We start from the raw sequence: 162,771 nt of genomic DNA on the forward strand, positions 1-162,771 counted from the left end.
TTTTTCAGGATTATCAAAAAAGTCTCCGATAAGTTCCCAGTTTTCATTAAGATCATTAATTAACTTTGTTAAATTTCTTGACATTTGAAATTCGCCGCCTTTTCGTTTTTGGATGATATTGAATAAATGATTACTTTCAAATTACATGTGGCAACCTGAACTATGAGCACCAGAAAGGGCACCTACAGCAAGTTGGTCATTAATGCCTAATTGGTTAAGATCATCTAAATTACGAGAAATTAAAGCATGTCTTTCGATTTCGCTTAGTTCATATGTAGCTATTACTTTTTCAGGGTTATCAAAAAAGTCTCCGATAAGTTCCCAGTTTTCATTAAGATCATTAATTAACTTTGTTAAATTTCTTGACATTTGAAATTCGCCGCCTTTTCGTTTTTGGATGATATTGAATAAATGATTACTTTCAAATTACATGTGGCAACCTGAACTATGAGCACCAGAAAGGGCACCTACAGCAAGTTGGTCATTAATGCCTAATTGGTTAAGATCATCTAAATTACGAGAAATTAAAGCATGTCTTTCGATTTCGCTTAGTTCATATGTAGCTATTACTTTTTCAGGATTATCAAAAAAGTCTCCGATAAGTTCCCAGTTTTCATTAAGATCATTAATCAGTTGAATTAAATCCCTTGTCATTTCCGAGTCACCTCCTTGGTTTTAGGATATGGTAATTATAGGATGTATAGTCAACTATGTCAATATTCAGAAAGAAAAAAAGTTATTTCTTTTCTGAAAAATCATTCAAAAGGAAAATTCTGTTATTTAAAACCTGTATATTTTTTGAATAAAAGTGAAATGGTTATTAAATGTGTATTAAATGCTGTGTTTAAATCTTTGTGAAAGTTTTTCAATGAAAAGAGGTTGGGTTTATGTCTAATAAAAATCCAATTAATTGTTTTTCTGATACATTTATAATATTTTCTTAAAATATGAAAATGTTATTTGTTCTTTTGTTGAATATCTTTTACAAAACCCTATCGTCAAATGTTGAGAGGGACCTTGTTTTCTAGTATGATGAGAATAACGGGGAAAATACTAGGATGAAGAAGGTTTCAAGTCTATAACTTGGAGGAAAAGAATGAACAATCGTATTTTAGTAGTTGATGATGAGGAATTTATCTTAACTTTAATCGAATTTAATTTACAACAAGCTGGGTTTGAAGTTATAACAGCGATGGATGGAGAAATGGCGCTTCAAAAAGCGACAACAGAACGCCCAGATTTAATTATATTAGATTTAATGCTTCCGAAAATGGATGGTATGGAAGTGTGTAAAGAATTACGATTGCAGCGCGTTATGACGCCGATTTTAATGTTAACGGCAAAAGATGATGAGTTTGATAAGGTGCTAGGCCTTGAACTTGGGGCGGATGATTATATGACAAAGCCATTTAGTCCAAGAGAAGTTGTTGCTCGTGTGAAGGCGATTTTGCGTCGTACGAAATTACAACAAGAAGAACAAGTTGCAGAAGCGCCAGATGAAGATAGCATCACAATTGCAGAACTTAAAATTTTACCGGAATTTTATGAGGCTTATTTCCAAGGAAGAAAGCTTGAATTAACACCAAAAGAATTTGAACTACTTGTGTATCTTGCGAAAAATAAAAGTCGCGTGTTAACACGTGATCAATTACTAAGTGCTGTATGGAATTACGATTTTGCTGGTGATACACGAATTGTTGATGTTCATATTAGCCATTTGCGCGATAAAATTGAACAAAATACGAAAAAACCGACGTACATTAAAACGATACGTGGTTTAGGATATAAATTAGAGGAGCCAAAAGGGAATGAATAAATTTCGTTCCAGGCTTCTTTTTACATTTGTTTCTCTTATTGTATTTATTTTAGTTGGACTAGGTTTATTACTAGAAACTGTGTTTGAAAACTACTATATAGATCATGCTAAAGAGAGAATGGTAAAAGAGACAGAGTATGTTGCGACGTTAGCAGAAGAGCAAGGTTTTGATAATGTCTTAAAAAACCCATACGTATTTGAAAAGTTAGAAGAAAAAATACCAGCTTCTATCGTATTTTTGGATGAAAAAAAGAAAGTTCAATATAGAAAAGGACAAGAATTGGCATTTAGTCCAGAGACGATTAAAGAACTTTCTTCGGAAGTGGCAAAACAACGAAGTAAAGTGATTACGAAAGAAACGAATCGAAAGAATGAATTTTATCATGCGGTGTTCGTTCAAGATGTAGAAGGAAAACAAGGATACATTTTGGTGAAAAGTATAATTGATCCTTTAAGAGACGTACATCAAAAAACGTGGGGATTATTAATTATCGGATTTGTCATTGCTTGTCTCGTAGTTGTATTTTTAGGTATGAAAATTACAGGGCAATATATTAGGCCAATTGAATCGGTTACGAAAGTTGCAATTGAATTGGCAAAGGGTAATTATAAAGCACGTGCATACGAAAGTCATTCGGATGAAACTGGAATGCTGAGTAAAGCGATTAATATTTTAGCTCGAAATTTACAAGAGATGACACTTGAACAAGAAATGCAGCAAGATCGTCTGCATACGTTAATTGAAAATATGGGAAGCGGAATGATCTTAATTGATAGCCGAGGATATATAAACCTTGTAAACCGCTCTTATAAGGAAACTTTCCACGTAACAGATGAAGAATATTTAGATCGCTTATATTATGAATCGTTTCATCATACAGAAATTATTGAGCTTGTAGAAGAAATCTTTATGACAGAAGTGAAAGTGCGTAAACAAATGTTATTGCCACTTGGAATTGAACGGAAGCATTTCGAAGTATATGGAGCGCCGATTATCGGGACAAACCATGAATGGAAAGGGATTGTTCTCGTATTCCATGACATAACAGAGTTAAAGAAATTAGAACAAATGAGAAAAGACTTTTTAGCGAATGTTTCTCATGAATTAAAGACACCGATTACTTCTATTAAAGGTTTTTCAGAAACACTCTTAGACGGAGCGATGGATAATAAAAAATTCTGCGAACATTTCTTGCACATTATTTTAAAAGAAAGTGAGCGCATGCAAGGATTAATTGAAGATTTATTAGATTTGTCGAAGATCGAACAACAAGGATTTAAATTAAATATGGGAACCGTTGATATGAAGGGGCTGCTTGAAGATATTCATATGGTACTTGATAATAAAGCAGGAGAAAAAGAAATCTCTTTACAAGTGAATGTATTAAAACGTGCCTCTGTTATTGGAGATCCAAGTCGTTTGAAACAAATCTTTATTAATTTAATTAATAACGCAATCGTATATACACCGGCTGGAGGCGTTGTTTCAGTAGAGTTAGCGGAAGATAAATATAATGCTTATATAAAAGTATCGGATACTGGAATTGGTATTAGTAAAGAGGAAATTCCGCGTATTTTTGAACGTTTCTACCGGGTGGATAAAGCAAGAAGTAGAAATACTGGTGGTACCGGCCTTGGATTGTCGATCGTAAAGCATTTAGTTGAGGCGCATCAAGGTACGATTACAGTAGATAGTGAAGTTGGAGAAGGGACAACGTTTACAGTTGTTTTACCGAAATCAGCAACTGAAAAATAGGATGAAGGATGTTTACAATATATTAACAATGGCTTAATTAAATATTAATAAAGCTCTGTTAATATAATACATGAAAACCCCTTCATCCAAGGAGTAATTTTGGACGAGAATAGTTAAGCTGTTCTCGTCACTTCCCTTTATGCCAATATAAGTCTGTTTTATATATGAAAGAAATAGCCGTTATTTTTCTTCTCTCTATTAGTCATGTTAATATAGAGAGAGGAAAGGAACGGTTTTTTTCTGTGAAAAAAATCATTTCAAATTTGTATGGGGAGGTTTCAATTTTGGAAAAAAAGGTCGTATTAGTAGATGGTAATAATATCGCGTATCGTGCTTTCTTTGCACTACCGCTTTTAAATAACGACAAAGGTATACATACGAACGCAATTTACGGTTTTACAATGATGTTAATGAGAATATTAGAGGAAGAAAAGCCAACTCATATGTTAGTGGCGTTTGATGCAGGCAAAACAACGTTCCGTCATAAAACGTATAGTGAGTATAAAGGAGGACGTCAAAAGACTCCACCTGAATTATCAGAGCAGTTCCCGTTTATTCGTGAGATGCTGGATGCGTTCAATGTACCGCGTTATGAATTAGAAAATTATGAAGCGGATGACATCATGGGAACGTTAGCGAAAGAAGCGAGTGAGCAAGGGGCAAGTGTAAAAGTTATTTCAGGAGATAAAGATTTACTTCAACTTGTTTCTGATAACACGCTTGTATGTATTCCGCGAAAAGGGATTACAGAAGTGGATGAATATACGAAAGAAGCTTTATTTGAAAAATACAGCTTATCACCAAAGCAAATTATCGATATGAAAGGTTTAATGGGAGACCAGTCAGATAATATACCGGGTGTACCAGGAGTTGGTGAAAAAACGGCAATTAAATTGTTAACACAGTTTGGAACGGTTGAAGCGGTGTATGAAAATATAGATCAAGTAAGTGGGAAGAAATTAAAAGAAAAACTGGAAGAAAATAAAGAACAAGCTCTTATGAGTAAGGATCTTGCAACTATTATTACAGATGCGCCGATTACAGTTCATGTGGATGATATGGCGTATAAAGGATATGAAGCAAGTGATGTCATTCCAATGTTCGAGAGTTTAGGATTTACATCTCTTTTAAATAAATTAGGCGTTACGCCAGAAGAAACAGCTCCAGCTGAATTAGATGATATTACATTTGATATTGTGGAAGAAGTTACAGAAGAAATGCTTCAGCAAGATAGTGCGCTTATCGTTGAAGTACAAGAAGATAACTATCATAAAGCAGACATTCAAGGTTTCGGTATTCAAAATGAAAATGGATGTTACTTTATTCAGACAGACATTGCTCTTAAGTCAGATGCTTTTAAAGAGTGGCTTGCAGATGGAGAAATGAGAAAGCATACATTTGATGCGAAGCGTGCAATCGTTGCACTGAAATGGAATGGGATAGATATGCAAGGGATTGACTTTGATCTATTAATCGCTGCTTATTTACTTGACCCGGCTGATACAGATAAAGATTTCCGTACTGTAGCGAAAATGAAAGAAACGCATGCTGTGAAATCAGATGAAGAAGTTTACGGAAAAGGTGCGAAGCGTGCGGTTCCAGAGTTAGAGGTAGTCGCGGAGCATGTGGCTCGTAAAGTGCATGTATTATATGATGTAAAGCAAACATTCGTTGAAGAGTTAAAGAAGAATGAGCAATATGAACTGTTTACAGAATTAGAATTGCCGCTTGCACGTGTATTAGCTGATATGGAAGTAAAGGGTGTAAAAGTTGATACAGAGCGTCTTCGTAATATGGGAGAAGAACTTGCGGGTAGATTAAAGGAAATGGAACAGGAAATTTATAAGCTTGCGGGAACAGAATTTAATATTAATTCACCGAAGCAGCTTGGTGTTATTCTGTTTGAGAACTTAAACTTACCGGTTATTAAAAAGACGAAAACAGGTTATTCTACGTCAGCTGATGTACTAGATAAGCTTATGAATCACCATGAAATTATTCCAAATATTTTACATTATCGTCAATTAGGGAAACTAAATTCAACTTACATTGAAGGTTTACTGAAAGTTGTACATGAAGATTCATCTAAAATTCATACTCGCTTTAATCAAGTGTTAACGCAAACAGGTCGATTAAGTTCAACGGATCCGAACTTGCAAAATATCCCGATTCGATTAGAAGAAGGAAGAAAGATTCGTCAGGCATTTGTTCCATCAGAAGAAGGGTGGATTATGTATGCGGCTGATTATTCACAAATCGAACTGCGTGTATTAGCTCATATTGCAAATGATAAAGGGCTAGTTGAAGCGTTCCAACATGACATGGATATTCATACGAAAACAGCTATGGATGTATTTGGCGTTGAAAAAGATGAAGTAACTTCAAATATGAGACGACAAGCGAAAGCTGTTAACTTCGGAATTGTGTATGGTATTAGTGATTATGGTCTTTCACAAAACTTAGGAATTACAAGAAAAGCAGCAGCGGAATTTATTGAAAAGTATTTAGAAAGTTTCCCTGGTGTACAAGAATACATGGAGGACATCGTAAAAGATGCGAAACAAAAAGGATATGTAGCTACATTATTAAATCGTCGCCGTTATATTCCAGAAATTACGAGTCGTAATTTTAACTTGCGTAGCTTTGCTGAGCGTACAGCGATGAATACACCAATTCAAGGTACTGCAGCAGATATTATTAAAAAAGCGATGATTATTATGGCAGATCGTTTAAAAGAAGAAGGATTACAAGCGCGTCTTCTTCTGCAAGTACACGATGAATTAATATTTGAAACACCAAAAGAAGAAATCGAAAAATTAGAGCAGCTTGTACCTGAAGTAATGGAACATGCGATTGAACTTGCAGTTCCGCTGAAAGTTGATTATTCTTACGGTCCAACTTGGTACGACGCAAAATAAGGAAGTGATGAAATGCCTGAATTACCAGAGGTTGAAAACGTCAGACGGACACTTGAAAATCTTGTAACAGGAAAAACGATTGAAGATGTTATTGTTACTTATCCAAAAATAGTGAAACGACCGGATGATGCAGAAATCTTTAAAGAAATGCTAAAAGGCGAGAAGATTGAAAATATAAAGCGAAGAGGAAAGTTTTTGCTTTTATATGTAACGAATTATGTCATTGTTTCACATTTGCGTATGGAAGGTAAGTTTTTATTACATCAAGAGGATGAGCCGATTGATAAACATACGCACGTCCGTTTCTTATTTACAGATGGAACGGAATTACATTATAAAGATGTGAGAAAGTTTGGTACGATGCATCTCTTTAAGAAAGGTGAAGAAATGAACCAAATGCCTCTTGCTGACTTAGGTCCGGAGCCATTTGATGCTGAAATGACACCGCAGTATTTACAAGAAAGATTACAAAAGACAAATCGTAAAATAAAAGTTGTGCTACTGGACCAGCGTCTTTTAGTAGGGCTTGGAAATATATATGTAGATGAAGTTTTATTCCGTTCTCAAATTCATCCAGAACGAGAAGCTTCGTCTTTAACAGTAGAAGAAATTGAGCGAATTTATGAAGCTACCGTTACAACGCTAGGCGAAGCAGTAAAGCGTGGCGGAAGTACAATTCGGACGTATATCAACTCACAAGGGCAAATTGGTTCGTTCCAAGAACTCCTAAATGTATATGGGAAAAAAGGAGAGCCGTGCGTAACTTGTGGCACGATATTAGAAAAAACAGTTGTTGGCGGGCGAGGAACGCATTACTGCCCAATTTGTCAGCCTAGAATATAGAAAAGAGATAACATCGGATAGGCATTTGTCATATACATACAGCAGAGCTATGTATAAGGGAGGAGCTTACCGATGTACCTTTATTTATCTCTTATTTTATTAGCTTTTACATTAAGCTTAGATAGCTGTAGTGTAGGGCTAACATATGGTTTAAGAAGCGTAAGAATTCCACTAAGATCAATTATAATTATCGGAATGTGTTCAGCGGCTGTTATGCTTGTTTCAATGGGAATTGGACATATGATCGCGAAAGTATTTTCACCTGTTATCGCAACGCGTATCGGTGGGCTTGTTCTTATTGGAATAGGGATTTGGGTATTATATCAATTTTTTCGAAGTGAGAAAAAAGAAGAACCGAAGCAAGAGGAGAAGGTCTGGAAATTAGAGATTGCCTCGCTAGGCCTAGTGATTCAAATTTTACGGAAACCGACTGTTGCAGATTTTGATAAATCAGGCACCATTTCTGCAGGAGAAGCATTACTTCTTGGTATAGCTCTTTCTGTAGATTCATTTGGTGCCGGAATTGGTGCATCTTTATTAGGGTATGCACCCGCTATGATGGCGATATTAGTTGCAGTTATGAGTTCTTTGTTTTTATTTATTGGAATGAAACTTGGAACGGTTTTATCAAATATGAAGTGGTTACAAAAATTTACATTCCTGCCTGGAGTATTACTCATCATTATTGGAATTTGGAAAATGTAAGTATGGGCGTGGAACATTAGTTTCGCGCCTTTTATTATGAGGAGGATTATTATGACAGTAGTAATTGGATTAACGGGAGGCATTGCAAGCGGAAAAAGTACGGTATCAGAAATGTTTCGTGAACTGAGCATACCAGTTATTGATGCAGATATTATCGCAAGAGAAGTTGTAGAGCGAGGAAAACCAGCATATAACAAAATAGTAGAAGTATTTGGAACGGAAGTGTTACAAGAGGATGGAGAACTAGATCGTCCAAAACTAGGAAGTGTCGTTTTCTATAATGAAGAAAAACGATTGCAGTTAAATAAAATTGTTCATCCTGCAGTGCGTGAGGAAATGAATAGGCAAAAGGAAATGTACATAAAAGAAGGTATGCAAGCGGTTGTGTTAGATATTCCTCTCTTATTTGAAAGCAAATTAACAAGTCTCGTTGACCGCATTTTAGTTGTAGCGGTTAAGCCGCATACGCAATTAGAACGTTTAATGAAACGAAATAACTTTTTAGAAGAAGAAGCAACAGCTCGTATTCAATCTCAAATGCCGTTAGAAGAAAAAATGAAAAATGCAGATGAAGTGATAAATAATGATGGCACAATTATGGGAACGAAAACACAATTGCAGGTAATTTTAAAAAAATGGAACATTATTGACTAAAAAATTGTGAAATTAATGAAAATGCTTAGTGACATATCCCCTTTTTGTGTTATACTATTATTGGGATTGGAGATAAATAGTATAACGCATTCAAGGGGGATAACATATTATGACTCGTGTGGCAATTAATGGATTTGGACGTATTGGGAGAATGGTATTTCGTCAAGCAATAAAAGAAAGCGCATTCGAAATTGTAGCAATCAATGCAAGCTATCCATCTGAAACGTTAGCGCACTTAATTAAATATGATACAGTTCATGGCAAGTTTGACGGAACAGTAGAAGCATTTGAAGATCACTTATTAGTTGATGGAAAAATGATTCGCCTTTTAAACAACCGCGATCCAAAGGAATTGCCTTGGACAGATTTAGGTGTTGAAGTTGTAATTGAAGCAACTGGTAAATTTAATTCGAAAGAAAAAGCAATTCTTCACGTTGAAGCTGGAGCGAAAAAAGTTATTTTAACAGCGCCTGGTAAAAATGAAGATGTAACAATTGTGGTTGGTGTGAACGAAGACCAATTAGATATTACAAAACATACTGTTATTTCAAATGCATCTTGTACAACAAATTGTTTAGCGCCTGTTGTGAAGGTGTTAGATGAGCGGTTTGGAATTGAAAACGGTTTAATGACGACAGTTCACGCTTATACAAATGACCAAAAAAATATTGATAACCCACATAAAGATTTAAGAAGAGCACGTGCTTGCGGACAATCAATCATTCCGACAACGACAGGTGCTGCGAAAGCGCTAGCAAAAGTTCTTCCACAATTAAACGGAAAACTTCATGGTATGGCACTTCGTGTACCAACACCAAACGTGTCTCTTGTTGATTTAGTAGTAGATGTAAAACGCGATGTGACAGTTGAAGCTATTAACGATGCATTCAAAACTGTTGCAAACGGTGCTTTAAAAGGTATTGTAGAATTCAGCGAAGAACCTTTAGTATCTATCGACTTTAATACAAATACACATTCAGCTATTATCGATGGTTTATCTACAATGGTAATGGGTGATCGTAAAGTGAAAGTACTTGCTTGGTATGATAACGAGTGGGGCTACTCTCGTCGTGTTGTAGATCTTGTAACGTTAGTTGTTGAAGAGTTAGCGAAACAAGAAAATGTGCAACACATTTAAGTGAATAAGGGAGGAGAGGGCAAGGTAATATTTGCCCTCTTTTTTTAATTTTTTCTGAAAAGGAAAAAAATTATATAAGTATATTTTAAAAAGTGGACATACCACGAAACGTTGTGATTACTGCATTTGTGAATCGTTTATTTTTTTTAGGGAAAAGTAAAGAGGAAAATATGACAGAAAATCGAAAAAACTGTTGTTGCAAAATGAAAATAAACAAAGTATACTAACACTCGTAAACTTAAGAGCTGAGGTACGTAGTCACTACTTAAAGGGTTAGGACCTCTCTGGACTAACTTTCCCCCGTGGTAGTGGAGCAAGCCAAATTGCAAATTAGTTTTCAATTCGAACAGTTAGAATAAATTTACAAGGGGGAACTGTAGAATGGATACTATGGATACGATGGGTCGTCACGTGATCGCTGAACTTTGGGATTGCGATTTCGACAAGCTTAATGACATGCCGTATATTGAACAATTATTTGTGGATGCAGCACTAAGAGCTGGTGCTGAAGTGCGTGAGGTTGCTTTCCATAAATTTGCACCACAAGGTGTAAGTGGAGTAGTAATTATCTCGGAATCACATTTAACAATTCATAGCTTTCCGGAGCACGGTTACGCAAGTATTGATGTTTATACTTGTGGGGATCGTATTGATCCAAATGTTGCTGCAGAATATATTGCAGAAGGTTTAAACGCGAAAACGCGTGAGAGCATCGAGCTTCCTCGAGGCACTGGTAGCTTCGAAATTAAGCAGAGAGAAACAAAAGCTCTTTAAAAAAGAACATAATTGATTTAAAATGTAAAGAGGTGTATAATGCACCTCTTTTTTAGTTTATAAAAAAGGGAAAATATAACGTACTTGTTAGTTGAATAAATTGGACTCTTGCAAATGAGGTAGTGCCCTATATACCATCTTATTTTTAAGGATGAGATGATAAAATAATGCGCTGAAACTTAAAGTGGTAAGAGAGTTAAAATGAGTTATATAATAATGTGTATATATTGTCAGATGAAGTAAGTAGAGAAAAAATAAAGAGTATAGTGTAAAGGAGTGAATGAATTGCGTTGTCCATCCTGTTCTCATAATGGTACAAGAGTGTTAGATTCGCGTCCGGTAGACGAGGGGCGCTCTATTCGAAGAAGAAGAGAGTGTGAAAGCTGCTTAAGTCGCTTTACGACCTTTGAAAGGGTAGAAGAGTCACCTCTTATCGTTGTAAAAAAAGAAGGCACACGAGAAGAGTTTAATAAAGAAAAGATTTTACGCGGTTTAATTAAAGCGTGTGAAAAAAGACCAGTATCTTTAAGACAATTAGAAGAAGTAACACAAAGCGTGGAACGTGAACTGCGTAATTTAGGTATATCAGAAGTGAAAAGTGATATGATTGGTGAAATTGTTATGGAAGAACTTCGCGATATTGATGATGTTGCTTACGTACGTTTTGCTTCTGTATATCGTCAATTTAAAGATTTAAATGTATTTATTGAAGAATTAAAAGATATACTGCAAAAAGAAAGAGAGTAGAAGTTGTATTTTATTCTCTTTACATACCGTAAGTAATAGGATAAGAGAGCTAGAAGCGCAAGCTAATAGCTCTTTTTCACTAAGAATTTATATAATGAAGATAGAACGAATGAAGTAGAGGATAGATTGGATGAGAGAAAGGAAAAGCAAGAATGGAAAAACAGTCATGGATGGAGCTATTGCCGATTGATCGTTATAAAGTAAGTGCGAAAGGACTACTGCACAATTACGACCGAAAAGTGTTAACGATGTTGTATCAGCCGTTAATAGGTAGTAGAGCTTTTAGCTTATACATGACACTATGGGGAGAGCTTGAGCAAGATCGTGTATTTGGAAAAGAGAATACGCATCATTCCCTTATGGTGACTATGCAAATGCAACTTCCTGAAGTATATGAGGAACGAGTAAAGTTAGAGGCAATTGGGCTTTTGAAGGTATATATTAAGAAAGAAAAAGATATTCGAATGTTCATATATGAGTTGCAACCACCTTTATCTCCGAAGCAGTTTTTTGATGATATTGTTTTAAGTATCTTTTTATACAATCGATTGAGCAGGGCAAAATATAATCAAGTAAAGCAATATTTCTTAGAAGAAGAATTTGATTTTGCTTCTTATGAAAATGTTACGCGTTCTTTCAATGATGTGTTTGGTTCGTTTAATCCAGGACAGCTTGAGCATGCGCAAGAAGACCTTCGTATTCCAAAAACGACAACTATGCCAAGTAACGAGAAGGGAGACGCTCCGAAAGTTTGGAATGATTTCTTTGATTTCTCTTTATTTGTAGATGGATTGTCCGCTCTTGTTCCTAAAAAGGCGATTACAGATCAAGTGAGAGACTGCGTTATAACACTTGCTTACGTGTACGGTGTAGATGTGTTATCGATGCAAAATATCGTTCTTGGTGCAGTGACAGAGATGCAAACAATTGATATGGAAAGGCTTAGAAAAGGAGCGCGCGATTGGTATCAATTTGAAAATGGTCAAGCATTACCGGTATTAAGTGAAAGAGTACAGCCTCATGCTGCACGTACGATGAAAGAGAAAGAGCCTTCATCGCAAGAGGAGATGCTAATAAAGCAGCTAGAGGAAATCTCACCAAAACAACTATTGAAAGAGATTTCTGGTGGTGCAGAGGCAACGAAAGCGGACTTGCAGATCGTTGAAGATGTCATGATTAATCAAAAATTGACACCAGGAGTTGTGAATGTACTTATTTATTACGTTATGCTACGCTCAGATATGAAACTTGCGAAAACGTATGTCGAGAAGATTGCTGGGCATTGGGCACGTAAAAAGGTCGGTACAGTAGCGGACGCGATGGCGTTAGCGAAAGAAGAGAACCGTCAATATCAAGAGTGGGCTGAGACGAAGAAAAAAGGCCGTACGGCGAAGAAAACGGTGCGGAAAGAAATGGTGCCAGATTGGCTTAAGGAAGAAGAGCCGAAAGAACAAGAGAAAGAAACAGTGAAGAAAGATGTAAGTGTAGAAAAAGATGCAAGTACGCTAGAAGATGAACGAAAACGACTAGAAGAAGTGTTAAAAAAATATAAGCGTGATTAATAGAAGAGAATGAACGCTCTTTGAGGTGAGAAAATGGAGCATATTCAAAATTCATTTGCAAAATTAATGGAAAATGAAAACTTTAAAAATAGATATGAAGTATTAAAGGCAGAAGTAATGGCGCATCCGCGTGTGAAAGAATTTATAGATGAACATAAGGGTGAAGTAACGACTTCTATGATTGAGCGCAGTCTTGTGAAGTTATATGAATATATTGGACAAAGTGTAGGTTGCGTGGATTGTCCGGATTTAGGCTCATGTAAAAATATGCTACAAGGGTACGAGCCAAAGCTTGTTATTCAAGGGAAGATGATTGATATTCAATACGATCGCTGCGTTAGAAAAGTAGCGCATGACGAGAGAAAGAAATATGAAAAACTTGTTCAAAGTGTATATATGCCAACGGATATTTTACAGGCAACTATGGAAAACTTAGATCCTTCTGATTTAAATGCACGTATCGATGCGATTGGTGCAGCGAATGAATTTTTAAGTACATATGAACCAGGTAAAAAAGCACAAGGTTTATATTTGTACGGTAAATTTGGTGTAGGAAAAACGTATTTGTTAGGAGCAATAGCGAACGAGCTTGCTCGAAAGAAAATAAGTTCGATGCTCGTATACTTCCCGGAATTTTTACGTGAAATTAAAAGTTCAATTCAAGATAATTCGATTGGTGAGAAGATTGATGCGGTTAAACGCGTACAAGTTTTAATGTTAGATGATATCGGGGCAGAAGCGATGTCAAGCTTTGTCCGTGACGATGTACTCGGTGCAATCTTACAATTCCGTATGTTAGAAAACTTACCGACGTTCTTTACGTCTAATTTTGATTTTAAACAACTGGAACACCATTTAACGTATACGCAGCGTGGCGAGGCTGAAGAAATGAAGGCAGCACGTATTATGGAACGAATTAAATATTTAGCGAAACCAATTCCGATTGGTGGGAAAAACCGTCGTCATAAGTAAAAGAGCAAGCTGAGAAGCTTGCTCTTTTGTATTATAGTGATATTTTCTTTTCAAATATGAGGTCGAAATATTCAGGTTGTCCAGAACTGCCAATCGTAGGGGCAACAATCTGTACGAACCTCCAGCCATTTCTAGCATGTTCTTGAATAATTTCTTGGTAGTCTTCAGCTGGTTTTGAGCGAGTGAACCCCCAATGTAATTCGACTTTTACGAATTTATATTCAAACATTCGGATACCCCCTTTTATTGATAAGTAAAGTATACAATAAAAATTCATAGTAGCTTGTATCATTTTTTTCTCCCTCCCTTAATATATATAAAATTAGCAAGCCATATTGAGTGGATTTTCTAACGATAGGAAATGTAATTCTACTAAGAGTGAACTTCACGCGGAACGGACTCTTATAGGATTTGTAACGTATAGATACAGTCCTTTAGAGCGGGGATAAAAGGGGGGACAAAAGTGATTGAAATTTGCTTCGAAGAAAAAAATGATGCTATGCACGTATATAGACAATTGCTGAAAAGAGCGGAAATATTATATAAGGAAACGAGTGTGTATTTACAGGAACAAAAAGTGGTGATTCACATACCAGTACGTGAATCGAATTATATTGAAAAGATCTTATTGCCAGTAATGGTGTATTTCATTGTGAATGTGAAACAAAATGAGTGGATTTATACGATTTTAAAAGAAAAGTTTTTTTATGAAGAACAAGAAGAGTGTCATCAAATATTGCACATGGCACATGAGATTTTAAAGGGAAGAAGAAAAGGTGTAGCTCAGGATTTAACGCGTAACGCATTTGAGTCATATATTAAGTCTTCTTTAAATAATTGGCTTTGTGATCCGCTCTCATTCTCGTTTTCATCATATATCCGTTTTCGTCTTCGTACATATAGGGAAATGGTAGCTAAACTTGCGGAAGTGGCAATTGATGAATATAAGATGGAGCAAGAATACCAAATGTTCATTGAGACGCTTCGGCAACAAGTAAGTAGCCGTAAATCACGTTTGTCTTGCATGCATCTTATTTTTGATGAAAGCTTTATCTTTTATGATGATAAAGGTAGACGTTTAAAACAGGAGAAGTTGGTCCAATATATAGATGAGGAATTATTAAAGCAAAATGATGTATATATTGATACGAAAGTAATTGCGCCGCTTCTTTCTATTTCGCCCAAAAAGATTTATTTATATACGAAAGAACAAGACCATAATATGATAATTACTTTGCGAAATGTGTTCCAAGAACGGGTCCAATTACATGGATTACATGATTTTGAGCGCAATGTGAAAAATTTAAAAAATAAAGGTAACGCCCTTGATTTTCTAAGTTTTTGAGCATATAATTACCTACATAAATGAAATATATTGAAATGTCATGATGAGGACATGAGTAGTTTTCTACGATTTTCAGAGAGGGAAGCCTTAGGGTGTGAGCTTCCTAGTACGGGATTATTACTTACCACCTCTAAACTTTAGCAGTGAACGGTTTTTCTAGTAATTGCTAACGGACAACACCGTTATGTTGAACTTGAGCAATTAACAATTATGTTAATTGGAACAAGGGTGGAACCACGAATTCAACACTCGTCCCTTTTTACGGGATGAGTGTTTTTTATTTTGAGAAAAAGAGGAGTGACCAGTGATGGCAGATGTAGTCAAAATTACTTTCCCTGATGGAGCTGTTAAGGAGTTTCCAAAAGGCGTAACAACTGAAGAAATCGCAGCTTCTATTAGCCCAGGCTTAAAGAAAAAAGCTGTAGCTGGAAAATTAAACAATGAGATGATCGATCTTGTTACACCAATCGAAGAAGATGGTGCAGTTTCTATCATTACATTAGATTCTGAAGATGGCCTATATATTTTACGCCATTCAACAGCCCACCTTTTAGCACAAGCGTTAAAACGTTTATATAAAGATGTTAAGGTTGAGCTCGGCATTGGTCCAGTAATTGAAAATGGCTTCTACTACGATATTGATATGGAAGAAGCAATTACAGTTGAAGACTTCAAGAAAATCGAAAAAGAAATGCAAAAAATCGTGAATGAGAACTTAGAAATCGTTCGTCATGAAGTACCACGTGCAGAAGCAATTCGTCGCTTTGAAGAAATCGGCGATGAGTTAAAATTAGATTTAATTAACGATCTTCCAGAAGATGCAGTTATTTCAATCTATGAGCAAGGCGAATTCTTCGACCTTTGTCGTGGTGTTCACCTTCCATCTACAGGGAAAATAAAAGTGTTTAAATTATTAAGCGTTGCAGGTGCTTACTGGCGCGGCGATAGCAATAATAAAATGCTACAACGTATTTACGGTACTGCATTCGTTAAAAAAGCGGAATTAGATGAGCACTTACGTATGCTTGAAGAAGCGAAAGAGCGCGATCACCGTAAATTAGGTAAAGAATTAAAACTATTTACTAATAGCCAAAAAGTAGGACAAGGTTTACCACTTTGGTTACCAAAGGGTGCAACAATTCGTCGTATTATCGAGCGTTATATCGTTGATAAAGAAGCAAGCTTAGGCTATGATCACGTATATACTCCAGTACTAGGAAGCAGAGAGCTTTATGAAACTTCTGGTCACTGGAACCACTACCGTGATGGCATGTTCCCATCAATGGAAATGGATAACGAAGAATTAGTTCTTCGTCCAATGAACTGTCCTCATCATATGATGGTTTATAAAAATGATATTCACAGCTACCGTGAATTACCAATCCGTATTGCGGAACTTGGAACAATGCACCGTTATGAAATGTCAGGTGCGTTATCTGGATTACAACGTGTACGCGGAATGACTTTAAACGATGCGCATATTTTCGTTCGTCCAGATCAAATTAAAGAAGAGTTAAAACGTGTTGTAAACTTAACTCTAGAAGTGTACAAAGATTTCGGTTTAGAGAACTACTCATTCCGTCTATCTTACCGCGACCCAGCAGATACTAAAAAGTATTATGCGGATGATGAGATGTGGGAAAAAGCACAAGGTATGTTAAAAGAAGCTATGGATGAAATGGGTCTTGATTACTATGAAGCTGAAGGTGAAGCGGCATTCTACGGTCCAAAACTTGACGTTCAAGTTCGTACTGCTCTTGGAAAAGACGAAACACTTTCAACTGTACAATTAGACTTCTTGCTTCCAGAACGCTTTGAATTATCATACGTTGGTGAAGACGGTAAACAACATCGTCCAGTTGTAATTCACCGTGGTGTTGTATCAACTATGGAACGTTTTGTAGCCTTCTTAATTGAAGAATACAAAGGTGCATTCCCAACATGGTTAGCTCCAGTTCAAGTACAAGTAATTCCAGTTTCTCCGCAAGTACATTTAGACTATGCGAAGAAAGTACAAGACGAATTGCGTCGTGCTGGTATCCGTGTTGAATTAGACACTCGTGAAGAGAAGATCGGTTACAAAATCCGTGAAGCACAAATGCAAAAAATTCCGTACATGCTTGTAGTAGGTGACAATGAAGTAACTGAAAACGGCGTAAACGTACGTAAATATGGTGAACAAAAATCAGAAACAATCGCATTAGATGCTTTTGTTGACATGATTAAAGTAGAAGGAAAACGATAAGAAAAAGCCGCGGTATACCGCGGCTTTTTTATGTAATATACTTGAGGAAAATTAGAAAAAATAACCATGTAACACTTATCATAAAAAAGTATTGCAAGTATGTTAGTTGTTTGTTACAATATTTCTTGTTGTTAGTAAAACACATCGCGTCTTCTTGACAGACGTCATGTCCTATGATAAACTCATCAAGGATAATAGAATATTGTTTTGTGGAACAAGTAGAAGCACCCGCTTCTCACCTGATGGACGCATTCGCAGTTAACAGGTAAATGTATTTCTTACTTAAGATTTTACAAGTGTGGGTGTCGTATGCCCGCACTTTTTTTGTTCGGGTTCTATGACTACAAAATATGTTCTGAGAAAACCTTGGAGGTGGCTTACTATTAGCAAGGATATGATGATTAACGAGCAAATTCGTGCACGTGAAGTACGTTTAGTTGGCGCAAATGGCGATCAACTTGGAATCAAGTCTCGTAATGACGCTTTAGACTTAGCTGCAAATCTTAATCTTGATTTAGTATTAGTTGCTCCAAATGCGAAACCGCCAGTATGCCGCATTATGGACTACGGTAAATTCCGCTTTGAGCAACAGAAGAAAGAAAAAGAGCAGCGCAAAAATCAAAAAGTAATTAGCATGAAAGAAGTTCGTTTAAGTCCAACAATTGATGAACACGACTTTAACACAAAACTTCGTAATGCTATCAAGTTTTTAGAGAAAGGCGACAAGGTTAAAGCATCAATTCGCTTTAAAGGACGTGCCATTACTCATAAAGAAATCGGTCAACGTGTTTTAGATCGCTTCTCAGAAGCTTGTGCTGAAGTTAGCACAGTTGAATCTAAGCCTAAAATGGAAGGACGCAGTATGTTCTTAGTTTTAGCACCGAAAAACGATAAGTAATAGATAGAGGAGGAAATACCTATGCCTAAACAAAAAACTCATCGCGGCGCTGCAAAGCGTTTCAAAAAGACTGGATCAGGTAAACTGAAACGTTCTCACGCTTACACAAGCCATTTATTCGCTAACAAATCTACAAAAGCTAAACGTAAACTACGTAAAGCTGGTGTAGTAAGCGCTGGTGACTTCAAACGCATTCGTCAAATGCTTGACAACTTAAAATAAGTTCGGCTGATATATAGAACAATTAGGAGGTAATATTATGCCAAGAGTAAAAGGTGGTACAGTTACTCGTCAACGTCGTAAAAAAGTAATTAAATTAGCAAAAGGTTACTACGGTTCAAAAAATACATTATTCAAGGTTGCTAACCAACAGGTTATGAAATCTCTAATGTATGCATTCCGTGACCGCCGTCAAAAGAAACGTGACTTCCGTAAATTATGGATTACACGTATCAACGCAGCAGCTCGTATGAATGGTCTTTCTTACAGCCGCTTAATGCACGGTCTTAAAAATGCTGGCATCGAAGTTAACCGCAAGATGCTTGCTGACTTAGCTGTTCATGACGAAAAAGCTTTCGCTGAATTAGCAACAGTTGCAAAAAACAACATTAACTAATTAATTAGTTGAAACCTTAGAAGAATTTTCTTCTAAGGTTTTTTTATTTGTATTCAAATAGAAGTTAGAAGTGAAAGAAATTCTAAAGATTAACGGCTATGTTGTTATCAATATGACAAAATCAATATAAAAGTTATAGCAGTATAGAAGAATATACATATGAAGTCAGGAGAATACTCCTGGCTTTTTTCAATTCTGCTCGTTTGGAAAGAAGAGTATCTTTCCTAGCTGAAACGACACTGCTATAATGGAAAGATGATATGGAACTTTCATCAGATGAACAATTTAAGAGCGATGACTGAAACGTATTTGTAAATTAAGGACAAGCTATTTTATAAAGAGTTAGATAGCTGACTTATTCATAAGAACTGAAACATAATAATGAACTTTGAGATGAAACAACATTGTTGCGTAAAATGCGATGTTGGAGGAGGACAATAGAATGGACTTACTACAACTATTTAAATTACAAAAAGAATTAGATGACCGTATTGCAAAAGAACATGACTTACAACCGAAAAAATTGTTAAAAGAAAAAATGTTAGCTCTTCTTGTAGAAATTGGAGAACTTGCAAATGAAACACGTTGTTTTAAATATTGGAGCAACAAACCAGCATCAGAACGTGAAGTAATATTAGAAGAATACGTAGATGGTTTGCATTTTATTTTATCAATCGGAATTGATTTAGGTATTGATAAAAACTTCCTATTCTATAAATGTGCACAGACGAATAAAACACAAGTGGAAATTTTCTTAGACACATATGCGAAAGTAATTCGTTTTACAGATCAACCATCTATTACAAACTATATTGAATTATTTACGAGCTATCTTCGACTTGGACAAGCACTTGAATTTGAACAAGAAGAGATTGAAAAAGCATATTTAGATAAAAATGAAGTAAATCATCAGCGTCAAACACAAGGATACTAATTTAATTTTTGAATATTTCAATTTAATTATTGTATAATGAATTGACTGAAGAAAAAGGAGGGTGTTGGCAATGACAAAATTAGACGCGACATTGACAATGCTAAAAGAATTAACAGATGCACGTGGTATTGCTGGTAATGAGCGTGAACCACGTGAAGTAATGAAGAAATATATTGAGCCGTTTGCGGACGAACTTTCTACTGATAATTTAGGGAGTTTAGTTGCGAAAAAAGTAGGGGAAGAAAACGGCCCGAAAATTATGGTTGCAGGTCATTTAGATGAAGTTGGATTTATGATTACACAAATCGATGACAAAGGTTTCCTTCGCTTCCAAACGGTTGGTGGCTGGTGGTCACAAGTTATGCTTGCGCAACGCGTGACGATTGTAACGCGTAAAGGAGATGTAACAGGTGTAATTGGTTCAAAACCACCGCACATTTTACCTCCAGAAGCTCGTAAAAAGCCAGTTGAAATTAAAGACATGTTCATCGATATCGGTGCTTCTAGCCAAGAAGAAGCGATGGAGTGGGGCGTACGACCAGGAGATCAAGTTGTACCTTACTTTGAATTCCAAGTGATGAAGAATGAAAAAATGTTACTTGCAAAAGCATGGGATAACCGAATCGGTTGTGCAATTGCAATTGACGTATTAAAACAATTAAAAGATGAAAAGCATCCAAACGTTGTATATGGCGTTGGAACTGTACAAGAAGAAGTTGGTCTTCGTGGCGCAAAAACATCTGCGAATTATATTAAACCAGATATCGCGTTCGCAGTAGATGTTGGTATCGCTGGAGATACACCGGGTGTAACGTCAAAAGAAGCACAAAGTAAAATGGGCGATGGACCACAAATCATTTTATATGATGCTTCTGTTATTGGACATACAGGTTTACGTGATTTCGTAGTTGATGTTGCTGATGAATTACAAATCCCGTATCAATATGATTCAGTAGCAGGCGGAGGAACGGATGCGGGTGCGATTCACATTGCTGTAAATGGTATTCCTTCTATGGCAATTACAATTGCAACGCGCTATATCCATTCTCATGCGGCAATGTTACATCGTGATGATTATGAAAATGCAGTGAAGTTAATTGTAGAAGTTATTAAACGTCTTGATAAAGAGGCTGTACATAACATTACATTTAATTAATAGAAAAAGCGAAGGAGCTTCTCCTTCGCTTTTTTATGTTTTAAAAAGGCCTTTCTAATCCCGCTGCAGTATGAGCGCCTAAAATAATTAAACGAGTTAATTGCATCGCCATAAAATGCGGGGTATATATCATCCCTCTTTTTAGCCATGACATAATCATTCCTAGGTGGGCACCAGTAACATAACTAATGAGAATATCGCGTGGAACCATTAGTTTTTCATCGTTAGGTTGTGAAATAGAGAGGCTTAATGTTAAATGCGTTTGAATTGCTTTCATCATCTTATACGTATAGTTTCCAGCAGCTTTATCACCAAGCATGACGTTATAGAAGTTAGTGTTTTCTGCAATATGTTCGAACAAGGCCAAAAAACTTGGATGTGGCGAATCAAATGTTAGTTGGAAATCTTCTTTATTTCTATTTCTCGGTTTAATTACTTCAGTTAGCTTTTCTAACATTTCTTCAATGCTTTTGTCTAGTAAGTCATATTTATCGTGGTAATGGCTATAAAATGTAGCGCGGTTTACAGGAGCGCGTTCTGCGATATGTTGAACAGTAACATTTTCAAAACCTTTTTCGCCTACTAAAGCGACAAAAGCATCCTGTATGAGTTGTCTCGTCCGTTTTACACGTGGATCATTTGTATTTTTAATAGACATTTTTATTTCCCCTCGTTTAATTTTCTATACTTAAACAACATATTGGTATTATATTGTTGTTTAAACGACATTTCATACGTAAATTGTCGGTTGTAGATTCAAAATAATTATTTATAATTATAAACGATAGTCCTTCAGAAATCAGCACCGCTCGCAGGTAGAGAAGTTTCGATTTACGCTGCAGATGGTGTGATTTTTTTGTTAAAAGGTTAATATAATTAACAATTAAACAATCTAAACAATAAGGACATAAATAGTTTAGAAAAAAATTATATGCGATATAAGGAGAGGAATGCAATGAATCAGTTTCGAAGAATGGTAATTATCAACATTATCACATTAATTGTACTAGTTGGCGGCGGTATTGGCGGTTATTACTATTACAATCAAACGGAAAATTACTTAAAAACAGACAATGCAAAGATTGATGGAAAGGTAATTCCGGTTGCTTCACCAGTAGCAGGTAAACTAACTGACTGGAAAGCTGAAGTAGGAAAAAATTATAATGAGAACGATAAATTAGGTACTGTTACTGTAGCGGCAGCTAATGGAGAACAAACAGTAGATGTAACAATTCCACAAAATGCAACAGTTGTACAATCAAACGCGACAACAAATGCTTTCGTTGGAGCGGGTAGCCCAATTGCTTATGCATTTGATATGAACAATTTATGGGTAACAGCAAACATTGAAGAAACAGATGTTGATGATGTTCAAAAAGGTCAAGATGTAGATGTGTATGTAGATGCATACCCAGATACAACGTTAACAGGAAAAGTAGAACAAGTTGGCTTAACAACAGCGAATACATTCTCTATGTTGCCATCAAGCAACGCAACAGCGAACTATACGAAAGTAACACAAGTAGTACCAGTTAAAATTTCTTTAGATCATAGCAAATCAGTAAATATTGTTCCTGGCATGAATGTGACAGTTCGTATTCATAAGTAAGGGGGAGATGAGATGTCCTCAATTGTAATTGCAGGATATGCACTATTTTGTATAATCGTCTTCTTCCTTGTAAATCGTCTTTTACGAAAGAAAAAAACGAAAATGGGAGAAGAACAAGTCCCAGCCGTAAGTAAAATAGAAGTAAGTAAAGTTGAAACAGAAGAGAAAGAAATTGAACGAAAGCAAGAATCGGAAATTTCTAATGTAGTTGAGTTAGAAACAGGAAAGCAAGAAGAAGTAAAACAAGAAAAAGAAGTGCCGAAAAAACAAATGTCTATGCCTGTAGAGAATGTGAACGTAAAAGCAGTTGTAGCTGTATTAATTCTCGGCATGTTCGTTTCTATTTTAAACCAAACAATCATTAACGTTGCATTACCTCCGTTAATGAATGAATTTAATGTATCAACTTCAACAGCACAATGGTTAATTACAGGCTTCATGCTTGTAAATGGTATTTTAGTACCGATTAGTGCCTTTTTAGTTTCACGATTTACGTATCGTAAATTATTCGTAGCAGCAATGTTATTCTTCACGGTAGGATCTATCATTTGTGCTACTTCAGGAAACTTTACAATGATGATGACAGGTCGCGTAATTCAAGCAGTTGGTGCGGGTATTTTAATGCCGGTTGGTATGAATATCTTCATGACGTTATTCCCGCCTCATAAACGCGGAGCGGCGATGGGATTACTAGGTGTAGCGATGATTTTAGCGCCAGCTATCGGACCAACTGTAACAGGTTGGGTGATTGAAAACTATAGCTGGAACTTAATGTTCTATGCGATGTTTATTATTGGTTTAATTATTACGTTCCTATCTTTAAAATTCTTTACACTAGCTCAGCCAGTGTCTAAAACGAAATTAGATATATTCGGTGTGGTTAGTTCAAGTATTGGACTAGGAAGCTTATTGTACGGATTTAGTGAAGCTGGAAATAATAGTTGGACTAGTGCAGAAGTCATTATTTCACTTGTTATCGGTGTAATTGGTTTAGCGTTATTTATTTGGAGAGAGTTAACAACGGACAATAAAATGCTTGATTTGCAAGTATTTAAATATCCAGTATTTACTTTTACTTTAGTAATTAACGCAATCGTTACGATGGCATTATTCGGAGGTATGTTATTGCTTCCAGTATATCTGCAAAACATTCGTGGCTTTACGCCAATTGAATCTGGTTTACTACTTCTTCCAGGATCATTAATTATGGGAATCATGGGACCAGTAGCGGGTAAATTATTCGATAAATATGGCATTCGTCCATTAGCGATAATTGGATTGGCAATTACGACGTATGCGACATATGAATTTACAAAATTATCGATGGATACACCGTATAGCGTTATTATGACGGATTATATTATACGTTCAATTGGTATGTCATTCATTATGATGCCAATTATGACAGCTGGTATGAACGCGCTACCGATGAAATTAATTTCTCACGGTACAGCAACGCAAAATACGTCAAGACAAGTAGCTGGTTCAATCGGAACAGCGATTTTAATCACACTTATGACGCAACAAACGACTGCTCACGTAGCAGATTACGGCAACATGTTAACAACATCAAACCCAATTTTAGTTGATAAAGTACACGGCATGGGTCAAAGCTTAGCGGCCTTAGCTGGATCAGCTCAAGCAGGAGACGCGATGAGCACACAACTATTATATGGACAAATTTCAAAGCTATCTGCAATTAACGGTATTAACGATGCCTTCTTAATTGCAACGATACTTGCAGGGATTGCTTGGGTGTTATCGTTCTTCTTACCATCAGGCAATAAACCAAATAGAAAAGCAGGGAATTAATTTCCCTGCTTTTTTGCCTTTTTAAAGAGTGAGATATAAAAAATGATAACCAGTTACGGAGCACAGCCCTGTTATAAACAAAATTGTCCCCATAGAACAAATACTCGATATTTGCCTGCCGCTTATAATAGCTAATAGTCCAGCTAAAGAGAAGAAGCACCAATATAAAGTTCCCGAAATTGGAACCATCCCCTCTAAATCTATTCCAGAACCTATACAAACAATAGGAACAACGATGAGTAATATGCTAGTGAAACCAGCTATAATGGTAAGTAATTTACGATGTTTCATGCCAGCAATAATTAAAAAAATACCAACGATAAATGCGCATAACATTAAAGTAAGAGCTAAAATCATCCAAGTTAATATTCCAAACACTTCTGTATTACCTCCGATTTGTAGGTTGCTAAAAAATATTATATATAGAATGAATCACCTACAGACATGAGCTCCCAGAAGATAACACCTAATATTCCAATGGTAAAAATAATGAATCCCATATTACGTATACTTTTAATTTTGGCTTGTACTCCACTTACCCCTGCTAATAATCCAGTTATAGAAAATAGGGTCCAGTAAAGAGCAGTTGGAATCGGGAAAATTGTATCGATATGAATCCCTACACTTAAAAGAACAAAAGGTAGTGTGACAAAGGATAGGCTAAGTAGCCCCATTAAACCAACGAGTAATTTCCGATATTTAATCCCCGTTACTATTAAAAAAATACCACCAGCAATCCCGCATAGTAAGAGAAGTGGCGTGAAAAGCATCCAAATAATACTGAACATATGTAAACTCCTTTATGTGAATTAAGTTATATTTTACTACATGAGGTTTATTTTGGATATTATTAATAAATATATATAAATTGAAGGAAATGGGAAATAACGATACGGATTATCAAAAACGCTAACCGCAGAAGAGTTTGAAGTTATGATAAAAGAGTAAAGAGAGGTATCGCGATGATACCTCTTTTTAACTCAAGAATGCCAACATGTTATTCATAATATGAAATAACATAGCTGGAATAATGGACTTTGTTTTTTTACATAAAATGGCCACTAATAATCCCATAAAGAAAGTAATTACCATTACCCCAAGTGAGTATGCATGAGCGATACCGAAGAAGAAACTTGTTACGATGGCTGCAATCCAAAATGGAAAGCGTTCTGAGAAGAAGCGAAGTATAAAACCACGGAAAATAAGTTCTTCAAAAATGGGTGTGAGTATTGCAAAGCTGAGAAGTAATAATATTTGATATTGCTTAAAGACGTCTAAGCTTAGTGCGGAAGATTGCTGCTTTGTTGCGTCTTGGAACACATAATTTAACAAGATGTAATTGAGTATGATGTTGATAACGAAGAAAAGAAGTAAGTATACGTATGTGCGCCATTCTTTCATTGTTTTAAAGTTAAAAGATTTTAGTAGTAATTTTTTTGCGGGTTCGAATTTAAAAATGAAGAATAACAATACAGCTAGTTGTAATACGGTACTTGCAGTATTTGCCATAGATTCATACAGGGCAACTTGTTTTTTATCTGTAAGACCTGCTGTATAAATTGTTAATGGCATTGCGAGGAACACAGTAATAAGTCCAGTTCCAAAAAAGGCGAATAAAACAGAGCTAATAAATTGTCCCCATGACATCGAGTGTTTTTGTTCATTAGAAAGCTGTGTAGCGGGTTGCATTTGTAAAATCACCTCTTTTATATTTGTATATTTAATTATAAAGTAAAATGTTTTTATATGTAACATTTAAATATTACATATAAAGTGAAACTTTAATCATTGGGGAGGTTCATCCCCCACTGATTATCAGCCCTCACCAATCGGGCTTTTACGGGCAGTTGATTCTCCACCTAACTTCCTCGTCTTTGCTGAATTTCGAGGTGGGGGTCTTACTGCCCGTTAATGCGGGATAAAGGTTTATTTTCCATAAAATAATAAAAGAGGTATCACCCTGTAGTGATGCCTCTTTCTCATTGATAACTATGTTCTGCCTTGTTATTCAATTTTGCTTGCTCTATTTGCAATTCACGCTCTACCAATCGATCTAATTGCTGAATTGCTTTAAGTGCTTTTTCATAAGAAATTGTTCGATAATGATGCGCTCCGCCCGGTTCTTCATCTGCTTCGTCTGCCCATTTAATAATATTTTGAAGAGATGTTCTTTCAATTTCTTGTTCCACTAAGAAAGAATCTGTATGAAGAAGAATTGCAATAGAAATTTCTTTTGCTAGTTTTGGATGTTCTCCTAATCTAATAAGTAATTTATGTGCTCTTTCAGCGCCTTTAATTGCATGGATATCATTCTTTTTATATAAGTCATAATCCCATTCGCCGCCTGTGTACCACGTATGATGTCCGATATCATGAAGGAAGCCAGCTTTTGTGGCAGCATCGACTGAGGCGTGATGCTTTTTGGCTAGGTGAAACGCATGGTAAGCGACAGCGATCGCGTGGACCATTCCAGAACGGTTTACGTATTTTTGTGTAATGTGGTGTTTAAAAATTTGTTCAAGCGTAATACGGTGCATAAAACATTCACTCCTTTTATCTTATGGTGTATATGAAGAAAAATCGATCGGTTTAAATGTATTTTGAACATTGTACTCCATCATAGTTCGTTAGTAAAGTAGAAATGTTTAGGAGAAGAAAAAATTTTTCTGCAAAAAAATCACCTTAGCTTATGCAAAGGTGATTTTCAAATTGCTTATTTTTTTAATCCTTGCTCTAGTGTTTCTAACATTTCGTGCTTTTCATTTTCATCAGCGTTTTTCCAAATGACTTCAAATAAAACGCCAAGACCTGGAAGCATTTTTTCTTCACCGCTTTGAATTGCATCGACGATTGTTTCTTGTAATTGATCTTGTGAATTTCCAGATACATTCGCTAATACGGCACCACGTAAATTAAAACTCATTGCTTTCACCTCTTCTTCAGAATTGAAACTGACGTTAGTTTTTGTTCTTTTTTATGTAAATATGTATGAAAAATAGGCTATAATGATAAGACAAGAAGAGAGGGAAATACATATTATGAAAAACATTGATTCAGTACAAAATCCGCGTGTAAAGCAGTGGAAAAAGCTGCAAACGAAAAAAGAACGCGATAAAAAAGGTTTATTTTTTGTAGAAGGATTCCACTTAGTCGAGGAAGCTTTGAAGACAGGAATTGTAACAGAACTTATCGTTTCAGATCAGACAGACCTTCCGAAAGATTGGACAGTTAATGATGTGGAAATGTACATCGTACCTGAGGCGATTGTAAAAATACTTCGTGAAACAGAAACGACGCAAGGTGTATTTGCTGTTTGTGAGAAGCATGAGAAAGAAGTAGCTCTTACTGATGGGAAATTCCTTTTATTAGATGGCCTGCAAGACCCAGGTAATTTAGGAACAATTATTCGTACAGCTGATGCAGCTGGTATTCACGCCGTTGTGCTTGGAGAAGGTTGTGTTGATGTTTACAATAGTAAAGTACTCCGCTCTACACAAGGCTCTATTTTCCACTTACCAATTGTAAAAGGGAACTTAGAAGAATGGGTAGACAAGTTAAAAGAAAATAACGTTCCTGTATATGGAACAGCTCTTGAAAATGGAGTTCCGTATGGTGAAGTAACGCCGGCTGGCAGTTTTGCATTAATTGTAGGAAATGAAGGAAATGGCGTACGCCAAGAAATTCTTGCAAAAACGGATCAAAACTTGTATATTCCGATTTACGGCGGGGCAGAATCATTAAATGTTGCGGTTGCAGCAGGGATTTTAACGTATTATTTGCAAAGCCCGGTTGCGAACAAATAAAAAACTTCTTATAATAAGTTGAAGTACATTATATTAAAAGTTAAATAACGAAAAACGTTGATAGAGAAGAGTAGCTTACAAAATCGCCATATAGGGAGAGAATGTCGTAGACTGAAAGCATTCTTATGGTAGACGAAAGTGAATTCACCTCTGGAGTTGACGCCAGGACCATGTATATGTAAAGGCGTTCCGGTCAGAATTGATCGTTATAACTAATGAGTGGGCAGACATGTTCTGTCAATTTAGGGTGGTACCGCGAATTTACCTCGTCCCTTTTTGGGAGCGAGGTTTTTTTATTTTTAAAATTAGGAGGGTTCCAAAATGGAAGCACGTTTAAAAGAGCTAAAGCAAAAAGCGTTAGAGCTTATTGAAGAAGCGAAAGAGCTGAAAGGCTTAAACGACGTACGCGTAGCGTATTTAGGAAAAAAAGGTCCAATTACAGAAGTATTACGCGGCATGGGAAAATTATCAGCAGAAGAGCGTCCACGTATGGGAGCATTAGTAAATGAAGTACGTGAAGCGATTCAAACGCGTCTAGACGACAAAATTAGTAACTTAGAAAAAGCAGTAATTGAAGCGAAATTAGCTACTGAAACAATTGATGTTACATTGCCAGGTCGTCCTGTTGAAACAGGTTGTCACCATCCGTTAACGGCTGTTGTTGAGCAAATTGAAGATGTATTCATCGGTATGGGTTATGAAGTAGCTGAAGGAACAGAAGTAGAAAAAGACTACTACAACTTCGAAGCACTAAACTTACCGAAAGATCATCCAGCGCGTGATATGCAAGATACATTCTACATCACAGAAGAAACGTTACTACGTACACATACATCTTCTGTGCAAGCACGTACGATGGAAAATAATAAAGAAAAAGGCCCAATTAAAATTATTTGTCCTGGTAAAGTGTATCGCCGTGATGACGACGATGCGACGCATTCACATCAGTTCATGCAAATTGAAGGTCTTGTAATTGATAAAAACATTCGTATGAGTGACTTAAAAGGTACACTGCAAGTATTCGTGAAAAAGATGTTCGGTGAAGATCGTGAAATCCGTCTTCGTCCAAGTTTCTTCCCATTCACAGAGCCATCTGTAGAGATGGATATTTCTTGTATGATGTGTCATGGCAAAGGCTGCGGCACTTGTAAAGGAACTGGCTGGATTGAAATTCTAGGCGCAGGTATGGTTCACCCGAACGTACTTGAAATGGCTGGTTATGATTCAAAAGAATATCAAGGTTTCGCATTCGGTATGGGCGCAGAGCGTATCGCAATGTTGAAATACGGAGTAGATGACATTCGTCATTTCTATACAAATGATGTACGTTTCTTACAACAATTCAAACGAGCGTAAGGGAAGGAGAGGATAAGTATGTTCGTATCATATCGTTGGTTACAAGAGTATGTAGATATTAAAGATGTAACAGCACAAGAACTAGCAGACAAAATCACGAAAAGTGGTATTGAAGTAGAAGGCGTTGAAGTATTAAATAAAGGTGTAAAAGGTGTTGTAGTTGGTCACGTATTAGAATGTGAAAAACACCCAGAAGCTGATAAATTAAGCAAATGCTTAATCGATATCGGTGAAGAAGAGCCAGTTCAAATTATTTGTGGAGCTGCTAACATTGCAAAAGGTTTAAAAGTACCAGTTGCAAAAGTTGGAGCTGTACTTCCTGGTAACTTCAAAATCAAAAAAGCAAAACTACGCGGTGAAGCTTCTCACGGTATGGTTTGTGCTCTTCAAGAGCTTGGTATTGATGGAAAGTTAGTTTCAAAAGAATACGCAGATGGTATCTTCATCTTCCCAAGTGACGCTGAAGTTGGTGCAGATGCACTTGAAATTTTAAACTTACACGATGAAGTACTTGAGCTTGGCTTAACACCAAACCGTGCAGATTGCTTAAACATGTTAGGTGTTGCTTACGAAGTAGCTGCTATTTATGGCCGCGAAGTAAAACTTCCAGCTATCGACTTACAAGAAACAGCAGAAAAAACTTCTGATTATATTTCTGTAAGTGTAGAAGCGAAAGAAGAAAACCCATTATACATTGCAAAAATGGTTAAAAACGTAAAGATTGGTCCATCACCAATGTGGATGCAAACTCGTCTTATGGCAGCTGGCATTCGTCCAATTAGCAACGTAGTTGATATTACAAACTACATTTTAATGGAATACGGTCAACCGTTACATGCATTCGATTACGATAAATTAGGTTCAAAAGAAATCGTTGTTCGTCTTGCAAAAGAAGGCGAAAAAATTGAAACGTTAGATGATCAAGAGCGTACATTACAAAGCCACCACCTTGTAATTACAAACGGCACGAAAGCTTTAGCTGTTGCTGGTGTAATGGGCGGGGCGGATTCTGAAGTTACAAATGAGACAGTAAACGTTCTAATTGAGTCTGCATACTTTGCAGGTCAAACAGTACGTCGTACATCAAAAGACTTAGGTCTTCGTAGTGAATCAAGTGCACGTTTCGAAAAAGGAATCGACCCAACACGTACATTTGAAGCAATTCAACACGCAGCTGCTTTAATGGCGAAATATGCTGGCGGTGAAGCACTTGAAGGTGTAGTAGAAGCTGACAACTTACAAGTACAAGAGCGTACAGTATCTGTTACTGCTGAAAAAGTAAACCGTGTATTAGGTACAAATATTTCTGCGAGTGAAATGGGTACAATGTTCACAAACTTGAAATTCCCATTCACAGAAGTAGAAGGAACATTCCACGTGAATGTACCAGCACGTCGTCCTGATATTACAATTTCAGAAGACTTAGTAGAAGAAGTAGGCCGTCTATACGGTTATGACCACATTCCAGTTACATTACCTTCTGGAACGATGACTCGTGGTAAATTAACATCAGCACAAACGAAACGTCGTAAAGTACGCCGCTTCTTAGAGGGTGCTGGTTTATATGAAGCAATCACATATTCATTAACAAGCGCTGATAAAGCGAAACAATATATGGTTGAGCCAAACGAAAAGGCGCCTGTAGGTCTTGCACTTCCAATGAGTGAAGAACGTAGCCAACTTCGTTTAAGCTTAGTACCGCAATTACTAGAAGCAGTTTCATACAATGTCGCTCGTAAAAATGACAGCGTTGCTTTATACGAAGTAGGTTCTATCTTCTTACCGACAGAAGAAGGAGAACTTCCGAAAGAAGAACAACATCTTGCAGGTGTTATGACAGGTCTTGCTCTTCACCATGCATGGCAAGGTGAGAAGAAAGTAGTGGACTTCTTCGTTGTGAAAGGTGTACTAGAAGGACTATTCGACGTACTTGGCGTTGCAAACCAAATCACATATGCACCAGCAAAACGTGAAGGTATGCACCCAGGCCGTACAGCTGACATCGTATTAGATGGCGAAGTAATTGGTTTCATCGGTCAATTGCACCCAGAAGCAGAAAAACAATTAGATGTGAAAAATACATTCGTATTTGAATTATCTCTTGTAAAAGTATTCGGTGCAGACGCTGAAGAAACTTACTACGCAGCAATTCCACGTTTCCCATCTATGACACGTGACATGGCTGTTGTAGTAACAAAAGAAACAAAAGCTGGTGAAATGAAGCAAGTCATTGCTGAAGCTGGCGGAGAACTTCTGAAAGACGTAACACTATTCGACTTATACGAAGGTGAAAAAATGGAAGAAGGCAAGAAATCACTTGCATTCTCTATGACTTACTTCGATGCAGAACGTACATTAACAGACGAAGAAGTAACAGAAGCACATAACCGTGTACTAACAACGGTAGAAGAGAAATTCGGTGCGGAGTTACGTAAGTAATTAGAAAATTGCCGGATATATTCCGGCAATTTTTTTATTGGGTTAGTTGTCGGACACTGTCGGTAAGTCGATATATTACAAAAATCGCTCATATATTTTCCGACACCTTGCATCTTTCTCTCGAATGTAGTACATTAATTTTAGTTTAACAAAATGAAAGACGATGATAAGGAAAAGTAGTATATACTATAATCCAAAGCGAGTCAGGGACGGTGAGAGCCTGATGAGGCGGTATATGTGAAGAACACCTTGGAGTTGCTAACCGAAATTGAATCTTGTATTCAAGAGTAGACTTAGACGGGAATCCGGCCTGTTACAAACCGGGAAGTATGTATTACATACGAGTTAAAGTTGGTCTTTATGACAAATTGGGTGGTACCGCGAAGTTTAACCTTTCGTCCCTTTATGGATGAAAGGTTTTTTTGTATTTAAATATATGAGCAAAGGAGAATTTCACTATGGAAAACACATTAGTAAAAAGTCTGTATAGAGATACAGAAAAGTATGCAGATCAAACAGTACAAGTATCAGGGTGGATTCGTAACTTACGTGATTCAAAAGCATTTGGTTTCATCGAATTAAACGACGGTAGCTTCTTCAAAAGCGTTCAAATCGTTTTCGATACAGAATTAGAGAACTTCAAAGAAATTGCAAAACTTCCACTTAGCTCTTCAGTTAAAGTAGAAGGTAAAGTAATTGCAACGCCTGGAGCGAAGCAACCATTTGAAATTAAAGCAGAAAAAATTGATATCGAGGGCTTATCAGATTCTGATTACCCACTTCAAAAGAAACGTCATACATTTGAATACTTACGTACAATCGCTCACTTACGTCCAAGAACAAATGCATTCTCTGCAACGTTCCGCGTACGTTCTATCGCAGCATTTGCGATTCACCAATTCTTCCAAGAGCGTGGATTCGTACATGTTCATACACCTATCATCACTGGTAGTGATACAGAAGGTGCTGGCGAAATGTTCCGCGTAACAACGCAAGATTTAAATAACCTACCAAAAGGTGAAGACGGAAAAGTTGATGAGTCAAAAGACTTCTTCGGTAAAGAAACAAACTTAACAGTAAGTGGACAGCTGAACGCTGAAGCTTATGCATTAGCATTCCGTGATGTATACACATTCGGACCTACATTCCGTGCAGAAAACTCAAACACAACTCGTCACGCTGCTGAGTTCTGGATGGTTGAGCCTGAGATTGCATTCGCTGAACTAGGGGACGTAATGAACCTTACAGAAGATATGCTGAAATATGCAATGAAATACGTATTAGAGCATGCACCAGAAGAAATGGAATTCTTCAACAGCTTCGTTGATAAAACAGTTCTTGAGCGCATGAACAACGTAATTAACTCTGACTTCGGTCGCATCACTTATACAGAAGCAATTAAAGTGCTTCAAGAATCAGGTGCTGACTTCAAATACCCAGTAGAATGGGGAATCGACTTACAAACAGAGCACGAAAGATACTTATCAGAAGAAATCTTCAAACGCCCTGTATTCGTAACTGACTATCCGAAAGACATTAAAGCATTCTACATGCGTTTGAATGAAGACGGTAAAACAGTAGCTGCTACTGACCTTCTAGTTCCTGGCATCGGCGAATTAATCGGCGGAAGTCAACGTGAAGAAAGAATGGACGTTTTAGTAGACAGAATTAAAGAATTAGGTATGAACGAAGAGGACTACTGGTGGTACTTAGAACTTAGAAAATACGGCGGTACAAAACACGCTGGATTCGGTCTAGGTTTCGAGCGCTTCCTAATGTACATCACTGGCATGGCTAACATCCGTGACGTAATTCCATTCCCAAGAACTCCAGGTTCTTCTGAATTCTAAAATATGAAAAAAGCGAGAGGAAATCCTCTCGCTTTTTATTTTGTATAGTTTATTCTCCTGTAGCAAAAAGTAACGCGAAGGGGTGAATATAAATGAGTAAAAAAGTGAAAAAAGATCATTCGAGATCGGGCCTAGGTTCTCCAGAAGTAGAAGGACAAGGAACGACAACACATGAAACAGGTTCTCATAAAGTATCTTCATCTAATAAGAAGCAGAAACAAAGCTAACATAACAAAGGAGAGCCCTTAAGGGCTCTCCTTTGTTATGTGTTACATCTTATTATCGTTAATTTCTTTTGTAATCTTATTTATGTCTTTGCCTAATCGATCTAAATAGAAAAACCACAGTAAACTCATGAACACGTAATAGATGGCCATCACGCCAAGATTATCAGATATATTTTCGAATGTGGACTTAGTAGTGAAAAAAGCTCCCAAAATGGTAGAAATAGTGAAGTAAGAAAGTGGGCCTACGAGGTGTACGAAAACATATAATATCTTTTTAACTTTTACAGCGTTCATATGAAAAACCTCCTTTTTCTAATCATACATTCAAGTTCCTCACAGAAGTGTTGTAGTTTTGCTGGATTATGTATTAACGAGCGAGCATCGTGTTTCCCGATAAATATTCGAATCCGAAAGTTTAATAAGAAAGAGCGACCATAACGCTCTATTAAATCGTTGAACGCTCGTTGTTCACTTAGTAGCTGAATGTTTTCCCTAATTTCAAACTGCCTTTCGTGTGGATTACCTAGTAAAATATTTAGAATCATTTGTAGAAGTAGCAATGGGAATCTCCTCCTATGTTAGAATAATCTGTATATTGTAATTGTAACAAAACTATAAGGACAATAGTAGGATAAAACAAAAAACAGGAGTTTGTAGGCTCCTGTTTTTGTCGATACTATTTTAGTAAGCGAAGCGCCTTTTCCGTATTAGCAAAATGCAGTTTCACAAACTCAGGTAATCGTTCTTTACCAAGCTTTTGAATTAATTTAGCGGCGGCGATATCAACTTGTTTACCTGCACCTTTTGGAAGGGGCATACCAGCTTTTTTGCTTAGTTCGTTAAATTGTTTTACGAATGAGTAACGAGCTAAAATGGAGGCGGCGGCTACTGCTAAATGGACGCTTTCGCCTTTCGTTGCGAAGTAAACATTTTCACGTTGTACCTGTTTTTGTTTTGCTAAATATTTGTAGTATGTATCAGGCTGTGTGAATTGGTCGATTAAGACGCCTTCAGGTTTTGTAGGTGCCATTTTAGCTAATAAGTTTGTAATAGCTTTATTGTGTAGTAAAGCTTTTAACTTACCTTGGTTGTTTCCTTTATCAAATAGCTCGTTATATTTTTCGTTATGAAGGACAAGAGAGCTATAAGGAACAACGTGTAGAAGTTGTTTCGCAATGGCAGTAATTTGTTCGTCATTTAAGTTTTTAGAGTCTTTTACACCAAGTTCTTTTAGTAGTGGAATTTGCTTCGCATCCACATATACAGCAACGACTGTCATCGGCCCGAAGAAATCACCAGTACCCACTTCATCTGACCCTACGATAGACATTGTACCGATGGAAGCAGGCGGTGCATAACGGTGTGAATCGACAGATTTTTTTACAGCTGTTTTTGGAGTTTGGAAGACAGTTTGCCAACGGGCAGCTTCTGCTTCAGCGCGGCCTCCTTGGAACATTACTTTTCCAGATTTATACGCTGTAATCGTGCAAGATGGTACCTTTGCCATGAAGATCCCGCCTTGCGGAGTTTTCGGGCTAAGCGAATGTTTATATTGTTGTTTCATGTCTTCAATTACTGTAGAATTTGTTTGAATTACGATAGAATTTGACATAATGGTCGCCCCTTTTTTTATATTGTTATTTTTATCATATCGGATTGTTCTTTCTGTTTCCATATTATGAAGGTTCATGGTATGATAAACTTTAGGATTCTGTACGTGATTGGAGGCCGGTGAGTTGTCACAACAAAAGGGAAAGAAAAGTCGAATTAATGTAGAAATCTATGGTCAGCAATATTCAGTTGTTGGCGATGAAAGTACAAGTCATATCCGCATGGTAGCAGCGATTGTGGATGATAAAATGCGCGAACTCAATGCCAAGAATCCTTCGCTTGACACGAGTAGACTAGCGGTATTGACGGCGGTAAACGTCATACACGATTACATAAAATTAAAAGAAGAACATGAGAAATTGAAAGAAAGTATGACAAAAAAAGGAATGGAATAACATGATTGATATTATTATCATTTTACTGCTTGTTATGGGATTTTTCCTCGGCTTACGCAGAGGGTTTATTCTGCAACTTGTAAAGTTAACAAGCTTTATTATCGCATACCTTGTTGCATACTGGTACTGTAAAGATTTAGCGCCAGCACTTGCGAAATTTATTCCGTATCCATTTGATAAAAACGTATCTGTTCCAGAATGGATTGATGCAAATAATATTGAGACAGTATTTTATCAAGCGCTTGCGTTTATCATATTGTTTATTATCACTAAAATTGCACTTTCATTACTTGGTAATTTGTTAAATATGTTTGCAGAAATACCGGTTTTAAAGCAAGTAAATGCGTTTGCGGGGGCAATCCTCGGATTTTTAGAAGTATATATTATTTTGTTTGTCTTAATTATCATTGGAAACATTCTTCCGATTGAACAAGTACAAACACCATTACAAAAATCATCAATTAGCAAAATAATTGTAGACGATACACCGATTCTATCTGAAAAGGTGAAGGAACTATGGCAGACAGGTAGCAGAGTATAACTTCTCTTTTTTCGGAAAGAGAAGTTTTTTTCTATGAAAGAAAGGCGGGGCAATGATGAAAGTAAATAAAAAACAAGTTATCAAATTATTAGAGACAATCGGGCTTTTTATGGAATTAAAGGGCGCGAATCCATTTAAAATATCTGCATTTCGTAAAGCGGCAGCAGCATTAGAAAGTGATGATCGTAGTCTTTCTGAGATTGAAGATTTCACGAAGATACCGGGCATTGGAAAAGGAACAGCAGCAGTTATTCAAGAATATATAGAATCGGGAACATCTGAAGTATTACAAGAACTTGAAAAAGAAGTACCAAGTAGCTTATTGCCGTTATTAAAACTACCAGGTCTTGGTGGTAAGAAGGTAGCTAAGTTATACAAAGAACTTGGTGTTGTTGATATGGAATCGCTAAAAGCTGTTTGTGAGGAAAATAAAGTACAAGCTTTAGCAGGTTTCGGTAAGAAGACAGAAGAGAAAATATTAGAAGCAATCGATCAAGTAGGCTCTCGTCCAGAGCGTTTACCAATTGCGATGGTATTGCCTATTGCCGGGGAAATAGAGGAGAAATTGTCGAATATTGCTGAAGTAATTCGTTTCTCTCGCGCTGGTAGTTTGCGTCGTGTTCGTGAAACAGTGAAAGATTTAGATTTTATCATTGCAACGACAGAACCAGCAGCGGTACGTGAGCATTTACTACAATTTGATAATATGATTGAAGTAATAGCAAGTGGAGATACAAAAGTTTCTGTCCGTCTTCAATATGAATATGATATTTCAATTGATTTCCGTTTAGTAAAACCAGAAGAGTTTATTACAACTCTTCACCATTTCACAGGATCAAAAGATCATAACGTAAAAATGCGTCAAATCGCAAAAGATAAAGGCGAGAAAATTAGTGAGTACGGTGTAGAGAACTTGGAAACAGGTGAAGTGAAAACATTTGAGACTGAAGAAGACTTCTTTGCTCATTTCGGTTTGCCATTTATTCCGCCAGAAGTGCGTGAAGATGGAAAAGAAATTGAATTAATTAAAGAGTATCCGAACTTAATTCAGTTTTCCGATATACAAGGTGATTTACATATGCATACAACTTGGAGTGACGGTGCTTTTTCTATTGAAGAAATGGTACAAGCGTGCCGTGCTCGTGGATATAAGTTTATGGCGATTACTGATCACTCGCAATACTTAAAAGTGGCGAACGGTTTAACGAAAGAGCGTCTTCGTGAGCAAGCGAAAGAAATTGAACGTATGAATGAAAAGTATCCAGACATTACAATTTTACGCGGAATTGAAATGGACATTTTACCAGATGCCTCGCTTGATTTTGATGATGAAGTATTAGCAGAATTAGATTATGTCATTGGAGCGATTCACTCTAGCTTCTCACAAGACCGTGAAACGATTATGAAGCGTCTACGTACTGCACTTGAGAATAAACATGTCACAATGATTGCCCATCCTACAGGACGTCTTCTCGGGCGTCGTGAGGGTTATGATGTAGATACAGATTTATTAATTGAACTAGCAAAAGAGACAAATACAGTTTTAGAATTAAATGCGAATCCGAACCGTCTAGATTTAAGCGCGAAATTATTAAAACAAGCACAAGATGCTGGTGTGAAAGTAGCGATTAATACGGATGCTCATACGCTTGAAATGTTAGAAGATATGGAAACAGGTGTAGCAGCAGCACGTAAAGGTTGGATTCAAAAAGATAACGTGATTAACACGTGGGATATTGAACGTTTATTAGACTATATTAAACGTAATAAGTAATACAAGGGGGACCTGCAACATGTTAGAAAGAACGTTGCGTGTATTAGAATACAATAAAGTAAAAGAACAATTACTTGAACATACAGCATCTTCACTTGGTCGTGACAAAGTGAAGCATTTAGTGCCGAGCACTGATTTTGAAGAAATTGTAGAAATGCAAGATACAACGGATGAAGCAGCGAAAGTTATTCGTTTAAAAGGTAGTGCACCATTAGGTGGTATTACGGATATTCGCTCAAATGTGAAGCGTGCAAAAATTGGGAGTATGTTAAGTCCAAATGAATTACTTGATATTGCAAATACGATGTATGGTAGTCGTAATATGAAACGCTTCATTGAAGATATGGCTGATAACGGTGTCGAGCTTCCGATTTTAGAAACTCACGTCGCTCAAATTGTATCTTTATATGATTTAGAAAAGAAAATTACAAATTGCATCGGTGACGGCGGTGAAGTAGTCGATAGCGCAAGTGATAAACTGCGTGGTATTCGTACTCAAATTCGTACTGCGGAAAGTCGTATTCGTGAAAAGTTAGAAAATATGACGCGCTCTTCAAACGCGCAAAAGATGCTGTCTGATTCGATTGTAACGATTCGTAACGAACGTTACGTAATCCCAGTAAAACAAGAATATCGCGGCGTATATGGTGGTATTGTTCACGATCAATCGGCTTCTGGACAAACGTTATTTATTGAACCACAAGTAATTGTAGAATTAAATAATGCACTACAAGAAGCACGTGTGAAAGAAAAACAAGAAATTGAACGCATCTTATTGATGTTAACAGAAGAAGTAGCAGTAGAAGCCGATATCGTTTTATCAAACGTAGAAGTAGTTGCAAATCTTGATTTCATCTTTGCGAAAGCTTTTTATGCGAAACGAATTAAAGCAACGAAACCAATCGTAAATAACGAGCGTTATATGGATTTAAGACAAGCTCGCCATCCGCTAATCGATCCAGAAATAATCGTGCCAAATAACATTATGTTAGGTAAAGATTTCACGACAATTGTTATTACAGGACCGAATACAGGTGGTAAAACAGTTACGCTGAAAACAGTTGGTATTTGTGTGTTAATGGCGCAATCTGGCCTTCACATTCCAGTAATGGATGAGTCAGAGATTTGTGTATTCAAAAATATCTTTGCTGATATCGGTGATGAGCAATCGATTGAACAGAGTTTAAGTACGTTCTCCTCACATATGGTGAACATCGTTGATATTTTAGAAAAAGCTGATTTTGAAAGTTTAGTTTTATTCGATGAATTAGGTGCTGGAACAGACCCGCAAGAAGGGGCTGCACTTGCCATTTCAATTTTAGATGAAGTATGTAATCGCGGTGCTCGCGTTGTTGCAACGACGCATTATCCAGAATTAAAAGCATACGGATATAACCGTGAGCAAGTTATTAATGCGAGTGTTGAGTTTGATGTAAATACATTAAGTCCAACTTATAAATTATTAATCGGTGTACCAGGCCGTAGTAATGCCTTTGAAATTTCGAAACGTCTTGGATTATCTGATCGCGTTATTGAGCAAGCACGCAATCACATTAGTACAGATACGAATAAAATTGAAAATATGATTGCGAAGTTAGAAGAAAGCCAGAAGAACGCAGAGCGTGACTGGAACGAAGCAGAAGCGCTTCGCAAACAATCTGAAAAACTGCATCGTGAATTACAACGTCAAATCATTGAATTTAACGAAGATCGTGATGAACGATTATTAAAAGCGCAAAAAGAAGGAGAAGAAAAAGTCGAAGCTGCAAAGAAAGAAGCAGAAGGCATTATTCAAGAACTTCGTCAATTGCGTAAAGCACAGCTTGCAAATGTGAAAGACCACGAGCTAATTGAAGCGAAGAGTCGTCTAGAAGGCGCAGCGCCAGAGCTTGTTAAGAAACAAAAAGTAAATGTGAAAAACACTGCACCGAAACAACAGTTACGTGCAGGTGATGAAGTGAAAGTATTAACGTTCGGTCAAAAAGGTCAACTACTTGAAAAAGTAAGCGATACAGAGTGGAGCGTACAAATCGGTATTCTGAAGATGAAAGTGAAAGAATCTAATATGGAATACATTAACACACCGAAGCAAACAGAGAAAAAAGCAGTTGCAACGGTAAAAGGTAGAGACTATCATGTTTCATTAGAACTTGACCTTCGTGGTGAACGATTTGAAAATGCAATGGCGCGCGTTGAGAAATACTTAGACGATGCCCAGCTTGCAAGCTATCCTCGCGTATCAATTATTCACGGTAAAGGGACAGGAGCACTTCGCCAAGGTGTACAAGATTACTTGAAGAAGCACCGCGGTGTAAAAACCTTCCGTTACGGTGACATGGGCGAGGGAGGCCTAGGCGTAACAGTTGTCGAATTAAAATAGAAAACAACGAAACAAAGGGGAAACCATTATATGTTTATGGACAAACTTGCAAAAGTATTGTTGGCTTGTTGTGGAATATTTTTGGTGATTGGGGTTATTTATTTAGTTGTTTTTGCGAAGTGAAAAATTATGAACAGCGTCAATCTTTAATGGTAAATGTATCGTTGGATAGACGCTGTTTTATTTAGATACAAGAGTGCGTCATTGTATAAAACTATTTGGGTGTTAGAGAAGGGGACTAAAAAATATATGAAAAAGTTTTTTGCGGTAGCTATAGGGAGTATATTTATATACTTTGTATTAACTATCTGTAGAATAAATTTAGCTGCTTTAAATAATTTGTTTACAAATAACATGATGAAGGTAGTTCTTATTGCAAGTTTTACATTCGTATTAGGTTTTATGGTTTGTCTGAATATTAAATTAGAACGAAAAGGTTTGTATTATAGGGAACATGATTATTTACCGAACCGTTATTTAGTACAAGTTATATTTTGGATAGGAATAGTTTTTAATTATTGTACTGGACCACTACATCAAATGCATTTTCAAGGTAACATATTGTCGGATTTATTTGATGTAGCTTTTTTGTGTTCATTTATTAGCTTACTTCTTTTTGGAGTTTGTGCCATCGGAAAGTGTATCAGAAAGCAAAAAGAACGGAAATTGAAAAAACGAAAAAGTAGTGAAACATATTTTTATTCTGATAACCCAGTTAGTAATAATAGAGACGATAAATTAAATAGAAAAAGATTTGTTGATCATGTTGTGAGTAATTTGTATAAAATGAAAGATGAAAATTTAACAATTGGATTTTATGGTAAATGGGGGACTGGAAAAACCTCTATTTTTAAAATGATTAAAGAAACTATCGAAAATGAAAATGATAAAAAAGATAAATATTTAATTTTTGAATTTAAACCATGGTATTTGGGGAAAGACAATCATGAGATAGTTGTTGAATTTTTAGAGCAGTTATTAAATGAAATAAAAAAATCACGTGGGTTTGATACCCAAATTGAAAAAGATATAATCAAGTACTCAAAGGCTTTTTCTTCAGTAAGTTTACGAATACCGGGTATAACAGTTAATTTTAAAGAAACGTATAGTCTCACTGAAGAACTATTTGATGCAAAATCCAAAAATATAAAAGATTTAAAAGATGAAGTGGAAGAATCCTTACGAAACTCGCCAAAGAGAATTATTGTATTTATTGACGATATTGACAGATTATCTAAAGAAGAGATTCAAATGGTATTTAGATTAGTAAGGTTGATTTGTGATTTTCCGAATATAACTTATATTGTAGCATTGGATGAAGAAATTGTAGCAGCTGCTTTGGCTGAATTACATGGGAAAGATGAAAATGTTGATGCGAAAAAAATTGGAAGAGACTATTTAGAGAAATTTATTCAAATACCCTTATATATACCAGAAACTGATGTCTATATCATGAATGAAATGCTTTGGAATGGTGTACAGGAAATATTAATAGAGAATAATTTATTATCAGAATCAAGATTTTTAAGTATGGAATTTGTGAGTACCGAGCGTTTAATTGATTTGCAAAAGCTTGAATTTACTCCTCGGAATATAAATCGGTACTTAAATACGGTGAAATTTATGTTGCCTTTGTTAAAAGATAAAACGAATGTGGATGATTTGTTGTATCTATTACTTGTTAAAGTTGGGGCACCTAATTTATATGAAAAAATAAGGCTGGAACCGAATGCTTTTTTAGAAAAAAACATTCACGATGATAAATTAATTGAGTACATTAAGAAGAAGTATAGTATGTATGAATCTTTATTAGTAAACATATTTCCTAATTTGATACCAGACTCTAATGATATAAAGCATGCAAGTAAATTGAAATTAACAGAAAATAAAAAGAGAGTATGTTCTAAAGATTATTTTAGAAGATATTTTATGTATGATATATCTGGAAGTGAGAGGGATTTATCATTTTTTATGGAAAAGTTAAAAACATGTGATACGAATGTATTAAGTAAAGAATTCGAGAGATGTTTAAATTTATACTCTGCGGAGAAAGTATTTTCTAGTATTGAATATAGCATTGATAAGATGAGTGAAACCGAGCATCAGAACATGATAAAAATATTACAGTTGGGTATGAATAAAGAAACTATTGTAACTTATCATTTAGATGAATATGCAAGACTGCTAACCATACTGTGCGTATATCTAAAAAGAACAGATATTAACCCAGTTTTTATGGGTAAAATAGATATTAAATTAGTACTTAAAATTAATGATATTTTAAGTAATTATTTGCATGATAAAGAGATTAGCAAAATCCTTTTAATAGAAGAGTCTAAAGTGACATCTTTTATGTCAGCTTTTAGGAGTGAAGTGAAAAATTATTATTTATCTTCTAAGAAAATAGGGGATCTTTATAATGACTATAGTATTGAAGATATAGAAGGGTTATTTTTTATATGGGATAACATCGAGGAAGTAAATCAGAAAAGGATTGTTATTCAAAATTGGATAAACAGTAATGAGGATTTTGAAAAGGTATTGGAATTAATTATTCATTCGCAAAAAAGAAAAAAAACAGAATTTTTAGCGCGGTATATAAAGATTGTAGAATTAGTAGATATAAAATTAATTAATGATTATATAGGGAATGCTTCTTCTAATAATGAATTATTAAATATTCAGGAATTAGCTATAAAAGAATTAAATCACCAAATGGAAACAGAAGCAGAGAAATGTATGGAAAATGAATCTAAGATAGAGTATTCAAATACATTAAGAACGAAAATTAATACATTACAAAAATATGGAGATATTGCCACTAAAAATATAATAAATGAGCATGAGGAAAATGCAAAAAGTTTTAATGAAGAAATATATCCAGGTATCCTAAAAAAGAAAATAGAAAAAGAAGAAGCTTGGCACGAGTTTTTACGTGAAGCAGATTATGTATCTGAATTTGATTAACGTAAAAATTGACGCTTTTAATATATACGAAAAGGAACAAAACATGAAAATCAACCAATACATAAGCGAAGCAAAATCATGCTCCAGACGTGAAACAGATCGTCTCATTAAAGCTGGACGCGTGGCTATTAACGGCGAAATATGTACGCACGGTGCACTCGTAAGCGATGGTGATAGGGTAACGATTGATGGGCAAGTTATTGTAAAAGAAGAGAAAGAAAAAGTGTATATCGCATTTCATAAACCAGTCGGAATTACTTGTACAGCAGCCGATCATATTGAAGATAATATTATTAATTATATCAATTACCCAGAGCGAATCTTTCCAGTTGGGCGATTAGATAAAGCATCGGAAGGACTTATCTTATTAACGAATGACGGCGGCATTGCGAATCAAATTTTACACGGTGATCATGAGCACGAGAAAGAATATGTTGTCACAGTCGATAAACCTTTTACGGACTGGTTTATTGATGAGATGTCCCGCGGTGTAAAGATTAAAGATGGAATGACAAAGCCGTGCAAAGTGACAAGAGTCGATCAATCAACATTTCGTATCGTTTTAACGCAAGGAATGAACAGGCAAATTCGTAGAATGAGTCGTGCTTTCGGATTTACTGTAATAAAGCTAAAGCGAGTACGCATTATGAATATAGAGCTAAATGAGCTTGAAGTTGGAAAGTGGCGGAGCGTTACAGCTGAAGAGTTAGAAATTTTAATAGGGCAGTTATAGGGAGGAAAAATTTTCTCCCTATATTTTTTTGTCAGAAAAAATAAAACTATTGATTTTTTAAAAAATAGCCCATATAATAAAAAACAACAAGTTTCGACAAGATATTTTATAAAAGTAATGATGAGGACATGAGTTGTATTTTACGATTCTCAGAGAGGGAAGCCTTAGGCTGTGAGCTTCCTAATACGAAAAGACAAGCTTACCACCTCTAAACTTCAAGAGTGAACTGCATACATGATGCATTGTAATTCTTGGCGGATAAAACCGTTATCAATTTACACGAGCTATAAAATGAGCTTATTTCGTTATAAATTCATTTTATTAGAATAAGGGTGGAACCACGATTTCAACACTCGTCCCTTTGTTAGGGACGGGTGTTTTTTGCGTTCTTTTACGGGGAAGTATGCTTGAAAGAGGATATGTGACGGATTTTAATTCAGAATATTTTGTTAATTTATAATTATTTAGGAGGTTAGTATAAATGAAATCATCTTTAAAGTTTTCTGAGATGTTTGCAATAAGTTTAATGTTATTTGCACTATTTTTCGGTGCGGGTAATATGATTTTTCCACCAGCATTAGGACAAGGGGCTGGAACAGATGTATGGATCGCATTGTTTGGTTTTATCGTAACGGGTGTTGGATTACCTTTATTAGGAGTTATTGTTATAGCTTTAAAGGGAGATATTAATGAGCTAGCAGGACGTGTACATCCTATATTTGCACTTGTTTTTATCACTGCAATTTATTTATGTTTAGGCGTATTCGTAAGTGTGCCGCGTACAGGAACAGTAGCTTATGAGATGAGTGTTGCACCGTTTTTACCAAGTGAGATAGCTGGTCAGTCATATCCACTTGTTATCTTTACATTTATTTTCTTTGCAGTCACTTTCTATTTAGCTTTAAATCCTTCGAAATTAGTGGGTCGTATTGGTAAAGTGCTAACTCCAATACTATTAGCTGTTATTGCAATTATCGTAGGTAAAGCACTTATTACACCAATTGGAGAATTTGGTGCACCGACAGAAGCGTATAGTGCTCCTCTCTTTAAAGGATTTATTGATGGATATTTAACTTTAGATGGACTTGCAGCACTGGTATTCGGAAATGTTGTAATTCATGCGTTAAAAGAAAAAGGCATTACAAATAAAAACAGTATTGCAAAAGTAACAATCTTTGCGGGATTTATTGCAGCGCTAGGTCTACTACTTGTCTATTTAGCACTTGCTTATCTTGGAGCTTCTAGTGTGTCACTTGGAATGGGCGCAAACGGAGGAATTATTTTAACAAATGTCGTGAATCATTTATTTGGTAGCTACGGAACTTTATTACTAGGGATCGCAATTACAGCAGCATGTTTAACAACTTCTGTAGGTATTGTTGCAGCTTGTGGTGATTACTTCTCTTCTTTATTACCAAAGCTTTCTTATCAAAAAGTCGTTTTCATTTTCTGTGTATTAGCATTTATGGTAGCAAACCTTGGGTTAACTCAGTTAAATGCATTAGCATTACCAATCTTAATCGCAATTTATCCAATTGGAATCGTACTTATCGTATTATCACTTGTTGAAAACTACGTTCGTCTTCCATTAGCGATGTATGTGGGCGGGATTGTAGGAGCATTTGCAATAAGTTTCTTTGATGGGTTACACAATGCAAACCTTCAAATTGCAGCGCTAGCACCTATTTTAGATAAGATTCCATTATATAGTGTAGGAATTGGTTGGTTAGTTCCAGGTATAATCGGTATAGGATTTGGTTATATAGTTTCTAAGTTTCAAAAGCAGGAAATTGCTGTAGAAAAATAGAGAAAAGAGGCTTTCTATAATAGAAAGTCTCTTTTTTTGTAAAAAAAGCCGCATATAGAGAAATTTAGATATTAAAAATTTTATACGTAATATAGTTGACAAAAAATTTATGAGTAGGCTAAGATTGACTTAGTTGTGGAAATATTGGAAGGGAAGTGAGAGAAACGGGGTTTCTATAACTATAGTGTTGTTATGGGAAGAGGTGAAAGAAGAGAAGAGAAAGTTTATTTTTTTTGACTTACATTGAGAATGATAATCAATAAATACGTTTTATAATTTTTTCTCAGTTTCTATGCCTTCGTATAAGGAATAGGGTGAGATATTATTTTTAATATCCAATGAGAATGATAATCAATAACGCTTATGTTACATAAAAGAATGCTAATTAAATAATAGGTAGAAGAGATTATTTTTTTCTTATGAATTGAGAATAATTATCATTTTCGGAAAAAGTGAAATGAAAGATAACCAAGGAGGAAACAAGAAAAATGAAAAAGGTTTCTGTATTACCCGCTTTTATTATAACGTTCGTATGTATGCTAGCTTTTCTTGTAATGCCATACGGGAATGCTTCAGCAAAACTAGCTGATGGTACTTACGATATTAATTACGTAATTCAAAAAGCGGAAAATGATTCAGCTTCAATGGCAAATGACTATTTTGAAAAGCCGGCAAAATTAATAGTGAAAAACGGTGAGATGAGAGTACAAGTTCCGATGAATCATAGTGCTTGGATTACAGAATTTAAAGCACCAGAGAACGGAAATTTTGTTGATGCGAAAGTTGTTAGTAAAGATGAATCGGCAGATAAAAGAACAGTAGAGTTTAAAGTAGATGATTTATCCAAACCGGCAGCTGTAAAAATTCATGTTGTTGTACCAAGTGCAAACTATGACCACCACTACACAATTCGTTTTGCTTTTGATGCAAATGTAAAAGCTGTAGGTGGCGATAATGGCGTAGCTGCTACAACAAAAAATAATGATCAAGCGAAAACAGATACACAAGTAAAAGAAGAGAAAACAAAAGTAGAGAGTAAGGAAACAGCTAAAGAAGTGAATAAAGAAACAAAAAATGAAAATGGAAAAGCTGAAAAAACAGATAACCCAAAAACAGGCGATGAAGCACGTATTGGATTGTTTGCAGCGTTAATTCTTATTTCAGGTGCTTTCTTAATTCGTAAAGTGAAATTGAGTAAATAAATCTTTTGAAGGGTGATGAATATATGTTTAAACAATTTAAAATGATTATTGCCGTATTTGCTGTTTTATTTACATTTATCGCAACACTAGGTTTACAAGATGCAAAGGCTGCTACAAAACTAGCTGATGGAAAATATAATATTGCTTTTACTGTATGGAAAGGCGATAAAGATGAATCGTCTAGAATGAATAGTTATTTTGAAAGCCCAGCAACATTAACAGTTAAAAATGGAAAACAATATGTTTCATTTAAAGTGAAAGATAGTGCTTCTATTAAAAGTTTCCAAGTAGAAAAAGATGGTCAATTTGTAGAAACAACCGTGTTAAGTGAAAACAAAAAAGATAATACTAGAGTTGTAGAATTTGAAGTTGCTGACTTGTCAAAAAAACTAAATGGCAAAGTGAAAATTAATATTCCAATTATTAATTATAATGCTTCGTATGATATTCGCTTTGTATTTGATGGGAACAGTATTAAATAATTTTCAAAAGGGAGAGTCGTTCCATTGAACAGGTATACAAAAATTATTGTTGCTATGTTTTTAATGATATTTACATTCGTATCAACATTACAACCACTTGCAGTTCAAGCAGCTACCAAGTTGGCTGACGGTGAATATTCAATTGGCTTCAAAGTTTTAAAAGATACATCAGATGAAGAATCGATGATGAATCAATATTCAGTAAGTCCGGGAACTTTAAAAGTGAAGGATGGGAAAAAGAAAGTATCCTTTACATTAACAAATAGTTCATGGATTACGAAATTTGAAACAGAAAAGGCAGGTAAGCTAGTTGCGACAAATGTAATTAGTGAAGATAAAGAAAAAGATACAAGAGTAGTAGAATTTGATGTAGAAGATGTAGAGAAGGTATTAAATGCAAAAGTAAAAGTAGATATTGATTTTTTAAATTATCATCATGAGTACGACGTTCGTATTGCATTTGATCAAAATAGCATTACACCAATTCATGTAGAAAAACCAAATGAAAAAGAGGACCCAGCTAATAAGCCAGATCCAAATGAAACTACCGATCCAGGTCAGAAGCCCGACCAAAAGCCTGACCCAGATCAACAACCAAATTCTAACACAATTACAGATGGTGCGTACAGCATTCCATTTAAAGTGTTAAAAGATCAAACAGATGAAGAATCTAAGATGAATAGTTACATGGTAAATCCAGGAGTATTAAAAGTAGAAAACGGTAAGAAAAAAGCAATTGTAACACTAAAAAGTAGCTCATTAATTAAAAATTTCCAAACGGAAAAAGATGGCGCATTTGTTGATGCAAAAGTAGTGAGTGAGGATAAGGAAAAAGATACAAGAGTAGTAGAGTTTGAAGTAAACGATTTATCTAAAAAACTAAATACAAAAGTATTTATCGAAATGGCATCAAGAAACTATAAGCAAATGCATGATGTACAACTTTTATTTGAACAAGATAAACTTGAACAAATTAAAAATGAAGAGAAACAACCAGAAGTAGAAAAACCGAAAGCAGAAAAACCGGAAGTAGAAAAACCAGAAGTAGAAAAAACAGAAGTAGAAAAACCAGATGAAAATAAAAAACCAGATGCTGAAACAATTAAAGATGGTGAATACAGCATCAAATTTAAGGCATTAAAAGATCAAACAGACGAAATTTCAATGATGAACACATATACAAAAAGTCCAGGTGTGCTAAAAGTAAAAGATGGTAAGAAGTATGTATCATTTACGTTAACGAACAGTTCTTGGATTACAAAATTTGAATTTGAGAAAAATAGTTCGTTTGTTGATGCAAATGTAATAAGTGAAGATAAAAAAACTGATACACGCGTAGTGGAAGTAGAAGTACCAGATTTATCGAAAAAGTTAAATGCAAAAGTAAAAGTAGATATCGATTCAATGAATTATCACCATTTTTACGATATTCAATTTGCATTTGATAAAGGTAGCATTAAGTCGTTAGATAACCAAGGTGAAAACAACAACCAAGGTGGAAACAACAACCAAGGTGAAAACAACAACCAAGGTGAAAACAACAACCAAGGTGGAAACAACAACCAAGGTGAAAACAACAACCAAGGTGGAAACAACAACCAAGGTGGAAACAACAACCAAGGTGGAAATGATAACCAAGATAATAACACAACAATTGATCCAAAAGCTCTTAAAGATGGTGAATACAGAATTGGCTTTAAAGTGTTAAAAGATCAAACAGATGAAATCTCAATGATGAACACATACACAAAAAGCCCAGGTGTATTAAAAGTAAAAGATGGTAAGAAATACGTATCGTTTACATTAAAAAATAGTACATGGATTACGAAATTTGAATTTGAGAAAAATGGTTCTTTCGTTAATGCAAAAGTGTTAAGTGAAAATAAAGAACAAAATACAAGAGTAGTAGAAGTAGAAGTAAACGATTTGTCTAAAAAATTAAATGCAAAAGTAAAAGTAGATATTGATTCAATGAATTATCACCATTTCTATGATGTTCAATTTGTATTTGATCAAGACAGTATTAAAGCCTTAGGGAACCAAGGTGGAAACGACAACCAAGGCGGAAACGACAACCAAGGTGGAAACGACAACCAAGGTGGAAACGACAACCAAGGCGGAAACGACAACCAAGGCGGAAACGACAACCAAGGCGGAAACAACAACCAAGGTGGAAATAATAACCCGAAAGTAATAGTTGATCCGAAAAATTTAGTAGATGGCCAATATGATATTACATTTAAAGTATTAAAAGATAAAACAGATGAGATTTCAAAGATGAATGACTATGTTGTAAATCCAGCGAAATTAATCGTAAAAGATGGTAAAAAATATATTGAGATGACGCTGAAAAATAGTGCGTGGATTACGAAATTCCAAACGGAAAACAATGAACTATTCGCTGATGCGAAAGTAGTAAGCGAAGATAAAAATGTAAATACGCGAGTAGTACAGTTTGAAGTAGAAGATCTATTTAAAAAATTAAACGCAAAAGTAAAGGTAGACATCGATGAGATGAACTACCATCATTTCTACGATGTGCAAATTCAATTTGATACAAATAATATCGGCGCGTTAGGAACTCTTAAAGAGGAACCGAAAAATCCAGTGACTACACCGAAAGTAGATAATGTAAAAACAGTAGGTACTCCTGATTTTAACCGAAATGCAGATGGTCAGAAGAAAAAAGAAGATACAAAAAATGATTCGAAAAAAGAGAAAAACTCAAAAACTGCAGATACAGCACAACTTGGTTTATACATGGTGTTACTGCTAGGTTCACTTGCTTTACTAGTTCGTAAATATAGAGCAGGTAGATTGTAATTTCTGGAGTCTTGATGCATATTCGCGTGCATCAAGACTTGTTTCATATTGTATGGAAAGGAGTGGTGATTGAGAGTGAAGAAAATTGCAAGTGTACTAATGGCTATCATTTTGTTAATGAGTATAGCTGGGTGCTCATCACCAAAAAAAGAAACAGCAAAGCAGGTAAAGAGTGAGAGTAAAGAGCGCGTTGTTGCAACAACAGTGGCTGTTACTGAAATTATGGATGCGTTAGAAGTAGATTTAGTTGGCGTTCCAACAAGCTCTAAAACTTTACCGAAGCGATATAAAGGTTTACCTGAAGTTGGGAATCCAATGAGTCCAGATATGGAAAAGGTAAAGTCATTAAAGCCTTCAGAAGTGTTATCTGTGACAACACTTGAATATGAATTAAAGCCAGTTTTTGATGGTGTGGGTATGAAAGCAAACTTTTTAGATTTAACGAGTTTGAAAAATATGCAAAGTTCTATTAGCGATTTAGGTAAGAAATATGGGCGTGAAAAACAGGCCGAAGCAGTAGTAACTAAATTAGATAAAAAGGTTGCTAGCATTCAAAAAGAAGTAAAAGGAAAGAAAGAACCGACAGTGCTTATTTTATTAGGTGTGCCGGGAAGTTATTTAGTAGCAACAGAGCATTCTTATATTGGAGATTTAGTGAAACAACTAGGTGGTAAAAATATTGTGCAAGGTGAACAAGTAGAATATTTAGCTTCTAATACAGAGTATTTAAAGAAAGCTGATCCAGATATTATTTTACGAGCAGCTCATGGTATGCCTGATGAAGTTGTAAAAATGTTTGATAAAGAATTTAAAACAAATGATATTTGGAAACACTTTGCTGCGGTTAAAAATAACCGTGTTTACGATTTAGAAGAGCGTTTATTTGGAACGACAGGCAATTTAGCAGCAATTGAAGCGTTAGATGAATTGAAAAAAATGATGTATCCGTGATGCATTTTAATATAAAGGAAGAGTAGAATGAATAAAAAAACTTGGAGTTTCCTCATTGTTACTGCATTGCTTATTGTTATGACATCATTGTCAGCGATGAAAGGGAGTTTAGAAGTAGGTATTGTTGAACTTGTACAAGGGATATTTACAGGTGGAAATGAAGATGTTGAAGTCATTAAAGATTTACGTTTCCCGCGTATTATTATTGCGTTGTTCACTGGAGCGGCTCTCGCTGTTTCAGGTGTGCTTTTTCAAGCTGTTATGAAAAATCCACTCGCCGATGCTGGGGTAATCGGTATATCTTCAGGAGCAAGTTTTATGACACTCGTTATTATTACGTTGTTCCCGCAATTCTTTTTCTGGACACCCGTATTCGCCTTTTTAGGTGGTGCACTTGCATGTTATCTCGTTTATTCGTTTTCATGGAAATCAGGATTAAGCCCGCTTCGCATTATTTTAATTGGTATTGCCATTAATGCAATGTTTACTGGATTAAATGAATCATTCGTTACGATTTGTGGGTATTTTATTAAGAGTATTAAGCAAACGACGACTTCTAACATAACAATGAAGACGTGGGGCGATGTAGAAATAATAGTGACTTATGGAACGATTGGTCTTATTCTTGCTCTGTTCGTAGGAGCTTGGTGTAACTTATTATCGCTACAAGATAAGACTGCGAAAAACTTAGGCTTGCACGTGACGAGAGTTCGTCTTATTATTTCTGCCATTGCAGTACTCTTAGCGGCAGTATCAACAGCGATTGCAGGTGTTATTGCTTTTGTAGGATTACTAGTTCCGCATATTTCAAGACAATTAGTCGGTTCAGACCATAAAGTATTAATTCCATTTTCTGCGCTTGCAGGGGCGTTATTAATTTTGACGGCAGATACAATTGGAAGGTTAATTGTGCCACCTAACGAAATTCCAGCAGCAACAATTATGGCGGTTATTGGTGGTCCATTCTTAATATTTTTGCTTAGAAAGAGTGATAAAGTTCATGGAAATTAAAAATGTAACCTTTTCATACGATAACGTAACAAATCGTTTAAAGTCTGTTAGTAGTGAAATAGAAATTGGGAAAATTACAACAATCATTGGACCGAATGGATGTGGGAAATCAACATTACTTAGTGTCATGTCTAGAAACCACGCTCTTAGCAGTGGAGAAGTAATACTTGATGGGAAAGCGATTGGTGAATATAAACCGAAAGAGTTTGCTAGAAAGCTAGCAGTTGTCCATCAACAAAATGAGGCTCCAGCAGATATTACAGTGGAAAAGCTAATAAGCTTCGGGCGTATGCCATATAAAAATATATTCTCTCCGCAAACAGATGAAGATAGAGAAGCGATTGAGCGTGCACTAGTATGTACGAATTTACAAAGTAAGCGTGATAAGCCAATTTATGCTTTATCTGGTGGAGAGAGGCAGCGAGTTTGGATCGCGATGACATTAGCTCAAAATACACCAATGCTCTTCTTAGATGAGCCGACCACATATTTAGATATTTACTATCAGTTAGAAATATTAGAGTTAGTGAAAGAGTTAAATGAAGTGCATGGACTAACGATTGTAATGGTATTACATGATATTAATCAAGCCATTCGTTATAGCGACCATATTATCGTTATGAAAGATGGAGAAATCATTACGAAAGGTATTCCTAATGATGTAATAACAGAAGAAATGGTTAAAGCAATATATGGTGTAGATGTCATTGTAAAGCAGGATGAAGATACCGGATTGTACATGGTACCTATGGGAATCTAAAGGCTGAGCATAATCCGTTTTGAGGTGATAATTTGAATAGTAAGAAAGGACGGAAAAAGAATTCTTTTTTTCAACGCATACTTACAATTGTGTTTTTAGGAATCTTTTTCTATTCAATGTATGAGTTGGGCGGGATTTTCATGGATTATTATGAAAATCGTAAAGTAATGGCTGAGGCACAACATATTTATAAAAGAAGTCCAATGGAAGGAAAATCAGAAAACGGAGAGGTACGTAAACAGTTTCAGGATCTCCAGAAAATTAATCCAGAGATAGTCGGATGGATTACGATGGATGATACACAAATTAATTATCCAATCGTTCAAGCAAAAGATAATGATTACTATTTATTTCGTAATTATAAAGGTGAAGATATGAGAGCGGGAAGCATTTTTATGGACCATCGTAATGATGTGAAATCTCAAAATCGAAATACGATTTTATATGGCCATCGTATGAAAGATGGTTCTATGTTTGGTAGTTTAAAAAAAATGTTGGATGAAGACTTTTTTATGTCTCATCGTAAATTATATTACGATACATTATTTGAAGGATACGACGTTGAAGTTTTTTCAGTATACACGACAACAACGGACTTTTATTACATTGAAACGGATTTTGGAAATGATGCAGCATATGCATCGTTCTTAAAGGAAATTCAAGAAAAATCACTGTACAAAACGGATACGAAATTGACGGCTAATGATGAAATCGTAACACTTTCTACTTGTGATTATGCGCTTGATCCAGAGGCTGGAAGGCTAGTTGTACACGCAAAATTAGTAAAAAGAAATTAAAGAAAAAAGTATAGAATATGAGAAGTGATAGATAACGCTTCTCATATTCTATACTTTAAAAAAGGACTGTTCTTACTGTGCTGCAGCCATTGGCATACGTACAACTTTTACATCATAGTAAGCAATTTTATTATCAAGAATATATTCTGGCATTCCGCCTTGATGTGAGTGAGCATCTTTAAATGCAGCGCTCTTTGTCCAACCTTGGAAATCTTCTTTTGCATTCCAGCGAGTGCTAATTGTTACTTCATCATAATCAACTGTATTTTGTGTTAAAAGAACTTCTAGACCTAAAAAGCCTGGCATCGTTTCAACTTTACCTACTTTATTAAAACGCTCAATTAATTTATGCCCATTTCCCTTTGTAATTTTAGCTGTATTTGTAACAATAATCATGTTTATTCCTCCTATAAATGTAGCTATATTTTCAAGAACTCATATACATCAAATGATAATGAAAATCATTATCATTGTCAATGGTAAATGTGAAATATATAAGTTTTTTTCTATTATTTTGGGCAGTGAGATTTTCATTTCAAAACATAGTAAATATGTGGCGGTTAAGTGCGAGAATGAGCTAGTTGTACTAGCAAAGCAATAATATGGTATAGTGAAACGAGGCTGTTTTTTCAGTCTCGTTTTTCAAATGCTTCCTGTAGAGAAAGCATGCAAATGGAAAGGAAGTTATTATATGCGATTAGAAGTAACTGTAAAAATAAAACCTAAATTTATAAAAGAAATTAAAAGTGGATATCCGCTTATTTTAAAAGATGCGATTCAAAATTTAAATGATGTTCGTGAAGAAGGAACAATCATCAAAGTAGTAGATGAGAAGAACAACTTTGTCGGAAAAGGTTATTATGGAAAGCAAAATAAAGGATACGGCTGGATTTTAACGAGAAAAGAGAGTGAACAAATTAATCAATCTTTCTTTGAAAGTAAAATCAAATCTGCCCTACATAAACGAAAGCAATTTTATAAATCAAGTGATACGACAGCATTCCGTGTGGTGAATGGTGAAGGTGATGGTCTTGGAGGACTAATTATCGATTATTATGATGGCTACTACGTAGTAAGTTGGTATAGTGAAGGGATTTACACTTTCAGAGATGAGATTATAGCCGCTCTTCAAAAAGTAGCAAACTTTAAAGGTATTTATGAGAAAAAGCGTTTTGATACGAAAGGGAAATATATTGAGGGTGATGATTTCGTAGCAGGAGAGCGCGGCGAGTTCCCACTTATCGTAAAAGAGAACGGTGTAAACTTTGCGGTTTATTTAAATGATGGGGCAATGGTTGGTGTATTTTTAGATCAACGTAACGTTCGAAAACAAATTCGTGATAAATATGCAAAGGGAAGAACAGTGTTAAATATGTTCTCTTATACAGGTGCTTTCTCTGTATTTGCAGCGCTTGGCGGAGCAAGTAAAACGACGAGTGTTGACCTTGCAAATCGTAGTTTAAGTAAAACGATTGAGCAGTTTAGTGTAAATGAAGTTGATTATGAAGCACAAGATATTATTGTAGAAGATGTATTTCTTTACTTCAAATATGCAGCTAAGAAAAAGATGAAATTTGATATGGTCGTACTTGATCCTCCAAGCTTCGCCCGATCAAAAAAATATACATTTAGTGCAGCGAAAGATTATAAAAATTTATTAAAAGAAACAATTGCTATTACAGAAAATAACGGTATTATCGTTGCCTCTACAAATTGTAGCGCATTCGATATGAAAAAGTTTAAAGGCTTTATCGATACAGCCTTTAAAGAAATGAATGGCAAATATAAAATATTAGAAGAACATTCTTTACCAGAAGATTTCCGTACCATTGATCAATTTAAAGAAGGAGACTACTTAAAAGTAGTTTTCATCGAGAAAATTAAAGGGTAATAAAGAAAAGGAGCTCGAGTTTACTTGAGCTCCTTTTCTTATTGAACGATATTTTGTACTCTACCGACTTGTCCGTCCTGCAATCGCACTTTAATGCCATGCGGATGGGAAGGGGAGTTTGTTAAAATATCTTTTACAATTCCACGTGTTAATTTGCCTGTTCGTTGATCTTGTTTTAATACAATATCAACTTCAAGACCGGGCGCGATATTAGAACGTTTTTGTCCGTTCATTTACACACCTGTACGTCTACGTTGGTTGTTTGTTTTTTTCGTTTGTTGGTTTTGTAATTTTTTCGTTTCTTGGCTTTGGTTTTTGGCATTTTGACCATTACTGTTGCCTTGCTTTTTCTTTGCAAGTTGTTCGCGCATTAAATCAGCTAAGCTTACTTTTTTGTTTTCTGACATGATAAGTCTCCTTTATATAAAGTTAATTATGAACAATCATAGTGAATTTCATCATATCATTGTTAAGGAAGGAAGGGAAGTTGGTTTGAAAATTCATATATTTGTTTCAAGTCTGTAGTAGTTACGATACAATTGAGTTGTTAACGTTTGTAAAAAGGGGATAGACATATGTCACATCACATTTTATTAGTTGAAGATGATCTCTCAATTCAAGAGATGGTGGAAAAGTATTTGATAAAAGAGGGCTTTCAAGTAACAATTGCGTCTGATGGAGAAGAAGGCGTGAACACATATTTAAAAGGTTCATTTGATTTGATTATCCTCGACATTATGATGCCAAAGCTAGATGGCTTAGAGGTTGTACGAATCATTCGAGAAAAAAGTGCTGTTCCGATTTTAATGATGTCGGCAAAAGATACAGATGTTGATAAAGCTGTTGGATTAGGACTTGGAGCAGATGATTACATTTGTAAGCCATTTTCTATGATTGAATTAGCTGCACGTGTAAAGGCAGGTATTCGAAGATCTACGAAATATTCGGCTACAGAAACAACAGAAAAGATGATTCAAATTGGTGATTTAACGATTGATCCAATTAATTTTACTGTGGAAAAAAACGGGAAGCCTCTCAAACTTACTTTAAAAGAATTTGAGATTCTAAAATTGTTTGTGAAAAATCAAAATCGTGTATTTACAAAAGCACAAATATATACACTAATTTGGAACGAAGAGTATTACGGTGACGATAACGTTATTAATGTTCATATGAGAAGGTTGCGTGAGAAAATCGAAAGTGATCCATCTAATCCAGAATATATTAAAACGTTATGGGGTATCGGCTATAAGTTGGAAGTGATGTAATATGGTCAATTTGTTAATAAGTATTATTTTTATATTGTTATGTGTCATTTACATACAATATAAAATGAGAAAAAATAGTAGTAAAAATTTACGATACACATATGAAAAATTAGAAAATATTGTAAATTTACAAACGGACGAGACGCTACTCGTTATGACAGATGATCTAGAATTGCAAAAATTATTAGTGGCAATTAATCAATTATTAGATGCAAAACAGAAAACGAATGCAGATCATGCAAAAGTAGAAATTTCGATGAGAAAAATGCTTTCAAATATTTCACATGATTTAAAGACGCCACTAACAGTTATTCTTGGATATACAGAAATGTTAAATAAGGATAAAACGATGAATAAAGAAGAACAGCAAATATTACTTGAAAAGGTGCATGTGAAAACACTAGAAGTAATGGAACTGATTCATAAGTTTTTTGATTTAGCAAAACTAGAATCTGGTGACAAGGCAATCGAGATGACAAAAGTAAATATGAATGAAGTTTGCCGCGAGAAGATTTTATCATTTTATGATTTAGTGACGACGAAAGGTTTTCAGGTTCATATTGATATACCAGAAAGAAATATATACGCACTTGGAAATGTAGAAGTATTAGGTAGGGTATTGAATAATTTAATATCAAATGCAATTACATATGGAGACGATGGAAAGGCACTTGGTATGACGTTAAGAGATGATGACACGGGCGTGTATATAGATGTATGGGATAAAGGAAAAGGGATTGATGAATCTCATATTGATAAAGTGTTTGAGCGTATGTACACACTTGAAGATTCAAGAAATAGATTGTACCAAGGAAGTGGTCTCGGATTAACGATTACGAAACGGCTTGTGGAAGCGATGGACGGGAAAATCCATCTTTCTAGTAAACCGTATGAAAAAACAATTTTTACAATTGTATTAACAAAGATACAGTTTTAGCTTGTAGAGCAGTAGATTCTACAAGCTTTTTTTCACCGTAAGGAATTTGTAAGAAACGGGTAAGAAAAAAGAGATTTCCGTTGTCTATTATAGAAATATAGAGTATTGCGAAAGGGGAAAGTAACATGACATATATATTAAAAACAAATCAGTTAACGAAAGTGTTTAAAGGGAAAGAAGTTATTTCCGGTGTTAACATGCATGTGAAAAAAGGAGAAATTTACGGTTTTTTAGGACCAAACGGTGCTGGTAAAACAACGATTATGAAAATGATTACAAATTTAATAAAACCAACGAGTGGTGATATTGAAATTTTCGGTGAGAAATTAACAGATACATCTTATGAAGTATTAAAAAGAATGGGGACAATTATTGAATACCCAATCTTTTATGATAAATTAACGGCGAAAGAAAACTTAGACCTACATTGTGAATATATGGGTTATTACGATAAAAATGAAATTGACCATGCATTACATTTAGTGAAACTACAAGGGATAGATAATAAAAAAGTAAAAGATTTTTCATTGGGAATGAAACAACGACTCGGTATTGCAAGGGCAATCGTAACAAAGCCAGAATTACTCATTTTAGATGAACCCATTAACGGTTTAGATCCAATTGGTATTAAAGAATTAAGAGACTTATTTAAAATGCTCTGCAAAGAATATGGCATTACATTATTAGTTTCTAGCCATATTTTAGGTGAGATGGAATTAATGGCGGATACAATTGGTGTCATTCAAAATGGAAAACTAATAAAAGAAGTTTCAATGAAGAGTATTAACGGAAAACAAACAGAGTACATTGAAATTACTGTTCCTGATGTGAAGCGTGCAGCTTATATTTTAGAAGATAAACTTGGTATAAAAAACTACAAAATAATGAGTGGAAACATGATTCGGGTTTATGAAGTGGCGGTGACACAGCAAGCCATTTCCAAAGCACTTATTATGAACGATGTGGAAATTGAAAGTATTAATAAGAAACATAGTTCCTTAGAAGAATATTTCTTAAATGTAATGGATGGAGAAGGTATTCATGCTTAATGGACTGTGGCTGAACCTGGTAAGTGGATTTATCGTAATGCTAGTAAGTGGAATTTTATATTATAGAAAACCAGAGCGGAAATGGTTGTTAATCCTACTAGTGATAGGAATGTTAAGCTTCGTTACTGCTGGAATTAGAATGTTAGCAGCGTAGAGACAGGTATATAAAGAATGGAGGCGTGGTTTATATGTTTAAATTAATGAAGCTCGAATGGAAGAAACATCAATTATCTAGTTACTTTAAAAGTGTAGCAATTTGTATTATAGCAATTTTCGCTGCAGTAAGCCTTATGGCATGGGGAATGAAAGCCGAGGGAGACGTGCTCTTCTTTGACTTCACACAGAACATGGCTTTAGTAAATATTTTTATTAGGATAACATTCATTATTTTTAGTTCAGTCATTTTATCACGTTTAGTAATTGATGAGTATAAGAACAAAACGATACAACTATCATTTATGTATCCGCTACAAAGGAAAATGCTAATGAGTGCGAAATTAACAATTGTTTTCTGTTTTTGTTTTGTGAGCACGATTATCGCGACTTTCATTATTAGCTTGCTCGTATATTTTGTGAGTCCAATGATGGGACTGATTGAAACACCTGCTACGATAGGTGAAATAATAGCTATCGTTCCAGGTACTATTATAAGTGCATTTATGATATCTGGTATAAGTTTAATTCCTTTATTTTTTGGAATGAGAAAGAAATCAACACCGACAACGATTACTTCAGCAGTAATAATTGGCTTGCTGATTAGTGGTAACTATGGTCCTGGAAACGGTCAAGTAAGTATGTTTGATTTTATAGCTATCCCAATCGTGCTCTGTTTATTAGGAATTTTCATTAGTTATCTATCGTTTCGTAAAATCGACAAGATCGATGTGGCGTGAAGCAAGCTTAAAACGAAAACGAATTGGGGTATGACTGGTGAAAAAAATAATAGTAATTGCAATATTATTCATTACAATTGCTAGTGCGGTTTTTGGTTTTAAGGTGTTTCAGGGGAAAGATTTTAAGAAAGAAAAGTCTTTTGAGATAAATAATATAAAAGAAATAGAAGTAGACAATGAAAACTGGGATATTGAATTGAAAAGTACAGATGCTAATAAAATAGTAATTTCCGTTCAAGGTGAACAAGTAGATAAAGAGATAGATCCCGTCAAAATAGAAAATGACGAAAATAAAATTGTGATTAAGCAAAAACAAAAGGCAGCCAAATTTTTTAATGGTTTTACGTTTAGAAAGAAAAATAGTATATGTATAGCTATTCCGAAGAAAGAGATAGATAAAATTATAGTAAATAATAAATCGGGTGATGTGAAAATAAGAGATCTAGTAGTAAAAAGTATCATGACGAAAGGCAAATCTGGGGATGGAATGATTGTAGGACTATCAGCCGAGAAAGGTGAATTCATATCGCAAAGTGGAGAGTTAGTTGTAAAAGATAGTTCAGTACAAGAATTAAATATAAAGTCTACGACTGGTGATAACTATATAACAAATGTAAGTAACTCAAATATGAACATCACTTCAACATCTGGGGAAGTATTGCTGAAAGATATGACAGAAGGAAAATCATTATTTATAGAAACAAAATCAGGGGATATTGGCGTACGATATAAAGGGGTTCCGACTTCTTTACAACTTACGGCTAAAAGTAATTTGACTGACGTAATAGTGGATTTAAAAGGACTTAAGAAAGATAAAAATACAGAAAAAATAAAAGTAGGAACGATTGGTGATGCAAAAAATGAAGCGAAGATTTTAAGTGAAACAGGAGTCATTTATATTGATTAAATCTTAGGAGGAAGGAGGACACTATCATGCTACATTTAATGAAGCTAGAATTGAAAAAGTTTAAGCTTGGTTGGTACGTGAAGAGAGCAATTATTGCAAATATTTTTATACTGGCATTAATGATCTTTGTGAGCATCATCGCTCAAGTAGAAGGTGATGCAGAAATAAGGAATCCAGAGACGATATTGTTAATGGCTAGCGCAATAGTAAGAGCAACGTTTATTATTTTTGGTAGTGTATTAATCGCAAGGCTAATAATTGGTGAATATAAAAATAAAACAATACTACTTATGTTTTCTTATCCTATTAACCGAAAGAAAATGATGGCTAGTAAGTTGGCTATTACAGCGATAGTAACATTTATAACAGTTATTGTATCTAACATTTTAGTAGTAGGAATTTTCTTTGGGATAGATAGTTATTTTTCAATTCTTCCTAATTCATTCACAGTAGATCAATTGATGCAAGAAGGAATAAAACTAGTTCCTTTAGCCATTGCAACTGCGGGAATGAGTTTAATCCCATTATATTTCGGAATGCGTAAACGTTCCGTGCCAACTACAATTGTTTCATCTCTTATCGTTGTCTCAATTGCAATGAATAGCAACCCATCGTTTTCTACAGCAACTTTTCTTCCTCTTCAACTAGCATTGGCAGCAATTGGAGTTGTGATTGCGTATTACGGCATTAAAAATATAGAGAAGGAAGATATAGCAGTATGATAAGAATACGTAAAAGGAGTTGGTGTTATACTAACTCCTTTTTTGTATATATATGCTTCGTTACTACTCTGTAAATTTAGAGTGTTTACTTAAATAATCTTGTACTCCTGGAGAAATGTTAAAGTTATTTGGACTTTTATATTCGATAGTAAACTCTCCGTCAGTACTTGTTTTAAAGGAGATCGCATAGCTATTCATTTTAGCATCGTAAGAAGTATTTTTGACTACCGCATCTAAATCGAAGTATTTTGTAATATATTCTTTTGATTCCGTAATTGCTACTTGTTTTCCCCAAGGGGTACCATAATAGGTGAAATAAAGAGATACACTAATAACTCCAATAAGAGAAGTTAGTAAAATAGTTCCCATAGCTATTTTTTTATTTTTTGTATTCAATTTGGTTACTCCTCTTCGTAATATGTATTCATTTTAACCTATCTTTTCCATAAAACAACCATTAAGAAAAAATAGTTTCACATGAAACAAGTTACAGAAAAAGACAAGATGTGTAAACACCTTGTCTTTTTTGTCGTTACATTTTAGGAGCTTCCATTCCAGCCGCAGCCCATTCTTCTTTTGCGGGGCCATATACGCCAGGAACTGTTAAGCCAGCTTGTCGCATTAAAACCGTCATTTGTCCGCGGTGGTGATTTTGATGATTAATGAGTGTCATTAAAAATATAGAATTCGGCATAGGGCGACCAAAGAAGTCATTAATAGTAGCTAAGTCTTTATCAGTCCATTTACTTTGAAGTGTTTCAACAAAAGCCGCGTTTACTTTACGGTATTCATCTGCAATTGTTTTTGCAGAAGTTGGAACAGGATAATCTTTCGATTCTCCTTCAAACTTTAGCCCTGTGCCAGATAGTATAACAGGAATTGCCGTCACGATATGCCAAGCAACTCTTCCTAAAGTCCAATGTTCAGGTGCAATTTCTTGTGATAAAGATGCATCGGTTAATGAATCAAGCATTTTCTGAGTAGACTCTGCTTCGTATGTCCATGATTGCAAGAAGCCGTCAATGGTTTGGTACATAGTTATCCCTCCTATTTTTGTTCATAGATTAAATTCGTGAGAGATAATATAATCCCTGTTCCACAAGAAATAATTAATTAAGGATTGCTACAATATGAAAACAATTGGAAAATATTTGTAAAAGTGTCAGGAAACGAATGTGCTCATTCGTATATATAATGAATAAAGAATGGGATAAAGAGTGGTGATAAGGGTGAAGGATATAGAAATAGTAGAAGGTCTTCGAAAACAAGATATGTTAGCATTACATACAGCAATTGATCGATATGGAGATTTAATTTATAAGGTAGTTCATAGTATTTTAGATACGGCACAGAGTAAGGTGTTAACGGTTGTATGTGTTTTTTATGGATCGTTATTATAATGAAGTTGATTTAAAAGTATGTGTATGGAATGAAGTAGCTTATATGAAAACAATATTAGACCGTAAAGGTGGAAGTGAGTTTCTGCATATAAAGTATAAAAATGATAAAGAATACGTATTATTGGGAAATGCTGATGATTACAGAGAGTTATTTCAAATAGTAGGTAGGTTGAAAATAGCGAATGGAATAGAATTGAGATTACAAGATAAGAAATTAAAGAGAAAGTTAACTTTAAAACGAAGTGTGCTCAATATAATCATGTATTCACTTGTTATATATATTATGTACAAAGCCTATATTAATTTTATGCCATAATAGGAAAAGACGGCTTCACATATATGAAGCCGTCTTTTAATTAACTTTCTTCCCACTCTTCCTCATCAACCATAAGAAATAAGGTGCTCCAAGTACAGCAACGACAAGACCAGAAGGAATTTCTTTCGGATATGCGATTGTACGTCCAAGTAAGTCAGCAACAGAAAGAAGGATTGCTCCAAATAGTGCTGAACAAACGAATAGTCTTTGATGATTCATACCAACAACAATTCTTGCTAAGTGAGGTGCGACAAGGCCTAAAAAGGCAATTGTACCGACAGCAGCGATATTTACTGATGCAAGTAGTGTCGCTAGCACAATTAGAGCAAGCCGTGTCTTATTTACTGGTTGCCCAAGTCCAGTTGCTAAATCGTCTCCAAGTACGAGAACGTCAAGTTGTTTTATTAAGAAAAAGATAATGAATACAAGAATTAGAGATGGATATAGAATGATATTTTCTAAGTGATTCCATCCTCTTGCATACGTACTGCCAGATAACCATGTTAAAGCAGCGGCAACATTCAAATTGGCTCTAACGATAAAGATTTGAATAATTGCTGAGCCAAGCGCAGAAATACCAATCCCTATTAAAGCGAGAGCTGTTGGACTAAATCCTGATTTCCATGAAAAGAAGAGGACAATTCCTACTGCAAGTAGTCCTCCGATAAATGCACCAATTGGTAGAAAGAAACCAGGAAGTGCAGGAAAGACATACATAATAGTTAAAGCACCAACACCAGCTCCCGATGAAATACCAATAATAGAAGGATCGGCAAGTGGATTTCGTAATATACCTTGGAAAACAAGCCCACTTATTGCAAGGCATGCGCCAGCAATAGCAGCAACGAGCATTCTTGGTAAACGAAGATTCATCATCATATTTTTATCAAATTGTGTTAATTGACCTGATATAACATTTATAATGCTTTCGATATAAGCGTTACTACCGATTGTAACACCAAGAGCAATCGTCACAATACAAAGTGTGATAGATATAATGATTACCTTTTTATAAGAGTAATAGCGGGAACTAGCTCCAGCTGCATTCGCACCGTTATCATTCATATATTGTTTCGACTTCATCATTCGATACACTAAGTAAATAAGCCAAGGAGATCCAATCATTGCTGTGACTGCCCCAACAGGAAGTTCTGCACCGGTTGGATCTATTAATCTACCGACAACATCTGCTCCAAGCAATAATACTGCCCCCCATAAGAAAGAAGAGAGAAGAAGAGTAAAGTGTTGACGGTATCCGATAAGGCGCATTAAATGAGGTGCAACTAAGCCGACAAAGCCAATTGGTCCAACAACAGTAACAATTACTGCTGTTAAAAAGATTGCAGCAATGAAGGCGATAAGACGTGTTACTGCTGTTTTTTCACCAAGAGAAATAGCAACATCATCACCAAGTAAGAGAATGTTGAGTTTACGAGACATAAATAGTAAAACTAGGAAAGAAATAATGATAAATGGAAAAGCAAATTGAACGCCATCCCAGTTATTTTGAATAAGAGAGCCAGCTCCCCATAAAAATAAACCAGCTGTTTCATTTTCATAGAAAAGCTGCATTGTTCCGGTAAAGGCAGAGAGCATTAATGTAACGACCATACCAACTAATGCCATTCTAAGTGGGGTTCCCTTTTTTCCACCAGAAATACGGTATACAAATAAAGCAGTAATAGCACCGCCGATAAATGTGAACAGAAGAGAATTAATTTGTAAACCTTTCGGTAAGAAAATTGTAGCCGCTACTAGAAAGAAATATGCGCCAGAGTGAATACCCATTGTACTGGATTCAGCAAGTGGATTTTTCGTTAACGTTTGTAAAATAACCCCTGATGCAGCAAGAGCGCCTCCAGCTAAAATGGCAATTACAGCTCTAGGTAATCGAAGCATGATTAAAGTTTGATGTTCTAGCGATTGGTTCGGTGAGATAAGAGCATCAATAATCATACTATAGGAAATGTTTGCTTGACCTTGTCCGATATGAATAAAGAAAAGGAGGAGCAAGAGAGCTGCTCCTCCTCCGAATACAAGACTTGCTCGAAGTGTATGTTGTAAGCTATTCATTGTGTAATCACTTCTTCGCTGTCATTACATCTGCTACTTGTGTTGCTAAAGATGTTGCAGACTCAGGACCACCGAAAATCCAAGTGTCGCCTTTTAATTTATACATTTTGTTTTCTTTTTTGAACTTTAATTCTTCCCAAGCAGGGTTGCCTTTTAGTTGCGTGTCAAAAATGTTATCTTCATCCGCTACAATGTAAATGAAGTTTGAATCTTGTACACTTTGTAATGATTCTACAGTTGTTTGTTTGAAACCATCTGGCTCAGATTTTCCTGCTTCAAAAGTATTTGTTAAACCTAATTTTTTTGTAACTTGTAAAGCTAAAGAATTGTCAGTTAAGATACGGAATGTTGGTACGTTTTTAGCAGTAAATGCTTGTGCCATTGCGATGTTTTTATCTTTTAAGCCTGTTTTCTCAATTTTTGCTTTTGCATCAGCGAATGCTTTATCCATATCAGCTAATACTTTTTTACCTTCTTCTTCTTTTCCAACTGCTTTTGCAATTTGTTTAAATGTTTCTGTCATTTCAGCAAAGTGATCGTTATTGCTTGTTGATGGATCAAACATAACTGTTGGTGCAATTTGCTCTAATTCATTTTTAATTGTTTTACCACGGAATGAAGCTGTAATAATTAAGTCTGGTTTTAAACGGCTAATTTCTTCTAAGTTTGGTTGTTGACGTGTCCCTACATCTACAACATCTTTACTCGGTTTTGTTTTTGTATTTACCCATTTATTATAATTCTTAATGTCTGCCATCCCTACTGGCTGAACACCAAGTGCTAATAAGTCTTCAGAATATACCCACTCAAGTACAACTACTTTTTTTGCTGGTTTATCTAACTTCGTTTCCCCTTCAGCGTGTTTAATTGTTATAGCTTGATTTTTATTGTCCGCTTTTGTTTCTTTTTTCTCCTCTTTTTGCTGTCCGCATCCAACAGCGAATAGAAGAACTACTATGAAAATACTGATAATTTTCTTCATCTTCTGCCCCCACATTAAGTGTTTTTTGTAACTAGTACCATAAGTGAAAATGGTTATCAATTACAACACCCAAATCATACTATGAGGGTATTTTAAGTGTCAATATATTTTTAAAATTTTGACGGAAAATAACGAATTATACGGATTTTTATATATTATAGTCGCTATTTATGAAGAATAAGCCTCTTTACTAAAAATATTGGCGAATGTGGAAAGTTTAAATGGGAAAGTGGCTGTGTACGATAGTGTAATGTGTATTGTTAATAGTCTGTGGAGATAAGGCGAAAGTACAAGCAAAAGGAGAGTGAATCGCATGTAATAATTACTAGAATGTATGGAGGAAATCTGTGTTTTATCCCCAACTAGGCAAAGTATTTCTTTGTTATTTAGATAGGTGTTTTTTAAGTCGGTGATTGCGCTAAAAAGATCGAATGTAAAGGAAGTGATCAACATGTCTTCATGGAGCAATAACGTAAATGGATATTGTGGGTGTAATAATCAAAATGGTGTACATGTTGATTCATGCTGTTTTAGTTGCGATGGGACAGTTCCTAAGGTTGGTCCAACCGGTCCGACGGGGGCAACAGGAGCAACAGGCCCAACGGGGGCGACAGGAGTAACAGGCGACACAGGTCCAACGGGAGCGACAGGAATAACAGGGGCAACGGGAGCAACAGGAGCGACAGGAATAACAGGAGCAACAGGCCCAACGGGAGCGACAGGAATAACAGGGGCAACGGGAGCAACAGGAGCGACAGGAATAACAGGAGCAACAGGAGCAACAGGCCCAACAGGAGCAACGGGTTCAACGGGGGCGACAGGGGTAACAGGCGACACAGGCCCAACAGGAGCAACAGGCCCAACAGGAATAACAGGGGCAACGGGTCCAACGGGGGCGACAGGAGTAACGGGTCCAACGGGAGCGACAGGCCCAACAGGAGCAACAGGCGATACAGGTCCAACAGGAGCAACAGGCACAAGTATAACGGCAACATACGCCTTTGCAAATAATACGTCGGGTACAGCAATATCGGTACTACTAGGTGGAACAAATGTCCCGCTTCCAAACAATCAGAATATCGGTCCAGGTATTACAGTGTTTGGGGGGAACACAGTATTTACGGCTGCAAATGCAGGGAATTATTATATTTCATATTCAATTAATATAACGGCTGCATTATTAGTTAGTTCACGAATTACAATTAATGGGGCACCGCTTGCTGGGACTATTAATTCTCCTGCATTAGCAACGACATCATTTAGTGCGACAATTATTACGACTCTTGCGGCGGGGAGTGCAATTAGTTTGCAATTATTTGGTTTGTTAGCTGTTGCGACATTATCAACAACTACCCCAGGAGCGGTATTAACAATTATAAGATTAAGTTAATGACAAACTCTCTTACTCTTTTAAGATTAAGAGAGTTTCTACATATAATAAGAAGTTAATGAAGTAAAGCATAGTTATATAAAAGTCAGAATATTATGATTGTAACGTTATGGTGACTATAATATAATGAAAATAACCATCATGAATGAACATTCATTTATTTTTTATGTATTTGAAGGGGGAATGAAGGTGGAAAAACCATGGTTGAAAAGTTATCCAGAGGAAATTCCTAGTACGATTTCTTATGATATTCAGCCGCTTTATAGATATGTAGAACAGATGGCATCTCGCTACCCAGAAAAGAAAGCGCTTCACTTTTTAGGGAAGGATATTACGTTTTCGGACTTCCATGATAAGGTGAAGCGGTTTGCAAATTATCTTCAAAAGCTCGGTGTGGAAAAGGGTGATCGAGTTGCTATTATGTTGCCAAATTGTCCGCAAGCTGTAATTGGTTATTACGGCACATTACTTGCGGGAGGTATCGTAGTACAAACAAATCCACTGTATACAGAAAGAGAATTAGAATATCAGCTTCATGACTCGGGAGCAAAAGTAATTCTTTGTCTCGATTTAGTGTTTCCAAGAGTAACGAATGTTCAATCTGCTACAAAAATTGAGCATATTATCGTAACTCGTATTGCAGACTTTTTACCATTCCCTAAAAATCTATTGTATCCATTTGTGCAGAAAAAACAGTCGAATTTAGTTGTGAAAGTATCAGAGAGTGAAACGATTCATCTTTGGAATTCAGTAGAAAAAGAAGTGAATACGAATGTTGAGGTGCCTTGTGATCCTGAAAATGATCTAGCCCTTTTACAGTACACAGGAGGAACAACCGGATTTCCGAAAGGAGTTATGTTAACGCATAAAAACCTCGTCTCTAACACGTTAATGGGAGTTCAATGGTTATATAATTGCAAAGAAGGAGAAGAAGTCGTTCTTGGGGTTCTTCCATTTTTCCATGTTTATGGCATGACAGCTGTTATGAATTTAAGTATTATGCAAGGATACAAAATGGTCCTTATTCCAAAGTTTGATATGAAAATGGTTTTTGAAGCGATTAAGAAGCATAAAGTGACATTGTTTCCAGGGGCACCAACTATTTATATCGCTCTTTTAAATAGTCCGCTTTTAAAAGAATACGATATTTCTTCTATTCGTGCTTGTATTAGTGGATCAGCACCACTGCCAGTAGAAGTACAGGAAAAGTTCGAAAAAGTTACAGGTGGTAAACTAGTAGAGGGATATGGTTTAACAGAATCCTCTCCGGTTACACATAGTAATTTTTTATGGGAAAAGCGAGTGCCAGGTAGCATCGGAGTTCCGTGGCCAGATACAGAAGCAATCATTATGTCGCTTGAAACTGGTGAGGCATTACAGCCAGGAGAAATAGGGGAAATTGTAGTGAAAGGCCCTCAAATTATGAAAGGATATTGGAATAAGCCAGAGGAAACAGCGGCTGTATTGCAAGATGGCTGGCTCCATACAGGTGATGTTGGCTACATGGATGAAGATGGATTCTTCTATGTAAAAGATCGCAAGAAAGATATGATTGTCGCGAGTGGATTTAATGTGTATCCTCGTGAAGTTGAAGAAGTATTATATGAGCATGAAAAAGTGCAAGAAGTAGTGACAATTGGAGTTCCAGATCCGTACCGAGGAGAGACAGTTAAAGCATTTGTTGTGTTAAAAGAAGGTACGGAGTGCTCTGAGGAAGAATTAAATCAGTTTGCACGTAAATATTTAGCGGCTTATAAAGTGCCGAAAGTATATGAGTTTAGAGATGAATTGCCAAAAACGACAGTAGGGAAAATTTTACGCCGTGTTCTAATAGATGAAGAGAAGAGAAAGAATGAGGATGAGCAAACGGGCTAAGGCCCTTTCTTTTTGAAAAAATAGGATTGACACTTTTCTAAATAGTCAGTATTATAAGAATATGAATGACTATTCATTCAGTCATCTTCTTGAAGGGGACAGTAAAGTGAAGAAAAATAGACCGAAATACAATCAAATTATTGATGCGGCAGTCATTGTGATTGCGGAGAATGGGTACCACCAAGCGCAAGTTTCTAAAATCGCAAAGCAAGCTGGGGTAGCTGATGGCACGATTTATTTATATTTTAAAAATAAAGAAGATATATTAATATCCTTATTCCAAGAGAAGATGGGAGAATTTGTCGAAACAATTCGTCAAAAAACAGCAGGAATTGAAAGCGCTGTATCGAAGTTATTCATGTTGGTAGAAACGCACTTCTTGCTGTTGTCGCAAAATGATCCTCTTGCTATCGTTACGCAATTAGAGCTAAGGCAGTCCAATCAAGACTTGCGCCTTAAAATAAATGAAGTATTAAAAGGCTACTTACAAGTTATGGATGAGATTTTAGAGACTGGTATAAAACAAGGTGAATTTCAAGCAGATTTAAATGTTCGCGTGGCAAGACAAATGATCTTTGGAACAGTAGATGAAGTTGTGACCAATTGGGTAATGAGCGATCATAAGTATGATCTGGTCGCACTTTCAAAAACGGTACACGGGCTACTTATTGCAGCTTGTGGTTATCGTCAATAATGGGAGGGATCATGTTGAAATTCCTATCTGTAAGAGTTGAAGATCATATCGCGGTGGCGACGTTAAATCACGCACCAGCGAATGCGATGTCTTCACAAGTTATGCATGACGTTACTGAATTAATTGATCAAGTGGAAAAGGATGATAACATTCGTGTTGTTGTTATTCACGGTGAAGGACGTTTCTTCTCAGCAGGAGCAGATATTAAAGAATTTACATCTGTTACTGAAGCGAAGCAAGCAACAGAATTAGCACAGCTTGGACAAGTTACGTTTGAGCGTGTTGAAAAATGTTCAAAACCAGTTATTGCGGCAATTCATGGAGCGGCACTGGGCGGCGGCCTTGAGTTTGCTATGTCTTGCCACATGCGCTTTGCAACTGAAAGTGCAAAACTTGGTTTACCTGAATTAACACTTGGATTAATTCCTGGCTTTGCAGGTACACAGCGCTTACCACGTTATGTTGGGAAAGCGAAAGCTTGTGAAATGATGTTAACAAGTACACCAATTACTGGTGCAGAAGCATTAAAGTGGGGACTTGTTAACGGATTGTTCTCTGAAGAATCTCTTTTAGATGATACGCTTAAAGTTGCAAAACAAATTGCTGGAAAAAGTCCAGCAACAACTCGCGCTGTACTAGAGTTATTGCAAACGACAAAATCGTCTCATTACTATGAAGGTGTACAACGTGAATCACAGATTTTTGGTGAAGTATTTACGAGTGAAGATGGAAGAGAAGGTGTAGCCGCATTTTTAGAAAAGCGTAAACCTTCATTTAGTGGCAGGTAGTTCAATTATTTTTTTAATATAAATTAACAGAAAATTAAAATTGATAGAATCTTTCTGAAAAACAAGGGGGTAAATGGAATGAACATCTACGTACTCATGAAACGAACATTTGATACAGAAGAAAAAATCGTAATTAAAAACGGTGCAATTTACGATGGCGAAGCGGAATTCATCATCAACCCTTACGATGAATATGCAATTGAAGAAGCAATTCAAGTAAGAGACGCACAAGGTGGAGAAGTTACAGTTGTAACAGTCGGTGGCGAAGATAGTGAGAAAGAACTTCGTACTGCATTAGCAATGGGCTGTGATAAAGCGGTATTAATTAATATTGAAGATGATGTAGAAAATGGTGACCAGTTCACGACAGCAAAAGTGCTTGCTGAGTATTTAAAAGATAAAGATGCAGATTTAATTTTAGGCGGAAACGTTGCAATTGATGGTGCATCTGGACAAGTAGGGCCACGCGTAGCTGAAGCGTTAAATATTCCATATGTAACGACAATTACAAAACTTGAAATTGACGGTACAAATGTGAAGATTGAGCGTGATATTGAAGGTGATACAGAAGTGATTGCAACTTCATTACCAGTTTTAGTAACAGCACAGCAAGGTTTAAATGAACCGCGTTATCCATCGCTTCCAGGTATTATGAAAGCGAAGAAAAAGCCGCTAGAAGAATTAGAATTAGATGATTTAGATTTAGAAGAAGATGATGTGGAAGCAAAGACAAAAACAATTGAAATCTATTTGCCTCCTAAGAAAGATGCAGGAAAAGTGTTACAAGGCGAGCTGCAAGATCAAGTAAAAGAACTTGTATCGTTGCTCCATACAGAAGCGAAAGTAATCTAATAAAATACGAAATTATATATGCAGGAGGGAAAATCTATGGCTCGTAAAGTATTAGTAATGGGTGAAGTTCGTGATGGATCGCTACGTAACGTTTCTTTTGAAGCGGTAGCAGCAGCAAAAACAATTGCAGAAGGCGGTGAAGTAGTAGGTCTTCTAATTGGAGACAGCGTTGCCTCTTTTGCAAATGAATTGATTCATTACGGTGCAGATCGCGTTGTGACAGTTGAAAATGATAAATTAAAATCATATACATCTGATGGTTATGCACAAGCGTTTTTAGCTGTACATGCTGAAGAAAATCCAGAAGGTATCGTTTTTGGACATACAGCACTTGGTAAAGATTTATCACCAAAATTAGCAGCGAAGCTTGAAGCTGGTTTAGTTTCTGACGTAACTGCTTTAGAGGTTGAAGGTGGAAATGTTATCTTCACTCGTCCAATTTACTCTGGTAAAGCATTCGAGAAGAAGATTGTAACAGACGGCATCTTATTTGCGACAGTGCGTCCAAATAACATTGCAACTCTGGAAAAAGATGAGTCTCGCAGCGGTGACGTATCTTCTATTACAGTTGATGTGAAAGATTTACGTACAATCATTCAAGATGTTGTCCGTAAAACAGCAGAAGGTGTGGATCTTTCTGAAGCAAAAGTTATTATCGCTGGCGGACGTGGTGTGAAGAGTGAAGAAGGCTTTAAGCCATTAAAAGAGTTAGCAGACGTACTAGGCGGCGCTGTTGGAGCATCTCGTGGTGCTTGTGACGCTGAATACTGTGATTACTCATTACAAATTGGTCAAACTGGTAAAGTTGTTACGCCAGACTTATACATTGCATGTGGTATTTCTGGTGCGATTCAGCATTTAGCAGGTATGTCTAACTCAAAAATAATCGTTGCGATTAATAAAGATCCAGAAGCAAGTATCTTTAAAGTAGCTGACTATGGTATTGTCGGTGACTTATTCGAAGTTGTACCTCTTTTAACAGAAGAGTTTAAAAAGTTAAAAGTACATTCATGATTTAAGTACCCTTGAGTTCCAAGTGAAGTACCCCTATATATAGAAAAAGGTGAGAGATCCCCTGTCTCTCATCTTTTTAGTATTTAATCCGTATTTTTATATAGTATAAAGGAACATTTTTTTGTTACAATACATAACGATACATATTATTCGCCACGTATATAAGTTAATGATATACTCTTGGTAGAATATACTTGAAGGAGGAAATAAAATGGCAATTGTAAACGCAAATGACCAAAGCTTCGCAGCAGAAACTAGCGAAGGTGTTGTATTATTAGATTTCTGGGCACCTTGGTGTGGACCTTGTAAAATGATCGCTCCTGTATTAGAGGAAATTGATGCAGAACTAGGCGAAAAAGTAAAAGTAGTAAAAGTAGACGTTGATGAAAACCAAGAAACTGCTCGTCAATTCGAAGTAATGAGCATTCCAGCTCTTTTCGTATTAAAAGACGGTAAAGTAGTTGATCAAGCGTTAGGTTACAAACCGAAAGAAGCGTTAGTAGAATTAGTTTCTAAACACTTCTAAAATAAAAAAAGCTACCATTTGGTAGCTTTTTTTATTTTCTTTTTTACAGTCTTTCCGTTACAATAAAAGAACGTATGTTGGGTGTTTGGGCATAGTATGTTTTCAAGGGAAAATAAAAATGCTAAGTATGTAGAAATGGAGGGAGACGAGTGCACGAACATTTGAAAGAGAAGTTGGCTATTTTACCAGATCAACCTGGTTGTTATTTGATGAAAGATAAGCAAGGAACGGTTATATATGTCGGAAAGGCAAAAGTGCTTAAAAATCGTGTGCGCTCGTACTTTACTGGTTCACATGATGGGAAAACACTGCGGCTTGTAGGAGAAATTGTTGATTTTGAATATATTGTAACCTCTTCGAATTTAGAAGCACTTATTTTAGAGTTAAATCTAATTAAAAAATATGATCCGAAATATAATATTCAATTAAAAGATGATAAAACATATCCTTTTATTAAAATTACGGCGGAGAAGCAACCGCGCTTACTCATTACTCGAAACGTAAAAAAGGATAAAGGGAAATATTTTGGTCCTTATCCAAATGCACAATCTGCTCATGAAACGAAAAAACTGCTAGATCGTATGTATCCACTTCGGAAATGCACGAATATGCCAGATAAAGTTTGTTTGTATTATCATATGGGTCAATGTTTAGCGCCTTGTGTGAAAGAAGTGACGGAAGAACAAAATAAAGAAATTGTAGATGAAATTATTAAGTTTTTAAATGGTGGACATAAAGAAGTTCGTTCAGAACTAGAAATAAAAATGTATGAGGCCTCAGAGAAACTAGAGTTTGAACGTGCAAAAGAGTTGCGTGATCAAATTGCTCATATTGATGCGATTATGGAAAAACAAAAGATGATTATGAGTGACTTAGTAGATCGTGATGTGTTTGGATATGCAGTGGATAAAGGATGGATGTGTGTTCAAGTTTTCTTCGTTCGAAAAGGAAAGCTAATTGAACGTGATGTTTCTATGTTTCCAATTTACGATGAACCAGAAGAGGGTTTTTTAACGTTTATCGGCCAATTTTATGAAAACAGTAGTCATTTTAAGCCGAAGGAAATTGTCGTTCCAGGAAGTATAGACTCGGAATTAGTAGAGCGCTTTTTAGAAGTGGAAGCGACGCAGCCGAAACGTGGTAAGAAAAAAGACCTTGTAGAATTGGCAAATAAAAATGCGAAGATTGCTCTTGAAGAGAAGTTTTACTTAATTGAACGTGATGAAGAACGAACGATTAAAGCGGTAGATCATTTAGGGAAGCAGCTTGGGATTGAAACGCCGTATCGTATTGAAGCGTTTGATAACTCAAATATTCAAGGAACAAATCCCGTTTCTGCAATGATTGCTTTTATCGATGGGAAACCGGCGAAGAAAGAGTATCGAAAATATAAAATTAAAACGGTTCAAGGGCCAGATGATTATGAGTCTATGAGAGAAGTTGTGAGGCGCCGTTATACAAGGGCGCTTAAAGAAAATTCACCTTTACCTGATTTGATTATTATTGATGGAGGAAAAGGCCATCTAGCGGCTGCAAGTGATATTTTAGAGAATGAGCTCGGATTATATATTCCGATGGCAGGTCTTGTAAAAGATGATAAACATAAAACCTCCCATTTAATTATTGGGGATCCACCGGAACCTGTGATGCTTGAGAGAAATAGCCAAGAATTTTATTTATTGCAGCGTATTCAAGATGAGGTGCATCGATTTGCGATTACATTCCATCGTCAATTACATGGGAAATCTGTCATTCAATCAGCATTGGATGATATTCCAGGAATCGGTGATAAACGGAAAAAGGTATTGTTAAAACATTTTGGTTCATTAAAGAAGATGAAAGAAGCTTCTATAGAGGAATTTGTCGAAGCGGGTATGCCGAAAAATGTCGCGGAGACGATTTATACGTATTTAACAGATAAGAAGACGTTGTAGTTTACAACGTCTTCTGTTTTTTGGTATAATTTCTGAAGATTTAAAATAAACTCATCTGAATGAAAATACAAAAAAGTCAACTAAACTGATATGTCTAGTTGACTGTAGGTAATGCTTACACTTCAATGAGATCTTTTATATCCCATTTTACAAGAAATGTAATAGAGTCAGAACGTTTTTTCTTTTCTTCGTATGACTCTGCAACGACGTTCCGTTGCTTTTGGATTTGTTCAGCGATGAATCCGGCTTCTAGTTGATAAGAAGAATGTCGTTTTTGTTTTTGACGTTCTGCGATGAGTGTGCCTTTAAGTTGGAACTGCATTTCACGACGCTTATGTTCAACAATGCTTAAAGTGCCCCAGCCAGCCTTTTCAAAGAACTGAATGACTTCTTCAATTGTTTCTAGCGGATATTTTCTTGCAAGGTTTCTACCAGACCAGTATAAAATACCATCTAAATCGTTGCCGATTAAATCAGGTAGTAATTCTTCACGTAGCAATTCATAAGCGAAGGCGTTCAATGAAACATCTTCTAAAGATGTTGTATCGATTGTATTTTTACTCACAATATTCCCCTCTTTCTATAGGGATTATTATATAACATTTCACATTTATAAAAACAGATTTTTCTTTAGGAAAATCTGAATATATAAGAAGAAAAAAAGAATTGGCAAATTATATGCAAATTATGTATACGTTTTCTTGACGCTTCGACAAAAATAGGAGTAAAATGAACTTGGTATCAAATTATGCTGAAATATTTCGAATAATTTTTTCAGTTTTTCTTATGCCAATAGTGAAAAAACATTATTGTCATAAACTAATCTGAAAACAGCAGTCAAACATTCAAGGGGGGTAATGGGGACATGAAAGGCCGCGAGTATACGTTTCGTAAGTGGCACTCATTAATGGGGGTCATCCCGGTTGGTGTCTTTTTGACGCAACATTTAATTGTAAACAACTTTGCAACACGAGGAGCAGAGGCTTTTAACAAAGCTGCAGGCTTTATGGAGCTCCTTCCATTCCGGTATGCGCTAGAAATTTTCATCATCTTTTTACCGATACTGTACCATGCTATATATGGCTTATATATTGCATTTACAGCTAAGAACAATGCGGTTTCTTACGGTTATTTCCGTAACTGGATGTTCGTCTTCCAAAGAATTTCAGGTATCGTTACGCTGATCTTCATTTCTTGGCACGTCTGGGAAACTCGTATTCAAGCAATGTTAGGTAAAGAGGTAAACTATGATATGATGGCAGATATTTTAAACAATCCAGCTATGTTTGCATTCTACTTAGTTGGTGTTGTTTCAACAATTTTCCACTTTGCAAATGGACTATGGACATTCTGCATCAGCTGGGGAATTACAGTATCTCCACGTTCACAAAGAATCTCTACTTATGTAACATTAGCTATTTTCTTAGGTTTATCTTATGTAGGTGTGAGTGCATTATTAGCGTTCATCGATCCACAGCTAGCAAACCAGTAAGGAGTGGGAGAGCATGAAAGGGAAACTTATAGTAGTCGGCGGTGGCTTGGCTGGCTTAATGGCAACGATTAAAGCGGCAGAAGCAGGAGTAAATGTTGAACTGTTTTCTTTAGTACCAGTAAAACGTTCACATTCTGTATGTGCTCAGGGCGGAATTAACGGTGCCGTAAATACGAAAGGTGAAGGGGATTCTCCATGGATCCACTTTGACGATACAATTTATGGTGGGGACTTCTTAGCGAACCAACCACCAGTTAAAGCAATGTGTGAAGCAGCACCTGGTATCATTCATTTAATGGACCGTATGGGTGTTATGTTCAACCGTACGGAAGAAGGACTTCTTGATTTCCGTCGATTTGGTGGAACGCAACATCACCGTACAGCATTTGCTGGTGCAACAACTGGACAGCAATTACTTTACGCATTAGATGAGCAAGTACGTCGTCACGAAGTAGCAGGACTTGTAACGAAATATGAAGGTTGGGATTTCTTACGAGCTGTTGTTGATGATGAAGGTGTGTGCCGAGGAATCGTTGCACAAGACTTACAAACTATGGAGATTAGAAGTTTCGGAGCAGATGCCGTGATTATGGCAACAGGGGGCCCTGGTATCATTTTCGGAAAATCAACAAACTCCATTATCAATACAGGTACAGCAGCTTCTGCTGTATATCAACAAGGCGCATATTATGCAAACGGTGAGTTCATTCAAATTCACCCAACGGCAATTCCTGGAGACGATAAATTACGTCTTATGAGTGAATCTGCACGTGGTGAAGGTGGACGTGTTTGGACATATAAAGATGGTAAACCATGGTACTTCTTAGAAGAAAAATATCCGGCTTACGGAAACCTTGTACCTCGTGACATCGCAACGCGTGAAATCTTTGATGTTTGCGTAGAGCAAAAACTAGGTATTAACGGTGAAAACATGGTGTACTTAGATCTTTCTCATAAAGATCCAAAAGAACTAGATATTAAACTAGGTGGAATTATTGAAATCTATGAGAAATTTACAGGGGATGATCCTCGTAAACTACCGATGAAAATCTTCCCAGCTGTTCACTATTCAATGGGCGGACTATGGGTTGATTATAAACAGATGACAAACATTCCAGGTTTATTTGCAGCAGGTGAGTGTGATTATTCTATGCACGGTGGTAACCGTCTTGGTGCGAACTCACTATTATCAGCAATTTATGGTGGTATGGTAGCAGGACCAAACGCAATTGAGTATATGAAAGGTCTTTCTAAATCATCTGATGCTGTTTCATCTACTGTATATGAGCAAAATGAATTAATCGAAACAGAGAAATTTAACAATATTTTAACGATGGATGGTAACGAAAATGCGTATGTTCTTCATAAAGAGCTTGGAGAATGGATGACAGATAACGTTACAGTAGTTCGTGAAAATAAAAAATTATTAGAAACAGATGCGAAAATTGAAGAATTAATGGCTCGTTACAAACGTATTAACATTAACGATACAGCAAGATGGAGTAACCAAGGTGCTTCATTTACACGCCAACTTGCAAATATGTTTGAGTTAGCACGTGTTATTACAATTGGCGCATATAACCGTAATGAGAGCCGTGGGGCGCATTACAAACCTGAATTCCCAAATCGTGATGATGCAAACTTCTTAAAAACTACGATGGCAAAATTTGAGGGAGAAGGAAATGCACCAGCATTCCATTACGAGGACGTTGATATTTCGTTAATTAAACCGCGTAAACGTGATTATTCTTCAAAACACGATGTAGCTGCTAAGGGTGAAGAGAAGGGGGATAAACAACATGTCTGAGAAAACAATCCGCCTCATCATTACGAGACAAGACGGGCCAGATGCGCAAGCGTTTGACCAAGAGTTTGAAATTCCATATCGTCCGAATATGAATATTATCTCAGCACTTATGGAAATTCGTCGTAATCCTGTTGATTCAAAAGGGAACCAAACAACTCCGATTGCCTGGGATATGAACTGCTTAGAGGAAGTATGTGGTGCATGTTCGATGGTGATTAACGGAAAACCACGTCAATCATGTACGGCACTTATCGATCAATTAGAGCAACCAATTCGCTTAAAACCGATGAAGACATTCCCGGTTGTACGTGACTTACAAGTTGATCGTAGTCGCATGTTTAATGCTCTAAAACGCGTTAAAGCGTGGATTCCAATTGATGGTACGTATGACCTAGGTCCAGGACCAAGAATGCCTGAGAAAAAGCGTCAATGGGCTTATGAGCTTTCAAAATGTATGACATGTGGTGTTTGCTTAGAATCATGTCCAAACGTAAACAGTAAGTCTGACTTTATTGGACCAGCACCGTTATCACAAGCTCGCTTATTCAACTCACATCCAACGGGTGAAATGCATAAAGCAGATCGCTTACGTGCAATTATGGGAGATGGAGGACTAGCAAACTGTGGTAACTCTCAAAACTGTGTGCAATCATGTCCGAAGGGTATTCCTTTAACAACTTCAATTGCGGCATTAAACCGTGATACAACAATTCAATCGTTCAAAGATTTCTTTGGTAGCGATAATAACTATTAATAAATATTGCCTCTTCATATCGAAGAGGCAATATTTATAACTTTATTTTTCTGTTTATTCTGTTTATTTCAAGGTGAAAAGGAGAGATAACAATGAAGAGGATTTCTTATATTGAAGACTTTGAGCAATGGGAAAGTGGTTTTTCGTTTTACAACCCTGTAAAGGTTCGTTTTGGTGAAGTAGATATGTTTGGACATGTAAATAATGTCGTTGCTTTTACTTATTTTGAAGAAGCTCGTATTGCGTTGTTTAAAGAACTTGGATTTATGCAAGAGTGGACACATGCATCATCAGAAACGATGATCGTTGTTGCGGATTTACAATGTAATTTTATTAAGCAAATATATTTTGATGAACAGCTGAAGGTGTATGTAAAGGCAGGATCGGTCGGGAATTCTTCTTTAGATTTACATTATATGGTGAAGAATGCAGAAGGAGAGGTTTGTTTAGTAGGTCGTGGAATGATGGTTCAAGCGTCGAAAAAAACAGGAAGAGGCGAACCATGGCCTGAAGAATGGAAGAAGAAATTACTACAATAATAGAGTGAAAGAAAAATAAGAGAGCAATTTGCTCTCTTATTTTTTGTCTTCCATCGCTTCTTCTAATGTTAAGTGATGTTTATATAGGTATGTAGCGTATGGATTACCAACGTAGCGTAAGTGCCATGGTTCATAGGCATATTCTGTTGTATCTGTTTTATCTTCTAAGTAACGAATGACAAAGCCGAATTCATGAGCATGTTCCGCGACCCATTTTCCTTCTGCTGTCTCTCCGAAGATAGGCTCTAATTGAAATTTAGCTGATTTTGAACTAATATCCATTGCTAAACCCGTTTGGTGTTCACTTGTACCAGGAATTGCGCTTACCGAATTAGCTTCGGCTTTTCCTTGACGTCTAACGTATGTATCATGCAACGATTTTTGGCGTTTGTATGAACGATAACCAGATACAGCTGTAAGATCAAGCCCTTCTTTTTTCGCAGCTTTGAACATGTTTTCAAGTGCCTCGGCAGCATCTTTGCGCAGCAATGTTTTTTCTTTATCTTTTGGACTAATAAATGGTACATTTGGTCTCGTTAAGTCTTCAGGAATGTATCCATCTGGTAGTTTTCGATGTTTATTAATTAAGACAAGATTAGATTTTGGATTTGTTACAACTGAAAAGTCATTGTCTATTTTCTTTGCATTATGATCAGCTTTTGGAAAAGCAGGAATCTCTTCTTTTTTATGGTTATTATGCTTTTGACTTTCGACAGCTTTTGCTTCATTATATAGTAGTGTTTTAGAACCAAAGTAAGCGAAAGATGTGATCCCGATTACAATAGTAGTGGCAGAAATAATTATTATCTTTTTCATAATGCCTTGTAATCACAGTCCCTTCTTCATAAAATGTGTATTGTTTTTTTATTATAAATCTAGTTTGTTGGAAAAGGAATATAAGAGTCATAACGTAATAGAAATGCAAAGAAAATGTCAGAAAATGTGTGAATTTGTAGTATTTTTTTATATAATTCATTTCTTATCTTTCATGATTTGCATTTTTTATGTAATATATATACATAAGAAGATGTAGCGATTATCGAGAATAAAGAACTTCTTGTATAGACTAGGAGTGAATGGGAATGGATTTTGCAACAATTATTGGACTTATTTTAGGATTTGTAGCAGTGGTAGTAGGGATGGTCGTCAAGGGCGCTGACGTAACAGCCTTATTAAATCCTGCCGCAGCATTAATTATTTTTATCGGTACATTTGCTGCAGTATGTATTGCATTTCCGATGAATCAACTAAAAAGGGTTCCAAAACTATTTAAAGTTCTTTTTGGTTCAAATAAAAAGGATTTAAGTTATGAACAGTTGCTAGAATTATTTGTTCATTGGACATCTGAAAGTAGAAAATACGGTATTTTGTCTTTAGAGCAACAATTAGACAAAATTCAAGATGAATTTCTTTTGCGCGGTATGAAATTTGTGATTGATGGCGTATCCGCAGAAGATTTAGAGCAGATTTTGGAATCTGAATTAGAAGCAATTGAAGAAAGACATGCAAAGGGAGCTGCTATTTTTTCACAAGCTGGTACGTATGCACCGACATTAGGAGTTTTAGGTGCTGTTATCGGTCTTGTAGCTGCGCTTGGTAACTTAACTGATATTGAAAAGTTAGGTCATGCTATTTCGGGTGCGTTTATTGCAACGATTTTTGGTATTTTTTCAGGTTATGTATTATGGCATCCATTTGCAAATAAGTTAAAGCAAAAATCTTCAGCTGAAATTGAGAAAAAACGTTTAATCATTGATTGTTTATTAATGTTACAAGAAGGTACATATCCGTTTATTATGAAGAACCGCATTTTAGGTGCACTTTCTGCAACTGAGCGTAAAAAGCTAGAAAAAGGAGCAGAAAAAAATGCGGAGTAAGAAAAATAGAAGAGGCAAAAAGAAAAAACATGATGAGCATATCGATGAAACGTGGTTAATCCCATATTCTGATATGTTAACGTTGTTATTTGCATTGTTTATCGTTTTATTCGCAATGAGTAGTATAGATGCTGCGAAGTTTAAACAGATGGCAGTTGCTTTTCGAAGTGAATTAGCTGGGGGAACAGGTAACAAAGAATTTTTAAGTGATCAAAAGCCAAATGATGAAAAAGAATTATCAGCAAGTAGCCTTGAGGCAGAACAAGCAAAAAAACAAGAAGAAGCTAGAGCTAAAGAAAAAAAAGAGATGGATGAATTGAAAGCATTACAAAAAAAGATTGATCAATATATTAATGAAAAACAATTATCTTCTTCTTTTCAAACTAAATTAACTGAAAAGGGATTAATGGTGACAATATTAGAAAATATACTGTTTGATTCGGGGAAAGCAGATGTGAAATTAGAATCTTTAGGGATTGCAAAAGAGATGTCTAGCTTACTTGTTTCAGCGTCACCTCGTGAAATTACAGTATCGGGTCATACGGATAATGTCCCTATTGCCAATGCGCAGTTTGCGTCGAATTGGGAATTAAGTACGCAGCGGGCAGTTAATTTTATGCAAGTATTACTGCAAAATAAAGAATTACAACCAGAAAAATTTAGTGCGATTGGATACGGAGAATACCGTTCAATTGCTCCAAACGATACACAAGAAGGAAAGGCAAAGAATAGACGTGTGGAAGTATTTATCTTGCCTTTAACAGAGAAAGTAAAATAAAAGAGGATGGCGAATGCCATCCTCTTTTATTTTACATCAAATGATTTTAAGTTGTCGCGACGGATTTTATCTTTTTCTGCATCTGATTTTTTGAAATCATAATCATATAAAGCGCCTTCCCAATCGCCATACATTGGATTCGGGAAAATAATGAATTTCTCACCAAATTGTGCTTTTGAATCTGCTACTGTTTGGTTACGATCTTTTACAGATTTTCCATCAAAACCTGTGAAATCAGATAAGTTATCACCGAAGAATAAGACAATATCATGGGTTTGAGAAACGAGTTCACGGCGTTTTTCTTTTCCTTTTTCTTTCGGATCTTGTAGTAATATATGTTCTTTCGTTGCTTGAGGAGCACCTACACGCTCAAGATTTTTAATTGTTGCATCTAGTTGATTCGTTTTACGATTTGAGATGTAGTAAATATCTACACCTTTAGACTCTGTATATTTTAAGAAATCAATTGCGCCTGGAAGGGCTTCAGCCTCAGCTTTGTTAATCCAATCATCCCATTTGTAAGGATAGCCTTTGCCTGTTTTTACGCTCATTGCCTGATGAGGACTGTTATCTAAAACAGTTTCGTCTAAATCAAGCACGATAGCAGGTTTTTTCTCTGTCCCTTTTGCAAGAATTGCATCAAGCTTTAATTGACCAATGTTGTACCCTTGGTAGTAAAGTGCTTTCGTTTCACCGGCTGTTTGATACCATAAATCAGCCATTAATTGTTGTTCTGTTAATTTTACTTTCTCTTCTTTCGCCACTGTTTTCTCTGGTGTTCCTGAACATGCTACAAGTGATGTAGATAGAACCGCTACAGATAATAAAGTGGTAATGCCCCTCTTCATCTTCATATGTATCCTCCTTGATGTTAGAAAATCATTTTATATTATATATTAAAATATAATATTTTTATATGAACATTTGCATATTGTCTTTTGTATATATAGTAGTATGTCCTATATTAGAAAGATGAGCAAAATAATAATAGCTGTTTTGACAAGTTTTATTGTCGTAATGACAATTATAATTGACAAAAAGAACTTTGTTATTTACAATTTTAACTAAATAGAACAAATGATGGATTCATGACGATGTTTACATATAAGAGGATGAAGCGTGGTGCTATATTTTGTCTTGAATAAACATAGTCTTTGAAAGAGAGTACGAATGATACTAAAGGGGAGGCTTTATACTTGAGTTTACAAATTCAAAACTTAACGAAACAATTTGGGGAATCAAAAGCAGTTAACGGTTTGCAAATTTCGTTACCAAAAGGTGAAGTACTAGGGTTACTTGGACGAAATGGTGCAGGGAAAACAACAACAATCAAAATGCTTCTCGGATTATTAACGCCTAATGAAGGTTCGATTACATGGGATGGAAAAGCATTTGGAAATAGTGGTGTAACAATTGGGTATTTACCAGAAGAAAGAGGTTTATATACAAAAAGTAGAGTAATAGATCAGCTGCGATATTTTGGTAGATTAGAAGGAATGTCGAAGAAAGAAGTGGATCACGCTATTGATCACTGGTTAGAGCGTTTAGCGATACCAGAATATAAATTTAAAACGGCTGGAGAGCTTTCAAAAGGGAATCAGCAAAAAATCCAATTAATTGCTGCTCTTCTTCATAATCCGGAACTTCTCATTCTAGATGAACCATTCAGCGGCCTTGATCCAGTTAATGCTGGGATGTTAGCTAGTATTATTGAAGAACAAGTACAGAGCGGAAAGACGATTATTTTATCAAGTCATCGTATGGAACAAGTAGAGGCTTTTTGCCAACATGTATGTATTTTGAAAAAAGGTGAAGCAGTCGTAAAAGGACAGCTAAGTGATATTAAGAAAGAATACGGTTTCCGTAATTTAACGATTGAAGATACAGTAGAGAATGAAAAGGGATTAGAAGCTATACATGTATCGTATGAAAAACAACAAGGCCTTCTTTATGTGAAAGTACAAGACGATGCGGAAGCTCTCAAGATTTTGCAACAGTTGCAAGAGCAAGGTGTTAGCTTACGACAATTCAAAATGTTAGAGCCGACGTTAAACGAAATCTTTGTAGAGAGGGCGAAATAACGATGCGTAAATTTTCTCACGTATTTTCATTTTATTTTAGGGAAGCGTTTTTATCTAAGAAATCATTAATTACGAGTGCGATTTTATTTTTAGTTGTGTTTGGGATTTTTGCATTTAATCATTTTACTTCAGGCGATGATAAAAATAAGGATAAAGATAAAATTGCAGTTGTAGTAGAGAGTTCCACATATAAAGTACAAAAAGATGAGCTAAATAAGCTATTGCCATCAGCAAAAATAACAATTGGTTCAAAGGATGATTTTGATAAACTGCATAAGCAAGTAGAAGAAGGCGATTTAGATGGTCTATTCCATGTGACGGAAAAGGGTGGGGCTCCATCGATTACATATATGTATAATGGATTTCCAAGCCAAGCAACTTCTGCAATTATGGCAGGATATTTAAAGCAACAATATACGATGGTGACGATTGCCAAAAATAATGTTTCACCAGAAATTGCACAGCAATTACAAACAGAAATTCAAGTAAAGCAAGAAGCGATAAAAGATCGTACATCTTCTTTCGGAATTGCCTATTTCTTTACATTTGCTTTATATATGTTTATTGTAGCGTTCGGAAATACAATCGCAATGAATATTGCATCTGAAAAGGCGTCACGTGTAATGGAAGTAATGCTTCCGAAAGTGAAGCCTCTTACGATGATGTATGCGAAAATTTTAGCGGTTGTTTCAACGGCGTTATTGCAACTTGTCGTATTGGCGTGTGGTTATCTTATTCCATATTTGTTAGGTTGGGTCGATTTAGAAAGTGCCTCACTATTTGGTATTCCAATTGACTTTACGAAATTAGATGCAAAAGTTATCAGCATGTTTCTTGTTTATTTCATTACGGGATATTTACTTTATGCGATGATGTATGCTGCTGCTGGAGCTGTCGTGTCTAAGACGGAGGATTTACAAGCTGTATCTTTCCCGGTAATGATTTTAATTATGGCTGCATTCTTTATTAGTATTAAATCATTAAGTGATCCGAATAGTACTATCGTTGTTGTAAGTTCTTATGTTCCATTTTTTACACCGATGGTTACCTTCTCACGTATTGTAGCTGGTGAAGCAGGTATGCTAGAAATTACGATAACATTAGCAGTCTTATTGGCGACAATTGCAGTATTAAATGCTGTTACAAGCCGCATTTACGTAAACGGCGTAATGAATTACTCAGATAAAGTGAAATTTAAAGATTTAGCGAAATTTATAAAGCGTCAATAATGAGAGAAAAGCATGATTTCAATAGGAAATCATGCTTTTTCTTTATGTATAAATTAAAAATAGTATATAATAATAAGAGTCGTCTTTTAATAGAATGAATAAAAAGGAGGGTGTGCAGATGGGGATTAGTAGTCGTTTTACAGTAGGTGTTCATATGCTGACATTACTTGCGATAGATCGAAACTCTCGCTGTACCTCTGAATGGATTGCCGGTAGTGTGAATACAAATCCAGTTGTGATTCGTCGCATTACAGGAATGTTGAAGAGAGCAGGACTTGTTGATGTACAAGCTGGTAAAGGTGGTACGACACTTGCTCGAGATTTAGAAGAAATTACATTACTTGATGTATATAAAGCAGTGGAAGTTGTAGAAGAAGGACAGCTATTTTCCTTCCATGAAAATCCCAACATTGAATGTCCAGTAGGAGCTAATATTCAATCAGTATTAGAAATTATTTTAATGCAAGCGCAAGAAGCGATGGAAAACGTACTTGCAAATGTAACGGTAGATCAGTTAGTTACAAATTTAAAGTCTAAAATGAAAGAATAAAAAAAGCGAGCTTCCTCATAATGAGGGCTCGCCTTTTTTTATTCAGAAATATTGAAAATTCTATTTTTCAGTATTTAAAATGAATTTACCTACGATAGCTGCGAAGATACCACCAAGAATTGGTGCTACGATGAATACCCATAGTTGAGAAAGTGCTTCTCCACCAACAAATAAAGCTGGTGCGATACTACGAGCTGGGTTAACAGATGTTCCAGTTAACGGAATTCCTAATAAGTGAATTAAAACTAATGTGAAACCAATTACTAGTCCAGCTAAAGAAGAACTTCCTTTTTTACCTGTTACAGCAACGATAACTAAAATAAATACGAAAGTTAAAATGAACTCAACTAAAAATGCTCCAGATAAACCAAGAGTTCCGAAACCATTTTGTCCTAAATTATCTAAAGGTGTTTTAGCAGATTTTAAAATTGTTACTAACGTTGCAGTTCCTAATAAACCACCTAAAATTTGAGCTAATACATAATAACAAAGTTCCATAGCGTTCATTCGTTTGTTGATGAACATAGCTACTGATACTGCTGGGTTAATGTGACATCCAGAAATTGTTCCGATGCTATATGCCATAGCTACAATAGATAAGCCGAAAGCCATAGCGATTCCTAATGTTCCAATTCCTTCAATTCCGCCGCCAGTGACAGCTACTCCAGTTCCGAATAATACAAGTACAAATGTACCAATAAATTCAGCGATTGCTTTTTTTAACATAATTTACCTCCTATTAATGCGCATGAAACGTATTATAACATAAGTTTTAGTATAAGCAGCCAATGAAATACTATTCTGATAAGGCGAAATAGGGGGACAATAAAAAAGAGTATGGTTCATCTCTATAGAACCATACCCTTTTTTTATGCCGATTTTTTCTGTTTAACGACTGGAACAGAACGGTTTAAAATACTATTTGCAACCATTCCTAACATGATAATAATCATTCCGATGAGAGAAAGTCCTCCAGGGAGTGAACCATTTAAGAAAATGATTTCTCCAAGTACGGTAAAGACCATCGTTCCAGCTTGTGTTGCTTCAACAGCTCCAAGTAGAGCGAGGTTATCTTTTGCTAAGTCAGTAGCAAAGAAAAATGTCATCGTTGCAATAACGCCGGAACATAATGCTAACAAAAATCCTTGAAGCATTTGGCTGGATGTTGGAATGCCAGTAGTAGAAAATCCGTATATACCAAGCAAGATTGTTATAGGAAGACTTCCAATTGCCATTCCTAATACACGTTGGAACGTATCAAGGCGTCCACCAACAAGCTCCATCATTTTTCGGTTACCGAACGGATATAAGAAAGCGGCTAATACGACAGGTAAAAAACCTGAAATGAACTGAGTCATTGTAATATGGCCTGCGGCAGTTGCTTGCATACAAATTACACCAAGTAAAATAAATAATGCAACATATAAGCTACGAAGTGGAATTTTTCCACGTACAAGTTTGGTACCTGATTTTGTTTCTATTTTCACGAAAAATAGTGGTGATAGTAGTAAACCAGCTAAAATCGTAACTTGCCAAGTTCCAGCAACGAGCCAAGCTGGAGAAAAGACAGCTGCAAAACTTAATAAAGAATAGAAACCAATACCAGCAACAGAACCCCACCCGATCCAAGCCAATGGATGTTTCTTTAATTCTTCCCATAACTCCCTTAAGTTTTTGCGAAATAAAACGATAAGGAATAAAATAGGGAGAGCAAATAAAAAACGGAAGGAAGCTGTCCAAGCCCAGCTCGTTCCAGATACATTCATCGCTCGATTTATAATAAAAGTTGCGGAAAAAAAGGCTGATGATAAAAGGCCTAATAAAATTGCGCGCATGAAGTATAGCACTCCTTTCGGGATTTAATGATTATGTATAGTATAATATACTTTATATAGATAAAAGTAAACTATTTTATATTTTAAGGTGGTTTTATAGATGAAAGAACATGAAGATATGCAAACGAAAGAAGTTATTCAGCAAGTAGGTCAGTTATTAAGGCAAATTCGAAATGAACAAAAATTAAGTTTAGAAGAATTAGCTCAAAAAACAGGGGTTAGTAAATTAACATTAGGAAAGATTGAAAGAGGCGAAACGAATCCGACGTTAGCTGTCATTTGGAAAATAACGAAAGGGTTATCGATTCCTTTATCGAGATTGATGGTCGTTGGAGAACCTGTAGCGGTTGCTCGCTGCGGAGAAGGATTTGCAGTAGACGTAGGACAAGCATGGCATTTAGAAACAATGTTCCGTTATACGAAAGAAACGGGTATGGAAATGCACCGTGCTTGTTTAAGGTCGAATAGTATATATGAACCAGAAGCTCATCATGAAGGTGCTATTGAGCTTGTAACGGTAATGAAAGGGAAAGTATCGATTCAAGTAGAAAGCGATGTTTACGAATTAAATGAGTTTGACTCTATTCAATTTGAAGCGAATAAGAAACATAGTTATAAGAATGAAGAAGATGAAGTGGCGGTATTACATTTAACGATGAAATATTCTTCATGAAAAAATCCCCTATGGAAAAATCTATAGGGGATTTTGTATACACTATGCTCAAATATACGAAAGAATGTTATTAGTAAGAGCGTGGCATAAGTAATAAACAAATAAAATAAACTAAAAACCCCGTCCCAAAACATAAAACTGCAATGACCCAAAGTATGCGAATGAGAGTAGAGCTAATATCAAAATATTCTCCTAAACCACCGCATATACCAAATAGCATTTTATCAGTTTCGGATTTATATAATTTTTTTGACATATTACGATCAACTCCTTTTTATAGCAAACTATATACTTCTATTCTATATGGAAATCTATGAGGAGACTATGAGGTTGTATGACATTTTTTTATAAAGTGAACCGTATTTTACACTTTAGATGTGAGGTCATATAAACAATAAATCTAATTTATAGCGCAGTATAATAGTTTACGATAAAAATAAAAAGGCCTTAGGTAGCAAAATTTAAGCTACCAAAAAGGCCTCATATTATTGTTTCATTTTATAGTTGAATTGTTGATGTATCCAATGTGAAAACAGAAAACAAATACTTAGTGAAAGAGTAACCGCTATACTAACCCAAATGCTCGTTAAAGGACCGATTAAGAAGTAAACTACATAACCGGTAAGAGCACCAATAATCGAGATGAGCGGTATAATGATGCTGATTTTTTGCTTGCTGAAAATAACGAATAATATTGTGATGATAAGAGATGTATAAAGAATACCAAAGAAAAAAATAATTTCTAAAATCGTATAGTTTGTAGTAATTGTAATGAAAAAAGCTAAAAATCCGATGGTGATAGAAATAAAATGAGTTGTATATAATTTAAAATTTATTTTTGTAGGTATCATCGGTATAAAATCTCGAATGAGTTTAGTAAATCCATGTATCCAAGAAATAAAACTAGAAGTTATTGCGCTTAACGAACCGATAACGAGCAGATAAAATAAAATGGTAAATTCTATTTTTTTTGGAAGCTGGACTAGAAGATCGTATAAATGATCTAAGCTCCCACTAAAGATAACTATCATAATTAGAGAAGCGAATGCCAAAGGGATAGTAATCCATATAAATCCTGATAGTAAAAAAGTTGGAATAATTTTTTTAGGATGAATACGGAAAGCTTTATCCCAAGATGCAGGGCTTATTAATACTCTTCCTGTTTCAATGAGAATACCGGCAGTAAGAAAATATATTCCATTTCTATTTTCATAAAATAACAAGTACGGGTGATATAAGCGGATTCCATCGTATACATGGGTAATGCCATCTTGCACAAAAAAATAAATTGGAATAATGATCATAGTAGAAAACATTAATACAGTTTGCATAATAGCCATTTTAGTAAATAGCTTAGCGTTACTTAATATTACGAATATTGTACAAAGGGTAATGAAAAGGAAAGAACCCAATGTATATGGAATATGGAAAAAAACATTAAGTAAAATACTAGCAACTTTCGTTTGAATGAACATACTTTCTATACTTAATAGAACAAGGAAAGAGCATACAATTATATATCCTTTGCAAGAAAGTTTATAAGATAAGTAATCGTGAATGGATTCTCCTTCTGGGAATGTAGAACGTATTTTTTTTATTAAAATCCCCAATAAAATAAGAGTAAAAGGGCCAATCATCGCATAAAGAATACCAGCGATTAGCCCATAATTAATAATCGATTCAGGTAAAGCGAGCGTCGATATACTTGCGACCCATTTAGATAATAAAAGAACAGTACCAGTTCCAATGCCTAATTGTAAAGGTGTGAAAGCTGAGTTGTTTTTCTTCACAATTTATCCCTCGCCTCTATATTCTTTCGGAGTCATTCCGGTCATCTTACGAAAAACAGTGCTGAAATAATGCTGACTATTAAAACCAGATCTTTCAGAGATTTGAGAGATACACCAATGTGGGTGTTCCATTAAATATTTCTGTGACATTTCAATCCGATATTGCATGATATATCCGGAAAATGAAACCCCTACTTCTTCATGGAATTTTCGGCTTAAATAAGTCGGATTTGTATGTACTTTAGTTGCGATGTCTGCTAAGTGTAGTTTGTCATGAAAAGTTTCATGGATGATGTCTAATGTATCTTGAATAATACGTGAGTAGGAAGGGGTATTAGCATCTCCTTTGTACTTTTGTAATATATCGATGAGTTCTTTCTCTATAATTGGCTTTGTTATGTAGTCAATAACGCCTAGACGAATAGATTGTTTTGCATAATCGAAATTTTGATATGCGGTTACAATAATGATATCGAGGTTAGAGTTATTATTTTTTAATTTCTCACCTAGTTGTAGGCCGGATATGCCCGGAAGGTGAATATCTAAAAGTGCCAAATGAATTGAGAATTTTTCATTTATACGTAAAGCTTCAGCCGCATCTAAAGCTAGATGTAATGTCCAATTAGGGAACTGACGGTGGATAAGAAATTCTAATTGTTCCAGTTCCAGTGGTTCGTCATCTACTAATAGCACGTTCATTTTTGTATTACCTCCTCTGTGTTTTTTTCTGTGATGAAAGGCCATGTGATTTCTACTTTCGTGCCATTCTCTTTTGTAGAGAGGAAAGAGAATGTAGTTTGTTCTTGAAAGAATAACTGAAATCGTTGTTTTATATTTTCAAGTCCGTATCCGCTTTCTTCCGTATGGGAAGTAAATGGTTCGTTTTGAGTACCGTTGTCGGATACTAGAAGTGTAATTCGGTTATTTGTATTGTGTAGATGAATATTTAAAATAGCTTGACCAGCTTTTTTTTCAAGACCGTGTTTAAAAGAATTCTCAACTAACGTTTGAATAACGAAAGGTGGAATATAAGCATTCTGTAAATCTTCAGAAGAAGTAATATTTATTGAAAGTCTCGAGCGAAACCGCATTTTTTGAATCTCAATATAATAATTCGTATAAGCCAGTTCTTCAGAGATTGGAATTAACAAATCTGTTGTTTTATATTTTCCTTTCAAAAATAGAGAAAAGATCTCGAGTGATTTGACAACTTCATCTGTTCTCTGTAGACGAGCTAAGCTCAAAATTGTATTTAATGTATTGAATAAAAAATGAGGCTGAATTTGTTGCGTAAGTTGATGATATAAAGACTGTTGCAACTCTCGTTCCAGTGCTATTTTTTTCTTTTCACTTTCTAGTAAATCGATTCGTTTTTCAAAAATAAATAAACATAATAAAATAATAGCTCCAAAAATTGGAGCTAAGACAAGTATAGTTATTAATACAGCAAATGCTTCATAAGTTAACATACATACCTCAATCTTGTTTTTTATTATTATACTAAAGCGTTGTAAATGTTTCTATTATTCAGACTCGGATCAAATGATATGACAGGCTACTTTATGACCTTCGCTTATAGATTGAAAACTTGGTTGCTGCGTAGCGCATTTTTCAATGGCATACGGACAACGAGTATGAAAACGACAGCCTTTTGGCGGGTTTAGAGGAGAGGGGAGGTCTCCTTTAAGTTCAATGCGTTCTTTTTTCGTTCCTGCACTAATGGTAGGAATTGCTGAGAGAAGCGCTTTTGTGTAAGGGTGTTGCGGATTGTTAAAAAGAGAATGTTTATCGGCAATCTCCACAATGGTACCAAGGTACATTACAATGATGCGATCTGATATGTGACGAACGACAGCTAAGTCGTGAGAGATGAATAAATATGTTAACCCGTATTGTTGTTGCAACTGCTTTAATAAATTTAAAACTTGTGCTTGCACTGAAACATCTAAGGCGGAGACAGCCTCGTCACAAATAATGAGTTTTGGATTAACAGCTAAGGCGCGTGCGATTCCGATTCTTTGCCGTTGACCACCGCTAAATTCATGTGGATAGCGCTTCACTGCATCAGGTGGAAGACCAACTTTCCCGAGCAGCTCAATAACTTTCGCCATTCTTTCACCTTTTGGGCATACGTTTTGAATGGCTATAGCTTCTTCTAAAATGCTCCCTACAGTTTGCCTAGGGTTTAAAGAAGCAAAGGGATCTTGAAAAATAACTTGTAAATCTTTTCGAACCTTTCGCATTGCTGAGTTATTTAATTCTAGTAAATCCTTGTCTTGAAAAATAATTTTTCCACTTGTTGCTTCATCAAGGCGTAATATTGCACGCCCAGTGGTGGATTTTCCGCAACCAGATTCACCAACAATACTAACAGTTTCCTTTTCGTAAATTGTAAAGCTAATATCGTCAACCGCTTTAATATAGTTAATAGAGCGTCCTAGAATTCCTTTTTTTATAGGGAAGTATTGTTTTAAGTTTTGTACTTGTAATAACTCTTTTTTATTTATTTGCGTAGCAGTAGACATATTATAATACCTCCAATTTTTCTGAAGATGATTTATCCCAAAGGTCTGTAAACATCCAGCATCGAACTTTACTTCCATCTTGTGTGAGTTGAAGTTCTGGAAGAGTATTGTGACATAGTTCTTTTGCATGTGTGCATCTATCAGTAAAGCGACATCCGCTCGGCATATGGTATGGACTCGGTACGGATCCAGGAATAGTTTGTAACTCTTCTTGGTCTGTATCGAGTCTTGGAAGAGATTGAAGAAGTCCGATTGTATAAGGATGTTTTGGACTAGTAAATATATGCTCGATATCTGCATATTCGACGATTTTTCCAGCGTACATAACGGCGACTCTATCGCATGTTTCTGACACGACTCCTAAGTCATGTGTAATCATGATAATTCCCATACCGAGTTGTTTTTGAAGTGATTTCATAAGTGATAATATTTGGGCTTGAATTGTTACATCAAGAGCAGTTGTTGGTTCGTCTGCAATGAGTAAATCTGGATTGCAAGCAAGTGCCATTGCAATCATAATGCGTTGTCGCATTCCTCCGCTTAGTTCATGAGGCTCTTGTTTTGCACGCTTTTCAGGAGAAGGAATTCCAACTAGTTTCAACATATCTACGGCTTTATTCCAAGCTTCCTTTTTATTTAATTTTTGATGGATACGAATTGCTTCTGCGATCTGTTCCCCAACAGAATATACTGGATTCAAAGATGTCATTGGTTCTTGGAAAATCATTGAGATTTGATTTCCGCGAATTGCACGCATTTCAGCTTCGTTTTGTTGTAATAAATCTTTTCCTTTAAATAAAATGCTCCCCTCAATTTTACTGCCGCTTTCTCGGTCAATTAATCTCATAATGGATAGAGAAGTGATACTCTTCCCACAACCAGATTCACCTACGATGCCGAGTGTTTCTCCTTTAGAAACAGAGAAATTTAAACCATCAACCGCTTTGCTTACACCTTCGTCTGTAAAGAAATGTGTTTTTAAATCTTTAACTTGTAATACCTCTTCCTTTTTATTCATGTTTGTGCACCCCCTTAATTAAGCTCAATACGTTTATTGAAATGACGGTATAAAATATCAACAATAAGATTGACTAGAACGAAGATGACCGAGGCGATTAATACGCCTCCTTGTAACATTGGTAAGTCTCTCATTCGGATGGCGTCTACAATCAATCTTCCAAGTCCATTTATAGCAAAAACTGATTCTACTAAAACTGTACCGCCTAAAAGGGCACCAAATTGTAATCCAACAACAGTAATAACGGGAATTAATGCGTTTCTCAAAGCATGTTTATATATAACAACTCTTTCTTTTACCCCTTTTGCTCTTGCTGTTCGTATATAATCTTGGCGTATAACATCAAGCATACTTGAGCGAGTCATACGTGCTACAATTGCTGCGCCAGATGCACCAAGTGTAAGTGCTGGTAAAACCATGTGCATCCAAGTTCCCCAACCAGAAACCGGGAATATTTGAATTTGGACAGAGAAGTAGAAAATGAGCATAAGTCCAAACCAAAAGCTTGGTAATGAGACACCTAACAAAGCGATAATCATAATAGAAACATCTGTCCAAGAATATTGCTTTGTAGCAGAGATGATACCAGCAATCATCCCAATTACAACTGTAATGACGATACTACACAGTGCGAGTTCAATAGTGATTGGAAGGCGGATTAATACTTCGTCTAACACTGGGCGGTTAGAACGAATTGAAACCCCGAAATCTCCTTGTAATATATTTCCGATATAAGAGAAATATTGCATGATAAAGGGTTTGTCTAATCCTAATTGATGGCGTATTTGCTCGACAGTTTCTTTTGATGCTCCTTCACCAGCGATAAGGAGAGCTGGGTCACCGGGTACCATTTGCATAATTAAGAAAACGACGAATACAACGCCAAAAAGAACGGGAATTAATTGTAGTATTCTACGAAAAATAAACATTAGCATGTATAATGCCCCTTTCTATTTTTTAAGTCTCGGATCTAGTGCATCACGTAATCCGTCACCAAACATGTTTAAACCGATTACGAGTGTAGACATTGCGATTCCAGGAAACATTGCAATATGTGGTGCGGTAAATAAAAAGTCGCGCCCATTACTTAACATGGCACCCCATTCAGGTGAAGGTGGTTGCGCTCCAAGTCCTAAAAATGATAATCCAGCTGCAGATAAAATTGCTGTAGCTAAGCGTAAAGTAGCTTGGACGATAATAGGTGATAAGATGTTAGGGAATATGTGTTTCATAATAATAGTAAAATCATTTGCCCCTAGTGCTCTTATAGCATCGATATACTCTAATTTTTTTACTGTTAATGTAGAAGCTCTAACGATACGAGCGAACATAGGGATTGAGAAAAAGCCAATAGCGATAATTACGTTCACAAGACTTGGTCCTAGTGCGCCTACAATGGCAAGAGCAAGTAAAATACCAGGGAAAGCTAGCATAATATCAATGATTCGCATAATGATTGTGTCAAACCATCCACCGTAATAACCAGAAATGATACCAAGAATAATGCCGAACAATGCCCCTATAAATACAGAAGAAAATCCAACAAGTAACGAAAGGCGTGTCCCGTGTAAAAGGCGGCTTAAAATATCTCTGCCTTTATCATCTGTTCCCATCCAATGTTCCATAGATGGTGGTTGTAATTTGTTAACTAACTGAATATCAAATGGATTGTAGGGTGCTAACAATGGGGCAAATATAGCTATTAAAATATAGAAAAGAACGATAACACCCCCGATAAATGCCATCTTATTTTTTTTCAGTTTTCGATAGCTAATGATCCATTTCGATGTGTTCTTCGTTTGAATTGTTTGCAAAGAAGTATTTTCTTCTTTAGAAAGACGAACTTCCATTTTTCATACCTCCCTTTCTTTCTTTATGATTAAATTATCAGAAAATTAAAACGAGTCAACGAGTTTAAAACAATAAGTAAAGAAAGTGCAAATAGAAGTAAAGATGTTTCAAAAGAATTCAGAAAATTCAATAAGTAAAGAAAGTGCAAATAGAAGTAAAGATGTTTAAAAACTTTTTCCGCAAAGTTATTTATAATTACAAATACATAGACGAAATTGAAAAAGAAAGGGTGGTGGAATGATCTGCTATTAGAAAGTAGGGGATAGAAAGCTAGATGTAAGGTTTCACTTTAGGATGTAGAGATAAAAGAAAGTGGAGGGGGAAGGGCAATGAGATTCAAAAGGGGACTTGTGATTTGTTTTATCACAATTTTATGTCTTTCAGTTTTTCTAGCGGGGTGTTCATCTAATACGAAGACAGGAAATGAAGGATCAGGAAGCAATGGAACAAAAGAAGGCGGTGTTTTAACAATTGCTAGACTGTCAGATGCTGATAATTTAGATCCGCATTTTATTACAAACATCCCTTCCGCAAGTGTTGTGTACCATAAAGTATATGAAAATCTTGTACAGCGAGATAAAAACATGGATTTTAAGCCGATGTTAGCAAAGGAATGGAAACAAATTGATGATTTAAATTGGGAATTTAAGTTGCAACAAGGAGTGACATTCCAAGATGGTGCACCATTTAATGCTGAGGCAGTAAAGAAAAACTTTGAACGTGTATTAGACCCGAAAGTAGGTTCAAATCGAGCAACTGTTTATTCCATGATTCAAGAAATAAAAGTAATTGATGAATATACAGTACAGTTCGTATTGAAATACCCATACTCACCTCTTTTATCTATTTTCGCAAGTAATGAAGGAAGTATTTTAAGTCCGAAAGCAATTGATGAAAAAGGGAAAGGCTTAGCGCAGCATCCGGTTGGGACAGGTCCATATACTTTTAAATCATGGAAACCAGGTGAAGAAATTCGCCTTGAAAAGAATAAAAATTATTGGGGTGAAAAATCAAAGATTGATGAAGTGGTATTCAAAGTAGTACCAGAAGATGCAACACGTATTGGAATGATTGAAACTAGTGAAGCTCACATTGCAGAGAATTTACCTGTAACTGAAGTAGAACGTGTGAAAAATTCACCATCTATGGAGTTAATTGAAAATGAAGGTTTAGGTGTAGAATATATTGGATTTAATGTACAGAAAAAGCCATTTGACAACCCGCTCGTTCGTCAAGCGATTGCACATGCAATTGAAACGAAAGGGATTTTAAAAGGGGTATATAACAATGTTGGGACTGAAATAAACTCCGTAATGACTCCTAAAGTGTTCGGTTATACGAAAGACGTAAAAGGATATAAGTATGACATTAATACTGCGAAAAAATTATTAGCAGATGCTGGTTATCCAAATGGATTTAAAACAACAATTTGGACGAATGACAGCAAAGTTAGAATGGCGTTAGTGGAAGTAATTCAATCTCAATTAAAAGGGATTGGCGTTGATGTAGAAATTAAAGTTATGGAATATGGTGCGTTTTTAGCTGCAACGAATAAATCAGAACATGCGATGTTTGTTGGAGGATGGGGAAACGCAACAGGTGATGGTGACTATAATCAATATAATTTATTCCATTCTAGTTCACACGGAGCAACTGGTAACCAATTTTTCTATAGTAATCCGGAAGTAGATAAATTAATAGAAGAAGCTAGAAAAGAAAAAGATGAGACGAAGAGAAAAGAATTGTATAAACAGTTACAAGAGATTGAATTAAAAGATGCTTTACTAGTACCAATTCGAGGGATTAATCATATTGCGGCAACTACGAAAAATATAAAAGGATTTTGGATTGATCCATCTGGGTATTTGCGGCTGGAAGGTGTAGAGCTACAGTAAAATAGAAAATTCTATCAGTGTAAAAATGATTTTACACTGATAGAAATTTTTATCTATTTTTGTTTCGTTTGTAAGTAGAAAAATCATATTGCGAAGGGAGATTGACAAAGTGAGTGTGAAATCACAATATTGGTTAACGAATGTAAAACTTGAATGTGGGTACGTATATGAGGAAGCGCGAATTACAAGTACAGAAACAGAAATTTGTAGTTTATTTATTGAAGATGGAAAGATTACGAACATATTACCTGGAATTGTATCAGAGCAAGATGGTGAAGTAGTAAATGCAAATGGTTTACTGGCATTACCAGCATTTGAAGAAATGCATATTCATATTGATAAAACGTATTATGGTGGACCATGGAAAGCATGTACACCAGTAAAAAGTATATTCACTCGTATTCATGAGGAGCAAACTATTCTTCCGAAGCAATTAGAAACTGCAAAGAGTAGAGCGGAGAAAATGTTGCAATTACTTCTTGAAAATGGAGCGACAAATATTCGAACACATTGCAATATTGATCCTGTAATTGGTCTTGGGAATTTAGAAGCAACGATTGCGGCACTGGAAACATATAAAGATAAGTTATCAGCAAAAATTGTAGCATTCCCGCAACATGGTTTGTTAAGAAGTAATTCCGTAGGGCTTGTAAAAGATGCTATGCGTATGGGAGCTCATTTAGTAGGTGGAGTAGACCCAGCCACAGTAGATGGTAATATTGAAAAATCATTGAATATAATTATGGATATTGCAGTAGAGTTTGATTCAGACATTGATATTCATTTACATGATGCGGATCAACTTGGAACATTTACAATGAAGAGATTAGCTGCACTAACAGAAGAAGCAGGGTGGCAAGGAAGAGTTACGATTAGTCATGCTCTTGGACTTGGAGATGTATCTGTAGAAGAAGCGGAGGAAATGGCTGAACGACTTGCGGCATTAGGTATTGATATAACGTCAACAGTTCCAATTAGTAGACATGTAATTCCAGTTCCGTTATTAAATCGTAAAGGTGTAAAAGTTTCGCTAGGAAATGATAGTATAACTGATCATTGGTCTCCGTTTGGGACAGGAGATATGTTGCAAAAGGCAAATTGTCTAGCGGAGAGATTTAGATGGATTGATGAGCGCTCTTTAGGGAAAGCACTTCAGTTTATTACGGGTGGGAAATCTATATTAGATGATCAAGGAAATCGTCAATGGCCAAAAATTGGGGATGAAGCAAATATCGTCTTTACAGAAGCATCATGTTCAGCCGAGGTAGTAGCAAGACAAACAGAGCGCTGTGCGGTTTTATATAAAGGGAATGTTGTTGCTGGTAGTTTGGAAAAAACGGCTATAAATAATCTTGTTTGAGAGGATGATTGAAATGCAAAATGTGTATTGGTTAACGAATGTACGATTAGAAACAGGTTACAAGTTTAATAATGAAGTAGTTACAGGCACAGAAACAGCTTTGTATCATTTACTTATACAAGATGGAAAGATTGCAAAGATTGTACTTGCGGATGCACCGCTTCAAACGGAATATGAAATGAAAGATGCGAAAGAATTGCTTGTTCTTCCGTCGTTTGTGGAAAATCATTTTCACCTTGATAAGACAAGACTTGGTGGTCCATGGGAAGCATGTACACCAGTAAAAAATATTATTGAGAGATTAGAGTTAGAACAGCAGGAGTTACCAATTTTAGCTCAAACAACTGGAGAGAGAGCAGAGTTATTACTAAGCAACATTTTAAATGCTGGTTCGACTCATATACGAACGCATGTAAATATTGATCCGTATATCGGTCTTAAAAACTTAGAATCTGTACGTCAAACTTTAGAGAATATGAAAGATGCGTTTACATATGAAATCGTAGCATTCCCGCAGCATGGTTTACTTCGTACAGAAGCGCATTCTCTTATGAGAGAAGCGATGAAAATGGGCGCAACTTTAGTAGGTGGTGTAGATCCAGCTACTGTAGATAATAATATTGAAAAATCACTTTTTGATATGATGGAAATTGCTGTAGAAGCAAATGCCGATGTTGATTTGCATTTACATGATGCAGGGCATTTAGGTATTTATACAATTAAAAAGTTAGCTCAGTATACAGAGGAGGCTAGTTGGGACGGACGTGTTGCGGTCAGTCATGCGTTTAGCCTAGGAGATGTATCTAAAGAAGAAGGAGCAGATATGGCAGACTTATTAGCTGAAAGAGGAATGTCTATTATTACGACGGTACCAATTAACAGAAATATGCCGCCAGTACCATTACTTACAGAAAAGGGTGTTTCCGTTTCTTTAGGTTGCGATAGTATGTTTGATTCATGGGGACCATTCGGAAATGCTGATATTTTTGAAAGAGTAGGGCGTTTAGCGGAAAAGTATCGCTGGATTGATGAAAAGTCTTTAGCTTCTTCTTTAACTTATATTACAGGTGGAAAAACGCCATTGGATCAAGACGGAAATCAAGTTTGGCCTAAAGTAGGAGATAAAGCTGATTTTGTTTTCTTACAAGCTACTTGTTCAGCAGAAGCGATAGCTAGACGTGCACAGCGACCTGCTGTGATGAAAGGTGGAAAAATAGTAGCAGGTTCCTTGCAACATGTTCAAGGCGTATTGATTTAATTTACGTATCTCCCTAATTTATATATATTTTTTCAAGGGTTCCTAATGAAAGAATAGGAATCCTTCTTTTTTACGAGAAAAGGAGGGGAATAGGTGACACGTACTTATATATTACTGTTTATATGTGTAGTAGTTTGGGGGAGTAATTTTATATTTGGTGCGATTTTAGTAAATACATTTCATCCGGTGTTGTTAACGACACTTCGCTTACTATTTATTAATTTGTTTTTTCTAGCGTACGCTATTATGTGTAAGAAAGGCTTATATATAGAAAAGAATGAAATGAAAGGTGTATTATTAATTGGAGTCATAGGTGTCGCGATTAATCAATGGTCTTTTTATGAAGGGTTACAAACAGCAGATCCAACAACAGCTGCGCTAATATTAGCACTTACTCCTGTCATGACTTCTATTTTAGCGGTATTTATTTTAAACGAACCGTTAACAGCTAAGTTAGTAATAGGAGGGGGAATTGCTACTTTTGGAGTGTTTTTTGTAATTGGTGTTGGGCAGAGGTTTGTCTTTTCAGAAGGGTTAATATGGATTTTTATAACGATGCTATCTTTTTCTTTATCTATCGTTTTAATTCGGAAATTGGGGAACAGAGATGATATGTTTTTGATTACATTCTTTTCTTCAATTTTTGGTTTTTTAATTATGCTACCGTTTCTTGCTTTTACCTTTTCTCACATAACGTTGAAATACTCTATAGAGAGTTGGTCGCTTCTTATTGTGACAGCAATACTTATGCATGGAATTTGTACATTGGCTTGGAATAATCAATTGAGAAAAGCACAAGCATCAACAGCAGCCATGTTTTTAAATTTAGAACCATTCGTTACGATGGTGGTAGGCTATATTATATTGCAGAAAAGTGTAACAGCTATTCAAATAATTGGAGCTGTTTTTATCGTTTGTGGAGTGTATACTGCGACATTTGGATACGGGAAGAAATCGAAGGGACAAAAAGTTTTGTTTCGAAAAGCTACGTAATAGTATAGTGTGTATTTCTATGTGAAATGTATGGAAGGGATGAAAAATTTGGACAATCAACATAACCAAAATCATATTATGGGAACTTTGCAATGGTTTATATTTTTATTAGCGAATTCAATCGCATTACCAATTGTCGTTGGCGGATTATTTCATCTTACGACGGAGGAAATATTTTATTTAATGCAGCGTACATTTTTTGTAGTTGGTATATCTTCTTTTTTACAAGGGTGGCTTGGACATAGACTACCAATTGCAGATGGACCAGCTGGATCATGGGTTGGCGTATTTACCGTACTTGCTTACGCAACTGTCGGGCAAGAGCAATTACACAGTACATTGCAAATTTTAGAATTAGGAATGATAATCTCAGGTGTTATTTTAATAGGACTAGGAGTAACTGGTTTTATCGGACGTATTTTATTTTTATTTACGCCACTTGTGACAGGGACGTTTTTACTTTTATTATGCTTACAATTAAGCGGTGTATTTTTAAAAGGAATGCTAGGAATTACTGCTACTGTTTCTCAAATTGATGCATTTACAGCGATAATTGCGTTTAGTATATTTCTTTTCGTTATTATACTATCTAATTTTGGGAAAGGTTTTGTCAAAAGTTATGCGGTTTTAATAGGATTAATTAGTGGGTGGATTCTTTTTCTCATTGCAGGAAAAGTGACGATTCCATCTCAAGTAACTCATTTTGTGCAACTTCCGCAAATATTTGCTTGGGGACTTCCAAAATGGAATACAGGTATGGCAGTATCAAGTTTCGTTATGGTATGTATTTTAGTTTCAAATACAGTGGCAGCTATTATAGCGATTAATCAAGCTACCATTCAAAAAGCGACTATTGAACAGAAACAGTTGAAGGATGGAACGTGGGTTGGAGGCATTTCACACATCATTTCTTCCATATTTTCAACTGTAGGTGTCGTGCCGTTACCGGCAACGGCAGGATTTATACGTTTAACGAAACAAAAATATATACGTTCGTTCTTACTAGCATGTATGTTACTAGTCGTAATGTCGCTGTTCCCAAGTATTATTCGTTATTTAGCATCTTTACCATCCGCTGTCGCATCTGCGGTTTTAATGGCTTCTTTCGTACAGTTAATTGGAATTGGGTTAAATAATATAAAACAAGTGGAGCTTAATGAAAGGAATGTAACAATTTTAGGCGTTGCAGTATTATTTGGTAGCGGCGTTATGTTTTTACCGTCTGGAGCGCTCCAGTCCTTGCCGTCTGTCATACAATATATATTTGGAAATGGTTTGTTCGTAGGTACAGTTGTCAGCATATTACTAGAACAAATATGGCGTACCGAAAAGTAAGTGGATACAAAGAGTGAACGCACTGTATAAAAGTCTAAAATAACATGTGAAATAAAGCCCATTTTCATTCACCACCCGCACATTTCGTTCATACAATATCTTGACTAAATAAACACCCAACTTACACATACACAGCTCTGGCTTAAGCAAGGAGGGTTATACCAGTTGAAGGAAAAAGCGTATCAATCTAAACCTTTACTCACAAAGAGAGAGAGAGAAGTATTTGAATTACTGGTTCAAGATAAAACAACGAAGGAAATTGCAGGTGAACTTTTTATCAGTGAAAAGACAGTTCGCAACCACATCTCAAACGCAATGCAAAAGCTAGGGGTTAAAGGACGTTCACAAGCAGTTGTTGAGCTTCTTCGTATGGGAGAGCTCGAGTTATAAAAAGAAAGCCGACTTATATAAAGAGTCGGCTATTTTTTTGTTTCATGCGTTATATGAATGATAAGAACACTCCATACATAAATAAGTAGTAAGGAGGGGATATGTTGAAAAGGATATTGTTAGTTTCAACAAGCGCTCATGATATGAATGGACACCCGACTGGTTTGTGGCTGGAAGAGCTCGCAGCTCCTTATAACTTGTTTAAAAAGGCTAAGTTTGATGTTGATATTGTATAGAAGAAACCGACTTTCTTATAGAAGGTCGGTTATTTTTCTATCTTGCAAATTACGAAAAAAAGGAGCAAAATAAAAAAGGTCCTAGTCTATACATGGGAAAATGAAAATTTTCATACAGAAGCATTTGAAGTGAGCGAACTTAAAGTGTGTAAAATATAATGATAAACATAAAAGATGATGAATGAGAAAACGGGTGATGAAGTTGAATAGAGCAATCGGTGTTATCGATTCAGGAGTTGGCGGTTTAACAGTAGCGAAGGAATTAATTCGTCAGTTGCCGAAAGAGCGTATCATATATTTAGGAGATACAGCACGTTGTCCTTATGGTCCACGTTCTCGAGAAGAAGTACGTCAATTTACGTGGGAAATGACAGAGCATTTACTAGACTTAAATATTAAAATGTTAGTTATTGCGTGTAATACAGCAACTGCAGTTGTATTAGAAGAGATGCAAAAACAATTATCAATTCCAGTAGTAGGAGTTATTCACCCAGGATCACGTACAGCTTTAAAAGTGACAAACACGTATCACGTTGGGATTATTGGAACGATTGGAACGGTGAAAAGTGGTGCATACGAAGAGGCGTTAAAGTCTATTAATAACCGTGTTATGGTAGAAAGTTTAGCTTGTCCACCTTTCGTTGAACTTGTAGAGAGTGGGAATTTCGAAAGTGAAATGGCGTATGAAGTTGTAAGAGAAACGCTACAACCACTGAAAAGTACCGATATTGATACACTTATATTAGGGTGTACACATTATCCGATTTTAGGACCTGTTATTAAAAAAGTAATGGGAGATAAAGTGCAACTAATTAGTTCTGGTGATGAAACAGCACGTGAAGTAAGTACAATCTTATATCATAGTAAAATGTTGAATGAAGGAGAAGAACAAAGCGATCATCTCTTCTTAACAACAGGAAAAATAGGCTTGTTTAAAGAAATTGCATCAAAATGGTTCGGTCAACCGATTGAAAATGTGAAGCATATTCATTTAGAAAAAGAATAATAGTAGAATTTATATAAGTGAGCTCCTGAGAAATCAGGAGTTTTTGTTTTATCTTGCTATTTGCTGGGGAGTAAGACCCCTACTGATTAAAGTTTCAATTTATAAGAGGCGCAGCTTGTTCTAAAACGTGAAACAGCTCGTATACATAATAGTACAAACTTAGATTTTAGGGGGGAATGGCATGCCTAAATCCACTTTTAAATGGGTTGTTGGTGCTACTGTGAGCGCTGTTTTACTAACAGGGTGTGGCTTTATAAATCAAGAGAAAGCAACTGAACAAATTGATCCGCCAAAACAAGTTACGTATACAGAGGGTGGGAAGAAAGAAGTAGCTAAAAAAGATAAGCAAGGGCAAATGGTAAACAGAGAACTATACCTTGTTGATAAAAATGGTTATGTTGTACCACAAACGTTAGCTATACCTACTCCGAAAGCAAATGAGACTGTGAAGCAAACGTTAGAATACCTTGTGAAAGATGGACCGGTAACGAATTTATTACCGAATGGGTTTCGTGCAGTCATTCCGGCGAATACAACGATGACTTTAGATTTGAAAAAGGACGGAACGGCAGTTATTGATTTCTCTAAAGAAATGAAAAACTATGCGAAAGAAGAAGAGCGTCAAATCGTTGAATCTATAGCTTGGACGTTGACGCAATTTACAGAGATAAAACAAGTGCAGTTCCAAATAAATGGTGAGAAATTGGCAAAGATGCCGGTTGGTGGTACACCGCTTGGTGAAGGAGTGAGCCGTGCAAATGGTATTAACTTCGATGATGAACAAGTAGCAGATGTAACAAATACAAAACCAGTCACACTGTATTTTATGGCGCAAAATAATAATAAACAGCAATACTACGTACCAGTCACACGCCGCGTTGCGGAAGGTAAAGAAAATGACTATGCAGCAATTATAGATGAACTTGTAAAAGGTCCGATCCATCAATCGCTCCTGAATGATTTTAATCCAGGCGTTAAGCTTATTACGAATCCGAAATTACAAGACGGAAATCTTACATTAAACTTTAATGAAAATATATTTGTAAACCCAGATAAAAATATGATCTCAAATTACGTATTGAAGTCGTTAGTTTTATCTTTAACAGAAAAGAAAGGTGTGAAAAATATTTCTATTGAAGTGAATGGAAAAGCAAATCTTATAGATGAAAAGGGCGGAAAGTTAATAAAACCTGTAGATCGTCCAGAAAACGTGAATACAGGTAGTTTTTAATCTTGAATAATTTGATATACTTAAGTAAGAAAGGAGAATTGCTTTTTGGGTTCTCCTTCTTTTATTGTATACATATCATACATTTAAATTTGGCTATACTAACGAGTAGTAATTAAGAGGAGGTTATTTTTATGCGAGTAGATGGTAGAGAGAAAACAGAATTACGCCATATACATATTCATACGAATTATTTAAAACATCCAGAGGGATCTGTATTAATTGAAGTTGGGGATACAAAGGTGATTTGCTCAGCAACAATTGAAGAGCGTGTACCACCGTTTATGCGTGGAGAAGGAAAAGGATGGGTAACAGCTGAATACGCGATGATTCCGCGTGCAACAGAACAACGTACGATTAGGGAGTCAAGCAAAGGGAAAGTAACAGGGCGTACAATGGAAATCCAGCGCTTAATTGGACGAGCATTACGTGCGGTAGTTGATTTAGAAGCGCTTGGCGAGAGAACAGTTTGGATTGACTGTGATGTCATCCAAGCAGATGGTGGAACGAGAACAGCTTCTATTACAGGTGCATACGTAGCGATGGTATTAGCGTTTGAGAAGTTATTACAAGCAGAAAAAGTATCTAAAATTCCAGTAAAAGATTATTTAGCAGCAACGTCAGTAGGAATTGTTGAAGAGCAAGGTGTTGTTTTAGATTTAAACTATGCAGAAGATTCTAAAGCAGACGTTGATATGAATGTAATTATGACTGGAAAAGGTCAGTTTGTTGAAGTGCAAGGAACTGGAGAAGAAGCGACGTTTAGTAGAGCGCAGTTAAATGAATTACTTGATGCAGCAGAACAAGGCATTTTCCAACTGATTGATATGCAAAAAGAAGCGTTAGGTGACATCGTATCTCATATAGAGTAGAGGTGGAAAGTATGAAACAAGTTGTTGTAGCGACAAAAAATATGGGGAAAGTACGTGAATTTGCTGAGTTATTTGAGCGATTTGATTTAGAAGTGAAATCATTACACGATTTTCCTCATATTGAAGAAGTCGAAGAAACTGGTGAAACATTTGAAGAAAATGCGATCTTAAAAGCGGATAGTTTGAGTAGACAGTTGAATGCAATTGTAATTGCGGATGATTCAGGTCTTATTGTAGATGCGTTAAACGGGAAACCAGGCGTGTATTCAGCTCGTTTTGCTGGAGAGCCAAAAGATGATCAAGCGAATATTGATAAAGTTTTACAAGAGTTAAATGAAATACCGTTTGATAAGCGTAAAGCTCGCTTCTACTGTGCATTAGCAGTAGCTTTCCCTGAAGGTGATAAAAAGCCTGTCATTGTAAACGGGACATGTGAAGGATTTATTTTAGAACAACGCCGCGGAGAAAATGGCTTTGGATACGATCCGATCTTTTATGTGGAAGAATACAAAAAAGCAATGGCGGAATTAAGTTCAGATGAAAAAAATGCTATTAGTCACCGCGGACGTGCTCTTCGTAAGCTAGAAGAAAAAATCCCTGAATGGTTTTTAGGAGAATAAGGGAGAGAGATTGATGAAAGCTTTAATCGTAAGCGATAGTCATAGCTCTGTGAAGGAATTACAGCAGTTAAAAGAGAAGTATGAAGGGAAAGTAGATATCATGATTCATTGCGGTGATTCAGAGCTAACGCCTGCTCATGAAGAGCTGCAAGGTTTCCATGTTGTAAAAGGAAATTGTGATTATGCTAACTTTCAAGATGAAATTGTAACTGATGTAGATGGAATTCGCTTCTTAGTTGTACATGGGCATCGACATAATGTAAAAATGACATTACAAACGCTAGCGTACCATGCTGAAGAAGTGGGAGCGCAAGTTGCATGCTTTGGACATTCTCACGTATTAGGTGCGGAATTAATCGAGGGCGTTTTATTTATTAATCCAGGCAGTATTTTATTACCACGTCAGCGTGTAGAAAAGACATTTGCTTTATTAGAAATGGATGAAAATCAAATGGAAGTTCGTTTTGAAACGTTAGACGGACAACTAGTTGAACAGGCAGTTTTTAAAAGAGGATAAGAAAATTTATCCTCTTTTAAAAAAGGTGTTGACTTTATGTGTGGTTATACATATAATAAATATTGTCGATAGGGCAACGGCGCTAACGAAGAAAAGAAAATAACATATGCGGGTGTAGTTTAGTGGTAAAACAAGAGCCTTCCAAGCTCTGGTCGAGAGTTCGATTCTCTTCACCCGCTCCATGTCCCAGTAGCTCAGCCGGATAGAGCATACGCCTTCTAAGCGTACGGTCGGGAGTTCGAATCTCTCCTGGGACGCTAAAAAAACCTTGTTATCAAAAGATAACAAGGTTTTTTGTTTGTCTAAAATTTGATGTTTGGGTTATAAGTGTAGTTCATGCTTAATATTTGCGACCTTTCCTTTGATATTAAGCAGTTGCATATGTACTTTTTTTCTTAAATAAAAAGAGCGCCATTTATGCGCCCTATTCATCTTATTTAATTTAAAGAATTAATAGGTTTATGATGGAACTCAAATCCATATCTAGATTCTCTTAATTGTTTACTTGCAATATTATAAAATTCTTTACCATTCTAGTACGGTTGAGCAGCAGTTATCGGAACTTATCCCCGGCAGTGTGTTACAATTAATAGAAGCGGAAAATGAGAATCTCCAATTGACTGGACCTGTGATTGGTTAGATGGTTTAAGAAGGTCGTATAAAAAAGGGAGATGGCGCAAAGATGGCGAGATCAAATGAGAATGATTTAACGGAGAAATTGGCAGAAGGCCACCGAAAATATGGTGATGGCAATTTTACAGTACAGAACATCGGTGATGAAACTAACCCGAATTGGACTGTCGTAAAAAATGTGAGGAAGGGATCGGCAGGCATTCGCGAAGGAGAAGATATATTAAGACTGCGATCAAAATATATAAAATAGTACGGAAATGGGCGGAGTGGGAGCTCGAATTTCTCCTGGTACGCTACAAAAACCTTGTTATCTTTTGATAACAAGGTTTTCTGTTTAGTTATTAATAAACTTCTCAAATACAAAACCATAATCTTTCACATTATATTGTTTCTTCGTATCAACAAGCCAGTTAAAGGCAATCTCGTTCATTTCTTTAAATTGCTCTGCTAAATTTACTTGTGCGTTTGAAATGCGGCTAAAGGCATTAGATGCCATATCTAAACTTTTATGTGCATATTGTAATGTAATATCGTTGTCGTATGAAATTTCTTCGATTTTAAGTAAAGCCTTATATAAATCTTTTAATTCTTCAATATGTTTTTTATGAACATCAATTGAGTAATGTTCATCGCCCATTTGAAACTTAATTTCTACATCTAAATCAATCGTTCCTGCAGTTTCGAGCGCTACGTTTTTAATTTGATATTTACTATAACGAAAGCGGCGTAGTGTACGTTTTTTACTTGTTGCGCTTGTACCGTCTAAGTGAATTAACCCTTTGTTTGTGAAGCAATATTCATCTGATTTTGATTTAATTAGAAAGTAAATTTTCTCTCCATCTTCATGCATTACATAATCATCGGCATCGACCTTATCATAGTCTTTAGGTGTAATAACAGAACCTACATCGCTTAGTCCTAATACATCTGCGGCCATTTTTTTAAACATATATAATCCCCCTTGTAAATTAAATTCTTAATTGTATAAAAATATATTAACATGATTTTCATCCTTTGTTTTCTTGTAATACGAAAATATCTGAAGGTAAGTTAAGAAAAGTAATGAATAATTATTTTGATCCTAAATTATTTAGTAAATCTATTAGTTTAAGATTGGATTCTCCGAAAAATAACCAAGAGAAAAAAGTTAATTTTGCAAGTGATTATAGAGAAATTCCGTGAAAGCACCTCAAGCTATGTGAGGTGTTTTTCTATCCTCTTTTGAAATCTTACAATTCTGTAAGGTAACTGTAAGGTAGTTCGATGGTAACAAATTGCTAATCTTTTATAATGAAGATAACAACGATAAAACGAGGAGGCAGAAATGATGAAAGGATTAGTTGTAACGGGCTTAACGGTTGCTTTTGGATTTGTAGCATATGAGAAATTAACGTATGTAGTTGATGTTGTGAAACATTTGATTGCTTAGAGAAAACAGCCATGAGAGGGAAAGGGAATGAGTGAATGAATGGAATGGTTATTTGGAATTATAGGTACTTGTAGTGTAGTGTTATTGTTCTTTGTCCCAAGTGGTATACTTAGTTCGACAACAAGTTTGTTCTTCTTAAGTTTGTTTGCTTGTACGATGCTTATTATTATGTTTTTAATGAAGCGAAGTAAACCAATCTTCTATTTTAGCATGATTGTTATGGCAATTATTGTTCTCCAAATTATTACCCTTGTAATATACCCCACAATTATAAAAGCTTTCCATTAATGATGAATCCTCTGCGCTTGTTGCTGGGGATTTTTATTTGTACAATTTTAATTTTTAGTAGAGATTTATTCGTATTGGAATGTAAAAATTAAATATTTTTATATTTCAAACAAATAGTTTTGGGATGTTGTGTTCTCATTACGCATTTGATATATTTACTTTGAACATAATTAAAATCAAGAAAAAGAGGCGGACGTATGGATAAAAAAGAAAATACGGTCGTATTGTTTCCACAACTATCAGAGCGCTATATTGATGAAGGTTTTTTAGCGCTGAAAGAGCGGAAGTTCGAAGATGCATTGCGCTGCTTTGAAATATTACGTCAGTATAATGCGGAAACGGAACAAACGGAATTAGCTTCAGTTATTTGTTTACTCGAATTAAAACGTATGGAAGAAGCGAAAGACAAATGTGAACAGTTGCTTAAAACAGGAGTTGTCTTATTTGGTGATATTCTTGAAACGTACGTGACTATTTTAGTTCAAACAAATGATTATGAAGGTGTTATTGAAACTGTTGAAAAGGTTTTACAAACGAAAGATATAATGCCTGATCAAAAGGAAAAATTAGCGCAACTTGCTTTATTTGCAGAAGGTATGCTCAATGAGGGAGACGCATCGCTAGTCGATTCAAATTTTGAGTTGGATGAGTTTACTAATGAAATTTTTGGAGAAAACTTTGGACAGAAGCTAAGAGCGATTCAGCGACTTTCGTTAAAAGACTTAGATCTTGCATTACCTGTTTTAAAGAAATTTTTAATAGAAGAAGAGCAACACCCCTATTTGAAAACTTCTATTTTGTATAAAATGATAGAAAGTCAGGTAGAAGAGGAAATAGAGGTAGAAAAGTTTGGGAATACGATTAAGGTAATTCCAGCATTTACAGGTCATAATGAGGAGCAATCCAATAACATTATACATAAATTATCAAGTCGATTAGAGCAAAATTATCCCGATATATTTGAAGCAATGGTTACATATTGGAAAGAATTGCAAATTAGCGTTTTCCCATTTGCTCTATTAATGGATAAAGAAGAGATTTGGTCAGCTGTTTTAGAGAGAATTGGAAGAAAGCGTTTCGGATTGGCTATTGATGAAGAAGAGCTTATGGCAGCATACAATATCGAATTGGAAGAGTTTCATATTGCCTATCAATGGTTATTACGTGTTGAAAGAGAAGGATATTTGCCCGTATAATTATGAAAAAGAATCGTTCAGTTCTTGAAACGAGCATATTCTATGTTATAATGTAAGGGTTGCAAAAGGCAGAAAACTGCCTGTTTGTAAGAGAAGAGAAGTGTAATTCTCTTACTTAATATGTTTCATATTATTCTCGAACAAAATATACCGTAGTTGTCTTCTGGGCAATTAGTAGATTGGAACATTATATCTGAAAGCTTTTGCTAGAGGATTATTTGTGTATTTGTTATTTCAAAAAAGAGATAATGAAGATCTTAATCTATAGAGGTATGTGCATACATTATTATAGTTGGAGGGAAAGAATAAATGTCTACAAAATGGGAAAAATTAGAAGGTAACGTTGGCGTTTTAACAATCGAAGTTGATGCTAAAGAAGTAAACAACTCTATCGACGCTGCGTTCAAAAAAGTAGTAAAAACAATTAACGTACCAGGTTTCCGTAAAGGAAAAATGCCTCGTCCATTATTCGAACAACGCTTTGGTATTGAATCTTTATACCAAGATGCTTTAGATATCATTTTACCAAAAGCATACGGTGAAGCGATTGAAGAAGCTGGTATCTTCCCAGTTGATCATCCTGAAATCGACATCGAGAAGTTCGAAAAAAATGCTAACCTTATCTTCACTGCAAAAGTTACAGTGAAACCTGAAGTTAAATTAGGTGAGTACAAAGGTTTAGCAGTAGAAAAAGTTGAAACAACTGTAACTGACGAAGATGTAGAGAACGAATTAAAATCTTTACAAGAACGTCAAGCTGAACTAGTTGTTAAAGAAGAAGGAACTGTTGAAAACGGTGATACAGCTGTAATCGACTTCGAAGGTTTCGTTGATGGCGAAGCATTTGAAGGCGGAAAAGGCGAAAACTACTCTCTAGCAATCGGTTCTGGTACATTCATCCCAGGTTTCGAAGAGCAAGTAATCGGTCTTAAATCTGGTGAGTCTAAAGACGTTGAAGTATCATTCCCAGAAGAGTACCATGCTGCTGAATTAGCTGGCAAACCAGCAACATTCAAAGTAACAATTCACGAAATCAAAACAAAAGAACTTCCTGAGTTAAACGACGAGTTCGCTAAAGAAGCAGACGAAGCGGTTGCAACTCTTGATGAATTAAAAGCAAAACTTCGCACAAACTTAGAAGAAGGCAAAAAGCACGAAGCTGAGCACAAAGTACGTGACGAAGTAGTAGAATTAGCTGCTGCTAACGCTGAAATCGAAATTCCAGAAGCTATGATCAACACTGAGTTAGATCGTATGGTTCGTGAATTCGAGCAACGTTTAAGCCAACAAGGTATGAACCTTGAGCTTTACTACCAATTCACAGGTACTGATGCTGACAAATTAAAAGAGCAAATGAAAGAAGATGCACAAAAACGTGTAAGAATCAATCTTGTTCTTGAAGCTATCATTGAAGCTGAAAACATCGAAGTTACTGAAGAAGAAGTAACTGCAGAAGTTGAAAAAATGGCTGAAATGTACGGTATGCCAGTAGACGCTATCAAGCAAGCTCTTGGAAGCGTAGACGCTTTAGCTGAAGATCTTAAAGTTCGTAAAGCTGTAGACTTCTTAGTAGAAAACGCTGCATAATAAAATAACAAGGCACGATTAAAATCGTGCCTTGTTTTATAAATATAGAAATATATTTATAAAACTTTTCGATGGAGAAGGAAAAGTTCCTTTACAAGTCGAATATACATATTTCAAAAGTTTTAAAAATTTTTTATTTGTACATAACTAGTCATATTATTTGTATTTCTCGCCACGTAGTGACATAATATGTATTTACATACGATACATTTATCGTGTACATACGAAGGCAAGAGGTTAGCACTTTGTAAGGGGTGTGAAAATATGTTTAAATTTAATGATGAAAAAGGGCAATTAAAATGTTCTTTCTGTGGTAAAACACAAACGCAAGTTCGAAAGTTAGTGGCAGGTCCAGGTGTTTACATTTGTGACGAGTGTATCGAACTTTGTACTGAAATTGTACAAGAGGAGCTTGCGAAGGACGAAGAAGTAGAATTCAAAGATGTACCGAAACCGGTAGAAATTCGTGAAATCTTAGATGAGTATGTCATCGGGCAAGATAGCGCGAAAAAAGCACTAGCGGTAGCGGTATATAACCATTACAAACGCATTAATTCTAACAGCAAAATTGATGATGTAGAATTAGCGAAGAGTAATATCGCACTTATCGGGCCAACAGGTAGTGGTAAAACATTACTGGCACAAACTTTAGCGCGTATTTTAAATGTTCCATTTGCAATCGCGGACGCAACATCTTTAACAGAAGCTGGATATGTTGGGGAAGATGTAGAAAATATCTTACTAAAATTAATTCAAGCAGCTGATTATGATGTAGAGAAAGCGGAAAAAGGAATTATTTATATTGATGAGATTGATAAAGTGGCACGTAAGTCCGAAAATCCATCAATTACACGTGATGTATCTGGTGAAGGTGTGCAGCAGGCACTTCTGAAAATTTTAGAAGGTACTGTAGCAAGCGTTCCACCTCAAGGTGGTCGTAAGCATCCGCACCAAGAGTTTATTCAAATTGATACAACGAACATCTTATTTATTTGTGGTGGAGCGTTTGATGGCATTGAGCCGATTATTAAACGTCGCCTTGGTGAAAAAGTAATTGGATTTGGTTCTGAGAAGAAAAATGCTGATGTGAATGAGAAGCATGTTTTATCTCACGTATTACCAGAGGATCTTTTAAGATTTGGTTTAATTCCAGAGTTTATCGGTCGTCTTCCAGTTATTGCGAACCTAGAGCCACTTGATGAAGATGCTCTTGTTGATATTTTAACGAAACCGAAAAATGCACTTGTTAAGCAATTCCAAAAATTATTGGAGCTTGACGATGTTGAGTTAGAGTTTGAAGAAGGTGCACTAATCGAAATTGCGAAAAAAGCAATTGAACGTAAAACGGGTGCTCGTGGACTTCGTTCTATTATTGAAGGCTTAATGCTTGATGTAATGTTCGAACTTCCATCTCGTAAAGATATCGAGAAGTGTATTCTTACAAAAGAAACAGTAGCTGATAATGAGCCGCCAAAATTGGTGTTACAAGACGGTACTGTACTTGATACAAAAACATCTGCATAATGCGAAAGGGAAACAGCAATTTTTATAATTGCTGTTTTTCTTTATGTTTAGCTACGTTCCTCCGCGGAAATACTAAGAGATAAAATATTGCGGGAGGAAATAAATAATGAGCTGGACAAATATATTTTTAGTTGTTCAACTTGTTTTTGGTGTAATTGTCGGATTGTATTTCTGGCATTTACTTCGAAATCAACGAACACAAAAAGTTTCAATTGATCGAGAATCGAAAAAAGAATTAGAACAGCTTCGTAAAATGCGTGAGATTTCTTTAACAGAGCCGCTAGCAGAAAAGGTGCGTCCTACAACCTTTTTAGATATTGTAGGGCAAGAGGACGGAATTAAGTCGTTAAAAGCGGCTCTTTGTGGTCCGAATCCGCAACATGTAATCATATATGGCCCGCCAGGTGTTGGGAAAACAGCGGCAGCACGTCTTGTATTAGAAGAAGCGAAACGAAATCCTAAATCTCCATTTCGTACGAATGCAACATTTATTGAACTTGATGCGACAACAGCTCGGTTTGATGAACGTGGTATCGCAGACCCTTTAATAGGTTCGGTGCATGATCCGATTTATCAAGGTGCTGGGGCGATGGGGCAAGCAGGTATTCCGCAACCGAAAAAAGGTGCTGTAACAGATGCACATGGTGGTATTTTGTTTATTGATGAGATTGGCGAGCTCCATCCGATTCAAATGAACAAAATGTTAAAGGTGTTAGAAGATCGAAAAGTATTTTTAGAAAGTGCGTACTATAGTGAAGAAAATACGATGATCCCAACATATATACATGATATTTTCCAAAAAGGCTTACCGGCAGATTTTCGCTTAGTTGGAGCAACGACACGTTCGCCAGAGGAAATTCCTCCTGCTATTCGGTCACGTTGCTTAGAAGTATTTTTCCGTGAATTAGATACGGAAGAAATTCAAAAAGTAGCGAAAAATGCCGCGGAAAAAGTGGAAATGCAAATAGGTGAAAATGGTATTGAAATGATCGGGATGTATGCAAGGAATGGACGAGAAGCGATTAATCTCGTGCAAATCTCTGCTGGTATGGCGATAAATGAAGAACGTTCTTTCATTAAGGATGAAGATATAGAGTGGGTTGTTCACTCAAGTCAGCTTACACCGAAATATGAAAAGCGCATTTATCCGATTCCAAGGATTGGTCTTGTAAATGGTCTTGCTGTATACGGACCAAATACAGGTGCGTTATTAGAAATTGAAGTAACAGCAATCAAGGCGAAAGATAAAGGATCGGTAAATGTTACCGGAATTGTGGAAGAAGAAAGTATTGGTAGTCAAACGAAATCGATTCGTCGTAAAAGTATGGCGAAAGGCTCTGTTGATAATGTATTAACAGTACTTCGTTCTTTAGATGTGTTGCCAGAAGGATATGATATACATATTAATTTTCCAGGTGGTATCCCGATTGATGGACCTTCTGCAGGAATCGCTATGGCAACAGGTGTATATTCTGCGGTGCACCGCACGTATGTAAATAATGAAGTAGCGATGACAGGGGAAATAAGTATACACGGAGAAGTAAAACCTATTGGTGGCGTGTACGCAAAAATAAAAGCTGCGAAAAAAGCGGGAGCTAAGAAAGTCATTATTCCTGCTGAAAATATGCAACCATTTTTGTATACGATCAAGGGAATTGAAATTATTCCTGTCCGTAAGTTAAAAGAAGTATTTGAGTTAACGTTTATGCAAGAAAATATGCATAGAGAGCTAGATGTACATACTCACGTAGACGAAACAGATGCACAATCTATGTGAAAATAAACAATAATAAAATTTGCCAGACTTCGTTTAAGTTTGTATGCTTAATCGGAGTCTTTTTTCTTTTCGTGAGGTAGAAAAACAAGCTATTTACAATTGCACGGAATCTCAGCAATTGCATCTAGGTGTATTGTAATATAAAATAGTTGAACAGGAGTTTAATTTATTATGGAGGTGCTATGTCTAGTATGAATACGAACGAAAGAATCGTGCCCCTCCTACCATTAAGAGGCGTTCTCGTATATCCAACGATGGTTTTGCATCTTGATGTAGGACGTGATAAATCGATACAAGCACTAGAGCAGGCGGCAATGGATGAAAATATCATCTTTTTAGCAATGCAAAAAGAAATGAATATCGATGATCCGAAAGAAGATGACATATATAGTGTAGGTACGGTGGCGAAAGTGAAGCAAATGTTAAAATTGCCGAACGGTACGCTTCGTGTCCTTGTGGAAGGTTTACATAGAGCAGAAGTAATAGAGTTTATCGAAGAAGAAAATGTAGCACAAGTGTCGATTAAAACGGTAACTGAAGAAGTAGAAGATGATTTAGAAGAGAAAGCTCTTATGCGTACGTTACTGGAGCATTTCGAACAATATATTAAAGTTTCGAAAAAAGTTTCAAATGAAACATTTGCAACGGTAGCTGATGTGGAAGAACCAGGGAGATTAGCTGATCTAATTGCTTCTCACTTGCCGATTAAAACGAAGCAGAAACAAGAGATTCTAGAGATTGTATCTGTAAAAGAACGATTACAAACACTTATTTCAATTATTCAAGATGAACAAGAGTTACTTAGCCTAGAAAAGAAAATTGGGCAAAAAGTGAAACGTTCCATGGAGCGCACGCAAAAAGAATATTTCTTACGTGAGCAAATGAAGGCGATTCAAACTGAACTTGGCGACAAAGAAGGCAAGGGCGGAGAAGTAGAAGAACTTCGTGAGAAAATTGAACAGTCAGGAATGCCGGAAGAAACAATGAAGGCTGCGCTGAAAGAATTAGATCGTTATGAAAAGTTACCAGCAAGTTCTGCGGAGAGTGGTGTTATTCGCAATTATATTGATTGGTTATTAGCGCTTCCGTGGACAGAGGCAACAGAAGATATAATTGATCTTGCTCATTCGGAAGAGATTTTAAATAACGATCATTACGGTCTTGAAAAAGTGAAAGAGCGTGTACTTGAATATTTAGCTGTACAGAAGTTAACGAATTCATTAAAAGGACCTATCCTTTGTTTAGTAGGCCCTCCTGGGGTCGGCAAAACTTCGTTAGCGCGTTCAATTGCAACATCATTGAATCGTAACTTCGTCCGTGTATCTCTTGGTGGTGTGCGTGATGAATCTGAAATTCGTGGTCACCGCCGTACATATGTTGGAGCAATGCCAGGACGCATTATTCAAGGTATGAAAAAGGCGAAAACAGTTAATCCAGTCTTCTTATTAGATGAGATTGATAAAATGTCTAACGATTTCCGTGGAGATCCATCAGCGGCATTACTTGAAGTATTAGATCCAGAACAAAACCATAACTTCAGTGATCATTACATTGAAGAACCATATGATCTATCAAAAGTTATGTTTGTAGCAACTGCTAATACACTTTCAAGTATTCCAGGTCCATTACTTGACCGTATGGAAATCATTTCGATTGCTGGCTATACAGAACTTGAAAAAGTACACATTGCTCGTGAGCATTTATTGCCGAAACAATTAAAAGAACATGGCTTACGAAAAGGTAATTTACAAGTGCGTGATGAAGCGCTGCTTGAGATTATTCGTTATTATACACGTGAGGCTGGTGTTCGTACGCTAGAGCGCCAAATTGCAAAAGTTTGCCGTAAAGTAGCGAAGATTATCGTTACAGCAGAACGTAAACGTATCGTTGTGACAGAGAAAAAGATTGTTGATTTACTTGGTAAACACATATTCCGTTATGGGCAAGCTGAAAAAACAGACCAAGTTGGTATGGCAACAGGTCTAGCTTACACAGCAGCAGGCGGCGATACACTTGCCATTGAAGTTTCTGTAGCGCCAGGAAAAGGGAAACTAATTTTAACAGGGAAACTTGGGGATGTTATGAAAGAATCAGCACAAGCTGCGTTTAGTTATATACGTTCTCGTGCAGAAGAGCTTCAGATCGATCCGAATTTCCATGAGAAAAATGATATTCATATTCACGTTCCAGAAGGAGCAGTTCCAAAAGACGGACCGTCAGCAGGTATTACGATGGCAACGGCACTTATTTCTGCGCTAACAGGTATTCCTGTAAGTAAAGAAGTCGGTATGACAGGTGAAATTACACTTCGTGGTCGTGTATTACCAATTGGTGGTTTAAAAGAAAAAACATTAAGTGCTCACCGCGCAGGCTTAACAAAAATTATTTTGCCAGCAGAAAACGAGAAAGATTTAGATGATATTCCAGAGAGCGTAAAAGAAAACCTTACGTTTGTGCTTGCATCTCATTTAGATGAAGTATTGGAGCACGCATTAGTAGGAGTGAAACAATGAAAGTAACAAAAGCAGATATTGTAATTAGTGCTGTTAAACCAGAACAATATCCAGACAGTGATTTACCAGAAATTGCATTAGCAGGTCGTTCAAATGTGGGGAAGTCTTCCTTTATTAATAAAATTTTAAATCGTAAAAAGTTAGTACGTATTTCTTCTAAACCAGGAAAAACGCAAACGCTGAACTTTTTCTTAATCAATGAGATGATGCACTTTGTTGACGTTCCAGGTTATGGATATGCGAAAGTATCTAAATCGGAGCGCGCTGCATGGGGGAAAATGATTGAAACGTACTTTACAACGCGTGAACAATTAGACGCAGCTGTATTAGTAGTTGATTTACGTCACCAACCAACAAGTGATGACGTGATGATGTATGATTTCTTAAAGCATTATGAAATCCCAACAATTATTATTGCGACGAAAGCCGATAAAATTCCGAAAGGGAAATGGCAAAAGCATTTAAAAGTTGTAAAAGAAACGCTTGCTGTTGAAATTGGCGATGAAATTGTTCTATTCTCTTCTGAAACAGGACTTGGAAAAGAAGAAGCGTGGAAAGCAATTCATAAATTTACAAAAACAAAAAACGCGTGACGAATGTCGCGCGTTTTTGTTTTGCTAAATTTTTTAGCGTACGTTTAATGTAACTTCAATATTTCCTCGTGTTGCTTTCGAGTAAGGACATACACCGTGAGCGGCTTCTACAAGTTCTTGTGCTTCGCTATGTGAAACGCCAGAGACATGTACATCAAGTACAGCGGATAGGCCGAAACCACCATCTGTATCTTTTCCGATAGAAACGTGAGCAGTTACTTCTGTACTTTCTACTTTCACACGTTTTGTACGAATGACAAGTTGTAATGCACTATCGAAACAAGCTGCATAACCAGCTGCAAATAGTTGTTCTGGATTTGTTGCTTCTCCGCCTGCACCACCTAGTGCTTTCGGCATTTTTACATCAAGATTTAATATGCCATCATCTGAAACTACTTTCCCATTTCTTCCACCTGTTGCTGTTACTGAAGCAGTATATAATTTATCCATATTTATTCCCCTTTTCCATCATTAATTGTTTTCATTGTGTCAATCAGTTTATTTAGTTGAATTAATAAAGAGCGATATTCTTGCTCTGTAATTCCTAAGTTTGTAGCCATCGTTGTCGGTAATGAACAAGCCTTTTCCTTTAAATCTTTGCCCTGTTCTGTTAATTCAATACAAACTTTTCGCTCGTCTTCTTTGGAACGAACGCGTTTTACAAGTTTTAATGATTCCATACGTTTTAACATAGGTGTTAACGTACCAGAATCTAAAAATAGACGTTCTCCAATTTCTTTTACTGTTAGTCCATCTTGCTCCCATAGTACGAGTAAAGTAATGTACTGGGGATACGTAATACCCATTTCTTCTAAATAAGGTCGATAAAAACGAGTAACCTCTCTAGAGCAGGCGTAAATAGAAAAACAAAGTTGGTTATCTAGATGCAAAGAGTCTTCTGTCATAAATAACTCCCTTCTAATTAAGTTGTGCACAATTTAATTTTGTAAAACTAATATAACGAAAAAGAAATGCAATGTCAAATACATTGTATTGAGAAAGTCTTTGTTACATTTTGGAACAATCATACATATTTTCCTTCATGATGAAAGAAGATAGGGAAGATGATGTTATAATTTATATGGAATAGTTTCCATCACTTGATTATGAGGGCTTTTTTTGGTAACGTACAAATAGAGTTATTAATTTATAATCATTATAAAGTAGAAATTTTTTTATTAGTGTTACTGAATCTCCTTTATTACATACGGAGAATAATTAAAAAATAATCGGTTGTTCACACGATTGTCAGATTCATAAGAGGAAAGTTGTATTATGATAGTAGATAAAGTGATAAAACGGGTGAAGGGGGACATGCTGCGTGCATATTCTTGTTGTTAGTGTAAATTATCGAACAGCCCCTGTAGAATTTCGTGAGAAACTCACATTTCAGGCAGCAGAACTAGAGCGAGCGATGACTACATTACAAAATCAAAAGAGCGTGTTAGAGAATGTCATTGTGTCAACTTGTAATCGCACTGAGATTTATGCTGTTGTCGATCAATTACACACGGGACGGTATTATATTAAGAAGTTTTTAGCTGATTGGTTTCAGCTTGAAATAGAAGAAGTCGCGCCATATTTAACTATTTTTGAACAAGATGGCGCAATAGATCATTTATTCCGCGTAACGTGCGGTTTAGATTCAATGGTAGTCGGAGAAACGCAGATTTTAGGTCAAATAAAAGATAGCTTTTTAGAAGCGCAACAAGTTAAAGCAACAGGCACAATTTTTAATGAATTGTTTAAGCAAGTCATTACATTAGCAAAACGTGCCCACTCAGAAACAACAATCGGGGAAAGTGCAATGTCTGTTAGTTATGCTGCTGTTGAGCTTGGAAAGAAAATATTTGGCGAGTTAACAGATTGTCATGTGCTTATTCTTGGTGCTGGTAAAATGGGCGAACTTGCACTACAAAACTTATATGGAAGTGGTGCTCGTAAAGTAACAGTTATGAATAGGACGCTTTCGAAAGCAGAAGTAATGGCTGAGAAATATATGGGACATGCAAAATCGTTAAGCGAATTACAATGTGCATTATTAGAAGCAGATATTTTAATTAGTTCAACTGGTGCATCTGAGTATGTCATTACGAAAGAGATGATGACAAAGGTGGAGAAAATGCGCTCTGGTCGTCCATTATTTATGGTTGACATTGCAGTGCCGCGTGATATTGATCCAGCGATTGATGAGCTAGAAGGTTCTTTCTTGTATGATATTGATGATTTACAAGGAGTAGTGGAGGCAAACCGTGCTGAGCGTTTGAAAGAGGCAGAGAAAATTCAATTTATGATTGAAGAGGAAATTGTTCTATTTAAAACGTGGTTAAGTACACTTGGTGTTGTTCCATTAATATCAGCTCTTCGTGATAAGGCACTTGCAATCCAAAGTGAAACGATGGTAAGCCTAGAGCGAAAAATACCAAACCTTAGTGATCGTGAGAAAAAAGTTATTAGTAAGCATACGAAAAGTATTATTAATCAATTATTAAAAGACCCAATTTTAGTAGCGAAAGAAATAGCTGCTGAAGAGGGAGCGAGCGAAAAGTTAGCGTTATTTGCAAAGATTTTTGATTTAGAAACGGAAGAAGTAGAGAGTCGTGCGGAAGAAGTAGAACATAAAAGAGTGTGGACACCATCCGTTCCATCTTTATAATTTGGAAGGATGATCGGATGAGTTTTTTAAATAACAGTATTATTTATCATATTGCAATTATTTTATATGCTTGTAGCATTAGTTTATATTTTATAGATTATTTCCAAAGTAACCGAAAGGCGAACCGATTTGCTTTTTGGTTACTTGCGATTGTATGGGTCCTGCAGTCTATTTTTATGTTGCTTAGAGCTACAGATTCAGAAACGAATCCTATTTTAACTTTATTATCAGGGATTTATTTTTATGTTTGGTTATTGATTACGATGTCGTTAGTTATTAATCGATTTATGAGAATTGACTTTTTAGTCTTTTTTACAAATGTTGTAGCATTTGGCGTAAGCGCTTTTTCTATTTTTACACCGCTCGGAAAGATGTCGCCAGTACTTGCGGAACAATTAGTTTCAGAACTTGTATACGTACATGTCGGTATGGCAATTATTTCTTACGCAACGTTTACTGTATCGTTCATTTTTTCTATTATGTATTTATTGCAATATCGCCTATTAAAAAAGAAAAAATGGAATGCGAGATTAAGAAGGTTAGGGAATTTACCGAAGCTAGAATCTATGTCTTACGGATTAAATTTATTTTCTGTTCCATTTTTCTTACTAGCAATTTTATTAGGATGTATATGGGGATATACAAAATTGGATAATTTCCATTGGTATGATACGAAAGTAATCGGATCTTTTGTCGTTCTATTTGTGTATTGCACAGGTTTATATTTACGAGCGGCAGATGTGTTGCAAGGTAAGAAAATTGTACAGTGGAATATCGGATCGTTTCTCGTAATGCTAGTAAACATTTTTCTATTAAGCAGTTTGTCCAATTTCCACTTTTGGTATTTATAATGAGGAGAGAGAATTATGCGCAAAATTATTGTAGGATCACGAAAGAGTAAACTAGCATTAACGCAAACAAACTGGTTTATTGATCAGTTAAAAGCCCTAGGTCTACCATATGAATTTGAAGTGAAAGAAATTGTCACAAAAGGTGATGTTATTTTAGATGTTACTCTTTCAAAAGTAGGCGGAAAAGGCTTGTTCGTTAAAGAAATTGAGCATGCGTTACTTACGAAAGAAATCGATATGGCTGTACATAGTATGAAAGATATGCCAGCTGTACTTCCAGAAGGTTTAATGATTGGCTGTACACCAAAGCGTGTTGACCCTCGTGATGCTTTTATCTCAAAAAATGGAGCATCGTTTAAAGAGTTAGCGGAAGGTGCTATTTTAGGTACGAGTAGTTTAAGACGTAGTGCACAGCTACTCGCTGCGAGACCAGATTTACAAGTGAAGTGGATTCGCGGGAATATCGATACACGTTTACGTAAATTAAAAGAAGAAGATTACGATGCGATTATTTTAGCGACAGCTGGATTACAAAGAATGGGCTGGGATAATGATGTTATTACAGAACATTTAGATGATACGTTATGTGTACCTGCTGTAGGACAAGGTGCATTAGCGATTGAGTGTCGTGAGGATGATAAGGATTTATTGCAGTTGTTAGCGCATATTAATGATACGATAACAGAAAGAACAGTGGCAGCGGAGCGAGTATTTCTTCATAAACTTGAAGGTGGATGCCAAGTTCCAATTGCTGGATATGCAACCCTTACAGAAAACGATGCAATCGAATTAACAGCTCTTGTCGGCTCTATGGATGGCTCTGTTTTATTAAAAGAGACAGTAGTGGGTACTAATCCTGAGGAAGTAGGGTTAGAGGCCGCGGACCGTTTAATTAAACAAGGCGCCAAAGAACTCATTCTTGCTGCAAATAAGGAGCAACAATAAATATGAACGCTCTCGCTGGAAAAACGGTATTGATTACACGTGCCCAGCATCAAGCGAAACAAATGAGTGTAGCAGTGAAAGAAAAGAGCGGAATTCCATTGGAAATTCCGCTTTTGCGTATGGAAGGTATGTCTCATAGGCAAATTCAACATATTGAAGAGCAGCTACATTCATACGACTGGGTTATTTTTACGAGCAGAAATGGTGTAGCTTTTTTTCTAGATAGTTTAAAAAAGAAACTACCGCTAACCATTAGAATCGCTGCGGTAGGTGTGAAAACAAAATTAGAGTTAGAAAAAAGGGGCTATCAAGTTCATTTTGTTCCGACTTCATTTGTTGCAGAAGCATTTGCAGAAGAGTTTCTAAAAGAATTAAGTGGAAACGAACGTATTTTATTTCCGAAAGGGAATTTAGCAAGAGAGGTAATTCCGGTTGCGCTTCGGGAAATTGGTGTTTCTCTAGATGAGCTAATCGTATACGGTACGAAAGTGAATATAGAAAAAAAGCAAGAACTTATAGCAGCATTGAAGTTAGGGAAAGTAGACATTATTACATTTACGAGCCCTTCAACTGTTACTAGTTTTGTTCGTTTACTTGAGGGTACAAACTGGAGAGAATGGACAAAAAAATGTACAATTGCTTGTATAGGACCTATTACGGAAAAAGAGGCAAGTCTTTATTTTCCGTCTGTTATTGTGCCGAAAGAGTACACTGTAGAAGCATTACTACAATATGTTTGTGAATCTATAAAATGAAAGAATGGGGATAGAAATCTATGAACTCTTTACAATTTAATCGTCATCGTCGTTTAAGACAAAGCGGGGGCATGCGTGCACTTGTGCGTGAAACGTTTTTACATACGGAAGATTTTATTTACCCTATTTTTGTATTAGAAGGTGAAAATGTTCGTAATGAAGTTCCTTCTATGCCGGGCGTATATCAAATGTCTTTAGATTTATTGCAAGCTGAAATGCAAGAAGTTGTTGATTTAGGTATTCGTTCTGTTATTGTATTTGGTTTACCTGCTGAAAAGGATGAAGTTGGATCATCAGCATATTGTGATCATGGAATTGTACAACGTGCTATTCAGCAAATTAAAGGTGATTTCCCTGAGCTAGTAGTAGTTGCAGATACATGTTTATGTCAATTTACAAGCCATGGTCATTGCGGTGTAATTGAAGATGGGATTATTTTAAATGACGAGTCTCTTGCAGTTCTTGCGAAAACAGCTGTAAGTCAAGCGAAAGCAGGAGCGGATATTATTGCGCCATCAAACATGATGGACGGCTTCGTAACAGCAATTCGTCATGCATTAGACGAAAATGGTTTTGGACACGTGCCAGTTATGTCGTACGCTGTGAAATATTCATCAGCATTTTATGGACCATTCCGTGATGCTGCGCACGGTGCACCGCAATTTGGTGACCGTAAAACATATCAAATGGATCCGGCAAACCGTATGGAAGCATTCCGTGAAGCAGAATCAGATGTAATGGAAGGTGCAGATTTCTTAATCGTAAAACCAGCTCTTTCTTACTTAGATATCGTTCGTGATGTGAAAAATAACTTTAATTTACCAGTTGTCGCTTATAATGTAAGTGGTGAATATTCGATGATTAAAGCGGCAGCGCAAAATGGTTGGATTAATGAAAAAGAAGTTGTTCTTGAAAAATTAATTAGTATGAAACGTGCAGGGGCAGATTTAATTATTACGTATCATGCAAAAGATGCAGCAAGATGGTTACAAGAAGGAGGCGCTAAATAATGAAAAAGTTTGATAAGTCAATTGCAGCGTTTGAAGAGGCGCAAGACTTAATGCCTGGTGGCGTAAATAGCCCGGTTCGTGCCTTTAAGTCTGTTGGGATGAATCCGTTGTTTATGGAGCGTGGAAAAGGCTCTAAAGTATATGATATCGATGGGAATGAATACATCGACTACGTATTATCATGGGGTCCTTTAATTCATGGTCATGCAAATGATCGTGTTGTAGAAGCGTTAAAATCTGTTGCTGAAAGAGGTACAAGCTTCGGTGCACCAACAGAAATTGAAAATAAATTAGCAAAACTTGTTATTGAGCGCGTGCCATCAATTGAGATTGTGCGTATGGTTAACTCTGGAACGGAAGCAACAATGAGTGCACTACGTTTAGCTCGTGGTTATACAGGTCGTAATAAAATCTTGAAATTTATTGGTTGTTACCACGGTCATGGTGATTCGTTATTAATTAAAGCTGGTTCTGGTGTGGCGACTTTAGGTTTACCAGATAGTCCTGGTGTACCAGAAGGTGTAGCGAAAAATACGATTACAGTAGCTTATAACGATTTAGAAAGCGTAAAATACGCGTTTGAACAATTCGGTGATGATATTGCTTGTGTAATTGTAGAACCAGTAGCAGGAAATATGGGGGTTGTTCCTCCGCAGCCTGGATTTTTAGAAGGTCTTCGTGAAGTAACAGAACAAAACGGTGCATTGCTTATTTTTGATGAAGTAATGACAGGGTTCCGAGTAGCTTATAATTGTGGCCAAGGTTATTATGGCGTAACGCCTGATTTAACATGCCTAGGTAAAGTAATCGGTGGTGGTTTACCGGTAGGAGCATACGGTGGTAAAGCGGAAATTATGCGCCAAGTTGCGCCAAGCGGACCGATTTACCAAGCTGGTACTTTATCAGGTAATCCACTTGCAATGGCGGCAGGTTATGAAACGTTAGTACAGTTAACGCCAGAATCATATGTAGAATTTGAGCGTAAAGCTGAAATGTTAGAAGCTGGATTACGTAAAGCAGCTGAAAAACATGGCATTCCGCATCATATTAACCGTGCAGGCTCTATGATTGGTATTTTCTTTACAGATGAACCCGTTATTAATTACGATGCAGCAAAATCTTCAAACTTAGAATTCTTTGCGGCTTACTATCGTGAAATGGTAGAACAAGGTGTATTCTTACCACCATCTCAATTCGAAGGTTTATTCTTATCGACAGCACATAGTGATGCAGATATTGAAGCGACGATTGCAGCAGCTGAAATTGCAATGTCAAAATTAAAAGCGTAGTGTATTAGAGAAAATCGCTCTCCATAAGGGGAGCGATTTTTTTTATTCATAAAGTAAGCTTCCCACACATAAATCTGTAATGACATATAGTTTGGGAGGGGGAAAAGAAGTGGCTACAGATCATTCATTACGATTTTCATTAAAAGAATCTGTGTGGTTCCAAAAAGGACAGGAAGTCGAAGAACTTTTGTCAATTTCGTTAGATCCAGACGTTGAGATAGAAGAGCTTGATCATGAAGTAATCGTGAGAGGACAATTAGATTTAACGGGAGAGTATGTTGCACGAAAAGATGATTCCGCGTATTCATTAAGAGAACTATCGCCAGCAAAGTCAATTGATTATGTAGAAACAAGAGAAGATGGGGTTAATGAACTTGTTCATTCCTTTCCACTTGAAATATCAATTCCGAGAAATCGAGTGAAAGTAATTGAAGAGCTATATGTATCAATCGAGGAATTTGATTATGAATTAAAGGAAAATGGTTGCTTACAATTATTAGCGGATATATCTATTACCGGTTTGTGTGATGAAGAGAGAAGCGAGGATGAAGTTGAAGAGGAAGAAACGGTGTATGCTGAGTTAGAAGAAGATTCAGCGCAAGAGGATGAAAATAGACCGGCGCCGCATGTAGAAGAACCAGCATATAAGGAATCAGATGAGTGGGAAGATTACGCATTTGAACCGTTCCAATTAGAGGAAAGAAAAGAGCAGGAATTAGAAGAAGAGAAAATAGAAGAACATGAATTTGTGGAACGTGAAGAGGAGCAAGAAACAACCCCGCAATTTGAACTGTTCGGACGAAAAGATTTCAAGAAAGAAAAAGCGAAAAAGCAGGAAGAACAAGAAGAAGAGTACTCACAGCGAGATGAAAATGCGCTTTATTTAACAAAACTATTTACGAAAGAACCGAAAGAAGAATTTACAAAGTTAAGAATGTATTTCGTGCAAGAAGGGGATACAATTGAATCTATTGCAGACCGTTATGAAACGTCTGTACAAAATTTATACCGTGCCAATCAAACAGAAGATATATTTTTAAATACGGGGCAAATTATTTATATTCCCGTTTCAAGGGTAAAGGCGAAATAAGGAAGTGAGTGTTTTCACTCACTTCCTTTCTTAGAGGCTATGTTTTGAATAGAAAGGGTTATTCGTATGGATATTGAGTTGCGAAATCACTATGAACCTATCGTGAGGCAATATAGATTGGATACGCAGCATATGGAAGAGCACGGAAATGTAATGAAAATTTATACGAATCAAGGTCCATATGCACTCAAGAAAATAGAAGGCAGAAAGTTAGAGCGGAATAACTTTCTGCATCATATTCAATATTTGAAGGAGAAAGGTTTTTCAAATTATGTACCTATATATCATGCGACGGATGGAAGTTATATTTTAAGTGACGGGACGTATAATTATTATTTAATGCCTTGGTTAGAACGTGCAGAAGGAAACGGTGAGGACAATGATCAATACCATAAAATGTTTCAGACACTTGGAACGTTGCATCAAAAAACTGTGAAGGAAGAAACGTATACGGAAGAAGATTTAGAAAAACATTATACAAGTATATCCGATCGTTGGGAAAATGATGGTGAGATGTTAGAAGAGTTTCTCGTAGAATCTGAATCAAAATGGTATATGTCCCCGTTTGAATTGCAATATTGTACGTACTATCATCATGTAATGAGAGCGCGTGAATTTGCAACGAAGCAATTAAATGAGTGGAACGATGCGATGAAAGAAAAGGAGAAAACGCGTATTACTTTTGTGCATGGTAATGTGTCACTGAATCATTTTTTATTTGACTATGAACGGAATGGCTATTTTATTAGTTTAGAAAAATCGAAGTTTGCAACGCCTGTGCAAGATATAGTAGGTTTTTATTCAAGGTCTTTAAACACATATCCAATCGCAAGAAGTGATCGGTTTGAATGGTTTCAAATGTATCAAAAAAATTTCCCTTTTACGAAAGAAGAGCAACTACTTATGTTTGCGTATATGACGTATCCATCGCAATTTATTCGGCAAATCCAGTCTTATAAGAAAAGAAGAGATAATCGTAACGAGGAAAATGAACTGCGCGGAGTAAAGAGTTTGCAACAATCGCATTGGCTCGTTAGCAATATAGAATATTTCTTGTCACAATTACAAGCTGCCCAGCAAGGGAACGGATAAAGTAAACATTCCCCGCTGATGATTAGCCTTCACTAATTGGGCGTTTACGGGCACCAGGGCTCCCATCTAACTTCTTTGCTTCAGCTGAGTTTTGAGGTGGAGGTCTTACTGCCCACAAATAGCGGGGTAAAGAAGATAAGTAGAGGATTCTACTTATCTTCTTTTTGGCATGAAAAGCTGTAGTTTTAAATTTATCTTGACGAATAAGGTTTCGTTTTTTACACTATTGTATATAATAATTAACAATCATATAAATGCCTTGAAGGGGAAGAGTATAACATGAAACGTCTTCAGAGAGGAGAATCATTAGCTGGGAGATTCTCTAGATAGTTATGTTAGAAGGTAGCCCTGGAGCATCTTTTCTGAACGGAATAGTTCTTATTAGGAAAAGACGGATTTGTCCGTTATCAAATTAAGAGTATAAGCAAATTATGAATTTGTTTGTAAATAAAGGTGGTACCGCGATGTCCCTCGTCCTTTTTGGATGAGGGACATTTTTTATTTTAAGGAGGGAAAATAATGTCAAACACGGAAAAGAATTTACCAACTAAATATGATCATATGTCCGTTGAAGAAGGCCTTTATCAATGGTGGCTTGAAGGCAAATATTTTGAAGCAACAGGAGACGAGAAGAAACAACCGTATACAATTGTAATTCCACCTCCGAACGTAACTGGTAAGTTACACTTAGGTCATGCTTGGGATACAACTCTTCAAGATATTTTAACTCGTACGAAGCGTATGCAAGGATACGATGTACTATGGCTTCCAGGAATGGACCATGCTGGTATCGCAACACAAGCGAAAGTAGAAGGAAAACTTCGTGAAGAAGGTATTTCACGTTACGATCTTGGCCGTGAAAAATTCCTTGAAAAAGCTTGGGAGTGGAAAGAAGAGTATGCTTCTCACATTCGTCAACAATGGGGGAAAGTTGGTTTAGGACTAGACTATTCTCGTGAACGCTTCACATTAGACAAAGGTTTATCAGATGCGGTTAATAAAGTATTCGTTCAATTATACGAAAAAGGCTTAATTTACCGTGGTGAATATATCATCAACTGGGATCCAGCAACACGTACAGCTCTTTCTGATATTGAAGTAATTCATAAAGAAGTTCAAGGTGCATTCTACCATATGAACTATCCGTTAACAGATGGTTCTGGTCACATTCGTCTTGCTACTACTCGTCCAGAAACGATGCTTGGTGATACAGCAGTAGCAGTTCATCCAGAAGACGATCGTTACAAACATTTAATCGGAAAAACAGTTACACTTCCAATCGTAGGCCGTGAGATTCCGATTATTGCTGATGAGTACGTAGAAAAAGATTTCGGAACGGGCGTTGTAAAAATTACACCAGCTCATGACCCGAATGACTTTGAAGTAGGTAACCGTCATGACTTACCACGCATCTTAGTAATGAACGAAGATGGATCGATGAACGAAAAAGCTGGTAAGTATAACGGTATGGATCGTTTCGAATGCCGTAAAGAATTAGTAAAAGACTTACAAGAAGCTGGCGTATTAGTAGAAATCGAGCCACATATGCATTCAGTAGGTCATAGTGAGCGTAGCGGTGCGGTTGTTGAGCCTTATTTATCAACACAGTGGTTCGTAAAAATGGCTCCACTTGCTGAAAAAGCAGTAGCGCTTCAACAAAAAGAAGAAGAAAAAGTAACGTTCGTACCAGAGCGTTTTGAAAACACATATTTACGTTGGATGGAAAATATTCATGACTGGTGTATTTCTCGTCAATTATGGTGGGGACACCGTATTCCAGCTTGGTACCATAAAGAAACTGGTGAAGTATACGTAGGTACAGAAGCACCAGCAGATATTGAAAACTGGAATCAAGATAACGATGTACTTGATACATGGTTCAGTTCAGCATTATGGCCATTCTCCACACTTGGTTGGCCAAATGAAGATTCAGCAGACTTCAAACGTTACTATTCAACAGATGCACTAGTAACGGGTTATGATATCATCTTCTTCTGGGTATCTCGTATGATTTTCCAAGGTTTAGAGTTTACAGGCGAGCGTCCATTTAAAGATGTATTAATTCACGGTTTAGTTCGTGACGAGCAAGGTCGTAAAATGAGTAAATCTCTTGGTAACGGTATTGATCCAATGGATGTTATCGAGAAGTACGGTGCAGATGCAATGCGTTTCTTCTTATCAACAGGAAGTGCACCAGGTCAAGATTTACGTTTCAGCATGGAAAAAGTAGAATCTACTTGGAACTTCATTAATAAAATTTGGAACGCATCACGTTTCGTATTAATGAACATGGATGATATGAAGTATGAAGAAATCGATTTAACTGGTGAAAAATCAGTTGCGGATAAGTGGATCTTAACTCGCTTAAACGAAACAATCGAAAGCGTAACACGTAACATGGATAAATATGAGTTCGGTGAAGCTGGTCGTTCATTATACAACTTCATTTGGGACGATTTCTGTGATTGGTATATTGAAATGGCGAAACTTCCACTATACGGTGAAGATGAAGCAGCTAAGAAAACAACTCGTTCTATTTTAGCTTACGTATTAGATCAAACAATGCGTCTATTACACCCATTCATGCCATTCGTAACAGAGAAAATTTGGCAACATTTACCGCATGAAGGCGAGTCTATTACAGTAGCTGCGTGGCCAACAGTTCGCGAAGATTTACAAGATACGGAGGCTGCGGCAGAAATGCACCTTCTAGTTGATATCATTCGCTCTGTTCGTAACATCCGTGCAGAAGTAAATACGCCAATGAGCAAAAAAGTTCAAATGCAAATTAAAGCAAAAGATGAGGCTGTACTTGCTCAACTTACGAAAAACAGCTCTTACATTGAGCGTTTCTGTAACCCAAGCGAATTAACAATTCAAACAGACTTACAAGCGCCAGAAAAGGCAATGACTGCAATCGTATCAGGTGCAGAGTTATTCTTACCGTTAGCTGATCTTATCAATCTTGATGAAGAGAGAGCTCGTCTTGAGAAAGAACTTGAGAAGTTCGATAAAGAAGTAGAACGTGTACAGAAGAAACTTTCTAACCAAGGTTTCGTAGCGAAAGCTCCTGCAGCGGTTATTGAAGGAGAGCGTGCGAAAGAGCAAGATTACCTAGAAAAACGCGAAGCAGTTCGTCAACGTCTAGCAGATCTTGAAAAGTAAAAATGTTTTTAGAGACTCACTATATTGGTGAGTCTCTTTTCTTTGCGTATAATAGAACTATGAAAGTTGTCTTTTGAAAGGGGAAAAATATACGTGATACATACATACGAAGAAGCGATAGGGTGGATCCATAGCCGATTGAAATTTGGAATTAAGCCAGGATTAGAAAGAATGAGATGGATGTTAGAAGAACTTGGAAATCCAGAGTGTCATATCAAATGTGTTCATCTTGCTGGTACAAATGGAAAAGGTTCAACGTTAACATATATGCGTTACATGTTAGAAGGCGCGAAATATAAGGTAGGAACGTTTACCTCTCCTTACATCGAATCATTTAATGAACGCATTAGTGTGAATGGAACACCAATTGCAGACGAAGAGATTACTGAACTTGTAAAGCTGGTAAAACCAGTCGTGGAAAAACTAGATGAAACGGATTTAGGGGAAGCGACAGAGTTTGAAATTATTACTGTTATGGCGATTTGCTATTTCGGCAAATTCAATTTCTGTGATGTTGTTTTATTTGAAACAGGGCTTGGTGGACGTTTTGATTCTACCAATGTTATACACCCTGTTCTCACGATTATTACGAATATCGGTCACGATCATATGCATATTTTAGGAAATACACTAGGAGAAATTGCATATGAAAAGGCGGGGATTATTAAGTCTGGCGTGCCGGTAATTACTGGTGTACAAGATGAAGAAGCTTTGCAAGTCATTCAAAATGTTGCAAAGGAAAATCATGCAAACTTATACGAGATGGGCAATCATTTTACAGCATTACATAAACAGTCTAGTGAAGATGGAGAACAGTTCGATTTCACTTGTCCTTTCGCCTCTTTTGAAGATGTGCGAATCACAATGAAAGGCAGCCACCAAGTAGGAAACGCAGCACTTGCGCTTATGGCAGTCATGTATGTAAAAACATACTTATCATTTTTAATTGAGGAAGAAGAAATAAGAACTGGATTACAGGAAGCGTATTGGGTGGGGCGCTTTGAAAAACTGCAAAGTAATCCAGATATTATTATAGATGGTGCTCATAATCCAGAAGGTATCGAAAGCCTTGTGAAAACAGTAGAAGCGCATTACAAAGATAAAAATGTAATAGTGTTATTTACTGCCCTTGGTGATAAACAATTACATAACATGGTAGGCCAATTAGAAACCATTGCAGATGAAATTATTTTTACAACATTCGCCTTTGATCGTGCTATTTCTGCTGATAAGCTTGCATCATATTCACAGAAAGAATCAAAATTAGTTTTTGAAAATTGGAAAGAGGCAATTGATACAAAAGTTGAAATGATAGCAGAAAATGATGTTTTTATCATAACAGGTTCTCTTTATTTCATTTCTGAAGTACGAAAATATATTTGCGAGAAAAACTAGATAGTCTTTGCTATCTAGTTTTTTTGTTCTACAAATGAAGTCAAATGCATACATATAAGATAAATATATAGGGTTATTTGGCGAATTCCTCTGACAAATATCTCGTTTTTTTATGAAATGAATATGATATGATGCGGACAACGATAAGAGGTGAGGTGTGAGTGTATGGACAAGCAATCACGAACGATCTCAGTGAAAGTGAATGGAACAGAAGCGAAGTATGAGGAAAAAAAGAAAGATGAATTTGAATGGATGGTAGTAGAAAGTGAACGACCGAAAAATGTTGTTCCGTTTCAAAAAGCGAAATCAATGTCTGTGGAAAAATACCGAAAGAAGTGGAGTAATACATTAATTGTAATCGTTGCAACTGCAATCATTATCGGTACGGCGTTTGGAATGGGGATGCTTCATTTACTTACTGGACAAGGAACGACAGGAGGAAGTGAAGTGACAGCTTCAAGGCCGACTGGAAATGGAGAATCAAAGGTGGGTGGAACGGCAGAACAAACACCAGCACCGAAAGAAGAAAAACAAAAAGCACAAGCAGGAACGTCATTGGATCCAATGAAATTATTTTTTGTTCAAGGGGGGCTTTATTCTTCTGAAGAAAAGGGACAGGCAGCTCTTGAAGAATGGAAAGGCAATGGGGGCATTGGTGCTTTAAGACCGAGCGGTGATAAGTATGCAATAGTTGTTGGTATTGCTAGCGATGAACAGTCTATAAATCAATTAATGACTAAGTATAAAAATGATGGTGTCTCCGTTTTAAAAAAGAACTGGGATATAACAGATAAAGCATTGCTGAAAGATGATAAAGAAGTAGGAACATTTTTAACAAAAGTGCAGCCATTATACACTCATTTAGCAAAATATGCTTCTAGCGTACAAGTTGGTGGAAAAAGCAGCGCAAAAGATATAGAAGCAATTGAAAAAGAATGGAAAAAGGTTGAAAAAGAAGGGAAAAGTATGAAACAAGAAGAAGCAAAGAAACTGTATATGTATACGTCGGTAGCTGTACAAACAGTAAAAGATGGGAAGATGGATAAGGAATCTTTGGCGAAATTAAATCAAGTTATTATTGATGGTTTACTCTCGTATGAAAAAATTGTTTCGTAGAAAGTGAAATGATAGGATAATAAAATGAGTAAGAAAGAAGTACATGTACTTCTTTCTTTTCTTTTGAATTTAGAGCAAAGTGCTTTCTCTATGACAGGAATATAATCGTATGCAATAAAGAAGTGTTATTTTAGTTAGAGAAATTAATATTTCTTTCATTTGTGGACAAACTATTCCTTTGATACGATTAATATAAATTGTTCTGCTTCATGTGAGAAAGGAAGGAGAAAATATGAGAAAAATAATTTTAGCTTCAGGGTCACCTCGGAGGAAGGAATTGCTTGAGTTAGCTAGTGTGCCATTTGAAATCGTTGTAAGTGAAGTAGAGGAAACAATTGGTGCATATTCATCGCCTTCTGATATTGTAATGTCGCTTGCCTTGCAAAAAGCATCAGCGGTGGCAGAAAATAATAGTGATCACATTGTGTTAGGTGCAGATACAATTGTTACATATGAGTCGCGTATTCTTGGTAAGCCTTCTAATGAGGATGAGGCGAAAGAGATGTTACAATTACTATCAGGGAAAACACATGAAGTGTATACAGGTGTTGCGATTATAGCAAAAGAAAAAACGGTTACTTTTTATGAGCGTACAGAAGTTACATTTTGGGAGTTAACAGAAGAGGAAATTGATACATACGTCGCGTCGAAAGAACCTCTTGATAAAGCCGGTAGTTATGGGATTCAAGGTAAAGGATCTATTTTCGTTCAAAATATTCAAGGGGACTACTATAGTGTAGTTGGCTTACCAATTGCACGTCTCGTTCGGGAATTAAAACAATTTGATATTGATGTAACCCATGCGTAAAATTGCATGGGGTTTTCTTTGAGAGAACAAATAAAGGGGTGGAGAGATGAACGGTATTCGTGATGTTGTAAGAGAAGAACAGCCACGGGAGCGTTTATTGTTAGAAGGTGCTGGAAGTTTATCAAATCGAGAGCTTCTCGCAGTGTTACTCAGAACAGGTTCTAAAGAAGAAACAGTTTTAAAGTTGTCAGATAAAATTTTACATCAATTTGATGGCTTACGTATGTTGAAAGATGCAACATTAGAAGAGCTAATTAGTATACATGGTATTGGGATTTCAAAGGCATCGCAACTTATGGCAGCCTTTGAACTAGGCAGAAGAATGGTACGTTTAGAATATCAAAATAGATATAGTATTCGAAGTCCAGAAGATTGTGCGAAATACATGATGGAAGAAATGCGTTTTTTACAACAAGAGCATTTTGTTTGTTTATATTTAAATACAAAAAATCAAGTTATACATAGGCAAACGATCTTTATTGGAAGTTTAAACACGTCAATTGTACACCCGAGGGAAGTTTTTAAAGAAGCCTTCCGTCGTGCAGCAGCCTCTATCATATGTCTTCATAACCATCCCTCAGGAGATCCCACGCCGAGCCGTGAAGATATTGCAGTAACAAAACGCTTAGTAGAATGCGGCCAGATTATCGGAATTGAAGTGCTTGATCATATTATAATAGGTGACCATAAATTCGTGAGTTTAAAGGAAAAAGGTCATATTTAAGACTATGCTTTTTACTTATTTTGTTTTATAATGTGATTTATGAGTTTTTTGTAGAAATTTATCTACAAAAAGGATAAAGATATAAAAAACGTACTGTTTTTATAATATAAAGTAAGAAAAAATGAGTCCGTGAAAACAAGAAAGGAAGATAAATAATATGTTTGGATTTGGTGGATTTACTCGCGATCTTGGAATAGACTTAGGAACTGCGAACACGCTTGTATATGTAAAAGGAAAAGGTGTAGTTTTACGTGAACCTTCAGTAGTTGCGTTACAAACTGATACGAAACAAATCGTTGCTGTAGGTAGCGATGCAAAACAAATGATTGGTCGTACACCAGGGAACGTTGTGGCACTTCGCCCGATGAAAGACGGTGTAATTGCTGATTATGAAACAACTGCAACAATGATGAAATATTACATTCAACAAGCTCAAAAATCAAACGGTTTCTTCTCACGTAAGCCGTATGTAATGGTATGTGTACCATCTGGTATTACAGCTGTAGAAAGACGTGCAGTAATCGATGCGACTCGTCAAGCGGGTGCTCGTGATGCTTATCCTATCGAAGAGCCATTTGCAGCAGCAATTGGTGCAAACTTACCTGTTTGGGAACCAACTGGTAGTATGGTTGTTGATATCGGTGGCGGTACAACAGAAGTTGCAATTATTTCTCTAGGTGGTATTGTAACAAGCCAGTCAGTCCGTGTTGCTGGTGATGATATGGACGATTCAATCATTCAGTACATTAAGAAAAGCTATAACTTAATGATCGGTGAAAGAACAGCTGAAGCATTAAAATTAGAAATTGGTTCTGCAGGCGAGCCAGAAGGTATCGAGCCTATGGAAATTCGCGGTCGTGATTTAGTAAGTGGTTTACCAAAAACAGTACTAATTCAGCCAGAAGAAATTGCAGATGCATTAAAAGATACAGTAGATGCGATTGTAGAATCAGTTAAAAATACGTTAGAAAAAACTCCACCTGAATTAGCGGCTGATATTATGGACCGCGGTATCGTATTAACAGGTGGCGGGGCATTACTACGTAATTTAGATAAAGTAATTAGTGAAGAAACGAAAATGCCAGTTCTTGTTGCAGAAGATCCATTAGATTGCGTAGCAATTGGAACAGGTAAAGCATTAGACAATATCGATCTTTTCAAAACTGCTGCTCGATAATATTGCAAAATAAAAATCAGTGAAATTAAGAGGGTGTGAACGTGCCACAGTTTTTCTTAAACAAAAGATTAATTGTTTTGTTGGTTAGTATTATTCTTCTCGTGGCATTGATTGGAATCTCATTGAAAGAACGGAACAGTTTAACATGGCCAGAGCAGTTTGTTAAAGATACTGTCGGTGTTGTAGAACGTGTATTCCAAAAGCCAGCGAAATACGTAGCTGGATTCTTCGAAAATGTAGAGGATGTAAAGCGCACGTATGAAGAGAATAAAGAATTAAAAGCAAAATTAGATAATTATGCAGGTCTATCAGGGAAAGTAAAACAATTAGAAGATGATAACAAGAAGTTACAAGAGCTAACTGGTAAAAAAGAGTTAAATAGCGGGTATACTGAAATTCCAGCTACTGTTGTTTCTCGTAATCCAGATAAATGGTACGATTTAATTGGAATTGATAAAGGGGCACAGCAAGGAATTAAAAAAGATATGGCTGTAGTAACTTCACAAGGGTTAGTTGGAAGAGTGAAAAGTGTATCTCAGTTTACATCATCAGTAGAATTACTAAGTTCTATGAGCCGAACAAATCGCGTTTCTGCTATTGTACAAGGGCAAGAGAAAATCTTTGGATTGATTGAAGGTTATGACAAAGAAAAGCAATTACTTCTTTTCACAAAGATTGGCTCTGATGCACCGGTAGAGAAAGATCAACTAGTTGTAACATCTGGACTGGGTGATATTTTCCCGAAAGGTCTTGTAATTGGAAAAATCGTTGAAGTTCAGCCGGATGCATATGGCTTAACAAAAACAGCTTATGTAAAACCTGCCGCTGATTTAAATGACGTAGAGCATATTACGGTTGCTAAACGTGCAACACCTTCAGCGCCATTAGAATAGGAGGAGAAGAAGAGATGATGAAGATATTAAAAAGAGCAGCTCTTCCTCTTTTGCTCCTTTTTGTGTTTCTATTTGAAAATATGTTTGCTACTGTTGTTCCAACGGATGTATTTTGGAAAGACAGCATAGCAGCACCGCATTTCTTTATAATCGTCTTATGTTTTATTACAGTGTATTATAGTCCGGTCCAAGGGATTTATTACGGACTATTATTTGGCTTCTTATTTGATACCGTATACACAGAACTTGTCGGGATATATATTTTTGCTTATCCGATTTTAGCTTATTTAGTATATAGTGTGATGAAAGTACTACAATTGAATTTATTTATTGTTGTTTCTATCATATTAGCTAGCGTTGTAGCACTAGAGTATTATGTGTATGGATTCTTAACTTTATTAGGACGTACTCATATGCCAGCGTATGTCTTTTTCACAGATCGTCTCCTTTCTACTTTATTGTTAAATGCTATTTTCTTATTGATAGTTTGTTTCCCACTGAGACGATATATAGTGCGTCTTTCAAAAGCGATGGAAGAAAAAGAAAAAAGGATTTTCTAATTTTATGTCGAATTGAATCGGTGGGGTGAACTTTAGTGGAAGAAAAAAAGCAACAAAATGTAACGATAAAAGGGACAAAAGATGGGATAACGCTTCATTTAGATGATTGTTGTTCATTCTCAGAATTATTGATGGAATTAGACGAAAAACTTTCTACACATTACTACGATGGTGATGGGCGCTCTTTAATTGAAGTGCATGTGAAAGTAGGAAATCGTTATTTAACAGAAGTCCAACAAGAAGAGATTCGTACGTTAATTCGTAATAAAAAGAATCTTGTTGTGGATTCAATTGAAAGTGATGTTATCACTAAAGCAGAAGCAATAGCTTGGAAAGAAGAAACAGAAATTGTCCCTATTTCCAAAATTGTTCGCTCTGGACAAGTTTTACATGTAAAAGGAAATTTGTTGTTAATTGGAGATGTTAATCCAGGCGGAACGGTTATCGCTGGGGGGAATATTTTTGTCGTAGGATCATTAAGAGGAATTGCACATGCTGGGTATTATGGGGATTCGGATGCTGTAATCGCTGCATCTGTTATGAACCCGATGCAACTTCGAATTAGTGATGTGGCAATGCGGGCTCCGGAAGAGAAAGAAGACGGAGCGGAGGCGGCAGAATGTGCGTATATTAATGAGAACAATCACATTGTTGTCGATCGCCTGCAACTTCTCACTCATCTTAGACCTAATTTAACAAAGTTAGAAAGGGGAATTGTATAGCTGTGGGAGAGGCAATAGTAATTACATCTGGAAAAGGCGGAGTAGGTAAAACTACTACATCTGCGAACATTGGTACGGCCCTAGCGTTATCTGGAAAGAAAGTGTGCTTAATTGACACAGATATCGGTCTTCGAAATTTAGACGTAGTAATGGGGCTGGAAAATCGTATTGTATTTGATCTTGTTGATGTCGTTGAAGGGCGTTGCCGTTTACCTCAGGCTCTTATTAAAGACAAACGTTTTGATGATCTTTATTTATTACCTGCAGCACAAACGAGTGATAAATCAGCGGTAACACCTGAACAAATGGATGAATTAATACAAGTATTACGTCAAGATTATGATTACATATTAATCGATTGTCCTGCGGGGATTGAGCAGGGATTTAAAAATGCGGTAGCTGGTGCGGATAAAGCAATCGTTGTTACGACTCCAGAAGTATCCTCAATGCGCGATGCGGATCGTATTATTGGGCTTTTAGAAAAAGAGGATATTGAACCACCCAAACTTGTTATTAACCGTGTACGTAGTCATATGCTTCATGAACAGGATATGTTAGATGTTGATGAAATTGTACGTACATTGTCAATCGAGCTTCTTGGTGTTGTCGAAGATGACGATGAAGTTATTCGAGCTACAAATACAGGTGAACCTGTGGCGTTGCAACCAAGCGGAAAAGCAGCGTTGGCTTATCGTAATATTGCAAGACGCTTGTTAGGTGAGAATGTACCATTACAAGCATTTGAACAAGAAAAGGTATCGGTATTTGCAAAGGTGAAAAACTTCTTTGGAATCCGTTAAGAGCACTTCGCACATATGCGAGGTGCTTTCTTTTTTCTTCACACGAATATCTTTCTTTCTTAGCTCATACATATGTACAAACTGTATACAACTGTTTCTAATGAAATTAGCTTAACGAAAGAAAGGAGACAGTATGAAGAATAGACGCGTAGAAGAAATTAAAAAGCGGATTGCAAAAAGGAAGGCCGAGCAAGAAAGGATGGAGGAAGAGCAGTATTTTAACGGAGGGAATTTTGATAGTGAAGCAGTATTTATTGAAGATGGAGAAAAGGAAATGCATCCTTTATTTCGAAAGGAAGTCTTTTTCTTCAAAGTTTTATTATCAGCAATATTAGTTCTTTCGGTTGCTATTTTATATAAGAATGCTCCTTCTTCATTCAATGGAGCTAAAGCTGTTACAGAAAAAGTGATGAAAGAGGAATTTCAGTTTGCTACTGTAGCGAAATGGTACGAAAAGCAATTTGGAAAACCGCTTGTATTCTATTCGCCGAACGAGAAAAAAGAAGGAAGTATTCAGCAAAAAGATTATGCAATTCCTGCTTCTGGAAAGGTAATGCAAGGGTTTCAAAAAAATGGCCAAGGTGTATTTGTCCAAACAGCTACAAATGCAAAAGTGGAGTCAGTAAATGAAGGGTTAGTTGTTTTCGCAGGCAAGAAAGAGGAACTTGGAAATACAGTTCAAATTCAACATGCAGATGGTACGGAGTCATGGTATGCAAACTTAAACGATATGTCAGTGAAATTATATGATTACGTTTCAAAGAAACAAAAAATTGGAACGGTGAGTAATGATACAAATGATAAAAATGGAAAGTTTTATTTCGCGATAAAAAAGAATGAGAAATTTATTGATCCGATCCAGGTGATATCATTTGATTAAATATAGGGACGTTTTAACGAAAATTTCCGTGCATCCATTATTTTGGGTTATTATTGTCATTGGTATTTTTACTGCGCGTTTTAAAGAGTTACTACTGTTATTTTGTATTGTTCTTATTCATGAACTTGGGCATGCTTTTGCAGCAGCACACTATAATTGGCGTATAAAAAGAATTCAGCTTTTGCCGTTTGGTGGCGTTGCCGAGCTTGAGGAACATGGTAATAAGTCATTGAAAGAGGAACTTGTTGTCGTAATTGCAGGACCGATTCAACATGTTTGGATGATACTGGTAGGTTACATGTTGTTCGAAGCCGGTTGGCTGAATGCAGATTTATATTATTTCTTTATGTGGAATAATATAATTATTTTAGCATTTAATTTACTTCCTATTTGGCCGTTAGATGGCGGGAAAGTATTGTTTAATGTATTATCATATCGTTTCCCTTATTTACAAGCACATGAAAAGATGATGCAATTGTCATGTGTTTTTTTTAGTGTAATATTAGGATGGCAGTTACTCTGGAATAGTAACAATATTATGATGTGGGTACTACTCATATTTTTAGCAGTGTCATTATATCAAGAGTGGAAACAAAGACGGTATGCATTTATGCGTTTTTTATTAGAACGTTATTATGGAAACAAAAGAGGAATCGAAAAGATTGCACCTATTGAAGTGCAAACGGAAGATCGTTTATATACGATATTCACAAAATTTCGTAGAGGATATAAGCATTCTATTATCGTCCGTGGAAAATATAAAGAGCATTACACATTGGATGAAAATGAATTGCTCTATGCATATTTTACTGAAAAACGAACAACTTCATCAGTTGAAGAATTAATCGGTTAGTGTTGACGATAGCACTAACCTTTTATTATTGTAAAAGCAAAGAAGATTATAAAGTGAGGAAATAATTTTGAAAACGTTATATGTGAATTACGCTGGTTCGGAAAAGCGCGTTGCAATTGAAGAAAAGAAAAAAATTGTTGAGTTTTTATGGAAACGTAATGAAGAGCAAGAGATTGTTGGGCATATTTATGTTGGACGTGTCGTAAGAACAATTGCTGGAATGAATGCAGCTTTTGTAAACATCGGTTTAGAAAAACATGCTTACCTTTCATACGATGATGTACCATCTTCTTATCGTATACATGAAGGGCAAGCGATACTCGTACAAGTTGTGAAAGAGGCAATTGATACGAAAGGGCCTAAATTGACAGCGAATATAGAATTTACCGGGAAATATGTCGTTTATATGCCGTTTGATGAGATGCGCGCTGTTTCTCGAAAAATAAAAAATAATAAAAGAAGACAACAGTTACTCCAAATTGAAATAGAGGGAACGGGGGGATACATTTTCCGTTCTGCTTCTGAAAAAGGAGCAATTGAAGAAATACAAGCTGAAATGCAAGGGTTACAACAGTTGTATGAAGAGTTAAAAAGAAAAGAGGGCCAAGGAAAGGCGCCGTTATTACTTCATCGACCGGCGACCTTTTTAGATCGTGTATTTCAAGAGAACCCAATTGAAACAATTGAAAAAGTAGTTGTAGATACAAGAAGTATAGTAAAGGAATTAGAAGACAAAGTTGGAAAAGAAAAAGTATCTTTTTATAATGAAAAGTCTTCGATGTTTAACCATTTTGGAATAGAGCGTGAGATTGAGAAAGCACTCCAAAAAATTGTTTGGCTTCCAAATGGTGCTTATTTAATTGTAGAACAAATGGAGACGATGACTGTAATTGATGTGAATACGGGCAAGTTTACGGGAAAACAAAATTTGCAAGATACAGTACTTCGCACAAATGAGCTAGCCGCTGAAGAAATTGCACGCCAATTAAGACTTCGTGATATTGGTGGTATGATATTAATTGATTTTATTAATATGAAAAAAAGAGAAGATAAAGAAAAGGTAAGAGAATGTCTCATAGCTGCTATGCAAGATGACCGAACATATACAAGGGTGCTCGGCTTTACGGAGCTAGGGATTTTGGAAATGACACGTAAACGTAAAAAGCATTCTTTACGGGACGTATTATTAAAAGAGTGTGTGCCTTGCAAAGCGACGGGTTATGTGATGTCGCATGAAACAATTGCGTATGAGTTAGAGAGAGAACTAATCACATATGGCAATATAGAAGATGAAGCAGTATTAATCGCTGCGCCTAAAGAACTGCAAAAACAGTTTTTGCAAAAAGAATTACAAAAAAATATTCCATTTGAAATTTATTTCAAAGATGATATTATCGAAAAGTATGCTATCGTTCGTTTTGGAAGTAAAAAAGAAATTGTAGAACGGAAAAAATAGTTAGCAGAACATTTATTGACAACCGTCTATGATTCATGATAACATCTTTATGTTATAGTTTATAGCACCTAAACGGCTATATGCTACAACCGCACAAGACAGGTTCCCTAAAGGCATTTATGTCTACCTCGTTTTTGGCGAGTCTTAGTAATTAAGAGGAGGTGCAAGTATGTACGCAATTATCGAAACAGGTGGAAAACAAATTAAAGTTGAAGCTGGTCAAGCAATCTACATTGAAAAATTAGATGTTGAAGCTGGTGAAACTGTTACTTTTGACAAAGTTCTTTTCGTTGGTGGCGAAAACGTTAAAGTTGGTAGCCCAGTTGTAGAAGGTGCAACAGTTACTGCGAAAGTTGAAAAACAAGGTCGCGCTAAGAAAATCATCGTTTTCAAATACAAAGCGAAAAAGAACAATCGTAAGAAACAAGGTCATCGTCAACCTTACACTAAGCTAGTTGTTGAAGCTATCAACGCTTAATTCTGGTTAACATGATTAAAATTACGATAAGTCGCACGAAATTAGGAAGTATCCAATCATTTAAAATGACTGGACATGCCGATTATGCGCCACATGGACAAGACCTTGTCTGTGCTGGAACTACAGCGGTTGTGTTTGGTTCTATAAATGCAGTGGAACAACTTTGTAATGTGCAAGCAACTATTGAACTCGGAAGTGATGGCGGATTCTTAACGTATGAATTGCCTAATGATTTAGACGTTCATGCAGCAGAAAAAGCACAAACGCTTTTAGAAGGATTAGTTGTTTCGCTTAAGACGATCGAACTTGATTACGGAAAGTATATCCGTTTAATAGAAAAAGTGCAGGAGGTGTAACGTATGTTAAGATTAGATCTTCAGTTTTTCGCATCTAAGAAAGGTGTAGGTAGTACAAAGAACGGTCGTGACTCTCAGTCAAAACGTCTTGGTGCTAAACGCGCAGATGGTCAAACGGTTACAGGTGGTTCAATTCTTTACCGTCAACGCGGTACAAAAATTTATCCAGGTGTTAACGTTGGTCGTGGTGGCGATGACACTTTATACGCGAAAGTTGACGGCGTAGTACGCTTTGAGCGTCTTGGTCGTGACCGCAAACAAGTGAGCGTATATCCTGTTGCTCAAGAAGCATAAGAACTCACGGAAAACTCTAACCTGAGTGCAGGTTAGAGTTTTTCTATATTAAGGGGTATCTAAATGAATGAAAAATGGACAATTATAGATGCATTGCGCCATTCAAGACATGATTGGCTCAATCGTATGCAGATGGTGAAAGGAAACCTTTCCCTTGGAAAAGTGGAAGAAATTCATAGTCTCATCGATCGTTTTGTCCAAGAAGCGAGACAAGAATCCAATCTGATGGGGCTATCAATGCCTTTATTTTCAGAGTGGATTTTAACATATAATTGGAAACAGCAGCCGTGCTTATTGGAGTACGAAGTATTAGGGAAATTACATAACTTATCTCACTTAGATGAGACTGTATGTACATGGACGAATCAATTTTTCTCGATGCTTCAGCATAGTTTAGACGTATATGTTGAAAATTATGTTTGTATCACAATTGAATGTGACGCGGATAATGCTCGTTTCTTTTTTGATTTTCGTGGTAAGCTAACGAGTGTAGAAGAACTACAGAATTGGCTTGCGACCCAAAACAATAAATGGTATTCCATTTCTTATACAGTGCGAGACGAAGAAGTCTCAGTTATATTACAACCAATTGAAAAAAGTGTGGTGAAATAATGTTTGTAGATCAGGTCAAGATATATGTAAAAGGCGGCGACGGTGGTAATGGTATGGTTGCGTATCGTCGTGAGAAGTATGTACCAAAAGGTGGCCCAGCAGGTGGCGACGGAGGTAAAGGTGCAGATGTTGTTTTCGTAGTTGAGGAAGGCTTACGTACATTAATGGACTTCCGCTACCAACGTCATTTCAAAGCTGATCGCGGTCAGCACGGAATGAGTAAAGGTCAGCACGGACGTAAATCTGAAGATTTACTTGTAAAGGTTCCGCCAGGAACAGTAGTAAAAGATGAAAAAACTGGTCAAATTCTTGCCGATTTAGTAACGCATGGACAAACTGCTGTAATTGCAAAAGGCGGCCGTGGTGGCCGTGGTAACTCACGTTTCGCAACAGCTACGAACCCAGCGCCAGAAATCGCTGAGAACGGGGAACCAGGTCAAGAGCGTGATGTTATTCTAGAACTTAAAGTACTAGCAGACGTTGGACTTGTTGGATTCCCAAGTGTAGGTAAATCTACATTATTATCTGTTGTATCATCAGCGCGTCCGAAAATTGCAGAGTATCACTTCACAACAATCGTTCCAAATCTTGGTGTTGTTGAAACTGGTGATAACCGCAGCTTCGTTATGGCTGACCTTCCAGGACTAATTGAAGGCGCACATGCTGGCGTCGGACTTGGACACCAATTCTTACGTCATATTGAGCGTACACGTGTAATCGTGCATGTTATTGATATGTCTGGTTTAGAAGGCCGTGATCCATATGAAGATTACGTAACGATTAATAATGAATTGAAAGAATACAATCTTCGCTTAACTGAGCGTCCGCAAGTTGTTGTTGCAAACAAAATGGATATGCCAGATGCAGAAGAAAACTTACAAGCATTTAAAGAGAAAGTGGGAGACGAAGTAAAAATCTTCCCAATCTCAGCTGTAACAAGACAAGGTGTTCGTGACTTACTGTTTGAAGTAGCGAACTTAATAGAAACAACACCAGAATTCCCAATACATGAAGTTGCGGATGAGTCTGATACAAGTGTAATGTACAAATTTGATACTGAAGGTGTTAAATTTGAAATTACACGTGAAAGTGATGGCACGTTTGTTATCTCTGGTTACGATATCGAGAAAACATTCAAGATGACAGACTTCTCACGTGATGAATCTGTACGTCGTTTCGCTCGTCAAATGCGCGGAATGGGTATTGATGAAGCGCTTCGTGCACGTGGTGCAAAAGACGGAGATATTGTAAAAATTCTTGAATATGAATTTGAATTTATCGATTAAGACTGCCGAAATACGGCAGTCTTTTTTTATATCGTAAAAATCGGATTTATATAGGAAAAAATCCCCACTAATTAAATTTTCAATTTATAATAAAAAGGGAGTGGTTTTTAGAAGAATTTTTTATGGGGAGAAAACGAACATGTATAAAATATTAATTGTAGAAGATGATGAGAAAATCGCGGGAATATTAGAAGAGCATTTAGAAAGATATGGCTATCAATCATTTAGAGCAAGTGATTTACGTCAAATAAAAGATGAGTTTGTAAAAGTGAATCCTCATCTCGTGTTACTTGATATTAATTTACCGTACTTTGACGGTTTTTATTGGTGTCGTCAAATTCGTACTGTATCGAATGCGCCAATTATTTTTGTTTCTGCAAGAACAGGAGAAATGGACCAAGTAATGGCGATTGAAAATGGCGGCGATGATTATATTACGAAGCCATTCCATTTAGATATCGTAATGGCAAAGGTGAAGAGTGCGCTTCGCCGTGGTTACGGAGAGTATGCTTCTGCTGCTGAGAGTGATTGTTTAGGTGTAAATGGACTGTTGTTATTCCCGTCTCAGCATATTGTTGAGTGGCAAGGACAACAAACTGAACTGACAAAAAATGAGTTTTACTTATTAGAGTGTTTAATGAAACAGGTGAATCAATATGTAACGCGCGAAGAACTGTTAGAAGCTCTATGGGATGAAGTAGCATTTGTGGATGATAATACATTAACCGTAAATGTAAAACGTGTAAGGAAGAAACTAGAGGAGTTAGGCATTAAAAATGCAATTGTAACGAAACGTGGATATGGTTATGCGCTTCTTACGGAGTGGGGCGAAGGGCATGAAGGTTAAAATTTACCTCATGGACCGCTTTTCTTTAATTCTTTCTTATATTGTTAGCCTTTGTTTATTTGGGCTCGTTTTACAGTTGCAAAGTCTTTTAGAAAAGCGATCCATTGATTGGAGTACATGGTTATATGGACTTTTATTAGGAACAGTTGTGTTTACTGTATACCTCATTTACGATTACCGAAAACGGAGTGTGTTTTTAAAGAGGATCGAAAAGTATGTTACTGGTGGAAATACATTACATGACTCTTTACTTATTGATGAATCTTATACATCAGAGCAAGAAATGGTCGTTGAATCTTTTACGTTATTAAGACAGCAATATATGAATGAAGTTCATAAACAGCATGCGAAAGAGCAACAGCAAATGATATTTATGAACCAATGGATTCACCAAATGAAAACACCAGTATCTGTTATTGAATTATTGCTGCAAAAGTTTGGCAAAGAGCATCGTGAGGCAAGAGCAACAGTTGAAAGTATTCGTGAAGAAAATAATCGTATACTAAATGGTTTAGATTTAGCGTTACATATGGCAAGACTAGAGCAGTTTGCGAAAGATTATAAGGTAGAAGTAGTAAATGTTATAGATGTCGTGCGAGGTATTATTAATGAAAATCGGAAATCCTTCATTCAATCGTCTGTATTTCCGAAAGTGATGTTTGAAGAAGATACTTGTATGGTTGCCTCTGATAGAAAATGGCTAAGTATTGCTATAGGTCAAATTGTTGTAAATGCAATTAAGTATACAAAAATTTCAGCGGCAGAGAAAAAAGAAATTCAATTTCAAATTGAAGAGAAAGACCAAAAGGTGTTATTACATATTAAGGACAATGGAATCGGTATTCCAGAGCAAGATGTAAAGCGTATATTTGATCCATTCTTTACGGGGATAAATGGCCGTAAAACGAGAGAAGCGACTGGAATGGGTTTATATATTACGAAGGAAATTTGCGATAATTTACATCACGGTATTTATGTGCAATCGGCTAAAGGAGAAGGGACAACATTCACGTTCCAATTTGCAAAAGATGAAGAATATCATACATTGATGAGAAAAATGACAAAACTGTAAGATAACAAAACGTTTTGTAAGGGAAATCACTCGTTTCTTTTTCTTATTTTTCTTATAGTAAATGTAAGAAGAAAACACGTAGGGGGATTAGAAATGAGTGTTCTTGAAGTAAAAGGATTAACGAAGGTGTACCAATCAAAAGGTTCAGTAGCGACGACTGCTTTAAACGATATAAATTTTAAAATAGAAGAAGGCGAATTTGTAGGGATTATGGGTCCTTCAGGAAGCGGGAAAACGACGCTTTTAAATTTATTAGCAACAATTGATAAGCAAACTTCAGGTCATGTGCTTGTAAATGGTGAAGAAATTAATCAAATGCGTGCTGCAAAATTAGCGGAGTTTCGCCGTACACATTTAGGGTTCATCTTTCAAGATTTTAATTTACTTGATACGCTATCGATTAAAGAAAATATTATTTTACCTCTTGTAATGGCGAAGAAATCTGTAAATGAAATAGATGCAAAAGTGCTTGAGATTGCAAAGTTCTTAAATATTGAAGAAATATTAAATAAAAAAGTATACGAAGTATCTGGGGGACAACAACAACGTGCAGCAGCAGCGAGAGCAATCATTCATGAACCGACGTTAATTTTAGCAGATGAGCCAACTGGAAACTTAGATTCGAAGTCAGCGAAATCGCTAATGGGCGCTCTGCAAGATTTACATGAGCAAAAGAAAGTAACGATTGCAATGGTTACGCACGATCCAGTAGCGGCTAGTTATTGTGAACGTATCCTTTTCATACGCGATGGGGAAATTTTCTCGGAAATACATAAAGGAAGAACGAAACAAGCCTTTTTCCAAGAAATTCTGGACGTACTTGCGATGCTAGGAGGAGAATATCATGAACTTTCGCCAGCTCGCGCTTAATAACGTAAAAGGAAATTGGCGTAACTATAAAGCGTTTCTTATAAGTAGTTGTTTATCGATTGTCGTATTTTTCATGTATGCTTCTTTTATTTATCATCCAGATGTCGTAAGCGGTAATATTAGTATGAGAAAGATGATCACAAAAGGATTAGAATCGATGAATTATATTGTGGTCATCTTCTCGGCACTCTTTATTTTATATGCAAATTCAACGTTTTTACGAGCAAGAAAAAAAGAGTTTGGTCTACTAACATTAATAGGCGGAACGAAATCGCAGCTCGGCCGAATGATTATATTAGAGCAACTGATGTTAGGTAGTATTGCAATTGTAATTGGTATTGGGGTTGGAATGCTTTGTTCAAAATTATTTTTCCAAGCGTTAAGCGTATTATTGAAAATAGATAAGACACTTCCACTTGTTTGGAATAGTAAAGCAGTTCTTATTACAGCTGGCGTATACTTTATCCTATTTTTAATCCTATCATTGTTTAGCGTTTGGACGGTAGGACGCTTGCAAATTATTGATTTATTAAGAGAAGCTAGAAAGCAAAAAGTAGAGCCGTTTGCATTTACATGGTTATGTGTAGTTGGTATAGGATGTATTATTGCTGCATATGTACTTAGCTTCCAAGTAACGTTTCTGAATTTCCTCATCCTCTTTTTACCGGTGGTAGGACTGACAATTGGCGGAACGTATTTATTATTTACACAAGGTAGTACAGTTGTATTAAAAGCATTACAAAAAAGAAAGCAATCTTTCTATACGTATCCAAATATGTTTGTTCTTAGCAATCTTATTTATAAAATGAAAGATAATGCTCGTTTTCTATTTGTAATTTCTATTATTACGGCGGTAGTATCTTCAGCAGTAGGTACACTGTACGTATATTTTGAAAATATGAGTGCGAAAACGGTAGAACTTACACCACATGCTATTTCATATGAGGAAAAGGGGTTAAATACGCATAATCTTATTAATGAAGAAAAGGTACAGGAGCTTGTGAAGAGACACGGGTTTGAAGATGCGCGAAAAGTAACCTACGTTAAACTACCGGCAACACAGAAAATAACGTTGTTTAATAGTGAACATGAAGTACCGATGACGATTATTTCAGAAAAAGAATATAATGCAGAAGTGCGCAAACAAAAGAGAGAGCAACCTACAGAAGTTCATAATGCACCAGGTAGTGCAACGATGGTTATGGTTGATATGTCAAATGAACTGATGAAGATAGATCGTACGAAACCGTATGAATTTACAATTAACGGGCAAAAGCAGTCTGTTCAATTAAATAATCCAACGCAGTATTCTGTTTTTAATGATAGTGAATATCTTATTGTAAATGATCAAGATTTTGAGAAATATGCAAAACTCGTACCAGATGAAGAAAAGACGAAATATTACGGTTATTATATCGAGGATTGGAAAAATACAGAAAATCTTGTATTAGATTTGAAAAATGAAATTGCACCAGAAAAGCAAGGAGAATTGAGAAATTCAGTGTTTGCGTATAAGGATATAAGAGAAGGTGGAGCAATTACAATGTTCATCGGTTTCTTCGTAGCGGTACTGTTCTTCTTCTTCGCTTGTAGTATGACATACTTTAAATGGTTTAACGATAAAGAACAAGATCGTATTCAATTTAAATCGTTAAAGAGAATCGGTATGACAGATAAAGAAATTCGCAAAATTGCGATTCGACAAATGGGAGTTATCTTCTTTATCCCAATTTTAATCGGTTCCATTCATAGTGGAGTTGCTCTTCATACGTTAGGGAAAATGCTTTATATTGATTTATGGAAATCAGGTGCGCTTGTCATTGGAGCATACATTTTAGCTTCTGCCATTTACTTTATGATCGCGCAAAGAGGATATTTAAAACACGTAAAAAGCTAGGGGAACCTCTAGCTTTTTGCCTATGTAGTAAGTCACAGGAGGACGATAGATGAACATTTGGCAACTAGCGCTGCAAAATATAAAAGGAAATTGGCGTAATTATAAAGTGTTTTTCTTAAGTAGTTGTTTTGCAATATTTGCTTCTTACGCATATATGTCTGTCATTGTGCATCCGTATATGCAAGAGACGATGTGGTATCAAAACGTACGTTGGGGACTTATCATATGTAATGTTATAATCATTTCTTTTTTCGTCATATTTATTTTGTACTCTACTTCTATTTTCATAGAAGCACGTAAGAAAGAATTAGGGTTATATATGTTAATGGGAGCAACGAAATCTAACGTAATAGGAATGATTATGACCGAACAAATTTTAATCGGGGTCTTCGCGAATATTTTCGGTATTGTGCTCGGTATGATATTTTTAAAACTCTTTTTTATGGTATTTAGTATGTTACTGGGGCTTCCGAAAGAACTCCCTGTCATATTTGACGTAAGGGCGATTAGTGTAACATTTATTACATATATGGTCGTTTTTATTTTGTTATCTTTTATAAGTGCTTTACGTATATGGAATATAAAAATCATTCGGTTATTGAAAGAATTTCGAACAGATAAAAAAGAGAAGAAAACATCAAAGTGGCTTTGTTTATTCGGTTTTGCTTGTTTAGTGGGCGGGTATGCGTTGGCGCTACAAGTGACGATGACTACGATAGCAATATACTTTTTCCCTGTGTCTATACTTGTCTTTTTTGGAACGTACTTTTCTTTTACACATGGAGCTACCCAAGTGTTAGAAATGATAAAGCGAAATAAAAAGATTATGTATACATATCCGTATTTATTTATAGTGAATCAATTGTCACATCGAATGAAGGAAAATGGTCGCTTTTTCTTTCTAATGTCTATGGCAACGACGTTTGTAGTTACAGCAACAGGTACGGTGTTCTTATATTTTTCTAGCATGCAAGATATGTGGCGTGGCGGGGGCGTGCACTCATTTTCTTACATAGAAAAAGGTGCTTCTTCTCATGAAATCTTTGCGGAAGGTACGGTTGAACAATTATTGCACCAATATAGATATGATGATTTTCAATATATGAGTTTTGTTGGAGTGTATGCATCTTTTCAGTCCAATAAAGGAGAAACAGAAGTAGCGCCGCTCATTAAAGAAAGTGAATACAATCAAGAGGCGAGAAAACAAAAACAGAAAACGTATCGTCCTAAAAAAGGTACAGTGACACTCGTTTATTATAATAAATACAATAATTCGAATGTGTATAATCAAAAAGAGATTCAATTGCAAGTAATGAATCAACCATATCAATTCGTATTTAACGGTCAGAAAGAAGGGGTTCAATTTAACCATCACCCTTCGTACATTAATGGTCTGTTCTTCGTTATGAATGATGAAGATTTTGACAGTATAGCAAATCAGGTTCCTGATTCTGAAAAAATGATATATAGAGGCTACACATTATCAAATATAGAAAAGACGAAGAAATTAAATGAAGATTTACGGAGACATATAAAACAAGATAATAATAATGCATTTCGAAGCAATATGGAGTTGTATGTAAATATGAAAGAAGGCGGCGATATTACTCTATTTGTAGGCTCATTTATTAGTATATTATTCTTTCTCACTTCATGTAGTATCGTGTATTTTAAATGGTTCCATAATATTGCATCGGACCGAAAGCAGTATGGTGCACTCTCTAAACTTGGAATGACGAAGGAAGAAGTATGGAAAATTTCTCGTTGGCAATTATGTATGCTATTTTTTGCGCCAATTATAGTAGGGAGTATGCATAGTGCAGTTGCATTATATACGTTTCATAATACGCTTTTTATGGATGGATCATTAAGAAAAGTAGGTTTGTTCATTCTGTTTTATATCGCAGCATGTATCATTTATTTCTTCTTTGCTCAAAGAGAGTATAAGAAACATTTAGACTAGCGAATGTTAGTCTTTTTTAAATATTCGAAATTTACATAGAAGAATATAAAAAAGTATGGTATAACAGTAAGAAAACGAAAAAGAGGGGAAAAGATGATGATTCGAGTAGGATATTTAGGACCAGAAGCAACATTTACAAATATGGCGGTGAGTCGTTTTTTTCCGGAAGCAGAGCATGTACCGTATCGAACGATTCCAGATTGTATAGATGCAGCTGCAAATGAAAATGTAGACTTCGCAGTTGTACCGTTAGAAAATGCAATAGAAGGTTCAGTGAATATAACGGTTGATTACCTTGTACATGAGCAGCCGCTTTCCATTGTAGGAGAAATTACAGTACCAATTCAGCAGCATTTACTTGTACATCCGCAGTATGCAGAAGTGTGGGAAGAAGTATATGCAGTGCATTCTCATCCCCATGCCATTGCACAGTGCCATAAATTTTTAAATGAAGAATTAAAAGGAGTAACTGTTCGAGATATGACATCTACAAGTGCTGCTGCACAATATGTGAAAGAACATCCTGAAGAGAAAATTGCCGCTATTGCAAATGAAGCGGCTGCAGAAAAATACGGATTAACAATTGTGAGACGTAGTATTCATACGCATAAAAATAATCACACACGTTTCTTAGTACTCCATAAGAAAAAGAAAGCAGTACTCCCGAATAACGGAGAGAACCGCGGAGAGAAAACGACGCTTATGATAACGTTACCTGCAGATTATGCAGGTGCCCTATATCAAGTGTTATCAGCTTTCGCATGGAGAAAATTAAACTTATCAAAAATCGAATCGCGTCCGATGAAAACAGGTCTTGGAAATTACTTTTTCTTAATCGATGTCGATAAAGCATACGATGACGTATTATTGCCAGGCGTAACGATGGAACTTGAAGCACTCGGTTTTTCTGTTACTGTGCTGGGGAGTTATTCTTCTTATTGGTTGTAGAGGGGAGCTGTTGTTAAACTTGTTTGAAATGAAAAGCTGTTTTTCGGTTGAGGCAGAGTAAGCTATCGATTCTATTGAAGTAAGTGATTAATTAAGCTAGCAAAATAAAGAAGCCGTCCTAAAAGATATTTAGGACGGCTTTCTGTTAGGAATAGGTAACTCTTTTGTCGTGTTTTTAGTACGCATCATTACAACTATTATAATAGTAGGATTCATCATTGTTCGAATTACTGCAGCAAATACAATTCGTTTGTTGTATTAATAGATTGAGTGTAGATGGAGCTACAGTATCTGAGAAAGTAATACTCTCAACATCTTCTACTAAAAATGTTTTAATATCTCCTGGTGTTAAGGTAAATGTAAGTGGAGAGCGATGGTTTAATCTTGCAATTGTTAATCTAATCGTTGTTGCAAATGCAGGACTGAAACTAAATTTAATAAGTGTCTTATTATGATTTTTAGTGAAGTTTTCAAATACAGTTCGAGGAATTCCAGTTGTTATATCAAGATCTTGAGGGGTATTTCCCGTACCGAAAATAGTATAGTTCTGTATAAAACAGTTATTTGAATCTGAATTTGAAGAATTACATGGACGATCATTTTTCTTATAATATTTTTTTCCATTTTTTAAGAAGTAATCCGCCATAATTAATCACTCCCTTCATATATAAGAATTAAAGGTTGTCCATATATAATATGAAATATATTTTTATATGTTTGGACGTGAAGGAAGAGAAAATAAAAAGAGTCCATCTGGTATGATGGACTCAATACTGTTTTACCTGGTGTGATTCTTTATTTTAACTTCGCAAGACGATCTTCTAACTGACCACGCCAAATATCAGCTAGTTCTGGAACAGCAAGAATTTTTTCAATGCCATCTTTATCTTTTCTATTATGAAAATAAATTTCGTTAGAGAATAAAACAGAAACATTGCTTGATGGACGTTCTAGTAATGTAATTTTTGAATCTTTACGTACAGTACCTTCTTGAAGAACGCGGCATAGGTAGCCAGTAAATCCAGTTGCTACAATACGAGGCAGTATGCCAGGGATGCCAAGGCGTTTTGAAATTGTGCTACAAGGTACGCGCGCTTGTGTCACTTGAATAATCGCTTCACCTAATTTGTATGTATCTCCGATGCAAACATCACGCTCTAACATATTTGTTACGGTAATGTTTTCGCCAAATGCGGAAGCTGGAAGTGTTGTTTGAAATTCTTTTTCCCATAGTGCGTAATGCTCGTGTGAGTACACACAAACTGCGCGATCAGGTCCACCGTGGTGTTTTAAATCTGCTACATCATCACCAAGGAAGCCATCTTTTGATAGGAAAGCTTCTTCGGTAAGTTCTTTACATATACCGGTAATCATTTCTTTATCTTCGCTATATTTCATTTGTTTCGGTTTCCCAATGCTAAAGTGAACGAGTTCAATTCCCATATTTGATCTCCTTTACGATTGATTACAATATTATAGCATTAAAAAAGCACAGAGAATGATAAAAACTCTGTGCTTTACATTAATAAACGAGAAATCCTGCTTTATCTAAAGCTTCGCAAGCAGCATCTAACTTCTCTTTAGAATCTGCTTCAATTGTATGTAAGTGAATACCATCTGTTAGTTGCGATAGATAGGAAGCGTTTGTGTTTTCGATTTTTTGTAAATATTGCTCTACATCAAAGCGATTGCTTACCATAATGGATGCTGTTAAGTCACCGTATACAGGATGCTCAACTTTTACGTCTTTAATCGTAACGCCGTGGTCAACAAGCATTGTAAGTTCTTGACGTACTTCTGCTGGTTTGTGCTGGCATACGATTACGCGTTCAAAAGTTTGTTGTTTCTCTTGTGGCTTTAAATATAAATAGCCTTGAGCAGTTGCAATAATTGGTTCGTTTCGTGCTTTAAGTAAGGAAATATCTTGCACGATAACTTGTCTACTTACGTTCGTCTTTTTCGATAGTTCATTCCCCGATAACGGTTCATTTGCAGCAAGAAGCCACTGGAGGATAAGTTGTCGTCTTTCTTCACCTAAAATCTTTTTTTGTTCATTTTGTTTCATTATGATTTAACACCTCTATAAAATTGATTTCCAATTGTGTGTAGTGCATGAATAGTAGTATCAATTTGATCTTTCGTTGTTTGTTGTCCGAAAGAGAAGCGGACATATTGTTTTGCCTCTTCATACGTTTTTCCAATTGCAAGCATAGTTTTCGAAGGTTCTTGTTTACCGACTTGGCAAGCACTTCCGGTGGAAATGGCGATACCATGGCGATTACATTCTAGCATAGTATATTGACCTTCTATTCCTTTTATTGTAACCCCAACAATATGTGGTAAACAAGAAGTAGAATGACCTTCTACTTCAATTTCTAGCGGAAGTGTTTGTATTTGCTCTAAAAAGTAGGATCGTAACTCTTTAAAACGTAAACTTTCTTCCCATTGAGTTTTTAATATATTTTCAGCAGCTGTTAAAAAAGATGCGATGCCGGGAACATTTACTGTACCTGGGCGAAATCCTTTTTCTTGAGAAGTTTCTGGAAATACTTGTTCCCAGCGAGATTGCGGATTTATGTAGCAAGCGCCGACACCTTTTGGTCCGTATATTTTATGTGCTGAAACAGAAAGACTATCAATCCCCATCTCAAAAACATGGATAGGCAGTTTACCAAACGTTTGCACACAATCCGTATGAAATAAAACATTATATTTTTTTAAAAGTGCCCCGATTTCTGTAATGTTTTGAACGGTTCCGATTTCAGAGTTTCCATGCTGTATACTTGCTAGCACAGTATCTTCTGTAATAGCTGCCTCTAAATCTACTAAACAAATGAGTCCATTTTTATCAACAGGAATTTCAGTGATTGTATAGCCTTTTGATTTTAGAGATTGAAAATAACTTCGAATGGATGCATGTTCTATAGGTGTCGTAATAATATGCTTCTTATTTCGGGCATTTAGAAGTGATTGGATCGCAAGATAGTTCGATTCCGATCCACCACTTGTGAAAAATACTCCTTGTTCTTTTCCTCCAATCATTTCCGCAAATGTTTTTCGGCAAACTTGTAATAAAGAAGAAGCCGTTCCTCCAATATCATGTAAACTTTGTTCATTTCCGAAGTATTGCGACGCTGCTTTCATATATGTTTGTAACGCTTCCTCGCTCATAGGTGTAGTAGCTGCATAGTCAAGATATATCATCATGTAAGTTCCTCTCTCTAGTAAGAGTTACATTTCTTTTACTTTTTAAATGGTAGTGAAAATAAGAATTATAAAAAAACTCTTGTCATTATTTTAAAACTATGTAAATATAGGTGTCAAGACAGTTGAAAAGTGTAAAGTAGGAGGCAACAATTATGCCAAGCGCAGATGTCTTAATTATTGGAAGTGGCGTTGCGGCACTTCGTGTTGCAAAAGAGATTTGTCACGAAAAGAATGTGATTATTATCACAAAAGAGACGAAACGTAATAATAATACACATTTAGCTCAAGGTGGAATTGCCGCAGCGGTAGCTACATACGACAATCCTAATGATCATTTTGAAGATACGCTAGTAGCAGGGTGTCATTATAACAATGAAGAAGTGGTCCGTTATTTAGTCGAGGAAGGACCGAAAGAAATTAATAACCTTATTGAAAATGGAATGAAATTTGATGGAGATGAAACAGGTCCTCATCTTGGAAAAGAAGGAGCGCATCGAAAACGTCGTATTTTACATGCAGGTGGCGATACAACAGGAAAGAATTTATTAGAGCATCTTATTCAAGAAGTAGCTCCATACGTTACGGTAGTGGAACAGGAAATGGTGCTCGATTTTATTATAGAAAAAGATAAATGTGTTGGGGCTTTAACTCGCAACAATAAAGGAGAATTGAAACGTTACAATGCAGATTATACGGTGTTAGCTTCAGGCGGTATTGGCGGTTTATACGCCTTTACTTCTAATGATGAGACGATTACAGGCGATGGACTTGCAATGGTGTACCGTGCAGGCGGAGAGCTTGTAGATTTAGAGTTTATACAATTTCATCCGACGATGTTATACGCGGGTGGGCGTTGTTCTGGTCTTGTGTCCGAAGCTGTTCGCGGAGAAGGAGCTGTCCTTATAAATGGAAAAGGGCAGCGTTTTATGATGGATATACATTCCGAACAGGATTTAGCGCCTCGTGATGTAGTCGCAAGGGCTATTCATGAACAGCTACTTGCGGGTGAAAAAGTGTACTTAAACATCGAAATGATTCAAAACTTTGAACAACGCTTTCCGACCGTGTCATCGATATGTAAAACAAATGGAGTCGATATAAATAAAAAACTTATTCCAGTCGTGCCTGGTACTCATTTTCACATGGGCGGCGTGAAAACGAACTGTGATGGAGAGACGTCTATTCCGAACTTATACGCAGTCGGTGAAGTAGCTTGTAACGGGGTTCATGGTGCAAATAGATTAGCGAGTAATTCATTATTAGAAGGTCTTGTGTTTGGAAAAAGAATCGGACGACACATTTTATCTAGAGAGACAAAAGAAAAGGTGAACATGCTAGCCGAAAAGGAAGCAAAGTTTATCGTTCTGAATCATTTACCGACGAAAGAAGAAATACAAAAATGCATGATGAAATATGTTGGGATTGTGCGAACAGAGCAAAGTTTATCTTATGCGAAGAGATGGCTTAGTAAGTATGGTGTTCGAAATATGATATTACAACATGATGTTCTTACGAATGAAGAGATAACGCTTATTAATATGTTAACGGTTTGTGAGCTTATAGTTGTGTCAGCCTTGCAAAGAGAAGAAAGTATTGGCGGGCATTACCGGAGTGATTATCCAGATAGAAATATAGGAAAGAAAGAGATTGTTCGAGTAAAGAGAAAACGACAACTTGTGTGATGAGGGGAAGAGGGGCTTTATGAACACGATAAAAGTTAAAGAAGCATTAAATCGATTTTTTTTAGAAGATATAGGGGAAAGAGATGTAACATCTCAGCTTATTTTTCCAGATAACTTGCTTTCGAAAGGAACGTTTCTTGCGAAGGATACAGGCGTCTTTGCAGGACGTTTAGTAATTGAATCAGGATTTAAATTAATTGATGAGAGAATTGAAGTAGAGCTTCATAAAAAAGATGGGGACCTTGTAGAAAAAGGCGAAATCATTGCAACTGTGCAAGGTCCAATTGCATCGTTATTAACAGCAGAGCGCGTTATATTAAATGTTATTCAGCGTATGAGCGGAATAGCGACGATGACGCGTAAAGCGGTTCTTGCTTTAGATAGCAGTCATACTCGCATTTGTGATACGCGAAAAACGATGCCAGGACTACGTATGTTTGATAAGCATGCAGTCGTGTGCGGCGGTGGATTTAATCATCGCTTCGGTTTATATGATGGTGTCATGATTAAAGACAATCATATTGCGTTTGCTGGTTCTATTACAAAAGCTGTTACATCAGTGAAAGAAAAGTTAGGACATATGGTGAAAGTAGAAGTAGAAACAGAAACTGAGGAACAGGTGAGAGAGGCTGTTGCTGCTGGTGCTGATATTATTATGTTCGATAATCGTACGCCAGATGAAATCCGGGAGTTTTCAAAAATTGTACCAAGTGCTATCGTTACAGAAGCTTCAGGGGGCATCACAATTGAAGATTTACCGAAATACGGAAAAACAGGGGTAGATTATATTTCACTTGGAGCGTTAACACATTCAGTGAAAGCACTTGATATTAGTTTCAATATTGAAGGATAAGGAAAGTGGCTTAGAGGGGAGAAACGTATATGAGTATTTTAGAACAAGTACAGCCAATTGAAACGATGTTACCAGAGCGTTATTACACGATGTCAACGGAAGATATGGAAAAGCGTGTTCGTGAAATTAAAGAGAAAATGGGGAAAATGTTATTCATTCCAGGGCATCATTATCAAAAAGATGAAGTGGTACAATTTTCAGATGCAGCAGGGGATTCACTTCAGCTTGCACAAGTTGCAGCGAGCAATAAAGACGCAAAATATATTGTGTTTTGCGGGGTGCACTTTATGGCGGAAACAGCAGATATGTTAACGACAGATGATCAAGTTGTCATCTTACCAGATATGCGTGCAGGTTGTTCGATGGCGGATATGGCAGATATTGAACAAACAGAAAGAGCATGGAAAGAGCTCACGAAATTATTTGGAGATACGATGATTCCGTTAACATATGTGAACTCTACAGCTGCAATTAAAGCGTTTTGTGGTCGTAACGGAGGAGCAACAGTAACATCTTCTAATGCAAAGCAAATGGTATCTTGGGCGTTTACTCAAAAAGAACGTCTCGTCTTTTTACCAGACCAACATTTAGGGAGAAATACAGCGTACGATTTAGGTATCCCATTAGATAAAATGGCAGTATGGGACCCACACACAGATTCATTAGAGTACGATGGGGATATAGAAGAAATTCAAGTAATTTTATGGAAAGGGCATTGTTCTGTTCATCAAAATTTTACAGTGAAGAACATTGAGAGCGTACGAAAAAATCATTCTGATATGAATATTATTGTACATCCAGAATGTTGCTATGAAGTTGTAGCTGCTTCAGATTATGCAGGCTCAACGAAATATATTATTGATATGATTGAATCAGCGCCATCTGGTAGCAAATGGGCGATTGGTACAGAAATGAATTTAGTGAACCGAATTATTCAGCAACATCCAGATAAAGAAATTGTTTCACTTAATCCATTTATGTGTCCGTGCTTAACGATGAACCGAATTGATCTGCCTCACTTATTATGGACACTTGAAACGATAGAAAGAGGAGAAGAAATTAACGTTATTAGCGTAGACAAACAAGTAACGGCAGAAGCGGTTCTTGCATTAAATCGTATGTTAGAGCGTGTGTAAAGCAACGGTATTCCTGTTGCTTTTTTTCATACATATAATCATAACGAGAACGAAATGGGCATACATTGTTTTGAAGAAATCATTGTGGTTCTTTATGCTTATTCCGCTTCGAATGATATTGAAAATCGAAGAAGTGATAAAAGTGAAAAGAAGTTAATGTTATTTAGAAAGAGTTACTTCATGAGATTTGTTACTTATAGATAAGTTATACAGGAGGGGGAAAATTTGAAAATTCATATCGTGCAAAAAGGGGATACCCTTTGGAAAATTGCGAAAAAGTACGGAGTGGATTTTGACACGTTGAAAAAAACAAATACACAACTTAGTAATCCAGATTTAATTATGCCAGGTATGAAAATTAAAGTGCCATCCAAGAGTGTTCACATGAAACAACAGGCTGGAGCAGGTTCAGCGCCTCCAAAGCAATACGTAAAAGAAGTGCAGCAAAAAGAATTTGCAGCAACACCAACTCCGCTTGGAATAGAAGATGAAGAAGAAGTTACGTATCAATCAGCACCAATTACACAGCAGCCAGCTATGCAACAAACACAAAAAGAAGTGCAAGTAAAACCGCAGAAGGAGATGCAGGTAAAGCCGCAAAAAGAAGTACAGGTGAAACCACAGAAGGAGATGCAGGTAAAGCCACAAAAAGAAGTACAGGTGAAACCGCAAAAAGAAGTGCAAAAAGAACAGCCAATTCAAAAAGAAAAACCAGTTGAAAAACCGTCTGTTATTCAAAAACCACCTGTGATAGAAAAACAAAAACCGGCGGAAAAAGAAAACACGAAGTTTTCGGTAAATGTATTACCGCAGCCGCCACAACCACCAATAAAACCGAAAAAAGAATATAAAATTTCAGATGTAATAAAAAAAGGAAGTGAGTTAATTGCTCCTCAAATTAGTAAAATGAAACCTAACAATATCATTTCTCCGCAAACGAAAAAAAACAATATAGTATCGCCGCAAGTGAAGAAAGAAAATGTAGGAAATATAGTATCGCCGCAAGTGAAGAAAGAAAATGTAGGAAATATAGTATCGCCGCAAGTGAAGAAAGAAAATGTAGG

General features: G+C 36.1%; 159 protein-coding genes, 2 tRNA genes, 3 pseudogenes and 7 other annotated features. Of the genes and pseudogenes, 125 read left to right on the forward strand and 39 right to left on the reverse strand.

What is annotated here, in order from left to right; all coding sequences use genetic code 11:
* Positions 1-141 precede the first annotated feature (141 nt).
* Entirely contained in the window at positions 142-369 is a 228-nt protein-coding gene (locus ACS2QP_RS15095) for a hypothetical protein (protein WP_375369978.1), read from the reverse strand.
* Between the two features lie 57 nt (positions 370-426).
* A complete protein-coding gene (locus ACS2QP_RS15100; RefSeq protein ID WP_438882570.1) occupies positions 427-654 on the reverse strand; it encodes a hypothetical protein in 228 nt (75 codons plus the stop codon).
* A gap of 442 nt (positions 655-1,096) precedes the next feature.
* Here ACS2QP_RS15100 and phoP point away from each other — a divergent pair, with 442 nt between their 5' ends.
* The 11 genes from phoP (at position 1,097) to dnaI (ending at position 13,885) form a co-directional block, all read left to right on the forward strand.
* Positions 1,097-1,816 carry a two-component system response regulator PhoP gene (phoP, locus tag ACS2QP_RS15105; protein WP_001065220.1) on the forward strand — a complete coding sequence of 240 codons (720 nt, stop codon included), beginning with the start codon at positions 1,097-1,099 and terminating at the stop codon, positions 1,814-1,816.
* Positions 1,809-3,572, forward strand: a complete 1,764-nt coding sequence (gene phoR, locus ACS2QP_RS15110) for a sensory box histidine kinase PhoR (RefSeq protein WP_098218435.1) — start codon at positions 1,809-1,811, stop codon at positions 3,570-3,572. Before phoP ends, phoR begins: the two co-directional genes overlap by 8 nt.
* Positions 3,573-3,856: 284 nt before the next feature.
* Positions 3,857-6,490 carry a DNA polymerase I gene (polA, locus tag ACS2QP_RS15115; protein ID WP_153581602.1) on the forward strand — a complete coding sequence of 878 codons (2,634 nt, stop codon included), beginning with the start codon at positions 3,857-3,859 and terminating at the stop codon, positions 6,488-6,490.
* 12 nt (positions 6,491-6,502) lie between these two features.
* Positions 6,503-7,333: a DNA-formamidopyrimidine glycosylase gene (gene mutM / locus ACS2QP_RS15120; protein WP_001114478.1), complete on the forward strand. Its 831-nt coding sequence runs from the start codon at positions 6,503-6,505 to the stop codon at positions 7,331-7,333.
* Positions 7,334-7,405: 72 nt separating this feature from the next.
* Positions 7,406-8,038, forward strand: a complete 633-nt coding sequence (ytaF, locus tag ACS2QP_RS15125) for a sporulation membrane protein YtaF (protein WP_000281744.1) — start codon at positions 7,406-7,408, stop codon at positions 8,036-8,038.
* 51 nt (positions 8,039-8,089) lie between these two features.
* Positions 8,090-8,692 (forward strand): dephospho-CoA kinase, encoded by a 603-nt coding sequence (coaE, locus tag ACS2QP_RS15130; RefSeq protein ID WP_438882571.1) that lies wholly within the window; start codon positions 8,090-8,092, stop codon positions 8,690-8,692.
* A 109-nt stretch (positions 8,693-8,801) separates the two neighbouring features.
* Entirely contained in the window at positions 8,802-9,830 is a 1,029-nt protein-coding gene (locus ACS2QP_RS15135; RefSeq protein ID WP_438882572.1) for a glyceraldehyde-3-phosphate dehydrogenase, read from the forward strand.
* A gap of 390 nt (positions 9,831-10,220) precedes the next feature.
* Positions 10,221-10,604, forward strand: a complete 384-nt coding sequence (speD, locus tag ACS2QP_RS15140) for an adenosylmethionine decarboxylase (protein ID WP_002003660.1) — start codon at positions 10,221-10,223, stop codon at positions 10,602-10,604.
* Positions 10,605-10,889: 285 nt separating this feature from the next.
* Positions 10,890-11,351 carry a transcriptional regulator NrdR gene (nrdR, locus tag ACS2QP_RS15145; protein ID WP_001203687.1) on the forward strand — a complete coding sequence of 154 codons (462 nt, stop codon included), beginning with the start codon at positions 10,890-10,892 and terminating at the stop codon, positions 11,349-11,351.
* Positions 11,352-11,503: 152 nt separating this feature from the next.
* On the forward strand, positions 11,504-12,913 hold the full coding sequence (locus ACS2QP_RS15150; protein WP_063537637.1) for a replication initiation and membrane attachment family protein: 1,410 nt from the start codon (positions 11,504-11,506) through the stop codon (positions 12,911-12,913).
* A gap of 33 nt (positions 12,914-12,946) precedes the next feature.
* Positions 12,947-13,885 carry a primosomal protein DnaI gene (gene dnaI / locus ACS2QP_RS15155; RefSeq protein ID WP_000400104.1) on the forward strand — a complete coding sequence of 313 codons (939 nt, stop codon included), beginning with the start codon at positions 12,947-12,949 and terminating at the stop codon, positions 13,883-13,885.
* Positions 13,886-13,916: 31 nt separating this feature from the next.
* Here the strand turns inward: dnaI and ACS2QP_RS15160 are convergent, their stop codons facing one another.
* Complete coding sequence (locus ACS2QP_RS15160) at positions 13,917-14,114, reverse strand: DUF4177 domain-containing protein (protein WP_000464458.1); 198 nt, start codon at positions 14,112-14,114, stop codon at positions 13,917-13,919.
* Positions 14,115-14,348: 234 nt separating this feature from the next.
* Between ACS2QP_RS15160 and ytxC the strand changes: the two genes are divergently transcribed.
* From ytxC to ACS2QP_RS15195, 7 genes are all read left to right on the forward strand, one after another.
* The gene (gene ytxC, locus ACS2QP_RS15165) at positions 14,349-15,230 is read left to right on the forward strand and encodes a putative sporulation protein YtxC (protein WP_063537635.1); all 882 of its coding nucleotides are present in this window, start codon (positions 14,349-14,351) and stop codon (positions 15,228-15,230) included.
* 31 nt (positions 15,231-15,261) lie between these two features.
* Positions 15,262-15,490: a binding site (T-box leader), on the forward strand.
* 47 nt (positions 15,491-15,537) lie between these two features.
* Positions 15,538-17,475: a threonine--tRNA ligase gene (thrS, locus tag ACS2QP_RS15170; protein WP_438882573.1), complete on the forward strand. Its 1,938-nt coding sequence runs from the start codon at positions 15,538-15,540 to the stop codon at positions 17,473-17,475.
* Between the two features lie 210 nt (positions 17,476-17,685).
* Positions 17,686-17,806: a sequence feature (ribosomal protein L20 leader region), on the forward strand.
* 63 nt (positions 17,807-17,869) lie between these two features.
* Positions 17,870-18,373 (forward strand): translation initiation factor IF-3, encoded by a 504-nt coding sequence (gene infC / locus ACS2QP_RS15175; RefSeq protein ID WP_000973215.1) that lies wholly within the window; start codon positions 17,870-17,872, stop codon positions 18,371-18,373.
* Between the two features lie 21 nt (positions 18,374-18,394).
* Positions 18,395-18,595, forward strand: coding sequence for a 50S ribosomal protein L35 (rpmI, locus tag ACS2QP_RS15180; RefSeq protein ID WP_001125945.1), 201 nt, complete (start codon positions 18,395-18,397; stop codon positions 18,593-18,595).
* Positions 18,596-18,632: 37 nt separating this feature from the next.
* Positions 18,633-18,989, forward strand: coding sequence for a 50S ribosomal protein L20 (rplT, locus tag ACS2QP_RS15185; RefSeq protein ID WP_001138362.1), 357 nt, complete (start codon positions 18,633-18,635; stop codon positions 18,987-18,989).
* A 442-nt stretch (positions 18,990-19,431) separates the two neighbouring features.
* Positions 19,432-19,923, forward strand: a complete 492-nt coding sequence (locus ACS2QP_RS15190; RefSeq protein WP_000365050.1) for a dUTP diphosphatase — start codon at positions 19,432-19,434, stop codon at positions 19,921-19,923.
* Between the two features lie 70 nt (positions 19,924-19,993).
* Positions 19,994-21,079, forward strand: coding sequence for a M42 family metallopeptidase (locus ACS2QP_RS15195; protein WP_000163555.1), 1,086 nt, complete (start codon positions 19,994-19,996; stop codon positions 21,077-21,079).
* A gap of 40 nt (positions 21,080-21,119) precedes the next feature.
* Here the strand turns inward: ACS2QP_RS15195 and ACS2QP_RS15200 are convergent, their stop codons facing one another.
* Positions 21,120-21,737: a TetR/AcrR family transcriptional regulator gene (locus tag ACS2QP_RS15200; RefSeq protein ID WP_000023672.1), complete on the reverse strand. Its 618-nt coding sequence runs from the start codon at positions 21,735-21,737 to the stop codon at positions 21,120-21,122.
* 297 nt (positions 21,738-22,034) lie between these two features.
* On the opposite strand from ACS2QP_RS15200, the gene ACS2QP_RS15205 reads away from it, so the two are divergent.
* Together ACS2QP_RS15205 and ACS2QP_RS15210 are read left to right on the forward strand one after the other, a co-directional pair.
* Positions 22,035-22,688, forward strand: coding sequence for an HlyD family secretion protein (locus tag ACS2QP_RS15205; protein WP_001071419.1), 654 nt, complete (start codon positions 22,035-22,037; stop codon positions 22,686-22,688).
* 12 nt (positions 22,689-22,700) lie between these two features.
* The gene (locus ACS2QP_RS15210) at positions 22,701-24,500 is read left to right on the forward strand and encodes a DHA2 family efflux MFS transporter permease subunit (protein ID WP_000095293.1); all 1,800 of its coding nucleotides are present in this window, start codon (positions 22,701-22,703) and stop codon (positions 24,498-24,500) included.
* A gap of 21 nt (positions 24,501-24,521) precedes the next feature.
* Here the strand turns inward: ACS2QP_RS15210 and ACS2QP_RS15215 are convergent, their stop codons facing one another.
* The 5 genes from ACS2QP_RS15215 to sspI form a co-directional block, all read right to left on the reverse strand.
* Positions 24,522-24,878, reverse strand: coding sequence for an ammonia permease (locus tag ACS2QP_RS15215; protein WP_119683983.1), 357 nt, complete (start codon positions 24,876-24,878; stop codon positions 24,522-24,524).
* A gap of 38 nt (positions 24,879-24,916) precedes the next feature.
* Positions 24,917-25,288: a DNA-binding protein gene (locus tag ACS2QP_RS15220; protein ID WP_119683982.1), complete on the reverse strand. Its 372-nt coding sequence runs from the start codon at positions 25,286-25,288 to the stop codon at positions 24,917-24,919.
* A gap of 187 nt (positions 25,289-25,475) precedes the next feature.
* Complete coding sequence (locus tag ACS2QP_RS15225; protein ID WP_438882574.1) at positions 25,476-26,189, reverse strand: lysostaphin resistance A-like protein; 714 nt, start codon at positions 26,187-26,189, stop codon at positions 25,476-25,478.
* A gap of 290 nt (positions 26,190-26,479) precedes the next feature.
* Entirely contained in the window at positions 26,480-27,037 is a 558-nt protein-coding gene (locus ACS2QP_RS15230; RefSeq protein ID WP_078993669.1) for an HD domain-containing protein, read from the reverse strand.
* Positions 27,038-27,213: 176 nt separating this feature from the next.
* Entirely contained in the window at positions 27,214-27,423 is a 210-nt protein-coding gene (sspI, locus tag ACS2QP_RS15235; protein ID WP_000009509.1) for a small acid-soluble spore protein SspI, read from the reverse strand.
* Between the two features lie 82 nt (positions 27,424-27,505).
* Here sspI and ACS2QP_RS15240 point away from each other — a divergent pair, with 82 nt between their 5' ends.
* The 5 genes from ACS2QP_RS15240 (at position 27,506) to ACS2QP_RS15260 (ending at position 34,175) form a co-directional block, all read left to right on the forward strand.
* Positions 27,506-28,303 carry a TrmH family RNA methyltransferase gene (locus ACS2QP_RS15240; RefSeq protein WP_002026395.1) on the forward strand — a complete coding sequence of 266 codons (798 nt, stop codon included), beginning with the start codon at positions 27,506-27,508 and terminating at the stop codon, positions 28,301-28,303.
* A 48-nt stretch (positions 28,304-28,351) separates the two neighbouring features.
* Positions 28,352-28,580, forward strand: a binding site (T-box leader).
* Positions 28,581-28,624: 44 nt separating this feature from the next.
* Entirely contained in the window at positions 28,625-29,659 is a 1,035-nt protein-coding gene (gene pheS, locus ACS2QP_RS15245) for a phenylalanine--tRNA ligase subunit alpha (RefSeq protein WP_000388219.1), read from the forward strand.
* Between the two features lie 18 nt (positions 29,660-29,677).
* On the forward strand, positions 29,678-32,098 hold the full coding sequence (pheT, locus tag ACS2QP_RS15250) for a phenylalanine--tRNA ligase subunit beta (protein ID WP_000498186.1): 2,421 nt from the start codon (positions 29,678-29,680) through the stop codon (positions 32,096-32,098).
* A 154-nt stretch (positions 32,099-32,252) separates the two neighbouring features.
* Positions 32,253-32,504 (forward strand) — a binding site (T-box leader).
* A 52-nt stretch (positions 32,505-32,556) separates the two neighbouring features.
* Positions 32,557-33,948, forward strand: coding sequence for an asparagine--tRNA ligase (gene asnS / locus ACS2QP_RS15255; protein ID WP_000432177.1), 1,392 nt, complete (start codon positions 32,557-32,559; stop codon positions 33,946-33,948).
* Positions 33,949-34,040: 92 nt separating this feature from the next.
* Positions 34,041-34,175 (forward strand): YuzL family protein, encoded by a 135-nt coding sequence (locus tag ACS2QP_RS15260; RefSeq protein WP_000039589.1) that lies wholly within the window; start codon positions 34,041-34,043, stop codon positions 34,173-34,175.
* A 42-nt stretch (positions 34,176-34,217) separates the two neighbouring features.
* Here the strand turns inward: ACS2QP_RS15260 and ACS2QP_RS15265 are convergent, their stop codons facing one another.
* From ACS2QP_RS15265 to rnhC, 3 genes are all read right to left on the reverse strand, one after another.
* The gene (locus ACS2QP_RS15265) at positions 34,218-34,469 is read right to left on the reverse strand and encodes a hypothetical protein (protein ID WP_153581608.1); all 252 of its coding nucleotides are present in this window, start codon (positions 34,467-34,469) and stop codon (positions 34,218-34,220) included.
* A complete protein-coding gene (locus ACS2QP_RS15270) occupies positions 34,466-34,735 on the reverse strand; it encodes a hypothetical protein (RefSeq protein WP_326263110.1) in 270 nt (89 codons plus the stop codon). Before ACS2QP_RS15270 ends, ACS2QP_RS15265 begins: the two co-directional genes overlap by 4 nt.
* A gap of 116 nt (positions 34,736-34,851) precedes the next feature.
* Entirely contained in the window at positions 34,852-35,787 is a 936-nt protein-coding gene (gene rnhC / locus ACS2QP_RS15275; RefSeq protein WP_098582959.1) for a ribonuclease HIII, read from the reverse strand.
* Between the two features lie 124 nt (positions 35,788-35,911).
* Here rnhC and zapA point away from each other — a divergent pair, with 124 nt between their 5' ends.
* The 14 genes from zapA (at position 35,912) to srtB (ending at position 54,409) form a co-directional block, all read left to right on the forward strand.
* Entirely contained in the window at positions 35,912-36,181 is a 270-nt protein-coding gene (gene zapA / locus ACS2QP_RS15280; protein ID WP_000082701.1) for a cell division protein ZapA, read from the forward strand.
* 1 nt (position 36,182) lies between these two features.
* Positions 36,183-36,722, forward strand: coding sequence for a CvpA family protein (locus ACS2QP_RS15285; protein ID WP_000565409.1), 540 nt, complete (start codon positions 36,183-36,185; stop codon positions 36,720-36,722).
* A 55-nt stretch (positions 36,723-36,777) separates the two neighbouring features.
* The gene (gene polX / locus ACS2QP_RS15290) at positions 36,778-38,496 is read left to right on the forward strand and encodes a DNA polymerase/3'-5' exonuclease PolX (protein WP_000867532.1); all 1,719 of its coding nucleotides are present in this window, start codon (positions 36,778-36,780) and stop codon (positions 38,494-38,496) included.
* Positions 38,497-38,515: 19 nt separating this feature from the next.
* Complete coding sequence (locus ACS2QP_RS15295) at positions 38,516-40,876, forward strand: endonuclease MutS2 (RefSeq protein ID WP_000893715.1); 2,361 nt, start codon at positions 38,516-38,518, stop codon at positions 40,874-40,876.
* Between the two features lie 249 nt (positions 40,877-41,125).
* The gene (locus ACS2QP_RS15300) at positions 41,126-43,843 is read left to right on the forward strand and encodes a KAP family P-loop NTPase fold protein (RefSeq protein WP_438882575.1); all 2,718 of its coding nucleotides are present in this window, start codon (positions 41,126-41,128) and stop codon (positions 43,841-43,843) included.
* Between the two features lie 43 nt (positions 43,844-43,886).
* The gene (locus ACS2QP_RS15305; protein ID WP_410987741.1) at positions 43,887-44,576 is read left to right on the forward strand and encodes a 23S rRNA pseudouridine(2604) synthase RluF; all 690 of its coding nucleotides are present in this window, start codon (positions 43,887-43,889) and stop codon (positions 44,574-44,576) included.
* Between the two features lie 108 nt (positions 44,577-44,684).
* Positions 44,685-44,940, forward strand: a binding site (T-box leader).
* 117 nt (positions 44,941-45,057) lie between these two features.
* Positions 45,058-46,383, forward strand: coding sequence for a branched-chain amino acid transport system II carrier protein BrnQ6 (gene brnQ6, locus ACS2QP_RS15310; protein WP_000842640.1), 1,326 nt, complete (start codon positions 45,058-45,060; stop codon positions 46,381-46,383).
* A 488-nt stretch (positions 46,384-46,871) separates the two neighbouring features.
* The gene (gene isdC, locus ACS2QP_RS15315) at positions 46,872-47,585 is read left to right on the forward strand and encodes a heme uptake protein IsdC (RefSeq protein ID WP_000757953.1); all 714 of its coding nucleotides are present in this window, start codon (positions 46,872-46,874) and stop codon (positions 47,583-47,585) included.
* A gap of 23 nt (positions 47,586-47,608) precedes the next feature.
* Positions 47,609-48,067: an NEAT domain-containing protein gene (locus tag ACS2QP_RS15320; RefSeq protein WP_000476164.1), complete on the forward strand. Its 459-nt coding sequence runs from the start codon at positions 47,609-47,611 to the stop codon at positions 48,065-48,067.
* A 24-nt stretch (positions 48,068-48,091) separates the two neighbouring features.
* A complete protein-coding gene (locus ACS2QP_RS15325) occupies positions 48,092-50,890 on the forward strand; it encodes an NEAT domain-containing protein (RefSeq protein WP_438882576.1) in 2,799 nt (932 codons plus the stop codon).
* A 69-nt stretch (positions 50,891-50,959) separates the two neighbouring features.
* Entirely contained in the window at positions 50,960-51,841 is an 882-nt protein-coding gene (isdE, locus tag ACS2QP_RS15330; protein WP_002182955.1) for a heme ABC transporter substrate-binding protein IsdE, read from the forward strand.
* Between the two features lie 27 nt (positions 51,842-51,868).
* Positions 51,869-52,852 (forward strand): FecCD family ABC transporter permease, encoded by a 984-nt coding sequence (locus ACS2QP_RS15335; RefSeq protein ID WP_438882577.1) that lies wholly within the window; start codon positions 51,869-51,871, stop codon positions 52,850-52,852.
* Positions 52,842-53,612 (forward strand): ABC transporter ATP-binding protein, encoded by a 771-nt coding sequence (locus ACS2QP_RS15340; protein ID WP_438882578.1) that lies wholly within the window; start codon positions 52,842-52,844, stop codon positions 53,610-53,612. Before ACS2QP_RS15335 ends, ACS2QP_RS15340 begins: the two co-directional genes overlap by 11 nt.
* Positions 53,613-53,644: 32 nt before the next feature.
* Positions 53,645-54,409, forward strand: a complete 765-nt coding sequence (gene srtB, locus ACS2QP_RS15345; RefSeq protein WP_326263114.1) for a class B sortase — start codon at positions 53,645-53,647, stop codon at positions 54,407-54,409.
* A gap of 72 nt (positions 54,410-54,481) precedes the next feature.
* Here the strand turns inward: srtB and isdG are convergent, their stop codons facing one another.
* Positions 54,482-54,805, reverse strand: coding sequence for a heme oxygenase (isdG, locus tag ACS2QP_RS15350; protein WP_000587818.1), 324 nt, complete (start codon positions 54,803-54,805; stop codon positions 54,482-54,484).
* Between the two features lie 295 nt (positions 54,806-55,100).
* Between isdG and ACS2QP_RS15355 the strand changes: the two genes are divergently transcribed.
* Entirely contained in the window at positions 55,101-56,300 is a 1,200-nt protein-coding gene (locus ACS2QP_RS15355; protein ID WP_001235507.1) for a class I SAM-dependent rRNA methyltransferase, read from the forward strand.
* A 38-nt stretch (positions 56,301-56,338) separates the two neighbouring features.
* Here ACS2QP_RS15355 and ACS2QP_RS15360 read toward each other — a convergent pair whose 3' ends face one another.
* Positions 56,339-56,533, reverse strand: coding sequence for a YwbE family protein (locus ACS2QP_RS15360; protein WP_001014310.1), 195 nt, complete (start codon positions 56,531-56,533; stop codon positions 56,339-56,341).
* The gene (locus tag ACS2QP_RS15365; protein ID WP_326263115.1) at positions 56,534-56,707 is read right to left on the reverse strand and encodes a hypothetical protein; all 174 of its coding nucleotides are present in this window, start codon (positions 56,705-56,707) and stop codon (positions 56,534-56,536) included.
* A 168-nt stretch (positions 56,708-56,875) separates the two neighbouring features.
* On the opposite strand from ACS2QP_RS15365, the gene ACS2QP_RS15370 reads away from it, so the two are divergent.
* The 7 genes from ACS2QP_RS15370 to ACS2QP_RS15400 all read left to right on the forward strand — a co-directional run bounded on the left by ACS2QP_RS15370 (position 56,876) and on the right by ACS2QP_RS15400 (position 62,076).
* A complete protein-coding gene (locus tag ACS2QP_RS15370) occupies positions 56,876-57,568 on the forward strand; it encodes a response regulator transcription factor (RefSeq protein WP_000018056.1) in 693 nt (230 codons plus the stop codon).
* Position 57,569: 1 nt separating this feature from the next.
* The gene (locus ACS2QP_RS15375; protein ID WP_326263116.1) at positions 57,570-58,505 is read left to right on the forward strand and encodes a HAMP domain-containing histidine kinase; all 936 of its coding nucleotides are present in this window, start codon (positions 57,570-57,572) and stop codon (positions 58,503-58,505) included.
* A gap of 125 nt (positions 58,506-58,630) precedes the next feature.
* Positions 58,631-59,554 carry an ABC transporter ATP-binding protein gene (locus tag ACS2QP_RS15380; RefSeq protein ID WP_017674010.1) on the forward strand — a complete coding sequence of 308 codons (924 nt, stop codon included), beginning with the start codon at positions 58,631-58,633 and terminating at the stop codon, positions 59,552-59,554.
* A complete protein-coding gene (locus ACS2QP_RS15385; RefSeq protein ID WP_000931817.1) occupies positions 59,547-59,708 on the forward strand; it encodes a hypothetical protein in 162 nt (53 codons plus the stop codon). Before ACS2QP_RS15380 ends, ACS2QP_RS15385 begins: the two co-directional genes overlap by 8 nt.
* Before the next feature lie 34 nt (positions 59,709-59,742).
* Positions 59,743-60,447, forward strand: a complete 705-nt coding sequence (locus ACS2QP_RS15390) for an ABC transporter permease (protein WP_000475549.1) — start codon at positions 59,743-59,745, stop codon at positions 60,445-60,447.
* 37 nt (positions 60,448-60,484) lie between these two features.
* On the forward strand, positions 60,485-61,354 hold the full coding sequence (locus ACS2QP_RS15395; protein WP_016125944.1) for a DUF4097 family beta strand repeat-containing protein: 870 nt from the start codon (positions 60,485-60,487) through the stop codon (positions 61,352-61,354).
* Positions 61,355-61,380: 26 nt separating this feature from the next.
* Complete coding sequence (locus ACS2QP_RS15400) at positions 61,381-62,076, forward strand: ABC transporter permease (protein ID WP_000902913.1); 696 nt, start codon at positions 61,381-61,383, stop codon at positions 62,074-62,076.
* A gap of 63 nt (positions 62,077-62,139) precedes the next feature.
* On the opposite strand, the gene ACS2QP_RS15405 is transcribed toward ACS2QP_RS15400, so the two are convergent.
* Complete coding sequence (locus ACS2QP_RS15405; protein ID WP_001093303.1) at positions 62,140-62,472, reverse strand: YfjL-like protein; 333 nt, start codon at positions 62,470-62,472, stop codon at positions 62,140-62,142.
* Positions 62,473-62,608: 136 nt separating this feature from the next.
* On the reverse strand, positions 62,609-63,112 hold the full coding sequence (locus ACS2QP_RS15410) for a DinB family protein (protein ID WP_000284950.1): 504 nt from the start codon (positions 63,110-63,112) through the stop codon (positions 62,609-62,611).
* A 193-nt stretch (positions 63,113-63,305) separates the two neighbouring features.
* Between ACS2QP_RS15410 and ACS2QP_RS15415 the strand changes: the two genes are divergently transcribed.
* Positions 63,306-63,476, forward strand: a complete 171-nt coding sequence (locus ACS2QP_RS15415) for a hypothetical protein (RefSeq protein ID WP_002026384.1) — start codon at positions 63,306-63,308, stop codon at positions 63,474-63,476.
* Positions 63,442-63,792 (forward strand): annotated as a pseudogene (locus tag ACS2QP_RS15420) (hypothetical protein); the annotation flags it as partial. The gene ACS2QP_RS15415 and the pseudogene ACS2QP_RS15420, both read left to right, overlap by 35 nt.
* Before the next feature lie 36 nt (positions 63,793-63,828).
* Here ACS2QP_RS15420 and fhuB read toward each other — a convergent pair.
* Both fhuB and ACS2QP_RS15430 read right to left on the reverse strand, forming a co-directional pair.
* A complete protein-coding gene (fhuB, locus tag ACS2QP_RS15425) occupies positions 63,829-65,865 on the reverse strand; it encodes a Fe(3+)-hydroxamate ABC transporter permease FhuB (RefSeq protein WP_438882579.1) in 2,037 nt (678 codons plus the stop codon).
* A 7-nt stretch (positions 65,866-65,872) separates the two neighbouring features.
* Positions 65,873-66,847, reverse strand: coding sequence for an ABC transporter substrate-binding protein (locus tag ACS2QP_RS15430; RefSeq protein WP_438882580.1), 975 nt, complete (start codon positions 66,845-66,847; stop codon positions 65,873-65,875).
* Between the two features lie 451 nt (positions 66,848-67,298).
* Between ACS2QP_RS15430 and ACS2QP_RS15435 the strand changes: the two genes are divergently transcribed.
* From ACS2QP_RS15435 to uvrC, 8 genes are all read left to right on the forward strand, one after another.
* A complete protein-coding gene (locus tag ACS2QP_RS15435) occupies positions 67,299-68,237 on the forward strand; it encodes a BclA C-terminal domain-containing protein (RefSeq protein ID WP_438882581.1) in 939 nt (312 codons plus the stop codon).
* A 189-nt stretch (positions 68,238-68,426) separates the two neighbouring features.
* Positions 68,427-70,112, forward strand: a complete 1,686-nt coding sequence (locus tag ACS2QP_RS15440; protein ID WP_061457738.1) for a long-chain-fatty-acid--CoA ligase — start codon at positions 68,427-68,429, stop codon at positions 70,110-70,112.
* Between the two features lie 106 nt (positions 70,113-70,218).
* Positions 70,219-70,806, forward strand: a complete 588-nt coding sequence (locus tag ACS2QP_RS15445; RefSeq protein WP_000742223.1) for a TetR/AcrR family transcriptional regulator — start codon at positions 70,219-70,221, stop codon at positions 70,804-70,806.
* A gap of 11 nt (positions 70,807-70,817) precedes the next feature.
* Positions 70,818-71,594, forward strand: a complete 777-nt coding sequence (locus tag ACS2QP_RS15450) for an enoyl-CoA hydratase (protein WP_000911292.1) — start codon at positions 70,818-70,820, stop codon at positions 71,592-71,594.
* A 78-nt stretch (positions 71,595-71,672) separates the two neighbouring features.
* On the forward strand, positions 71,673-72,446 hold the full coding sequence (gene etfB / locus ACS2QP_RS15455; RefSeq protein ID WP_438882582.1) for an electron transfer flavoprotein subunit beta: 774 nt from the start codon (positions 71,673-71,675) through the stop codon (positions 72,444-72,446).
* Between the two features lie 36 nt (positions 72,447-72,482).
* Positions 72,483-73,460 (forward strand): electron transfer flavoprotein subunit alpha, encoded by a 978-nt coding sequence (etfA, locus tag ACS2QP_RS15460; protein ID WP_000101945.1) that lies wholly within the window; start codon positions 72,483-72,485, stop codon positions 73,458-73,460.
* Between the two features lie 211 nt (positions 73,461-73,671).
* Complete coding sequence (gene trxA, locus ACS2QP_RS15465; RefSeq protein WP_001018943.1) at positions 73,672-73,986, forward strand: thioredoxin; 315 nt, start codon at positions 73,672-73,674, stop codon at positions 73,984-73,986.
* 149 nt (positions 73,987-74,135) lie between these two features.
* Entirely contained in the window at positions 74,136-75,920 is a 1,785-nt protein-coding gene (uvrC, locus tag ACS2QP_RS15470) for an excinuclease ABC subunit C (protein ID WP_000544296.1), read from the forward strand.
* Between the two features lie 115 nt (positions 75,921-76,035).
* Here uvrC and ACS2QP_RS15475 read toward each other — a convergent pair whose 3' ends face one another.
* Positions 76,036-76,485: a YslB family protein gene (locus ACS2QP_RS15475; RefSeq protein ID WP_000042226.1), complete on the reverse strand. Its 450-nt coding sequence runs from the start codon at positions 76,483-76,485 to the stop codon at positions 76,036-76,038.
* 300 nt (positions 76,486-76,785) lie between these two features.
* Between ACS2QP_RS15475 and sdhC the strand changes: the two genes are divergently transcribed.
* The 4 genes from sdhC (at position 76,786) to ACS2QP_RS15495 (ending at position 80,512) form a co-directional block, all read left to right on the forward strand.
* Entirely contained in the window at positions 76,786-77,412 is a 627-nt protein-coding gene (gene sdhC / locus ACS2QP_RS15480; RefSeq protein WP_000678354.1) for a succinate dehydrogenase cytochrome B558, read from the forward strand.
* Between the two features lie 13 nt (positions 77,413-77,425).
* A complete protein-coding gene (sdhA, locus tag ACS2QP_RS15485; protein WP_000676750.1) occupies positions 77,426-79,219 on the forward strand; it encodes a succinate dehydrogenase flavoprotein subunit in 1,794 nt (597 codons plus the stop codon).
* A complete protein-coding gene (gene sdhB, locus ACS2QP_RS15490) occupies positions 79,212-79,973 on the forward strand; it encodes a succinate dehydrogenase iron-sulfur subunit (protein WP_001291827.1) in 762 nt (253 codons plus the stop codon). Before sdhA ends, sdhB begins: the two co-directional genes overlap by 8 nt.
* Positions 79,974-80,065: 92 nt before the next feature.
* A complete protein-coding gene (locus ACS2QP_RS15495; protein WP_088350327.1) occupies positions 80,066-80,512 on the forward strand; it encodes an acyl-CoA thioesterase in 447 nt (148 codons plus the stop codon).
* A gap of 36 nt (positions 80,513-80,548) precedes the next feature.
* On the opposite strand, the gene ACS2QP_RS15500 is transcribed toward ACS2QP_RS15495, so the two are convergent.
* The gene (locus tag ACS2QP_RS15500; protein ID WP_438882583.1) at positions 80,549-81,328 is read right to left on the reverse strand and encodes a M15 family metallopeptidase; all 780 of its coding nucleotides are present in this window, start codon (positions 81,326-81,328) and stop codon (positions 80,549-80,551) included.
* 266 nt (positions 81,329-81,594) lie between these two features.
* Here ACS2QP_RS15500 and motA point away from each other — a divergent pair, with 266 nt between their 5' ends.
* Both motA and motB read left to right on the forward strand, forming a co-directional pair.
* Positions 81,595-82,389: a flagellar motor stator protein MotA gene (gene motA, locus ACS2QP_RS15505; RefSeq protein WP_000344859.1), complete on the forward strand. Its 795-nt coding sequence runs from the start codon at positions 81,595-81,597 to the stop codon at positions 82,387-82,389.
* A complete protein-coding gene (gene motB / locus ACS2QP_RS15510) occupies positions 82,379-83,167 on the forward strand; it encodes a flagellar motor protein MotB (RefSeq protein ID WP_001256734.1) in 789 nt (262 codons plus the stop codon). Before motA ends, motB begins: the two co-directional genes overlap by 11 nt.
* A 26-nt stretch (positions 83,168-83,193) precedes the next feature.
* On the opposite strand, the gene ACS2QP_RS15515 is transcribed toward motB, so the two are convergent.
* Positions 83,194-84,021, reverse strand: a complete 828-nt coding sequence (locus tag ACS2QP_RS15515) for a 5'-nucleotidase, lipoprotein e(P4) family (protein ID WP_000782767.1) — start codon at positions 84,019-84,021, stop codon at positions 83,194-83,196.
* A gap of 342 nt (positions 84,022-84,363) precedes the next feature.
* Here ACS2QP_RS15515 and ACS2QP_RS15520 point away from each other — a divergent pair, with 342 nt between their 5' ends.
* The 3 genes from ACS2QP_RS15520 to ACS2QP_RS15530 all read left to right on the forward strand — a co-directional run bounded on the left by ACS2QP_RS15520 (position 84,364) and on the right by ACS2QP_RS15530 (position 87,027).
* Complete coding sequence (locus ACS2QP_RS15520; protein ID WP_000058117.1) at positions 84,364-85,248, forward strand: ABC transporter ATP-binding protein; 885 nt, start codon at positions 84,364-84,366, stop codon at positions 85,246-85,248.
* A gap of 2 nt (positions 85,249-85,250) precedes the next feature.
* Positions 85,251-86,477, forward strand: a complete 1,227-nt coding sequence (locus tag ACS2QP_RS15525) for an ABC transporter permease (RefSeq protein WP_001224982.1) — start codon at positions 85,251-85,253, stop codon at positions 86,475-86,477.
* Between the two features lie 118 nt (positions 86,478-86,595).
* Entirely contained in the window at positions 86,596-87,027 is a 432-nt protein-coding gene (locus tag ACS2QP_RS15530; RefSeq protein WP_000512998.1) for an Rrf2 family transcriptional regulator, read from the forward strand.
* A gap of 60 nt (positions 87,028-87,087) precedes the next feature.
* Here ACS2QP_RS15530 and ACS2QP_RS15535 read toward each other — a convergent pair whose 3' ends face one another.
* Both ACS2QP_RS15535 and ACS2QP_RS15540 read right to left on the reverse strand, forming a co-directional pair.
* Positions 87,088-87,753, reverse strand: coding sequence for an aquaporin (locus ACS2QP_RS15535; protein WP_000913213.1), 666 nt, complete (start codon positions 87,751-87,753; stop codon positions 87,088-87,090).
* Positions 87,754-87,896: 143 nt separating this feature from the next.
* On the reverse strand, positions 87,897-88,862 hold the full coding sequence (locus ACS2QP_RS15540; RefSeq protein ID WP_438882584.1) for a DMT family transporter: 966 nt from the start codon (positions 88,860-88,862) through the stop codon (positions 87,897-87,899).
* A gap of 100 nt (positions 88,863-88,962) precedes the next feature.
* Between ACS2QP_RS15540 and ACS2QP_RS15545 the strand changes: the two genes are divergently transcribed.
* A complete protein-coding gene (locus tag ACS2QP_RS15545) occupies positions 88,963-89,535 on the forward strand; it encodes a helix-turn-helix domain-containing protein (RefSeq protein ID WP_000658051.1) in 573 nt (190 codons plus the stop codon).
* Between the two features lie 70 nt (positions 89,536-89,605).
* Here ACS2QP_RS15545 and ACS2QP_RS15550 read toward each other — a convergent pair whose 3' ends face one another.
* The 8 genes from ACS2QP_RS15550 to nikC all read right to left on the reverse strand — a co-directional run bounded on the left by ACS2QP_RS15550 (position 89,606) and on the right by nikC (position 96,718).
* Positions 89,606-89,791, reverse strand: a complete 186-nt coding sequence (locus tag ACS2QP_RS15550) for a PspC domain-containing protein (protein WP_000038791.1) — start codon at positions 89,789-89,791, stop codon at positions 89,606-89,608.
* A 229-nt stretch (positions 89,792-90,020) separates the two neighbouring features.
* Positions 90,021-91,325, reverse strand: coding sequence for a sodium:solute symporter (locus tag ACS2QP_RS15555; protein ID WP_438882585.1), 1,305 nt, complete (start codon positions 91,323-91,325; stop codon positions 90,021-90,023).
* 3 nt (positions 91,326-91,328) lie between these two features.
* Positions 91,329-92,024, reverse strand: a complete 696-nt coding sequence (locus ACS2QP_RS15560; protein ID WP_001101757.1) for a response regulator transcription factor — start codon at positions 92,022-92,024, stop codon at positions 91,329-91,331.
* Positions 92,021-92,794 carry a sensor histidine kinase gene (locus ACS2QP_RS15565; RefSeq protein WP_000958967.1) on the reverse strand — a complete coding sequence of 258 codons (774 nt, stop codon included), beginning with the start codon at positions 92,792-92,794 and terminating at the stop codon, positions 92,021-92,023. The genes ACS2QP_RS15560 and ACS2QP_RS15565 overlap by 4 nt, the downstream gene beginning before the upstream one ends.
* Positions 92,795-92,863: 69 nt before the next feature.
* Positions 92,864-93,850 carry an ABC transporter ATP-binding protein gene (locus ACS2QP_RS15570; RefSeq protein ID WP_000102013.1) on the reverse strand — a complete coding sequence of 329 codons (987 nt, stop codon included), beginning with the start codon at positions 93,848-93,850 and terminating at the stop codon, positions 92,864-92,866.
* A 1-nt stretch (position 93,851) separates the two neighbouring features.
* Positions 93,852-94,868, reverse strand: a complete 1,017-nt coding sequence (locus ACS2QP_RS15575) for an ABC transporter ATP-binding protein (RefSeq protein WP_438882586.1) — start codon at positions 94,866-94,868, stop codon at positions 93,852-93,854.
* Positions 94,869-94,882: 14 nt separating this feature from the next.
* On the reverse strand, positions 94,883-95,803 hold the full coding sequence (nikB, locus tag ACS2QP_RS15580) for a nickel ABC transporter permease (protein ID WP_000928487.1): 921 nt from the start codon (positions 95,801-95,803) through the stop codon (positions 94,883-94,885).
* A gap of 15 nt (positions 95,804-95,818) precedes the next feature.
* Complete coding sequence (gene nikC, locus ACS2QP_RS15585; protein ID WP_438882587.1) at positions 95,819-96,718, reverse strand: nickel transporter permease; 900 nt, start codon at positions 96,716-96,718, stop codon at positions 95,819-95,821.
* 330 nt (positions 96,719-97,048) lie between these two features.
* Between nikC and ACS2QP_RS15590 the strand changes: the two genes are divergently transcribed.
* The 15 genes and pseudogenes from ACS2QP_RS15590 to ACS2QP_RS15660 all read left to right on the forward strand — a co-directional run bounded on the left by ACS2QP_RS15590 (position 97,049) and on the right by ACS2QP_RS15660 (position 109,312).
* On the forward strand, positions 97,049-98,614 hold the full coding sequence (locus tag ACS2QP_RS15590; protein ID WP_001211304.1) for a glutathione ABC transporter substrate-binding protein: 1,566 nt from the start codon (positions 97,049-97,051) through the stop codon (positions 98,612-98,614).
* Positions 98,615-98,723: 109 nt separating this feature from the next.
* The gene (locus ACS2QP_RS15595) at positions 98,724-99,974 is read left to right on the forward strand and encodes an amidohydrolase family protein (RefSeq protein WP_438882588.1); all 1,251 of its coding nucleotides are present in this window, start codon (positions 98,724-98,726) and stop codon (positions 99,972-99,974) included.
* 13 nt (positions 99,975-99,987) lie between these two features.
* Positions 99,988-101,232: an amidohydrolase family protein gene (locus ACS2QP_RS15600; protein ID WP_438882589.1), complete on the forward strand. Its 1,245-nt coding sequence runs from the start codon at positions 99,988-99,990 to the stop codon at positions 101,230-101,232.
* A 93-nt stretch (positions 101,233-101,325) separates the two neighbouring features.
* On the forward strand, positions 101,326-102,225 hold the full coding sequence (locus ACS2QP_RS15605) for a DMT family transporter (RefSeq protein ID WP_000198920.1): 900 nt from the start codon (positions 101,326-101,328) through the stop codon (positions 102,223-102,225).
* Positions 102,226-102,255: 30 nt separating this feature from the next.
* Entirely contained in the window at positions 102,256-103,560 is a 1,305-nt protein-coding gene (locus ACS2QP_RS15610; protein WP_318581820.1) for a purine/pyrimidine permease, read from the forward strand.
* Between the two features lie 165 nt (positions 103,561-103,725).
* Positions 103,726-103,950 carry a spore germination transcription factor GerE gene (gerE, locus tag ACS2QP_RS15615; RefSeq protein WP_000659484.1) on the forward strand — a complete coding sequence of 75 codons (225 nt, stop codon included), beginning with the start codon at positions 103,726-103,728 and terminating at the stop codon, positions 103,948-103,950.
* 101 nt (positions 103,951-104,051) lie between these two features.
* Positions 104,052-104,183, forward strand: a pseudogene (locus ACS2QP_RS15620) (type 1 glutamine amidotransferase domain-containing protein); the annotation flags it as partial.
* A gap of 199 nt (positions 104,184-104,382) precedes the next feature.
* Positions 104,383-105,192 (forward strand): glutamate racemase, encoded by an 810-nt coding sequence (racE, locus tag ACS2QP_RS15625; protein ID WP_438882590.1) that lies wholly within the window; start codon positions 104,383-104,385, stop codon positions 105,190-105,192.
* Between the two features lie 181 nt (positions 105,193-105,373).
* Positions 105,374-106,423 (forward strand): spore germination protein GerM, encoded by a 1,050-nt coding sequence (gene gerM, locus ACS2QP_RS15630; RefSeq protein ID WP_001126746.1) that lies wholly within the window; start codon positions 105,374-105,376, stop codon positions 106,421-106,423.
* A gap of 131 nt (positions 106,424-106,554) precedes the next feature.
* Positions 106,555-107,292 (forward strand): ribonuclease PH, encoded by a 738-nt coding sequence (gene rph, locus ACS2QP_RS15635; protein ID WP_001261765.1) that lies wholly within the window; start codon positions 106,555-106,557, stop codon positions 107,290-107,292.
* A gap of 11 nt (positions 107,293-107,303) precedes the next feature.
* Complete coding sequence (locus ACS2QP_RS15640) at positions 107,304-107,912, forward strand: XTP/dITP diphosphatase (RefSeq protein WP_000815939.1); 609 nt, start codon at positions 107,304-107,306, stop codon at positions 107,910-107,912.
* Positions 107,913-107,925: 13 nt separating this feature from the next.
* A complete protein-coding gene (locus ACS2QP_RS15645) occupies positions 107,926-108,429 on the forward strand; it encodes a metallophosphoesterase (protein WP_000645488.1) in 504 nt (167 codons plus the stop codon).
* Between the two features lie 108 nt (positions 108,430-108,537).
* A tRNA-Gly gene (locus ACS2QP_RS15650) sits at positions 108,538-108,611 on the forward strand.
* Position 108,612: 1 nt separating this feature from the next.
* Positions 108,613-108,686, forward strand: a tRNA-Arg gene (locus tag ACS2QP_RS15655).
* Between the two features lie 425 nt (positions 108,687-109,111).
* Positions 109,112-109,312, forward strand: coding sequence for a hypothetical protein (locus ACS2QP_RS15660; protein WP_000124460.1), 201 nt, complete (start codon positions 109,112-109,114; stop codon positions 109,310-109,312).
* A gap of 84 nt (positions 109,313-109,396) precedes the next feature.
* Here the strand turns inward: ACS2QP_RS15660 and ACS2QP_RS15665 are convergent, their stop codons facing one another.
* A complete protein-coding gene (locus tag ACS2QP_RS15665; RefSeq protein ID WP_000473863.1) occupies positions 109,397-110,011 on the reverse strand; it encodes a PH domain-containing protein in 615 nt (204 codons plus the stop codon).
* A 519-nt stretch (positions 110,012-110,530) separates the two neighbouring features.
* On the opposite strand from ACS2QP_RS15665, the gene ACS2QP_RS15670 reads away from it, so the two are divergent.
* The 7 genes from ACS2QP_RS15670 to ysxC all read left to right on the forward strand — a co-directional run bounded on the left by ACS2QP_RS15670 (position 110,531) and on the right by ysxC (position 119,969).
* Positions 110,531-110,779, forward strand: a complete 249-nt coding sequence (locus ACS2QP_RS15670) for a hypothetical protein (RefSeq protein WP_001983650.1) — start codon at positions 110,531-110,533, stop codon at positions 110,777-110,779.
* 197 nt (positions 110,780-110,976) lie between these two features.
* Positions 110,977-111,975 carry a hypothetical protein gene (locus ACS2QP_RS15675; protein WP_000358277.1) on the forward strand — a complete coding sequence of 333 codons (999 nt, stop codon included), beginning with the start codon at positions 110,977-110,979 and terminating at the stop codon, positions 111,973-111,975.
* Between the two features lie 309 nt (positions 111,976-112,284).
* Complete coding sequence (gene tig / locus ACS2QP_RS15680; RefSeq protein WP_000105215.1) at positions 112,285-113,562, forward strand: trigger factor; 1,278 nt, start codon at positions 112,285-112,287, stop codon at positions 113,560-113,562.
* Between the two features lie 264 nt (positions 113,563-113,826).
* Positions 113,827-115,086 carry an ATP-dependent protease ATP-binding subunit ClpX gene (clpX, locus tag ACS2QP_RS15685; RefSeq protein ID WP_000472289.1) on the forward strand — a complete coding sequence of 420 codons (1,260 nt, stop codon included), beginning with the start codon at positions 113,827-113,829 and terminating at the stop codon, positions 115,084-115,086.
* A gap of 106 nt (positions 115,087-115,192) precedes the next feature.
* A complete protein-coding gene (lonB, locus tag ACS2QP_RS15690; RefSeq protein ID WP_000119175.1) occupies positions 115,193-116,863 on the forward strand; it encodes an ATP-dependent protease LonB in 1,671 nt (556 codons plus the stop codon).
* A 182-nt stretch (positions 116,864-117,045) separates the two neighbouring features.
* The gene (gene lon, locus ACS2QP_RS15695) at positions 117,046-119,376 is read left to right on the forward strand and encodes an endopeptidase La (protein WP_438882591.1); all 2,331 of its coding nucleotides are present in this window, start codon (positions 117,046-117,048) and stop codon (positions 119,374-119,376) included.
* Positions 119,373-119,969: a ribosome biogenesis GTP-binding protein YsxC gene (ysxC, locus tag ACS2QP_RS15700; protein WP_000869116.1), complete on the forward strand. Its 597-nt coding sequence runs from the start codon at positions 119,373-119,375 to the stop codon at positions 119,967-119,969. Before lon ends, ysxC begins: the two co-directional genes overlap by 4 nt.
* A 33-nt stretch (positions 119,970-120,002) precedes the next feature.
* Here ysxC and ACS2QP_RS15705 read toward each other — a convergent pair whose 3' ends face one another.
* Positions 120,003-120,419 carry an organic hydroperoxide resistance protein gene (locus tag ACS2QP_RS15705; RefSeq protein WP_438882592.1) on the reverse strand — a complete coding sequence of 139 codons (417 nt, stop codon included), beginning with the start codon at positions 120,417-120,419 and terminating at the stop codon, positions 120,003-120,005.
* 2 nt (positions 120,420-120,421) lie between these two features.
* Positions 120,422-120,874 carry a MarR family winged helix-turn-helix transcriptional regulator gene (locus ACS2QP_RS15710; protein ID WP_000133916.1) on the reverse strand — a complete coding sequence of 151 codons (453 nt, stop codon included), beginning with the start codon at positions 120,872-120,874 and terminating at the stop codon, positions 120,422-120,424.
* Between the two features lie 416 nt (positions 120,875-121,290).
* Here ACS2QP_RS15710 and hemA point away from each other — a divergent pair, with 416 nt between their 5' ends.
* The 32 genes from hemA to pheA all read left to right on the forward strand — a co-directional run bounded on the left by hemA (position 121,291) and on the right by pheA (position 154,829).
* Complete coding sequence (hemA, locus tag ACS2QP_RS15715) at positions 121,291-122,625, forward strand: glutamyl-tRNA reductase (RefSeq protein WP_000547868.1); 1,335 nt, start codon at positions 121,291-121,293, stop codon at positions 122,623-122,625.
* Positions 122,626-122,642: 17 nt separating this feature from the next.
* Positions 122,643-123,476 carry a cytochrome c biogenesis protein gene (locus ACS2QP_RS15720; protein WP_000008991.1) on the forward strand — a complete coding sequence of 278 codons (834 nt, stop codon included), beginning with the start codon at positions 122,643-122,645 and terminating at the stop codon, positions 123,474-123,476.
* Positions 123,477-123,491: 15 nt separating this feature from the next.
* A complete protein-coding gene (gene hemC / locus ACS2QP_RS15725) occupies positions 123,492-124,421 on the forward strand; it encodes a hydroxymethylbilane synthase (protein WP_001226407.1) in 930 nt (309 codons plus the stop codon).
* A 2-nt stretch (positions 124,422-124,423) separates the two neighbouring features.
* On the forward strand, positions 124,424-125,176 hold the full coding sequence (gene hemD / locus ACS2QP_RS15730; RefSeq protein ID WP_000992353.1) for a uroporphyrinogen-III synthase: 753 nt from the start codon (positions 124,424-124,426) through the stop codon (positions 125,174-125,176).
* A 20-nt stretch (positions 125,177-125,196) separates the two neighbouring features.
* Entirely contained in the window at positions 125,197-126,186 is a 990-nt protein-coding gene (hemB, locus tag ACS2QP_RS15735; protein ID WP_001087065.1) for a porphobilinogen synthase, read from the forward strand.
* The gene (gene hemL, locus ACS2QP_RS15740; protein ID WP_000712943.1) at positions 126,186-127,475 is read left to right on the forward strand and encodes a glutamate-1-semialdehyde 2,1-aminomutase; all 1,290 of its coding nucleotides are present in this window, start codon (positions 126,186-126,188) and stop codon (positions 127,473-127,475) included. Before hemB ends, hemL begins: the two co-directional genes overlap by 1 nt.
* 79 nt (positions 127,476-127,554) lie before the next feature.
* Entirely contained in the window at positions 127,555-128,565 is a 1,011-nt protein-coding gene (spoVID, locus tag ACS2QP_RS15745; RefSeq protein ID WP_438882593.1) for a stage VI sporulation protein D, read from the forward strand.
* A 66-nt stretch (positions 128,566-128,631) separates the two neighbouring features.
* Positions 128,632-129,657 carry a spore coat protein YsxE gene (ysxE, locus tag ACS2QP_RS15750; RefSeq protein ID WP_000350658.1) on the forward strand — a complete coding sequence of 342 codons (1,026 nt, stop codon included), beginning with the start codon at positions 128,632-128,634 and terminating at the stop codon, positions 129,655-129,657.
* Positions 129,658-129,907: 250 nt separating this feature from the next.
* Positions 129,908-130,139: a binding site (T-box leader), on the forward strand.
* 37 nt (positions 130,140-130,176) lie between these two features.
* Positions 130,177-132,822 carry a valine--tRNA ligase gene (locus ACS2QP_RS15755; RefSeq protein ID WP_000072244.1) on the forward strand — a complete coding sequence of 882 codons (2,646 nt, stop codon included), beginning with the start codon at positions 130,177-130,179 and terminating at the stop codon, positions 132,820-132,822.
* 93 nt (positions 132,823-132,915) lie between these two features.
* Positions 132,916-134,217, forward strand: coding sequence for a bifunctional folylpolyglutamate synthase/dihydrofolate synthase (locus tag ACS2QP_RS15760; protein WP_438882594.1), 1,302 nt, complete (start codon positions 132,916-132,918; stop codon positions 134,215-134,217).
* Between the two features lie 165 nt (positions 134,218-134,382).
* Positions 134,383-135,333, forward strand: coding sequence for a hypothetical protein (locus tag ACS2QP_RS15765; RefSeq protein WP_000361007.1), 951 nt, complete (start codon positions 134,383-134,385; stop codon positions 135,331-135,333).
* A 232-nt stretch (positions 135,334-135,565) separates the two neighbouring features.
* Positions 135,566-136,141, forward strand: a complete 576-nt coding sequence (locus ACS2QP_RS15770; protein WP_001226291.1) for a Maf family protein — start codon at positions 135,566-135,568, stop codon at positions 136,139-136,141.
* 46 nt (positions 136,142-136,187) lie between these two features.
* Positions 136,188-136,865: a RadC family protein gene (gene radC, locus ACS2QP_RS15775; protein WP_001013390.1), complete on the forward strand. Its 678-nt coding sequence runs from the start codon at positions 136,188-136,190 to the stop codon at positions 136,863-136,865.
* Positions 136,866-137,022: 157 nt separating this feature from the next.
* Positions 137,023-138,042 (forward strand): cell shape-determining protein MreB, encoded by a 1,020-nt coding sequence (gene mreB, locus ACS2QP_RS15780; protein WP_000466736.1) that lies wholly within the window; start codon positions 137,023-137,025, stop codon positions 138,040-138,042.
* 41 nt (positions 138,043-138,083) lie between these two features.
* Positions 138,084-138,935: a rod shape-determining protein MreC gene (gene mreC, locus ACS2QP_RS15785; RefSeq protein ID WP_001135488.1), complete on the forward strand. Its 852-nt coding sequence runs from the start codon at positions 138,084-138,086 to the stop codon at positions 138,933-138,935.
* 14 nt (positions 138,936-138,949) lie between these two features.
* A complete protein-coding gene (mreD, locus tag ACS2QP_RS15790; RefSeq protein WP_000975766.1) occupies positions 138,950-139,495 on the forward strand; it encodes a rod shape-determining protein MreD in 546 nt (181 codons plus the stop codon).
* Positions 139,496-139,530: 35 nt separating this feature from the next.
* Entirely contained in the window at positions 139,531-140,217 is a 687-nt protein-coding gene (minC, locus tag ACS2QP_RS15795; protein ID WP_000391521.1) for a septum site-determining protein MinC, read from the forward strand.
* 2 nt (positions 140,218-140,219) lie between these two features.
* On the forward strand, positions 140,220-141,017 hold the full coding sequence (gene minD, locus ACS2QP_RS15800; protein WP_000503309.1) for a septum site-determining protein MinD: 798 nt from the start codon (positions 140,220-140,222) through the stop codon (positions 141,015-141,017).
* Between the two features lie 133 nt (positions 141,018-141,150).
* Positions 141,151-141,897 (forward strand): stage IV sporulation protein SpoIVFA, encoded by a 747-nt coding sequence (gene spoIVFA, locus ACS2QP_RS15805; RefSeq protein ID WP_000797471.1) that lies wholly within the window; start codon positions 141,151-141,153, stop codon positions 141,895-141,897.
* Complete coding sequence (gene spoIVFB / locus ACS2QP_RS15810; protein ID WP_438882595.1) at positions 141,890-142,750, forward strand: stage IV sporulation intramembrane metalloprotease SpoIVFB; 861 nt, start codon at positions 141,890-141,892, stop codon at positions 142,748-142,750. The genes spoIVFA and spoIVFB overlap by 8 nt, the downstream gene beginning before the upstream one ends.
* Before the next feature lie 67 nt (positions 142,751-142,817).
* Positions 142,818-144,206: an Rne/Rng family ribonuclease gene (locus tag ACS2QP_RS15815; protein ID WP_326303915.1), complete on the forward strand. Its 1,389-nt coding sequence runs from the start codon at positions 142,818-142,820 to the stop codon at positions 144,204-144,206.
* A 77-nt stretch (positions 144,207-144,283) separates the two neighbouring features.
* Positions 144,284-144,361: a sequence feature (ribosomal protein L21 leader region), on the forward strand.
* Positions 144,362-144,375: 14 nt separating this feature from the next.
* A complete protein-coding gene (gene rplU / locus ACS2QP_RS15820) occupies positions 144,376-144,684 on the forward strand; it encodes a 50S ribosomal protein L21 (protein WP_000270907.1) in 309 nt (102 codons plus the stop codon).
* Between the two features lie 11 nt (positions 144,685-144,695).
* Entirely contained in the window at positions 144,696-145,040 is a 345-nt protein-coding gene (locus ACS2QP_RS15825) for a ribosomal-processing cysteine protease Prp (RefSeq protein ID WP_002164192.1), read from the forward strand.
* A gap of 3 nt (positions 145,041-145,043) precedes the next feature.
* Positions 145,044-145,334, forward strand: a complete 291-nt coding sequence (gene rpmA, locus ACS2QP_RS15830; protein ID WP_000944958.1) for a 50S ribosomal protein L27 — start codon at positions 145,044-145,046, stop codon at positions 145,332-145,334.
* A gap of 63 nt (positions 145,335-145,397) precedes the next feature.
* A complete protein-coding gene (locus tag ACS2QP_RS15835) occupies positions 145,398-145,946 on the forward strand; it encodes a sporulation initiation phosphotransferase B (RefSeq protein ID WP_001003584.1) in 549 nt (182 codons plus the stop codon).
* Positions 145,946-147,232 (forward strand): GTPase ObgE, encoded by a 1,287-nt coding sequence (obgE, locus tag ACS2QP_RS15840; protein WP_000497128.1) that lies wholly within the window; start codon positions 145,946-145,948, stop codon positions 147,230-147,232. The genes ACS2QP_RS15835 and obgE overlap by 1 nt, the downstream gene beginning before the upstream one ends.
* A gap of 139 nt (positions 147,233-147,371) precedes the next feature.
* Positions 147,372-148,079 carry a response regulator transcription factor gene (locus ACS2QP_RS15845; RefSeq protein ID WP_000276723.1) on the forward strand — a complete coding sequence of 236 codons (708 nt, stop codon included), beginning with the start codon at positions 147,372-147,374 and terminating at the stop codon, positions 148,077-148,079.
* Positions 148,069-149,151 (forward strand): HAMP domain-containing histidine kinase, encoded by a 1,083-nt coding sequence (locus tag ACS2QP_RS15850; protein ID WP_078186496.1) that lies wholly within the window; start codon positions 148,069-148,071, stop codon positions 149,149-149,151. Before ACS2QP_RS15845 ends, ACS2QP_RS15850 begins: the two co-directional genes overlap by 11 nt.
* Positions 149,152-149,244: 93 nt before the next feature.
* Complete coding sequence (locus ACS2QP_RS15855) at positions 149,245-150,021, forward strand: ABC transporter ATP-binding protein (protein WP_000114529.1); 777 nt, start codon at positions 149,245-149,247, stop codon at positions 150,019-150,021.
* Positions 149,996-151,918 carry an ABC transporter permease gene (locus ACS2QP_RS15860; protein WP_001011410.1) on the forward strand — a complete coding sequence of 641 codons (1,923 nt, stop codon included), beginning with the start codon at positions 149,996-149,998 and terminating at the stop codon, positions 151,916-151,918. The genes ACS2QP_RS15855 and ACS2QP_RS15860 overlap by 26 nt, the downstream gene beginning before the upstream one ends.
* Before the next feature lie 49 nt (positions 151,919-151,967).
* Positions 151,968-153,881: an ABC transporter permease gene (locus tag ACS2QP_RS15865; RefSeq protein ID WP_326263123.1), complete on the forward strand. Its 1,914-nt coding sequence runs from the start codon at positions 151,968-151,970 to the stop codon at positions 153,879-153,881.
* 96 nt (positions 153,882-153,977) lie between these two features.
* Positions 153,978-154,829 carry a prephenate dehydratase gene (pheA, locus tag ACS2QP_RS15870; RefSeq protein ID WP_000621705.1) on the forward strand — a complete coding sequence of 284 codons (852 nt, stop codon included), beginning with the start codon at positions 153,978-153,980 and terminating at the stop codon, positions 154,827-154,829.
* A gap of 175 nt (positions 154,830-155,004) precedes the next feature.
* On the opposite strand, the gene ACS2QP_RS15875 is transcribed toward pheA, so the two are convergent.
* From ACS2QP_RS15875 to ACS2QP_RS15890, 4 genes are all read right to left on the reverse strand, one after another.
* Positions 155,005-155,475, reverse strand: a complete 471-nt coding sequence (locus ACS2QP_RS15875; RefSeq protein ID WP_000796370.1) for a hypothetical protein — start codon at positions 155,473-155,475, stop codon at positions 155,005-155,007.
* A gap of 149 nt (positions 155,476-155,624) precedes the next feature.
* Complete coding sequence (locus tag ACS2QP_RS15880; RefSeq protein WP_153580715.1) at positions 155,625-156,272, reverse strand: MOSC domain-containing protein; 648 nt, start codon at positions 156,270-156,272, stop codon at positions 155,625-155,627.
* Between the two features lie 79 nt (positions 156,273-156,351).
* Positions 156,352-156,894 carry a transcription repressor NadR gene (locus ACS2QP_RS15885; RefSeq protein ID WP_000812275.1) on the reverse strand — a complete coding sequence of 181 codons (543 nt, stop codon included), beginning with the start codon at positions 156,892-156,894 and terminating at the stop codon, positions 156,352-156,354.
* Entirely contained in the window at positions 156,894-158,036 is a 1,143-nt protein-coding gene (locus ACS2QP_RS15890; protein ID WP_326263124.1) for an IscS subfamily cysteine desulfurase, read from the reverse strand. Before ACS2QP_RS15890 ends, ACS2QP_RS15885 begins: the two co-directional genes overlap by 1 nt.
* Positions 158,037-158,188: 152 nt before the next feature.
* Here ACS2QP_RS15890 and nadB point away from each other — a divergent pair, with 152 nt between their 5' ends.
* The 4 genes and pseudogenes from nadB to exsA all read left to right on the forward strand — a co-directional run.
* Entirely contained in the window at positions 158,189-159,718 is a 1,530-nt protein-coding gene (gene nadB / locus ACS2QP_RS15895; protein ID WP_326263125.1) for an L-aspartate oxidase, read from the forward strand.
* Between the two features lie 19 nt (positions 159,719-159,737).
* On the forward strand, positions 159,738-160,571 hold the full coding sequence (gene nadC / locus ACS2QP_RS15900) for a carboxylating nicotinate-nucleotide diphosphorylase (RefSeq protein WP_001092227.1): 834 nt from the start codon (positions 159,738-159,740) through the stop codon (positions 160,569-160,571).
* Positions 160,572-160,600: 29 nt separating this feature from the next.
* A complete protein-coding gene (gene nadA, locus ACS2QP_RS15905; protein WP_000025339.1) occupies positions 160,601-161,707 on the forward strand; it encodes a quinolinate synthase NadA in 1,107 nt (368 codons plus the stop codon).
* 225 nt (positions 161,708-161,932) lie between these two features.
* Positions 161,933-162,771 (forward strand): annotated as a pseudogene (gene exsA / locus ACS2QP_RS15910) (spore coat assembly protein ExsA); the annotation flags it as partial.

It is taken from the genome of Bacillus cereus group sp. Bce019, from assembly GCF_051781745.1.
Lineage (GTDB): Bacteria > Bacillota > Bacilli > Bacillales > Bacillaceae_G > Bacillus_A > Bacillus_A cereus.

What these genes read in the sequence shown, in the direction of transcription:
- phoP (WP_001065220.1), top strand. Translation starts at nt 1,097, where the DNA reads ATGAACAATCGTATTTTAGTAGTTGATGATGAGGAATTTATCTTAACT.
- racE (WP_438882590.1), top strand. Translation starts at nt 104,383, where the DNA reads ATGAAGTTGAATAGAGCAATCGGTGTTATCGATTCAGGAGTTGGCGGT.
- ACS2QP_RS15320 (WP_000476164.1), top strand. Translation starts at nt 47,609, where the DNA reads ATGTTTAAACAATTTAAAATGATTATTGCCGTATTTGCTGTTTTATTT.
- ACS2QP_RS15515 (WP_000782767.1), bottom strand. Translation starts at nt 84,021, where the DNA reads ATGAAGATGAAGAGGGGCATTACCACTTTATTATCTGTAGCGGTTCTA.
- ACS2QP_RS15305 (WP_410987741.1), top strand. Translation starts at nt 43,887, where the DNA reads ATGAAAATCAACCAATACATAAGCGAAGCAAAATCATGCTCCAGACGT.
- phoR (WP_098218435.1), top strand. Translation starts at nt 1,809, where the DNA reads ATGAATAAATTTCGTTCCAGGCTTCTTTTTACATTTGTTTCTCTTATT.
- ACS2QP_RS15190 (WP_000365050.1), top strand. Translation starts at nt 19,432, where the DNA reads ATGGACTTACTACAACTATTTAAATTACAAAAAGAATTAGATGACCGT.
- ACS2QP_RS15525 (WP_001224982.1), top strand. Translation starts at nt 85,251, where the DNA reads ATGCGTAAATTTTCTCACGTATTTTCATTTTATTTTAGGGAAGCGTTT.
- hemL (WP_000712943.1), top strand. Translation starts at nt 126,186, where the DNA reads ATGAAAAAGTTTGATAAGTCAATTGCAGCGTTTGAAGAGGCGCAAGAC.
- thrS (WP_438882573.1), top strand. Translation starts at nt 15,538, where the DNA reads ATGGCAGATGTAGTCAAAATTACTTTCCCTGATGGAGCTGTTAAGGAG.
- ACS2QP_RS15560 (WP_001101757.1), bottom strand. Translation starts at nt 92,024, where the DNA reads ATGAACGTGCTATTAGTAGATGACGAACCACTGGAACTGGAACAATTA.
- motB (WP_001256734.1), top strand. Translation starts at nt 82,379, where the DNA reads ATGCGGAGTAAGAAAAATAGAAGAGGCAAAAAGAAAAAACATGATGAG.
- pheA (WP_000621705.1), top strand. Translation starts at nt 153,978, where the DNA reads ATGATTCGAGTAGGATATTTAGGACCAGAAGCAACATTTACAAATATG.
- ACS2QP_RS15565 (WP_000958967.1), bottom strand. Translation starts at nt 92,794, where the DNA reads ATGTTAACTTATGAAGCATTTGCTGTATTAATAACTATACTTGTCTTA.
- ACS2QP_RS15530 (WP_000512998.1), top strand. Translation starts at nt 86,596, where the DNA reads ATGGGGATTAGTAGTCGTTTTACAGTAGGTGTTCATATGCTGACATTA.
- ACS2QP_RS15495 (WP_088350327.1), top strand. Translation starts at nt 80,066, where the DNA reads ATGAAGAGGATTTCTTATATTGAAGACTTTGAGCAATGGGAAAGTGGT.
- nikB (WP_000928487.1), bottom strand. Translation starts at nt 95,803, where the DNA reads ATGCTAATGTTTATTTTTCGTAGAATACTACAATTAATTCCCGTTCTT.
- ACS2QP_RS15435 (WP_438882581.1), top strand. Translation starts at nt 67,299, where the DNA reads ATGTCTTCATGGAGCAATAACGTAAATGGATATTGTGGGTGTAATAAT.
- ACS2QP_RS15260 (WP_000039589.1), top strand. Translation starts at nt 34,041, where the DNA reads ATGAGTAAAAAAGTGAAAAAAGATCATTCGAGATCGGGCCTAGGTTCT.
- rplU (WP_000270907.1), top strand. Translation starts at nt 144,376, where the DNA reads ATGTACGCAATTATCGAAACAGGTGGAAAACAAATTAAAGTTGAAGCT.
- infC (WP_000973215.1), top strand. Translation starts at nt 17,870, where the DNA reads ATGATGATTAACGAGCAAATTCGTGCACGTGAAGTACGTTTAGTTGGC.
- etfA (WP_000101945.1), top strand. Translation starts at nt 72,483, where the DNA reads ATGGCTCGTAAAGTATTAGTAATGGGTGAAGTTCGTGATGGATCGCTA.
- gerM (WP_001126746.1), top strand. Translation starts at nt 105,374, where the DNA reads ATGCCTAAATCCACTTTTAAATGGGTTGTTGGTGCTACTGTGAGCGCT.
- ACS2QP_RS15095 (WP_375369978.1), bottom strand. Translation starts at nt 369, where the DNA reads ATGTCAAGAAATTTAACAAAGTTAATTAATGATCTTAATGAAAACTGG.
- ACS2QP_RS15855 (WP_000114529.1), top strand. Translation starts at nt 149,245, where the DNA reads ATGAGTGTTCTTGAAGTAAAAGGATTAACGAAGGTGTACCAATCAAAA.
- ACS2QP_RS15660 (WP_000124460.1), top strand. Translation starts at nt 109,112, where the DNA reads ATGGCGAGATCAAATGAGAATGATTTAACGGAGAAATTGGCAGAAGGC.
- ysxC (WP_000869116.1), top strand. Translation starts at nt 119,373, where the DNA reads ATGAAAGTAACAAAAGCAGATATTGTAATTAGTGCTGTTAAACCAGAA.
- ACS2QP_RS15160 (WP_000464458.1), bottom strand. Translation starts at nt 14,114, where the DNA reads ATGTTTGAATATAAATTCGTAAAAGTCGAATTACATTGGGGGTTCACT.
- ACS2QP_RS15675 (WP_000358277.1), top strand. Translation starts at nt 110,977, where the DNA reads ATGGATAAAAAAGAAAATACGGTCGTATTGTTTCCACAACTATCAGAG.
- ACS2QP_RS15705 (WP_438882592.1), bottom strand. Translation starts at nt 120,419, where the DNA reads ATGGATAAATTATATACTGCTTCAGTAACAGCAACAGGTGGAAGAAAT.
- ACS2QP_RS15755 (WP_000072244.1), top strand. Translation starts at nt 130,177, where the DNA reads ATGTCAAACACGGAAAAGAATTTACCAACTAAATATGATCATATGTCC.
- ACS2QP_RS15295 (WP_000893715.1), top strand. Translation starts at nt 38,516, where the DNA reads ATGTTAGAAAGAACGTTGCGTGTATTAGAATACAATAAAGTAAAAGAA.
- polX (WP_000867532.1), top strand. Translation starts at nt 36,778, where the DNA reads ATGAAAGTAAATAAAAAACAAGTTATCAAATTATTAGAGACAATCGGG.
- dnaI (WP_000400104.1), top strand. Translation starts at nt 12,947, where the DNA reads ATGGAGCATATTCAAAATTCATTTGCAAAATTAATGGAAAATGAAAAC.
- isdC (WP_000757953.1), top strand. Translation starts at nt 46,872, where the DNA reads ATGAAAAAGGTTTCTGTATTACCCGCTTTTATTATAACGTTCGTATGT.
- clpX (WP_000472289.1), top strand. Translation starts at nt 113,827, where the DNA reads ATGTTTAAATTTAATGATGAAAAAGGGCAATTAAAATGTTCTTTCTGT.
- ACS2QP_RS15765 (WP_000361007.1), top strand. Translation starts at nt 134,383, where the DNA reads ATGGACAAGCAATCACGAACGATCTCAGTGAAAGTGAATGGAACAGAA.
- sspI (WP_000009509.1), bottom strand. Translation starts at nt 27,423, where the DNA reads ATGAGTTTTAATTTACGTGGTGCCGTATTAGCGAATGTATCTGGAAAT.
- obgE (WP_000497128.1), top strand. Translation starts at nt 145,946, where the DNA reads ATGTTTGTAGATCAGGTCAAGATATATGTAAAAGGCGGCGACGGTGGT.
- ACS2QP_RS15375 (WP_326263116.1), top strand. Translation starts at nt 57,570, where the DNA reads ATGGTCAATTTGTTAATAAGTATTATTTTTATATTGTTATGTGTCATT.
- ACS2QP_RS15230 (WP_078993669.1), bottom strand. Translation starts at nt 27,037, where the DNA reads ATGCACCGTATTACGCTTGAACAAATTTTTAAACACCACATTACACAA.
- ACS2QP_RS15150 (WP_063537637.1), top strand. Translation starts at nt 11,504, where the DNA reads ATGGAAAAACAGTCATGGATGGAGCTATTGCCGATTGATCGTTATAAA.
- sdhB (WP_001291827.1), top strand. Translation starts at nt 79,212, where the DNA reads ATGTCTGAGAAAACAATCCGCCTCATCATTACGAGACAAGACGGGCCA.
- mutM (WP_001114478.1), top strand. Translation starts at nt 6,503, where the DNA reads ATGCCTGAATTACCAGAGGTTGAAAACGTCAGACGGACACTTGAAAAT.
- ACS2QP_RS15880 (WP_153580715.1), bottom strand. Translation starts at nt 156,272, where the DNA reads ATGGGAATTGAACTCGTTCACTTTAGCATTGGGAAACCGAAACAAATG.
- motA (WP_000344859.1), top strand. Translation starts at nt 81,595, where the DNA reads ATGGATTTTGCAACAATTATTGGACTTATTTTAGGATTTGTAGCAGTG.
- hemD (WP_000992353.1), top strand. Translation starts at nt 124,424, where the DNA reads ATGAACGCTCTCGCTGGAAAAACGGTATTGATTACACGTGCCCAGCAT.
- pheS (WP_000388219.1), top strand. Translation starts at nt 28,625, where the DNA reads ATGGAAGCACGTTTAAAAGAGCTAAAGCAAAAAGCGTTAGAGCTTATT.
- ACS2QP_RS15575 (WP_438882586.1), bottom strand. Translation starts at nt 94,868, where the DNA reads ATGAATAAAAAGGAAGAGGTATTACAAGTTAAAGATTTAAAAACACAT.
- ACS2QP_RS15860 (WP_001011410.1), top strand. Translation starts at nt 149,996, where the DNA reads ATGAACTTTCGCCAGCTCGCGCTTAATAACGTAAAAGGAAATTGGCGT.
- sdhA (WP_000676750.1), top strand. Translation starts at nt 77,426, where the DNA reads ATGAAAGGGAAACTTATAGTAGTCGGCGGTGGCTTGGCTGGCTTAATG.
- mreB (WP_000466736.1), top strand. Translation starts at nt 137,023, where the DNA reads ATGTTTGGATTTGGTGGATTTACTCGCGATCTTGGAATAGACTTAGGA.
- hemB (WP_001087065.1), top strand. Translation starts at nt 125,197, where the DNA reads ATGAACTCTTTACAATTTAATCGTCATCGTCGTTTAAGACAAAGCGGG.
- trxA (WP_001018943.1), top strand. Translation starts at nt 73,672, where the DNA reads ATGGCAATTGTAAACGCAAATGACCAAAGCTTCGCAGCAGAAACTAGC.
- ACS2QP_RS15100 (WP_438882570.1), bottom strand. Translation starts at nt 654, where the DNA reads ATGACAAGGGATTTAATTCAACTGATTAATGATCTTAATGAAAACTGG.
- ACS2QP_RS15845 (WP_000276723.1), top strand. Translation starts at nt 147,372, where the DNA reads ATGTATAAAATATTAATTGTAGAAGATGATGAGAAAATCGCGGGAATA.
- ACS2QP_RS15540 (WP_438882584.1), bottom strand. Translation starts at nt 88,862, where the DNA reads ATGCGCGCAATTTTATTAGGCCTTTTATCATCAGCCTTTTTTTCCGCA.
- ACS2QP_RS15400 (WP_000902913.1), top strand. Translation starts at nt 61,381, where the DNA reads ATGCTACATTTAATGAAGCTAGAATTGAAAAAGTTTAAGCTTGGTTGG.
- rplT (WP_001138362.1), top strand. Translation starts at nt 18,633, where the DNA reads ATGCCAAGAGTAAAAGGTGGTACAGTTACTCGTCAACGTCGTAAAAAA.
- ACS2QP_RS15300 (WP_438882575.1), top strand. Translation starts at nt 41,126, where the DNA reads ATGAAAAAGTTTTTTGCGGTAGCTATAGGGAGTATATTTATATACTTT.
- coaE (WP_438882571.1), top strand. Translation starts at nt 8,090, where the DNA reads ATGACAGTAGTAATTGGATTAACGGGAGGCATTGCAAGCGGAAAAAGT.
- ACS2QP_RS15240 (WP_002026395.1), top strand. Translation starts at nt 27,506, where the DNA reads ATGATAAGACAAGAAGAGAGGGAAATACATATTATGAAAAACATTGAT.
- ACS2QP_RS15610 (WP_318581820.1), top strand. Translation starts at nt 102,256, where the DNA reads ATGGAAGGGATGAAAAATTTGGACAATCAACATAACCAAAATCATATT.
- ysxE (WP_000350658.1), top strand. Translation starts at nt 128,632, where the DNA reads ATGGATATTGAGTTGCGAAATCACTATGAACCTATCGTGAGGCAATAT.
- ACS2QP_RS15825 (WP_002164192.1), top strand. Translation starts at nt 144,696, where the DNA reads ATGATTAAAATTACGATAAGTCGCACGAAATTAGGAAGTATCCAATCA.
- speD (WP_002003660.1), top strand. Translation starts at nt 10,221, where the DNA reads ATGGATACGATGGGTCGTCACGTGATCGCTGAACTTTGGGATTGCGAT.
- ACS2QP_RS15550 (WP_000038791.1), bottom strand. Translation starts at nt 89,791, where the DNA reads ATGTCAAAAAAATTATATAAATCCGAAACTGATAAAATGCTATTTGGT.
- ACS2QP_RS15835 (WP_001003584.1), top strand. Translation starts at nt 145,398, where the DNA reads ATGAATGAAAAATGGACAATTATAGATGCATTGCGCCATTCAAGACAT.
- ACS2QP_RS15545 (WP_000658051.1), top strand. Translation starts at nt 88,963, where the DNA reads ATGAAAGAACATGAAGATATGCAAACGAAAGAAGTTATTCAGCAAGTA.
- isdG (WP_000587818.1), bottom strand. Translation starts at nt 54,805, where the DNA reads ATGATTATTGTTACAAATACAGCTAAAATTACAAAGGGAAATGGGCAT.
- rnhC (WP_098582959.1), bottom strand. Translation starts at nt 35,787, where the DNA reads ATGTCAAATTCTATCGTAATTCAAACAAATTCTACAGTAATTGAAGAC.
- ACS2QP_RS15195 (WP_000163555.1), top strand. Translation starts at nt 19,994, where the DNA reads ATGACAAAATTAGACGCGACATTGACAATGCTAAAAGAATTAACAGAT.
- ACS2QP_RS15500 (WP_438882583.1), bottom strand. Translation starts at nt 81,328, where the DNA reads ATGAAAAAGATAATAATTATTTCTGCCACTACTATTGTAATCGGGATC.
- ACS2QP_RS15570 (WP_000102013.1), bottom strand. Translation starts at nt 93,850, where the DNA reads ATGTCTACTGCTACGCAAATAAATAAAAAAGAGTTATTACAAGTACAA.
- ACS2QP_RS15285 (WP_000565409.1), top strand. Translation starts at nt 36,183, where the DNA reads ATGATTGATATTATTATCATTTTACTGCTTGTTATGGGATTTTTCCTC.
- ACS2QP_RS15385 (WP_000931817.1), top strand. Translation starts at nt 59,547, where the DNA reads ATGCTTAATGGACTGTGGCTGAACCTGGTAAGTGGATTTATCGTAATG.
- ACS2QP_RS15535 (WP_000913213.1), bottom strand. Translation starts at nt 87,753, where the DNA reads ATGTTAAAAAAAGCAATCGCTGAATTTATTGGTACATTTGTACTTGTA.
- rpmA (WP_000944958.1), top strand. Translation starts at nt 145,044, where the DNA reads ATGTTAAGATTAGATCTTCAGTTTTTCGCATCTAAGAAAGGTGTAGGT.
- spoVID (WP_438882593.1), top strand. Translation starts at nt 127,555, where the DNA reads ATGACATATAGTTTGGGAGGGGGAAAAGAAGTGGCTACAGATCATTCA.
- ACS2QP_RS15335 (WP_438882577.1), top strand. Translation starts at nt 51,869, where the DNA reads ATGAATAAAAAAACTTGGAGTTTCCTCATTGTTACTGCATTGCTTATT.
- radC (WP_001013390.1), top strand. Translation starts at nt 136,188, where the DNA reads ATGAACGGTATTCGTGATGTTGTAAGAGAAGAACAGCCACGGGAGCGT.
- ACS2QP_RS15600 (WP_438882589.1), top strand. Translation starts at nt 99,988, where the DNA reads ATGCAAAATGTGTATTGGTTAACGAATGTACGATTAGAAACAGGTTAC.
- ACS2QP_RS15355 (WP_001235507.1), top strand. Translation starts at nt 55,101, where the DNA reads ATGCGATTAGAAGTAACTGTAAAAATAAAACCTAAATTTATAAAAGAA.
- rpmI (WP_001125945.1), top strand. Translation starts at nt 18,395, where the DNA reads ATGCCTAAACAAAAAACTCATCGCGGCGCTGCAAAGCGTTTCAAAAAG.
- ACS2QP_RS15670 (WP_001983650.1), top strand. Translation starts at nt 110,531, where the DNA reads ATGGAATGGTTATTTGGAATTATAGGTACTTGTAGTGTAGTGTTATTG.
- tig (WP_000105215.1), top strand. Translation starts at nt 112,285, where the DNA reads ATGTCTACAAAATGGGAAAAATTAGAAGGTAACGTTGGCGTTTTAACA.
- ACS2QP_RS15890 (WP_326263124.1), bottom strand. Translation starts at nt 158,036, where the DNA reads ATGATGATATATCTTGACTATGCAGCTACTACACCTATGAGCGAGGAA.
- pheT (WP_000498186.1), top strand. Translation starts at nt 29,678, where the DNA reads ATGTTCGTATCATATCGTTGGTTACAAGAGTATGTAGATATTAAAGAT.
- fhuB (WP_438882579.1), bottom strand. Translation starts at nt 65,865, where the DNA reads ATGAATAGCTTACAACATACACTTCGAGCAAGTCTTGTATTCGGAGGA.
- ACS2QP_RS15340 (WP_438882578.1), top strand. Translation starts at nt 52,842, where the DNA reads ATGGAAATTAAAAATGTAACCTTTTCATACGATAACGTAACAAATCGT.
- ACS2QP_RS15410 (WP_000284950.1), bottom strand. Translation starts at nt 63,112, where the DNA reads ATGTACCAAACCATTGACGGCTTCTTGCAATCATGGACATACGAAGCA.
- nikC (WP_438882587.1), bottom strand. Translation starts at nt 96,718, where the DNA reads ATGGAAGTTCGTCTTTCTAAAGAAGAAAATACTTCTTTGCAAACAATT.
- ACS2QP_RS15665 (WP_000473863.1), bottom strand. Translation starts at nt 110,011, where the DNA reads ATGTTTAAAAAAATGGCCGCAGATGTATTAGGACTAAGCGATGTAGGT.
- ACS2QP_RS15210 (WP_000095293.1), top strand. Translation starts at nt 22,701, where the DNA reads ATGTCCTCAATTGTAATTGCAGGATATGCACTATTTTGTATAATCGTC.
- ACS2QP_RS15850 (WP_078186496.1), top strand. Translation starts at nt 148,069, where the DNA reads ATGAAGGTTAAAATTTACCTCATGGACCGCTTTTCTTTAATTCTTTCT.
- ACS2QP_RS15380 (WP_017674010.1), top strand. Translation starts at nt 58,631, where the DNA reads ATGACATATATATTAAAAACAAATCAGTTAACGAAAGTGTTTAAAGGG.
- ACS2QP_RS15640 (WP_000815939.1), top strand. Translation starts at nt 107,304, where the DNA reads ATGAAACAAGTTGTTGTAGCGACAAAAAATATGGGGAAAGTACGTGAA.
- ACS2QP_RS15370 (WP_000018056.1), top strand. Translation starts at nt 56,876, where the DNA reads ATGTCACATCACATTTTATTAGTTGAAGATGATCTCTCAATTCAAGAG.
- ACS2QP_RS15645 (WP_000645488.1), top strand. Translation starts at nt 107,926, where the DNA reads ATGAAAGCTTTAATCGTAAGCGATAGTCATAGCTCTGTGAAGGAATTA.
- nadC (WP_001092227.1), top strand. Translation starts at nt 159,738, where the DNA reads ATGAACACGATAAAAGTTAAAGAAGCATTAAATCGATTTTTTTTAGAA.
- ACS2QP_RS15265 (WP_153581608.1), bottom strand. Translation starts at nt 34,469, where the DNA reads ATGAACGCTGTAAAAGTTAAAAAGATATTATATGTTTTCGTACACCTC.
- hemC (WP_001226407.1), top strand. Translation starts at nt 123,492, where the DNA reads ATGCGCAAAATTATTGTAGGATCACGAAAGAGTAAACTAGCATTAACG.
- ACS2QP_RS15720 (WP_000008991.1), top strand. Translation starts at nt 122,643, where the DNA reads ATGAGTTTTTTAAATAACAGTATTATTTATCATATTGCAATTATTTTA.
- ACS2QP_RS15360 (WP_001014310.1), bottom strand. Translation starts at nt 56,533, where the DNA reads ATGAACGGACAAAAACGTTCTAATATCGCGCCCGGTCTTGAAGTTGAT.
- ACS2QP_RS15770 (WP_001226291.1), top strand. Translation starts at nt 135,566, where the DNA reads ATGAGAAAAATAATTTTAGCTTCAGGGTCACCTCGGAGGAAGGAATTG.
- sdhC (WP_000678354.1), top strand. Translation starts at nt 76,786, where the DNA reads ATGAAAGGCCGCGAGTATACGTTTCGTAAGTGGCACTCATTAATGGGG.
- spoIVFA (WP_000797471.1), top strand. Translation starts at nt 141,151, where the DNA reads ATGAAGAATAGACGCGTAGAAGAAATTAAAAAGCGGATTGCAAAAAGG.
- mreD (WP_000975766.1), top strand. Translation starts at nt 138,950, where the DNA reads ATGATGAAGATATTAAAAAGAGCAGCTCTTCCTCTTTTGCTCCTTTTT.
- ACS2QP_RS15390 (WP_000475549.1), top strand. Translation starts at nt 59,743, where the DNA reads ATGTTTAAATTAATGAAGCTCGAATGGAAGAAACATCAATTATCTAGT.
- brnQ6 (WP_000842640.1), top strand. Translation starts at nt 45,058, where the DNA reads ATGAAATCATCTTTAAAGTTTTCTGAGATGTTTGCAATAAGTTTAATG.
- ACS2QP_RS15365 (WP_326263115.1), bottom strand. Translation starts at nt 56,707, where the DNA reads ATGTCAGAAAACAAAAAAGTAAGCTTAGCTGATTTAATGCGCGAACAA.
- ACS2QP_RS15200 (WP_000023672.1), bottom strand. Translation starts at nt 21,737, where the DNA reads ATGTCTATTAAAAATACAAATGATCCACGTGTAAAACGGACGAGACAA.
- ACS2QP_RS15450 (WP_000911292.1), top strand. Translation starts at nt 70,818, where the DNA reads ATGTTGAAATTCCTATCTGTAAGAGTTGAAGATCATATCGCGGTGGCG.
- ACS2QP_RS15590 (WP_001211304.1), top strand. Translation starts at nt 97,049, where the DNA reads ATGAGATTCAAAAGGGGACTTGTGATTTGTTTTATCACAATTTTATGT.
- nadA (WP_000025339.1), top strand. Translation starts at nt 160,601, where the DNA reads ATGAGTATTTTAGAACAAGTACAGCCAATTGAAACGATGTTACCAGAG.
- ACS2QP_RS15225 (WP_438882574.1), bottom strand. Translation starts at nt 26,189, where the DNA reads ATGCAACCCGCTACACAGCTTTCTAATGAACAAAAACACTCGATGTCA.
- ACS2QP_RS15885 (WP_000812275.1), bottom strand. Translation starts at nt 156,894, where the DNA reads ATGAAACAAAATGAACAAAAAAAGATTTTAGGTGAAGAAAGACGACAA.
- asnS (WP_000432177.1), top strand. Translation starts at nt 32,557, where the DNA reads ATGGAAAACACATTAGTAAAAAGTCTGTATAGAGATACAGAAAAGTAT.
- ACS2QP_RS15430 (WP_438882580.1), bottom strand. Translation starts at nt 66,847, where the DNA reads ATGAAGAAAATTATCAGTATTTTCATAGTAGTTCTTCTATTCGCTGTT.
- etfB (WP_438882582.1), top strand. Translation starts at nt 71,673, where the DNA reads ATGAACATCTACGTACTCATGAAACGAACATTTGATACAGAAGAAAAA.
- ACS2QP_RS15865 (WP_326263123.1), top strand. Translation starts at nt 151,968, where the DNA reads ATGAACATTTGGCAACTAGCGCTGCAAAATATAAAAGGAAATTGGCGT.
- rph (WP_001261765.1), top strand. Translation starts at nt 106,555, where the DNA reads ATGCGAGTAGATGGTAGAGAGAAAACAGAATTACGCCATATACATATT.
- ytaF (WP_000281744.1), top strand. Translation starts at nt 7,406, where the DNA reads ATGTACCTTTATTTATCTCTTATTTTATTAGCTTTTACATTAAGCTTA.
- lon (WP_438882591.1), top strand. Translation starts at nt 117,046, where the DNA reads ATGTCTAGTATGAATACGAACGAAAGAATCGTGCCCCTCCTACCATTA.
- ACS2QP_RS15135 (WP_438882572.1), top strand. Translation starts at nt 8,802, where the DNA reads ATGACTCGTGTGGCAATTAATGGATTTGGACGTATTGGGAGAATGGTA.
- ACS2QP_RS15220 (WP_119683982.1), bottom strand. Translation starts at nt 25,288, where the DNA reads ATGTTCAGTATTATTTGGATGCTTTTCACGCCACTTCTCTTACTATGC.
- ACS2QP_RS15205 (WP_001071419.1), top strand. Translation starts at nt 22,035, where the DNA reads ATGAATCAGTTTCGAAGAATGGTAATTATCAACATTATCACATTAATT.
- ACS2QP_RS15710 (WP_000133916.1), bottom strand. Translation starts at nt 120,874, where the DNA reads ATGACAGAAGACTCTTTGCATCTAGATAACCAACTTTGTTTTTCTATT.
- nadB (WP_326263125.1), top strand. Translation starts at nt 158,189, where the DNA reads ATGCCAAGCGCAGATGTCTTAATTATTGGAAGTGGCGTTGCGGCACTT.
- lonB (WP_000119175.1), top strand. Translation starts at nt 115,193, where the DNA reads ATGAGCTGGACAAATATATTTTTAGTTGTTCAACTTGTTTTTGGTGTA.
- ACS2QP_RS15875 (WP_000796370.1), bottom strand. Translation starts at nt 155,475, where the DNA reads ATGGCGGATTACTTCTTAAAAAATGGAAAAAAATATTATAAGAAAAAT.